Raw genomic sequence first — 230686 nt, forward strand, 5'->3', positions numbered from 1 at the left:
ACTACAGCTGGACAGCTGCTGCAACTGCCAACACCACACCGAAAACCGCCCCGGCTCGTACATTGACAGCGACCTTGGCACCCGCTGACGGCAACAGCACCCGCCACGCGGCATCAGCCCCAAAACCATGACCGTTCAGCTGGGCATCCCAGTACTCCACCGGGCCGGGAACAACAATCAAGGGCCCGCACCTACGTCACGCCCGGCAGGATTGCCTTCGAAGTTGCTGGACCGTTTTGGCCGCCAAGCAACCGACCTGCGGCTGTCAGTCACAGACAAATGCAACCTTCGCTGCCCATACTGCATGCCGGCAGACGGCATGCAGTGGCTACCGAAGGAAGCCGTCATGACGGCGGATGAGATCCGGAGAATCGTGGGGGTCGGTCTCGAGAGACTGGGTGTGAGGGAACTCCGAATCACCGGTGGCGAACCTTTGATCCGACCGGACGGTTAATGCTTCAATTCACCGCACGCCGAAGCTGGTTGCCAGAGCTATTGCCTCCGTACGCGAGGTGACGCCCATCTTCCGGAAGATGTTTCCCACGTGGAACTTGACCGTGTTTTCACTGATGTTGAGGGCGCCTGCGATGGACCTGTTCCGCTGACCGGATGCCAGGTGCTGCAGCACTTCCAACTCCCGGCTGCCCAATTTCCAAGCGCTGACGTCGGCAGGGGCAGCCTGCGGGGCATCCAATGGAAGCGTCACGGAGACATCTGCACCCCAGCCGGGCATAACATCTACCTGCATCTTTCCGTCCAGGGCCTGAACCCGCCGGTCCAGCCTGCCCAAACTGGATGCGTCGGCGGCAAGAGTGCCGCCGCCGTCGTCGCGGACATTGATCAGCAGATTCTCGCCGTCGCAATCCCACTGCGCCCTGACCCTTCGAACTTCCGGCTGGTCCAGCATGGCCAGCAGTAAGCCGCGCACAATGGCTCGGGCGGCATGGGCGACTTCCCCCGGGAGCGCCCGCCCGGTCAGGGGAGGCTCGACGAACTGCACTTCCACCCCGCTGAAACGCGTCAGCGGAAGAAGGTCTTCCCTGAGGCGCTCGAATGCCCTGGCTACCGGTTCTTCGATCAGGTCCGTGGTCCTGTCGCTCAACGTGCGCAGCCGCACAAGGGCTTTGGCCACCAAATCCGTGGCTGCTGCACGCGCCGCGCCGTCGTCCAGTGCCGATGACCTCAGCGCCCCAGCGACGATCTCAAGCGTCGTTGCGTGCTGGTCCACCAGCTCGGAAGTCACCCGGAGGCGTTCAGCTGAGGCCGCCCTGGACTCCAACAAATATGCAGGCGGAGCATCCGCGACCTTTTCGTGAATCCTGCGTGCGGCTAGGTGCCAAAGGTACTTGGCGATGTCTGCGTCCGCTTCCGCGCTGCCGGCCTCAGGACCGGGCACAACAGGGTCTGTGACCACCAGCAAGGCCCTGCTGGAAAGGTATTTCATCGCCAGAACTGGACGTTCCTTTGCGGCTATCACGGCCTCCCCCACCCAAGGTTCCTCCCCGCTGAGGGCAGCACGGAGGCTGTCCAGCTCATCGATGGACACGCCTGAGATGATGCTCTCCAAACCCGCCTTTTTCCGGGGCCTGCCGGTGCAGTCCTCCGTGAAGATCACCAGGGCACTGCTACCGAGATAAGGAGCCAGCGCCTTCCGTAGTTCTTCCGCTATGGAGGTCAGCGGCGCGTTGGCCACCGCCGCGATGGACTGCAGCAAAGGCCACGGCAAACCCGGGACTCCGGGGCTGCCATGCGGCGTGAGGGGTGGGAGCCTGTGCACTGGCGAGCTGGTCATGGGTCCTTTCGGCAGGCGCAGATCACGAACTACCAGAAAGTATAGCTATAACCATCTTTTGTGGGCGTTACACCCATACCAAAGCAGCGGCAGGATTAATGGCGGAATACATCCCAGATGGATGGACGCCTCCAACAGAGCGAAGGAAACAATTGTGGGTCCAACAGCACTCGGTTCATCGGACCGACTCCGCCCCGGGGCAATTCTCCAGAACTTGTCCCTCATTGCCGGCGAGATCAGTGGCACCGCGGCCCAGGTCGATGGAGACCGTCTGGAAGCAATGACGGCATCCATCCGTTCCGCCGACAGGGTTTTCGTCGCCGGTGCCGGCCGAAGCGGCCTCGTCCTCCGCATGGCTGCCATGCGGTTGATGCATCTCGGCCTCAACGTCCACGTAGCGGGCGACACCACGACTCCGGCCATCCGCGCCGGCGATGTGCTTCTGGTCGCTTCCGGCTCCGGCTCCACATCCGGCGTGGTCAAGGCAGCCGAAACAGCTGCGGCGGCCGGTGCCCGCGTGGCCGCGGTGACCACCAACCCCGACTCCCGCCTCGCGGATCTGGCTGATTGCCTGGTGATCGTACCTGCCGCGCAAAAGACGGATCACGGCTCCAGTGTCACCCGCCAGTATTCGGGAAGCCTCTTCGAACAGGTCCTCTTCGTACTCACCGAATCCATTTTCCAAACCATCTGGAACGACACCGACGCACCGGCTGAGGAACTCTGGCTCCGGCACGCAAACCTCGAATAAGCCCCTGCCTTTACCCCATACCAACACCAACAGAAAGAGAAACATCATGAAGCTTCAGGTAGCCATGGACCTCCTGACCACCGAAGACGCGCTTGAGCTGGCCGGGAAGGTGGCCGAGTACGTTGACATCATCGAACTCGGTACGCCCCTGATCAAGGCAGCCGGACTTACGGCTGTGACCGCAGTCAAGCAGGCCCACCCTGACAAGATCGTTTTCGCCGACATGAAGACCATGGATGCCGGAGAACTTGAGGCCGACATCGCATTCAAGGCCGGCGCAGACCTCGTCTCCGTGCTGGGAAGCGCCGACGATTCGACCATCGCCGGCGCCGTGAAGGCGGCCCGTGCACACAACAAAGGCATCGTCGTGGACCTCATTGGCGTGCCGGACAAGGTGACCAGGGCCAAGGAAGCACGCGCCCTCGGCGCCAAATTCGTGGAGTTCCACGCAGGCCTGGACGAGCAGGCACAGCCTGGCTTCGACCTGGATGGACTACTCAGTGCCGGTGCCGAAGCACGCGTCCCCTTCTCAGTGGCGGGCGGCGTTAACCTCTCCACCATCGAAGCCGTCCAGCGGGCCGGCGCCGAGGTTGCCGTAGCCGGCGGTGCCATTTATGGTGCAACTGATCCCGCATTGGCAGCCAAGGAGCTCCGGGCCGCCATCGCCTGATCCTTACGCACGATGCGGCGGAGGACGGCGAGACGGCGCTCGGACTCGGTGTCAGAGAAAGCGAGCTGACTTTCTCGCCGTTCTTCAGGACCTTGCTGTAGCGGGGTCTCACCACCCTCAACCCATTGCGTACAGCGCGCTTCTAGTTACGCGTAACAGATCCAGCGCGGGGCAGCCGCACGAGCTTCGTCGCCAGGTGCAGCGCGGCGAGCCTGCCCGTACCCCGGGGGTCGCCGCCGCACAGCGAGAAAATCCGCTGCAGCCTCTGGTGCATGGACTGCCGCTCCACATGGAGCTCACGCGCCGCCTGCGCCGTGTTGCAGCCGGAGTCCAGCCAGACCCGCAGCGTCTCAACCAACAGGGAACGACGTTGCGCGTCGTGGTCCAGGATCGCACCCAGCTGTTGGGTAATGAACTCCTCCCGCGGCGCCTCACCCATGGTCTGCACGGCAAGCCGCTCCACAGCGAAGTTCTGTGCGTCCAGCACCGCGCCGCCTTCTCGCGACCCGGGCCTGGATGCTGCCAACTCGGCGCCGGCTGCAAGTTCCAGCGTCAGCCGGGCCTCCGCGAGGGACCACGGCGCGGCGGCTATTCCGGCGGCGACCGGTCCGACGGCGCTGAGGGTTCCCTCCGGCAACGCCAGCGACTGCAGTCCGGCCAGAATTGAGTCCCGGTCTTCCTGCGTCTTCCCGGGGCGGAGCACGGCCAGCGCCAAGAGTTCCGCGTTGTCGGCGTAGCTTGCACTGTGATGCCCCACCCGCTCCAGCACGTGCTCCACAGCCATCCGGGGTTGCCGTGAGCCGGGGGAACGAACCACAACAGCCACCAGCTGCGCGGCCAACGGGATCCCGGCTGCCGGAGCGAGCTGCTGGAGCCGCCAGTTTTGAGTTCCGGAATCGACGGCGCGGATCAGCGCCGCACCCGCCATCTCCTTGAGGCCGGGGGGCATGCGCTGCAGCAGTGCCAACGCCAGAATGTCCACCGAGCGGTTCCCTGCGATCCTCGCCAGGTTCACGTCGGCTCCCGCCAGGGCATGAAGGCTGAGGCGGGCTGAAGGAATGCCACGCACGGACACGTCAACCTGGATGGTCCGGGCACGGTCCGGCGCGTCGCTGGATTCGGCGGGCTCCGGCTCAACCGTATGATCAGCCGGCAGTGCGCTGGCCAGCGGGGCACCCGCGGTGGATGTCAGGACAACTTCCGCGCCGGTAGCGTCCGCCAGGACACCCAGGATCCGGTCAAGACTGCCGCCGTGGGCCAACTCCACCGCCATCGCGTGACTGGCCCGGTCAGCCTGCTGCAGCTGGGCAGCAGTTTCGCTCACCAGGAGTGAGTTGATGGCTTCCATCACGCCTACAAAGGGCACCACCTTGCGAAGCTCTATCAGCGGAAGGCCGGCCGCCTCAGCTGCTGCCACCATCGACGACGGTATCGAGGCCAGCTCCGTGCCAGTCTCTATGGCCAGCGCGGCCACGCCGCGTTCTGCCAGCTCCCAGATGTAGTCCGCGCGCCGTTTGTCCGTTGCCAAAGCAAGAGCCTGGCCGCCGGTCAGCAACAGTTCACCGCCGCCAAGTAGCGGGGCAATGTCCAAAACCTCGCTGGAGTGAATCCAGCGCAGCTGCGTCTGGGCCGCAATGGCCGCCGCAGCGCGGATCACCGGATCCGCGGGCGTGAGGGTGGAATGTTTCAAAACATCCTGCAGGCGTATTGGCATGACACTCCGTCGTTTTTTCTCATAAACTTCAAGACACATTGTATGTGGTGCATGTGGCCTGGGACACATAATCTTGAGGAATCCCCATCCCCTCAACGAAGAGGCCCCAATGCAACAAAAACCCTCAACCGCAGGAGCAGGACAGCAACCTGCACTTGAAGATTGCGAAGCCTGGCTCCAGCCGATCCCCGAATCCCAGCGGACACACAAGGTCTCCGGTCAGTTCTGGATCTGGGCCGGCGCCAACCTGGCGCCCATCAACTGGGTCCTGGGTGCCCTCGGAATCCACTTGGGGCTGGGTTTCGCGGATACCGTCATCGTCCTGGTCCTGGGCAACCTAATCGGCATGCTGCTCTTCGGCTGCTTTGTGCTCCTCGGCCAAAAGACCGGCGCCACCGGCATGGTCCTGGCCCGCGCAGCCTTCGGCCGCCGCGGCAACTACCTGCCGGCAGCCATCCAGGCGGTCCTGGTGATCGGCTGGTGCGCGGTTAACACGTGGATCATCCTGGACCTGGTCATGGCACTCTTCGGCACGCTCGGATGGGTGGATCCCGCAGCACACAACTATGGCTGGAAGATCGGCGTCGCCACCGCCATCATGGCCGCGCAGGTAGCCATCGCCTGGTTCGGCTACAAAGCCATCGCCGCCTTCGAAAAGTGGACCGTGCCGCCCACCATCCTCATCCTGGCCGTGATGTCCGCGGTTGCCTGGTTCGGCATGAAGATCAACTGGACGTACGCCGGTCCCGCCGGCAACATCCTGGAAGGCTCCGAACGGATCGCGGCCATGAGCGCCGTGATGACCGCCATCGGCATCGGCTGGGGCATCACCTGGTTCACCTACGCCGCAGACTACTCCCGGTTCGTGAGCACCCAAGTTCCCAAGAAAAAGGTCTACCTGGCGTCGGTCCTTGGCCAGTTCATCCCCGTTGTCTGGCTGGGAATCCTCGGCGCAAGCCTGGCCACCAACAGCGGCGAAATCGACCCAGGGAAGCTCATCGTCCAGAACTTCGGCGTCCTCGCGCTGCCGGTGTTGCTCATGGTGCTGCACGGCCCCATCGCCACCAACATCCTCAACATCTACACCTTCTCCGTGGCCACGCAGTCGCTGGACATCACCATCAGCCGCCGCAAACTCAACCTGTTCGTCGGCGTCTTCTCCCTCGCCGCCGTCGTGTTCTTCATCTTCCAGGAAGACTTCGCAACAGTCCTCGACGCCTGGCTCATCGGGCTCGTGGCGTGGGTTGCCGCGTGGGGCGGAGTCATGCTGGTCCACTACTTCTGGATCGAGAAGCGCTGGCCGGGCAACCCGGAGAGGCTCTTCGACGCCGTCGGCACCAAACGCCTCCCCGGCGTCAACTGGGCAGGCGTCGTTTCCCTCCTGGTCGGCATCTTCGCCACCTGGCTGTTTATGTACGGACTCGTTCCGGCGATGCAGGGGCCCATTGCCGTGGCCCTGGGCGGCTGGGACCTGTCCTGGCTTGCCGGCGGCCTTGCCAGTGCAGGCACCTACACCATCCTCGGGCCGAAGGTCCACCGCAAATACCTCGAGGCCGACCAAACGAATGCGGACGCCCACCCGGCGTCCGCAGACCTGGGAGTCGCCGCCCGGACCAACGCTCCCGCCGGTCTCTGAAACGCCCCGGACCTGAACTACTGACGGACACTGAAACTCTAGGAACCACACCATGACCTTTGAAGCATTCGCGGATTCAGCCCACCCCATCACCTGGCCTGAAGGCAAGCGGGCAGCAGCGTCCTTCACGTTCGACGTCGACGCCGAATCCTGCACCATCGCCCACGATCCGAAGAGCACGCGCCGGATGTCCCTGATGACCCACCAGTCGTACGGGCCCAAGGTGGCGGTCCCGCGGCTGCTTCAGATCCTCCAGCGACAGGACATCCGGGCCACCTTCTTCGTTCCCGGCTTCACGGCAGACTGCTACCCGGACACGGTCCGGCGCATCGTGGACGCCGGGCACGAGGTGGCCCACCACGGGTACCTGCACGAACCCATGCAGGGGATCGACGCCGAGACCGAGGCCCGCTACATCGACCGCGGGCTCGAGTCCCTCGCGAAGGTCGGCGTGGAACCGGTGGGGTACCGTGCGCCGTGGTGGGAACTGAACTGGCACTCCCCGGCGCTCCTGGCGGACCGCGGTTTCCTCTACGATTCGAGCCTGCTAGACGGCGACGCACCGTACCGTTTCAGCGTCGCCCCCGGCGACAGCCGGGACATCGTGGAAATCCCGGTCGACTGGACCCTGGACGACTGGGAACAGTACGCGTTCTACCCCGGAGTCACCGGCAGCGGCGTCATCGAAAGCCCGGCCAAGGTCCTGGAAATGTGGACCCTGGAGGCGGAGGCACACCATGCCCAGGGCAGCTGCTTTGTCCTGACCAACCACCCGTTCATCTCGGGACGGCCGTCCAAGGCCGTCGCCCTGGAAAAGCTGATTGACCGGGTGAAATCAATGGACGGCATGTGGGTCACCACCATGGAAGAGATCGCCGAGCACACCCGCAGGACCGTCGAGGAGGTCCACACCCACGCCCGGATCGAGGTCCCTTCGTTCCCGGACACGGGAGCCCGGTTCACGCCGGCCGCCGTTCACCAGCGGAAACCATCCGGCAGCCACAGCCGGTAGCCCGGGCTCCGCAACCCCAAAGAAAAGAAGCGCCCGACGGCGGCAGGAGACTGCCGCCGTCGGCGTTTCCCGCGTTTCCGTACGTCAGTCCGCTAAAGTGCGCCGGCAACCGAAGCGAGCAGGCGCTCCACGTCCGTCACCTGCGGATAGGCTGCCTGCGTTCCCTTGCGGGTGGTGGCCAGCGCGGCGGCAATCGAGGCGAAGGCGGCGGCGTCAGCCAGCGGCGCACCGGCTGCCAGGCGGGCGGCTACCGCCCCCGTGAAGGCGTCGCCCGCGCCGGTGGTATCCACGGCCTTGACCTTGATGGGTGCCACCCGGACCAGCTGCTGCCCGGAAGGGGCCAGCGAATCCAGCACCATGGAGCCGTAGGCCCCCAGCGTGACCAGGACGCGCTGGAGCCCCCGCTCGGCGAAACGCAGCCTGACCGCTTCCCAGTCGTTGGCATCCGCGTCGCTGCCGGGAATTGCGGCCGAGCCGAGGAAAAGCGACGCCTCGTGGGCGTTGACCAGCAGGACGTCGGTCAGGTCCGCCAGCTGCTGTGGGATCTCCGTGTAAGGCGAGAGGTTCAGCAGAACTGTGGCGCCGGCGTCGTGCCCTGCCCGGGCGGCGGCCTCAACCGTGTCGAGGCTGACCTCCAGGCAGAGGCAGACCACTGCGGCGCCGTCGAACGTTTCCGCCGCGGCGGCGACGTCCGCCGGCGAGAGGGTGCCGTTGGCGCCGGCCGAGATGATGATGTTGTTCTCGCCGTTGGAATCCACGGCGATGACGGCGACGCCGGTGGCCTCGGTTGCTGAGGTCCGCACGCCGGAGATGTCCACCCCGGCGCCGGCAGCGGAGGACAGGAGCATGTCGCCGTTGGCGTCCACACCGACGGCACCCACCAGGCTGACGTTCCCGCCCAGCAGGCTGGCGGCGACGGCCTGGTTGGCGCTCTTGCCGCCCGGGTTCACGGCGAATCCGTTGCCGTGCACCGTCTCGCCAGGCAGCGGCAGCCGCTCGCAATAGATGGTCAGGTCCGCGTTCAGGGAACCGACGACGACGATCCGGCCTTGGGTGCCGGCTGTTGCGGAACTCATTCGGTCACCTCAGCCTCGACGGGCTTGGGGATGAGGAGCGACGCGGCGAACGCGGCCACCGTGATGACCAGGCCCGTCACCACCACGGAGACGTAGGACGCCTGGGCGTCGCCGAGGGCCGAAGTGGCCACCAGCGCTGCCGGCAGCACCAGGAAGCTCAGGCCGGCGCCCAGGTTGAAGGCGCCCGCGTTCATGCCGGGCAGGAACCCCGGGTTTCCGGCGGGTGAGAGGACAACTCCGAGTCCGTTCAGCATGATGTTGACCGTACCGGCGTACATGATGCCCAGCAAGACGGTTCCGGCGATCATCATGGGCAGGCTGCTGAGGCCGAAGAACGCGATGATGGCCAGGGCGGCGATGCTGCCCAGCATGCCGATGCGCAGGACCTTGGTGTAGCCGAGAATGGGCGCGAGCCTGCCGCTGAGGGGACCCACAAGCCAGCCGAGCAGGGCATACGGGGTAAGGATGATGAGCGACATTTCGGTGGGGCCGATGCCGAAACCGGGGTCAGCCGCCTGCACATACGCCGGCACGATCCCGTTGATGACGGCGAAGATGCCGGTCATGGTCAGCGTGGTGGTCAGCAGCGGCGCCCAGGTGGAGCGCTGGCGCAAGTGGACGGTTTCCACCATGGGCTGTTTGGCGCGCTTTTCCACGGTCCAGAAGCAGTAGAACGCGACGGCGGCAACCACCACCAGCCCGATGGCCAGCAGGAGCGTGCCAGGCGCGAAGGCGCCCACCAGCTTGGAGCCCTCGTTCAGGGCGGTGAGCAGCGCACCCACGGCGACGACGATGAAGAACACGCCGAGCCAGTCCATGGAGGTGCCCGCGGCCGGCTTGCTCTCGCCGGCGAGGAAGGCAATCAGGGCGGTGGCGACGAGGGCCAGGACCACCATGAGCCAGAAGATGCTGCGGAACCCGAAGTGCTCGGCGAAGTAGCCGCCCACAAAGGAGTCCACGCCGGCCACGCCGCCGTTGACCGCGGTGATAAGGCCCATGAGCGTCCCGTATTTGCGCGGGTTGCTGACGGCGGAGCGCAGCATGATGAGGCACAAAGGCACGGTGGGGCCGCTGACGCCCTGGATGATGCGGCCCACAAAGAGCCAGGTCACGTCCGGGGCCATGGCCGCGATGACCGAACCGACGGCCATCAGGAGCATCATGCCGATCAGGATCTTCTTGCGCCCGATGATGTCGCTCAGGCGGGGCAGGAAGAGGGAGAACAGGGCGGCCGCGGTGAAGAACCAGGTCTGTGAGAGGCCGATGACGGCCTGATCGGTGTTCAGTTCCTTGCCCATGGTGACCAGTGCCGGGCTGAGCATGGAGGCGTTGAGCTGGAAGGCGACGCACGCGGCCAGCAGGGCGACCATCAGGGCGGTGACGTTGCCGCGGCTGGTCTTTGCATCGGTGAGGGTGGCACTCATTTACTTGCCTCCCGTGGCTGCGGCGAGGCCGGCAGGTTCAAGAACGGCAGGTTCGCCGATGCGCACCAGGGCATCCGTGACGAGGTCCCAGAACCGGGCGTGGTCCAGGTCAACGGCCACGGAGGTGGTGCAGTCGTCCGGTGCGGGGGCGCGGAAGTCGGCCACGGTCATGCCGAGCGTCAGTGTGCCCTGCAGTTCGATGTCCACCGGAACCTTGCGGGTGGTGACGATGCTGGGATCGATCACATAGGCCACGGCGCACGGATCATGGACGGGCGGGAAGTCAAAGCCCTGGGCGTCCTTGTAGGTCTGGGTGAAGAACTCCATCAGTTCCATCACGAACCTGGCGGGTGCGGTACCCACAACTGCGATCTTCGCCACCACGTCCGGAGTGGCCAGGGCCTGGTGGGTGAGGTCCAGGCCCACCATCACCACGGGCCATTTTTCGTTGAACACGATGTGGGCGGCTTCGGGGTCGATGATGATGTTGAATTCGGCCACGGCGCTCCAGTTGCCCACGTGGTAGCCGCCGCCCATCAGGACAACTTCCTTGACGCGTTCCACAATGCGCGGCTCCTTGCGGGCTGCCAGCGCGATGTTTGTGAGGCCGCCGGTGGGGACCAGGGTGACGGTGCCCGGTTCGTGGGCCATCACGGTGTCAATGATGAGGTCGACGGCGTGGCGCCGGTCCAGTTCGATGGTGGACTCGGGCTGGGCGGGGCCGTCCATGCCGGTCTCGCCGTGGATGGACGGTGCGGTTTCGATGGTGCGGACCAGGGGCCGGCCGCAGCCGGCGGCAAAAGGCACCCCGGTGATGCCGGCGATGGTCCCGACCGCGAGCGCGTTCTTGGTGACCTTTTCGAGCGTCTGGTTGCCCACAACGGTGGTGACGGCCAGCAGTTCAATGTCAGGGTTGCCGTGGGCGAGCAGGATGGCCACGGCATCGTCATGCCCGGGGTCGCAGTCAAGAATGATTTTCTTGGGGCCGGGTTTCATCGGTTTGGATTCCACGTTAAATCTCCACGTCATTGGGGCCTGCCGAAGCAGTGGCCGAAAGTATTCACGGAGATCATGACACCTGCCCAAGCCGCACGTCAAGCGCTTAACGTTGCTGCACGTCAAACGCTTGACGTCTTGCTGCGCCCCCGAGTTCAGGCCGCGCAGTTCAGGCCAGGGGCGCGAGCGCCAGCGGCGGAGCCGTGGATTCGCGGATGACGAGATTCGTGGCCAACTCGACCCTTCGGGAGTCCAGCGTCTCTCCGCGCATTTGGCGCAGGATGAAGCGCAGCGCTGCCCGGCCCATCTCCTGCAGCGGTTGGGCCACGGAGGTCAGCGCAGGAACGGATTCCTCTGCCTGGTACGTGCCGTCGAACCCCACCAGGCTCAGGTCCTCCGGCACCCGCACGTTCTGCCGGCGCGCCTCGGCAAGCGCACCCAGGGCAACGGTGTCATTTGCGGCAAAAACTGCAGTGGGAGGCTCCTCCAGCTGCAGCAGCTGCTTCATGCCCCGGACGCCGGCCTCGGACCTGAAGCTGCCCTGGACGATGTAGCGATCGTCCACCGGGACATTCCTCGCCCGCAAGGCAGCCAGGTAGCCGTGGAGCCGCGCCTGGTTGCATTCGGCACCATCCGGACCTCCCAGGTAGGCGATCCTGCGATGGCCAAGATCCAGCAGGTGGGACGTTGCGTCCTTACCGCCAGCCCAGTTGGTGGCGCCGATGCTGACCACGTTTCCGGCTGGCGGATTGAGCGGATCAATGACCACAGTGGGAACCCCCCTCCGGTTGAAGGCATCAAGCTGGAGCTCACTGAACGCGGACGTCACCACGATCATTCCGCAGCGCCCCTCGTCCACAATGCGGCGGGCCCGCTGCTCCGGGGTCAACCGCGAAGGCCCCTGCTTACTGGTGACGTTCAGCAGCACTTCAATGTCCGCGGCACCGGCCGCATCCAGGATCCCGTTGAGGACTTCGATGGAGTAGGCGGAGTCCAGCGAATCAAAGACCACCTCCACCGCCTGCCGGCCCGCAAGGTTCCGCCGCTGCTGGACCGGGGACTTGTAGCCGGTGCGCGCCAGCACGGCCATCACCTTGGACCGGGTCTCCGCCGCCACATCATCCCGGCCGTTAATGACCTTCGAGACTGTGGGCGCGGAAACGCCGGCCTCCTGGGCAATCGCTGCCAGGGTGAGCTTTCCGCGTTGCTCGACGGCCGTCATTTACTGCTCCTCGATTTTCGAAAGTTTTCGCTCCGCCAGTTTTGCAGCAAACCGCCCGCTGCGTCAATGCACTAGTGGAATTTGTGGCACAAAAAGCCTTGACGCCCCCTCGTGATGTCCATTACCTTTATTTCACTCAACCGAAAGCATTATCGAAATATTTCGAAGGCTTTGGATGAAACCAACTCCAGTCACAGCGCTGACTCTCTCCTGAGGCTGGATTCTGAACTCACACCGGGCGCTCAGTGACGACCCCCCGAAGGATGGACGGAAACCATATGTTCAATCGAAAGCTGCGTTCCACGGCCCTGGCCGCCGCGCTCACGCTCACCCTGGCCGCCTGCGGTTCCAGCGGCCCCGCAAATGTCAGCGCCGATTCACCCTCGATGTGGGCCCTGACCGGCGGGAACCAGGCAAACTTCCAGGCCTCCGTTGATGCCTGGAACAAGTCACACACTGACCAGTCCATCAAGCTCGACTTCTTCGCCAACGACGCCTACAAAACCAAAGTGCGCACCGCCATCGGCGCCGGTGAAGGGCCCACCTTCATTTACGGATGGGGCGGCGGTGTCCTCAAGTCCTACGTTGACGCCGGTCAGATCGAGGACCTCACGGACTTCATTGCGGAAAACCCGGAAGTCAAGGACCGCTACCTGCCGTCGATCATCAAAAACGGACAGGTTGACGGCAAGATTTACGCCCTGCCCAACAACAACGTCCAGCCGGTTGTGCTCTATTACAACAAGGATCTGTTCGACAAGATCGGCGCCCAGCCACCCAAAACCTGGGACGAGCTGATGGCCCTCGTACCTAAGTTCAAAGAGGCCGGGGTGGCTCCCTTCTCCCTGGGCGGCCAGTCCAAATGGCCGGACCTGATGTGGCTTGAATACCTGGTGGACCGCATCGGCGGACCGGACGTGTTCAACAACATTGCGGCCAACAAGCCCGATGCCTGGTCAGACCCTGCGGTGGTCGAATCCCTGACCAAGATCCAGGACCTGGTCAATGCCGGCGGCTTCATCAATGGCTTCTCCTCGATCGCAGCCGATTCCAACGCGGACCAAGCCTTGCTCTACACAGGCAAAGCTGCGATGGTGCTCCACGGCGGCTGGATCTACCAAGGCATGAAGAAGGACGCGCCGGACTTCACCAAGGGCGGCAAGCTGGGCTTCACCACATTCCCCACCGTTGAAGGCGGCAAAGGCGATCCCGCCAACATCGTGGGCAACCCGTCCAACTTCTGGTCCGTCTCCTCAAAGGCAACGGACAGCCAGAAGGCAGCCGCCCTTGAGTACATCAAGAAGGGAATGTTCACCGACGCGGACACCCAGACCCTGATCGACTCCGGCGCAGTGCCGGTGGTCACCGGCATCGAAAGCAAGCTGGAAGCGTCGCCGGACAAGGAATTCCTGAACTTCGCGTACGGCCTGGCCAAGGACGCTCCCAACTTCCAGCTCTCCTGGGACCAGGCACTGAGCCCGGCACAGGGCGACGCCATGCTCGCCAACCTGGATCAGATCTTCCTGAACAAGATCACCCCGGAGCAGTTTGTCGCAACGATGAACGCAACGATCGGAAAATAGCTGTGTCAGTTACCACCCGAGCTTCCCGGCCGACCCTGGAGAAGGGTCCGTCGGGGTGGCTGGCCGCCCCAGCCCTCGTTTTCTTCCTCCTCTTCGCGATCATCCCGTTGTTCGGTGTGCTGTTCCTCAGTTTCACGAGGTGGGACGGGCTGGGCGAAATCACGCTTGATGGGCTCTCCAGCTGGACCACGGTCCTGACCGATCCGATCACGGGTAACGCACTACTGGTGACAGCGAAGATCATGTTCTTCTCTTTCATCGTCCAGGCGCCGATCAGCCTGCTGCTGGGCGTCTTCACGGCTGCAGGCCAGAAGTACCGGGCGGCGCTTGCCGTCCTGTACTTCGTGCCCCTGTTGCTCTCCTCGGCCGCCGTGGCCATCGCGTTCAAGGCACTGCTGGATCCCAACTTCGGGCTGGGTCCGGGCCTAGGACTGCCGCTCCTTACGCAGGACTGGCTGGGCAATTCAGACCTGGTGCTGTTCGTCGTCGTCTTTGTGATCGCGTGGCAGTTCGTGCCGTTCCACACGCTGATCTACCAAGGCGGCGTACGGCAGATCCCCACGTCGTTGTATGAGGCCGCGCAGATCGACGGCGCGGGGCGCATCCAGCAGTTCTTCAGCATCACCTTGCCGCAGCTGAAGTACACCATCATCACCTCCTCCACGCTGATGGTGGTGGGCTCACTGGCGTACTTTGACCTCATTTTCGTCCTGACCGCCGGCGGACCCGGCTATGCCACCCGCCTGCTGCCCCTTCACATGTACCTGACCGGATTCAAGGCCAATGACATGGGTGCCGCGAGCGCCCTGGGCGTCATCCTGGTGGTGATCGGCCTGGTCCTGGCCCTGCTGCTGCAGCGCCTTGGCGGGAAAAACCGCAACGACAGCCAACTGGAAGGTGCCTGATGGCCACCGAGATTCAGCTACCCACGTCTCCTGCCGCCGTCGAACGCCGTCCTGGCAACGTAGGGCGGCGCCCCAACCGGCGCACCGCCCGCACCGCCCGGCAGCGGCCCAACTTCCTGGGTGGCCTGGGCGGCTGGGCCTGGCTGGCGTTCATCATCGTCCCCGTCTACTACGTGGTGGTGACCAGCCTGAAGAACCAGGCCGGATTTTTCACGTCGAACCCGATGATGCCGCCCACCGAGCCGACGCTGGACAACTACAAACTGGTGCTTGAGAACGACTTTGCCAAGTACTTCATGAACAGCCTCATTGTGACCGTGGGCAGTGTGGTGCCGGGATTGTTCGTGGCGTTTATGGCCGCCTACGCGATTGTCCGTGGCAAGGGCAGGTTCCTGAATTGGACCAACAACCTCTTCCTCCTCGGCCTGGCCATTCCGCTGCATGCCACGATCATCCCGATTTACTGGATGATCACCAGGGCCCACCTCTACGACACGTTGCTCGCACTGGTACTCCCGTCCATCGCCTTCGCGATCCCCATCTCCGTCCTCATCCTGTCCAACTTCATGCGGGATGTGCCCAACGAGCTGTTCGAATCCATGCGCCTGGACGGCTGCTCAGACTGGGCGATGATGTGGCGGCTTGCCTTGCCCATGACCAAGCCCGCCGTCATCACCGTGGGCATCTACAACGCCCTGCACGTGTGGAACGGCTTCCTTTTCCCGCTCATCCTGACGCAGAGCCCTTCCACCCGGGTGCTCCCCTTGTCGCTATGGACATTCCAAGGGGAGTTCAGTGTCAACATCCCCGCTGTGCTGGCATCCGTGGTGCTCGCCACGTTGCCGCTGCTGGTCATCTACGTCATCGCCCGGCGCCAGCTGCTCAGCGGCCTGACCGCCGGATTCAGCAAGTAACCCGAAATTCTTACGAAAGGAAATCAATGACTTCCGCAAAGCCATTGCGCGTCGGCATGGTGGGCTATGCCTTTATGGGCGCCGCCCACTCCCACGCATGGCGGACAGCACCCCGGTTCTTTGACCTGCCGCTTGAACCCCAACTGACGGCTGTAGCCGGCCGGAACGAAGACGGCGTCCGCGCCGCGGCCGACAAGCTGGGCTGGAACTCCGCGGAGACAGACTGGCGGCGGCTGATAGAGCGCGATGACATTGACCTGATCGACATCTGTACGCCTGGCGACACGCACGCCGAGATCGCGATCGCCGCCCTCGAGGCGGGCAAACACGTGCTGTGCGAAAAGCCTCTCGCCAACTCCGTGGAGGAAGCAGAGCGGATGACCGTTGCGGCGGAGGCGGCCGCCAAACGCGGAGTGTTCTCGTTGTGCGGCTTCAGCTACCGGCGGACGCCCGCGCTGGCCCTGGCCAGGCGGTTCGTGGAGCAAGGCAGGCTCGGAACCATCCGGCACGTGCGGGCGCAGTATCTGCAGGACTGGCTCTCAGACGAGAACGCGCCCATGACGTGGCGCTTGGACAAGAGCAAGTCCGGTTCCGGTTCCCTCGGTGATATCGGTGCGCACAGCATCGACGCGGCGCAGTGGATCACCGGGCAGAAGATAACCGGCGTTTCGGCCCTGCTGGAAACATTCGTTGCTGAGCGTCCGTTGGCCGGCGCTCTCGTCGGCCTGGGCGGACACGGCGATTCAGGCAACGACGCGCCGCGCGGTTACGTCATGGTCGACGACGCCGCGATCTTCAGCGCCCGGTTCGACGGTGGTCCCATCGGTGTCTTCGAAGCAACCCGCTACGCGTTGGGCCGCAAGAACGCGATGCGGCTCGAACTGAACGGCACCAAGGGGTCGCTGGCCTTCGATTTCGAGGAAATGAACGTGTTGTCCGTCTACGATGCGGCCGAATCCCCCGACGCCGGGTTCCGGCGGATATTTGTCACCGAGCCCGAGCATCCATACGTCGGCAACTGGTGGCCCACCGGCCATGGTTTGGGCTACGAACACGGTTTCACCCACCAGGTGGTGGACCTCGTAACCGCCATCGCGGAGAACCGCCAGCCAGAACCGTCATTCGCCGATGCGTTACAGGTCCAGCAGGTGCTGGCCGCAGTCGAGGACAGCGCGGCGAACTCCAGCCAATGGCAGAAGGTCTAGGACGTTGAGTACAGAACACGGAAGCCCAGCAAAGGAAAACCCATGACAGAAAGAAAGACCGCACTCGTGGTCCGTGGCGGCTGGGATGGACACCAGCCCATAGAGGCAACAGAACTTTTCATTCCGTACCTGAAGGACAACGGCTTTGACGTCCGGGTCGAAGAATCCCCCAAGATCTACGCCGATGCCGACTACCTGGCCGGCGTTGACCTCATCATGCAGTGCATGACGATGTCCACCATCGAGAAGGATGAATTCGAGGGCCTGCGGACCGCCGTCGAGAACGGGACCGGCCTGGCTGGCTGGCACGGCGGGATCGCCGACTCCTACCGGAATACCTCGGACTACCTCCACCTGATCGGCGGACAGTTTGCCTGCCATCCCGGCAACCATCCCGACGAGCGCACCGGCGAACAGTCCGACAACTACGTCCCGTACACCATCAACATGCTTCCCGCCGCGGAAATCCATCCCATTACGCGCGGCATCAGCGACTTCGAACTGGTCACCGAACAGTACTGGGTGCTGGCCGACGACTACGTCGATGTCCTCGCCACCACCACCCAGAAGGTCCGCGCCTGGGATCCCTGGAACCGCGAAGTGACCTCGCCGGCCATCTGGACCCGGCAATGGGGCCAGGGGCGGATCTTCGTCGCCACCCCCGGACACCGGGTGGAAATCCTCCAGGACAGCAACGTCCGCACCATCATCGAAAGGGGCCTGCTGTGGGCAAGCCGTTGAAAGTAGGAATCATTGGATGCGGGGCCATCATCGCCCAGTACCTCGCAAACTTCCGGCGGCTCGATGCCATCGAACTCGTTGCGGTGGCGGATCTGGATCCGTCCCGCGCGCAGGCGGTCGCCGATGGCTACGACGGCGTCCGGGCGCTCACGGTCGACGAACTGATCGCCGCCGATGACGTGGACCTGGTCCTGAACCTGACCATTCCCGCCGCCCACGCCCAAGTGGCCCTCAAGGCAATCGCCGCAGGCAAGAGCGTCTACGGGGAGAAGCCGCTGGCGGCCACGACCGGCGAGGCCCGCCAGGTAATGGAAGCGGCGGCGGCGGCCGGTGTCGCCGTCGGCTGCGCCCCGGACACCGTCCTCGGAACCGGCATCCAGACCGCCCGCAAAGCGATCGACGACGGCCTGATCGGTTCCCCCATCTCGGCCACCGCCACGATGGTCACGCCCGGCCATGAACGCTGGCACCCCAACCCCGATTTTTACTATCAGCCCGGCGGGGGCCCGCTGCTGGACATGGGCCCGTATTACGTCAGTGCGCTGGTCACCCTGCTTGGGCCGGTGGTCTCCGTGACCGGGGCGGCCAGCCACACGCGGACCCAGCGGACCATCGGATCGGGCCCCCGGGCGGGCGAGGTAATTCCGGTCAATATGGACTCGCACGTGACGGGAATCCTGGTCCACGCGAACGGGGCTCTGTCCACCCTGGTCATGAGCTTCGACGCCGTCAAGACCAGGTCCTCCAACATCGAGGTCCACGGTGAGCGCGGCTCCCTGGTGGTTCCGGATCCGAACCACTTCGACGGTGACGTGGAACTGTTCACCCTCGGCGCCGACTCATGGAAAACCCTTCCGGTCTCGGCCGGGTACAGGGACTCCGGCCGAGGGTTCGGCATCGCCGATCTGGCGGCGACACCGGAGGGAGCAGAACCGCGCGCCGGCGGCCGACTGGCCTACCACGCGCTTGAAGTCATGGAATCTGTGCTCGAATCGGCCCGCAGCGGATCCATGGTCCCGATCAAAAGCACGGCGTCACGGCCGGAACCTGTGCCCCTCACCGCATCGCCGGATGACGCCCGCGTTCAGGAGGTCAGCGCGTAGGATCGCGGGTGCAATGCGGAACGTCCCGGCCTATTACGATCGACGTATGGAATCCGCGGAGCAGGTGCAGCAATCCGTCCGCTCTGGGCGGATCACCGCCGCCATGGTCGCGGCCCGAGCCGGCGTCTCGACGGCGACCGTTTCCCTGGTGGCCAACGGCAAGACCGCCGGCCGCGTTTCTGAGGACAACATCGCCAGGGTGCGGGACGCCATTTCCGAGCTTGGGTACGTGGTGGACGGCATCGGCAGCTCGCTGGCCAAGGGCGTCAGCTCCATCGTGATCCTCGTGTCCCCGGACATCTCCAACCCGTTTTTCGCCAAGGTGATCGCCGGGGTCCGCGAGTCACTCGGGGCTGATTACCAGCTGCTGCTGTCGGTCACCGAGGCGGGTGAATTTCCGCAGGCGGGCGACGTCCGGAAGCTGATGGCGCTCCGGCCGGCCGGGCTGCTGGTGGGTGCCCCCAACGCCGAATTCCTGGAAGAACTTTCCGCCGCCGGACCCGTGGTCCTGCTCGATGCCCCGGGCCTGGAGGCGTACGCCCCGTCCGTGAATCTGGACGTTGCGCACGGCGCGCGCCAGCTGGCCGCGCATCTGGCCGGGGCGGGCCACGGCCGGGTGGCCTACGTGGACAGCGTCACCGGCACGGCCACGTTCGCCATCCGCCGCGAAGCCTTCCTGGAGGAGGCAGCGGCCCACGGAATAACGGTGGAGCCCGGCCACATCATCAGCACCACCATCGACGTCGGCGCGTCCGCCGCCGCGTTCGCCGCCGCCTGGCCGGCATGGCAGCAGGCCGGGGTCACCGCCGTCGTCTGCTGCACTGACACGCACGCCTACGGCGTGCTGCAGGAGGCACGGGTGGCAGGCGTGCAGATCCCGGACCAGCTAGCCATTGCCGGTTTCGATGATCTGCCGTACTCCGCGACGAGTAATCCCAGCCTGACCAGCGTGCACCTGCCGGCAACCTCGCTGGGGCTGAAGGCAGGCGGGCAGCTGCGCCGGCTCATGGAAGGCCACCGGCTGGAGCAGCCGCAGCTGACGCTGGAGAGCTCCCTGGTGGTCCGCAACTCCACCTCGGCATAACACTGTGCCGCATGACAACCCGCTGTCACACCCCCGCCGTAAGCTGGGGACATGCCGAGTAACTGGGACAGCCTGGACATCAGCCTGCGTGAATCCGTGCAGGAAAACGTGGAGATCTACGAGCGCGTCCGCCCTGCCCTGAAGCTGGTCACCAAAGACGTTCTCCACATCCTCCGCGACATGCTGAAGGACACCGAGGTCACGCCGCTGTTTGTCACCGGGCGCACCAAGTCGGTGGAATCGTTCCGGGAGAAGATTTCTCGGATTGAGGAACCTCTGGAACCCGGCGGTCCGCCGGTACTGAAGTTCCCGGACCCGTTCCGCACCCTCAACGACATGGTGGGCGTGCGCGTCATCACCAAACTGCCCGCGGAGAATGCGCTGGTAGCCAACATCATCAAGCGCCAGCGCCAGGTCTTCGACTGCCGCGGCGACCGCGAGAAGGACATCGGTTCCATCGAGTCCGGCACGTACGGCTACTCCAGCCGCCACCTCATCCTGCGCACCATCCAGAACGAGGCCGTCAAGGATTACCAGCAGGCCTTCAACCCGGACATTCCGGCCAACGGCAGCTACTTCTTTGAATGCCAGATCCGCACCGTCTTCGCCCACGCGTGGAGCGAGATCGAGCACGACATCCGTTTCAAGGCTGAGGATCCCCGCGCCTGGACGCCGCATTTCGACCGGCAGTTCACCGCCACCGCCGCCATGCTGGAAACCGTGGAAAGCGCCTTCGCGGACCTCCACGAACGCTACGAGGAAGTCCGCAGCTACTGGGACCTGGACGGTGAAGGCGCCGCGCAGCTCACACCCAACCGGATCCGCGACGTCTGGCGGACGCTGCTGCCGCACGTGGACCGCAAAGTGGATGACGACTGGGGCTGGGCCGCAGAGCTCATGGCCGCCCACGGCCTCAACCAGACCGTCCAGTTGGCCGGCCTGCTCAGCGCCCAGCGGATCACCGAGGTCCGCAAGGCCCTGGACCACCGCTACTCCCCAGGCCCGGACCGCCTGCTGGATGACCTCCTGCTCTGGCAGTACGGCACCAAACACATCGACCTCACCGCAGAGGCGCCCGACGCCGTCCCGCACCCGCGGCGCGACAGCCTCCTGCGGCGGCTCAAACAGATCGAGCGCTACCGCCAGACCCAGTCCGAGTAGACCGCTCACGGAACCGCAGGATTATTGGGCACCACCGAGATTCAACTACCCTTGACTCATGGTGGAGGCTGTTGTAGACGGACCTCCGTTGCTCCCGGCTCCAGCCCCGCGGCAAGATCCGGCACCTGTTTTTGCCCCTCTCTGACAAGGATTCCGCCATTTCCACGGACGCATTCTTCGCCACGCTCACCCGGATCCGCAATGTCATCCTGCCTGCGGGCGCACGGTCCTGGCTGAACACGCCGCGGGGGCTCCTCACCGGCTTCATCCTGGTGCACCTGGGATTCCTGATTTTCGCGGCGCTGCTGTCCCTGCGCGGCGAGGCCTTCAGCGACACCTTCATTTACCGCGAGTGGGCCCGGGCGGGTTTTGACGAAACCAACCTCAGCGGCGGCCCCAGCCCATGGGTGTACCCCATCCTCGCGCTGATCCCCATGGCGCTGGCAGGGCTGGCCGGCCCCGGACCGTTCTTTTTCCTCTGGGTGCTGATGACCACCATCCTCAACGGCTGGGCCCTGGCCAAGCTCACGGACCGTGGCCGCAACCAGGACGCGATCCCCGCGGGCTGGTGGTGGCTGATCTTCACGCTGCTGATGGGCTGGCTGGGCTTCGCGCGCGTGGACGGCCTCACCGCACCGATCGTCCTGGTGGCCCTGGCCTATGGTGTGGGCCGGCCGTTTATCGCGTCGGTCCTGCTCGCCGCGGCCACCTGGGTGAAGGTGTGGCCGGCCGCCGTCATGCTGGCCCTGTTCGCCGTGGTCAAGAACCGCCTGCTGGTGGTGCTGGCCGGAGTGGCCACTTCAGCAGCGGTGGTGGCACTCGCCGCCGCGGCTGGCAGTGTGTCCAAGCTGCTGAACTTCCTGACCCAGCAGGGCGACAGGGGCATGCAGCTCGAGGCAACATTCACCACCCCGTGGCTGTGGCTGTCCGTGCTGAACATCGGCGACTCCCGGATGTACATGAACACCGATATCAACTCCATGCAGGTGGACGGCCCCGGCACCGCGGTGATGTCCGTGCTCATGCAGCCGCTCCTCATCCTTGCCGCGCTGCTCGTAGCCGGACTGACGTTCTGGGCGCTGCACAACGGCAAGCTCAACGGCAACGGCAAGGCCGACGGCGGCGTGGACCGCACCGAGCTGCTGCTGGCCGGGGCGCTCACCCTGGCCACCGCCTTTGTGGTGTTCAACAAGGTGGGCTCGCCCCAGTTCATGGTGTGGCTGGCCCCGGCCGTGGCAGTGGGCCTGGCGCACAGCTGGCGTGAGTGGCGGGTCCCCGCCGCCATGCTCATCGCCATCGCCGTGGCCACCTTCTTCATCTACCCGCTGTTCTACGATGCCCTCAGCCACAACAACCCCCTCATGGCCGGCGTGCTGACCATCCGCAACGTCCTTCTGGTGGTCCTGTTCCTGTGGTCGGTCCGGCGCCTCTACTCGCTGGGCAAAAAGACTCCCGCGACCGTCCCCGCGCTCAAGGAGTCCTGAGATTTCCACGAAGTTCTTCGACCGGCTGGTCAGCGTCCGCAGCACCGTCCTGCCCGCCCGAGTGGTGGACTGGTTCGCCCGTCCGTCCAGCGTCTGGTGGGGCTTCGCGGTCATCCACCTGTATTTCCTGGGCTGGATGGCGTCCTTCTTCCTCAACGGCGATACGTTCAGCGACACCGAGCAGTACCGCCAATGGGCCGTGGACGGCTACAACCCCGGCAGCCTGGACGGCAAGATCAGCCCCTGGGTGTACCCGGTGCTGGCGCAGATCCCCATCTTCCTCGCGAACATTGCCGGACCCAGCCTCTACCTCCTGTGCTGGTTCCTGATCATCACAGCCCTGAACGCCGTCGGGCTCGCTTTCCTGACCCGCGGTGCGCGGATGGTGAAGAGCATCGCCCCGGCCTGGTGGTGGCTGTTTTTCACCGTCTTTATGGGCTACCTCAGCTTCGCCCGTGTGGAGGGAATCACCGCCCCCATCGTGCTGATTGCCCTCCTTTACGCGGCCGAACGCCCCGTGGTGGCGGGGATCCTGCTGAGCGTGGCCACCTGGCTTAAGGTGTGGCCGGCAGCGGTCCTGGTGCCGATCGTTATTGCCAGCCGCAAGCGGATCCAGGTGCTGGCGGCCGGCGTGGCAGTCACCGCCGTCGTGGGCGTGGGCACGTACCTTTCCGGCGGCCTGCCGCACATCATGGACTTCCTGACCAACCAGGGCGAGCGCGGCATGCAGCTGGAAGCCACATTCTCCACGCCGTGGGTGTGGCTCAGCGTGTTCAACATCGCCGGCTCCAAGATGGCGGACAACACGGCCATCAACTCCACCGAGGTCTACGGCCCGGGTGCGGACGTAGCCGCGTTCCTGATGCAGCCCCTGCTGATCCTCGCCGCCGTGGTGGCCGCCGTCCTGCTGGTCCGGGCGCTGAACCGCGGCGCTGAGCGGGAGGAACTCTTCCTCGAGGGCGCGCTGATGATGACCACGGCGTTCATCGTGTTCAACAAGGTGGGTTCGCCGCAGTTCATCATCTGGCTGGCGCCGGTGATCATCGCGGGCCTGACTCACGACTGGGAGCGGTGGAAGGTCCCCGCTGCCCTGCTGATGGGAATCGCGGTGACCACGTTTGTGATCTACCCGCTGTTCTACACGCCCCTGATCCACGCCCACCCGGTCATGGCCGCCATCCTGACCACGCGCAACGTGCTCCTGGTGGTGCTCCTGTGGTGGTCGGTGAAGCGGACCGCGGAGCTTGGCCGCAAATCGCAGGCGGTCCCCGAGGCGCGGACGGCCTAAGCTGGCGGGCCGTTGGCCAGGCCTTGGTCACCTAGCCTTTGATGTCAGGCCGTCAGCGCCCACTAACAATTCTTCGACGCCCGCGATTTAGACTGCACGCATGTCCGAAACTGAACGAACCATCACTGACCCGGTCTTCGAAGCTGCCTACGAGGCCGCACAAAAGAGCCTCCGGGAGGGCGGCATCCCGATCGGTGCTGCCTTGGCCCGCGGCGGAGAAGTGATTGCCAGCGGCCACAACGAGCGTGTCCAGCATGGCGATCCAATCGCCCACGGCGAAATGTCTGCGTTGCGGGCTGCCGGACGCCAGAAGAGCTACCGGGACACAACCCTCTACACCACCCTGGCGCCGTGTGCGATGTGTACCGGGAGCATTATCCAATTCAAGATTCCGCGCGTGGTGGTGGGCGAGGCCGAGACGTTCCCCGGCGAATTCGAACTTCTCCGCTCACGCGGCATCGAAGTGGTGGTGTTGAATGATGCCCGATGCGTTGACATGATGCGCACCTTCCAGGACGAACACCCTGAGCTATGGGCGGAGGACATCGCCGAGTAGTCCACGCACAAGGGAGCGCGGGTGAAATGGATCAGACGTTATGTATGGTCTGTACTCCGCCGTGCTTCGGGCTTCGGTCGTCTGCCACGAGAAGTCCTAGAACCGGGTCCGCGTAGAGCAGTGGTCGGGGCAGAAGTCGATGGAGCTGGGAGAGGCCGCCTCACCGGGCGGAGCGGCGCTGGTCCAGGACCCAGCTCCACAAAGGACCAGACCGAGAGCTGGTCCTGTGCGCCGAACACCACAAAGAACGTCACGCCCACATAGAGGCTCCGGATCTGCCAGTCGTTCCGGATGCCCGTCACCGCCAGGAACGGCAGGAACCAGAGGATGTACCAGGGCTGGATGATGGGCGACAGCATCACGACGGCGGTGAACGCCAGGGCCAGCCGGCGCACCGCCCGCGAGTAGTCGCCGCGGAACATCAGCAGCAGGACCAGCCCGATGGCCGCCCGCTTCATGCCCGTCCGCAGCAGGTCCGCGATGGTGCCGCCGTGAGTGGGTTCAAAGATCCCTGAGCTCACCAACGCGCTCACCGGCCGATACGGCTTCCTGGGCTGGCGCATCCCCGGGATCCAACGAATCCGCCGGACGGATCAAAGCCACCGGGAAAACGGTCACCGCAATTTTCTCGTCAGCCCTCCTGGCCAGATCGCATCTGGCCAAGCAGATGGCCGTTTTGACTAACATTAAAATTGTTATTTCTAACGTTTAAGTTGACAGAAGAACGCACCTGACGTTAGATAGATCACATACTCTTTAGTTTCCCGTCGGCATCAGAAGCCTTCCGCAACGAAGCGGTTCGTGCCGCACCACCCAGGAGATTGCAATGGCCGCACGTTCCGTTTCCTCCACGCTTCCGCCAACTTCGCAACTGACGCCCTCCCGCACCTGGGCAGACCGGCTCGGCATGCCCCACGCGCTGCGCTGGGGGTTTGTCGGTTTGCTTGTCTTCATGATCGGCGACGGAGTTGAGTCCGGGTATCTCTCGACTTTCCTGCTGGACCGGGGGCTGGAACAGGGCCAGGTGGGGCTTCTGTTCACGGTGTACGGAGTCGCAGCCGGCGTTGCCGCCTGGGCTTCGGGCGCCCTGTCGGACCTCTGGGGTCCCCGCCGCGTCATGATCCTGGGACTCGTCCTCTGGGTGACATTCCAGCTTGTCCTTCTTACGATCGCGCTCCCGTCCTTGGACTTCACCCTGCTGCTGGTCAGCTACGGACTGCGGGGACTGGGGTATCCGCTCTTTGCTTATGGCTTCCTGGTGTGGATCGCGGCCTGCACTCCATCAAACCGACTGGGCTCAGCAGTGGGATGGTTCTGGTTCGCGTTCACCGGCGGCCTGCCAACCCTCGGCTCCTTGCTGGCAAGCGCGACCATCCCGGCGCTCGGGGCTTTCAACACACTCTGGATCGCTCTTGGACTTGTCATTGTCGGTGGACTTGTCGTTCTCACGACGGTCCGGGAACGCACAGGCTTTTCACGACTGGCTCCTGAGGGCGAGAAGCCCGTTGCGACGCTGGCCTCAAGCCTGACCATCCTCTGGCGCAATCCGAGAATCGGCATGGGCGCTGCTGTCCGGGCCATCAACACCGCCTCCCAGTTCGGTTTCCTGGTGTTCCTCCCGGTCTTCTTCACCAAGGAAATCGGGTTCGAACTCAGCGAGTGGCTTCAGATCCTCAGCGTGGTGTTCCTCACCAACATCTTCTTCAACCTGATCTTCGGAATAGTCGGCGACAAGTTTGGCTGGCGGCAGACGATCGCTCTTTTCGGCGGCGTCGGGTGCGCCGTGACAACTCTGGCGTTCTACTACGTACCGCTCGCTGTCGGTCCGAACCTGATCGTGGCAATGGCTGTTGGTGCCGCCTACGGCGCCACCCTGGCCGGGTTCGTCCCGCTGTCAGCCTTGATGCCGTCACTGGCACCGGAACACAAAGGAGCAGCCATGTCCGCCCTGAACTTTGGCGCCGGCATGTCGGTTTTCCTTGGCCCGCTGATCGCAACGCTGTTCCTGTCCTTGATCGGAGTCGGCGGCGTTATGTGGATTTTTGCAGGGCTCTACCTGCTCAGCGCCGTCCTGACCTGGCAACTGAAGCTGCCCGCCGCCTCCCGCCACGCTGTGCCTAGCAACACCCGGTAGTTTCCGCTACACCTGAAAGTGGCTGGAGAGAACTCTGCCGGCACATCCATTACGGCACCCGCCGTCACGAGCACCGCAAACTCCAAAGCACACCCGCACGAGGAAGATACTTCCACCAATAGAAAGGCCCAAGCCATGGCGGTCATCGCTGTTGATGCCGGCACCACAATGATCAAGGCAGTCGGCTACGACGAAGAAGGCACAGAAATGGTGGTCGTCCGCCAGACGACCTCCGTAAGCCGCCCGCACCCGGGGTGGGCCGAGCAGGACATGCTCGCCGTCTGGGATGCCGTCGTCTTCAGCGTCCGCAGCGTCCAGCGCCAGCTGAAGTCGGACATCGATTTCCTGGCCATTACCGCCCAAGGCGACGGATGCTGGCTCGTTGACGAGGCAGCGGAACCCACTGGGCCCGCGATCCTGTGGAACGACGGACGCGCCGCCGCCATTGTGGAGGAATGGTCACGCCAGGGACTGCTCACACGTGCATTCCAAATCAACGGATCCCAAACCTTCCCAGGTCTGCCCAACGCCATACTCACCTGGCTGCAGCAGAACGACCTCGAAAGGCTCGAACGCTCAAGCGTCTCGCTCACCTGCGGTGGCTGGCTTTTTGCCCGAATGACCGGGCAGTTCGCCATCGATGAATCTGACGGCGCTGCCCCCTTCATGGATATCCGCACGCGCCAGTACTCACCGGAACTGCTGAAGCTCTATGACATGGAGTGGGCACTGCCCTTCCTGCCGGAGCTGCGGGGAGACGACCGCCGGGTTGCCTCGCTGACACAGCACGCGGCACTGGAGATGGGCCTACCCGCCGGCCTGCCGGTCGTCATGTCCTCGTACGACATCGCTTCCACGGCAATAGGAGTCGGGGCGGTAGAACCCGGCCAGGCCTGCTGCATCCTCGGCACGACGTTGTGCACGGAAATTGTTGCCGACACCGTGAGCACGGAAGGAAAATCCGCCGGGCTGACTGTGGCCCTGGGCCTTCCCGGCAAATACCTCAATGCCTTTCCGACGCTGGCGGGCGGTGAAGTCATCCAATGGGCCTGTCAGCTATTGGATCTGGATAACCCGACAGAGCTGGCCGACCTCGCCGGTACATGCCCCCCAGGGGCAGGCGGCCTGGCGTTCATACCGTATCTGTCGCCGGCCGGGGAACGCGCACCCTTCTTGAACGCGCAGGCGCGCGGGTCCTTCCTGGGCCTGTCCTTCGATCACAAACGTGAACATATCGCACGCGCGGTGATGGAAGGCCTGACCTTGGTCATCCGCGACTGCCTCAGCACCTCAGGAGTCACCCCAACCGAACTCCGGGTCTGCGGCGGCGGGGCCGCCAACCCCATCTGGCTTCAGCTCATCGCCGACATTACGGGCGTTCCGGTGCAGAGGTCCACGGACACGGAAGTAGGCGCCAAGGGAGCTTTCCTCGTCGGACTGGTCGCCACGGGCGGAGCCGCCCGCGTCGAGGACGTTTCCTCCTGGTACGTCAGGATCCGGGACACCTTCACCCCGGACCCGCAGAAGGCCACTCAATACTCGGAGCTGTACGAGGACTTCCTGTCGCTCAGAACCACCGTGAGCCAGACATGGCCGCGACTTGCGGCCATGCGGGGCCGAAGCCCGCAGACAAAGGCCACAGACCCGCTGCCGGTCATCGTCCCGGAACACCCGTCCGAAGGATCCGACGACCTGACTGTTCCCGGGAAGAAGTACCCGGCCACCCTAGAAGGAACATCATGACAGCAACGAACGGCGGCAGCATCTGGGTCGGCCTGGACCTGGGCACACAGAGCGTGCGCGCCCTGGCAGTCAACGCCGGCGGCGACGTCCTCGGCTCCGGCACCCAAAAGCTCACCAGCCGCCGCGACGGACACCGGCATGAACAGGACCCGGACCAATGGTGGAAAGCCGTCTCAGCGGCGGCGTCGGAAGCACTTCGGGGCCTCGAACACCGCAATGTCCTCGGCGTCGCAGTGGACGCCACCTCGGGAACGATCCTTCTCGCCGACGCCCGGGGCAACCCCGTCACCCCCGGACTCATGTATGACGACGGCCGTGCCAGCGGCGAAACCGACCGGGTGAACCAGGCAGGATCGCATGTCTGGAGCGAACTCGGCTACCAGCGGATGCAGACTCCCTGGGCACTCCCCAAGCTGCTCTGGCTCCTCAACGATCCAGGAACGCCGACTGCCGGGACACGGTTGCTGCACCAGTCAGACTTCATCAATGAGCGCCTCACAGGCCATCCGGTCCCAACGGACCTGAGCAGCGCCCTCAAAACGGGTGCACATCTGATTGAGGAGAAGTGGCCGGAAGACGTGTTGGACGCGTTGGACGTCCCGCGTCAAATGCTTCCTGGTCTCGTCCGCTCAGGCACCCGAATCGGGACCGTATCCGCCGACGCTGCCCGCGCCACCGGCATCCCGGCAGGCACCCCTGTCATCTCAGGGGCAACCGATGGATGTGCAGCACAGCTGGGCTCCGGGGCACTGAAAGTCGGCAGCTGGAATTCCGTTCTGGGCACCACTCTGATCCTCAAGGGGGTCACACGAAACCTGATCCAGGACCCCCTAGGGGTGGTCTACTCCCACAAAAGCCCTGACGGTGACTGGCTGCCGGGAGGCGCCTCCAGCACCGGGGCCGGTGTGATTTCCCGTGACTTCGCCGGAAAGGACCTGGGCATCCTGGAGGCCTTGGCAAAAATACGGGAACCCGCACCCGTCCTGACCTATCCCCTGGTGTCATCCGGGGAAAGGTTCCCGTTCGCGGCACCACAGGCCCGGGGCTTCACTCTTGGAACATCGGAAGATGAGGGCGACCGCTACGCCGCCGCCCTGCAGGGAGTGGCGTTCATCGAGCGGCTCTGCTTTGACTATCTGGACCTCCTGGGTGCCCCCACCGACGGCAGCCTCGTGCTCACCGGCGGCGCCACTAAAAGCCCCTACTGGAACCAGTTACGTGCCGATGTTCTCGGCCGCCCGGTGACACTCCCCCAGAATGCAGAACCAGCCCTTGGCATGGCTGTCCTCGCCGCGTCCCCGGACCGGGAAACCGCTGACGTCGCAGCAGAAATGGTCAAGGTACGCCAGGTCCTAGAGCCCCGCCCGGAGTCGGCCGGACGGTTCGACGACTCTTACGTCCGCCTCATCACCGAACTGGAACAACGCGGCTGGCTGGATTCCACAGCTGCTGAACACGCCATCAAGAGGACTAACGCATGACCAACATCATCTTGTGCCGCCACGGCGAGACCGTCTGGCACGCCGATAACCGCTACGCCGGAGTCAGCGACATCGACCTGACTCCCAGAGGCCATGAACAGGCGGCGCAGCTCGCAAACTGGGCCCAAACAGCCGGGCTCTCCGCGATCTACACTTCCACTCTGAGCCGCGCCCAGGCCACAGCAGAGGCCAGTGCGAAGGTCACAGGCCTCAGCGTGCAGGTGGACCCGCGCCTGCGTGAACTGGACTTCGGCGAAGGCGACGGCCTGACAACCGCCGAGATGGAACAGCGTTTCCCTAAGGCCCTGGCGCATTTCCGGGCTGATCCGGCGAAGCACCATCTCCCCGGCGGAGAGGACCCCTTTGAAGCCGCTGACCGATTCGTGGACTGCCTTCAGGACATCACTAAGGAACATCCGGACGAACGGGTGCTGGTAGTAGCCCACACCACGGCAATCCGGCTCGCCCTGTGCCAGCTGATCGGCATCCCGCTAAGGGAATACCGGCGGGTCTTCCCCGCCATCCGGAACTGCTCACTCACTGAAATCAGCGTCAGGGACGGCTACGTTTCCGTGCTCGAGTTCAACACCCCCGTCGCGGACAGCACCGTGCCGGCCTCCCAGCCCCAGCCCTGATCCAGCAAGGAGATCCCATCATGACCACCCGCATTCTCGCCGCAGGCGACCACTTCGTACTCAATGACCTGCTCACTGGCGCCGTGGCCAAGGAAGTCACCGACCGCAGCGTGTCCTTCACCGAACTCACCCTGCCCTGGCCCGTCGTCCCCTTCGGCCGGGTCGCAGAAGTTGATGAAGCCTCCGGGACCGAAGATGAACTCATCGAAGCCCTGCAGGGAGTGGAAATCTGCATCACGCAGATGGCCCCCCTGACGGAAAAAGTCCTGAAAGCATGCCCCGAGCTCAAACTGTTCTGCATCAGCCGCGGAGGCCCCGTCAACGCAAACCTGGAAGCAGCAACCCGGCACGGTGTAGCCGTAACGTCAGCACCGGGACGGAACGCTGCAGCAACAGCCGAGCACACCCTGGGCATGATGCTGGCCGCGATGCGCCGCATCCCCCAGACCAACGCCGATCTGTCCGCCGGAACGTGGCGGGGTGACTACTACATGTACGAAAACGTCGGCCCCGAACTCGAAGGCAGCACTGTCGGTCTGGTCGGCTACGGAGCCATCGGCAGCCGCGTTGCCCGCATGCTGCAAGGCTTCGGGGCAACAGTCCTGGTGCACGACCCGTACGTCACCGAAGACGTACTGGCCGGACAGGCGGAAAAGGTCGAGTTCGACGAATTGTTGGCCCGCTCAAATGTCATCACCCTCCATGCCCGCGTCACGCCCGAGACAACCGGCATGATCGGAGCTGAACAGATCGCCGCCCTGCAGCCCGGTTCCATCATCGTCAACTGCGCACGGGGCGCCCTGCTGGACTACGACGCACTCTGCGACGCCCTCGACTCCGGCCACCTCTTCGGCGCCGCCTTTGACGTTTTCCCCGAGGAGCCCATTCCCGCAGCCTCCAGGCTGCTGACCACCCCAAACATCGTCATGACCCCGCACCTGGCCGGGGCCAGCAAAGCGACCGCAAACAAGGCGGCACAGATCGTGGCCGCGGATGTGCGGAGGTACCTGAACGGGGAACCCCTCGCCCACTGCGCCAACCCCGAAGCCCTCATGCCAGCACGCACGGCCTAGAACCACGCTGGCACCCCGGGCGCGCCGGCTCCCGCGGCTCCGGGGGCCGGCATGGTCGTTTGGCCCCGCCCGCAACCCTCGGCGCCATTTCGGTGCCGGATCGGAATCGTCGAGAATGCCCTCCTGCAGACCGGATTAGCCAGTCTGGTTGTGCGTGGAATGCAGCGGGGCGATGTGTAAGGTGGTGTGCTCAGATACCGCTTCCCTGAACTCGGAAGAGACATCGTCAGTAAGAATGAGGTCGGTGAAATCACTCACGGGAACGTAGTGGTGGAGCGATGTCCGCCCAGCTTTGGACCCGTCCATCATCAGCACGCGTCGAGTGCCGGCCTTCAGCATGGCCCGCTTCATGTGAACGACATCCTGCTCCTGGTGATACGTCATCTCAGGTCCCATCGTTGAGGTGGACTGGAACACGACATCCACCGCGTAGGAGCTGAACGAGCCGTCGTTCGGCAGGCCAATGAAAGAGTCATGGGTGCGTGAGTACTGGCCTCCGGTCACGATCAGCCGGATGTCATCGTTCTCCCGGAACAGCTCTATCGCCTGCCTGTAGTTGGTGATGACTGTCAGGGGTCCAACATCGTTGAGCAACCGGGCAAGGGCGAACACGGTGGTGGAGTCATCCAGCATCACGGACATGCCTGGCTCGACCATCTCCAGGGCCTTGCGCGCAAGCGCCATCTTGGCCTGCGGCTGGATCTGCATCCGGATCTCCGAGCTCGCCTCAAAGACAGTGGAGGGCAGTGCCGACACTCCGCCGTGGACTTTGCGCAGGATGCCCCGGGTTGCCAGATCATCGATGTCGCGGTGGATGGTCATCAGACTGACGTTGGTGAGGGTCGCAAGATCGGCGGCACTGGAAAACCCTGCGCCCACAACATGTTCGATGATCCGCCGCTGCCGGGTGATGCGCGGCTTTTTGAGTCCGGGGTTGTCGTTCATCATGCTCACTTTCGTCGCTGCGCGCGGGTTTCCACGACTGCGTGGACCCATACGGCAGGCCTGTGCTTAGGATATGCCCGCACAAGCCATGAAACAATTTATCAATCTTGGTGACTTATTTCACATTTTTTCTGTTATTCTCGACATACAAGTTGAGGTCATGGAGGACCCAACTCGCTTGGCTCACCTCACGAAAGAGAATTCAATGAAGAACTTCTACGCGCGCATCATGACGGCAGCCGCCACGGCCGCCATTATCGGCATCGCCGCCACTGGCTGCGGTTCCCAGGGCTCTGCAGGAGCCGGCACGGGCGACGCCTCGGCCGCCAAAATAGCGTTTCTGATGCCGGATATCGCCTCAACGCGGTATGAACTGTTTGATAAGCCCATGTTTGAAGCAAAGATCAAGGAGCTTTGTGGGGGATGCACCGTGGTGTATTCAAACGCCAACGCCAGCGCGGCAAAGCAGCAGGAACAGGCCAACTCCGCACTCGCCCAGGGCGTAAAGGCAATTGTGATTGACCCGGTAGACTCCGCAGCTGCCGCGACGATCGTCAACTCAGCCAAGGCGCAGAACGTCCCGATCATCGCCTACGACCGCCCGATCCCTGACGCCCCCGCCGATTACTACGTTTCCTTCGACAACGAAAAGATCGGTTCGATGATCGCCCAGTCCCTGGTCGACCATCTCAAGGCAACCAACGTCCAGGGAGGACTGCTGCAGGTCAACGGATCCCCTACTGACGCAGCCGCCGGACTGATTAAGAAGGGCATCCACTCCGCCGTTGACCCGAGTGGGTTCAAGCTCCTCGCCGAGTTTGACACCCCGGGCTGGGAACCGACCAAAGCCCAGGACTGGGTCAGCGGCCAGATTACCCAGTTCTCCGGGAAAATCGCAGGAGTTGTCGCGGCAAACGACGGCACGGCAGGCGGCGCCATCGCGGCGTTCAAAGCTGCCGGAACCGAAGTGCCCCCCGTAACAGGCAATGACGCTGAGCTCGCCGCCGCCCAGCGCATTGTGGCCGGGGATCAGTACAACACCATCTCCAAGCCAATCAAGACTGTGGCTGAGGCCGCCGCTCAGATTGCCTACTCGTTTGCCAAGGGCGAGAAGCCTGCGGGCAAAACCACCTTGTTCAACACCCCGTCGGAACTCTTCGTCCCGACAGTGGTCACCACGGAAAACCTCAAAGCGTCGCTGGTGGACACCGGAATCGTGAAGGCGTCCGAGCTCTGCACCTCCGCCTACGCGGCAGCCTGCGCCAAGGCCGGCATCAAGTAGAGCCGGCATCAAGGCAAGGAGGTTCCGGTGCTCCGGTCCGGACACCGGAACCTCCAACCCCAACATCACTTACCCCAGAGAACAACAGGGAAAAACATGCCATCAGAACCCATCGCCGCAGCAGGAAGCCCCCAACTGCTGTCACTGCGCGGCATAAACAAGTCCTTCGGTGCCGTCGCCGCGCTAATGGACATTGAGCTGGACGTAGCCGAAGGCGAAGTTGTCGCTGTCGTCGGTGACAACGGCGCCGGCAAATCGACGCTGGTAAAGGTACTCTCGGGAGTACATTCAGCCGACTCCGGCACCATCGCGTTTGAAGGCCGGGAAGTAACGATTTCCAGTCCAGCGGCCGCCCAGCACCTCGGCATCGCCACCGTCTTCCAGGACCTGGCGCTCTGCGACAACCTCACAGTGGTCGACAACCTCTTCCTTGGCCGGGAAATATCACCGCTCCGGCTGAACGAAGTGGACATGGAAGTCCGTTCATGGGAGCTGCTGAGGCAGCTCTCGGCAAAGATCCCCTCTGTCCGGACACCCATTGCAGCGCTGTCCGGCGGCCAGCGGCAGACCGTCGCCATCGCCCGGTCCCTGCTCGGAGACCCCAAAATCGTCATCCTCGATGAGCCGACCGCAGCGCTCGGCGTCGCCCAGACCGCCGAAGTGCTCAACCTCGTTGAAAGACTGCGCGAACGCGGCCACGGCGTCATCATGATCAGCCACAATATGGCCGACGTGAAGGCAGTCGCGGACCGGGTTGTTGTATTGCGCCTTGGCCGCAACAACGGGGACTTCCGGGTCCGCGACGTCTCAACCGAAGACATCATCGCCGCCATAACCGGAGCAACGGACAACGTCGTCTCGCGACGCTCCGCAGCACGCGGCACCGACCAGGGACCGACCCAGGAGACCGACGCAGCATGAAAAGCAAGACACAAACCGCTCCCGCCTCCCTCGCCATGGACTTGCAGGACGAACGGCTGCAAGACCGGACAGGACTCAAAGGCCAGTTCCAAGCATTCCTGGACCGAACCCGCTCCGGCGACCTCGGTGTCCTGCCCGTCATCGGCGGACTTGTCGTGATCTGGGCCGTCCTCCAGGCCCTGAACCCGATCTTTCTTTCCCCCGCAAACCTGGTCAACCTCACCATGGAAAGCTCAGCCGTAGGGATCATCGCCCTCGGCATCGTCTCCGTCCTCCTGGTAGCCCAAATCGACCTTTCCGTCGGTTCCGTCAGCGGACTGGCCGCCGCTGTCGTCGCAGTCACTTCGGTCAACATGGGCTGGCCTGTCTGGCTGGTTATCCTGGCCACAGGTGCCCTCGGAGCCGGCACCGGCTGGATATATGGACAAATCTTCAACCGGTTCGGCGTTCCCAGCTTCGTCATCACCCTCGCCGGGCTACTCGGATTCCTGGGGCTGCAGCTCTACATCCTGGGCGCCAAGGGATCCATCAACCTGCCGTTCGACTCACCCCTGGTGTACTTCGCGCAACTGGCATTCGTGCCCATCTGGCTGTCCTACGTACTGGTAGCAGCCGCAGCGGCAGGTATGTTCGCCACCGACTATTTCCACTCACGAGCCCGCAGAATCGCCGGCCTGTCCGCCATGTCCGTGCAGAATGTCGCCCTCCGGGCCGTTCTGCTGTTGGTAGTCCTCGTTGTAGCTGTCTCCTACCTGAACCAAAGCCGCGGAGTCGGCTGGATGTTCATTTTGTTCATCGCACTGACCTTGATCCTTAATTACCTGCTCAAACGAACCAAGTGGGGCCGCTCCGTCTACGCCGTCGGCGGCAACCCAGAAGCAGCCCGCCGCGCCGGCATAAATGTCAAAGCCATTTACACATCCGTTTTCATCACCTGCTCAACGCTCGCAGCGATAGGAGGACTCCTTGGAGCCGCCCGCCTCGCAGCCGCCAACCAGGGAAGCGGCACCGGCGACGTAAACCTGAACGCAATCGCTGCGGCTGTCATCGGCGGAGCGAGCTTGTTCGGGGGCCGTGGCAGCGCCTTCGCCGCCATCTTGGGGATCATCGTCATCCAGTCAATCTCCAGCGGCCTCACCCTGCTGAATCTCGACTCGTCATTCCGTTTCATGGTCACGGGTGTGGTGCTGCTCCTGGCAGTAACCCTCGACTCAGTCTCCCGCCGGTCTCGATCCGCACACGGCAGGGCCTGAGCAATAACCGCCAAGTTCCTACCCAAGGGCTCCTGCCGCAAAAATGGCAGGGGCCCTTGGTGATGGCCGGGCCGGAAGCCCTCGCGTAAGCAGTACCTATAGCAGTCCCAATTCCCGTGTGGCGGGTCTTGCCTCAGCGGGCCGTGCGGCGCTGGTCCAGCAGCCAGCGCCAACCACGCCGGGCCCAGTCCGAGGGTTTGCCCTCGATCAGCAGCTTCCGCGTGTGGATGTCCAGGACCAGCAGATAGAACGTGAACAGCAGCGCTGTCACGAACGCCAGCGACGACGCGTCAATGGCCAGCTCCACAAAGGACCAGACCGAGAGCTGGTCCTGTGCGCCGAACACCACAAAGAACGTCACGCCCACGTAGAGGCACCGGATCTGCCAGTCATTCCGGATGCCCGTCACAGCCAGGAACGGCAGGAACCAGAGGATGTACCAGGGCTGGATGATGGGCGAAAGCATCACGACGGCGGTGAACGCCAGGGCCAGCCGGCGCACCGCCCGCGAGTAGTCGCCGCGGAACATCAGCAGCAGGACCAGCCCGATGGCCGCCCACTTCATGCCCGTCCGCAGCAGGTCCGCGATGGTGCCGCCCGGCAGTCCCAGCACGTTGCCGAGGAACTCCACCTGCTGCCCCAGGAACCCTGACGGCGAATAGCCGGTGTACCCCGGCGTCGGGTCCATGATGGCCCAGACCCAGCCCAACCCGAGGTTGTACGGGATCCCGCTGACGGCCAGAACGGCGAAACTGATTCCCGCCGTCGCTCCCCAAATAAGGAACTTCCGCGTCCACGAGGCGGCGTGCCCCGCCCACATGACTCCGATGAACGGCAGGAGCAGCACGGTGATCGGCTTGATCCCGATGGAGGCCGTGACCAGGAGGATTCCGGCCAGGTAACGCTTCGTCGCGGCGAAGTAGACACCGGCGACGGCGAGGCCCACCATGAGTGCGTCGTTGTGGGCGCTGGCCACGAAACTGATGAGGAACAGCGGGTTGGCCACCGCGATCCAGAGTGCCCGCGCTCCGTTGATGCCGTGCAGTTCGGCCAGCTTGGGCACGTAAATGACGCAGAGCAGAACCCCGACGCCGGCGATCAGGCGGAACAGCAGGACGGACACATCGGGCTGCGCCCCTGTCAGCTCCACCACGCCGCGGGCGAGCCACAGGAAGTAGGGCCCGTAGGGGGTCCTGTTCTCGGCCCAGGCCGGATCCGCGCCGAGGGCAAACCAGTTGTTGAGGGTGGAAATGCCCACGGCGTAGGGGTTCTGGCCTTCCATGACCAGGCGGCCCTGGCCGGTATAGGCATAGACATCGCGGGAGAAGATGGGGACGGCCAGCAGGAGCGGCAGGGACCAGGCGGAAATGGCTATGACCACCGACCGCAGCGAGTGTTCGCCCCAGTCGTCCAGCCGCTGGCCCAGCCGGAGCCAGGACCGCATCAGGAGCATCGCCCCCACCGTCAGGAGCACGGTGGACAGCGTCACGCCCCAGCCCTCGGTCCGCAGCGCGATGACCACCGGCTGGCGGATCATGGGTGAGCCGTTGGCGATCCAGCCCGTTCCGATCGAGCCCACAAACATCATGAGGGCGCCGAGGAACCCCTGCCAGGTGGCGATGTACACCCGGCGCTTCGTGGGGGGAGCTAGGGCGGGCGCGGCAGCCTCCGGGAGCTCCGCGCCGGCCGCCGTCTTTTTCGACGGACCGGGGACGCTCTCCGAAGTGCCGATGTGTGAACCGCCTGCCGTCATGTCTTGTGTGGTCCCCTACTTACGTTACGGCGCTGGCTGGACTAGCTATAGGCCGGTCTACAACCCAGTCATTTTAGCAGTTGGCCCGCGGCGTACCCCAGACTTGTAGGGGCGGACGTGCCCCCTATTTCGCAATGAGGCGTCGCGCCGCCCCATCCCCGCCTATGAATGAAGCCGCCACTGCCAGCTTCACCCGCACGATTGGAGCCAGCTATGGCCGTACGAAGCGTCCCGGATGCCCGGGCCAGCACGCCTCAGCAGCTCCAATCAGTCCGTGCCACGCTTCGCTCGCCGCGGCGGCTGAAGACCGAGGCGCTGGCAGGCCTGGTGGTGGCGCTGGCGCTGATCCCGGAGGCGATCGCTTTCTCGGTGATCGCCGGGGTGGATCCGCGGATCGGCCTGTTCGCCTCGTTCACCATGGCTGTCACCATCTCTTTTGTGGGCGGCCGGCCCGCCATGATTTCCGCCGCCACCGGCGCCGTGGCCCTGGTCATCGCCCCGCTGATGCGCAGCCACGGCCTGGACCACCTGCTTGCGGCCGTGATTCTGGCCGGCGTTTTCCAGATCCTGCTGGCGGTCCTCGGCGTCACCCGGTTGATGCGGTTCATCCCGCGCTCGGTGATAGTGGGCTTCGTGAACGCCTTGGCCATCCTGGTGTTTATGGCCCAGATTCCCGAACTGATCGGCGTGCCGTGGATGGTTTATCCGCTGGTGGCCGTGGGCCTGGTCATCGTGGTGGGACTGCCAAGAATTACGACGGCGGTGCCCTCACCTTTGGTGGCCATCGTGGTGCTCACCCTGTTTGCCGTGCTGGCCGGCGTGGATGTGCCCACCGTCCAGGACAAGGGCCAGCTGCCCGAGAGCTTTCCTTCGGTGTTTGTCCCCAATGTCCCGCTGACGTGGGAGACGCTCCAGGTCCTCGCGCCGTTCTCGCTGTCCATGGCCTTGGTGGGGCTACTCGAATCGCTGATGACCGCCAAGCTGGTGGACGACATCACGGACACCCGCTCCACCAAGACCCGCGAGTCCTGGGGCCAGGGCGTGGCGAACATCGTCACCGGCTTTTTCGGCGGCATGGGCGGCTGCGCCGTGATCGGAGACCATGATCAACGTCAAGGGATCCGGGGCACGGAGCCGCGTGTCCACGTTCCTGGCCGGCGTTTTTCTGCTGGTCCTGGTGGTGGGGCTCGGCGATGTTGTGGGCCTGATTCCGATGGCCGCGCTGGTGGCCGTAATGATCTTCGTGTCCGCCATCACCTTCGACTGGCACTCCATCGCTCCGCGGACCCTTCGCCGCATGCCCAAGTCCGAGACCGCCGTCATGGTGATCACCGTGGCTGTCGTATCGGCCACCCACAACCTGGCCATCGGCGTCGGGGCGGGCGTGCTGGCGGCCACGGCGCTGTTCGCCCGGCGGGTGGCGCACTTCGTCACGGTGGAACGGACCGTCGTCGAACTTAACGGTGAGAACGTGGCCACCCACACGGTGGACGGCGAGCTGTTCTTTGCCTCGTCCAACGACCTGTACACGCAGTTCGAGTACGCCCTGGACGCCGAGCCGGACATCAGCCGGGTGATTCTGGACCTGCACGCCTCGCACCTGTGGGACGCCTCAACCGTCGCCGTGCTGGACGCCGTGACCGAGAAGTACCGCCGGCACGGCAGGGACGTGGAGCTGATCGGGCTCAATGCCGCCAGCGTTGTTATGCGGGAACGGCTGGCGGGAAAGCTGAACTAGACAATCCGGTCGCTGTGGACGGTGCGGTTCCGGCCCGATGACTTGGCCACATACAGGGCACTGTCGGCGGCGGCGATGAGGTCTTCCACTTCGGAGGTCCCGGCGTCGTACATTGCCACGCCGTAGCTGACGGTGGGCAATTCCAGCCCGTCGGCGGTGGGCATTTGGGCGAGGCGCCGGCTGACTTCCTCGGCGATTTTCTCCGCCCGCCCGGCGGTGGCGCCCGGGATAAGGAGGACAAATTCTTCGCCGCCGTACCTGCCCACCAGGTCCGTGGACCTAACGGTGTCCTGGCATGCGGCGGCGAAGGCCTGCAGCGCGACATCACCGGCGGCGTGGCCGTGGGTGTCGTTGACTGCCTTGAAATGGTCCAGGTCAGCGAGGATCAGGGCGCCCGTTCCGCGCGTGACGGCACTGTCGTTCAGCAGCCCCACGGCCAGGTCAAGGAATGCCTTGCGGTTGAGCAGGCCCGTGAGGTCGTCACGCGTGGCCACCATGCGCAGGGCGCGGGTCTGCTGTTCGCTGATGAGACCGGCCATGCTGAAAGACACCACCCCCAGCAGCACCATGGTGAGCATGGTGGTGGTTGCCGAGCCGAAGAACAACTCGAAAATGGGTCCGCCGGGCCCGTCGGTGAGGAACGCAACCAGACGGCCCAGGTAGAAGACGGACACCAGCCCCACTGATGCCGTCATAGGGATCCGCACGCGCGTGTAAGCATGTTCCGACGGCCACATCTCGCGGGTCGCCAGGCCAAACATCAGGCTCATCGAGCCCAGGAAGACTGGCCCACCTGCCCAGGTGTTTGTGGCCGGACTGTCAAGAACACAAGCCACCAGGGTGGCGGCGGGCGCGGCGGCGAACATCAACGGCCGAAGGGATGCCCCCCGCAGTGAACGGGCACTGGCCCAGACGCTCACCGCCCCCGACACCAGCAGGACATGCCCCAGCGGATTAGTCCACCGCTGAAGGGGTGTGCCATCCAGCAGGAACGCCAGGGCTCCGGTAAGAAACAGAACCAAGGCCACGCACCACCAGCCGCTGTACGGCGCGCGCGTGGTGCGGTAGGTGAAGAAATAGAACAGCAGGCCAAGAAAGAGCGCCATCAGGCTGAACGCCACCCTCAGGGTGACGGTATCCAGGACCATTTCCGAAGCCCCCTGACGACGACGTGTGAACGCCCAGTATGGCACCGTTACTGGCCGGGCGCGCGGATGATCCGGCGTTGCGTGGCCAAGGCGATGGCCGAGGTCCGGTTGTCCACGCCGAGCTTGCCGTAAATGTGCACGAGGTGGGTTTTGACCGTGGCCTCGGAAATGAAGAGCCGCCGGGCGATGGCGCGGTTGGTCAGGCCGGTGGCCAGCAGTTCAAGCAGCTGCACTTCGCGGGTTGTGAGGGCAGTTTCGGGGCTGCTGATCCGCGACATCAGCAGGGCCGCGACCTTCGGAGCCAGGGCCGTCTGGCCGGCCGCCGCCGACAGTACCGCCTGGCGGATCTGTTCCGGCGGGGCGTCCTTGAGCATGTAGCCGCTGGCGCCTGCCTCGACGGCGGCCAGGATGTCCGCCTCGGTGTCGTAGGTGGTCAGGATCAGGACCGGCGGCGGGGCGTCCAGCCGCCGGATCGCGGCGGTGGCGGTGACGCCATCCATCCCGGCACCCATCTGCAGGTCCATCAGGACCACGTCGACACGGTCCCCCAGCATCCGCAGCCGGGTGAGTTCGCGCAGCGCCGCGTCGCCGTCGGCGGCCTCGGCAGCCACGCTGAAGTCCTCGAATTCGGTGAGCATGGCGCGCAGTCCCGCGCGGACCACGGGGTGGTCATCCACCAGCAGAATGCGGAGACTACCCATCAGTCCCGCTCCCCCTCGGCGCCGCTGCCCCGCCGGTGAGCGGCAGCCGGAGGGCGACGACGGTCCCCTCGCCGGGTGCCGTCTCGACGTCCAGGGAGCCGTTCAGTTCAGCCACCCGGGCAGCCAGCGAACGCAGCCCGAACCCGCTGCCATCCGCCCGGCCGGCCACGCCGGAATCTGGCGCTTCCGGCACAAAGCCCGTGCCGTCGTCGTACACGTCAAGGGTGACCTCGTCCCCGAGGAACGCGAGCGTGACGACGGCGGTGCCCGCCTTGGCGTGGAGCCTGACGTTGGCAAGGCTGGCCTGGGCGGCCCGGAGCAGGGTGACGCTGTACTGCGGCGGCAGCTCCGCGGGGTCGCCCACCAGCTCGAAGCGGCAGCGGAGCCCGTCGCCGCGGGCGGCGGCCAAGGTTTCGGTTTCGCCGCAGAGCCGCTGCAGGCTTTCCGGGAGCGACGACTCCTGGAGCTGGGGCGACGTGAGCCCGCTGACAAAGCTGCGCGCCTCCGCGAGGTTTTCCGACGCCGTCTGCTGCACCAGCGCGAAGCGCTCGGCGGCGGTGGCAAGGTCGCCGCTGGCCAGGGACTTCTCTGCCGCCCGCGCCACCAGGACGATGCTGGACAGGCCCTGCGCGAGGGTGTCATGGATTTCGCGGGCCAGGCGCTCACGTTCGGCAGCGACGCCGGCGTCGTGCTGCGTTTTGGCCAACTCGGCCCGGGTGCGCCGGAGTTCGTCCGCGGCCAGCCGCTGCGCCTCACTCTCCTGGTAGAGCGCGCGGTAAGCCAGCCCGGTGACCACGGCGAAGACCGCACCCAGCCCCGGTCCCAGCACCATGGGCAGGGTGGGCGCCGGCAGCCCGCTGGCAACCCACTGCGAGGCCACGACGGCGGCCGTCATCGCGGCGATGGTGAGCAGCGCAATCCGGCGAGGTAGAACATGCAGGTGGAGGAAGAAGAGCGGAAAGGCCACCCAGGAAAATTCGGCGCTGCCGGCGAGGAGGACGCCCCACAGTGCTGTGACAAGGCCCAGCCAGGGGGCGGCGTAGGGGTGCGGGTTGAAGCTGGAGCGGCCGGCGGCGAAGCGCTTCTCCAGGATGGTGCCGGCGAGATAGGCCGCGGCGAGTGCAAGGGCGAGTGCGGACCAGGCGAGGCGCTGCGCTCCCAGGGGAGTGCCGGCGCCGTGCGTGCCGACGGCTCCGTCAGCGAAGTGGAGCCGCAGGATGGCGACCAGCAGCAGCACGGCAAAACCGACGTGAAGCGTCACCCGAAGGAACCGCAGGATGGCAGCCCCCGACGGGGTGGTCTGTGGGTCCGCAGCAGGCATTTCACCAGCTTAGGCGCCTGCGGGAATGTGCGGATCAACCAAAAGGTTGACCGCCTCTTCAACCTCTTGTCCCGCCGGGCTCAACTAAATCCTCGATGTGGGCCGGGCCGATGCGCCGGAGAGTGGATTCAGAAGGAATTCCACCCCCCACTGAAGGAAGTACAACGTGTTTCTCGCTATTCGCGACATCCGGTTCGCCAAGGGCAGGTTCGCCCTGATGGGCGGCGTGGTGGCCCTGGTGACGCTGCTGCTGGTGCTGCTCTCCGGGCTCACCGCAGGGCTAGGCGACCAGTCCACGTCCGCCATCGGGAAGCTGGGCGGTGGCCCGGCGGGAAGCGGCGCTGGCTCCGGGCCGGTGGACAGCATCGTTTTTGGCGCCCCGGGCACTAACCAGCCCACGGCGTCCTTCACCGAAAGCGAAGTGACGGCCGCGCAGGTGGACAGTTGGAAGCACGTCCCGGGCGTGGCAAGCGCCGAGGCCCTGGGCATCAGCCAGTCACGCCTCCAGGGCGGCGACGGCGGCACCACCAATGTGGCGGTGTTCGGCGTTGCCGACGACGGCCAGCTGGCGCCGTCGCAGGTCCGGGCGGGGTTGGTGGTGATCGGCGCGACCGTCGCCGCGGATCTCTCGCTCGACGTCGGGGATACGGCCACGGTGGGTGGCACTGACGTGACCGTCGCCGCCGTCGTGGATGACCAGTGGTATTCGCACACCGGGGTGGTGTGGACGGCGCTGCCCACCTGGGCCGAGGTGGCGCATGTAGCGCCGGCTGCCGGCAGCGCGCCGGGCAGCATCCCGGTGGCCACCGTCGTCGCCGTCACGTACCAAGACGGGGCCGTAGTGGACGGGGCGTCGGCGAATGCGATGGCGCGTACGGTCAGCACCAGCCTCACGGGTTCGTTCCAGGCGCTGGGTTCCTTCAAGAGCGAAAACGGGTCGCTGATGCTGATGCAGGCGTTCCTCTACGGGATTTCGGCGCTGGTGATCGTGGCGTTCCTGACGGTCTGGACAGTGCAACGCACCCGCGATATCGCCGTCCTCAAGGCCATGGGCGCATCCGGCGGCTACGTGCTGCGCGATGCCATGACCCAGGCCGCCATTGTGCTGCTGGCCGGCGCGGGCCTGGGCGGGGCGGTCGGAATTCTGGGCGGATTCGCCGCGGCACAGGCCGCGCCGTTCCTGGTCACGCCCGCCACCACGCTGCTGCCCGTGCTGGGAATTGTGGCCCTGGGCCTGGCAGGCGCCGCGCTGGCAGTACGCCGGGTGACCACCGTCGATCCGCTGATCGCCCTCGGTGGCAACTAATTCCTCTCCCTGAAACTCTTGAAAGGTACTCCCCCATGTCTGTAACTGCTGCTGCGCCCCTCACCCCTACCGCCGGCTCCGCCCTCACCCACTCGCTGACCCTCAGCAACGTCACCCTCGAATACCCGGACGGCGGCGGAACCATCAAGGCCTTGGACAGCGTCAGCCTCCGGGTCGCAGCGGGCCGGATCGTCTCGCTGGTGGGCCCGTCCGGCTCGGGCAAGTCCAGCCTCCTGGCCGTCGCCGCCACCCTGGTCCGCCCCACCAGCGGGGACGTGATTATTGGCGGGGTCAACACCGGAGGGCTGAAGGACAAGGAACTGACCGCGCTGCGGCGGGAGACGGTGGGCATCATCTTCCAGCAGCCCAACCTCCTGGCGTCCCTGACCGCCGTCGAGCAGTTGATGATTGGCCACCACCTGCGCGGCAAGTCCCTGAAGGCCGCGCGTTTGCGCGCCGCGGAACTTCTGGATCTAGTGGGCTTGGCTGAGTCCGCCGGCAAGCGGCCGCACCAGCTCTCGGGCGGGCAGCGGCAGCGGGTGAACATTGCCCGGGCGCTGATGGGTAGCCCGAAGGTGCTGCTGGTGGATGAGCCGACGGCGGCGCTGGACCACGCGCGCAGCGCGTCGATCGTCGGGCTGCTGCGCCGGGTCACCGACGAGTTCCAGGTGGCCACGGTGATGGTCACACACGACACCGAATTCGTCCCGCTGACCGACGCCGTCGCTGTAATGCGCGACGGCGGCCTGACCGCCCCGGTCGTGCCCGGCGCCTTACTTAGCGCCGGGGTCGCGGAGTAGGGTTCCGTCATGGACATCATCTTGGTACCCGGTTTCTGGTTGGACGCGTCGTCGTGGGAGAAGGTGACGCCTGCCCTGGAGGCGGCGGGGCACACAACCCATCCGCTGACTCTTCCCGGCCTTGAATCTGTGGACGCACGGCGTGGCGGCATCACTCTGAAGGACCATATTGCCGCCGTCGTAGACGTTCTGGACGGTCTCGACGGAAAGGTGGTCCTCGTGGGGCACTCCGGTGGTGGCGCGGTCATCCACGGCGTGGCGGACGCACGGCCGGACCGCGTTGCCCGGAATATTTACGTGGACAGCGGACCCCTGGGCGAGGGCGGCGTCATCAATGACGGGCTGCCCACCGAGGGCGACGACGTGCCCCTGCCGCCGTGGGATGGCTTCGATGACGCCGATCTGGTGGACCTCACCGATGAGTTGCGCGCGTCGTTCCGGGCGCGCGCCGTCCCCGAGCCCAGGGGCGTTGCGCATGGCCGGCAGCGCCTGCATGACGTCCGCAGGTACGATGTTCCGGCGACTGTGATCGCGTGCCAGTTCCCGTCGTCGCTCCTCACCGAATGGATCGACGCCGGCCATCCCTTCACCGCCGAGCTGGCCCGCATCCGCGACGTCGAGTACGTGGACCTCCCCACCGGCCATTGGCCCCAGTTTACCAAACCTGTGGAATTGGGCCAGGCGATCCTGGCGGCGGTGGAACGGGCGGGGTAACGCGGCGGATCTAAGCAGTGACATTGGCTGGTCTGCCGCGAGCTCAATTATCGGCTAAAAGTCAGGCCACTAAATAGCCTGACTTCAGGCTATAATCACGGTATGAAAACCGTGCCCCTTAGCGAAGCCAAGGACAAGCTTTCCGCACTCGTGGAGGAGGCGGACAAGACGCATGAGATCATCCAGATCACCCGCCACGGGCACCCGTCAGCGGTGTTGATGTCCGCTGACGACCTCGAGTCACTCCAGGAAACCATCCACTGGCTATCGCAGCCGGACATCAGGACAGATTTGGAACAGGCCCGGCGCGACATCGAGGCAGGGAACACCGTCAGCGGCGATGACCTGCGCCGCGAGTTTGGGCTACCGCCGAGGTGACTGAGGAACCTTCGAACGAGCAGGGCCCCTGGAGAATCGAAGTCACCAGCCCCGCGCTGAAGGGGTTTCGTCGGCTGCCGGAGAAGGCTGCTGCCGCAATTGTCGAATTCGTTACTGGAGTTCTGGCCGACAATCCCCGCCGGCTCAGCAAGCCCCTCACAAGTGAACTCCTGGGCCTGCGCACCGCACGCCGCGGTGACTACCGCGTGTTGTTCACCCTCGATGTTGAAGAGCACACCTTATATGTCCACCGCATCGAGCACCGCGCGGACGTCTACAAGCCTCGCTGACAAAGACCCATAGACGGTGCGCGAGTGTGGTCCGGGTCAGCGAATTCGATCCGGACCACGCCGCCTCTTGACCAGCCCCAGGCAAAGCACGGCCGCTGCAGCGGAAGCGGCCGCGACGATGCCGAAGGGGACGGCGTCGTTGGCGCCGCCGATGCCCACCAAGGGTGCGGCGATCCCTCCGAAGGCGTACCGGGCCAGCCCCAGCAATGAGGAGGCCGTCCCGGCGATATCGGGATAATCCTTGAGGGCAAGCGACGTGGCCGGCGGGCTGGTCACGGCAACCCCGCTGACCATGGTGAACAGGGACAGGACAATGGCAATCAGCGGCAGGTGCAGGACCGCCGTCGCCAGCAGTCCCGTGGCGCCGGCCGCCGTCATGAGCAGGCCCACGGTGAGCGTCCCCCGTTCGGACCACCGTTCAGCGAGCCGGCCACCGACGAACCCGAAGACCACAAAGCCCAGTGAATTCAGGCCGAACGCGAACGAGTAGCCCTGCGGGGAGAGCCCATACATGCCTTGGAGGATGTAGGTTGCGCCGCTCAAATAGGCGAAGACCGCCGAGTACGTGAAGCCGGTGATCAGCACAGCTCCGACGAACACCGGGTCAGCGAGGAGCCGGCGGAAATCCAGGAGCGTGTGGGAGAGGCCTCCGGTCACCCGCCGGTTCGCCGGCAAGGTTTCCCGGAAGATCCCCAATGACGCCACCAGGACCGCGACCCCGACGGCCGCGAGGAACAGGAACACTCCGCGCCAGTCCGTGACGGTCGCAAGTTGCCCGCCGATGACCGGGCCGATGATGGCGGCCAGTCCGCCGAGAACCGTGAGGCGGCCGTAGTAGCGGATCAGCTTGGCGCCCGAGTAGACGTCCCTCCCGGCGGCCTGCGCAATAACGATGCCCACGGCTCCGGCAAGGCCCTGGACAAACCTGGCGACGATGAGCGTCTCGACGGTCGGGCTCAGCGCACACAGGACCGACGTGACCGTGTAGGCAACGACGCCGACAAGCAGCGGAGTCCGCCTCCCGAGGCGGTCCGAGAGCGGCCCTGCCACCAATTGGCCGATGGCGAGGCCCAGCAGACAGGCTGTAATGGTCAACTGGGCCACCGACGTCGTGCTTTGCAGTTCAGCGGTGAGGGCCGGGAGGACTGGGAGGTAGAGGTCCATGGAGATGGGACCGAAGATGGTCAGCAGGCCGAGCACAACCGCCAGGGGCCGTCCCACCGCCTGCTCGCGTGCGGGAATGGTGGTTTCGACGGCGGTCACGCTGGCTCCGTTCTACGGGTTGGGGGCAAAGACTGGGCTTCACGTTCAATACAACGCGGTCATCCCCGTCCTAGCGAGGGCCCTGCCTATCAGGGGTCTGCCAGTACCCCTGCCCGAGCCCGACGGGCGTAGCTCCGCTTTTATGGCGCTTATGTACGTTTCGGCGGATTAGGACTAAAATAGGGTCATGAGTGAGATGACTGTGACCGACGCGCGGAGCCGGCTCTCGGAAGCGGTCGATACAGCGCGGGTGAATCATGAACCGGTGTACCTGCTGCGCCGGGGACGCCGCGTGGCCGCGCTGATCGACGCCGAGGATCTCGCCCGCTTGATCGAGGCTGCCGAGGACCTGGAGGATCTCCGCGCGGCGAGCTCTGCGCGGAGCGAAATGGCCGATACGGGCGAAGACCCCGTGCCTTGGGAGGAAGTCAAGGCGGAACTGGGCCTGGCGTGAGCTATGCCGTGCAGCTTGCTCCGGCCGCTGTCCGGCAGTTGCGCAAACTTCCGCCCGACGCGCGCCGACGCATCCAAGCCGCCATCGAACTGCTCGCCGAGACGCCGCGTCCCCCAGGAGCCAAGAAACTCTCCGGAAGCAGCGGCGACTGGCGTGTCCGGACCGGCGACTACCGGATCATCTACGAGATCCGGGACGCACAGCTGATCGTCCTGGTTGTCGCCATGGGCCACCGGCGCGACATCTACCAACATTAGGGTTTAAGAGCATGCGCGCTATTTGGTAGGCCCGAGCCTGAGGGCGTGGATCGCGCCCGGAGTGTGCAACGCTGGTTGCATGGATCTGGAGGTGTCGCCCGCGCTCACAATTCCGGCGTCGGAACTCCGCTGGCGGTTTTCGCGTTCATCCGGGCCCGGCGGTCAGCACGTCAACACGACGGACAGCCGCGCGGAACTCTCATGGAACATCGCCGGCTCCGCCGTGCTCACGGATGACCAGCGGCAGATGCTCCTCAGGCGGCTCGGACCACGCCTCATAGCCGGGGTGATCACCGTGACCGCCTCCGAGCAGCGCTCCCAGCTGCGCAACCGCGAGACCGCACTGGCCAAACTCGCCGACCTCGTGACTGATGGTCTGGCACCCGAAGGCCCCCGCCGTCGGGCGACCAAACCCACCCGGGGTTCGAACCGCCGTCGCCTCGCCGCCAAAGAACAACGTTCGGCGACGAAGCGGCAACGGCAGCGGCCGTCCGCCGAGTAGCGCGGCCCCCGGCCTGGCGCCGGCGGCCGTCCGCCGAGTAGCGCCGTCGAGCCCTATCCCTGCGGGTTTCCGCCCGTTGTGGCTGAGGCGGCGTCGCTGGCGCGGCGCACCCAGGTATGCGCAGCCCAGATGAACAGCAGCAGCGCCACGAGGACCAGCCCGGCGTGGCCGAGGTCGACTTCGGCAAGGAAGGTGGTCACCGGGTCGGTGAGTCCGAGCATCCCGTGCAGTACGCCTGCGATGGTGATGACCGAGATGAACAGTGCCGAGGCTGCAGACACACCCGTGATGACCATGTTGAAGCCGATCCGTCGCCGGGGATCCACCACGGCGCTCCGGTACATCTTCATCATCGCGACGCCGTTCACCGTGTCGCACAGTGTCATCGCCGCCATAAAGCCGAAGGGCAGGGCCATCAGCGCCACCGGGGAGATGCCGGCGAGGGCGGCCGTCGCCGTGAGGAGCAGGAACGCGATCGTCGAGGCCGTGTCGAAGCCGAGGCCGAAGAGGAATCCCAGCACGAAGATGTCGCGCGGGCGATTGACGCGGGAGAGCGGTTTGTCGAGCAGGCGTGCCACGAGTCCGGTCGGTGCCAGCGCCTCGCGGGTGACCGTTGCACCGTCCTTGACCCGGCGGTACAGCAATGCGGTACGTCGGAACGCGGCGGCGTTGTAAACACCGATGGTCAGCAGGAACAGACCCGAGACGGATGCCCCGGTAATGCTCAAAACCATGTTCGCGGACGAGCCGTCATTAAGTGCGTCCTGAATGATGCCGGCACCACTGACCACAAGCACCCCGGCAAGCACAACCACCATGCTGTGGCCCGTGCTGAAGGCGAAGCCCACGCTGACGGGGCTGCGGCCCTGGGCGGCGAATCGGCGGGTGGAGTTGTCGATCGCCGCAATGTGGTCCCAGTCGTAACTGTGCTTCACACCGGTCAGGTAAGCCGTGATGAGCAGGCCGAGCACCACAGGGTTGTGGTTTGTGCGCAGCGAATCGGCCAGCAGCGCGAGCATAACGATGTGGAGGGCGGCGACTGCTGCGAAGGTGACCGCCAAACGGCGGGCCGTCGGGAGGGCTTCCCGCTCGTGGTGGTTCAAGAGGGCTTTCATTTAGTACTTTCGAAGGTTGAGGCGGGGCTGGCCGTGCCAGCGGAATCGCAGAAAATCGACGCCGGCGCGGATGAGGGCGTCCAGCGGCTCGGTGGCGTGGGACAAGGCCCGGATGACCAGGCCGCCGTCGAGCAGTGACATTCCCAGGTTGCAGCCGCCGGCGAGCGGCAGCAACAGCTCGTTCAGCTCGTTCAGCAGTGCGGCGTCCACGCGGACATCCATGACCAGGAGGGAACCGACGTGCGTGTAGTCCTCAAGGAAGGCCATGCCGTTGATCGGCGCCGCTCCGGTCACTGGACGGGTCAACAGGTTGTCGAGCACCGCCAGGCGACCGTCGACCGAGATCTCGTTCCGCAGGCGGATTTCGTCATAGCCGAACAGCGTGCCGTCCGGGGACCAGCCCGGGGTGAGGATCTCGGCCATCACCAGCGAGGCGCTGCCGTGCATCTCCACCACTGTGGCCTGCCGGTACGTCGCCCCGCGGTAAGCGATCAGGGGGTCCGGCACAGATTCCAGGCTCGCGTTGGGGCCGAGCCGGATGTGCGTCCGCTGCTCGGCATGGGTCCCGGGAGTGCGGTAGACCTTCGTCGCGGACTGCGTGGTCAGCAGGAGCCGGGCCCCTGTTTCCACAGTGATGTCGATTTCATACTCGTCGCCACCGACGTACCCGCCCCCGGGATTGACCACCACGTAGCAGACCTGGCCGGTGTCATCGAGGTAGTGCGGGCGCAGGATGCGCAGCGCGCCCTGGTGGTACTGGCTCGTGGCGATGCAGCGGTCGCCCCGCACACCCACGGTGAGGGCGAGCGTACCGGCGACTTCGACGGCGGCGCGGCGCACCGGGAGTTCGGGCGCAGGCGCACCCGTCACTGGCGGAGGTCAAGCATGAGCACGTCGCGCCTGATCCAGTTGATGACGTGCTCCAGGCCTTCGTCGGTCTTGAGGTTCGTGAAGCAGTAGGGCTTGTTGCCGCGGAACTCGAGCGTGTCCGCCTCCATCACGGAGAGGTCGGCACCCACATACGGGGCCAGGTCCTTTTTGTTGATGATGAAGAAGTCGGACTTGATCATGCCCTGGCCGGCCTTGCGCGGGATTTTTTCGCCCTGCGCCACGTCGATGATGTAGATCGAGAAGTCCACCAGTTCCGGGCTGAACGTGGCCGAAAGGTTGTCTCCCCCGCTTTCGATGAAGACGACTTCGAGCCCGGGGTGGCGCAGCCGCAGCTCCTCCACAGCGGCCGAGTTCATCGACGTGTCCTCCCGGATCGCGGTGTGCGGGCAGCCGCCGGTTTCGATGCCGATGATGCGGTCCAGTGGCAGGATCCCGTTTGCCGCGAGGATCTTGGCGTCCTCGATGGTGTAGATGTCGTTGGTGATCGCGGCCATCGAAATCTCGGCGCTGAGGTGGCGGGTCAGGCGTTCCACGAGCTGGGTCTTGCCTGCGCCGACAGGACCGCCGACGCCGATTTTGATGAGTTTCATGGTGCTCCTTGCTACGTATTGGGTGCGGCGAACCGCGGACTGCTAAGACATAAACATGCGGACGCGCTGGCGTTCGTGGCGCATCTGGGCGATTTCGAGGCCCGGGGCCGTGATCCCGAAGTCGTCGGCATCGAGTGCCTGGATCCGGCGGACGGCATCCATGACCCTGGGATGCGTTCTCAGAAGCACACGCTGACCGGCGTCCTGACCGATGGGGATGGCCCGGATGGCGTTTTGGGTCAGCGACGTGACCGCCGTGAAGAGGTAGCTCGCGAGCAGTTCCTCCAGCGGGACGCCCAGCTGCCGGCCGGCGACGCCGAACGCGACGGCCGGATGCCCGGCGCAACGCCCGGATCCGACGTCGGCCGCGTAGCCCGCGAGCCGCGCACCTGGCGCCACGGTACCGGCGATGGCCAGCATCCGTGCGCCCATCTTGGTCCCCGCCTCGCGGACCTCACGGGGCAGCGCCGCCGCGGCGATCATCCGGTCGACACGGGCGATGTCGTCCGCCGAGGACGCCTCGAACGCCAGGCGCAGGGCGAAGCCGTCACTGTAGGTCAGCTGGATGCTCACAAACTGGCTCAGCCAGCTGGCGAAGCTCGCTTCGCCGTCGATGAGGCCACGTTCCAGGAACGTTTCCATACCGAAGGAATGGCTGAACCCGCCGGTGGGGAGCGCGGAATCAGAGAGCTGCAACAGCGGCAGCAGGTACGACGGCGGCTCGTTCACGTGCTCAGTGGGTGTGTTCGGCATGGCGGAACGGCACGGGCACCACACGTTCCTGGCGCGAGTACGGCACACCAACGTGGATCAGGTAGTCCTCGATCGTGTGGTCGTACTGCACCACCATCACCTCGGCGGCATATTCACTGTCGGCGTCGAAAAACTGCGCCTGCATGTGCCGGTTGCCGAGGTTGTGCGCCACAACCCCCATTTCACGGATGCTGCGCGCGGCGATAACAAGGACGTCGGTTGCCAGCGCAGTCACCACGATGACTGTTTTGTCGTCGCGGAACAGGATGTCGCCGTCGCGGAGATCGCGCACCGGGCCCGCAGCATCGCTGAGCCGGATGCCCAGTTCACGGCCATGGTCGGTGGTCACCCGCTGGATTTTCTTGACGAGTTCCGCGCTCGGCAGCAGGACCTGCTCCTCGTGGAGGCCGGCCAGTTCGTCGTCGGGGAGATCGTGCCGGTTGGCGATGACGTGGTCGATGATCATATATGCCCCCTTAGGGATATGTGTCTAAAAGAGGAAGTAGCGCTGCGCCATGGGCAGCACCGTTGAGGGCTCCGCCGTGATTGGCTCGCCGTCGACAGTCACCTCGTAAGTTTCCGGGTCAACGCCGATATCCGGCGTCTCGCCGTTGTGCTTCATATCTGCCTTGGTGAGGGTACGGACACCGCTCACCGGCCGGATCACGCGGCGCAGGCCCAGCTGCTCGGGGACTCCGGCGGCTATGGCGGCCTTGGAAAGAAACGTGATCGAGGAGGCATGTACCGCGGTGCCGAGCGCCCCGAAATTGCCGCGGAGGGTGCGTGGCTGCGGCGTTGGGATCGAGGCGTTGGGATCCCCCATAACGCTCATGACCGCTTGCCCGCCCTTGAGCACGAGCTCGGGCTTGACCCCAAAGAACATCGGGTCCCAGAGCACGAGGTCGGCGAATTTTCCCTCCTCGATGCTTCCGACCGCGTCCGCGATGCCGTGGGCGATCGCCGGGTTGATGGTGTATTTGGCCACGTAGCGCTTGAGCCGGAAGTTGTCTCCCACCGCGGGGTCGCCGTCGAGCTTTCCGCGTTGGCGCTTCATGGCGTCCGCTACCTGCCAGGTGCGCAGGACCACCTCGCCGACCCGGCCCATGGCCTGGGAGTCAGAGCTGGTGATGGAGAAGATGCCCATGTCGTGCAGCACGTCCTCCGCTGCGATGGTTTCCTTGCGGATACGCGAATCGGCGAAGGCCACATCCTCGGGGATGTCCGGGCTCAGGTGGTGGCAGACCATCAGCATGTCGAGGTGTTCGTCGATGGTGTTGACCGTGTACGGCAGTGTGGGATTGGTCGACGCCGGCAGGACGTTGGGCAGCGCCGCGATCTTGATGATGTCCGGGGCATGCCCGCCGCCGGCGCCTTCGGTGTGGAACGTGTGGATGACCCGGCCGCCGATGGCCCGGATGGTGTCTTCGACGAAGCCGCACTCGTTGAGGGTGTCGGAGTGGATGGCCACCTGCACGTCATACTCGTCAGCCACGCGCAGCGACATGTCGATCGAGGACGTGGTGGCGCCCCAGTCTTCGTGCACCTTCAGCCCGATGGCACCCGCCCGGATCTGCTCCGCGAGGGGCTCCATTGCGCTGGCGTGGCCTTTGCCGAGCAGGCCGACATTGATGGGGAGGTTCTCCACGGCTTGAAGCATGCGTGAAATGTGCCAGGCGCCCGGCGTCACGGTGGTGGCCTTGCTCGCGTCGCTCGGTCCGGTGCCGCCGCCGATCAGGGTGGTGACTCCCGAGGCCAGCGCCACGGGCACCTGGTCGGGGCTCACGAAGTGCACGTGCGTGTCTATGCCGCCTGCGGTGAGGATCTTGCCCTCGCCCGCGATGATGTCGGTGGCGACGCCGATGGTGATGTTCACGCCCCGGGAAATCTGGGGGTTGCCGGCCTTGCCGATTTTGAAGATGTGCCCGTCGCGCAGGGCCACATCGGCTTTGTAGATGCCGGTGTAGTCAAACACGATCACGTTCGTGATGACGGTGTCGGGAATGTCGTCGTCCCGGACCAGCTGCCCGTTCTGGCCCATGCCGTCGCGGATGACCTTGCCGCCGCCAAACACCACCTCTTCACCGTAGTTGGTGTGATCGTGCTCAATCTCGAGGAACAGATCAGTGTCGGCCAGGCGAACGGCGTCGCCCGTGGTGGGGCCGTAGAGGTCCGAGTACTGTTTGCGGCTCAGCTCGAAACTCATTTGGTGTCGTCCTGCAGGGAGGTCAGGCCGCGGCTCGGCTCGAGCGGGCCGTTGACGCGGTCCCGGAATCCGAACACCGCACGCTCGCCCGAGAGAGCGAGCAGGTTGACCGTCTTGGCATCACCGGGCTCGAAGCGCACAGCTGTGCCCGCCGGGATGTCCAGCCGGAAGCCGTGGGCCGCATCCCGGTCGAACTCGAGGGCATCGTTCACCTCGAAGAAATGGTAATGGGACCCCACCTGGATGGGGCGGTCACCGCGATTGATCACGGCCAGGGCGAGGGGAATGAGGCCAGCATTGCACGTGACGGGCTCGGGCCGGAGGATGTATTCGCCGGGTTTCATGGGTTCTCCTTCGCCTAGCGAATGGGGTTGTGTACGGTGACGAGCTTGGTACCGTCCGGGAACGTCGCCTCGACCTGGACGTCATGGATCATGTCGGCGACACCTTCCATGACATCTTCCCTGGTCAGGATGGTGGTGCCATAGCTCATGAGGTCGGCGACCCGGCGTCCGTCGCGGGCGCCCTCGACCAGCTCATAGGTAAGGATCGCGATGGATTCCGGATGGTTGAGCTTAAGTCCGCGCTTCTGCCGCCGTCGTGCAAGATCGGCAGCAACCACAATCATCAGTTTTTCGCTTTCGCGTGGCGTTAGATGCATAAAAAGCCTCCTAATCATTCGCGATAAATCGCGAGTTCCCACTCGTTATCTACAACCGGCCAAAGAGGCGACCGGGAGGCCCGTGGATGACTGAAGACTATCAGAATCATGCCAGGGCACCGCCAGCCAAAGCTGTCGAATCGCGCAGGTTAGGCCCGCACCCATGCCTTCACCAGCGCAACAAATTCGTCCTGCCGGGCTGCCGCCGCTTCCGCGCTTGGAAAAATCACCTGGCCGCGGTCCTGCCCGATCATTTCCAACAGCCCACTCCATTTAGAGGCATCAAAAGGAAAGTCATCCACGATGGTCTTCGCGCCGCGGTGAAAAATCAGCTGAACGTGATGAAGCGGCCGCAAGTTGAACGTGACTCGGTCGACAGAGTTGAAGCAGAAGCTCGGCGCCCTCCACTTAATGCGCTCCGTGATTGCGTCATCCGCGTCCAGGATGGCGACCCGAAGGCGCTCGATCACCGGCTTCAGCGGGTGGTCCAGTGACTCAAGAAAAGAGTCAACCGCCGGGTTTCGATTTAGTGTCATGAAGCATAGTCAAACACTTTCCTCTGATCGTGGCCGTTTCAATTGAGCTGGGCAAGAAACTCGACAAGGACTACGAGAACAAAAGCCTGGAGGAAGTCCTGGACGCCCCGCCGTCCGCCCTGGCCGGCCTCACGGACGAGCACGCTGAAGTCCTCGCCGGCCTCGGGATCAAAACGGTGCGGGAGCTCGGCAGCAACAAGTACTTCGCCCTGGCAGGCGTCCTGGTGGCCCTGTCCAACCACGTCGACTGAAGCACCTCCACACGCCAGGAAGGTCCGGCCGCGTGAGAACGCCGGCCGGACCTTCCTTGTTAACGGAAGACTAGAGTTTCCGCCTAGTCCCGCTCAGCCGATCAGCGCCAGCACGGCCCCTGCGTTCACGATCCCGCCGGCCTGGGCCCTGACATCGGTGACCGTCCCGGCGCGGTGGGCGGTCACCTGGGTCTCCATCTTCATCGCCTCAAGAACGACGACGGCGTCCCCCGCCGAAACGTCGGCGCCCGGCTCCACGAGCCACTTGACCACGGTCCCGGCCATGTCGGCCCGCAGCTCGCCGGGATCAGCGGCACCTGCCGCAGCTCCGCCGTCGGCAGCGCCATCCAAACCAGCCCCGTCAAGGGAGAGACCCGCCGGAACGGCCGCGCCGGAGCGCGCCCAGCCATCCAGCAGGTCAGCGGGCAGGCCGACGGCGAGGCGCCGGCCGTCGACGTCAACGGTAATAGTGCGGCGCTCACCGTCCGGAACGGACGTGCCGAACTCCGGATCCGCCGCAATGGAATCCGCGAAGTCCGTCTCGATCCAGCGGGTGTGGATGCCGAGCGCGGTCTCGGACGTGAAGTCCGGCGCCTGGACCACGGCCCGGTGGAACGGCAGGACGGTGGCCACGCCGGTGATCTCCATTTCGGCGAGGGCGCGGCGGGCCCGGCGGAGCGCCTGCTGGCGGTCGGCGCCGGTGACGATCAGCTTGGCCAGCAGCGAATCGAACTGCGGTGCCACGATGGAGCCGGAGCGGACCCCGGAGTCCAGCCGGATGCCCGGTCCCGTCGGGCCGCTGAAGGTCGCGATGGTTCCGGGCGACGGCAGGAAGCCCCGGCCCACGTCCTCCGCGTTGAGCCGGAACTCGAACGAGTGGCCGCGCGGTATGGGATCGGCGGTGAAGCGCAGCGGCTCGCCAGCGGCAATCCGGAACTGCTCCTGGACCAGGTCCACGCCGGTGGTTTCCTCGGTGATGGGGTGTTCCACCTGCAGGCGCGTGTTCACCTCAAGGAACGCGACGGTGCCGTCGGCGGCCACGAGGAATTCCACGGTCCCGGCCCCCGAATAGGAGGCTTCGCGGCACACTGCCTTGGCGGCGTCGTAAATCTGCTGGGTCTGTTCTTCGGTCAGGAAAGGTGCGGGAGCCTCTTCCACCAGTTTCTGGTGCCGGCGCTGCAGCGAGCAGTCGCGGGTGCCCACCACCACCACATTGCCGTGCTGGTCCGCCAGGACCTGGGCCTCCACATGCCGGGGCCGGTCAAGATAACGCTCCACAAAGCACTCGCCACGGCCGAAGGCGACTACCGCTTCGCGCACCGCGGAATCGAAGGACTCCTCGATCTGGTCCATCTCGCGGACCACTTTCAGCCCTCGCCCGCCGCCGCCGAAGGCCGCCTTGATGGCGATCGGCAGGCCGTGCTCCTCGGCGAACTCGCGGACCTCCGCGGCCGAATCCACCGGACCGTCGGTGCCGGCCACCAAGGGGGCGCCGGCGCGGACGGCGATCTCGCGCGCCGTGATCTTGTTGCCCAGCTGCCGGATTGCCTCCGGGCTGGGCCCGATCCAGGTCAGGCCGGCATCCAGGACCGCCTGGGCAAAGCCGGCGTTTTCGGACAGGAAGCCGTAGCCGGGGTGCACCGCGTCCGCCCCGGACTCCGCGGCCACGCGCAGCAGGTTGGGGATATCGAGGTAGGTTTCCGACGGCGCGTTGCCGCCCAGGCTATACGCCTCGGTGGCGGCGCCCACGTGCATGGCGTCGGCATCAACGTCCGCGTAGACAGCCACGGACTCCAGTCCGGCGTCCTCGCAGGCGCGGGCGATGCGGACGGCGATTTCTCCGCGGTTGGCGATCAGGACCTTGCGCATCAGTTGCTCACTTTGTCTGGGGAAATGTCTGGGGAAGAATGGGAAAAGCCGGTGGGCAGCCCGTAGCCGGGAGCCCAGCGGAACCGGATGGACCCGCCGATGGGAACCTGGGCGGCCAGGTCCAGCTGGTGGTCCACCACCACGCCGATCACGGGGTAGCCACCGGTGATGGGGTGGTCGGCCAGGAAGAGTACGGGCTGTCCCTCCGGCGGGATCTGGAGCGCGCCGGCCATGGTTCCCTCGCTGGGCAGCTCCCCGTCCCGGCTTCGGCTGAGCGGCTGGCCGTCCAAACGCATGCCCACGCGGTTCGAGCGGGGCGTCACTGCCCAATCCTGGGCGCAGAGCGATTCCAGTGCTGCGGCGTCGAACCAGTCATCGCGAGGTCCGGGAACGATCTCCAGGACCGTGACGCCGGTGTCCGGGAAGTCAGGCTGCAGCTCAGGGTTGCCCACCACGTTGGAGGACGTGGCGGCGCCGGCTCCCAGCAGTTGCCCGGCGGCCAGCGGTGCAGGTCCGATCCCGGACATGGTGTCCGTGGACCGGCTCCCCAGCACCGCATCGGCTGCTGCGCCGCCGCGGATGGCCAGGTAGCTGCGGAAGCCGCGCTCGGGTGCGCCGATGGTCAGGATCTCGCCGTCCAGCAGGGCAAACGCCGTGGCCATGGGCACCTCGCGTACCTGCTCGGACCGGTCAAACGCCGAACGGTCAGCTTCGTCCTCCGCAGCATCTGAGTCGGGAACGTCCGACGGCGTCACTACAGTCAGTGCCGAGGGCGCGCCAGCCACTGCCAGTACCTGGTCCCCCACGGCCTGCACGCGGAGCCCGCCGGCAACGAATTCGACGACGGCGGCCGACGGGTCGTTGCCCACGAGCCGGTTGGCGCGGCGCAGGGAGGAGCGGTCCAGTGCCCCGGCTGAGGAGACCCCGAGCCCGGCGTGACCGGGGCGGCCGAGGTCCTGGATCAGGCTCTGGAGTCCGGGCGACAGGATCAGCAGGCCGGACTGGACCTCCGATTCCTCGGAACCCGGGGCTTCGGAATCCGCGGCAGCAGCATGCGGCGCCGTAACTTCAATGAGCTCGCGAACCGCACTGAACTGCACGCGGTCGCCGGGCGCGGCCAGGGCCGGCTGCTCCCGGCTGAGGTCCCACATGGGCGCCGCGGTGCGGCCGATCAGCTGCCAGCCGCCCGGGGACTTCCGCGGGTACACGGCCGAATAGTTGCCCGCCAGGGCCACGGAGCCTGCGGGGACGGCCGTCCGGGGCGAACTCCGGCGCGGGACTTCGAGCACCTGGTTCTCCCCCACCATGTAGCTGAAGCCCGGCGCGAAGCCACCGAACGCCACCGTCCAGACCTGCCCGGTGTGGGCCGCGATGACGCCGTCGGTGCCCAGCCCGGTGAGCCGACCCACTTCGGCGAGGTCGTCGCCGTCGTACACGGCCTCAATCTGCACCAGCTTGCCTTCGGCGTGGGACCGGACCGTCAGGTCCATCTCCAGCAGCCGGGCCGCCATCCGGCGGGCGGCAGCGGGTGAATCCGCCTTGACCATCACGGTTTCGGCGGCCGCCAGGACGTCCACCTGGCCGGGCAGCGGCTCCTCCAGCAGGAGAGCCTGCAGGGCCAGGACGTCGTGGAGCCCGGAGAGTTCGGCGAGCACCGCCGTCGTACCTACCTGCCTGACGGCGAGCACCCGGGCTGCGGCAGCTGGCTTACTGACTGTTTCCATGGGGATCAGGCCGCGCCGCTCAGGCGTGGCTCTCCTGCGCGTCGTCGCGGTGCAGCAGGCGGAGGTCCTCTTCCGGCTGCGGGTCGCGGCCGAGGCGCATGCCAACGATCGTGATGATGGCCGTCAGGAGGATGTACCCGGCGATGAGGTACCAGCCGCCGGACGCTGCGCCGTAAAGGGCGGTGAAGATCAACGGAGCCACAGCGCCGCCGATGACGCCGGCAAGGGTGTAAGCCAGGGAGCTGCCGGCGTAGCGGAGGCGGGCCGGGAACTGCTCGGTGATGAAGGCTGCCTGCGGGCCGTACATAAAGGCGTGCAGGGCCAGTCCGATCACCACGCCGATGATCAGCATCACCACGGACTTGCCCGCGATCATCAGGAAGAACAGGGGAATGTAGACGGCGGTGGCGGCAGCGGCAATGCCGTAAACCCAGCGGCGGTTGAACCGGTCGGTCAGGGCGCCGGCGAGCGGGATGAGGAAGAGCTGGAACGCGGAGCCGATGAGGATGGCGGCCAGCACGTTGCCGGTGGTCATGCCCAGTTCCTTGGTGGCGTAGACGGCCACAAAAACGGTGAAGAGGGCGTACAGGACGTCCGGGCAGACGCGGGACAGGGCGGCGGAGATCAGCGCACGGGGCTGGGTGGTGAAGACTTCCTTGATGGGCGCCTTCGGCTGGTCGCCGTGGGCCGCGATGGCCTTGAAGACCGGGGTTTCCTCGAGCTTGAGGCGGATGATCAGGCCGAAGACCACCAGGAGGGCGGAGGCCAGGAAGGCTACGCGCCAGCCCCACGAGAGGAACGCTTCGGTGCTCAGCGAGGCTGCCAGGATGGCAAGCACGCCGTTGGCCATCAGGTTGCCGGCGGGCGGGCCGATCTGGGCTGCCGAGGACCAGAAACCACGCTTGTTGGGGTCGCCGAATTCGCTGGACAGCAGCACAGCGCCGCCCCATTCGCCGCCGACGCCGATGCCCTGGGCCAGGCGCAGCAGCACCAGGATGATGGGGGCCCAGATGCCGATTGCGGAGTAGTCAGGCAGCGCACCGATGAGGACGGTGGCGACGCCGATCAGCACCAGGGTGAAGACCAGGACGTACTTGCGGCCCACCTTGTCGCCGAGCCGGCCGAACACGATGCCGCCGATGGGGCGGGCGAGGTAGCCCACCGCGAAGGCGGAGAAGGACAGGAGGAGGCCCACGAACTCATCGTCCGAAGGGAAGAAGATCTTGGGGAAAACGAGGGCTGAGGCCACCGAGTAGATGGCGAAGTCGTAGTACTCAAGCGACGTGCCGGTGAGGCTGGCGACGTACGCCTTGAGCGCGCCGGGCGGCGGCTTCCTTGCCGCGGCCTTTGCGGCCTTGTTCGTGCTGGTCATGGTTTCCTCCGGGGGATGAGGGGTGGTGCGGGGGGGCCTGTGTGCGGCCATGGGATGGGGCTAGAGGAACGAGCCGATGCTCACGCCGGCGTCGCCGAGAGCGGACTTCACTGCAGTGGCCATTGCTACGGCCCTCGGTGAGTCACCATGCACGCAGATGCTTTCCGCGCGGATTTTGAGGGTGGACCCGTCAATGGCGCGGACGGAGGATTCCGTGGCCATCCGTAGGACATGTTCCCCCACTTGTTCCGGATCCTCAAGGACTGCTCCGGGGAGGGAGCGCGACACCAGGGTGCCGTCCGGGTTGTAGGCCCGGTCCGCGAACGCTTCGGTCACGGCGCGCAGTCCGGCTGCTTCGGCAAGCCGCAGGACTTCCGAACCGGGGAGGCCGAGGATCGGAAGGTTGGGGTCAACCGATTTCACGGCGTCGACGACGGACTGGGCCTGCGCTGTGTGTGTGACGATGGCGTTGTACAGTCCGCCGTGCGGCTTCACATACTGGACCCGGGCTCCCTCAACGGCCGCCAGAGCCTGCAGGGCACCGATCTGGTACACGACGTCGTCGGCCAGTTCCGTGGGGCTGATGTCCATAAAACGGCGGCCGAACCCGGCGAGGTCCCGGTAGCCGACGTGGGCGCCGATGACAACGCCGGCAGCAGCAGCCTCGCGGCAGGTCCTGCGGATGACGCTGGGATCGCCGGCGTGGAATCCGCAGGCCACGTTCGCGCTTGAAACCGAGCCGAACATCGCCAGGTCATCGCCAAGGCTCCAGCGTCCGAACGACTCGCCGACGTCGCTGTTCAGGTCAATCGTTGCCATTTGTGATCCCCGTCTCATGGAGTGGTCCTACTAGAATGCACTAAATTTACGGATTGTTCAACAATCCTTCGATTCAACAATGTGACGATCGTGTAAATTCTCGAGTATGGCCTCTTCAGAACCGATCGTCCCCTCTTCCCGCGCTCCCTTGAATGGAACCGCGACGCGGACCGCCTCAGGCCGCCTCCGGGTGGCCGTCCCGTCCGTGGCTGAGCGGGTGGCGGATGAACTCCGCCTTCAGTTGGCGGAGGGGGCGCTGCTCCCGGGAACGCGGCTCACCGAATCCACCATCGCCGAGGACCTGGGCGTCTCCCGCAACACGGTGCGCGAGGCCTTCGTTGAACTTGCCAGCGAACGCCTGGTGGTCCGCCATCCCAACCGCGGCGTCTTCGTGGCAAGCCTGGAGGCAGGGGACGTCCACGACGTCTATACCGTCCGTCGCGCCATCGAGGTCAGCGCGCTGCGTGCCGGAGGCAGCCCGGAGGACGTGGCCGCTGTCCGGGCCGCCGTCGAGGAAGGCAAACGAGCTGCGGCAGCCGGTGACGACGAAGCCCTGGGCACCGCCAACCAGCACTTCCACGGCGCCATTGTGGCCATGGCCGGAAGCCCGCGGCTGAACAGCATAATGGGCCAGGTCCTGGCCGAGATGCGCCTGTTTTTCCACAAGGCCACCGTGGACGCGCAGTTCTACCAGCACTACTTGCCGGACAACGAAGCGATCTGCCTGGCCCTGGAAGCCGGGGAACTGGACCGTGCGGCTGACCTGCTTCTGGCGTATCTGGACCGCTCCGAATACAACCTGAGCGAAGTGCACGGCGAAGCAGGAACAGACTGAGCCGTTAGGCTGGACGAATGATACGCCGCCTTGCCGCCTTGTCCGCCGTCCCCCTGATGCTCCTCCTGTCCGCCTGCGGATCGGTCCAGGAGGTCGCTGAAACCACCGCGAACGATGCCGCCTCCAAGGTGGCAACCGCAGCCACGGACGAGGTCCGGAAGCAGGTCTGCACCGTCGTGGAGGACGGGCTGGTCAGCGTCCAGGACAAGGCATTGCTGGGCGGGCTGGTGTCCGCCGCGGACACTGCCGGGGTGCCCGCGGAAATTACGACGCCGCTGGGCCAGATCGCCGAAGCCGGAGACCAGGTGCCGGCTGAGTCAGTCGCAGCACTGACGGAAGCCTGCTCGGCCTAGTTCCCGGCCGCCTCTGTTAAGGCAACGCGGGGTCACTTCCGGCCCAATAACCAGGGATTATTGGGCAGGGAGTGACCCCGCGTTCCTCACAAGCTAGCGCTTGCCCTTTTTGCGTGAGCCTTTGCCGCGGCCCTTGTCCGGATTCGGCGCGTAACGCTGGGCCACCTTCGGTTTTTTGACCGCGGGACCACGCCTGTCCGGCTTCGGCTCCTTCTTGGGCTTCTCCTGCTGGGCCGAGGGCTGCCGGGAGCTCGCCGCGGTGCGGCCGCGGACAATCCCGATGAACTCCTCAATGATGTCGTCCGAGGAGTCGCTGGGCCAGGCCAGCGCGATCTCCGTGACCGGGGCACCCGTCAGCTTGCGGGCCACGGTGTCCTTGACGTTGAAATGCCGGGCCACGGACATGGGCAGGATCACCAGGCCCGCACCGGATGCCACCACCTGCATGGCCGCTTCCGGACCACCCATGTCGGCGACGTCCAGGAAAGTCTCTGCCGACAGGTCGGCCAGGGCCACTTCCTCAAACACTGAAATCTCGTGCCCCTTGGGCGCCACCACCACGGGCTGCTCCTCATACAGGGGGATCACGTTGAGGCCTTCGCGCTCCACCGGAAGCCGGACAAAGCTGAGGTCCGCGGAACCGTCGCTTAATACCGAAAGCTGGGCGCCGTCGTCGGACATAAACGACTCCAGCGGGATGTCCAGCACGCGCTCTTCCCAGCGGCGGATCCACTTGCCCGGGGTCACGCCGGCCACATAGGCGAAGCGGAGCACACGGGGCGCCTCCTGCTCCGGCGATTCGTCGGGGCTGGCGTTCTGCGGGGATTCATTGTCTGCGGGCACGTCTTCACAGTACCGCCCGCGCGGCCCCGCAATGCCGGAACCCGTGCGGGGTTGGTACAGAGGTGGTGCTGAGATGGCGCAGCGCTGGTGCTGAGTTGGTGCCTTTCAGGCAGGCAGCCGGATACCCTTGAACCATGACCTCTGCAAACTCCCAGTCCATGAAGCCGGCCACCGTTGCCAAGAAGCTTGGCATCTACCTGCCGGCAACACCGCAGGAGTTCCAGGATTCAACCATCAGCCGCGCCGATTTCGCCGAACTCCAGTCCAACCCACCGGAGTGGCTCGTGGAGCTCCGCCGCAACGGCCCCCACCCCCGCCCGGTGGTGGCCCAGAAGCTGAACGTCTCCATCAGCGGCCTGGCCCGCGGCGGTGTTGAGGAAGCGCTGACGACGGCGGAAATCACCGCGCTGCTGCAGGCTCCCCCGGCATGGCTCGTCACCGAGCGCTCCACGCACGCCGCCGTCCGCACCGAAGCCCAGCGCGTCAAGGACGAAGCAGCCAAAAAGGACGCCAAGAAAGCCCGCGCCCAGGCCGAGTAGCCTCCGCTTTCTGAGTTGCCTGCGCTTTTCCTAGGCTTGTCCGCGGATCCGAACCTTGAAGGTTCGGATCCGCGGACAGGCCTCTGTTGTTTCTGGAGGAAAGTCAGCCCTGCGACGTCAGTCCTGGTGCAGCTGCACGAAGTTGCCGCAGCCGTCGTCGAAGACTGCACTGATCCCGGACGGGCCCTCGGACGGTTCGCCCTGGAATGTCACCCCGGCAGCCACCAGCCGGTTGTACTCGGCCTGCACATCCGGAACCCCGAAGGTGATGGCCGCGATCCCGGCGTCGTGCAGTGCGTTCATGTAATTGGCGCCGATCGGGTTGTCGCTGGGCTCCAGCAGCAACCCCACCGAACCGGCGTCGGAGCCCGGATCCTTGATGATGAAGAGGTTGTACTCGGGCATCCCCATCAGCGTCTCGAACCCGAGGGTCCCGGTGTAGAACGTGTGGGCGGCGGCTGGATCCTGGACATGGATGCTGCACATTTTCAGTCTCATGGTCCCAAGCTACCCGGCCCGCAGCAGGCGCAGGAACCTCCAGTCCGGCAACCGTGCCCGTATGCCGGTCCCGCCATTGACCCCGGTGGCCGGAAGGGATGCAATGGAAGGAGCAACCCGGAATCCTGGGCCGGGCCTGACGCGGGGAGGTGCCGCAGTGCCGGCATTTGCAGAATCCGTCCTGTTTGGAGCATTGCAGCTGAGTTTCTGGGGTGCGGTGCTGGTGTGCGCGGTGGCTGCCACCGTCCTGGCTGTCCGCCGGCATTCGACGGCGGACCCTGCCGTCCGGGCCCCGGACCCCGTGTTCTGGGACGTGTTTATGGGCTCGGCCGTGGCACTTCCGGCGATCCTTATTCCCACACTCGCGTCACCGTGGTCCGGCGTAGTCCTCGCCGCGCTCGGCGCAGGGGCGGGCGTGGCCGCCTACCGGGGCAGTCCCCAGATCCTGGCGTGGCAGGAACGCCGCCGCCAGCTGCGGCAGGACCGGCCCGTCCTCACCGCGGCGCAGGCTGAACATGACGCACTCCTGGCCCGGTGGAGCCGCTACGAACTGGACCCTGCCAGCAGCATCGACTACCCCGCCATGACGGACGTCCGGCTGCCCGAAACTTCCGCGCTGATCCGCGCCATGAGGGAGGCCGAGCAGCTGCGGGCCGTGCCGCACCAAGGGTACGCTCCCGCCGTCGTCCGCTTTGGCCTTGCCCTCGCCGCGGCGGAACGGGCGGCCGGGATCCCTGCGGAACTCCCCGCCGTCGGACATTAACTGCTGTGTCGCCGCCACTGGAGTCCGGCGGCAGGGCGCCGTAGCATCCGAGGATGGAACCCACAGAAGCGGAAATCCGTGACCAGTTCGGCAGGCGCCTGGAGGATAAGGGGGCCTGGCGGCAGGCCATCACCCTGGAAGCTGCCGGGGAACTGACTGCGCGGTGGCTGGAGGGCCATAGCGAATACCAGGCCGCCACCTTTACGGTCCGCTACGACGCCGAAACAGAACCGATCGCCACCGAGCTTGCCGCCCTCAACAGGAACGGGCTGTTCACCAAGGAATCCCAGCCCGGGATGCGGACCGGCAACTCCGCCCAGCGGCAGTACGTGACCGGCTTCTGCAGTGCAGAGGCGGCCGTGGAGCTTCTGGCCCTTTCCACCCGGACTGAGCTGGTGACCGTGGCCCATGCCCCGGGCGAGGCCAGCAGCGCCGCCATCCCGGTAACGCTCGACGGCGACGAGGTAGTTACCGTCCTCGGCTCCAGCGAGACTCCGGTGCAGGAAGAGCAGATCCAGGACTGGGCGGAGGAAACCAACGAAACACTGGCGCTCCTGCTCGCCGACTCCTGGTATGTGGAGATCCTGGATCCGGTCTGGGGCCGCAATGACGTGCTGCTGCCCGCCGTCCTCGCCGCGCTGACAGTGGTGCCGTAGCCCGCAGCATTTAGGTGTCCGAAGTACCGGCCTTGACCGCCAGGACCGGGCGGTCCGCCTGCATCAGGATCCGTTGCGCGTGGCTGCCGAGGATGAACTTGCCCACCTGCGTGCGGTGGCGCAGGCCGATGACGATCAGGGACGCATCGGCCTCCCGGGCGAATTCCAGGAACTCGTCGGCAAGATCGTTCAGGTACGGCGGCTGGATGACGGTGGCCTTCACGCCGGCTTCGGTGGCGCGGCTGGCTGCCTGGGCGAGGACGTCGTCGGGCGCCACTGACTTGTCCACCAACGCGCCTTCCCTCGCCGAGTTGACGATCACCAGGTCCTCGTTGCGGAGCTTGGCTTCGGCGATTCCTGCCGTCAGTGCGGCTTCTCCTGCGGGTGTTGGAACGAATCCGACGACGATGCTCATACCTTCTCCTTGATTTCAGGCATAACGGCTGGGGTGGCCAGGGACTTGCGCTTGGCGATGGCACCGCGGATGGCCGGGAGAACCGCTACCAGGACAAAGACCAGCAGCAGCGTGGCCGAAATCGGGCGGCCAAAGAAGCCCATGGGATCGCCGCCGAAGACCAGCAGCGAGCGGCGCATCGAGCTTTCCAGCAGTTCACCGAGCACAAAGGCCAGTACCAGTGGACCAGGTTCGAAACCGAACTTTTTCATGAGGTAGCCCACGATGCCGAAGACAACCACCAGGGTGACATCGAACATGCTGTTGTTGATGGTGTAGGCACCCAAGAGTGTGATCAGGGCAGTGACGGGCGCCAGGATGGCGGCCCGGACGCGGAGGATCTTCACGAAGATTCCCACCAGCGGCAGGCTCATGATCAGCAGCAGGATGTTGCCGATGTACATGGAGTTCACCACGCCCCAGAACAGCTCCGGGTTCTGTTCCACCAGCTGCGGGCCGGGGGTTACGCCCTGGATCAGCAGCGCGCCGAACATCAGCGCCATGGTGGCGTTGGCGGGGATCCCGAGGGTCAGCAGCGGAATGAAGGACGAGGTGGCGGCAGCGTTGTTGGCTGTTTCCGGCCCGGCCACACCTTCGGGTGCGCCCTTGCCGAATCGCTCGGGCTGCTTGGCGCGCTTTTTCTCCATGGCGTAGGAGGCCATGGACGCAATCGTGGCGCCGCCGCCGGGCAAGATCCCGAGGAAGAAACCCAGGACGGATCCCCGGCCGATGGCGCCGGAAGCCTGCTTGAGGTCCTGGCGGGAGGGCCAGACGTTGGTGACTTTCGACGGCGCTTTGGCGGCCCGATGCCGTTCCTCCACGTTGTAGAGGATCTCGCCGAGGCCAAAGATGCCCATGGCGATCGGCACAAAGTCGATGCCGTCGGCCAGTTGCAGGCTGCCGAACGTGAAGCGGCTTTCGCCGGTGAAGATGTCCCGGCCAACGGTGGCCAGCAGGAGTCCAAGGGCCGCGGCGTTGAGCGCTTTGGCTTTCGATCCGCTGCTGATGGTGGCCACCAGGAGGATGCCGAGCATCGCCAGGGCGGTGTATTCGGGCGGACCGAAGTCCAGCGCGAAGCTCGCCACGAGGGGCGCGAGGAAGGTCAGGCCGATGATAGCGGCGGTTCCGCCGATGAAGGAGCCGATGGACGCCAGGCCCAGCGCCGTGCCGGCCTTGCCCTGTTTGCCATCTGGTAGCCGTCGAAGACGGTGACCACGGAGGACGCTTCGCCGGGCAGCCGCAGGAGGACCGAGGTGATGGTGCCGCCGTACTGGGCACCGTAGAAGATGCCGGCCAGCATGATGATCGCGGTGACGGGCTCCACGTTGTACGTGAGCGGAAGAAGGATGGCGATGGTTGCCGCGGGCCCCAGGCCGGGCAGCACACCGATCAGCATGCCGATCACCACGCCAAGCAGGCAGTACAGGAGGTTGGTGGGCTCCAGGACAACGGCAAATCCGTTGATGACGGGATTCAGAAAATCCACGGGGGTCTCCTAGAAGAGATGGGGGATGGAGGTTTGGAGCGCGAGGACGAAGATGGCGTAGAAGGAAATCACGACGCTACGGTCATCCACAACCGGATGTACTGGAAGGACGTTAAATTCAACACCTGCCTTTTCAACTCCACCTCGCACTGGGAGGACATGGGCTCCACCGCCAAGGCCGACCCCACCACCACGGTCAGGAACATGACGTTCGAAAACTTCAAGGTAGAGGGCATGACCAACTGCGCCATCCGCGTCTACGCCCTATCCAATACCGAGAACATCAACATTAAGAACCTGAACATCGATGCCTGGAATGGTCTCGACTGGACCTCGCAGGTCAGCCACCTCAAGCGCTACACCAACCCCGCAGGTGAAAAGGTCACCATCGGCAACGAGGTAACTGACAGCAAGGGCCTGGCACTGGAAAACTACTCCGTGGGCGGCGAAGTCATCGAGAAAGCCGGAGGCAACTGGGCCGACTACCAGCTGGGACGCCTCGGTTTTGATGGCGAGAATTGGGACAGCTGGAACGCCTGGAAGTCCACCCCCTAGACCAGGGCGAATAGAAGAAACCCCGGGCCGAGTACCGCAGGTTCGTCTACCCGGCCCCGAATGCCTGCTGGCAGCTGGATGCCACCGAGTACGTGCTCACCGGTGGGCGCAAGTGCGTGATCTTCCAACTGCAAGATGATCATTCACGCCTCGCGGTCGCCTCCCACATAGCATCCGGTGAAACGAGCGAGGCGGCCCTGGCGGTCGTGGCCAAGGGCATCGCAGCCCATGGGGTGCCGCAACGGTTGCTGACCGATAACGGGATCGCGCTCAACCCCTCACGTCGCGGGTGGGAAGGTCGGCTGGTCACCTATGTGTCCTCGCTCGGGGTCGAGGCGATCACCGGAAAACCGTATAAACCGACCACGCAGGGAAAGAACGAGCGGTTTCATCAGACCCTGTTCCGGTGGCTGGACAAGCAGCCCCTGGCCCATACCCACGAAGAGCTCCAAGCCCAGGTCGACCGGTTTGACCTGATCTATAACACCGAGCGCCCGCACCAGGGATTGCCGGGGCGTATCACCCCGCGGCAGTCGTGGGACGCCACGGCCGTCGCCGAAGCGCCCCGGCCGAAACCATTGCCGGTTCTCCCCGGACCGCAGGTGCCGGGGCAGGTGGCCGATCCTCCGGGCGCTACCGGACCGGTGGCCGACGTTGGTGCGGAAGCAGCGGAGCTCACCACGACGGAGCGGGCTCAAACACCTCCCGAGACCGACCCGTCGCAGAAAATCAGCGGCAGCATCGCCCACCCGGCAGCCACTGGTAGCCGGAAGCTGCGGGTCTATCCCAACGGCGTGGTCGGCATCGGCAGGACCCTGTACTCGGTGACCAAGCGGATGGGCGGACGAGTCGTCATTGCCGCCTGGGACCTTGACGGTGTCGTGCTCGCCAATACCGAAGGAGAGGTCCTTGCAGAGTACTTCTGGCCGCCCGAAGGAACCGCTTACGTCGGGATGAGCAAGGCACGCACCCACTTCCGCAGGTAGGCGGGCAAGGAAAACTGTTACCGCTGTCCAGAGACAGCAAGTGTCACCGAAGTCCTGAGGCGGAACTGTCACCAAACTCCGGAGACATCACACTGTTATCTTGCAGAACTGTCACCGATGTCCTGCGAGATAACAGGGCGAATTAAAACCAGTTTGTGAAACGAAGCGGGCAGCAGCCCTTGCCGAGCTGCTGCCCGCCTCATCATCAAAGTACGACCAGCATGGTCATCAACAACAAGACAAGGACGTACCATCGGCGGAGTCGTACAAAGGCCCGGGCACCACGCAGGCACAACCTGTCCCGGTACGGCGGCTCTGTCAACTTCGACATCTACCTTCTTCACCAAAGCGCGCCCGCCGGCAATGGCTGTCACCCTCACACTGGGTCTCTCAACGGCGACAACGGCCTTGGACCGGAAACAAAGCCAGATTCGATGTGATCGCCATCTCCCCAGCCATCTATTCACCATCCTAGGAGGGCTCATGTCCCGCGACGCCCATAGGCCGCCCGCCCACGAGGACGGCCTCATCACACCCAACGACCTGCTCCCTGGTCATCCACCGCTCTCGCTTTCCGTTGAGGTCACGACAGAGGACGACCCCGAAAGCCGGGACCCGAAAATCAGTGAAGCCGTCGACCGGCTAATAGCTGCCGCGTTCGAACTCAGGCACGGCATCCTCGTCGCTCAACACGACATCGGCACTTACACCGTCCAAGTCGATCCGAGCGTGCCCTGCGGCAGCATCCACGAAAAGCGCCACTGAAACAACCAGAGCGGGAACCACCGCTGCCTACAGGGCCGCTGCCGGTCCTCCCCTGCCTGCACGCTCCTGCATTGAACGGAAGTCATTTGGACGAGAAGTTACACAAACACACGCCGCTGATCGGCATCGACATGGGAGGCACCGGTATTAAGGGCGGCATCGTCGATTTGAAAGAGGGCGGGCTGCTGGGTGAACCGTTCCGCGTACCCACCCCGCAGCCCGCCACACCGGAGGCCGTCGCCGAAGCCGTTGCGCTGGTGGTCTCCGAACTCATGGCCCGCCCCGAAGCGCCTGCTCCCGGCTCCCCCCTCGGCGTGACCTTCCCAGGCATCATCCAGCACGGCGTGGTTCGTTCCGCGGCCAACCTGGACAAGAGCTGGCTCAACACCGACATTGATGCCCTCTTAACGGCGCGTCTGGGCCAGCCCGTTGAGGTCATCAACGACGCCGTCGCTGCCGGGCTTGCAGAAGCGCGCTACGGCGCTGGGGCAGGGGTTACCGGCACCGTCCTAGTGATCACCTTGGGCACCGGAATTGGCTCAGCATTTATCTTCGACGGAAAACTGGTTCCGAACACCGAACTGGGCCACCTGGAGATCGATGGATACGACGCCGAAAGCAAAGCCTCAGCCGTTGCCCGGGAAAGAAGCGGCTTGTCCTGGAACGAATACAGCGTTCTGCTGCAGCGCTACTTCTCCCACGTCGAGTTCATGTTCTCCCCCGAACTGCTCATCGTGGGCGGCGGCATCTCCCAACGGGCACACGACTACCTGCCCAACCTCAAACTCCGAACGCCCATCGTGCCGGCAGTTCTTCGCAACGAAGCGGGCATCGTCGGCCCCGCCGGCGAAGCTGCATCTGTTCATCAAACAATCCCGGTGCCCGGATAAGTAAAAACATGCATTAATCCTTGACCGAACTAAACGCAGCTTTACAAAGGTTCACTAACGCATATTTTGGCTGCTTGGAACCGTTCGCATCGCCAAACTCGGATGTCCTCAAAATGCCGGCCGGATCTTACCGAGCATCCGCGAATGCAGTCAGACCACCGCGTGAGCGGCGGCGGATTCACTTGATTTGGCCGGAGGCTGCGGGCCCGCGAATTGGGCGGCGCCGCAAGCTAAGCCGGCCAAGCCATCGCAATAGCCGGAGGGGGGCAAGTGGAGCGTCGAACTACCAGGCTAGCCGGGCAGACGATTTGCTGGTCGGGAGACTCCCCGTTGATCAGGCTCAACGAGAGACGGCCGGCGAGTACACCTTGCTCAAACGGTGTTTGATGGACGGTTGTGAGGTCCATCGTTTCTGCCATCGGGTGGTCGTCGATCCCGATGATTGACATATCTTGGGGGACGCGGAGTCCCGATCGCCGCAGGCTTTGGAGAGCGCCGAAGGCAACTTCGTCGGAAAAGGCGAATAGTGCGGTGGGCAGCGGGGAAAGGGTCAGAATTTTGTCCATGCCCTGGGAACCGCCGTCGATGCCCCATGGCACCGGAACCACGAGTTCCTCATCGACGTCAATGCCGGCCGCCGCCAGTGCACTCCGGTATCCCCGCTCGCGGCTAACGTCGGCGGAGTAGTGGGTACCTTCCGGGTCAACGCTGCTGATCATCGCGATCCGCCGATGTCCCAGGCCCAGCAGATGATTGACGGCATGTCGCGCGGCCAACTCGTCGTCGATCCCGACAGAAGGGCGCCCGGGTCTAATGATTCCCGCCACAACTGCGTGAACCCCCATCACGTCCAGACGCTCCCACTCCTCCTCGGTGATGGGGAAAGCAATATTGATGACGGCATCAACTTTTCGCCGAGCCGGGAGGTCCTCGAAAAACCGGCGCCTCTCCTCGGAGCCGTTGAGCGGGTAAAGGAGTACATCGATACCGGCGGCCGTGAGTTCTGCCGCCACGCCGGCGATGACAGCGGAATAGAACCACTCGTTGATGGTCGGAGTGATAAGCCCAACGCGTCCAGTACGTCCGCCGGCGAGTTTCGAGGCTTCGGGCGAGACCACGTAGCCGAGCTGTTCGGACAGTTGCTGAATCTTTAGGCGGGTGCGTTCGGACACGCCTTTGCCCCCGGCCAGAGCGCGCGAGACCGCGCTCACCGAAACGCCCGCCTCTCTTGCGACGTCCACCATATTCACTGACTGTCGATCCCCGTTGGCCATTTTTCAATGGTACCGGATCCAGCGCAGACGTTTGCGTATTCCTGAGAAAACGAGCTACCACGCAGAGCCCCGAGTTGGAAGGCAGGCGTCCTTAGGTTATCGCTTGACCCCGTCGACGGGAGGATCTATCTTTAACTCAAACGTTTGCGTGAGAGACTCAAATCACATCTGAGCCAATCCGCCGTTAGGGTGTACTGCCAGTCGGGAGGATCCGACCCGCAGCGCCCCACCAAGTGGTTGTTCCAACGACGGGCAGCCAAACTGAGAGGAAAGACAAAGTGAAAGTTCCTTTTTTCCGGCGCACTACCGCTGCGGCCGCACTGGCGATCTCGGCGGCACTTGCGCTGTCCGGCTGCAGCGGTTCCGGAGCGACCGACGAGAGTAAGACACTGACCGTCTGGTGGTTCGAAGCTCCCGACAGCGCGATGGGGGTATCGTTCGCCCAGGCGCGCAAGGACTTTGAAGCCGCGCACCCGGGGGTCACGGTCAAGTTCGAGCAGAAGAGCTTCGACCAGATCCAGCAGTCAGGGACCATGATCCTGAATTCCAACAGCGCGCCGGATGTCCTTGAATATGCGAAAGGCTCCGCCACGGCAGGGCTGGCGGCGAAATCCGGTCTCCTCACGGATCTGACTGACGTTGCCGCCAAGAACGGCTGGGACAAGAAAATTCCAGCCAGCGTGGCTGCCGTCGGCCACTATGACGAACGCGGCGTGCTCGGCAACGGCCCGCTGTACGGGGTCCCCGCCTACGGCGAATTCGTCGGCGTCTACTACAACAAGGACATGTTCGCGAAGTACGGGGTAAAGGTACCCACCACGCTGGCTGAGTTTGAATCGGCCATGGACACCTTCGTTGCCAACGGCGTCACGCCGCTGACGATGTCCGGCGCGGAATACGGCGCCAACCACCTCTGGTATGAACTGGCGCTCTCCCAGGCGGACCGATCCTGGGTCGATAACTTCCAGCTCTACAAAGGGCCCGTCGACTTCCACGACAAACCGTGGACATCTGCCGCCCAGACCATGGTCGACTGGGGCAAGAAGGGCTACTTCAGCAAGGATTCCACCGGTATCAAGGCCACAGACATGCTCAATGCCTTCACCTCCGGCACCAGCCCCATGATGGTCTCCGGATCCTGGTTCGACGGACAGCTGAAGACAGGCGTCAAATCCTTCCAGTGGGGGCAGTTCCAGTTCCCCGGCAACAAACTCACCGCCGGATCGGGCGGAAACATCTGGGTCGTCCCGGAGAAGTCAAAGAACAAAGACCTCGCATACGACTTCATCAATCGCACCCTAGACACGTCGAACCAAAACCTGATGGGAAATTCCGGCGGGCTGCCCGTAGCTGCCGATCCCGCTGCCATAACCGACCCGCAGAGCAGTGCCGCAGTGGCCACGTTCAAGAGCATCACGGAAAGCGACGGGCTCGCCTACTACCCGGACTGGCCAGCACCCGGTTACTACGACCAGCAAGTCAAAGCACTTCAAAACCTGTTGACCGGGGCCATCTCGGTCAAGGATTTCAATGACGCAATCGCAAAGCCGTACCAGGACTACTTGTCACAACTGAAGTAGCCCCGACCCGGGGTCCGGCCAAGCCGGACCCCGGGAGCCTCGGCTCAGGACGGAACCAAACCATGAACACAAGATTTCAACCGCCAGCCGCAGGCTTGCGGACCAGCCGCACCAGACGCGGATATTTGCTTTACCTGCTTCCCGGGATAACAGGCCTGGCACTGGTCGTCGTGCTCCCATTCGCCACCAACATCGTTCTTAGCTTCACGAAATGGGCAGGGATCGGAACGCCGACATTCATCGGTCTCGAGAACTTCGCACGGCTGCTTCAGGACGGCAACTTCTGGGTCTCCTTCGTCAACAGCATCGCGATGATCGTGGCCATGGCGATCATCCCCACGGCCTTGTCACTCTTGCTCGCAGCCCTGCTGTATGACTTCATCGGAACCAAATTTGGCCCACGAATCGCCAGCTTCTTCCGCGCCGGTTTCTACCTGCCCCAGATTCTTCCCGTGACAGTCGTAGGCATCCTCTGGGGCTGGATTCTGCTGCCGAGCGGCGGAGTCCTCAACACCGTCCTGGACGGCGCGGGCCTGGGCGCACTCAAATCAAACTGGCTGGGACAACCGTCCACCGCGCTGGCGGCCGTCATGGCTGTCCTGGTGTGGTTTCAGGTCGGATACTGCCTCGTGATCTTCATGGCCGGCCTCTCCCGCACCGATCCCTCACTGACAGAGGCAGCATCGCTGGACGGCGCAACCTGGCCACAGCGGTTCCGCCATGTGATCGTGCCGCAACTCAAACCCGAAATCTACGTCGTGCTGCTGACCACAACCATCACCGCCCTCAAGGTGTTCGGACCGATCTTCGTGCTGACGAAGGGCGGTCCCGGCAACGCCACCACCGTCCCGTCCTACTTCGCCTGGCAGAACTTCTTCTCCAAGAACCAAATCGGCTACGGCGCCGCGATCTCTACCGTGATGACCGTTCTGATCATCGTCTTGGCACTGGTTTTCCTCAAAGTTCAATCCAAAGGTCAGGAGGACTGAGGAACATGGCACTTACCGACATATCTTCAATGAAAACAAAAACGCCCAAAGCGGCCTTTCATGCCGCCCGGGGCCGATCCAAGCGCGGTGTCGCCGCGTGGATCGTTCTTGCCGTACTGGCAGTAGTCCTTCTCCTGACGCTTGTTCCGTTTTACCTGGCCATACTCAACGCCTTCAAGTCAGCCGCGGACTACGCCACCAACGGGCCGGTGGGACTGCCCCAAGGGCTCTCCTTCACCGGAATCACCACCTTTTGGGAGAACGTGGACTTCGGGAACAAACTGATCAACAGCCTGGTCATCAGCGTCGCTGTCTCCGTGGGGGCCGTCGTCCTGAGCCTGCTCAACGCCTACGCGATCGGCATCGGCAGGATCCGGGGACATCGTGTCCTGCTGGCCCTGTTCATGATCGGGCTCACCCTCCCTCAGGAAGCCTTGGTCTACCCGTTGTACTACCTTTCCAAGGAAGTCGGGCTGTACGACACCAAGACATCGATCATCATCGTCCTTACCGTTCTCCAAAGCGCGTTCGGAACCTACTTCGTCGCCTCAGTCCTCAGCGCGTTCCCACGCGATGTCCTCGAAGCAGCCAAGATTGACGGTGCAGGCAGGCTGAACATCCTCATCCACGTGGTTCTGCCCATTCTTCGGCCCACCCTCATGGTCCTGGGCACGTTCTTCTTCATCTGGACATGGAATGAGTTCTTTCTGCCGCTCGTCATGCTGGTCTCGGACTCCAACCAGACCGTCACACAGGCTATGGGAACCCTGCAGGGCGCAATGACCAGCGACCCCACAACCACCGCCGGCGCAGCACTGCTGGGCATGCTCCCGACCCTGATCTTCTTCCTGATATTCCAACGAACACTCACCCAAGGCATCACAGCCGGTGCCATTAAATGAATCCGCGGCCGCAACCAGCTCGGCACAAGTCGCCAGCCCCCTACCCAAGAACAGGAAACCAAGCATTGAACAGCTCCAATGACGTCAGCCCTGATGCATTCAATGACGCCGACTGGTGGCGCCAGGCAGCCGTCTACCAGATCTACCCGCGCAGCTTCGCAGACTCCAACCGCGACGGACTGGGCGACATCAAAGGCATCACCTCCCGGGTCCCGTACCTGAAGGCGCTTCGGATCGACGCCGTCTGGCTGAGCCCCTTCTACCCCTCGGCCCTGGCCGACGGCGGGTACGACGTGGACGACTACCGCAATGTGGACCCGAAGCTGGGCACGCTGGCCGACTTCGATGAGATGGCGGCCGCACTGCACGCAGCAGGCATCAAGCTTGTGGTAGACATCGTCCCGAACCACTCTTCCGACCGGCACCAATGGTTCAAGGAAGCCCTGGCTGCACCAAAAGGGTCGGCAGCCCGTGAACGATACATCTTCCACGACGGCTTGGGGAAAAACGGGGAACTGCCTCCCTCGGACTGGGATTCCAAATTCGGCGGCCCTGCCTGGGAACGCATCACCGAGCCGGACGGCACCCACGGGCAGTGGTACCTGCACATCTTCGCCAAGGAACAGCCCGACTTCAACTGGGACAACCCCGAAGTCCGCGAGGACTTCCTGAAGACCCTGCGCTTCTGGTCCGACCGCGGCGTGGACGGCTTCCGCATCGACGTCGCACACGCACTGATGAAGGACCTGAGTGAGCCTATTCCATCCAAGGCCGAGCTGCCCTTAGAAGGAACCGGGATTGATGGTCTGGTCGACGGTTCCCACCCGTTCTGGGACCGCGACGACGTGCACGAGATCTATGCCGAGTGGCGCAAGGTCTTCAATGAGTACACCCCGCCCCGGACAGCCGTCGCCGAAGCATGGGTCCATGCAGACCGCCGCGCCCGCTATGCCAGCCCCGAAGGACTGGGCCAGGCCTTCAACTTCGACCTGCTGCAGGCCGACTTCGACGCCGGACAGTTCCACAGCATCATCACCAAGAACCTTGCCGAAGCCGCAGCAACCGGAGCGTCCTCAACATGGGTCTTCTCCAACCATGATGTCATCCGGCACGCCACCCGCTACGGCCTCCCCGCCGGGGGCGGACGCCACGGCCAGGAATGGCTGCTGGACGGCGGTTCCCCAGCGGCTGTGGACGTTGAGCTCGGCCTGCGCCGTGCTCGCGCCGCGTCGCTGCTGATGTTCGCCCTGCCCGGCTCCGCCTACCTCTACCAGGGCGAGGAACTGGGCCTCCAGGAAGTCGGCGACATCTCCGATTCCGAACGCCAGGACCCCTCGTTCTTCCGCAACCCGGGAGTGGACGTCGGCCGGGACGGGTGCCGGGTGCCGCTGCCCTGGACCACCGAAGGGTCATCCTTCGGTTTCGGCGCCGACGGCGCCCACATCCCACAGCCGGCGTGGTTCGCCGGCTACGCCGTGGACGCCCAAGACAACGTGCCCGGTTCCACATTGGAGCTGTACCGAGCAGCCTCGCTCTACCGGCGCCGCCTGCGGACAGAAGAGCGACTGAAATGGGTGCGTGCAGATGCCGCAGTCCTGCACTTCATCCGTCCCAACGACTGGCAGTCGGTGACGAACTTCGGCAGCGAGCCCGTGGAACTGCCCGCAGGCATCGTGCTCCTCAGCAGCGAACCGCTTGACAACGGGAAGCTCCCCCCGAACACCACGGCATGGATTGTTTGACCTCGAGCGACCCCCGGCACCCGGCACAGGCCGGGGGCGCGCCGCCAGCTCCATAGATACCCACCCAAACGTCTGCCTTCGTGACGGGCTTGGTGCGATCAAGTCCCTGCAACACTTGAACGCACCCCTACGCTGGGCTTTTCTCGTCACACTTTTGGCCGAAGGGAAACAGAATTCATGTCAAAGAGCGCTGCGACGGATACTCCCGCTCACTCCGTACCAGCTGTCCGCTGGGGAATCATGGGCACAGGATCCATCGCGGGTCTGCAAACTGCGGATCTGATCGCCAACGGCTCCACCGTCCAGGCCGTAGGCTCACGGACCACGGCTTCGGCCGCAGAATTCGCCGCCAGGTTTCAAATTGCCACCGCCCATGGGAGCTACGAGGACCTGGTGGCTGACCCTCATGTGGATGTTGTGTACGTTTCGACGCCACACGTGTTCCATTTCGAGAACGCGCTCCTCGCGCTCAACGCGGGCAAGCATGTACTGATTGAGAAACCCCTTGCCATGAACGCCGCGCAAGCAAAGGAAATCGTAGGCCTGGCCGAATCAAAGGGACTTGTCGCTCTTGAAGCCATGTGGACACGCTATCTTCCGCACATGGTTCGTATTCGTGAGCTGATCCGATCGGGGGCATTGGGCGAGGTCCGGACGGTGATCGCTGACCACAATCAAAACCTGCCTAAGGATCCGCTCCACCGTCTCAACAACCCGTTGCTCGGTGGTGGTGCTCTCCTCGACCTGGGCATCTACCCCGTTTCCCTCGCTTTTGACGTGTTTGGAGCGCCCGTCACAATCCAAGCCAGCGGCAGCATGACAGCCACGGGTGTGGACAGGCAGACAGCGATGATCTTCGAATACGGGGATGGTCAGCAGTCGCTGCTGCACTGCGCCCTGGACACATCAGGGCCGAATCGTGCCTCGATCATCGGCACGGGCGGCAGGATCGAGATCGAGCCGATCTGGTACGCGCCGTCAGCGTTCACCAGATACGACGCGGACGGACATCTGGTCGAGACGTTCGACGAAGCGGTCACTGGCCGTGGAATGCAATACCAAGCGCGCGAAGCTGAGCGGCTAATAGCCTCCGGCGCCCTTGTCAACGACATCCTGCCGCTCCGGGACAGTGCAGTGATCATGGAGGCAATGGACGAAGTTAGACGCCAGATCGGACTCACTTACGAAGGCGAAGGCACCAAAAGGTGCCACGAACGGCTGTAGTAATAATCGCAGGCTGAGTACCTGAACACTCCTGCTAGGAACAACACCACCCGCGAATACCTAGGGTGCAAGGAGACCCAAACGGCTTTGGCGTCATCGGTAACCTGCCAGATTCTTACAAACTGCAGATACTGGTTCATATCCTTGGATGTGGAAAAATGGAGCCACCTGGTGTGGTCAGCCCTACACTGTTGGCCCACACTGGATGATCATCTCCTAGAAGCGTCGAACCGGGAACCCAGCACGCTCATGGCGGGGTGCGTCACGCTCTTCCGTCGACTTCGCCGGAAAAGTCCGTGCTGAAGGCCGCGTCGAAGGAGGTGCTGGAGGCGGGGAAGTCGAACTTCTTCAGGGCGGCAAGTGCTTCGGGGGCGCCGTGGAGGCGATCCATGCCCGCGTCTTCCCATTCGACGGAGATGGGTCCGTCGTAGCCGATCGCGGCCAGGGCGCGGAAGGATGATTCCCAGGGGACGTCGCCGCGGCCAGCGGAGACAAAGTCCCAGCCCCTGCGGGGGTCGCCCCAGGGCAGGTGGGAGCCCATGACGGTGTTCCGGCCGGTGGGGCGGAGCTTGGTGTCCTTGCAGTCGACGTGGTAGATCCGGTCCTTGAAGTCCCAGATGAAGGAGACGGGGTCGATGCCCTGCCACATGAAGTGGGACGGGTCCCAGTTCAGGCCGAAGGCCTCGCGGTGTCCGATGGCTTCGAGGGTGCGGACGGTGGTCCAGTAGTCGTAGGCGATTTCGGAGGGGTGGACCTCGTGGGCGAAGCGGACGCCGCATTCGTCGAAGACGTCCAGGATGGGGTTCCAGCGGTCCGCGAAGTCCTGGTAGCCGGCCTCGATTACTTTTTCCGGTACGGGAGGGAACATGGCCACGTACTGCCAGATGGAGGAGCCGGTGAAGCCGACGACGGTGTCCACGCCCAGGGCTTTGGCCAGGCAAGCGGTGTGTTTCATTTCCTCGGCGGCGCGCTGGCGGACGCCCTCGGGGTCCCCGTCGCCCCAGACTTTGGCCCCGACGATGGCTTCGTGGCGGAAGTCGATGGGGTCATCGCAGACGGCCTGGCCTTTGAGGTGGTTGGAGATGGCCCAGACCTTGAGGTTGTATTTGTCCAGGACAGCGAGCTTGGACTCGACGTAGCCGGGTTCGTCCCAGCGCCACGCGTCCAGGTGGTCCCCGGAGACGGCGATTTCCAGGCCGTCGTAGCCCCAGCCGGATGCCAGCTTGGCGACTTCCTCGAACGGGAGGTCGGCCCACTGGCCGGTGAACAGGGTATACGGGCGGGGCATGTCAGGTTCCTTCGGTGGCAAACGCAGCGTCGTTGACGGCGGTGAGCGTGCTTTTGTTGTTCGCGGATTCTTCGACGGCGGCCAGGACCCGCTGCACCTGCAGCCCGTCTTCGAACGACGGCGACGGCGCCTCCCCGGCGCTGATCGCCGTCAGGAAGTCGCGGATCTGGTGCGTGAAGGTGTGCTCCCAACCGATGATGTGACCTTGCGGCCACCACGCTTCAAGGTAGGGGTGTTCGGGTTCGTTGACCAGGATCCGGCGGAAGCCCTGCTCGCGAACAGGCACGGTGGCGTCCAGGAAAGTCAGTTCGTTCAGGTTTTCCAAATCGAAGGTCAGGGCGCCTTTAGTGCCATATACCTCAATTTGGAGGCAGTTCTTCTGTCCAGTCGCAACACGGGATGCCTCGACTGAAGCTCCTACGTCTCCGGTGAGCCAGAAGGTCGCCCAGGCGGCGTCGTCCACGGTGACATCCTCCAAACCCTGCGGCCCGGGGCGCTGTGTGACGAAGGTTTTCAACATCCCGGAGGCCTCAAGGATGGTTTGCCCGGTCAGGAACTGGATCTGGTCGATGGCGTGGGAGGCAATGTCGCCCAAGGCACCGGAACCGGCGGTCTCCTTGCGCAAACGCCAGGTCATGGGGGATTCAGCGTCGGCGAGCCAGTCCTGAAGGTAGGCGGCGCGGACGTGCCGGACGGTACCGAGCCGCCCTTCCGCGATCAATTCTTTGGCGAGGGCCAAAGCGGGGACGCGGCGGTAGTTGAACCCGATCATGGACTGGACGCCCTTGGCCCGGGCGGCTGCCGCGGCCGCGGTCATGGCTTCGGCCTCGGCCAGAGTGTTGGCCAGCGGCTTTTCCACCAGGACGTGCTTGCCGGCCTCGAGGGCGGCCATGGCGATCTCGGCGTGCATCCAGCCCGGGGCCCAGATGTCCACGATGTCGATATCATCCCGCTCCAGAACGGAGCGCCAGTCGGTGGCGGACTCCGCCCAGCCGTACTTCGCGGCGGCTTCGGCCACCTGGGCGGCGTCCCGGCCAACGAGCACTTTCTGCTCGAAGGCCGGGACGTCGAAGAAGCTGGCCACGTTCCGCCACGCATTCGAGTGGGCCTTCCCCATGAAGGCGTAGCCGATGGTGGCGACGCCTAACGGGCGGGGGGTTGTCTGTGCAGTGGAGGTGGTCATGGCGCTCCTGGGAGTTGGCGGTTCGGCGAGGTTCGGGGTTCACAGAAGGGAGGGGACCCTACTCCTCGAACCAGCCCCGGGGGGTGTTGCTCACGGCCGGGACCGAGCGGTGGAGCTCGGGCTGGGCGGCCCAGCGGACGCCGTTGGCGAGGACCCGCTGGATCTGCGGGTGGTGGTACACGGGGTATTCCTGGTCGCCGGGGCTGAAGTAGAAGATCCGGCCCTTGCCGCGGGTGAACGTGACACCGGAGCGGAACACCTCGCCGCCGGCGAAGGAGCTGATGAAGATCAGATCGTCGGGCTCCGGGATGTCGAACAGCTCGCCGTACATCTCCTGCTCGGGGATGACGATGGGGCTGTCCACGCCCTCGGCGATGGGATGCGACGGCTTGACGGTCCACACGAGCTCGCGTTCGCCATCGTTCCGCCATGCCAAGGAGCAGCTGGTGCCCAGCAGGCGGGTGAATACCTTGGCGAAGTGCCCCGAATGGAGCACGATGAGCCCCATCCCGCCGAGGACGTGCCGGTGGACGCGTTCGACGACGGCGTCGCTTACCTCGGCGTGGGCCTTGTGGCCCCACCACAGCAGGACGTCGGTGTCCGCGAGGATCTCCTCATCGAGGCCGTGTTCGTCGTCGGTGGCCAGGACCGCCGTCGTGATCTCGGCCTCGGGGTAGTAGGGGCGAAGCCCTGCGGCGATGGCGCCGTGGATGCCGTCAGGGTAGATCTCCCCGATGTGGGAGGGCTCGTTGAGTGCCTCGTGGACGCCCTCGTTCCAGACCCGGATTCTCAGCTTGTCGTTCATTAGAGACGAACCTCCCTCTGCTGCTGTGCCGACTGGTAGCACGCGTCGATGATCTGTGCCCGGTAGAGCGCCTGGGATCCGTCGTGGTCACCCCAGACGTCCTCTCCGCCGCGCACCGCCGCCACGAAGTCGTCCACCACGGCCTGGTGGGCCTTGCCGGGCAGGGCTTGTGGCACGTAGTCGGCGTTTCCGCCGTCCTTTTCCGTGAAGACCCTCAGCTGACCCACGGGTGCCAGCGGGGTGCCCTGCACCTTGAGCTCCGCTCCGCCGTCGGTCCCGTAGACCGTGAAGTCCAGCAGGTCGTCCGTTTCCCGGTAGCTGGCCCAACCGGCCTCTATCAGGAGCGTTCCGCCGCCTTCAAGGCGGAGGAACGCGGACGCGAAGTCTTCCACCTCAAACGGGTGGCTGGAGCCCATGGCGCTGTAGCGGGCGTTGCCGCCGCGGCCGCGGGGGCCCAGCTCTGAATGGGTGGTGGCGGATACGGCGACCACTTTCGGTTCGCCGAGCAGGTGCAGGGCGTAGTCGAGCGCGTGTACGCCAATGTCGGCAAGCGGGCCGCCGCCTGCGAGCTCGGGGTTGGTGAACCAGCTCCCCAGCATCGGGATGCCGGAGCGGCGCAGCCAGGACGCCTTGGCGTAGTACGGGCGGCCGAGGCCGCCGTCGTCGATCACTTCCTTGAGCGCCTGGATGTCACCGCGGCGGCGGTGATTGAACGCGACGTCCAGGACGCGCCCGGCCTTGCGGGCGGCGTCGACCATGGCCTGGCCTTCGACGGCGTTGCGCGCGATCGGCTTCTCGCTCAGCACATGCAGGCCCCGTTCAAGGGCGGCGATGGCGATGGGTGCATGCAGGAAGGTAGGCACTGCCACGCTGATCGCGTCCAGGCCTCCGTGCTCCAGCATCTCTTGCCAGTCCGCAAAGGCGTTCGGAATCGAGTATTCGGACTGCAGGGAGTCGCGGAGGTCCTGTTCCATCCCTGCCAGCGACACGATGCGGACGCCTTCCAGGGAATCATAGGCCTTGAGGTGCTGCTGTCCCGCCCAGCCGATGCCGACGACGCCGACCCTCAGTTCTTCGACTCGTGGTTCTTCCAGGGCAGCGGCCTGCTGTTTGGGGGACTGCTCGTTGTTCACGGATATTTCCTTTTTTGTGTGGTTGTATCTGGACTTGATGAGTAGGTTCTTAGCCCTTGACGGCGCCGGCGGTCATGCCGGAAACGATGCGCTTCTGGCACACGAGCACGAGGATGACGAGGGGGACCGTGATGATCACCGACGCGGCACTGATGGTGCCCAGGGGCTGGTCAAACTCGCTGGTTCCGCTGAAGAACGCAATCGCAACCGGGACCGGCCGCGCCTCCGGCGAGGTGGTCAGGGTGACGGCGAGCAGGAATTCGTTCCAGACGGAGATGAACACCAGGATCGCCGTCGTGGCAAGGCCCGGAACAGCGAGGGGCAGAATGACCTTGCGGAAGGCGGTGAACGGCGTGGCCCCGTCCATGTACGCCGATTCCTCGAGCTCGCGCGGGATTTCCTTGAAGAAGGAGGTCAGCGTGTAGATCGCCAGCGGCAACGCGAAAGTCAGCTTCGGGATGATCAGGCCCAGCAGCGTGTCGTAAAGGCCGATTTCGCGCCAGATCGAGAACATCGGGGCAGCGATGGCGATGGCGGGGAAGGTGGTGACCGAGAGGATGAGGGTCAGGATCATGGCCTTACGACGCATCTTAAGCCTGGCCAGGGCGTAGGCGGCGAAGGAAGCCAACACGAGCGCCACCGTGGTGGTGACGACGGCGATGATCACCGAGTTGCGCAGGGCCAGGAGGAACTCGGCGTTCTGGAACACCACCAGGTAGTTCTCGAAGGTTGGCTGGCTCGGGAAGAGCTCGCCCTTGGACAGACTCGCGCCCTTCTTGAGGGAGGTGTTGACCAGCCAGTAGAACGGTATGAGCGAGAAGCCCATAACGGCAATGACGAAGACCCACACGAGCGGGCGCAGCTTCGCCTCGCCACGGAGCCTGCGCTTCGGTGTCCGACGGCGGGTGGTGGGTTCCGTCGTCGTGCGCTGTGCAGTCAGCGTGCTCATTGTTCCTCCTTGGCGACTTCACGGATGTTGCCCCCGGCGAAGCGGATATAGACGACCGAAACGACCATGACGGTGAGGAATGTCAGGATGGCTAGCGCCGATCCTTCGCCCACCAGGCGGTTTTCTCGGAGCTGGGTGTAGGCCAGCATCGACATGGACTCGGTACCGTTGGCGCCGCGGGTGAGCACGAAGGGAAGGTCGAAGACGCGCAGCGCATCCATGGTGCGGAAGATCACCGCAAGCACAATCGCAGGACGCAGCAGCGGCAGGGTGATGTGTACGAAGGCCTGCCGCTTGCTGGCGCCGTCAAGCTCGGCCGCCTCGTAGGTCTCGGCCGAAATGACCTGCAGGCCGGCCAGGATGATGAGTGCCGCGAACGGCGTCGTCTTCCAGACGTCGGCAAGCACGATCACGGCCATCGCGTAGCCGTGCTCGCCGAGCCAGACAACGTCGCCGCCGGGCAGGCCCAGCGTCGAGAGGACGTTGGTGACCAGGCCCAGGTTGGGCGCGAACATCGTCTCCCAAGTAATGGCGCTGACCACGGTCACCACCGCGTAGGGCAGCAGGACCACGGTGCGCAAGAGCGCGCGGCCCTTGAAGGCGAGGTTGAGCAGCAGTGCCATGGCAGTGCCGAGCACCAGCTCGAGGGAGACCGAAAGTCCTGCGAAGAGGAAGGTCTGGCCGAACGCCGCCCACCAGTGCGGCCCGCTGAGCGCCGTGATGTAGTTTTCCAGGCCGACGAAACGGGACAAACCGGCGGTGCGGACGCTGTACTGGTTCAGGGACAGCCAGAGCGCGTAGCCGATGGGGACCGCCGCCACCAGGGCCATAAGGACCAGGGACGGAGCGGTCATCCGGAACGCGACCCGCCGCTCCGCCCGGTCGCGACCGTTCACGCCGCGACCGGGGGCAAGAGACTTGGTTACCATGATCAGAAGCTAGCCTTTGCGGTCTTGATCTCTTCGGCCATCGTCTTCACGGCGTCCTCCGTGGAGGCCGTGCCGGAGAGGACGGCGTAGACGTTCTTGTAGATCGCCTGGGAGATCTGCGGGTAGACCGGGGAGATCGGGCGCGGCTTGGCGCCCTTCACGGAGGCGAGCAGTTCCGTAGCGAACGGCATCTTCGCCAGGACAGCCGCGTCGGAGTAGGCAGCCTCATTGACCGGAGCCTGCGAGAAGTCCATGGCCACGTGTTTCTGCCAGTCCGGGGTGGTGGCGAAGTCGATGAACGCCACAGCCCCGGCCTGGTTCGTGGAGTGGGCCGAGATGGCCAGGTTCCAGCCGCCCAGCACGCCGGAGGGCTTGCCGCCCTCCCATGCCGGAAGCGGGGCTACGCCGAAGGTGCCGGCCATCGGGGTGGCGTTGAGCAGGCGGTACACGTGCGGCCAGTTGCGCTGGTAGCCATGTTTGCCCGACTCGTAGGCCAAGCGCGTAGGGTCCTCGTTGTAGGTCAGGACGGCACGGTCCGCCGAGCCGTCCTTGAGGCCCTTGCTCATGAAGTCGAGCACCTCACGGGTCTCCGGCGAGTCGATCTTGACCTCGCCCTTCTCATCCAGCACCTCTCCCCCGGCGCTGTAGAGCATCTCCAGGAAGTTTACGGTGAGGCCCTCGTACTGCTTGCCCTGATAGACGAAGCTGTTGCCCGGGGCCTTGGCTGCCTCAGCGTAGAGCTGCTGCCAGGTCTCCGGCTTGGCCACCTTGTCCTTCTGGTAGTAGATGAGGCCTGCGTTGGTGAAGAACGGGGAAGCCCAGTACTTGTCCTCGTACTTTGCGGTCTCCACGGTGGAGGGGATGAGGCGGTCCCTGTTGGCCTCGACGAGCCTGGTCTGGTCGAGCAGCCAGCCCTGGGAGGCGAACTCGGAGGTCCAGATGACGTCCGTGAGGAAGATGTCGCATTCGGTGGACTTGCCTTCGAGTCGCTGCACAGCCTGCGTGCGGGCCTCGTCGGTGGTCGCTCCGATCTCGGTGTACTTGGCGGTGACCTTGCCGTTCGCCTTGGTGAAGGCCTCTGCCGTGCCCTTGTAGATGCCGGAGGCGTCCTTGCCGCCGCAGATGTTGACGCTGCCGGTGGCGTTGGCCGCCGATGCCGGATCGGCGGCCGCCGCCGTTTCCGCATTCTGGGTGGCCGCGCCGCCACCGCACCCGCTCATCAGCAGGCCCGCAGCCATGGCCGCGGCGGCGATAGCGGTGAGGCGCGGGCGCCGCCCGGAATCGCCGTGCAGTGCGGTCCTTCTCGCAGCGGGCTTGGATGTTGCGGTGTTCTCCTGCAGCGGAGAAGAAGGTCGAATCAAGTCCACAAGTGGCTCCTTTGGGGTCTGTGGGAAGCTCAAGGAGGCGGCAGCGTTGGAGTCTGCGCACACACCCTGAACATGACTTCTTTGCCTGGCTGGCTTGTTTGGATTTCTGTTTGGAATCGATTCCAAATCCGAGCCAGGTGTGGCTCTAGTTAGTTTGGAATCGATTCCAAAGTAGTGTGACAGGCGCCACGTGGGGCTGTCAACCCCTCGTCTTAGTTCTTTGTCGAGTCCCGAATCACGAGTTCATGGGGGAGGAAGGTCTTGCCGCGGCGATGTACGCCCGGCACGGTCATGCGCGCGAGGAGCTCTTCAAAGGCCACACGGCCCATGTCATAAGCCGGCTGCCTGATCGTGGTCAGTTCCGGGACGCACATTTCCGCCTGTACCGAGTCGTCAAAACCTGCCACGGCGATGTCGTCAGGCACCCGCAGCCCAGCGTCGGTGATCTCTCGGACGCATCCGGCGGCGACGGTATCACTGCCGCAGAACACGGCGTCGGGAAGGGGGTCTATCTTCAGCAGTTTCCTGGTGAGGCGGCGCCCACTGTGGAAGTTGAAATCACCTTCTACGAACAGCCTCGGGTCCGGCGACAAACCCGCTTCGGCGGCCGCCAGGCGAAAGCCTTCTTCGCGCAGCCGGCCAGAGCGGGCCGCCCTGTTGCCGATCATCGCCAATCGTCGGCCGCCCGTCTCAATGAGGTGCCGCGTGATGTCGAAAGCGGCCTGCCGGTCGTCGATGGAAACGCCGAATGCCGCCTCGGAGTCGACGATTTCGCAGACTTGGACAACGCTTAATTGCTCGGCCATTGCCTCGACATCTTCATCCGACATCGTTGGCGAAAACAGGATCAACCCGTCCACCGAGCCGTTGCGCAGCATGTCTGCCAGCTGCTGTTCCCTTTCGAGGTTCCCGGACGTCGATGCAATGAGGCTGACATAGCCCGACAATGCCCCGGCGTCGCCAACACCTCGGAAGACTTCATTGATGACGGGTGAGTTCAGGTTCTTGGCGAGGGCCAGAATGCGCATGGTCCGGTCCCTGCGCAGGTCGCGGGCAGAGGCGAGAGGCCGGTAATTGAGCTGAAGGATGGCAGCTGTGACCTTTTCCTTGCTCGACTCGCTGACGGCCGGACTTCCGTTCAAGACGCGGGACACCGTCCCCACTGACACGCCTGCTGTTTTAGCGACTTTCTGTACTGTCGCTCGCGCCATTCGGTTGTCCTTCCGCGACCAGTGACAATGGTCCTTGCCGCCATGCCCCTGTCGTGCCTTGCCGGCGCTCCTCAGCATAGCCGTACCGCGCCAGGCCACGCCGAAATCAGGTGAATTGCTGGAACGTCTCGTCCCCGTTCGGCGTGATCCGGGCCCTTTCCCCCCGCTCAAATCAGCGTCCCATTTCCTTAGTTGCTGGACGGTCCTGTCCAAGGCGTTCCAACGTCGACGGCGAGCCTGGGCGCCTACCGGGAAATGACTTCTCGCCGACCGGGCGCAATTCCCCGGTGGGTGAAACGCGCCGGTATAGGGGTCTGACGTGTGATTCCGAGTTCGGTGCAGAGGTCACTGACTTTGGTTCCGGGCTTGCCCTTGGAAGCCAGGGCGAGCCCGGAACTTTGCCGGGTGTCATTTAGAAGGGCCGCCCACCTTTCCGGCCGCACGCGCGGGCGGAAGCCAGGCCGGCGAGGGTGCGTTCGGAAATAACTTCCCGTTTGAATTCGGCCAAGGCGGCGAAGATCCCAAAGACCAGCTTCCCGGAGGCCGTGGTGGTGTCGATTGCGGCGCCCCGCCGGTGAGAACCTTGAGGCAGATGCCGCGTTCTGTCAGTTCGTGGACGATGTTGACCAGGTGCCACAGGTCCCGGCCCAGCTTCCACACGACCAGGGTGTGCCCATGCCGTAGGGCCTTGAGGCAGCCGGGCAGCTGAGGCCGGTCCTCCTTCTTACCGGAGGCCCAGTCCTCGCAGAGGGAGTCCGTGCCAATGCCGGCGGCGGCCAGTGCATCGCGCTGCAGGTCCGTGGTCTGGGACCGTCGGCCTTCGAGACGCGCATGTAACCGAGCAGCCCGGGAGCTGGCCTCCGTTCGCATCGAGGCCAGCTTGGGTGAGTACCGCCGGATGCTGGCCTGGGCCCGGCTGTGGCCGCAGCGACGGTGGGCTATTGGAAAACGCCGAAGGACTCGGACGACACCTGACATCCTGGCTGCTCGTCCGCGGCGAGGACGTCGTCGTCGTCCCATCCACTGCCACGGCCCGGGTTCGCCAGCTCTCCCGCGGCGGAGGGCGGGAGAATGACCGCCATCGACGCAGCTGCGGCAGCCTGCGTGGCTGCGGTGCAGGGCGACGCGCGGCCATTGAAGGCCGAAGGCTATGCCGACGCCCTGGCCGTGCTGGATGAACGGCGTGTCAACTTGGCCCAATCCAGGGTCCGCGCAGAAAACCAACTCCACGCCTGCTGAGGGAGAACATCGTGCCTGCGCGAGAACGCTGCAAGACCAGCCAGCTCTCAAAGTTGGGCGAACAAGGCCCCGTGTATAGCTGGGCTTGTTTCCTCACGGGCGAGGAGTTCGTCTAGTTGGGGCACACCCCAAACCGACGTCAGGCAACCAGCGGAGGGCTGTCATCGATTCGCCGTTTTCTAGACAGCCCTCTGAGGCAGTCATAGATTTCATCCTGACATCCGGAATGGATATTGCCCGGCCACACTTGCCGAGCTCATGTGCTTTACCCGGGATGCAGACGCTGTGGTAGTCCACAGCATGGACCGCTCGACCGCAATCTGGACAACCTGCCCTCACTGGTCCACCCCCTGACCAACGAGACCCTACGGGTGGCGTTCGTCAAGAACGCCTGGTCTTCACCGGCGCGGACTCCCGGTAGCCGGTCTCATGCTCTCGATGACGGGCGCCCTAGCCGAATTCGAACGGCCTTTATCAAGGAGCGGAAGCAGGACCATCGAGCAGCAGTGGGACCAGCGGAAAGAGTGGCACCAACAACGCTTGTAATACAAGTAGCAGACTTGTATCATAAGTAAGAGGGCAATGCAGCCCGGACAGCCTGCTTTTGAGGAGCAACCATGAGTACCGTCGATGTCATCCGGCACGTCAAGCTTTCCACCGCGCGGCTGCCGCTGGCCGTCCCCATCAGTGACGCCAAGGTTTTCACCGGCCGCCAGAAGCCCATGACCGAAGTTGTATTCCTGTTCGCGGAGATCACCACGGAACTGGGCTACAGCGGTATCGGCTTCAGCTACTCCAAGCGCGCCGGCGGCCCTGCACAGTACGCCCACGCCAAGGAGGTCGCTGAGGGGCTCATCGGCGAGGACCCCAACGACATCGGCAAGATCTACACCAAGCTCCTCTGGGCCGGCGCTTCGGTGGGCCGTTCGGGTGTGGCCACCCAGGCCCTGGCCGCGATCGACATCGCGCTCTACGACCTCAAGGCCAAGCGCGCCGGCCTCTCCGTGGCCAAGTTTCTGGGCGCCTACCGGGACTCCGTCCAGACGTACAACACCTCCGGCGGCTTCCTCAACGCCTCCCTGGAAGAGGTCAAGGACCGCGCCACGGTCCTCCTGGAGGAAGGCATCGGCGGCATCAAGATCAAGGTGGGCCTGCCGGACAGCAAGGAAGACCTGCGCCGCGTGGCCGGAATCCGCGAACACATCGGCTGGGATGTTCCCCTGATGGTGGACGCCAACCAGCAGTGGGACCGGGCCACCGCACTGCGCATGGGCCGCCAGCTGGAGCAGTACAACCTCATCTGGATCGAAGAGCCGCTCGATGCCTACGACTTTGAGGGCCACGCGCACCTCGCCAACGTCCTGGACACCCCCATCGCCACGGGCGAGATGCTGGCGTCCGTGGCCGAGCACAAGGGCCTCATCACCGCCAACGGCTGCGACATCATCCAGCCGGACGCACCCCGCGTCGGCGGCATCACCCAGTTCCTGCGTCTCGCTGCCCTCGCGGACGAACGCGGGCTTGGCCTGGCGCCCCACTTCGCCATGGAGATCCACCTGCACCTCGCCGCGGCGTACCCGCGGGAACCGTGGGTGGAGCACTTCGATTGGCTGGATCCGCTGTTCAACGAGCGCCTCGAAACCAAGAACGGCCGCATGCTGGTCCCGGACCGTCCCGGCCTGGGCGTGACCCTCAGTGACCAGGCCCGCGCCTGGACCACCGATTCCGTGGAGTTCGGCGCGTATCCTTGAACGCATGAGCCGGAACCTGACCGCGGACCTCGCCGCCGACCTTCGCGCCCGCATCGTGGACGGCGTCATTCAGCCCGGCGACAAGCTTCCCAGCGAAAACGCGCTGATGGTCGACTTCGGCGTCAGCCGCACCGTGGTGCGCTCGGCACTGACGCGCCTCCAGGCCGAAGGGCTGGTGGAAACCGAACGCGGGCGGGGCAGCTTCGCGCTGACCCCGCCCGACGACGGCCCCCAGCCAGTCCCGGGCAGCCGCCCCGTCGCCAGCATCGAAGACCGCCTCCACCTGCTGGAATTCCGGCTGGGCGTCGAGACCGAAGCTGCGGCCCTGGCCGCCCGCAACCACTCCGACCGCCAGCTCCGGGCGGTTTATGCTGCCCTGGAACAGTTCGCCGCCAGCGCTGACCACCCCGGCCACGCCATGAAGGCGGACTTCGAGTTCCACCGCGCCATCGCGGCCGCCTCCGGCAACCCTTTCTACTCCGATTGCCTCGCCGCCCTGGGCCAGACGATGATCGCGATGCCGCGCACCCGGCTGCTCACCGGCGTCGAACATTACGCACGGGACCACTTTGACCAGGTGGTGCACGAGCACCGGTCCATCGCTGCCGCCATCGCCGACGGCGATGAGACCGCCGCCTCAGCCGCCATGCGCAGCCACCTCGCAAATTCCCGACGGCGGTTCACGGCTTCGGTACGCCCGCCCGCTTAGGCACCGCCCGCGCTCAGCGCTCCTCGCGGCCGCGGGCCAGCACCTGCCCCTTGAAGAACTCGGGCCGCAGCCGGGACATCAACAGCATGATCACCACGCCCAGCAGGATCACGCCCATGCCCAGGATGAACACCATCCCCAGCCCGCCCACCGATGATCCGGAGCCGTACTCGGGGTCCATGGAATCGGCGGCGGTCTTGAAGAACATCACCAGCAGGATGACTCCACCCAGCAGCGGCGCCAGGAACTTGAAGAAGAAGGCGCGGCCATTGCTGAACGCCTGGGCCCGGAAGAACCAGACGCATGCCAGGGCTGTGATGCCGTAGTAGAAGCAGATCATCATGCCCAGCGCCGTGATGGTGTCCCAGAGCGCGTTTTCGGAGGTGGTCCGCGTGATGACGTAGAAGGCTGCGGCGGCAACGCCCGCGGCGATCGTGGCGTAGCTCGGGGACTTGAAGCGCGGGCTGACCTTGCCGAAGCGGCCCGGGAGTGCCTTGTAGTGACCCATCGACAGCATGGTCCGCGCCGGCGACACAAACGTGGACTGCAGCGAGGCGGCCGAACTGCTCAGGATGGCGAGGGACATCAGGATGGCGAACGGACCCATCACCGGCCCGGAGAGGACGGCAAAGATGCTCGACTGGTTCTCCGGATTCCCGGCGCCGAGGCCGGTTTCGCCCACCCCCGCAAAGGACAGGGTGGCCAGCGCAACGGTCATGTAGATCGCGACAATCACCACCACGGTGACGGTTGCCGCCCGCCCCGGAGTCTTCTCCGGATTCCTGGTTTCCTCGTTCATGGTCAGCGTGACGTCCCAGCCCCAGTAAATGAAGATGGAGAGGGAAACCCCGGCAGCAAAGGCTGAGAAGGATCCAACCGCGAACGGGTTAAACCAGTCCGGTGAAATGGCAGTCGCATCAAACGCCGTGCCGTTGGCCACATGGCTGAAGGCAGCAACGGCAAACCAGCCCAGCACCAGCAGCTGGAACGCCACCAGTACATACTGCACACCCTTGGTGGCCTCCATGCCCCGATAGGAAATCCAGCAAGCCAGGGCGATGAACACCAGGGTGGTGGCGATGTTCAGCGGCAGGTTCTTGCTCAGCTCGCCCAGGTCCGGGTTCCCGAACAGCTGGGCCAGCATGAGGTAGAAGAAGTCGACGGCGACCGCCGCCAGGTTGGACAGCACAATGATGGTGGCCGCAATCAGCCCCCAGCCACCCATCCAGCCGATCCACGGACCAAAGGCGCGCGATGCCCACGTAAACGAGGTGCCGGCGTCGGGCATGGCATTGTTCAGTTCGCGGTAGCCGAACGCCACCAGGATCATGGGGATAAAGCCCACCAGGAAGATCGCCGGCAGCTGAACCCCCACTTCCGAAACCGTTGGCCCCAGCGCCGCAGTCAGCGTGTACGCAGGCGCGATGCAGGAGACACCGATCACGACGGCGCCCAGCAATCCCACCGCGCCCGCCTTCAGGCCCTTCCCGCTCAGGCCCTTTTCAGCCAGGCCATTGCCCGGGGCGCTGGGTGGCTGTGCTGTCACTTCTTTGGGACTCATGGCCTTGCCTCTCTTTCATTCGACGCTGAATGGGGTGGAGCTGGTGCGCTCAGCCGACCGCGGCCGCGGCCTCGTTTGCCGCATTGAAAGCGCCCGCCGCGTCTACGATGCGCGCCGCAGTGCGCTGGCCCATGCGGACGGCTCCGTCAACATGCTGGTAGCCTTCGGCGGCGAGGTCTGAGGAGCACCAGTAGATCGGGCCCACGGGAGTGTGCTGGTCCTTGCCGTAGCGGTGCAGGCCGCCCAGATCGTAGCTTGCCGCGTACGCGCCCCGGGTCCATTCCTCGGAGCCCCAGTCGGATTCGTAGTAGACCTCGGGTGCCAGGGCCTTGTCCCCCAGGAACCCGGCGATCGATTCCAGGATGGCGCGGCGGCGGTCCTCGGCACCCAGCTCGAACACGGCGTCGGCCTTTTCATCCGAAACGAAGCCCACCAGGGTTCCACGTGAATCACCATGGTTAGTGTTGTCGTAGACCTCCTGGACCAGCGAACCGGCACCGAAACCCGTGCCGGAGAGTCCGTCTTTACGCCAGAACGGCGTGCTGTAGACGGCGTGGACCTTGATCACCAGGCCGAGGGACTGGTGCTGGTGCATCTGGTGCTGCCGCCGCGGAAGCGGCGGGTTAAAGGAGACGCGCGAGTAGAGGTTCGGTGGCACAGCCATGATCACAAAACGCGCATTCACGGTGGCGCGCTCCGAGACAACGCTGACGCGGTGTCCGCCTTCCCCGGCATCCTCCCAGTGGACCGTGCGCACCGGACTGTTAAGTACGACGTCGGCACCCAGTTCCGCTGCCTGCAGCAGGGACACCTGCTGCATCCCGCCGATGACCCGCTTGTCCAGGATGAAGTCCTCGTCGGTGAGGTGGCTGAAGGACCCGGCGGAGGCTGCCATCAGGACCGCCTGCAGCGCCGAAAACGCGTGCGCGGGCTTGGTGAGCATGCCGCCGGCGATGAACAGGCCAATGTTGTTGCAGGCCTCCTCGTCGGCGGAGTTCCGGCGCAGCCAGTGGTGGAAGGAGATGGTGTCCAGTTCACGGGCCTTGGGATGGGCCCACGGCTCGGTGGCGCCGATTTCCGCGGCGAGGCCGTCCAGAATGCCGATCAGCTTGTCCATTTCCGCCCCGGTGGCTGCGCTCACCGGGAAGGAATCACCGGTGTAGCGGGTTTTCTTCCCGTCGGCGCCGACGTAGACGGACTCGCCCTCCCGGTAGCGGGAGTATGTCTTCAGGCCGAGCTCGTCCAGGAGCTCCAGCAGTACGGTCTGATCCGGGGAGACCCACTGGCCGCCGATTTCCAGCATGGCCCCGTCAATGGTGTCGGTCCAGGTCCGTCCCCCCACTCGGTCCCTAGCTTCCAGCACGGCCACGCTGAGGCCGGCCTTCTTCAGCTCGCGGGCAGCGGTGAGCCCGGAGGGTCCGGCGCCAACGATCACAACGTCACGGTCAAGATTCAGCATGATGTCCTCTCTATGGCCGGTCGAGTGACACGAACCACTAAATGAATGCCATTCATTTATTAGAACTATAGCTGTTTTGCGGTCCGCAAGGAAGAGCCGGGTGGAATAATGCTGGAGACATCTGCCCGCAGAAAGGCCAGCAATGCCGGCATCACCAGCCGCTTCACGAACTGCCACGGAGCGCGAGCCTGTGCCGAAAACCGGTGCGGCACGGCGCCGCGCGGGGCGGCCCGCCGCAGCGGTCCTGGACCTGGCGGGCATCACGGCAGCAGCCCTGCGGCTCATCGGCAAGAACGGCTACGACGGTCTCACCATGGCCGCACTGGCCCGCTCACTGCACGTGGCGCCGTCGGCCCTTTATAACCATGTGGAATCCAAGCGGGACGTGCTCCTCCTCGTGGAAGACCATTTGACTGCCCTGGTGGATGTGACCGCATTCGCGGCGGAACCTTGGGAGTCCGCCGTGCGGAAGTGGGCCTGGAGTTACCGGGACGTCTTCGCAGAGCACACGCCCCTGATTCCCGTCATCGCAGTACTTCCCGTGACTGACGCACCGCAGACCCTCGCCATGTATGAGACCGTCAGCGCCGGATTCCGGGCGGCCGGATTCCCGGAGGAGCGGATCGTGTCCGCCATCGTGGCCCTGGAATCCTTCATCTTCGGATCCGCCTACGACGTCACGGCCCCAGCCGACATTTTCGATTCCGGCAGCATGGCGGAATCGACGCCGAGCTTCACGGGTGCCGTCCGGAGCCTGGCCGCGCTGCGGCACGAGAAACCTGCGGACGTGGCGTTCAGCCTCGGGCTTGAGGCCCTTATTGCGGGCTTCGGGGCGTTACGCGAGTAGGCGCAGGGCTTTCTCAGCCTCATCCTGTTGAAGAGGCCCAGCGTTAAAGAAAGGAACCCCGGTCCGAAGACCGGGGTTCCTTTGATTGCGTGCGCGAGGGGGGATTTGAACCCCCACGCCCTTTCGGACACTGGCACCTGAAGCCAGCGCGTCTGCCGTTCCGCCACTCGCGCGCAACTTCTTTTCCATGAATTACGGTCGGTTTCCCGTATCCGCAACCTTGTAAAAGCAGCGAGATCAAGCATAACGGACATCGGCGGCAAAACACCAATTGAGCCCCGGGAGCGGTCAAATTCCCCGCCGGGAGGGGGCCGGCAGGGAACCCCTAGCGAACTTTTCCGGGGGCCCGGCCGTTGTGGATTAAGGTCATTCACAGGCCTGCCCAGTAGTATCTGATGTAGTAGTGCCTGCCACTGCCAGGCAGGCCGCTGGGTTCTGAACTGCATTGTTGGCTGAGTTCCGGAACGAAAACTGCCCCGCAGTCGGGGGGAAAGGAGAAGGACCATGGGATTGCTGGACAAGGTCGAGCGCGGCATCGAAAAAGCCGTCCGCGGTGTCTTCTCCACCGGTTCGCGCGCCCAGGTGGAACCTGTGGAAATCGCCAGCCGGCTCCGCCGCGAGGTGGACAACAAAGCCCTCACCATCGCCGCCGGCCGCAGCCTGGCCCCCAATGTCTTCGACGTCCAACTCAGTGACGACGACTTCAGGAGGGCACAGGACTGGGGCACGCCGCTGGCCGAAGAACTCTGCGACGTCGTCATCAACCACGTCCGCAGCCAGGGCTACACCCTGCAGGGCTCGGTGCGGATCTCGTTCCGCCGTTCCGAGGAGCTGCGCGCTGGGGACTTCGAAATCGTCTCCTCCACTGAGAAGTCCAAAGCCGGCCCCGGAGTCTCCTCGGCCAGGCCCAACATGCCGGCAGCCCCCAGCCGCCCGCCCGTACGGCTGCAGCCCGTCCTGGACATCGACGGCCAGCGCTACTCCCTCAATGCCCCCTCCATCGTCCTGGGCCGGTCCTCCGAGGCCGACATCCTGATTGACGACACCGGCGTCTCGCGCCGCCACCTCGAGATCCGCACCGCCAGCGGCGTCACCAGCGCTGTGGACCTCGGCTCCACTAACGGCAGCTACGTCAACGGCCATAAACTGGCAGGCAGCACCGAACTGACCGACGGCTCCACCATCACAATGGGACGGACAAAGATCATCTTCCGCCTGCTTCCCGCCAACCCTGGGGGCCGCCCATGAGCGACCTGACCATCACTGCCCTGCGGTTTGGGTTCCTGATCCTGCTCTGGGTCCTCATCTTCAGCATCGTTTCGGCCATGCGCCGGGACCTGATGGTGGGCCGCAAAGCCGCCGCCGGCACCCCCACCGCCCGTCAGGTCCGCAAAAACCCGGAACTGGCCGAGGCTCCGCCGCAGCCGCTCAAGCAGCAGGCCCACCAACTGGTGGTCACCGAAGGCCCGCTCAAGGGAACCACCATCCCCCTGGCGGCCAGCCCCATCCTGTTGGGCCGCGCACAGGAAGCCACACTGGTACTTGAGGACGACTACGCCTCCGGCCGCCACGCGCGGTTGTTCCCGCAAGGCAGTCGATGGTTCATCGAGGACCTTGGCTCCACTAACGGCACCTACCTGGCCGACCAGCAACTTACCCGGGCTCTGCCCGTTGAGCTTGGTGTACCCGTGAGGATCGGCAAGACGGTCATCGAATTGAGGCCGTAGCCATGGCCGCTGACATTCCCGCCGGCGGGGCCACACCCGTCCAGCGGCCCCTCATCATGCGCTATGCCGCGCGCTCGGATGTGGGACGCATCCGGGCCAAGAATGATGACTCGGCGTACGTCGGCCGCCATTTGGCAGTGGTCGCGGACGGCATGGGTGGCCACGCGGGCGGCGATGTAGCCTCCGCCGCCACCGTGCTGGACATGCTGCACCTGGACCACGGCGACTACGACGGCGACGCCGGCACGGTCCTCGCCGACGAGATCCAGACGGCCAACTCCCTGCTATCCGAGCTGGTGCACATCAACCCCAAGCTCGCCGGCATGGGCACCACCGTCACATCCCTGCTGCTCGCCGAGGGCAAGCTGCACTTCGCGCATATCGGCGACTCCCGGGCGTACCGCCTGCGTGATGGCGAGTTTGAACAGGTCAGCGTAGACCACACGTTCGTCCAGCGGCTGATCGATGAGGGCCGGCTCCGGCCCGAAGAGGCCGAAACCCACCCGCACAAAAACGTCCTCATGCGCGTCCTGGGCGACGTCGACGCCAGCCCCGAGTTGGATCTGGACACCCTGGACGTCAAACCCGGGGAGCGATGGTTGCTGTGCTCGGACGGGCTCAACTATGTGGCCGGACACGTGGTGGAGCGGACCGTCCGCGAGACAAAAGATCTGCGTGAGTGCGTCGAAACCCTGGTTAACCTGACGCTGGAAGCCGGCTCACCGGATAACGTCACCGTGGTCATGGTGGAAATCACCGAGGAAACGTCCGACGACGTCAGTACCGCCGCCGTCGACATCATCCCTTCACAGCTGCTCACCGAAGCCCTCGCCGCGGCCAGCGACGCCGCCAGCGCTTCACCGGACCCCGAGGCGGCCGACGACGAAAAGCCCGCCGCCGACAAAGCCCCCGAAAAGCCAGCTGCCGCGGAACCGCCGCCCTCCACCGACCCCCATCTCGGCGAGCACCTTTCGGCCGAAGTGCTGCGGCAGGAACTCGCATCGCGCCCGCACGAACTCGTCGGTGCTGCGGCCACTGCGGCCGAGTCCGGCTCCATTCCCACCATCGCCGGCCGCACCGTGGCCCGGCGGGCCGCCACCGTCCTGACGCACAAGGCCGACGCCCCCGTTGCTGAGGCGGATGACCTCCTGGGACAGCCCAAACCCCGCCGCTGGGTCACTATGTCCATCGCCGCGTCCGTGCTGGTGGTGCTGACCGTGGGCCTCTGGCTCGGCTACGCCTGGACCCAGACCCGCTACTACATCGGGGAATACGATTCCCGTGTGGCCATCTACAACGGTGTGTCGCAGCGGCTTGGTCCCCTCCAGCTTTCAACCCTCGAAGCCGTAACAGAGATCCGGATGGATTCCTTGCCCCAGTTCTCCCAGCAGCGCGTCCGGCAGACAGTTCCCGCGCGTGACCTCTACGACGCCCAGCGGATCGTGAAGAACCTTGAAGGCACCGGCACCATTGCTCCGGCCGATGAGTGCCTTACGCCGTCGCCCACACCAGCCTCAACAACTGCCCCTGTCGCGACACCCACCGCGCCAGCCCCATCGCCGGACCCGTCCGCTCCCGCGGCAGCCCCGGCCCCGGCCGCCTCACCCAGCCCCACTGCCACCTGCGAGGGGGGCCAATGAGCCAGCTCAGCACCGTACCCAAGCCCCGGCGCAACGTGGAGCTGTTGCTGCTGATCCTCGCCCTGTGTGTGGGCATCGGCGCCAACATGCTGGTGGGCGTTGACCAGGAGAAGGCGTTCGACTCCGATTTCTGGTTCCAGTCCAGCCTCCTCGCGGTGGCCGCCCTGGTCTTCCACGTGGTCCTGCGCATCCGGGCTAAATATGCCGATCCGGTGATACTTCCCTTGGTGGTGGCACTCAACGGCCTGGGTCTCGCGATGATCCACCGCCTCGACGCCCCCGGGGAGGACACCGGCAATAATCAGCTGCGCTGGACCCTGATCGCCATGGCCGTGGCCATCGGCGTGATCTGGTTCCTCAAGGACCACCGGGTCCTCCGCCGCTTCACCTACATCTCGCTGGCTGTGAGCGCGCTCCTGCTGATTCTTCCGCTGGTGCCCGGCATCTCGGCCGGCGAAATCCTGGGCGCCCGGGTCTGGATCCGGGTGGGTCCCATGACGTTCCAGCCGGGTGAGATCGCCAAGATCACCCTGGCTATATTCTTCGCCGGTTATCTTTCCTCCAACCGCGACCTCATTCTGCTGGCCGGCCGCAAGATCGGCCCGCTGCAGTTCCCCCGGTTCAAGGACATGGGGCCCATGATCACCGCCTGGCTGGTGAGCATCGGCGTGTTGATCTTCCAGCGCGACCTCGGGTCTTCCGTGCTGTTCTTCGGCCTGTTCATCGTGATGATCTACGTGGCCACCAGCCGTATCAGCTGGGTGGTGATCGGCTTGGGCCTCATCCTGGGTGGCGGCTTCGTGGCAGCCCAGGTGTTTTCCCATGTCGAAGTCCGCATCTACGGCTGGCTGAACGCCTTCAGCCCCGACGTATACGAGACCGGCAGCCGGCAAGTCATCGAGGGACTCTTCGGCATGGCCAACGGCGGCCTGGTGGGTACCGGCCTGGGCCAGGGCCGGCCGGACCTGGTCCCCTTCGCCAACAGCGACATGATCATCGCGTCCATCGGCGAGGAGCTGGGCCTGATCGGACTGTTCGCCGTGGTGCTGATGTACGTGATGCTGTTCACACGAGGGTTCCGGGCGGCGCTGGGCACCCGAGATGCCTTTGGGAAACTGCTGGCCTGCGGACTTTCCTTCGCCATCGCCCTTCAGTGCTTCGTCGTGATCGGCGGAGTCACACGCCTGATCCCCCTGACCGGTTTGACCACGCCTTTCCTCGCCGCCGGCGGTTCGTCGCTGCTGGCCAACTGGATCATCGTGGGCCTGCTCCTGCTGATCTCCCATACGGCGCGGGGACCGGTGGACACCACACCACTTCCTCCCGGCGGCGCTGCGGAACCTGCAGGAATTGATACTCCCACCGAGGCGGTGAAACGAGCGTGAACCAAGCAATCCGTAATTCCTGGGTGGCAGCGATCGCCATGTTTGCCCTGATCTTCGGCGCCATCAGCTTCGTCCAGGTGGTCGGTGCCGATGACCTCAAGGGCAACCCCCTGAACCAGCGGGCCATTCTGCAGAATTACTGCAACGACCGCGGCGCCATCATCGTGGGCGGCGAGCCGGTGGCCGAATCGGTGGAAGGCACCTCCGAGGTCTGCCAGTTCCAGCGGACCTACGCGCAGCCGGCACTGTATGCAGGCCTCACCGGCTACTTCTCCCGGAACTACGGTGCCACTGGCCTGGAAGTAGCGATGAACGATCAGCTGGCCGGCAGCTCAGACCAGCAGTTCTTCGACCGGATCGGCCAGCTCTTCCTGGGCAACCAGCCGAAGGGCGCCTCGGCGGAACTCACCATCGATCCCGCCATCCAGAAGCTCGCCTACGACCTCATCCCGGACGGCCAACGGGGATCCATTGTGGTCACCAACCCCAAGACCGGCGCCATCCTGGCCATGGTGTCCAAGCCGTCCTATGACCCCAACCTGATCGCCACCCAGGACCCCAACGCCGAAACCACCAACATCAATGAGCTGGTCAAGGTACCCGGCATCAACCTGAACCAGAATGTCAGCGGACCAACGGGCGAGCTGCTCGCTCCGGGATCAGTCTTCAAGCTGGTGGATACGGCTGCGGCCCTCGCCTCCGGGAAGTACAACAAGGACAGCGTGCTCCCCAACCCGGCCGAGATGCCGTTCCCGGGGATCCAGTACAAACTCCCGAACTACGCCGGAGGCAACTGCTACACCCAGGACAAGGCCAGCTTTGCCTTCGCCCTGCAGCAATCCTGCAATACGCCGTTCGCCAGCATTGCCCTCGACCTGGGCCGCGACGCCATCGCCGAGCAGGCTGCGAAATTCGGCTTCGGCGAGGATCTGGGCGACCAGCTCAAGCTCGCCTACGCCAGGGGCAGCGGATTCCCCGATGACCTGGACGGGCCAGGCCTGGCCCAGTCCGCCATCGGCCAGAAGGACGTGCGCGCCACTCCGCTACAAATCGCCTTGATGACCTCGGCAATCGCCAACAACGGCGTCCAGATGAGCCCCAGCCTGGTCAAGACCGTGCGGTCCCCGGACCTCAGGGTCATTGACGAGCCCCAGCCTGAAGCGCTCCGGACGTCCACCACCCCGGAAATTGCCCGGCAGATCACCGAGTGGATGACCAGTGCGGTGAGCCAGGGCATAGCCCGCGGGGCTGCCGTCCCCGGTGTCCAAGTGGCCGGCAAGACCGGAACCGCTGAACTGGGCAACGGCCTGAACAACTCATGGTTCACCGGGTTTGCCCCGGCGAACAACCCGGAGGTGAGTGTCACCATCGTCATGGAAGGCGTAGACATCACCACCGGCGCACAGCTAACCAGTCCGAACGCGAAGAAGATTTTTGAGGCGGTGTTGAATAAGTGAGGCCTACAACGGGAATCACCCTCGGCGGCAGATTCCAGCTGACCACGCGGATTGCGATCGGCGGGATGGGAGAGGTCTGGAAGGCCAAGGACCAGGTCCTGGGCCGCATTGTCGCCATCAAGGTGCTCAAGGAGGAATACACCGGGGACCCCGGTTTCCTCCAGAGGTTCCGCGCCGAGGCACGCCACACCGCACTGCTGAACCACGTGGGCATCGCCAATGTCTTTGACTACGGCGAGGAGGAGGGATCCGCCTACCTGGTCATGGAGCTCGTTCCGGGCCAGCCGCTGAGCAGCATCATCGAGCACGAGCAGGTGCTGTCCCCGGACCGGACGCTGTCCATGATGGCGCAGACCGCGCGCGCGCTTTCCGTCGCCCACGCCCAGGGGCTGGTCCACCGCGACATCAAGCCGGGCAACCTGCTGATCACCCCCGACGGCCGGGTCAAGGTCACCGACTTCGGCATCGCCCGCCTGGCCGACCAGGTCCCGTTGACGCAGACGGGCCAGGTGATGGGCACCGCCCAATACCTCGCCCCCGAACAGGCCACCGGCCAGACCGCTACCGGCGCCTCGGACATCTACTCACTCGGCGTGATCGGCTACGAGTGCCTCACCGGGCACCGGCCGTTCTCCGGCGAATCCCAGATCGCCATTGCCCTCGCCCAGGTCAACGACGCCCCGCCGCCGCTTCCGGAGACTCTCCCCAAACCGGTCCGCGCGCTCCTGATGTCAATGCTGGCCAAGGACCCCAAGAACCGCCCGGCCAACGCCATCAAGCTGTCCGAAGCCGCCGAGGCCATCCGCAACGGCGATATTGACGCCGCGCACGCAGCGGTTCCCGGCATGCTGCTCTTCGAGGCAACCACGGGCCCCATTACCGCGCCGGTGGACATTGCCACGGCCCCCACTGGCGTCATCGCCCAGAAGGACAGAAACACGACGTCGACGTCCGCACTGCCCGTGCTGGGTGCCGCTGCCGGCGGAGCTGCAGTCGGCGCCGCGGCCGCGGGCGCAGCCACTGGAGCCGGGAGCACGCTTTCGCGTGCGGACGCGCTGGCTGCGGAGCGCAGCTGGGTGCAGGAGGAAGAGAAGTACGACGACGAGCCAGCCGACGAGCCCGACCGTCGCGGCCGCAGCCCCTGGACGTGGCCACTGGTCGCCCTGATCGTGCTGGTCCTGTTCGCGCTGGTGGGGTTCTTCCTGACGCAGCAGGGGATTTTTAACCCGGCAAATACCGTCACCAACTCGGCATCAAGCACCCCGCCGTCCACCAGCGCCAGCCCGACAAAGACCTCGGCATCCGCTACACCTACGCCCAGCCGGACCACCGATGCGCCCACTCCAACGCCCACGCCCAGCACGGTGGACATCATTTCTGCGGCCTACCTCGGAAAGGACTACCGTCAGGTCCAGGGGGCGCTGGAAACCATGGGCCTGTCCGTCCGGGTCATCCCGCAGCAGAGTACTTCCGCCGCCGGAACGGTGTTGCAGGTCAACCCCACGGGCACCGTGCCCAAGGGGGCTGAAGTGACTGTGACCTACGCCGTCCCGGTCCCGGCCAGCACGCCGACCGCTCCGCCGTCCACGCCGGCCTCCGCTGCACCAACGTCCGCCCTGCCCGGCTGCAACCCCGGCCAGGTGCAGGGCTTGCCCCCAACCTGCGCGCCGTAGCGGTCAGGATTGACAGTGAGTGATTCGGCCCGCACCCCGCTCCACCGGGAGGACAGCCTCCCGGTGGATAACCAGCGTGTCCTGAGCGGCCGCTACGAACTCGGCGGAATCATCGGCCGCGGAGGGATGGCGGATGTCCACCGCGGAGTGGATACCCGGCTTGGCCGGACCGTTGCTATCAAGCTTCTCCGCCCGGATATGGCCCGTGATCCGCAGTTCCAGGCACGCTTCAAACGGGAAGCGCAGTCCGTGGCGGCGCTGAACCACCCGTCCATCGTCGCCATTTACGACACGGGCGAACATACGGTTCCGGATGGCTCGGAGGACAGTGTCCGGGTGCCCTACATCGTGATGGAGTTTGTTGAGGGCCGGACCATCCGCGACCTGATCCGGGCCAAGGAAGTCAGCATTGACCAGGCCATCGACTTCTGCCTGGGCGTGCTTTCTGCCCTTGAATACAGCCACAAGGCGGGCATCGTCCACCGGGACATCAAACCCGCCAACGTGATGTACTGCGAAGGCTCCAATTCCGTGAAGGTCATGGACTTCGGGATCGCCCGGGCCATCGCCGATTCATCCGCCACCATGACGCAGACCCAGGCCGTGGTGGGCACTGCCCAGTACCTCTCGCCCGAGCAAGCCCGGGGCGAAACGGTGGATGCGCGCAGCGACCTCTACTCCGCAGCGTGCCTGCTGTACGAAATGCTCACCGCCCGCCCGCCCTTTATTGGTGACAGCCCCGTGTCCGTGGCGTACCAGCACGTCAGGGAAATCCCGGAGCCCGCGAGCAGCGTGAACCCGGAGGTCTCGGCCGCCCTGGACAGTGTCCTGGCCAAGGCTCTGCAGAAGAACCGGGCGGACCGTTTCCAGGACGCGGCCGCCTTCCGGCGTGCGCTGCGCGCCGCCCGGGCGGGCGTGTCGGTGCCCGCGCTGGCCGCGACCGAAGCCCCCACCGATCCTAATGACCACGTCCCGACGCCGGAACGCCCGCCCGTGACAGAGGCGTTCGGGCTCACCGGAGCCGGCTTCCTGGACGATGCCCCCACCGGCCTGCAGCGCAACGCGGACGACACCCGGACTGACGGCGTACCGGTCATGGCGGCCGCCACCCTGGGACAGTCGGATGTCGATGAACTGCCCTTGGGTTTCGCTCCGGAACGTGAGCGGACCGCCCGGCAGAAGTCCCGTCGTCGTACGTGGATTGCCACACTGGTGATCTTCACCCTGCTGGTTCTTGGCGGCGGCGGTCTCTGGCTGTACAGCATCATGAACCAGCCAGCTCCAGCGCCGCCCAAGGTGGCGGTCCCGGCGGTCGCGTCCCTGACGGAGTCGGCGGCCCTGCAGGAACTTTACGGTGCCAACCTGCGGCCGCAGATCAAACGGAACAAGCACGAGACCATACCCAGCGGGACGGCCATCGGCACTGACCCGGTGGCCGGAACCTCGCTTGACCCCAATGCGGAGGTGATCCTGAATATCTCTGAAGGCCCAAGCGCCGTCAAGATTCCGGAGAACCTTCCGGGCCAGACAGAAGCCGCGGCGCGGGACATCCTGCGCCAGGCAGGACTCGTGGGAGCCCCTTCCACCACCACAGCCAACAGCGCCACCGTTCCCGGCGGCCGGGTGATTACCACCAGCCCGGCACCGGGCCAGATGGTGGGGGTGGGCACCACGGTGGAGATCGTGATTTCCACCGGCAAGGTGTCCATGCCTGAACTGCGGGGCCGCACGCGTGCCGAGGCGGAAACGGCGCTAAAAGAACTTGGCCTGGTCCCCAACGTCCAGGAAGTGGAGAACTCCCAGGTGGAGGCGGGCCTGGTCACGGATCAAAGTGACCCCGTGAATGCCGCCGTCGATCAGGGCAAGACGATCAATATTGTGGTGGCCAAGGAACCGGCCCCGCCGCCCACACCAACGCCGACAGCCACACCCACAGCCACCAAAAAGGGCTAAGCCTCCGCCCGCTCCTTAAAGCAACGCGGGGTCCCTTCGCGCCCATCCCGAAGGGGAACATGGGCGCGAAGTGACCCCGCGTTGTTCGTGCGTGTGCCGGTCAGTGCTGGATGAGCGGGCTCAACGTGGCGGCACGGGCGGCGGCTCCCGCCATTCCCAGGGACTCGAGCCAGTTGCCCAGCATCTGGTAGCCGCCTTCGGTCAGGACCGACTCCGGGTGGAACTGCACGCCGCACAGCGGTGCAGTGCGGTGCTGCAGGCCCATCACGACGCCGGTCGCGGTCTCGGCGGTGATCTCCAGGACGTCGGGGATGGTGTCCCTTACCGCTGCCAGCGAGTGGTAGCGCGTCGCTGTCACGGGGGAGGGGAGCCCGGCGAAGACGCTTGTGCCGTTGTGCTCCACCAGCGAGGTCTTGCCGTGCATCAGCTCCGGCGCGTGGGTCACTGTGCCGCCATAGGCTTCGGCCAAGGCCTGATGGCCCAGGCACACACCGAACATCGGCTTATTGTTCGCCCCGCACCACTTGATCAGCTCAATGCACACGCCCGCTTCGGCGGGGTTGCCCGGACCGGGTGAGATGAGGACGCCGTCGCGCGTTTGTGCCATCTCGATGGCTTCAGCGAGGGTCACGTCGTCGTTGCGGACAACGGTGGTCTCGGCGCCGAGTTCCTGGAGGTAGCCCACCAGGGTGTAAACGAAGCTGTCGTAGTTGTCTACGACCAGGATTTTGGTTGTGGTCATGGCTGGCTTGCAGAACCAATCGTTGAGTCGGTGAATGCGGTGAACCCGGACATCCATGGGAACAGGAACTGAACCATCAGGATCAGTGCGCCGGCGATGAGCGCCAGCGACGTGAGGATCCGCAGCCAGAGGGGGCCCGGCAGGTGGTGGAAAATCCAGCCGTACATACTCAGTTTCCTCCCACGGCTGCGGCCACCTGGGCGGCGATCTCAGCCGGCGGGCCCGCCGAGGCAGGCTGCCAGCTATCCAGCAGCGCGTACGCGATGATGCGTTCCTCGGCGCCGAAGCGCGGATTGCAACTGGTCATGGTGAGGAAGCTTTCGGTGGGAGTGACGCCGGGGCGGGTGGGGACCGGTTCCAGGACATCGGTCCGGGACGGCATCACAATCTGGTTGTTGCGGAAGACATAGATGTAGTAGCCGTCCTTGGTCTGGACGTAGATTTTGTCCCCCGGGACAAGGGTGTGGATATTGTCCAGGACGGCACCGTGCGTCTGTCGGTGTCCGGCCACCGCGAAGTTCCCGACGGCGCCGGGCATGGCGGTGTTGGCGTAATGGCCAAGCCCCAGCGTATCCAAGACATCCCCGGTGGTTCCCTGCACGATGGGTCGCGTGTAGTTGGGGCCAAAGCGGGGGATATACATGATGCCGATGGTGCCGGCATGGCCTGGTGCCGCGGCAACGGCCGGGGTGCCGTAATCCACGGGCGCTGCCGATGGATCCGGTTCCGGGCTTGCAGGCATCGCGCCGCCCAGCCCCTGGGCGAACTCCTTGATGACGGCACTCTGCTTGGCGTCGGATTCGATGTTGGTCCACCACAGCTGCCAGCCCACAAAGAGCAGGAGGATAATGCCGGCTGTGATGAGCAGCTCGCCGAGCACCTGCACTGTGCCACGCAGAATGGAAGCGCGGGCGGGCGCCGCACGCGCGGGCCGCGTGGCGGCGCGCCTCGCCTTCTCCTGCACTACCACGCGTTCTCCTCCGGGGTGGCCGCGATGGGCGTTTGAATGCCCTGAACTACGGCTAGAATTGACTGCTAGTAAGAATCCAGATTTGACCAAGATCGCGCAGACCGCTGGCAACTTCCTTCTTGCAGGATATCAAGCCCGCGGCGCCGAGCTTGCTCCAGTCCGCCAAGGAGAGCACGTGCCCGAGTCAAAGCCTCGCAAGAAGACTTCCAGCGCCGCGCAGCCCGCTTCCGCGGCGCAGGCGTATAAGCCCAACGCTGTTTGGTTCAAGCCGGTGATGTTCGGCCTGATGATCATCGGGCTCTTCTGGATCATCACGTTCTACATCAGCGAGGGCCGGTTTCCTGTCCAGGCGTGGGAGTCATGGAACATCGTGGCCGGCTTCGGCATTGCCATCATCGGCTTCCTGATGACCACGCGGTGGCGTTCCTAGGCTCCCGATCACCTGAACCTGTATCGCTGCCAGGGAACTGGCTGCACGCAAGGCGGCCCGGCACTGTGTGCTGGCCCGCCGCACCCGCCCTCACTGGCAATTCAATACCCGCCCTTGGGCAATTTTCCATGGCGCTAACAGCCTTAGCTGGAACCTCCACATCTTCAAGTTTGGCTCTACCGCGTAACCCACGAACCTAATTGAACCGGGGGTTCCAGCCCGGGACCGGGCCTGGCGCTTCATATTGTCTAGCGTGGCACGGGGGGCATGTGCTTTTGGCCCGTCGTTCACCGTCCCTTCAAGTCCTTCCGAAGTATCTTGCCGGCGGCGGATTTTGGCACGACGTCGATGAAGGCCACGGCGCGGACCTTCTTCTGTGGCGCGACGTGGGATGCGACGAACGACATCACCGCGGATCCGTCGATGGAGGAACCGCCGCGTCGAACGACGAAGGCCTTGGGAACCTCTTGCCCTTCCTCGTCCAGTGACCCGACGACGGCCGCATCGAGGATGTCAGGATGAGTCAGCAGCAACGCTTCGAGCTCGGCCGGTGCGACCTGGTGCCCTTTGTACTTGATCAACTCCTTGAGGCGGTCGACGATGTAGAACTCACCATGCTCCCCGACGGTCGCAATATCGCCGGTATGCAGGAAGCCAGCCGCGTCAATCGTCTCGCGCGTTGCATCCTCGCGCTCAAGATAGCCGAGCATGACATTCGGCCCGCGCACCCATAGCTCGCCCGGAGGGCTGTGCCCGCTGGCAGGGTGCACGATCTCCTCGCCGGTTTCCACCGACATCAGCTTCGCTTCGAGGTTCGCGACCGGCACCCCCACCGATCCGAGGGAGAGGTGGTCACCGTCAGCGGGCAGCACATGGGTCACAGGACTGGCCTCACTCATGCCATAGCCCTGACGCATCCGTGTGTTCAACCGGTTCTCGACGGCCGCCATCAGCGCCGCGTCGATCGGGGCGGCGCCGGAGAGGATGGCGCGAACGCTCGTCAGATCGTATTGGTCGATGAGCGGGTGCTTCGCCAGGGCGACCGCGAGGGGCGGCGCGATGAACAGGTAGGTGCACGAGTGATCCTGAATGATGCGCAGGAACTCGGGCAGATCGAATCGAGGCATCGTGACCAGCGTTGCGCGCCGTTCCAAGGCAATGTTGAGCAGCACGGTCATCCCGTAGATGTGCGAGAACGGAAGAAGCGCAAGCACCCGGTCGGTCGCTTCAACGTCGACGGCCGCACGGACCTGGCAAACGTTCGCGACGAGGTTCGTGTGGCTGAGCTGCACGCCCTTCGGTATTCCCGTCGTTCCAGAGGAATACGGCAGCACTGCGACGTGCGTAGCCGGGTCGAACACGAGATCGGGCGCAGGCGCTCCCTGGCCGAGCAGGTCGGCAAGACTCGGGTGCCCATCCATTCCGTCCAGCACGATGACGGCGTCGGCGTTCAACCCGACCGCGTCCGCTGCGACCTTGGCCTGCTCGTAAATGGAGCTCGTGGTCACGAGAGTCCGCGCGCCGGAGTCCCGCAACTGCACGGTGATCTCCTCCGCCGTGTACAGCGCGTTCACTGTGGTCGCGCTCGCTCCGGAACGCAAGATGCCGTGAAAGGCGGTAGCGAATTCCGGCACATTCGGGCAATGCAGCGCCACCACGGAACCGACCCCAATTCCGCGGGCGGCAAGTGCCCCCGCCAGCAGGATGCTGCGTTCCGCGAGTTCGCCAAACGTTGTCTCCGCACCAGTTGTGCCGTCGACGATGGCAGTGCGGGCAGCGTCCTCTTCGCTCAGGGCACCGAAAAGGAATTCGAAAACGGATGTGTTCGAAATGACCTGGTCAGGATAGGGGCTGCGGTACATGGTGATCTCCTTCGATCAGTCAGCATAGTTCGTGGAATCGTTAGCGGGCAGCATGGGTAGGTGCGCTGCACATACGCTGATTATCTGAAGTCAACTTAGCTTCCGCCGCGGAGTACCCAGGGTTCAGATAGCCGCTCGTACGTGTCGGGGAGCACACGCACGTAGTACTTGCGTTGCGTTGCGTGTGGTCCGACTCACGCCGTTACAGGGATATTGAGGTCGTACCACTTCGCAGCGTCGATGATGGCCTTGTCCAGATTCCCCGGGGCATAGCCGAGTTCGTTCTTGGCTTTGGTCCAGTCAGATGCCTGGGGCGACGAAAGATAGCGCGCGAGGCCGGGGTCCATGTCCGGTGCCCGATGCGTGAACCGTGCACCAAGGTTGGCAGCATGTCCGTATGCGACGAGGGCCCGCCTGGACAGTGCGATTGGTCGATGCTTCGCGCCAACGATCTCCGCCATGCGCCCGAAGACGGCTGCGTACGTGAGATTGTGCCCGCTGAGGTTGTAGCCCGCGCCGGCTGTTCCCTTGGTGGCCGCTGCAACCATGCCGGAAGCGACTGACCGCACGTCGCAGAACGACGACGCACCGGGGAAGGAGAAGGTGTGTTTGCCTTGTTGCATGTCCCGGATGATGCGTCCCAATTGCAACGTGTGATCGAACGGGCCGATCATGAATCCGGGATAGACGACCACGACATCGAGGCCCTCAGCAAGGTAGGCCCGCACGGCGTGCTCGCCCTCGACCTTGGTGTCGGCGTAGTCGTATCCGATGCCGGTGAGCGAGGAGGGTCCCGGTCCTTCGGGAAGAGCAGCCCCGCTGGGATCGAAGCCGTGGACGTCCAGCGTGCTGGTGTGAACGAAGCGCCGCACGCCGGCAGCCAGACTCGCCTTCGCGAGATTCCCCGCCATGGTGATGTTGACCTTTCGGCGCCGGGCGGCAAACTGGCTCCAGGTCGAGGTGTCCCCGGCGACGTGGAAGACCCATTCCTGTCCGGCGACTAAGCGTTCTGCCTCTCCGGCTGCGGTGAGGTCACTCAGATCGATGGTGAGGGGCAGATCCTCGATCCATCGGGTCGCCGACCCTGGCGATCCGGTCGCGGTCACGTCGTGACCAGCCTCGAGCAGTTCGCGGACAAGATTGGCGCCAACAAAACCTGTCGCACCCGTGACGAGGCATTTCATGCGCTTGCTCCGATCCGTTTGGTTGCCAGGTACTTACTTCGTCCACGCCGTCCCATCGACTCCAAAGGCCCGAGAATGCGCGGAAGGATCCAGGGAAAGCACTGCAGGAAGCGCGACAGGATGCTGTCGCTGTAGGGGAGGTAAATCTCGAGACGCTTGCTTCTGAGTACCAGGTCGAACATATTCACAACCTCGTCGATATGGCTTACCCTGCCGACGAAGTTCAGCAGGCTTCCGTCGTGGGTGGCTTCGTGGTACAGCATCGGTGTGTCGACGGCGCTGGGATAAATCCCGCTCACTGCGACCGCGGTGCCGCGCAGTTCCGCTTTGAGGGAAGCCAGGTACGCCCGCAGCCCCGCCTTCGCTGCCGCGTAGGCGGCTGATCCCGGCATGGCCAGGATGCCTCCCATCGACACGGTGGCGAGGATGTGCCCCTGATTCTTGGCCCGGAAGACTCGCGCCGTGACATTTGCCAGCGCGAGGACGCTGAGGAGCATGATCTCCAGCTGGAACTCGAGATCGGGGGTCGACGTGTCTGCGGCGTCTCCTGGGATGATTACCCCGGCGTTGAAGACGACGACGTCGAGGCGGCCGCCCCATTCGTGCTCAATTCGGTCCGAGAGTTCCGCTACCGAGCTTCGGTCGCTGAGGTCGCAGGCCACCGCGATGCTGCTCGCGCCGATTGCTGCGGTAGCTCGCTCGGCCAGCTCAAGGTTCCGTTCGACGGCGATCACTGTGAGCCCGCGCTGAGCCAGACGTGCCCCGACCCCCAGCCCGATTCCTCCGGCGGCTCCGGTGACGAGGGCGAACCTCGTGTCAGACATGCGTCACATCCTTCTCAGTCGAGCGGTGTAGCCCAGCGGCGGTGTCGGAGCCTGCACTTGCCAGGTCGTCGAAGGTGTCCTCGTCGACGTCGTTCCAGGAGAAGCGGTCCCGCAGATCCGCGAGGTAGCCCTGGTAGGCGTGGCTCTCGACGTAGTTCGCGTGCCGGGGGCTGTCGATGTAGTCGATGCCACCGCTGAGATCGGGACGGTCCTGCGCTTTGAGCCGAAGCAGTTCGTCGCGATGGATTCCTGTCTCACGGGCCCGGATGTCCATGGCGACCAGCTGCGCCATCTCGTCGAAACGCTTGTAGGCGGCATCGGCGAACTCGATGAAGCCGAGAACATACAGGCTGTCGACTTCGCGGGAGTAGACGTTCAGGTAGAGCTGGGGGTGCCCCGATTTCCAGGTGAGCAGGTCACGGTCGATGAACGGGATCTGGTACTCATAGCCCGTGGCCAACAGGATGAAGTCGATCTCCTCGGTCGACCCGTCGCTGAAAACGACGCCGTTTTTGGTGAGGTGGTCGATGTCAGGCTTGGCGATCAGGTCCCCGTGAGCGAGGTGGTGCAGCACCTGCGTGTTCATGATCGGGTGGCTGGCGAGGGCGTCGTGATCGGGCGCCGGCAGACCGAGCCGGGTGAGGTCACCGACCACCGCGTCGATCAGTTCATTGACGTTGCCCGACAGGCTCATCACGCGCGGGGGCTCGAACAGCCCGCTGAGCACAGCATCGGTGGGCAAGCCGCCGATGTGTTTGGGGACAAAGCGGTAGCCACGCCGCACCGAGAGGAATGCTTGCGAAGCCTGGGCGGCGGCGTCGCAGGCGATATCGACGCCCGAATTTCCGGCACCGATGATGAGCACCTTCTTGTCGCGAAACTCCATGCTGTCCCGGAACGTGACCGAGTGCCGGATCTCGCCGGCGAAGATGTCCTGCCCGGCGAGCTTGGGCTGGCTCGGATGCCAGGTGACACCCGGCGCGCAGATAAGACCGTCATATTCACGCGTCACTCCGGCCGATGTGGTCACTTCCCACCGGTCACCGTCGAGCCGGCGTGCATCAGTGACTTCGGTGTTGAAGGTGACGTGCTCGTAGAGTCCGTAGGTGCGGGCGAAAGTGCGGATGTAGTCGCGGATCTGACGCCAGGTCGGGTAGTCGGGATAATCCTGCGGCATCGGCAGTCCATAGAAGCCGCTGGTGTACTTCGAGCTGATGAAGTGGGCGCTTTCATACATCGGGCTCGTGGGGTTGTCCATGTCCCAGATACCACCGAAGTCGCCGTGCTTCTCGTACCAGTCGAAGGGCACACCCTCCTTGATGAGCGCCCGCGCCATGACCATCGAAGACGGCCCGCCGCCGACCAGGCAGTAACGGCGCGTGTAGACCACCGGTGCGCTTGCCGACACTACCTGGCTGTTTCGTTCTTTCATCTGCTCTGCTTCAGTTGCCATGGTCTGGACACTCTCTTATAGGTGAGTTCGCCACGCGATGACCGCTGGACGTGTTTAAAAAGATACCTGAGTCATATGACCAGTTCAAGTGTCCAGTTCATCTGATGCATGATCGTGGCATCATGGAAACATGACTGTAAGCGCGAAATCTCGCGAGCGTTCCTCTGAGGGAAGACGCACCGACCTGATCGATGCAGCGCTGCGCGTCCTGGCCCGGGACGGTGTCGCAGCGGCCACTACCCGCAAGATCGCCGACGAAGCGGGTCTTCCGCTGGGGGCGGTCCACTATTGGTTCGCCGGCAAGGACGACCTGATGGAGGCCGTAGTCATCGCTGTGCTCGACAAGCTAAGCGACGCGATGGAACAGGCCGCTGAGATGAGTAGCAGCGCCACACTCCTGGATTCCCTTCGCGCCGCGTGGCGCGTGGTGGAGAGCGACGATCCAGGAGCGCAGCTGGCGCTCTACGAGCTCACGAGCCTATCGATCAGGACTCCGGCCATGCGTGACCTGGCGCGCCGGCAGTACGCGCTGTATCGCGAGACAGCGAAGCGAAGCACCGACGCGTGGATCAAAGCCTCTGGAGTCGATCTACCCGGAGGACCAGAGATCGTCGCACAACTGTGCTCAGTCGTCTTCGACGGCATGTCAATCGCATGGCTGGCAGATCCGGACGGGTGGAAGCCCGATGACGTCTTTGTCCTCCTATCACACCTGCTTTCTACAGCCACTGCCGATCCGCCGCCCCATGCCGGGACGTAACGGTCGTTAATTGAGCGACCCGAGGCGACGGATTTCAGCCTAGGAAATGACCCGTCGCAGCACAGCTCGGGATCCGACTTACACCCTGCATAGGTGGTTCCAGCTCGTCGAGATCGACGAGGGGTCCGGCCGGGGACGACGATCGAGGACGCGTCGCGGCTGCTCGACCTTGAGCGGAGCTGGAGACCAACCAGCGGGGCTCGCCTGAGCAGGTCGACCGCATGGCCTCGGTGTCCTGACCCACCGGTCATCTCCCATGACAGCGGCTAATCAAAGTTGGGTGCACGAACGGCATTCTCTTGTGGGGGCCGCTAATACTTACGCTCTCCCGCGCCGACATGTGCACAGCAAAAGCTCCCGATAATCCGCTGCTTTTCCTGCACACATGGCGGCGGCCGGATATTCATGACGGGTTCCGGCCACCCGTGTTGCCGATGCTGGTGGAATTACTTCACGAGATCCAGCTGGAAGTAGTCGATGTTGAAGTTCTGGTACTGGTCCGCGGGCATCCGCAGGGTCAGCTCATGGACACCCTTCTCGAGGTGCCTGCTTTCGAGGTCCTGACGTTCGAGGGCGTCGTGGCTGGTGGTGTTCCCGATGCTGAACGGTCCGCTGGCTTCGCCGTCCCACTCGGTGACAATTGTGCCGGCCGGGACATACGGGGAGGATACGCGGGCCGAGACATCGTAGGTGCCGCTGCGTTTAACGTCGACCGAATACTTGACCCATTCGCCGCCCCGGATCCAGCCGAGAACGCGGGCGCCACGCTGATCGCAGACATCCAGGAAGGGCTCGTCGGGGCGGATACCACAGCGGTTGGCGTCATTGTCCTGGTAGCCGACGCCCTGTCCACCGGGTATCGGGTCTTCGGCCTGTACCCGGATGCTGCCCGGTTCACGGTCCCAAAGATCCAGCCGTCCACCGTCCCGCCAGTAGTCCATGGCCTCGACGTTGTCCGTCTGCAGTGCGGTTGCGCCGAGCTCCTCGACCAGGGTGTCCCAATTTTCATCCGCGCCGCGCAGTGAATTCTCGTCCGTGTGGCCGGCGGCCAGGCTGTCCCACAAGGTGTTGATCCAGATGCGGCTGTCCTCACGGATGGCCGCCAGCGCGCCGGGCTGCACCTGCGGGTCCTGGAGGCTGTCGAAAATGACTTCGTAGGCCACCGGCTGCCGCTCCGGGAATGCGCCGATGTGGGATGCGGTGGCGTCATCGATGATGTGCATGTACAGGATCTCTTCGTCCGTGGCCATGAAATCAGCAGCCTGCTGGACGTCCGGGCTGCCCTTGAAGATGGCGTGGTCCACGGTGTCGGTGTCCTGGAGGACCTGGTACATCTCAGTGCGGATCTCCCAGCCCTTGTCGAGGTTAACCAGGGCCTTGCCCTTGAGGGCAAGCATGGCCTCTTCAAGGGTGGGGACGGTGTGCTCGGTGACGGCAGCGGCATTTCCGCCAAGACCTTCGACGAGACGCAGGGCCTTAATCTCGGCCAGGGTCAGGTCAGTGACGCGGCCGGTGCCGTTGGTCGTGCGGTCGACGGTGGCATCATGCATGAGCACCGGGATGCCGTCGGCCGTAAGCATCACATCGATTTCGACGATGTCTGCGCCATCGGTGATGGCCTCCACGATGCCTGCAACGGAGTTCTCCGGGTAATCACGCCACTGTCCGCGGTGGGCGCCGATCATTAGCTTGGCGCTCGTGCCGTGATTGAGCAACTCGGCGTGGAGCTGTTCGAAGGATGCGTTAGAGACCGGCTGGGCCATGGCGGGCGCGGCTACACCGGGTAGCAGGGCGAGGCCTACGCAGGCGGCAAGACCGCGGTAAATGAGTTTCATGGGTTCCTTCTCGAGGGGTGGGCTCGCCGCGCAATGACCGCTGGCGTGTGTAAAAACATACCTCGGTCATATGACCAGTTCATGTGGCCAATTCATCTGATGCATGAACGAGGCATTACGGAGACATGACTGTAAACGCGAAATCTCGCGAGCGCTCCTCTGATAGAAGTCGCACTGAACTGACCGACGCAGCGCGCTGCGCCTCCTGGCCCGAGATGGTGTCGCAGCGGCCACTGCCCACAAGATCGCCGACGAAGCCAGTCTGCCGTTCGGGACTGCAGTATCGCGGCCGCATCGGGCCCTAGCTGCCGATTCGGTGGGATAGCTAACACGGAATTTCTGGTGGGACGCCATGTCTCCGACGCTGCCTGGCCGGCCGATCTGGGCGCCCACGGGCTGGTGAAGGCATCTTTCGTGCGGCTGCCCCCGACCCGTGAACTGCGGGACCTGATCCGGGACCATCCGTCTCGCCATGTTTCAGAGTGCGGCCGTGACTATCTTGCCCTCTGTTCTCACGCAGCTGGAAAAGGAGGCCCAGAAACTCCGGATCGAGGTTTTCCATCTGGAACCTGAGGCTTCATTGGAAGCCATTTAGTACCGTGGCCTAGATATCGCCGTCACTCAGGAGTACCCGGCTGATCCCTTTCCCGCGGCTCTCAGATTGAACATGAAGCACTGTTCAGAGACCCGATCCAGATCGGGGTTAATGGAAGGGAAAACGTTCAACACTTTGAGGATCTAGCGCATGATCGCTGGGTCCTGGAGCCTGCCCGGGACGCCAGCGCATAGGTGGGCGATAGCATGTGTCGCGACGCTGGCTTCGAAGAAGACGTTCGTTTTCATTCCCACGATCTGATCGCGCATCGCCGGCTTATCGAAACTGGGCAGGGCCTCAAACTCGCCCTTACGTGCTGCGTTTTTCTTGGTGCATTCTTCAGTACTTCTGAATATGGCATCCTTCCCGTGACCGATAATGCTATAGGCAGCGCACCGCAGGCTGAGCAAGGCAGGTAGAAGCGAAGGATTACAGATGACACCGGACAAATACGGAACCGTCCTGGGCGACGACGGCCTCGCCCGTCCGCCGTGGGCCGCCGCGGATCCGCTATTGCGCGAGTACTACGACTTCGAATGGGGCCTGCCCGTCCGGGACGAACAAGGCCTGTACGAGCGCATCTGCCTTGAGGGCTTCCAGGCAGGTCTCTCGTGGGCAACGATCCTCCGGAAGCGCCCCGCCTTCCGTCAGGCTTTCCTCGACTTCCAGCCGGACGCTGTTGCCGCTTTTACCGAAGCGGATGTTGAGCGCCTGCTCCAGGATCCCGGCATCGTCCGCAACCGGCTCAAGATCCGTGCCGCCATCACCAATGCCCGGGCCACCATCGCGCTGCGCGAACGGGAAGGCCTGGTTGACTTCGTCTGGCAGTTCCGTCCCCCAACCACTCCCCAGCCGGCCACCCACGCGGACATCCCCACGCAGTCACCGGAATCGGTGGCGCTGTCCAAGGCACTGCGGAAGCAGGGATTCTCGTTCGTTGGCCCCACCACCATGTTCGCGCTGATGGAAGCCATCGGCATGGTGGACACCCATTTTCTGGACAGCCACCGGCGCGGATCCTCGGGCGTCTGGACCGGCTGACCGGACGCTCCGCGGGGAACTGACCGGACGCTCCGCCGGGGCCTGTTGTCCACAGCTGTTGGGAAAGTTATCCACAATGTGTATAACTTTCCCGGCGCGGGAAGCGACTGCCGCCCGTGCAGGCCATGGCGCACGGGGCCGGATCCAAAGCGCTCGGACTGACAGTTATTAACAGTGTGGATTGGCTGTGGATAATTCACAACGACCCGACCACGACGTCCTTGGTGTCAGCGGTCCCGGCGGACCGGATGGTGGCTGGTGATGGACACCCGGTTAAAGGCGTTCAGGGTGATCGCCAGCCAGCTGACCGCAGAAAATTCATCCGCACTGAGGTGCTGACGGGCATATCCTTCCTCAAACTCGCGGGCCCGGTGGTCCGGCAGTTCGGTGATGCATTCGGCCAGGGCCAGGGCCGCCCGCTCCTTGTCCATAAACAGGGCCGTCTCGCGCCAGGCCGGCAGGACAGCTAGCCGCTGGTGGCTCTCCCCGGCCTCCACAGCGTCCCGCACATGCATGTCGAGACAAAAGGCGCAGCCGTTGATCTGGGAGATCCGCACGTTGAGCAACTCTATGGTCTTGCGGTCAATCCCGGCCGCGTCGGCGGCTTCGCGCACTTTCAGCCCCAGACCGTTGAGGGCGCGCCATACCGCGGGGTGCTGTTTGTCGAGGTAGATGTGCTGGGTTGTTGCCGTGGCGCTCAAGGCGGTCCTCCTGGCTGGAAGCTTGTTGGGTCCGATGCTGCGTAGGAACACCCTCGCACACACGCGTGTTATCCACTTACTAACACTGGACTACCCACAAGTTATCCACAGCTGTGGATAAAAATCCACAGGACGGCCCGAGCGGACCCCTCAGGTGCCCCAGTCGGGGAAACACCGAAGGTTAACTACATGTCTGTAAGTTGTTAACACTGTGAATAACCCTGTTGATACGGGCAGCCCGGATCCCCTCCTATGGGCCCCCGGCGCGGGAAATGGCCAGGATATCCACAGGTCGGGCTCAAACGGCGTGTTTTTCCACTTAACCACAGGCGCATCCCCAGGTGTTATCCACAATTGTGGACAACCGGATGATGAAATCCGGCAAAAGGGCGGACACTCGGGAGCAGGGGCACATCGAAATCCTGAACTACACCCGTGTAAGTTACCAACAGTGTGGATAACCCCTGTGGATAACTTAGGCGCCGTCGTCATGGGCCTGACGCGGACCACGGGCTGCTCGCACGCCGGGACGCACGCAGCAAGTGAACGGCAGCGCGGTGCGGAGGCCTCACGAGGCACAAAAAAGACCCCGGTGTCCGTTGGGACACCGGGGTCTAAGTGCTCTGTTGGAGCTGGGCCCAAGGACCCGGACGGTCAACCGGCCGTGACGCGGAGCCAGCTCGCCAGGGCCAGCAGGAGAACGACGGCGACCAGCCCGGCCGCGTGCAGCAGGCCCTGCCGTGGGCCCCGGGGGGTGTATGCAATCACGGCAGCGCAAAGGGCGCCTGCGACGAGCCCGCCCAGGTGCGCCTGCCAGGCGATCTGGGGGACCACAAATCCGATCACGCCGTTGATGGCGATCAGGACCCACAGTTGCCGCGTATCCCCGCCGCGGTGTCGCTGTACCAGCAGCATCGCCCCGAAGAGTCCAAAGATCGCGCCCGAGGCGCCCACCACTCCGGCAAGAGGCACGCCAGGCACGTAGCCGGGGGTCAGCAAGAGATAGCCGACAGACCCTCCGATAGCAGAGATGAGGTACAACGCCAGGAAGCGGACCCGGCCCAGGAGTGGTTCGAGTGCCTGGCCGAAGATCCACAGCATGTACATGTTCAGCACAATGTGGAGGATGAATCCCTGGGAGTGCAGGAAAGCCGCCGTCAGCATCCGCCACGGTTCGAACTCACCAAATTCCGGAGTGGCAAACACATTGGCGAACGCCAGGTTCTGGTAGATCCACTCGCCGGGGACCACCCACTGCAGAACGTACATCACCGCGCACAGGGCGATAATTCCAAACGTCACTACGGGTTTGCCGGTTGCCACGGCGCCGCCGTAGACAGTCTTGACTGCCGGCGTCGTCCGCTTGGTTTCGTTGACGCAGTCAACACACTGGAATCCGACGGCCGCCGCCCGCTGGCAGTCCGGGCACGCTGGGCGGCCGCAGCGCTGGCAGCGCACATAGGAGGGCCGGTCCGGGTGCCTGGGGCACACCGGAACCTGCGCGGACGGCTCGGCCGCCGGAATTCCGTAGCTCATGTGATGGGTTAGAGCTGCTCGATGTCGATGCTGTTGATGGTGACGTCCTCAACCGGGCGGTCGCCCATGCCGGTGCGGACGCCCTCGATGGCGTCGACGACCTTCTTGGAGTCATCGTCAGCAACCTCGCCGAAGATGCTGTGCTTGCCCTGCAGCCAGTCGGTGGGGATGGTGGTGATAAAGAACTGTGAGCCGTTGGTGCCCTTGCCCGCCTGGATGCCGGCGTTGGCCATGGCCAGCTTGTACGGGGCGTTGAAGCTGAGTTCGGGGTGGATCTCGTCGTCGAACTTGTAGCCCGGTCCGCCCACGCCGCGGCCCAGCGGATCGCCGGCCTGGATCATGAAGTCCTTGATGATGCGGTGGAAGATGGTGCCGTCGTACAGCGGCGTACCCGTCTTGTCCTCACCGGTCTCGGGGTGGGTCCAGGCCTGCTCACCGGTGGCAAGGCCAACGAAGTTCTTGACCGTCTTGGGAGCGTGGTTCCCGAAGAGGTCAACGACGATGTCGCCGAGGCTGGTGTGGATGGTTGCTTTTGCAGTTGCGATTGCAGTCATACGGCCCATTCTTTCACGGCAGGTCAACGTAGAAGGGGCTGGACCGGCAGTTCCGCGCTGGGTGAAATCAGCCGGAAATCCGCGGGAAGAATAGCCGGTGCAGGTCAAGGCACGTAGGCTAACAACAGAACCGTCACATTAATCGGGAGGTAGTTGTGAAGAAATCGGATCGTATTGCCCGTGACCTTGAACAGTCAGTCAACAGCGCGGTTGAGAACGCCAAGGACTGGGCATCCCCCCGCGTGGAAGCAGCCGTGGATTGGGCAGTTCCCCGCCTGCAGCATGGCCTGGACACCGCTTCTCCCAGGATTCAGGAAGGGCTCAAGACCGCGGCCCACAACCTTGCCGACGGCGTCGCAACAGTGACACCGCGCATCCAGGAGGGGCTCGCCCAGCTTGCCCCGAAAATCCACGACGCCGTTGAGGTCGCCACCCCGCGCCTGTACGAAGCCCTGGACAAGGCCACTCCCGTCATCCAGAACGCCAGGGACCGCGTGGTGGTGGAGTACCTGCCGCGCCTTTCGGACCAGATCGGGCACGCATCCGACGCCGTGCACCGCACCTTGGAAAGCGCGCCGTCCCACGTGGACGCCGTCGCCCAGCGGCTTGCCGATTCCGGCGTCGTGCATTCCCTCCAGGAGCAGGCACAGACGGCCGGCACTCAGCTCAAGGCCGCCGCGCACGAAGCCGGTAAGGCCGTAGGGGTCCAGATCGCCCAGCCGCAGAAGCCCAAGAAGCGCGGCTGGCTGGTGTTCGGCATCATCGCCGCAGCCGTCGCCGCCGGCGTCGCCGCCTGGAAGGCCTCCAAGCCCGTGGAAGACCCGTGGAAGACCCCCTCTCCTGTCACGCCTACTCCGGCGCCGGTGCCTGCCACCACCGTGAACGACGCCACGGACACGGCCGGGGACGCAGCCAGCAAGGCTGCAGCCGCCACCGCTTCGGCCGCTGACGCCGTGGCCGGCCAGGCAGAGGATGTTTCCGCGGACGCGGAGGACGCGGCCGAGAAGGCCAAGCACGTCGCCGACGAATCGGCAGACGCAGCAGCCAAGGCGTCCACCGATGCCAAGACCGCCATCAAGAACATTGCGGCCAACATGAACGGTTCCGCGGACAAGAACAGCAACTAGCACTTCCGGCGCTCTCGCGCCGCCCTGAAGGGGCTCCGCCTGATGCGGGGCCCCTTCAGTGTTTTCCCAGTGTTTGTCCGGGCTGGACCCAGTCGCTGGCGGGACGAACCCTGATCGGTGCTAAATTTGAACTGATGTCAGCCGATAAATCCTCTGGGGATGCCTTGAACGACGCAGCACAGCTGCCGCGCGTGTCCATTGTCATCCCGGCTTACAACGAGGAAAGTGTCATCCGGCAGTGTCTCATCGCTGCGGTGTACCAGTCGGTGCCAGCCCACGAAATCATCGTGGTGGACAACCTCTCCACTGACCGCACCGCCGCCATAGTGGCGCAGATGCAGCTGGAGTATCCGGAAAGTCCCATCATCCTGCTCAGCCAGGACCGGGACCAGGGCCTGATTCCCACCCGAAATTTTGGCCTCAACCATGCCACCGGCGACGTCCTGGGTCGCATTGACGCCGATTCCGTTGTCGAGCCGGACTGGGTGGAGCAGGTCCAGAAGGCCTTTTTTGATCCGTCAGTCCAGGCAGCCACCGGACCGGTGGTCTACTACGACATGCCGATGCGGCGGTTCGGGCTCAAGGCAGACGACAAGATGCGTCAGCTGATGCTCAAGCTCGCCAAGCACCAGTACCACTTCCTGTTCGGCTCCAACATGGCCCTGCGAACTACGGCATGGGAAACCATCCGGGACGAAACCTGCCGTGACGAGAAGGACGAGATGCACGAGGACATCGACCTCTCCCTGCACCTCGCCGACCACGAACTCAAAGTCCAGTACTGGCCCCAGATGGTGTCCGGGATGTCCGCCCGCCGGCTCGAGGATTCACCGCGGGACTACCGGTACTACGTGACCCGCTTCGACCGCACGTACAAGGCGCACAACGTCAAGAAAATGGCCCTCAAGGCACCCATGGTGGTGTTCTTCTCGGTCTATTTCCCGGCGAAGCTCCTGCGGGCCATCCACACGGTCAACACCGCCCAGCCTGTCCGCCGCGGCGGACAATAGGCCCGCTTCAGGGCCCTTGCCCGGCCTTAGTCCGTGCCGAGTTCAGCCAGACGGTCCGACGGCGGTTCATCCCCACGCGCGGCGGAACCTTCACGCCGTTTCCTGAAGCCTGACCGCTGTCCCAGAACCACGACGGCGAGGCCCACGAGGATGAGCCCCAGCCCGCCGTAGGTGCCGGCGGGCAGGGTCTCGTGCAGGAAGACCGCGGCCAGCACGGCTGCGCCGGGGATCTCCAGCAGGATGATCATCGAGACCAGCAGCGGGCTCATCGTGGCCAGCAGGTGATTGAAGGCTGTGTGGCCCACGAGTTGGGCACACACGGTGATGGCCAGGATCCCTACCCAGCCAGCGGCGTCGAACCCCACCAGCGGCTGGCCGCTGAAGAGCGCCAGCACCGCCACAAAGGCCGCGCACATCCCGTAGCAGAGCGTGGTGTACGTTCCCGTGGTCATGGTCTGGCGGGCCTTGCCACCGGCGAGAGTGTAGAGGCCGGCCAGAGCCCCGCCGGCGACGGCCAGCAGGTCGCCCACGAGCGCCTCCGGCGAGGATCCCATGTCGAACCCGGTGATGGTGACAACACCACCAAAGGCGATCCCCAGCCCTGCCAGCACCTGCCAGCGGTGCCTGGTGCCCCGGAAGAGCTGGAAGACGGCGATCCAGGCCGACTGCAGGCAGACGAGGGCGGTGGCGGCAGCCACGGACGTCAGCTGGAGGGACGTGATGAAGCAGGCAAAGTGCAGGGCCAGGGCGACGGCGGCGAGCAGTGACCAGCGGAACTCGGCGCCGGTGATCCGGCCGAACTGCCGGGGTTCGCGGACCACGGTGGGAGTGGCCATGACGGCGGCCCCTATGGCGTTGCGCCAGAAGGCGATGGCGAGGGCACTTACGGTGGTGGCACCGAGGGTCGCGGCGATCAACGGCCCCGACGACGCCACGCCCAGGACGCCCACGGCCGCAAGAAGAAAGTTCACCGTTCAACCCAACTGTTCTGCTTTTAACGAAAAAGTCCCGGACAGCGTTGCGGCTGTCCGGGACTTCCCTATGGTGGAGGCACGGGGACTCGAACCCCGAACCCCCTGCTTGCAAAGCAGGTGCGCTACCAATTGCGCCATGCCCCCATAAGAAGCAACCCGTCAATCATACCCTAGAACCGTGGAGCCTTTTGCAAGCTCCCGGTCCGGGAATCCGGCCTATTCGACCTTGTCGGTCGACTGGCTCCAGACTGTTTTCCGGGCCTCGGATTCCTGTGCTTTCCTGTAGAGCAGGACGCCTGCGATCGCAGCTGCAAGTACCAGCAACTTCTTCACATGCTCCCCGTTCCGATCCTGCCTGCCGTGAAGCAAACCGAACCTTCCTTCGAACCTGCACAGGTTCCGTGGGCGTACCAGGACTTGAACCTGGGACCTCTTCGTTATCAGCGAAGCGCTCTAACCGCCTGAGCTATACGCCCCGATGCCTCATCGGGCCGAGACATGACTTTACAGCACATCCCGGCCCGATCTCAAATCGAGGCATTTCGCCGGAGAATTTCCGGTGAAATTAAGGGTTTTCAGTCGTCCGTGAGGGTGACGCCGATGCCGCCAACAAGCGTTGCGGAGATGTTGTAAAGCACCGCTGACAGCATGGACAGCGCCGTCAGCAGGACAACGTTCACCACGGCGATAATCGTGGCAAAGGAAGCCACCTGGCCCAGGGATGCGACCTTCTTCAGTTCGAACCCGCCGCCTTCGGAGCCTGCCAGGGTGCCAAGGAGGCTGTCCACCTGGTCGAAGATTCCGGTGAGGTCCAGGACAGTCCAGAGGACGATGGCGGCCACGACGGTGACGATTCCCAGCGCCACCGACAGGAGGAATGCCATCTTCAGGACCGACCAGGGGTCCACCTTGCTGACCAGCAGCCGTGCACGCCTGACCTTGGCCTTGGGCGCGGGCTTGACCAGGCCGGGCTGGGCCTGCGGAGACCGGCCCTGCACTGGGCGCTGGTTGGACTGGGCTGCCGGAAGCCTGCCCTCCCCGGCACGCTGGCCGGCCTGGCCTGCCGGAACCCGATCCTGCGCAGGGCGCTGGCCGGGAACGGCCGGCCGCTGCCCCGGCGCGCCCGTAGGGGCCGGTGGGCGCTGCTGCGGACGGACGGGAGCGTTCACCCGGGGTGCGGCCGCGGGCGGCGGCGTTCCGCCGGGGACATTGCTGCTCGGCTTGGGATATGAGTCGGGATTACTCACTCGTTACCTCCGGTGTAGTCTTCGTTCGGCTCAGCGTCGCCGGAGGCGTCCTCTGACTCAACAGCCGGTGATGTTTCTGCCGTTGTTGCTGACCCTGCGGATCCCTCGGGGGACCCGGCCTCTTCAGCCAACGTTACGTCATCGTCCACGGATTCTTCGCCCTCGAGGCCGCGTTCGCTGTTCCTGGCCACTTCAATGATGCGGTCGTTCTTGTCCGGCTTCGCGAAGATAACACCCATGGTGTCGCGGCCCTTGGCCGGTACGCCGGCCACGGATGAACGGACAACCTTGCCGCCTTCCATGACCACCAGGACCTCGTCCTCTTCCTGGACAATCAGGGCGCCCACGAGGTGACCCCGTTCTTCCTGGTACTTGCCCACCTTGATGCCCAGGCCGCCGCGGCCCTGCAGGCGGTATTCCTCCACCGCGGTGCGCTTGGCGTATCCGCCCTCGGTGACCACAAAGACGAACGAACCGTCCGTTACGACGTCGGCCGCCAGCAGTTCATCGTCCTCGCGGAACTTCATGCCCGTAACACCTGACGTGGCCCGGCCCATGGGACGCAGGGCATCGTCGGTGGCGGTGAAGCGGATGGACTGGCCCATGCGGGACACCAGCATGAGGTCATCCGTTTCGGAGACCAGCTGGGCGGAAACCAGCTCGTCCTCGTCACGCAGGTTGATCGCGATGACGCCGGCGGAACGGTTGGTGTCGTAGTCCTCCAGCCGGGTCTTCTTGACCAGGCCCCGCTTGGTGGCCAGCACCAGGTAAGGGGCCTGCTGGTAGTCCCTGATGTCCAGGACCTGGGCGATGTGCTCGTCCGGCTGGAAGGCCATCAGGTTGGCAACGTGCTGGCCCTTGGCATCACGGCCGGCCTCCACCAGTTCGTACGCCTTCGCCCGGTATACCCGGCCGAGGTTGGTGAAGAAAAGCAGCCAGTGGTGGGTGGTGGTCACGAAGAAGTGCTCCACCACGTCGTCGCCGCGGAGCTGGGCGCCCTTGATGCCCTTGCCGCCGCGCTGCTGCGACCGGTAGTTGTCGCTGCGCGTGCGCTTGACGTAGCCGCCGCGGGTAATGGTGACAACCATTTCCTCTTCGGGGATCAGGTCCTCCATGGACATGTCGCCGTCGAAGCCCATCAGGATCTTGGTGCGGCGGTCATCCCCATGCTTGGCCACAATCTCGCCCAGCTCGGTGCTGATGATTTCGCGCTGGCGTTCCTCAGAGGCAAGGATCGAGTTGTACTCGGCGATCAGGGCCTCGAGTTCGGAATGGCGGTCCTGGATCTTCTGGCGTTCCAGGGCTGCCAGGCGGCGCAGCTGCATGTCCAGGATGGCCCGGGCCTGCAGCTCGTCGATCTCCAGCAGCTGCATCAGTCCGTCGCGTGCGGCTTCGGTGGTGTTGGACGCACGGATGAGCGCGATGACTTCGTCCAGCGCGTCCAGTGCTTTCAGGAGGGCACGCAGGATGTGCGCCTCTTCCTCGGCCTTGCGCAGACGGTAGCGGGTACGGCGCGCAATGACGTCCAGCTGGTGCGTTACCCAGTGGCGGATGAAGGCGTCCAGGCTCAGCGTGCGCGGAACCCCGTCCACGATGGCCAGCATGTTGGCGGAGAAGTTGCTCTGCAGGTCGGTGTGCTTGTAGAGGTTGTTCAGCACCACCTTGGCCACGGCGTCGCGCTTGAGCACAATGACCAGCCGCTGGCCGGTGCGGCCGGAGGTCTCGTCGCGGAGGTCCGCAATGCCGGAGATCTTCCCGTCCTTGACCAGTTCGGCGATCTTGATGGCCAGGTTGTCCGGGTTGGCCTGGTAGGGCAGTTCGGTGACAACCAGGCACGTGCGGCCCTGGAGTTCCTCGACGTTGACCACGGCGCGCATGGTGACGGAGCCGCGGCCCGTCCGGTACGCGTCCTCAATGCCCCTGTGGCCAAGAATCGTTGCCCCGGTGGGGAAATCGGGTCCCTTGATACGGAGCAGCAGCTCTTCGAGCAGTTCCTCGCGGCTGGCCGTCGGATTGGCCAGGTACCACTGGACGCCGTCAGCTACTTCGCGGAGGTTGTGCGGCGGAATGTTGGTGGCCATGCCCACGGCAATGCCCGAGGAACCGTTGACCAGCAGGTTGGGGAAACGCGCCGGCAGGATGGTGGGTTCCTGGTTCTTGCCGTCGTAGTTGTCCTGGAAGTCGACGGTTTCCTCGTCGATGTCCCGGACCATCTCCATGGCCAGCTGGGACATTTTCGTTTCGGTGTACCGCGGGGCGGCGGCACCGTCATTGCCCGGCGAACCGAAGTTGCCCTGGCCCAGGGCCAGCGGGTAGCGCATGGTCCAATCCTGGATCAGGCGGACCAGCGCATCGTAGATCGCGGTGTCGCCGTGGGGGTGGTACTGGCCCATGACCTCGCCCACCACACGGGCGCACTTGTTGAAGGACCGTTCCGGCCGGTAACCGCCGTCGAACATCGCGTACAGCACGCGGCGGTGTACGGGCTTGAGGCCATCGCGCACGTCGGGAAGGGCACGGCCCACAATAACGGCCATGGCGTAGTCCAGGTACGAGCGCTGCATTTCCGTCTGCAGGTCCACCTGCTCCACACGGTCAACCAGCACGTCGCCTTCAAGAACGGCTTCCGGAAGATCGGCGGATTCCGCCGGGTTCTCGGGTGTCTCGTCACTCATCGTTTTATATTTTCCGTTTCAGGTATATGTCGGACTTGGAATATCTACTCGGTGAACCGGTCAGATATCCAGGAACCTGACGTCCTTGGCGTTCTGCTGGATGAAGTTTCGGCGGGACTCCACGTCTTCGCCCATCAGTGTGGAGAAGGTCTGGTCCGCTGCCAGGGCATCGTCCATGGTGACCTGCAGGAGGGTCCGGTGGTCCGGGTCCATGGTGGTGTCCCACAGCTCGGTGTAGTCCATCTCGCCCAGGCCCTTGTAGCGCTGGATGCCGTTGTCCTTCGGGATACGGCGGCCGGCGGCCTGCCCGGACAGGAGCTTGGCATCGCGCTGCTTGTCGCTGAAGACGTAGTCGTGCGGCGCGTTGGACCACTTGATCCGGTACAGCGGGGGTTGCGCCAGGTACACGTAGCCGTTTTCGATCAGCGGGCGCATGTAGCGGAACAGCAGCGTCATGAGCAGCGTGGTGATGTGCTGGCCGTCAACGTCAGCGTCGGCCATCAGCACGATCTTGTGGTACCGGAGCTTGCTGAGGTCGAAGTCCTCGCCGATGCCGGTGCCGAACGCGGTGATCATGGACTGGACCTCGGTGTTGCCCAGGGCCTTGTCCAGCCGGGCCCGTTCCACGTTCAGGATCTTGCCGCGCAGCGGCAGGATGGCCTGCGTTTCAGGGTTGCGGCCGCGCTTGGCGGAACCGCCGGCGGAGTCGCCCTCCACGATGTACACCTCGCAGCGGGCGGGATCCTTCGAAGAACAGTCGGACAGCTTGCCGGGCATCCCGAAGGATTCCAGCGGGCTCTTGCGGCGCGCATTGTCACGGGCCTTCCGGGCGGCCATCCGGGCCTGGGCCGCGGAAATAGCCTTGCGGATGACATCGCGGGCGGGGCCGGGGTTGCGTTCCAGCCAGTCGCCCAGCCCGTCGGTGACAACGCGCTGGACGAAGCCCTTGACCTCGGAGTTGCCGAGCTTGGTCTTGGTCTGGCCCTCGAACTGCGGCTCGGCCAGCTTCACCGAGATGACCGCCGTGAGGCCTTCACGGATATCGTCACCGGTGAGGTTGTCGTCCTTTTCCTTGATGATGCTCTTCTCCCGCGCGTAGCGGTTGATGAGGGAGGTCATCGCGGCGCGGAAACCCTCTTCGTGGGTGCCGCCCTCGTGGGTGTTGATGGTGTTGGCGTAGGTGTGGACGCTCTCGGAATACGCGTTGGTCCACTGCATCGCCATCTCCAGCGCGATGTGCCGTTCCGTGTCCTCGGTTTCGAAGGAAATGACGTCCTCGTGGACAACATCAACTTTCTTGCCCGAGTTCAGGTGCTTCACATAGTCCAGCAGGCCGTCGTCGTACTGGTACACCACGGTGCGGTGCTCAGCGGTGACTTCACCTTCGGTGACCACCACGTCAAGGTTAAGGTCCTCATTGGCGTCCGCGTTCGACGCTGCCGTGCGCTCGTCCGTGAGCGTGATCCGCAGGCCCTTGTTCAGGAAGGCCATCTGCTGGAAGCGGGCGCGGAGCGTCTCGAAATCAAACTCCGTGGATTCGAAGATTCCCGCGTCCGGGTAGAAGGTCTGGGTGGTGCCGGTGGTGGCGCTCTCTTCGCCCTTGACCAGCCCACCCTGGGGCTTGCCGCCGTCGGCGAAGGACATCCGCCAGACGTTGCCCTGCCGCCGGACTTCAGTGTCCACCCTGCTGGAGAGCGCGTTCACCACGGAGATACCCACACCGTGGAGGCCGCCAGAGACGGCATAACCGCCGCCGCCGAACTTGCCGCCGGCGTGCAGGATGGTCATAACCACTTCCACGGTGGGCTTGTGCTCGGTGGGATGCATGTCCACGGGGATGCCGCGGCCATCATCTACAACTTTGACGCCGCCGTCGGCCTGCAGGACTATTTCGATGTGCGTGCAGTACCCGGCCAGCGCCTCATCAACAGAGTTGTCCACCACTTCATAGACCAGGTGGTGCAGGCCGCGCGGCCCGGTGGAGCCGATATACATGCCCGGGCGCTTCCGGACGGCTTCGAGGCCCTCAAGTACGGTGATGTCGCTTGCGCCGTATTCCCGGGGTGTCACGGCCTCCGCCGGCGTATCGGGGGTAGGGACGTCCTCCGTTGCGCGTTCCACTGCCTGGGTATCTGTATTGTCGTTAGCCACAGGTGCTGTCGACTCCTCTTTTTCGATGATGGCCGGCGGCGGCCTTCCAGGGGAAAGCATCCGCCAACAGGCACAAGCTGATGGCGCTGACGGATACGTCGACGTGCAGGACCGAAGTCCGCCTGCGGAGAGCGTGCGGAAAACGGACTCAGTCAACGTTTCACCGGCGCCCAGTTATCTGCTGTGATTCTATCGTGAAATGGGCTGCAAACCCGCATTCCGGCGGGCGTCGCGGGACCTTGATGTGCCGATGCGAGGCCATTGACCCCGCCTAGGGCGCCCTCGAGGTCCCGTCTCCGGGTTCCTATACGCCCCAAGGGCGTTAGCCCGCCCTACACGCCGCCGGACGAATATTCAAGAGTCGACGGCGGCGCCTAGCCGTAGGTATCGCGCGGCCCGCGGCCGTTGACGGTGCGTCCGCCCTTGCGCCAGCTGGGTGCTGACGGGCCGAGCACCTGGATGCTGGTGACCACGCCATCGCCCAGTTCCGTGCGGAACTTCTCCAGCAGGCTGTTGCTCAGCAGGCGCAACTGCGTGGACCAGGCCGTCGAGTCGCAGCGCACATGAAGGGTGGTATCGGTGAAGCTCTCCGGGATGCAGTGCGCTGAAATCTCCGGGCCCACCAGCGTGGCCCACTCTGCCATGACCGAGCCCACCGCTACCGGAGAGCTCCAGCCACGTTCGGCCACAAGGCGTCCCACCACTTTGCCGAGCCCCAGCGGATCACGGCCGGTGGAATGGAACTGGCTGAAACCCCGGGTATCCCGGATCCCACCCTTTGTCTTGGCGGCGCCGGCCTTGGGGGGTGCCTTCCGGCGGATTTCGCCGCGTGCGGCCGCGGCCTCACGCATGCGGTTCAGCGCAGCCTGCGGCGCGTCGATGTTGTCAGGATCCCGGCCAGGCTGCAGCCCGCCCTTTTCATCCTTATTCATCGATTCCTCCCGGGATGACCTTCACCCGCCGGCCGGAGAGCTCCTCCGGGATATCGGCGTCGACGGCGGCGGTCACTAGGACCTGTTCCGCGCCGGAGACTATTGCCGCCAGTTTACGCCGGCGCCCCACATCCAGCTCGGCGAAAACGTCGTCGAGGATGAGGATCGGGGCAGACCCGCCGGTCCTCGCATCATCGAGCATGACGTAATAGGAGGCAAGCCGGAGGGAGAGGCACATCGACCAGGTTTCGCCGTGCGAGGCGTACCCCTTGGCGGGCGCTTCGCCGAGGATCAGTTCGAGCTCATCCCGGTGCGGCCCCACCAGGGAAATTCCGCGATCAAGTTCCTTGCGGCGGGAGGCCGCAAAGGCCTGGACATAGCGGCCGGTGAGGTCCTCAACGGTGAGGTCCCCCAGATCTTCGGCAGCGGCGGACCCATCCGTCAACGAACCGCCACCGGCACCCGGTGTCGCGCCGCCGTCGTCGTCCATCAGGTTTTGGAGGGTGGACCGGTAGACGGCGTTGGCGTCCTTGGACCCATCCGTGAGCTGGGCATACGCCTTGGCCAGGTGCGGGCTTATCAGTTCCACCAGTTCCAGCCGCGCGTGCAGCAGCTCGGCGCCCGCCCGGGCCATGTGCTGGTCCCAGACATCGAGGGTGGCCTCGTGCCCGGCAGTGAATTTTCCGGCCCGGGCGGATTTGAGCAGGGCGTTGCGCTGCTTCAGGACACGGTCATAGTCCGTGCGCGTCGCCGAATGCCGGGGCATCAGGCTGACAAGCAGCTCGTCGAGGAACCGGCGGCGATTGGACGGATCTCCCTTGACGAGCGCCAGGTCCTCGGGGGCGAAAAGCACCGTCTGGCAGATTCCCAGGAGATCCCTGGCGCGGACGGGATTGCTGCGATTGATCCGCCCCCGGTTGGCGCGACTGGCGTTGATCTCAAGTTCCAGGACCGTGGTCTGCCCGCCGCGGACCAGGCGGGCCCGGACCAGCGCGCGGTCCGTGCCGAACCGCAGCAGCGGGGCGTCGGAGCTGACCCGGTGCGAGCTGAGGGTGGCCAGGTACCCGATGGCCTCCATGAGGTTGGTTTTGCCGATGCCGTTTGCCCCGACGAGCACGGTGACACCCGGTTCGAGGGGAAGGTCAACCTGGGCGTAGCTGCGGAAATCAGTGAGCGAAAGGTGTTCTAGGTACACGCGGTGTTCGACAATTCTCGGAACCTGCGGGTCCCGGGGTGGATGTTACTTGGCGGGACGGGTGGCATGCCCGCCGAACTGGTGGCGCAGCGCTGAAACCATCTTCATGGCGGGCGAGTTTTCCTCGCGGGAGGAGAAGCGGGCGAAGAGTGCAGCCGTGATGGCCGGTGCCGGGACAGCGTTGGCAATGGCTTCCTCAACGGTCCAGCGGCCTTCGCCCGAGTCTTCGACGTAGTCATCGATGGATTCGAGTCCCGGGTCCTCGTCCAGCGCCTTGACCATGAGGTCCAGGAGCCAGGACCGGACCACGGTGCCCTTTTGCCAGGCGCGGAACGTACCGGGCAGGTCGTCAACAATGTCCTTGGCAGCCAGTAGTTCGTAGCCTTCGGCGTAAGCCTGCATCAGGCCGTATTCAATGCCGTTGTGGACCATCTTGGCGTAGTGGCCCGCACCGATTCCGCCGACGTGGACAAAGCTGTCTGCCCGCTCGCCTTCGGGACGGAGCACATCAAAAACCGGCAGTGCCCGCTCAATATCGGCGGCGTCGCCGCCAGCCATGAGCCCGTACCCGTTCTGGAGGCCCCACACTCCGCCGGAAACACCGCAGTCGGCGAAACGGATCCCCTTCTCAGCCAGAGCGGCACCATGTTTTTGGTCCTCGGTGAAGCGGGAGTTGCCGCCGTCGATCACCAGGTCGCCGGCGTCGAGCTTGTCCCCGAGTTCGGTGACGACGGCATCGGTGATGTCGCCTGACGGGACCATGACCCAGATCAGCCGCGGGGCCGGAACCGCCGCAATGAGCTCATCCACGGAGGCAACATCGGTGACCTCGGGGTTACGGTCAAAGCCGGTGACCTCAATGCCGCCCTTGCGCAGGCGTTCGCGCATGTTGAAACCCATCTTGCCAAGGCCGATCAGTCCAATATGCACGTGGGTCTCTTTTCTGCGCGGGGTTGGCTGTTGCTGAACGGGTCAGCCGAACTAGGTCGCACTAAGTGTCGTTATGAGCGCCCATAACGACGTTTCTGCTACCTAGTTGGGAAGGCGGACGGGCATGACCAGGTAACGGTAGTCGTCCTGGTCCTCACCGTCGGCGTCTGCCTGGGCCGTAATCATCGCGGGTTTCGGCGCCGTGGTGAAGGAGAACCTGACGTACTTCGTTTCGATGACGCTCAGGCCCTCCACCAGGTAGTGCGGGTTGAAGGCGACGGTGATGTCGTCTCCGGAGAGCTGGGCTTCGAGTTCTTCGGAGGCCTGGGCATCTTCGCCGGTGCCGGCGTCCAGGTGCAGCAGTCCTTCGGTGAAGGCGAGGCGAACCGGTGTGTTGCGTTCGGCCACCAGTGACACACGGCGGACGGCTTCCACAAGTTCCTGCGTCTGGACAGTTGCGTGGATGGGCGTGGAATCCGGGAACAGCGAGCGGATCTTGGGGTAATCGCCATCCACCAGCAGCGACGTGGTGGTGCGACCGCCGCTTTCGAAACCGATCAGGCGGCTGTCATCGTCAGCTAGGGCGAGGTTGATGTCGCCGCTGTTGCCAAGGGTCTTTGCCACTTCGTTGAGGGTTTTTGCCTTGACCAGCGCACTGGTGGAAATTCCCGGCGTGGTGGGCTTCCACGGCACTTCGCGCATTGCCAAACGATAGCGGTCGGTGGCCAGAAGCGTGATGAGGTCGTCCTCGATCTCCATCCGGACGCCGGTCAGGATGGGGAGCGTGTCATCCTTACTGGCCGCAATGATCACCTGGGACACAGCCTGGGCAAATGCATCACCCGGGACGGTGCCGCTGATGGCGGGCAACGCAGGCAGCGGCGGGTATTCGGCCTCGGGCATGGTGGCCAGGTGGAAGCTGCTGCGGCGGCAGGTCAGCGTCACTTTGTTGCCATCGGTCTCCACGACCACCGGAGCGGAAGGGAGGCTTCGACAAATGTCTGCGAGGAGGCGTCCGGAAACGAGGATGGTTCCCTCGGCGGTGATGTCCGCGGGGATGTCCAGCCGTGCGGAGGTCTCGTAGTCAAAGCTCGAGAGGCTGACCGTGCCGGCTTCAGCCTTCAGGAGCAGGCCCGACAGCACTGGAACCGGCGGCCGCGGAGACAACGACCGGGCTGTCCAGGTGACGGCTTCTGCCAAGACGTCCCGTTCGACTCTGAACTTCACGGAAGGGTGCCGCCTTTCATTGCTGCTGCCTTGTCTGAACCGGAAACTCCCACAGGGAGCCCAAAAGTAGTGGCGCCCCAACAACGGAACCTGCATGGTTCATCGAGTGTTGAACCACAAAGAAACCCGAGGATGGGAGCGCTGCTGACAGCTTAGCCGCAAGACTGCTGATTAACCCATCCCCGGTCAGGACGCCTGGGGTCCGGAGGCCTTGGGCCTGAGCCGGTTCGGGGTGCGGATCGAGATTGTTATTTGAGGGAAATCAATTTCTTGGGATTAGTAGTGTTAATAACTGCTGTGGATACTGTGGATAACTCGATCCGGCCGCAGGATCCAGCGGTTAAGCCCTGTTCATGGATTGTGGGTGACGCAGGTTTTAAACAGGCTGTGGATGGGGATAACAATTTTTGGGTTTTCGCTGATCCACAGGCGGCTTAAGGGTTTTAAGCCCATTAAGCTCGGTTGTCCCCTTAAGTATCCACAGGGTTATCCACATGCACCTGTTAATAAGGTATAGAGGCGACGGCTCAGGAGTTGCGCTGCTGCTGCTTGATCCTGTTGGTGAGTTCGGTGACCTGGTTGTAGATCACACGACGCTCAGCCATCAGCTCACGGATTTTGCGGTCCGCGTGGATCACCGTGGTGTGGTCGCGGCCGCCGAGTTCCTGGCCGATCTTCGGCAGGGACATGTCCGTGAGCTCGCGGCAGAGGTACATGGCGATCTGCCGGGCGGTCACCAGCGTGCGGGTCCGGGACTTGCTGCAGAGTTCCTCCATGGTGAGCTTGAAGTACTCCGCCGTCTGGATCAGGATCTGGCTCGACGTAATTTCCTGGGCGCCGTCGTCCGTGATGAGGTCCTTCAGGACCATCTCAGCCAACGCAACATCGACCGGCTGGCGGTTCAGGCTGGCGAATGCCGTCACCCGGATCAGTGCGCCTTCGAGTTCGCGGATATTGCTGGAGATCTTGGAAGCGATGTATTCCAGGGCATCGTCCGGGGCGGAGAGGCCTTCGCTGAGGGCCTTCTTCCGCAGGATGGCGATGCGAGTCTCGAGCTCGGGCGGCTGGATATCGGTGAGGAGGCCCCACTCGAAGCGGGACTTCATCCGGTCCTCAAAACCTGCCAGCTGCTTGGGCGGCAGATCCGAGGTGATGACCACCTGTTTGTTGTTGTTGTGCAGGGAGTTGAACGTGTGGAAGAACTCCTCCAGCGTCCGGTCCTTGCCGGCCAGGAACTGGATGTCATCGATCAGCAGCACGTCCACGTTGCGGTACGTGGTCTTGAAGCTGGCGCCTTCGTCATCGCGGATGGAGTTGATGAAGTCGTTGGTGAACTCTTCGGAGTTCACGTACCGGACCCGGATTCCGCTGTACAGGCGGCGGGCATAGTGGCCGATCGCGTGCAGGAGGTGGGTCTTGCCCAGCCCGGAATCACCGTAGATGAACAGCGGGTTGTAGGCCTTGGCGGGCGCTTCGGCCACGGCCACGGCAGCTGCATGGGCAAAGCGGTTGGACGAACCGATCACAAACGTATCGAAGACGTACTTGGGGTTCAGCCGGCCGAACTCGTGGGAAGTGCTCGGCAGCATCGGTTGCGGCTTCTGTTCGATCAGCTGGTCCGGCGAGTAGGAAGGTTCGACGACGGGTTCCGGCTCCGTGTGGAGCGGCACCAGATCGGTGTCCACGTCGATCGCGCAGCGGATGTCCTCGGAGAAAACGTTATGCAGGGCGTCATCCAGGGCGTCCTTGACCTGGGTCTGAAGGACTTCACGGGTCAGTTCGTTGGGAACGGCCACCAGGAGGGTGGATCCGATCAGGCCCTGGGCCTGCGCCAGGATGACAAAGCCCCGCTGCCGTGGAGATACGCGGTCGTCCTGCTCGAGCAGGCTCACAACCCGACGCCAGGAACTTCCGACAGTATTGGCGTGGTTGGCTTCGTCTACTGTCATCAATCAGTTCCTCAAAACTTGCGTACCTGCATTACGTGCAGCCCCAAGTCCCGAACCAGGATGCTGGTTCAGCTTCATCCACAGGGTTATGCACAGTCCGTGGATAATCGGCTACTGAGCCACTCTAGGGGAACAAAAGGCCAGAAGATAGCTGGGAAGTAGCTTGTGGATAATTACACCGTTGTGGTTCGAAAACAGGCCTTGTGAGCCACTTCATCCACAGGCTGTGGGGCCAGGTTAACCACAGCCGGGGACAGGGACGCAGGGGTACCCCGGTTTGACTCTGGCAGGCATTTTGCCCTAACGTTGTGAAGTCCTTTGTGTACGCTTTTTAGCCCCTTCTGAATCTCTCTGACGCACCGCGTTGGAGCAGCCGGGGGAAGCGTGCATATACAAAACTTAGCGTCGGCCAGTTCTTCCCCTTTTACTGATCGGGTGGGCGCACCTTTGATCCACTGGAGTAACTAACGTGAGCAAGCGGACTTTTCAGCCGAATAACCGCCGTCGAGCCAAGAAGCACGGCTTCCGCCTTCGTATGCGTACCCGTGCCGGCCGTGCCATCCTGGCAGCCCGTCGTGGCAAGGGCCGCACCGAACTGTCGGCCTAGATAACTGACTCGTCGGTTTAACTTTTCTTTGCGAGTTTAAGGTGCTGGCCACCCGTAACCGTTTGAGGACTGCAACCGATTTTTCAACAACCGTACGTTCCGGTGTCCGCAATGGACGCCGGAACGTAGTGTTATATGCGGCAGCTATTGCTGCCGACGAACCCAGCCGGATCGGGTTCATCGTTTCCAAAGGTGTCGGGAACGCTGTGGTCAGGAACCTCGTTAAGAGGAGACTGAGAGAAGCCGGTGCTGCCTCGCTGCGCGAGTACGGTACCGGGTTTGCCATAGTGGTCCGGGCGCTGCCTGCGTCCGCTGCCGCCAGCTGGGATCAACTGCTGGCGGACTACAACGCCGCACTGGAATCAACCATGAGCCGGTTGGGCAGCCGCCTTCCGCGGGCTGCTGTAAACGGTTCAACCGGTACAACACAGGAAGGGACACAGCGTGCGTAAGGTAACTGCCGCCGTCGTCCACTACCTTCATCCTGTTGCTGCCGCCGTGGGTACCTTCCTCTGGAACCTGCCCAGAAACATTCTTATTCTGCTGCTGATGGCCTACCGCAAGGTGATTTCTCCCTTGTATGGCCAGGTCTGCCGTTTCTTTCCTTCCTGCTCGGCGTACGCCCTTGAGGCGATCACTGTCCACGGGGCAGTGAAGGGCAGCTGGCTTGCGGCCCGTCGCCTTGTGCGCTGCCATCCGTGGAATGCCGGCGGTGTGGACCATGTCCCCGCCGGCCACCGCCACTGGCCCGATCACCGGACCCCCACAATTGTTGTGCTGAACAACCCGGACAAGTACCTGGCTGCTCAGACTGATGGAGAAGGCCGCCTTGCGGCCTGACGAATAGGGATATCGTATGGACTTCTTTGAAACAATCATGTTTCCGTTCAAGTGGCTGGTTTCCATCATCATGGTGGGCTTCCACGAGGGCCTGAGCAGCATCGGGCTGCCTGAGGCCTCAGGCTGGACGTGGACGCTGTCCATCATCGGGCTGGTGCTGGTGATCCGTGCCGCCCTGATCCCCGTATTCGTCAAGCAGATCAAGGCGCAGCGTGGCATGCAGCTGCTGCAGCCGGACCTGAAGAAACTCCAGGACAAGTACAAGGGCAAGACCGACCAGCTCTCCCGCCAGGCAATGGCGCAGGAACAGATGGCCATGTACAAGAAGCACGGAACCAACCCGTTCTCCGCCTGCTTGCCGATGCTGATCCAGATGCCGTTCTTCTTCGCGCTCTTCCAGGTTCTCTCCGGCATCAGCACCGCCCGGGACCAGGGCAAGAGCATTGGCGCGATGAGCCACGAACAGGTGTTGCAGTTTGACGACTCCACCATCTTCGGGGCGCCGCTGTCGGCCACCCTGCTGCATAACCCTGAAGGCAATGTCGTTGCCGTTTACGTCCTGTCGATCGTGATGATCCTGGCCATGACGGCCTCGCAGTTCATCACGCAGAAGCAGATCATGGCCAAGAATATGTCCGAAGAGGCCATGGCCAGCCCGTTTATGCGCCAGCAGAAAATGATGCTCTACATCCTGCCGATCGTGTTCGGCGTGGGTGGCATCAACTTCCCCATCGGTGTCCTGATTTACTGGACCACCACCAACCTCTGGACTATGGCGCAGCAGTTCTTCGTCATCCGCCGCATGCCGACGCCGGGATCCCCCGCCGCCAAGGCACTCGCCGAACGCCGTGCGGCCAAGGGCCTGCCGGCCCTGCCCATTCTGGGCGGGAAGAAGGTCGACGCCGAAGCGGAGGCAGCTGCCGCAGCTGCGGTCATCGAACAAAAGGGACAGCGCGTCCAGCCCCAGCGTAAGAACAGGAAGAAAAAGTAATGTCAGCCGAAAGCACCGAACACGCCCTTTCCGACGAGGTCATTGACGATCAGGACGAAGCCTCGACGGACGCCGATGCTTCGCCCAAGGGATCCGCTGCCAGCCGCCTCGAAGAGGAAGGCGACGTTGCTGCCGATTATCTGGAGGAACTCCTTGATATCGCTGACATCGACGGCGATATTGACATTGAAGTCCGGAACGGCCGCACTTACATTTCCATCGTTGCCGAGGATGAAACCGATGGTCTCGACAGCCTCGTAGGGGAAGACGGCGAAGTCCTCGAAGCCCTTCAGGAACTGACCCGGCTCTCTGTTCTCTCCGCAACGGAGAACCGCTCACGCCTGGTCCTGGACATCAACGGCTACCGTCAGCAGCGCGCCGGCCACCTCCAGAAGATCGCCGAGGACGCGGCAGCTTCGGTCAAGGAGTCCGGCAAAGCCGTGGCACTGGAGCCGATGAGTGCCTACGAACGCAAAATCGTTCATGACGCCGTCGCTGACCTGGGACTCGTCAGCGAGTCCGAGGGCGAAGGCGCCGGGCGTCATATCGTAGTGTCCGCAGACTAGAGAATGCTGAACCGCTAATCATGGTTGACATCACGGCAGCAGAATTGCTGGCGGCCGAGAAGATTTTCGGTGACCGCCTGGACCTGGCCAAACGCTACGTGGAGCACCTGGCCACGTCCGGAACCGAACGCGGGCTGATCGGGCCGCGCGAGATCCCACGGCTGTGGAGCCGGCACGTCCTTAACTGTGCCGTTATCGAAAGCGAGATCGCGCACGGCAGCCATGTTGCCGACGTCGGAAGCGGAGCCGGACTTCCCGGACTTTGCCTCGCCATCGCGCGTCCGGACCTCCAGCTGACACTGATCGAGCCGCTGGAACGCCGGGTGATCTGGCTCCAGGAAGTGGTGGACGATCTCGGCCTGACAAACGTCACGGTGATGCGGACCCGCGCGGAGCTTGCGGTTGGCATGGTGGACGCTGATGTTGTGACTGCCCGGGCTGTTTCCGCGCTGAGCAACCTCGCCGGCCTGACCATCCCCTTGCTCGCCGGCAAGGGCGAAGTTGTGGCCATTAAGGGACGCAGCGCAGGCGAGGAAATCGAAAAAGCAGCGAAGGTCATCCGGAAACTCGGTGGCGTCCAGACCTCTGTAGTGACTGTCGGTGAAAACCTCCTGGAGGAACCCACCACAGTGGTACGGATCGTCGTTAACAAGTCCCGAAAGATCTCCTAGTCCTGGCCCGGTAGCCTTGGTCTGCAGGGCGAAGCGGTTAGGCTAGACAACGGCAGCAAAAGCCGAACGAGAGTGAGTGTGTCCCAGTGACCAGTAGCGAAGCCTCCACACAACGGATACCCCCGTTTGTGTCTTTGGGGTCAGCACGAGCAGTTGCTGGCATGGGCATGGGTTCCGCGCCCGGACGAGGGGAAAGTCACCCTAATCCGGTTGCGGAAATGGCAATTCTTGCCTCTGTTTCACGTGAAACAACAACGGGTGGCAGGATCAACGTCATGGACACCATGGACGATTCCAGTCCTATCGCCCGGGAACTCGCGCACGAGACCAGGCGCCGCGAACGGCTGGTTGGGCGGAAACTTCCCAAGCCGGAGAAGACCCGTATCTTCACGGTGTCCAACCAAAAAGGCGGCGTGGGCAAGACCACCACCACCGTGAACATCGCTGCTGCCCTGGCCGCGGCCGGCCTGAACGTCCTGGTCATTGACATCGATCCCCAGGGCAACGCCTCCACCGCCCTCGGCGTCGAGCACCATGCCGATGTGGACAGCATCTACGACGTCCTCATCAACGATTTCCCTCTTGCTGACGTCGTGGCCCCCTGCCCGGACATCAGCAACCTGATCTGTGCTCCTGCCACCATTCACCTGGCCGGCGCGGAGATTGAGCTTGTTTCGCTTGTGGCCCGTGAACAGCGGCTCCGCCGGGCGATCGATGTCTATGCCAAGACCCGGGCAAAGAACGGCGAAGAACGCCTCGATTACATCTTCATTGACTGCCCGCCCAGCCTCGGGTTGCTCACGGTTAATGCCTTCTGTGCTGCCGGTGAGGTCCTTATCCCCATCCAGTGTGAGTACTACGCCCTGGAAGGCCTCAGCCAGCTCCTTAAGAACATTGAGATGATCCAGAAGCACCTGAATGCGGATCTGGTGGTCTCCACTATTCTCCTCACGATGTATGACGGACGGACCAACCTTGCAGCCCAGGTGGCAGCCGAAGTTCGCCTGCACTTCCCCGAGCAGGTCCTTGGTGCTGTAGTCCCCCGCTCCGTGCGGATTTCAGAAGCTCCGAGCTACCAGCAAACCGTCATGACGTACGATCCTTCCTCCAGTGGAGCCCTGTCTTACCTGGAAGCCGCAACCGAAATCGCTGAACGCTAGAATCTTCAAGAACTGCAACAACCGGAGTCCGGCAAGGTCTGGCTCTTCCATCGGAGGGATTTATCCATGAGCGAAAAGCGACGTGGCCTAGGCCGCGGTCTTGGCGCACTCATTCCAAGTTCCGCCGGTAGTGCGTCGGGCAACGGCGGCGCTGTGTCGCGGCCTGTGGATCTCTTCTTCCCTGAAGGCCGTAAGAAAGTCGCGTCCCCTGACGACGCTTCAGGGAATGGTGGGGCAGCTTCAGATGCTTCATCTTCCGAGTCGGTTGCTTCCGAGTCGGTTGCGCCGGCTCAGGACAACGACGCATCGGTAACGAAGGAAGCAGCCGCGCCGAGAACGGCCTCCCCCGCGAATCCGCCAGCCAAGGGAGCAGACAAGCTGCCGGCCGCAAAAGCTCCCGCCAAGGCTCCTGCGAAAGCTCCTGTAAACGGCGGTGCAGCTACATCGACGGTGGACGGTTCGCCCACGCCAGTTGAAGACGCGGCTGGCGAGTCTGTGTCCGAGGTGCTTGAGTCCCAGAGCAGTGCGCCGGATAACGGTGTTGACCTCGTGGAAGTTCCCGGCGTGCGTTTTGCCGAGATTCCGGTCACCGACATCCATCCGAACCGTAAACAGCCCCGCTCAGTCTTCGATGACGATGACATGGCGGAGCTCATCCACTCCGTGCGGGAAATCGGCGTCCTCCAGCCAATTGTGGTTCGTACTTCAACCGAGGAAGGTGGAGAACCGTACGAGCTGGTGATGGGTGAGCGTCGCTGGAGGGCAGTACAGGCGGCCGGGATGGCGACCATCCCTGCCATTGTCCGGGACACCACTGATGATGACCTCCTCAGGGATGCATTGCTGGAGAACCTGCATCGCAGCCAGTTGAACCCGCTCGAAGAGGCGGCGGCCTACCAGCAGCTGCTTGAAGACTTCGGAACCACTCACGAGCAGCTTGCGGACCGCATTGGCCGTTCACGTCCCCAGGTTTCGAACACGCTTCGTCTCCTCAAACTTCCGCCCCTGGTTCAGCGTCGTGTGGCGGCCAGCGTTATTTCCGCTGGCCACGCGCGCGCGCTGCTCGCCCTGCCGGATGCAGCTGCCATGGAACGCCTCGCCCAGAAGATCGTGGCTGAAGGCATGTCTGTTCGGGCAACCGAAGAGGCCGTCACTCTCTATCAGGATCCTGCGAAGCCTGCCAAGAACAACATCCCTCGTCCGGGAGCCCGCCATGAGCGCCTGGACTATCTGGCATCCTCGTTGTCAGACCGTTTAGACACCAACGTCAAGATTTCCCTGGGTGTCCGCAAGGGGCGTGTCAGCATTGAATTCGCCAGTGTTGAAGACCTGAACCGCATCATGGAAGTTCTTGCGCCAGGATCTGAAAACTAGCGTTCTCTGTTCAAAGAAAGGGCCTGTTTCACGTGAAACAGGCCCTTCTTTCGTCTGTATCGACGCCATCTTTGCACCCCGGGGCTGATACTGGCGTGGACATCGTTGTTGTGACGCGCCCCGGATCGAGCCCGCGGTTCGCATGGCGTAGCATTCTGGGTCCGATGGAATAGTTCCGTTGTGGACGCGAGTTTGGCACTGTCTGCTGCCTTGGACTCCTCTAAAGACTGGACTCCTCCAATGACTGGCGACTCTGCTTGTGTCCCCGCGGCAGCGGTGGACTTCTGTGGCCTCGGGTTTGCCGACGCACTTGACGTGGGCACTGAGGGCGATGGAGATGGCGGAGCCGCGAACTCTCGAGACGGCGATCAGGCAGGAGTGGAGGATTCGACGGATCGCTGGACACCTCGATGCGACTCGTGATGTTGGGCACCCAATGGGTTCCATTGCTCCGAAGCAGTGAAGATTGCGTCGATTCGCATAATTTCCAATCAGTCGGTGCGGTGCTCATCCTGCCAAGCGGCGGGAACACCGTGTTCGATGCTCTTGCCCCGTTCTCTTCCAGAGAGCTGGTGTGCAGCGTACGCACCCGTGCAGCTGCTGGCCTCAGCCTCCGGCTGGCTCATTGACTACGGGGATGCGCCAGGGTGGACGTCTCCCCTGGGCCTGTCGCCAAATAGTATTCTGACCTTCAATATGGTTTCAGCAACATCCGGGTTCGGCAACGTCTGGTTCAGATGGGAAGTCGCCTCGCGGTTGCTGTTTCACGTGAAACATCAACAGGGTAGGTGCCGGATCTAGGCTGCGGTGCCATCGAGAACAGACATGAAGTTGGTATGGTCTAAAGCTCTCGGCGCGTGATGTCGCCAGCGCGTCACGTGATCTACGGCTGCGGCTGCGGTGAAGTGGATTCGGCTTTGCAGCATCCGGGGGCTTCGCCCGCCGCCAAAGCCGAGAAACACTACAACAGAAGCAGTTCATCAAGCTTCGTGAGGGTAGCCGGGATTGCTGAGCAGGCGCGGCCTACGCCCAGTCGTCTTCCAAATGGTTTCACGTGAAACATCGTGACGAGTCCAGCGCACTCTGCCCGGCATCTCCCCATGGCCCCGACACCCGACGCCCTCACGGCGCCGGCAAACGGGCTGCGACTCGGATTGTAAACATACAGCCCAGGCGCCCTCCCATCTCGATCGCCGTGGGAACAGAGACAATTCACAGACCTTGGAGTTGACGGCTTAGAGCCTACGATGGCCTCTTCACGCCTCGAGGATGATGCCGCCCCCAATCCCCCGCCAGCAGTGACGGCCCGCGACGGGCGACATCCCGCTGACCCAGCGCATGCCCGCCCAGGGCTCGGGGACCTTGACAAGCCGTCCGGAGGGTTTGTATCCAGTGGAGACCATGGCATGAGTCCAGCTTGTCCCGTCCGCCGTGGCCCAACCCTGACGCCTGAGTTGCGCCGGGCAGTTAGCCTGAACGGATAGCTCCCTGGCACATCCGACGGCCCTTGAGCTGGCAGCCAGTGTCGATGCCCGAGGCTGAGGCACCTCAGAATGTTCGGCTAGGGTCGGGCTGCTGGCCGCACGCCGGCGCATAGGTAGCATCGGCTGAGGCAGGCAGGCAGGCAGGCAGGCAGGCATGTGCGACGTCGCCCCCGGGGCCTTTCGTCAAATAGTCGTCTGTGGAGATGGGAAGTCGACGGAATCGAATCTGCAGGGGGCCTCGATACATACGAATCTCAGGAGGGCGCCTTGATACATACGAATCTCAGGAGGGCGCCTTGATACATACGAATCTCAGGAGGGCGCCTCGATCCTTGGCATGGCCAATAGGGTCGCCGGCTGTCTCATCCGGAACCACCCCTGGGCAGGACTGCGACACTCCAAGACGTCACAGCATGACGCTTAGTAGCTCGCCATAGTGCGTCTCTGGACCAGCTCCGCGACTTGGCTTCGCCCCTCTAGGACGTGACCGCGGGGTGCACCGAATAGGCCCGGTCTTGGAGTGTCCGGGAGGAGAAGGAATTGGTGGAAGCCGAGTCGTCTTGCTGTGCAGCAGATTGAGACAGACCGGACTGTTCGGAAAGGTTCGGACCCGACCGGGAAGCGACCACAATTGCAACCACGTCTGATCATGGCCCGGCGGAAGGTGAATCAGCTAGCCAGGCGGACAGCAGCCTGGTTTAGGGGAAAGAGAATGCCCGAAAGACTATGATTCCTCGGCCCACTCTTCATCATCGTGTGCGGCAAACTTGCCACAACAACAGATGGAGCCAAGACAGTCTTGGGCCCATAGGTGTGAACTGCCCGGTGGATATCGCGGTGGATATCGCGGTGGATATCGCTGTGGATAACTTTGTGGATAGATTGCTTGGTGGCAGGCATCACGAAGAGATTTGGCCCACACCAGCGGATCCTGGAACGAGCGGTCCGCACGAGCATTGGATAGCGTCTGCAGTCCCGTTTCACGTGAAACATTACCAAGGACGATCCAGACTCTCTTTCGGGACGGAAAACGACTTCAATAGTTGGATTTCCGTCGATATTTCCAGTCCTACGTGAGCATGCGCTTCGTCCGTGGTAGTTGCCCTGGGAGCAACGCCGGCTTGAGGGTATCGGCTGATCTAAAGAACGGCACTGGGGGTACTGCATCCACGATTTGCAGGCCGGTGGATAAGCCTGTGGATATCGGTGTGGATAACATTTGGGGATAACTTCGAAGTCGGTGGACATCAACGCGATGGAACCCTCCAGTCGAACCGAACAGTCACACTTCGGATGGATACGATTCCGTCATCCGCTGACATTCATTACCTGCTCTAGGTCTTTGGGGTGGAGTTGGTCGGGCACCTAGGGCGGCGCCGTTCGAACAGGAAAGTCGGCATTGGCCAGCTGATTCATGACCTGCCCTAGCAGGCGTTCGCGGCCGGTGCCTGGTGCCTTGCTCAGACGAGCATCCTATCGGCACATGCGGAGGCGTGTCGCTCCGGTCGGGAACTGCAGTGCGGACTGACATGTTGACGACCGAGCAGGCGGCTCCGATACCGTCCTTCGCTGTTGACCGAGCAAGGGTGCTCTGGTAGCGTCCTTGGCTGATGACCGAGCAAGCCGACTCTGGTTCCGCCCTTCGCCGACTGGACGGCAGCCGTGGCGATCTTGCCAACAGAGATGTGCGTGGCGGCGAAGCCACGGGGCCGAGTTGGGCCACAGGCAGATACACGGAGATCACCTTCCTCCAGTCCAGGGTCAGGCTGTCGATCCCCCACTGGCGCAGTAGACAGCAGGGCTTGGGCGAGGGCTCAACCGTCACGCAAGCGTGCATAGGGCCCAGTGGCAAGATTGGGGCCCTGGCAGTGTAGAGAATACCTGCGGTGAGGAGAACATGCCTCCTGTGCCTGGGCTGTGTACGGGTGGTCCGGGTGTGTACGTATTGTCGGTCGTGGTGCAACGAGCTTGACGTGGGGTTGCGGCCATCTGGCAGTTGGCCTCAGAGGATAGCATCCAACACATGCGAAGCCGGCGTCCTTAGCATCCCATTCCGGGAAGGCTTGGACGGAGTTTTCGGTCAGTTCGTTTCACGTGAAACAGTTCGCTCGAGGTCTTGCCATCCACGAAGCCGTCGCCGGCCGGACTGCTTGACGTGAAACAGTCCGGCCTGGAAGAAGATCCGTGTCCTCGTGCCGTCTTTGCCGGCCCGGCCCATGGCGCCCACGAGGCCTCCTGGTATGGCCCGTCTCCTGGTATGGCCCCGCTGAGACGAGCACGGCGTTGTCAAGGGATGAGGCCGCAACAGGTGTGTGTCGATACTGTCGTTGGGGCGGTCGGGGCCAATATCGGGCTTGGACAATCTCCGCATGTGCTTCGTCTTCGGGCCATCGGAATCATTGAAACCTCGCACAATACGAACGATGATCCCGATGGACCCACCAGCGCAGCGAGTACAGGCCGAATGCGCGACGCGGGGCCACTCCGTGCGGTTCCCGAATTACCATCCGGGGCTGGACGTATCGGCGGATGGGCTTTGTGAGTCTCCAGGCCCACGGTCCCGAATTCGTCCGCAGGCAACTTGTCGGTGCTGGCGGGTTCCCAGCGCTGTGTGAGTGTGCTCCCGGGGGCCGCTGAAATCTTGAGTTGCCCGCTGCCGTGTCGTCGACATGCGGTGGACAAGACTGAACTGTGGCAACTGGTCAGGCTGCCACTGAACTGGATACCGTCGCGGCAGATTAACGACATGCTGCGGTTTGGCGATGAGGCTTGGGTGCATTTCTGACCTGGCAGTCATTTACGAGGGGCCAGAGCGATTTGCTGTCGGGGATCTATTCCAATTGCTCGGATCCGAGCGTTATAGCAGTCACCTGGCGCCCCCGGCGTTCCTTGGTTTCCTCCGACCTGCGCCGTCGCCCCCGCCGCGCGCCGTCTCCCCCGACCACCGGCGTTGACTCTAACCACCGGCGTTGACTCTGACCAACCCTTGGAACCCCGATCTTCTAAGGCGTCACCCGATCTTCTAGGCGTCAACTGCGAGAATCGGAGTTTGATTCAGACCATGGGCGCCCAGCGAGACTGGAACGCCGGCCTGGTCAGGGTGCTTACGGTAGTCCGATGCTCCGGTTCCATAGTGTCCCCGCGAGGTGAAAAGGGGCGTGAAGGCCACTAGGCCACCTAATCCAATTGGTATTCGCTGCTCAAAGTTCGATCCAATGTCTGAGTGCGCTGCGGATATTCTCCTCAGCGAATGGACGGGACGCATTACGTGCTACATCGCGTGAACCCGATCCATGCGGCCTGGCTCGAGTTGCCGTTGGGCAGGCCAGTACGAGCTGGAGGGAGCAGACTCATGCAGGCTTGGGCAGTGTTTCACGTGAAACAAGGCGCGGGGGACGCATCAGTGCGCAGAGTATGATCGTCGCGGAAGTGGGAGCCTGGGTTGATTGCTTTACCGTCGTGAGCCGAACTGAACTCAACTGAATTCAAGTATGTCGAACTGAATCGCTGCGGCATTGTCGTGCGGCAAGGGCACTCGGATGTAAGGATCAGCATGCACTGACGCCGAAGAAATTTCGCCCGTCCGGCAAGCGTGGCCACACTGTACGCGGCTTGGCCTGGCGAATCGTCGATGTTTCACATGTGTCCATGTTTCGCGATCGCCAATGTTTCACGTGAAACAGAGTACTCGGGCTCGCGTCGGCGGGCATTAGAAGTCCCTTAGCGAGCTGGAATCCGAAAACACTCTGTCTACTGTCGGCGAACCTATGCCTTCTTGCCGCGGCCCGGCGGCCGAAGCCAACGAAGACCGCACATCCTGCGAAGTGTCCCGCATTGTCGTACGCTTTCCCTCACGGGCGCGAGGCCAGACGTACGAGGCTCTGCATCTCGATCGCCAATGTTTCACGTGAAACAAGAATCCGAATCAGGAAACCCGGACTTTGGGATGACGACCAGACGACTAGTCGGAGATTTCAGCCCACTAGCCCTCATAGGTAAGACGCTCATCCCTGCACTGGGTCTCCAGGAGCGACTCTGAGCAATCACTGAAGTTAGGAAACGAATGAAGGTTGATGCAATGTGCTTGTGCTTCGACGGGCTCGGTCTTAAAGACGCGTGGCCACCGCTTCATGGAAGCAGTGGCCACAGGCCGGTGTCACTGGTCATATGGGACAGAAGTCCCCTACCTGATTAGGACAGGACGTCCGCAAATTCCTTTTCGAAGAACTGCTTCGGCCTTGCGCCGATAACAGTGCTCTTCACCTGGCCGTCCTGGAAGAGGTAAACGGCGGGGATGGACGTGATTCCGTACTCGGCGGCGATGGCGGGGTTGTCGTCGACGTTGAGCTTGACGACATTAACCTTCTCGCTGTATTCCACCGAGATCTCGTCGAGGATGGGTCCCAGCTTGCGGCAGGGGCCGCACCATTCAGCCCAGAAGTCCACAATTACCGGCTTGTCGGCGGACAGTACGTCCGCAGCAAAACTTGCATCTGTTACGTCTTTAGCGTTGCTCATAACCTTGTCTCTCTCTTCGAACGGCGGGTACGCGAGATTACGCGTGAAGGTCTGCGAGGTAGTGTTCCACGTCGATCGCGGCTACACATCCGGAACCGGAGGCCGTGATGGCCTGACGGTAGGTGGGATCAACAACATCGCCGGCGGCGAAGACGCCAGGGATGCTGGTCTTGGAACTCCGGCCCTCGACGGCGATGGTACCGGCCGCCGTGATCTCCAGGGAGTCCTTGACCAGGTCGGTGCGGGGGTCGTTTCCGATGGCGACGAAGACGCCGGTGACGGCGAGGTCGGACACGGTGCCGTCCTGCAGGTTCTTGATCTTGAGCCCGGTGACTTTGTCCGCTCCGATGACGTCGTCAACGGAACTGTTCCAGATGAACGAAATCTTGTCGTGGGCCAGGGCACGGTCCGCCATGATCTTGGAAGCTTTGAGTGTGTCGCGGCGGTGCACAACGGTGACGGATTTGGCGAACTTGGTCAGGAAGAGGGCTTCCTCCATGGCCGAGTCTCCTCCGCCGATGACCGCAATGTCCTGGTCCTTGAAAAAGAAACCATCGCAGGTTGCACACCAGCTGACGCCGTGGCCGGAGAGGCGCTTTTCGTTCGGGAGGCCCAGCTCACGGTAAGCGGATCCGGTGGACAGGATGATCGCCCGCGCACGGAAGGTCTCGCCGGTACCGATGGTGACAGTCTTGATGTCGCCGTCGAGGTCCAGTGCTGTGACGTCCTCGAACTGGATTTCCGTTCCGAACCGGGCTGCCTGCTTCTCGAAGTTCTCCATGAGGTCCGGCCCCATGATCCCTTCGGGGAAGCCAGGGTAGTTTTCGACGTCGGTGGTGTTCATCAGTTCGCCGCCGGCGGTAACTGATCCGGCCAGAAGCAAGGGCTTCAGGTTGGCGCGCGCCGTGTAGACAGCGGCCGTGTACCCGGCCGGGCCCGAGCCGACGATGATGACATCACGTACTTCGGACGCGGTGTTTTCTGCGTTGCTCACTGAACGGTGAACCTCTTCCTTAGTCGATGCGCCGGCTTTTGCGGCCGGCCACATGGCACAACTGAATCTAGGTGGTGAATATTCCGGGCGCCGCGCGAACGGAGGAACCATCAGCGGCCATAACCCCGTCAGCTGGACGGGACGCCCTACCAGATTACCGTCTGAAAACGGCTGAGCCGCGTCTGTTACTGCGGAGCAATGCTCCGGGCAGAACAGCCGCGGCTCAACGGGAACGACGCAGGTGTGGTCCTACTGGATCTTGATCTCCGCCAGGCGGATGCCAAAGCCATAGCGGGTCTTCGGGGCAGCCAGCTTGGGAAGCGTCTTGATGGACACGATCACGTACTGTGCCTCCACCGGCTCGGCCAGTGGCATGGTCAGATCTGTTGACGTGAAGCTGTTGGTCCCCACCAGTTTCGCTCCGTCCAGTGATGGCCGGTCATTGGTGAAGACACTGAGATTGCCGCCCGAGGCTCCGAGCTGAGTCAGGGTGATGGATGAAACCTTCGCCGGATTCTTCAGCTTGACGAACAAGGGCACGCCATCGGTTGCGAGGCCGCCCCAGCCCTCGGTGGCAAATTCCATGTCTGACCAGTAGCTGGCTGCGTTGCCGTCAAACGCCTTCACAAGGTCCACGTCGTAGGTGCCTGCGAAGTCAAAATTTCCCTGGCGGGTGATGCTGTCAATGGCAGGCGGTGCCGCCGGCGCTGCGGAGCTCGGGTTGGGTGAAGGCGACCCGGTGTTTGGCTGGGTGGAGCCCGTCGACGTGGAGGATGGGGCCGCCTGAGGGCCCGTTTTGAATAGACTGCCCAGGTTGGTGACCGCAAAGACCAGCCCGGAAATCAGCACCACGGCAAGCAGCCCGCCCACCAGCCAGCGCATCGAGCGGGGCTCACGCTCGGGCTCGTCGTCATCGTAATAGTCATCCGTCCCGCCGGAAGGGGGTACTGCGGCCGCCGGAGACACTTTCCGGGCAAGCGACGGGAAGGCGCCCGCGGCGCGATCGGAGCGTTCCGGCGCTCGGGAGATCACGGGTTCGTCGTAGGCTGCTTCCTGGGAGCCGTTGGAATAGTCGTCCTCAGACCACAGGGAGACCTTGGGCGAATCGGATCCCGCACCTGCCTTGGGCTCGGCCGGTCCGGAAACTGGCCGGTTCTCCGCAGCCTGCACCGGTTGCGGCGCAGTGACGTGCTGATGTGCGGCAGTGGCGCCCGCAGCGGCGGCCCCTGCTCCAACGGCTCCGGCCTTGGCAGGCCCCGACGCCGGACGGACCGCCGGGCGGAGCGGCGGACGGGCCGGAACAACCGGGGGTACAAGCGGTGGAGCAACCGGTGCGGCCGACCGGCGTGGGTCAACCTGGCGTGGGTGGTTGTCCGAATAGTTGATATATCCGGCGTCGACGTTCTCTTCGTCGTCGTACGGTTCCGGTTCGTGTGAACGCACTTGGCCGAAAATTTCGCTGCCCAGGGTATCCGTGAAGAACGGCTCGACGTAAGGCGCGTCGGAGGCAACCACGAGGTCCAAAAGGTCTGCCGCGGACGTGTGGTTGGTGATGAGGTACGTGGTGGCCTCAGTGACCCCAAGGTCCAGGACCTGGACGTTGCCCGGGCGCTCACCGGTAGCCACCTCGCGGGCGCTCTGGGCCACCTGTTCGGTGTTGTCCGGGCCGGCGACCAGAATGCTGACCGGTCGGTTGAGAACCTGGTCCACCCCGTCCAGCACCAGATCCTGGTCGTGTGAGGTCAATACCGTGGCTGTGACCTTGTAGCGGCCGCCGAGTACTGATCCAACGTCGATCGGGTGGGACACGTGTTCCTCCTAGACTGTCCGGGAATGCCGGCGTAGATGATGCCACCGCCGGTCAGAAACCGGCCAAAAGCCAGCCGGCGAGCCGGTCTGCGCTTGCCTGCAACTACCCCTGTTCACTGTCGATCCTAGCCGATCGGCTATGGCCGCCGTGGTCGACAGGCAACCAAAAACCGCGAGAAGATCACTTTTTTCGAGGCCGGCGGGGCCTGAAATGGGGGTTCTGTCCGGCCTGGCCCTGGAACGTGCGCCGGCCGGGAAGGGGAATCTCGTCGCGCAGCAGCCCGCCCCGCGCTGTGCCGGGCACGTCCTCTGCGGGAAGGTATCCCGCGGCGGGTTCAGTGCCCCCGTTAGCCACTCCTTCAGTTTCCCCTTGTGCGCCGTCAGCTGGCGCCGTAGGCGCTGCCTGGGGTTCCGGCACGGGTCCTGCGCGGAAGGAGGCGGCGTCGAATTCGCCGGAAATCCGGGGAATCAGGCCGGTGTCCACCGCGACCGTGGCGCGTTCCGGCGTCGGACGTTTCGTTCCGGAGACGTCGGCACCCGCAGCCGACGACGGCGTTCCCCCGCCGCCGGACGGTCCCGTGCCGCGTCCCAGCCGTCCCAGCAGGGGGCGCATGAGGTCCCGGAGTTCGGCGACGTGGAAGACCTTCAGCAAGAAGACATAGGCAACCAGCATGATGGGTCCGACGACGATAACGGTCACCAGGGCGGCGAGCCGGTCCTTCCAGGCGAAACCGTCGGGGCTGTAGCTCCCCATCAGCCACAGGGCCCCGGCGCCCGCGATCGCAGAACCGAGCGCCGCATAACCCATCCGGATGTAGGAGTTGGCGATCCTCGGGCCGTCGAGGTGGCCCAGGAGCCGGCGCAGGAAATAGGCGCTGATGACCACCGAGAGAATATTGCCCACCATGTACAGCAGGGCGATCGCGTAGATGACCTGGCCCACGGGCAGGAACTGGATGGCGAAGGCGCCGGCCACATAAACAACTGCCAGGAGGAGCTGGATGTAGAAGGGCGTCCGCGCGTCCTCGTTGGCATAAAACACCCGGGACATCATGAAGTTGGCACTCATGAACGGGGTGCTCAGGGCAAGGATGGTCAGCGTCTGCGCCAGCATCACGCCGTCCTGCCTTTCCCCGCCGGAGAAGAACATGCCAAGGGGCCCTGCCAGCGCGAACAGGGCAAGGGCGCCAAAAACAGTGGCCACGGCCATGGTGCGGAGGCCATGGGACAGCGCGTCACGCAGCTCGGCCTTGTTGCCGTCCTGCGAGGCACGGGTCATCCGGTTGAAAAGGACCGTCGCCAGGGACAACGCAATGATCGAGTGCGGCAGCAGATAAAGCTGGCTGGCCACTTCCAGCACGGCGTTTCCGGGCAGGAAGTCGGCGGCGGGGTCCCCCGCCTGTTCGAGGCGGAGGCGTTCGGCGCCGGGGATGGTGGCGATCCGCATGACGTAGAGGAAGGCAAGCTGCCCGACGGCGGCGGTCAGCAGCGTCCATACGCTCAGTTTTGCTGCCTGCCCCAGTCCCACGCCGCGCCAGCCGAACCGGGGACGGAGGCCCAGTTTCAGCCGGAAGACCGGAATGAGCAGGATGGCCGTCTGGGCCACCACGCCGATTGTGGAGAAGCCCGCCACAAAGAGCGTCTGCGAGGGACCCCAGTTGTCCAGGGTGTGCGGGTTGATCTCGTTGGCACCGTAGATCACGATGAACATGCCGAGGCCCCCGATGGCCACCAGGTTGTTCAGGATGGGCGCCCACATGGCTGGGCCAAACGCGCCGTTGGCGTTCAGCACCTGTGTCAGGAGGGCGTAGAGGCCGTAGAAGAAGATCTGCGGCAGGCACCAGAAAGCGAACGCAATGGCCAACGCCTTCTGCTGCGGGGAGTAACCCTGCGTGGTCAGGTCAATGATCAGGGGCGCCGCGAGGGTGACGAGGGCGGTGAGGCCCAGCAGCAGGAGTACAGCGAGCGTCAGCAGCCGGCTGATGTAGTCCGCTCCCCTGTCCGGCGCCTTGCTGGCCTTGATGATCTGCGGGACCAGCACGGCGTTGAACACGCCGCCGGCCACCAGCAGGAAGATCAGGTTGGGCAGGTTGTTGGCGTTGATGAATGTGTCGTTGACCGTGGAGCTCAGCCCCAGGGCAGCTCCCAGCATCCACGTTTTGCCGAAGCCCAGGAACCGGGATACCAGGGTGCCTGCAGCCATGATGGCGCTGGACCGGGTTTCACTCGAGGTTTCGCTCGGGGCGGCGCGGCCTGGTTTATCGGAGGGGGGATTGGTAGCTGACATCGAGTTCATCGTCTCACCCGGATGCTGTTTGTACCGCAACGGACAGGCTGTATGCCGGAGCAGGCATACATGCGGCTCCGGCGGACGCAGCCTTAGAGGTGTTCGGGCAGGACGTCCCGGGCCAGATCCGCGATGCGGCGCTCATTGGGGAACGAAAGCTTCCGTGCGAGTTCCTTGATGGGGACCCAGGCGACGTCCACGGCTTCGTGGTCCGGATCGTTTTCGATAGTGAGTTCGCCGCCGGTGGCGCGCAGCAGATAGTGGTGCACGGTCTTGTGCACGCGGTGCCCGCTGACAGTGAACCAGTAGTCGATGCTGCCCAGCGGCGCCAGGATGTCGCCCTCGATGCCGGTTTCCTCGGCAATCTCGCGGACTGCTGCCTGCTCGTTGTCTTCTTTGCCTTCAGGATGGCCCTTGGGCAGGCACCACTCCAGCCGTCCGCCCCTGTTAAGGCGGGCGATGATCGCAACCCTTAGTTCGCCGTCGGACGTGTCCACCACAACGCCGCCGGCGGAAATTTCCTCCACCGTAGGCAGCGAGGCCGGGGCCGAGTGCAAGACAGGCGCGACGTGGGCACCAATTGCCGACGGCAACGGTGCGTTTGTCCTCCTGCCGGGAGCGCTCGGTACGGGATGGGCCATGGAGTCCACTCTAACGACTCTTGTCCGATCATGATGACCTGAACATGACATCAAAGTGGACTGCGTATGACGCACTTTGAGGGGCTGTAGGCGAATAGGCGCGATCTTGAGGAGATTTTGGCCTGCCAAGCCGCTGGTTTCTGACAAGCTTAAGTAACTATGGCGCACGCACATCACAAGATTGATTCCAACACCGTCGATTTCCAGGTGGACCCGGTGGTCCTGGAGCTCGGGCAGCGCTTTGTCGACGCCGGCCACGAGCTGTCCCTGGTGGGCGGTCCGGTACGGGATTTTTTCCTGGGACGCACCTCGCCGGACCTGGACTTCACCACCGACGCCAGCCCGGACCAGACAGTTGCCCTGATCAAGAAATGGGCGGACAACTTCTGGGAGATCGGCCGCGCGTTCGGGACGATCGGCATGCGGAAAGCCGGCTTCCAGATCGAGATCACCACTTACCGCGCCGAGGCTTACGATCCGGAGTCGCGCAAGCCCGTGGTGGCATTCGGCACGTCACTCACCGACGATCTCCTGCGCCGCGACTTCACCATCAACGCCATGGCGCTGCGGCTGCCCTCCCTTGAACTTATTGATCCGTTCGGCGGCGTCCGAGACCTCAATGCCTCCGTCCTGGCGACGCCCGGTTCACCGGAGGCCTCCTTCTCCGATGATCCCCTCCGCATGATGCGCGCTGCCCGGTTCGCATCGCAGCTGGGTATTTCCGTGCACGACGACGTGCGGCTGGCCATGAACCAGATGGCCGAGCGGATCAAGATCATCTCGGCTGAACGGGTCCGTGATGAGTTGGTCAAGCTCATCTGCGGTGCGAACCCCCGGGTCGGTGTGGACCTGCTGGTGGACACCGGCCTCGCCGAGTTTGTGCTGCCAGAAGTGTCCGCGCTCCGGCTGGAATCCGACGAGCACCACCGCCACAAGGACGTCTACCAGCACTCCCTTCAGGTCCTGGAACAGGCCGCCGCCCTGGAAACGGATGCCGACGGCGCCGTGCCGGCTCCCGATTTTGTGCTGCGGTTCGCAGCGCTGATGCACGACGTCGGCAAGCCGGCTACGCGGCGTTTCGAACCGGGCGGCGCGGTCAGCTTCCGCCACCACGACATGGTGGGGTCCAAGCTCACCGCCAAGCGGATGAAAACCCTGCGGTTCGACAACGACACCATCAAGGCCGTGGCCCGGCTGGTGGAGCTGCACATGCGGTTCTACGGCTACGGCGATGCCGGCTGGAGCGACTCGGCCGTCCGCCGCTACGTCACGGACGCCGGCCCGCTCCTGGAACGGCTGCACCGGCTGACCCGCTCGGACGTCACCACCCGCAACCAGCGGAAGGCTGAACGGCTCGCCTTCGCCTACGACGACCTGGAAGACCGGATCGCCGTACTGCGCGAGCAGGAGTCCCTGGACGCGGTCCGTCCCGACCTGGACGGCGCCAAAATCATGGCCCTCCTGAACCTCAAACCCGGACCCGTGGTGGGCCGTGCCTACAAGTACCTGCTTGAGGAACGGATGGAACACGGACCGCTGCAACCGGACGACGCCGAGACGAGGCTGCTCGCCTGGTGGGCGGAGCAGCCCGAGGCGGCACCGCCGGTTCCGGAAAAAGAAGAACCTCCCGCCGCCGTCGAACTTTCCCCGAATGAGGAGTCCAAATGACGTACCCGATGACCGCGCCCCGTCCCCAGCTCTGGATCCTGCGCCACGGTGAGACCGAGTGGTCCAAGAGCGGCCAATACACCGGGCTCACCGACCTGCCCCTGACCGTGGAAGGCGAGCAGCAGGCCGTGGAGGCCCGAAAGGTGCTGGACCAGGTGGACTTCGACCTGGTCCTGACGTCCCCGCTGCGCCGCGCCCGGCGCACAGCCGAACTGGCAGGTTACCCTGATGCGCAGCACGAACCGCTGGCCGTGGAATGGAACTACGGCGACTATGAGGGCATCAGCTCGGACCTGATCCGCAAGGACAACCCGGACTACCTGATCTGGACCCATGGTGTGCCCAACGGCGAATCCCTGGACGAAGTGGCTGCCCGCGCCGACAAGATTGTGGCCCGCGTGCTGGAATCCGGGCTGGACAACGTGCTGATCGTGGCGCACGGGCACTTCTCTCGGATCCTCACCGCGCGCTGGCTGGAACTGCCGCCCGCCGAAGGACGCCATTTCATCCTGGGAACCGCGAAAGTCTGCACGCTCGGCTGGGATAAGCGGACCCCGGCCATTGTCCGCTGGGGACTCTAACGGCGCATTCATAAACTTTCTTGAAAAACTTTGCGAATTAAGTGGCGCATTGCTCTATTCGTAGGGTAATTTTATTCCTGACCCCAGAGCGTCTTTGCCGGGGTCGCGGCGCGCGTTGTCCGGCTAGTCAGCCGAGGCAGCGGCATAACGGAAAAGGAGGTTGGGAAAAATGATTACTTTGACTAGCGGATGGAAGATGACCATCACCGCGAACCCGGCCTCTGATGCTTTTGCGCGCCGTCTTAACGGAGTGTCTGCCTCCTAACCTTCTCGCAACTGGTCCCGCCCCCGCGGCGGCGTCACTTGCAATGAGGTATATCCAGGCCACCTCCTTCTCGGATGGCTCGCGCTAGTGGCTCGCCTCAGGCGACGCCTGCTGGAAGTCTCCTGTCGGCATAGCTTCAGGGCTGGTCCGCGCGGCGCCGCAGCATCCCCATAGTTCGGAACTCAAGCTTCTTTGTTGGGGTCTGCACTGCCGCTGCAACAGGGTCCTTCTTCGCATTCGCGAACAATTCATAACCACCGGGCATTTCCCTGCCTCATTATGCCGTTATTGCTCCGACATTAAATGGCTTTATTTGTCATGCCCAATTACACGCCGAAAGGAGGTGACCACCATGATCAAACGAATCAAGAACGCACTATTCTTCCTGCGGAAGCCTGTCCGGGATGACCGGCCCGTCCGGGATGACCGCCGGGAATTCAACGGGCAGCTGCTGGAACGGCAACGCGAAGACGTTTTCGTCCTGTTGCACCAGCAGATGGGCGGCATGAACTGAGGCGGGGCCCGAGTATGGAGTCCACGGTCCGGCAGCGCACGTCCCGGGTAAGCTCTCAGACATGCAGGAGACGAAGCCACCGGCGCACCCACGGCGCGCCCGCTTGGTTGTTCCGAGCCGCAGCGACCTGCTGCTGAAGAACTTCACGGAACTGATCGGCGGGCCGATGGGTGCCCGGTCGGCGCCCGGCCTCGTCTCCCCCGGCGTTTTTACCGTGGAACGTGTCCTGATCATCTTGACCGTCGTGGCGGCGCTGGCCGGCCTCGCCATCAAGGGCTACTGCCGGGCCAACGGCTGGTCGAGCCCCGGCCAGTTCTATTCCACGTGCTATTCCGATTTCCCGGAATTCTTCCGCAACCGCGGCCTGGGGGACGGCACGTTCCCGGTCCTGAGCCCGGGATCTCTCTTTGAAGACCCCGTCCTGATGGGACTCATTGCCGGGGTGACTGCCTGGATGGTCCCGGGCCAGGGCATCAGCGACGCGCGGATTCTTGGCTACTTCGACGTTAATGCCACTCTGGTTGCAGCCGTATGGATTGTCACCGTGCTGGCTACGGCCCGGATGTCACAGCGGCGCCCCTGGGATGCGGCCATGGTGGCGCTGGCACCTGGCATCGTGCTGGCCGGAACCATCAACTGGGACATGTGGGCCGTGGCGTTGTTGGCGCTGGGGATGCTGTGTTTTTCGCGGGAAAGGCTGGTCCTCGCCGGCACCCTGATTGGCCTCGCCACAGCGACGAAGCCCTATGCCGCCCTGGTTCTCGGAGCCGTCCTCCTGCTGGCCCTGCGGACCGGGCGGATCCGCGGTTTCCTGGTCACTGCAGGCGCCAGCGCAGCGGCCTGGCTGGCCATTAACGTGCCTGTTGCGGTGGCCAATCCGTCGGGCTGGGGGTACTTCTTCAGGTTCACCGAGACGAGGGAAGCCGGCTACGGGTCCCTATGGTTCGGCTACAACCTGGTGGCCCGGCGGCTGCGCTGGCCGGTGCTGGATCCCGCAACCATCAACTGGCTGGCGCTGGCCGTGTTCCTGCTGGCCTGCACCATGATTGCCGCGGTGGCGCTGACAGCAGCACGCCGGCCGCGGCTGGCCCAGTTGGCGTTCCTCATCGTGGGTGCTTTTGTACTGACCAGCAAGGTCTATTCGCCGCAGCATGTCCTGTGGCTCATCCCGCTGTTGGCGCTGGCCCGGCCGCGGTGGCGGGATTTTCTTGTTTGGCAGGGCGTTGAAGGCCTGCACTGGGCAGCCGTCTGGATGTACCTGGGCCAGGTGGCCAGCCAGGGCCCGACCCAGCACAATATTGACATGCCCTACTACGTCCTGGCCGTGGCAGCACATATGCTTGCAACGGCATATTTGATGTTCCGGGTTGTATGGGACATCCACGATCCGGACTACGATCCTGTCCGCCGCCATCACCTCGATGATCCACAGGGAGGGCCGTTCGACGGAGTCCCGGACTGGTTGCGGTTCAGCCCCCGCCATCCCTCGCATGCGGTGCTCCCTTGGCGGGCGAAACACCATGCCTGACGTCGCCGTCGTCGGGTCCGGACCCAACGGGCTGGCTGCAGCCGCCGTAATGGCGCGCGCCGGCCTCTCCGTCGAAGTCCACGAGGCGGCGGATACCATCGGAGGCGGTACCCGCACCGCCGAACTGATGCAGCCGGGGCACCTCCATGACATCTGCTCGGCCGTGCACCCCATGGCGCTGGCATCACCCTTCTTCCGCGACTTCGAGCTGGCACGCCGGATAGACCTGGTGGTCCCGGAGCTTTCGTTCGGATCACCGCTCGACGGCGGACGGGCGGCCCTCGGCTACCACAGCCTCGAACGGACGGTCCAAGGCCTGGGCCGGGACGGCGACGCCTACCGCAGGCTTCTTGGCCCGCTGGTTGACCGCATTGACGGTGTGATGGATCTGACGCAGCACCAGCTGCTGAGGATCCCCCGGGATCCCCTGGCGGCGGCGCTTTTCGGGCTGCGGACACTGGAGCAGGGATCGCGGCTGTGGAACGCGGGGTTCCACGAGGACCTTGCGCCTGCGCTGCTCAGCGGCGTGGCCGCCCATGCGGTTTCGCAGCTGCCCTCGCTGGCCTCTGCAGGCGCCGGGCTCATGCTCACCGCACTGGCCCACGCCCAAGGCTGGCCGCTTCCGTTGGGCGGATCGGCCTCCATTGCGGCCGCGCTGGAGGCCGACATCCGTGCCCACGGCGGGGTGATCCGGACGGGGGCGACGATCGAGAGCCTCCACCAACTCCGCGGCGCGCGGGCCACTCTGCTGGACGTGGCCCCACGGGACCTGCTGAACATTGCAGGCGACAGCCTCCCGGCCAAGTACCGGCAAGCCCTGGAGGCGTTCCGCTATGGGAATGGTTCCTGCAAAGTGGACTTCATCCTGTCCGGACCCGTTCCGTGGGCAGCAAAGGAACTGGGGGACGCCGGAACGGTGCACGTCGGCGGCACGCGTGCTGAACTGGCCCGTGCCGAGAACGAAGTATCCGCCGGGAAACACCCGGAACGCCCTTACGTCCTGGTGGCCCAGCCATCACGGTTCGACCCGGGCCGGGCGCCAGCCGGCCGGCAGATCCTGTGGGCATACTGCCATGTGCCTGCCGGATCAACCCGCGACATGGGCGAGGCCGTTACCGCGCAGCTGGAGCGCTTCGCGCCCGGGTTCCGGGATGTGGTGATGCAGACCAGGGTGACCACTGCGGCGGAACTGGCCAGCTACAACCGGAACTACGCGGGCGGGGACTTCAGTGCCGGCATCATGGATGTGCGCGGACTTATCCAGCGCCCCGTCGTCTCCCGCGTTCCATGGCGGACGCCCGTGCCCGGCGTGTATCTCTGTTCCTCCTCTACGCCGCCCGGCCCCGGCGTAACGGGCATGCCAGGGTTCTTCGCCGCGAAACATGCCCTAAGGGACATATTTGGTCTTGGGGTCCCTTCGCTCGGCCTCTGAACCCTGCCTCTATGCCGGCGCGAACGGACACTTAAGCCCCTGGCGGCGGGGCTTAAGTGTCCTTTCGCGCACAGCGGTAGGGCCTCAACTGTCCGTTGGCGCGGAACGGATGACAGCAAGCGCGTTCCAAATCGGGGCATAATAGCGCCGTGGGGAACTCAAAGAAACTATCGCTTGCCATAGCTGGACTCATCCTCGGCGCCTCCTTGGTTGCCTGCGACGACGGCAGAGGGGGTGCCGAAAGCGCGGCCAAGCAGTTTGCGTCCGCTCTTTCCACGCTCGACGTCGGCTCGGTCGCCTTTGATGGCAAGGACTCCGGGGTGGCTAAGCAACAGGTCCAGGACGTCTTCAAGGCCCTGGAGCCGGACAAGCCCACGGTGGCGGCCGGCGAGCTCACCCTGGACGGCGACACTGCAACCGTTCCGCTGGACTACACCTGGAAAATCGGCACCGGCGAGTGGAAATACACGGTCTCCGCAGAGTTCACGAAGTCAGGGGATAACTGGCTGGCGGTCTGGAACCCGGCAGCCCTGGTCCCCGGACTCGCCGACAACGAAATCCTGAGCAAGGGCACCCAGTCGCCGCAACGCGCCGACATCCTGGGCGCGGATGACGCGAAGCTGGTCACGTACCGTCCCGTGGTCAACGTGGGGATCGACAGACTGCTACTGGGATCCGCGGACGCCGCCGCGTCAGCCACCAAACTGGCCGAACTGGTGGGTGTGGATCCCGCCGCCTACGCCCAACAGGTTGCGGCCTCCGGTGCCGAGGCGTTCGTCCGGGCCATCACTCTCCGTGATGAGGGCCGCACCGTCACGGACGCGCAGATCACGGCCATTCCCGGTGCCCGCGCCATCCCGGAAGCCCAGCCGCTGGCACCCAGCCGCACGTTCGCAAGGCCAGTCCTCGGCACCGTCGGCGAGGCCACGGCCGAGCAGATCGAGGCGTCCGACGGCGTCCTGACCGCCGGCGACGTGACTGGCATCGGCGGGCTCCAGCAGCAGTACGACGCGCAGCTCCGCGGCACCGACGCCGTGGTGATCCGTGCGCAGCGGGCGGACCTGACCCGTGAACAGATCCAGGCCGCCGGAACGGATCCCCGCAGGGTGGTCTTCGAGATGGCCCCGACCCCCGGCACGCCACTGAAAACCACCCTTGATCCGAACCTCCAGTCACTCGCCGAGAGCACCCTTGCCGGTGTAGGCCCGGCGTCGGCCATCGTGGCGCTCCGCCCCTCCACGGGGGCCGTTCTCGCCGCGGCCTCAGGCCCGGGAAGCAACGGCTACAACACCGCCATGCTGGGCCAGTACGCGCCCGGGTCAACCTTCAAGATCGTTGATTCGCTTGCCATGCTCCGCAACGGCCTGACGCCCGATTCGAAGGTGGAATGCACACCCACCCTTACCGTGGACGGCCGGACGTTCAAGAACGCGGAAGGTTACCCGGAAACGTCGCTGGGGTCCGTGGCACTCCGCGATGCCTTTGCCCACTCGTGCAACACGGCGTTCATCGCTGCGCGCGACACAGTCACGCAGGCCCAGCTCGAGGCTGCCGCCGTCGCCATGGGCGTGGCGGTGGAGGCCCCCGCGCTGGGCGCCGCGGCGTTCCTCGGGTCCGTTCCGGGCGAGGCTGCGGGCACCGAACATGCCGCCTCGATGATCGGCCAGGGCAAGGTGCTCCTGTCCCCGCTGGCAGCGGCCATCATGGCCGGTTCCGTGGGCAAGGGATCCCCCGTCTCACCGCAGCTGGTCCTGAACCCCGACGCCGGGGCTGCCGCGGCAGACACCTCCGGCGGGACGACGGCGGAGGACGCGTCGCCGTCGTCGACCGTTACGCCGGAAGCACCGTCCAAGGCGTCCGGCCAGCCCATCACTGCCGCCGAGGCCGCGGCACTGTCCGACATGATGCGGGCGGTCGTCACGTCCGGCCACGCGGGCTTCCTGACGACAGTTCCCGGCGCGCCGGTGGGCGCCAAGACCGGCACGGCGGAGTTTGGCAAGGAGAACCCGCCCAAGACGCACGCCTGGATTGTGGCCGTCCACGGTGACCTGGCCGTGGCCGTGTTTGTCGAGGACGGCGGACTCGGAGCCACCACGTCGGGTCCGCTGCTCAAGCAGTTCCTGACCGCCGCCGCCGGCTAGCGCCCCCGAGTTTTTGTCCAGATAATGCGCGCAGAACTGCCTCGAAGGCATATTATCTGGACAAAAACCCGGGTCGGGCGGGCGTGGGAAGATTGTTGGCGTGGCCCACATAGACATTTCCGGTATTGACTACTTCCTCTCCGATGGCACCCAGCTGCTCAACGGCGTCACTTTCAAGGTCCCGGACGGTACCAAAACCGCCCTGATCGGACCCAACGGCACGGGCAAGACCACGCTCTTCCGGATCATTTCCGGCGACCTCGTACCGGACGAAGGCGTGATCGGGCGATCCGGAAACATGGGCATCATGCGCCAGTTCGTGGGCCAGGTCCGGGACGATTCCACGGTCCGAGATCTGCTGGTGTCCGCCGCTCCGCCGGCCCTGGCCGCCGCGGCCAGGGAGGTGGACGAGGCCGAGCTCGCGATGGTGGAGCACGACGACGAGCCCAGCCAGATGCGGTACGCGCAGGCCATCGTGGACTGGGGAGATGCCGGCGGTTATGACGTGGAGACTGTCTGGGACGAGGTCTGCATGGCCGCCCTGGGACTGCCCTTTGACCGCGCACAGCACCGCCCGGCGTCGAGCCTTTCCGGCGGCGAGCAGAAGCGGCTGGTGCTGGAGGCCCTGTTCGCGGGACCTGACCAACTCCTGCTCCTGGACGAACCGGACAACTACCTTGATGTGCCCGGCAAGCGCTGGCTTGAGGACAAGCTCAACGAGTCCAAAAAGACTGTCTTCTTCATCAGCCACGACCGCGAGCTGCTCAACAATGCCGCCGGCCGCATCGTGACCCTTGAGCCGGGCATCAACGGCGCAGGCGCCTGGGTGCACGGCGGCGGCTTCGGCTCCTACGTCGACGCCCGCGCCGACCGGAACGCCCGCTTCGAAGAGCTCCGCAAGCGCTGGGACGAGGAGCACGTGAAGCTCAAGGAACTCGTCAACATGTACAAGAACAAGGCGGCATTCCGCTCCGATATGGCCAACCGCTACCAGGCCGCCCAGACGCGCCTGGCCAAGTTCCTCGAGGCCGGCCCGCCGGAAGCATTGCCGATCGAGCAGAACGTGCGCATGCGCCTGAAGGGCGGCCGGACCGCCAAACGGGCCGTTGTGGCTGAGAAACTGGAACTGACCGGGCTGATGAAGCCGTTCTCCACCGAGGTGTGGTTCGGTGACCGCGTGGGTGTGCTCGGCTCCAACGGCTCCGGCAAGAGCCACTTCCTTCGCCTTCTGGCCACGGGCGGGACGGACCCGGAACGGGAGCACCTCCCCGTGTCCGACGTCGATATTGCCGAAGTGCCGCACGAGGGGACCGTGAAACTCGGCGCCCGTATCCGGCCCGGCTTCTTCGCCCAGACCCACGTCCGGCCCGACCTCCTGGGTAAGACCCTGCTGGAGATCCTGCACCGCGGCGACGAGCACCGGTCCGGCCTGGGCCGCGAGGCAGCCGCCGGCGCATTGGACGGTTACGGCCTGGCGTCGCAGTCGGAGCAGAAGTACGACTCCCTCTCCGGCGGCCAGCAGGCACGGTTCCAGATCCTGCTGCTGCAGCTCTCCGGCGCCACGCTCCTGCTGCTGGATGAGCCCACGGACAACCTGGACCTGCATTCGGCCGAGGCACTGGAAAAAGCCATTGACCATTTCGAGGGAACCGTCTTGGCAGTCACCCACGACCGCTGGTTCGCCCGCACCTTCGACCGGTTCCTGGTGTTCGGTTCCGACGGCCGCGTCTACGAATCCGCCGAGCCCGTGTGGGACGAAAAGCGGGTTGAGCGCGCCCGCTGAGCATCGGGCGGCGCTCATATGATCAAAGATTGCTATCATATGAGCATGAAGACTGAAGAGCGGCACCGCCTGATCGGGGAGCTGCTTCGCCACCAGGCCGAGATCTCGGTGGAAGAGCTGACCCAGGCGTGCGACACATCGGGCGCCACCATCCGCCGCGACCTCGAGCTGCTCGCATCGCATGGTGTGCTGCGCAGGGTCCATGGCGGTGCCAGGAGCCTGATTGCCGGCGGCGAAAACCCGGGCTACGGCCAGCGCGAACTCGAAGACCAGGCCGTGAAGGCCAGGATCGCCGTCGCCGTTGCAGGCCTGCTGGGAGATCGCGAACTCGTGTGGCTGGACAGCGGCACCACAGCCACGGAAATTGCCCGCGTCCTCCGCGGGCGCGAACTGACGCTGATGCCCATGTCCATGCGCGCCCTGACGACGGTCACCGACGACGACCCGCATGCCGGCCAGCGTCCCGCCCTGCTGCTCCCCGGCGGAAGTCTGGTTCCCGGCGAGCTCTCCTTCCGCGGCCCGCTCGCGGAAGCCAACATCCGGTCCCTGCGCTTCGACACGGCGGTGGTCACGCCCTGCGCCCTGAACCTCAGGGACGGTCTCCTGGCCCATGATCTGGAAGACGCCGCAGTGAAGCGGGCCGGACTTGAATCCGCGGCGCGGGTGATTGTTGCCTGCGCCGGCGCCAAATGGAATGCCACCGCGATGGCCCTGGTTGCCCCCTTGGACACCGTGAACGTGATAGTTACGGACAAAGACCTGAGTGCGGACGAACTCGCACACCTCAACAAGCTCTCGGTGGAAGTAGTCAAAGCATGAGCATCAACACCAGCACGACGGCCGGACCGTCCCTCAGGGCAGCCGCCGCAGCCACTTTTGTGGTCTTCGGGATCAACGGCTTTGTCTTTGCCAGCTGGGCCGCCAGGATCCCCGCCGTCACCGAGACGCTGCACCTGACCTCCGGCCAGATGGGCACGCTGCTGCTGTGCATCGCCGTCGGCTCCCTGCTCGCCCTTCCGACGGCGGGACTTGTGGTGGGGAAGATCGGCACCGCCAATGCCGTGCGCGCAGGCGGTCTGCTGTCAGCCCTGGCCGGGGTGGGCATTGCCCTTTCCCTGTCGGCGGAATCGATCCCGGGCACTGCCGTTTCGCTGTTCTTCTTCGGCATTGGCGTCGGGCTGTGGGACGTTTCCCAGAATATTGAAGGTGCCGACGTCGAGCACAAGCTTCGGCGCACCATCATGCCGCAGTTCCATGCGGCCTTCAGCGGCGGGGCCTTTGTGGGGGCACTGATCGGTGCGGGCCTCTCAACACTCGGTATTGGCCTGCCGTTGCACCTGCTGGTCATCGCCGCTGTAGTAGTGGTGGTAGCCCTCGTGGCGCCCCGCTATTTCCTCCCCCACGCGGCCCATGCCGCTCCGGTCGAGGGTGAACCGACGGCTGTGAAGGGGCCATCGGCCTGGCGTGACGGCCGCACCCTGCTGATCGGCGTTGTGGTCCTGGGTGCAACCCTCACCGAAGGCGCCGGAAACGACTGGATCGCCAAGGCCACTGTTGACGGCCTGGGCAGTTCGGAATCCACCGGTGCCCTGATGTTCGCCTTGTTTGTCCTGGCGATGACGGCGATGCGGCTCTTTGGCGGCCGCGTGATCGACATCTACGGCCGCGTCGTAGTCCTCCGGGCCAGCATGGTCGCGGCCACGGCGGGTCTGTGCCTGTTTGTGCTCGCGGGGAACATCTGGCTGGCCGGGGTTGGTGCTGCGCTGTGGGGCGTGGGCTCCGCGCTGGCATTCCCCATGGGAATGTCAGCCGCCGCCGACGATCCGAAGCATGCAGCGGCGCGGGTCTCGGTTGTATCCACTTTGGGGTATGTTTCGTTCCTCGCCGGCCCGCCGTTGCTGGGCTACCTGGGCGACCTCACGGGAATCCACCTGGCGCTCCTCGCGATCCTCGCCCCGATCCTGGTGGCACTGCTCCTCGCCGGCGCCGCGAGGCCATTGGCCTCCAAGCCCCAGTCCTCCGCGCCCCAGTCCTCCGCGCCCCAGTCCTCCAAGTAGGGGAACCCCACCGGTATTAGGGTGGGGAGATGTACAGAGTGTGGCGCAATGGACCGGGCTGGATCAGCCGCTTTGACCGGCACCTTGTCCGCGGCGTGTCGTCGTTCCCGGGTGGAAACCACGATGAGTTCTTCCGCCGCATTTCGGCCTCCGCCACCCACGGCAAACTGTGGATCGGGGCAGCGGCGATCATGGCCGCCTTCCCCGGCAAACCCCGCCGGGCCGCCCTGCACGGGCTGATCGCCCAAGCGGTGGCATCGGCGGTGACCAACGTGGTGTTCAAAACCCTGTTGCCGCGGGCACGCCCGCTCCCTGAGCATCTGCCGGTTTTCCGGTTCGTCCATCCGCAGCCCACCAGTTCGTCCATGCCATCGGGGCATTCGGCCTCAGCTATCGCCTTCGCGCTCGGCGCCGGCCTGGTCAAGCCGGTTGTCGGTGCGGCACTTGCGCCGGCGGCGCTGGGGGTGGCCTATTCCCGCGTCCACACGGGGGCCCACTGGCCATCGGATGTGTTCTTCGGTTCGGCGATCGGCGCAGGGGCGGCGCTGGTGACCCGTAAGTGGTGGCCCGTCCGCCCACCGTTTCCCGGAGTATCGCGCACCGCAACCCAAGCCCCGGAGCTGCCGGGCGGTGAAGGTCTCAGCATCGTGGTGAATACCCTCGGCGGCTCCTTCACGGAACAAACGGCAGGCGCACTCCAAGAAGTATTCCCCAAGGCGTATATAAAAACGGTCGAGCTGGGAGAGAGCGTGGAGGAGGCCATCCAGGCCACCGCTTCCCACCCGCACACCCGTGCCCTGGGCGTGTGGGGCGGCGACGGTACCGTTGGCACCGCCGCCGCAGCCGCCGTCGAACATTCCCTTCCCCTGCTGGTGCTCCCGGGCGGAACACTCAACCACTTCGCGCGGGACACGGGGACTGCCAACCTCAAGGACGCTGTGGCAGCCGCGGCCGCTGGTGAAGCCGCGCGGGCCGACGTCGGCCTTGTGACCGTGGAGCGCGGGCTGGCGGGCAACCCGGAAACGGCTGACCTGGTCATGCTGAACACGGCCAGCATCGGCCTGTACCCCAACCTGGTCCGGCGCAGGGAGCAGCTGCAGCCGGCCCTCGGCAAACCGCTGGCCGGCGTGGTGGCAATGTTCCGGACCTTCGCCGCGGGAACACCCACCACCCTGACCGTGGACGGTGTCCGGCACAAACTCTGGATCGCGTACATCGGACGCGGGCGCTACTACCCCCGGGACCACGCGCCCCTGTCGCGGCCCGTGCTGGACGATGGCGTCCTGGATGTCCGCATGATCACTGCCGACGAATCCTTTGCCCGGCTCCGGCTCCTGTGGTCGGTGCTGACCGGCACGGTGGCGACCTCCCGGATCACCCATCTGCGGGAGGCTACCGAGGTCCGGATTGAGTCGGAGGGCTCCCCCCTGGCACTGGCGGTCGACGGCGAGGCGCTGGCGGGCGTGCGCAGCGTCCGGATCCGGGTGGAGCCGCGTGCCTTGACCTACTACTCGCCCCGCACCTAAGGCTGCTGCGCCCCTGAGGGGACCCCTGATCATCCGTGCGGACTACCCTGATTCGACCCTGAATCATCCCTGAGACAGGCGAAATCCGGCCGAGCCGTCGGTAGCGTGGAGCGTACACACGAAAACTTCCCCGCATCCCGCAGCCACCAGGCTGCTGTTCTAAGGAACATTTCCATGATTGAGGCAACAGGCCTGTCAAAGGTCTACGGCAGCAAAACGGCGGTTGACGGCGTCAGCTTCACCGTCAAAGCAGGGCAGGTAACGGGCTTCCTGGGCCCGAACGGTGCCGGCAAATCCACCACCATGCGCATGATCATGGGACTGGACCGGCCGACGTCGGGCACGGTCACCGTCAACGGCCTGCACTACGCCGATCACAAGGCCCCCCTGCACCAGGTGGGTGCGCTGCTGGACGCCAAAGCCGTCCACACCAGCCGCAGCGCCTACAACCACCTGCGGGCCATGGCGGCGACGCACAACATTCCCACGTCCCGGGTGCATGAAGTCATCGAAATGACCGGCCTGGAGGCAGTGGCCCGGAAGAAGGCAGGCGGCTTCTCGCTGGGCATGGGGCAGCGCCTGGGCATTGCCAACGCGCTCCTTGGCGACCCGCAGACCCTGATCCTGGACGAGCCGGTCAACGGCCTCGATCCGGAAGGTGTGTTGTGGGTCCGCAACCTGGTCCGCTACCTCGCCGGGCAGGGCAAGACCGTCTTCCTGTCCTCACACCTCATGAGCGAAATGGCGCAGACGGCAGACCACCTGATTGTGATCGGCCGCGGCAAAATCATCGCGGACGCCCCCGTGCAGGACATCATTGCGGGCACCCGTCAGGTCAAGACCCTGGTCCGCACCTCCGCAGCCACCCAGCTGTCCGCCCTGCTGTCCGGCGATGGCGTGACCGTGGACCAGGGCCAGCCCGAAACCCTGGAAGTGACAGGCCTGGACGCACGCCAGATCGCCCAGGTGGCACTGGACAACCGGGTGCTCGTCTACGAACTCACCCCGCAGCAGTCGTCTCTGGAAGACGCCTACTTCGATCTCACCAAGGACGAAGTGGAATACCACTCACACCTGACCGGTGGACCCGCCGGCGAGTTCGCCCGGGAAACCGCCCCGGCAACGGCAGGAAAGTAAGGACGATGACCACCATGACTGAAACCCAAACTTCCCGGGTCCGCTCCACCGCTGGTACCAAGGGCGTGACCTTCGCCGGTGTGCTGCGGTCCGAATGGATCAAGCTGTTCTCCCTGATGTCCACCCGCATCCTGCTGCTCCTGACCCTGGTGGCGATTATCGGCGTCGGGGCCCTCGCGGTCCTGATCCGGTTCTCCTTCCTGGACGAAATGGCACGGCAGGCCCGGGACCAGGGCCAGACCCTGACGCCGGAAATGATGTCGCAGACTTTCCCGCCAGGATCAGGCTTTGACCTGTACAACCTGCCCAATGCAGGCCTGCAGATCGGCATCCTGGTGCTGGGCTCGCTGGCTGTCCTGTTCATCTCCTCCGAGTACGCCACGGGAATGATCCGTTCCACCATGAACGCCGTCCCGCGCCGCACACCGGCCTTTGTGGCCAAGGCGATCCTGCTCGCCGTGATCTCCTACGTCATCACCACCGTCGCCGCCGTGGCCACGTTCCTGATCGCCATGCCGGTCTTCCAGGGACTGGGCTTGGACCTGGACTGGTCCACGGACGGGGTGCTGTACAGCGTTTTCACGGGCGGCCTCTACGTTGCCGGGGTGGCCCTGATCGGACTGTCGCTCGGCGCACTGCTGCGCAACTCCGCGGGCGGAATCACCGTGCTGGTGGGCCTGTTCTTCGTCCTGTCCATTGCGGCGAGCTTTATGACCTTCATCCCCGGTGACTTCTGGAAGTACGTGCCCCAGTACCTCCCCAGCGACGCCGGCGGACGGTTCCTGTCCATTGGCCACACCGACGGCGTCATCGATCCCTGGCAGGGCGGCCTGATATTCCTGGGCTACGTTCTGCTGTTCCTGGTACCGGCCATGATCGTGCTCAAGAAACGCGACGTCTAGGCGGACACTAGGCTCAGAGCATGAATGAAGCGGCACTCGTGAGGGACGCGCCGGCCAGCCAGGCCGACGCGTCCCTTGCCGAAATCACGGCCAAGCGCCGCGGCCTGCTCCGGCGCTACCTTTACCAGCACCCCCGGGTGATGGACGGTGTGGTGGTGTTCAGCTACGCGCTGCTGGTGGCGCCGACCGTGGTGGACTCGATCATGTCCGGCGCCTGGCTGGCGGCGGCGCTCCTCTTCGTGGTCGCCGGGGCCCTGTTCTTCCGGCGCTCCCACTCCGTGGCGTTGGCTGCCTTCGTCGCGGTGATGGAAGTGGCGGTCACGCTGCTGCACCCGTGGGGCTCAAATGTCTCGGCGGGCCTGTGGTTCTCGCTGTATGCCGTGGCCGTGGTGCACACGCGCCGGTTCGCGCTGGTGGCCATGGCCGCCGCCACGGCGCCGCTGGCCCTGCTGTACCTGCTGGCCGCCGTTGGTCCCATGGAGAATTCCTTCGGCCACGATGCCGGCGGCAATCCCGGCGACTTCCACCTCCTGACCAGCATCGCCACCGGCGCCACCATCGCCCTGTCCAACGTCATCGCCACCGGGATCGGAATCTCGGTGCGGCAGCGGCGGGAGCATGAGCAGGAGATCGCCGCGTGGGTGGCGCGGACGGCCAGCCTGGCGTCCGTCAACGAACGGAACCGGATCGCCCGCGAAATGCACGACGTTGTGGCGCACTCACTGACGGTAATGGTCAGCCTCTCAGATGGCGCCGCCGTCGTGGTCCGGAAAAGCCCCGACCGCGCCGGCGAAGTGCTGGGCGAACTGTCGCGGACCGGCCGGACCGCCCTGGCGGACATGCGGCGAGTCCTGGGCGTACTCCGGGACGACGCCGGCGGCACGGCGCCACGGCTGCCGCTCGCTTCGGGCGACAGCCTGGCGAAGCTCCTGGAGGGCTTCCGCACCGCGGGCCTGCCGCTGCACTACTCGCACACCGGCCCGGCGCTGCCCGACGACGCGGCCTTCCAGCTGACGGTCTACAGGATTGTGCAGGAGTCACTGACCAATGTGCTCCGCTACGGCCGGTCGCTGGGACGCGTGGACGTGGGCATCGTCCGGGCCGGCTCCACGGTCACCATTGAAGTGCTCGACGACGGCGCGGGAGTCCCGGGCCCGGGCACCTCCGACGGCGGCGGGCCGGGTTCAGGACTCCCAGGCTCCGGCGTCGGGCCCGGTTCCGGCCAGGGGCTGGCGGGGATGGCCGAGCGGGCGCGCATCTACGCAGGCACTGTGGTGGCCGGGCGGCGCGGCCGCGGCTGGCGTGTGTGTGCCGTCCTGACCTGGCCGGCCGACGAGCCCGCGGAAGCCCCACAACCGTCCACCCCGACTGCAAGGCACACGTGACTGAGACCCATCCGATAACCGTCCTGCTGGTTGATGACCAGCCGCTGCTGAGGATGGGGTTCCGCCTTATCCTCGAGGGCGAGGAAGACCTGCATATTGTGGGCGAAGCCTCCGACGGTGCCGAGGCGGTCCGGCTGGTCCGCGATCTCAAACCCGACGTGGTGCTGATGGACGTCCGGATGCCCGTGCTGGACGGTATCGAGGCAACCCGCGCCATCACCGCCTCCGGATCCTGCGCCCGGATCATCATCCTCACCACCTTCGATGTGGACGAATACGCCTTCGCCGGGCTCCAGGCAGGCGCGTCCGCGTTCCTCCTCAAGGACGTGGCGCCGTCGGATCTGGTCAATGCCGTCCGGGTGGTGGCCAGCGGGGATGCGGTGGTAGCCCCGCGGGTCACGCAGCGGCTGTTGGAGACCTATGTCCGGGGTGCGGCCGTGCCGGCCCCCTCGGCCGCACCGCGGGATTCGCTGCTCGAAGACCTCACGCCACGCGAAACAGAAATGCTCGAAGCCATGGCGGAGGGCCTCTCCAATGCCGAGATCGCGCACCGGTATTTTCTCTCCGAAGCAACGGTGAAGACCCATGTCCGCCGCATCCTGACCAAGCTTCACCTGCGCGACCGGGTCCAGGCAGTGGTTTACGCCTACGAGACGGGCCTGGTGGTCCCCAGCAATCCGGATTACTGACGCTGGCGCGGCCTGCTGACGCTGGCGCGGCCTGCTGACGCTGGCGCGGACGACTGACGCACAGGTTCCGCACAGGAAGGGCCTATGCAGGGGATAGGCGGGGCGCGTTGGATGGAGCCATGAGCAACCACCTTCCCCACCCCAACCACGACCGCGGCCTTGAGTTTGATCTGTCCACCATGATCAGCCGCCGTTCCCTCGGAATGTTCCTCGGCGCCGGCGGTGCGGCAGCGGCTTTGGCAGCGTGCACCCCCGGCGGGTCAGGCACCACAGCCAGCACGTCGACGTCGGCCGCCACGGAGAGTGCCACAGCCACCGCAAGCGCCGCCAGTACGACGGCGACACCCACCGCCAGCCCCACGCTCACCCGGGCGATCGCGGAGTGCGGGGTGGAGATTCCGCAGGAAACTGCAGGTCCTTACCCCGGTGACGGCTCGAACGGCCCCAACGTCCTGGCTGCCTCCGGGGTGGTGCGGCAGGACATCACCTCAAGCTTCGGAACCGGGTCTGCTTCGGCTGAAGGCGTGCCGCTGACGTTCACCCTGACGCTGCTGGACAACGCCAACGGCTGCGTCCCGCTGGCCGGCGCTGCCGTTTACGCCTGGCACTGCGACCGGGACGGCAGGTACTCCATGTACGATTCCGGACTGGCAAACGAAAACTACCTCCGCGGCGTCCAGGAGGCGGACGTCAATGGCCAGGTCACCTTCACGTCCATCTTCCCCGGAGCCTATTCCGGGCGCTGGCCGCACATCCACTTCGAGGTGTTCGAGTCCATGAGCAACGCCACGGCCGCCGGACAGGTACTGGCGGTATCGCAGATCGCGCTGACCAAGGCCGCCTGCGACGACGTCTACGCCACTCCCGGCTACGAAGCCAGCATCGCGAACATGAAGCGGACCACCCTGCAGTCGGACAACGTCTTCAGGAATGACGGCGGTATCTACCAGCTGGCCACCATGACCGGATCGGCTTCGGCCGGCTACACCGCGGGGCTCAACGTGACCATCTAGACTCGGAACCATGCCTTCACGCTCCAGTGCCGCCGCCTCCAGTGCCAGTGACCACATCCAGGACCTGGGCGCGTACGTCAGCGCATCGCCGTCGAGCTTCCACGCCGTCCACGAGGCCGCCCGCCGGCTGGATGAAGCCGGGTTCACCGGCCTGGACGAGCGTGAGCCCTGGGCCGGCGGGGCCCGTTCGTTCTACCTGGTCCGCGACGGCGCGCTGATCGCCTGGGTGGTCCCGGAAGACGCCGGACCCACCACGGGGTTCAACATCCTCGGCGCGCACACGGACTCCCCGTCCTTCAAGCTCAAGCCCAAGCCCACCACGGGGGCGTTCGGCTGGCTGCAGGCCGGAGTGGAGGTCTACGGCGGGCCGCTGCTGAACTCCTGGCTGGACCGCGAACTCCAGCTGGCGGGCCGGCTGGTCCTGCTGGACGGCACCGAACACCTCACCGCCACCGGCCCCATGCTCCGCTTCCCGCAGCTGGCCATCCACCTTGACCGTGCGGTAAATGACGGCCTGACCCTGGACAAGCAGCGGCACATGAACCCCGTGTGGGGCCTGGGGAATCCCGCCGATTCTGACTTGCTCAGTGTTCTGGCGTCCCACGTGCCCGGCGCCACGGTTGATGCGGCGCAGATTGGCGGGTACGACGTCGTTATTGCAGACACGCAGGCACCCGGGGTTTTCGGGGCCAACAGTGAGTTCTTCGCCTCCGGGCGACTGGACAACCTTTCCGCGACGCACGCAGGGCTGGCGGCGCTGATCGCGCATTCTTCAGCTGCGTCAGGCGGTGCGGCAGGTGGGCCGATCGCCGTCCTCGCGGCGTTCGACCACGAGGAAATCGGTTCCAACTCCCGTTCCGGCGCGTGCGGGCCCATCCTCGAAGACGTCCTCGTGCGGGTCTCCGACGGCCTCGGCGCCACGGTGAGCCAGCGGCGGCAGGCGCTGGCGGCGTCGTTCTGTGTTTCCGCGGACGCCGGCCACGCCGTCCACCCCAACTACCCGGAGCGGCACGATCCGGCCAACCACCCGGTCCTGAACGGCGGCCCGCTGCTCAAGATCAACGCCAACCAGCGGTACGCGACCGATGCCACCGGCGCGGCTTTCTGGGCCAGGCTGTGCGGGGAGGCGAAGGTGCCGTACCAGGAATTTGTGTCCAACAACGTGATGCCCTGCGGCTCCACCATCGGCCCCCTGACCGCCACGCGCCTGGGGATCCGGACTGTCGACGTCGGCGTGCCCCTGCTCTCGATGCACTCCGCACGTGAGCTCTGCGGTGTGGCGGACCCGCACCGGTTGGCAACGGTTACGGAGCTTTTCTTCCGGACGGCGATGTAGGCGTGGCCTGAACGCGGTCGGCCAATTCGGCTATCTGGCCGGAAGGGGCCTCCCAGCGTTCGGTCCGCCCGCTGACGGATGTCGGCGGTGCTTCATGGAAGGCGGGACACCTGACGCTACGGACCATTTTCATCGGGGCTCCTGGGCACTTGGAAATCGTCAACCTGAAGTCCCTTATGCCCGCTAGCCCAGATACAGCGGTCAAATCCCTACAATATGGGCGGAATGAGAACCCCTATACCTAATATTCGGACCGGCGGCCAAACCCCTGTACTTGGGTAGGAGACGTATGTCCGGCGCTCAAAAGTGAGTACCTGCCACTGGTGACAGGCGCTTCAGGCCAGCCATAGGCTCATCTCTACGGCCAGAGTCGAAGGCTAAATGAGAGCTGGGGCCAGAGACCAGACCCATGACCGGATAAAGCGATAAATCTGCGCCCGACTTCTGAGTCGAGTGCGGAGTTGACTAAATCCGCAAGCGTCATGAAGTGGTGAGGTATTTGTCTATTTCAACCCAGCTCCCAATAACATTCCCGATGCTGGCCTTCGAAGCTCCGAGGGCGTCGGTCAGTGTCGTCATTCCTACGCTGAACGAGGCGAGGAATATCCCGTGGGTTCTTCGCCGGATTCCCTCGTATGTGGACGAGGTTGTCATCGTGGACGGCCGTTCCACGGACAACACGGTGGGGGTAGCCCGCGCTATCCGTGACAATCTTGTCATCGTCGATGAGCAGCGCAAGGGTAAGGGCGTGGCGCTCCGTTCGGGTTTTGCCGCAGCCTCGGGGGACATCATTGTCATGCTGGATGCGGATGGCAGCATGGATCCGCAGGAGATCGGCTGGTTCGTTGCCCCGCTTCAGCACGATTTCGACTTCGTTAAGGGTTCGCGCCATGTCACGGGCGGAGGATCCGAAGACCTGACCCGGCTGAGGAAGGCCGGCAACCGCGCCCTGACCGGATTGGCCAATGCGGTCCTGCATAGCAACTACTCTGACCTTTGCTATGGATATATTGCGTTTCGGAGGGAATGCCTGGAGATCCTTCAGCTGGAATCGGACGGCTTTGAAATTGAGACCGAGCTGATTGTCCGGGCGGCAAAGGCCGGTCTGCGCATTGCCGAAGTCCCCAGCCTGGAGCTGGACCGGATCTCCGGGGCGTCGAACCTGCAGACGTTCCGTGACGGCTGGCGGGTACTGGGAACGCTGGCGCGCGAATGCACCATGTGGGAGGCGCCCACCGCAGGCGCCAGACCGGAAGCCCTCCGCCGGGTGAAATATACCTACGCAAATGTCAGCGTCCCGCGGACGCCTATGGATCCCCAAACGGTCCTCTCCCTCGTTAGGGGAGCGTAGCATGCTGGATCGTGGTGCACGTCCGAGCGTAACGATCGTCATTTGTGCTTATACCGAAAGGCGTTGGGACCGGTTGCTGGACGTCATAGAGTCCGTCCGGGCCCAATCAGTTGCACCCCAGGAGGTCCTGGTGGTGATTGATCATAACGCCGACCTCTACGAGCGGCTCACCGAAATTGTAGATGACGTGACGGTGGTGGAGAGCAGCGGTCCACGCGGGTTGTCCGGAGCGCGGAACACCGGCGTCGAACTTGCCGATTCGGACATTGTGGCCTTCCTCGACGACGACGCCGAGGCAGCCCCGGACTGGCTTCAACGGCTGCTTGCCCTCTATGACGATCCTGATGTCCTGGCCGTCGGCGGCCGTGTGGAACCGGTGTGGGAAACGGGCCGTCCGGGCTACTTCGGTGAAGAGCTCGACTGGATCGTAGGATGCAGCCACCGCGGAATGCCCAAGGTGGCCTCCGAGGTCCGGAACGTCATCGGCGCAAACATGTCCTTCAGGCTCGAAGTCCTCCGCCAGGTTGGCGGCTTCAACCTTTCGCTGGGGCGCCAGGGCACTTTGCCCCTTGGCTGCGAGGAGACCGAGATCTGCATCCGTTCGAAGATAGGCTCACCCGGATCGCGCATCGTCTACGAACCCGCGGCTTTGGTCCGTCACCATGTGCCGGCGGACAGGGGGACATTGCGCTACATGCTGTCGCGTTCCTGGTCCGAAGGTATCTCCAAAGCCCAGGTCAGCCGGGTGGTAGGCCAAAAAAGGGCTCTCGGCCCGGAACGGCGCTACGTGCGCAGCGTACTGCCACGGGCCGTTTTTTCCGGGATTCGTGATTGGGGCAGGGGCGACAACCCGCAGGGGCTGGGCCGGGCGGGAGCCGTCATCGCAGTCCTGGCTTGGACGGCCGCCGGGTACGTACGCGGACGCCGGATAGCGCACGTGGAGGGCCGCCCGCTGTCCGGGACCGTCATTGCGCGCGCACCGTGGAGCGAGGTCCAGTGAGCGAACGTGTCGATGAAACGGCTTGCCCGCAACACGTGAGCAGCAGCCGTGCTTTGGGCCAGCCCCCGCGGTTATGCCGATAATTCCAGGCTCTCCACCCCATCTGACCTGTGACGACGCATAAAGGTCGGCATAACGCGAACATCGGCATAAACAGGCGAGAAGTGCGGCCTATCAAATTCCTGAACCTTGTGTCGCAGGTTCGAATCCTGCGGGGAGCGCGTCGCTAACATGGCCGGGACCTCATCCCTAGGGATGGGGTCCCGGCCATGTTTAGTGCTCTTCCTGCCTGACCTAGCTCAGGGTGAGGATGAGCTTGGGTGCGAGCGTGCTGCCGGCTTCCTTGGAGTTGAGGTCCAGGCCGTCACCGCTGGTGGTGTCCATTCCCAGGGAGAGGTGTTGGCCGAGTTCACCGGTCAGTCCGCTGACCGTCAGCGGAATGTTGTAGGTGGTGTTGGTGGTGGTCGGGCCGAGGGTGCCGATGCTGGTGCCGAGCGCCGGGCGCAGGCTGTACGTTATCCCAGTCTCGGTCCAGCTGTCATCGGTGACCAGCTTGATGTTCTGCGTGCCCGTTGACCCGCTCCCGGCGCTGCGCAGCTGCAACGTTGCACTCTGGATGGTCCTGCCCGCATACGCTGACAGGTCGAACTTCAGGTACGTGACCTCCACCGGGCTGTTGTCCACACCCAGCAAGGTACTTGTGCCATTGTTCGTCCCCGGCGCCGTGCTCGTCACATAGCTGTCAGCGGTGGCCGTGAGCGTGACGGTCTCGGGTGTGCCGCCGCCCGCGGAAGCCGTGGTGAAGGTCCAGGTCCTGTCCGTCGCCAGCGGGTTGCCGGCAACATCCTTCACCCCAGCGGAGCCGCTCTTGATCGTCGCGGTGTACGTCGTGTTTGCGGCCAGGTCAGCATTCGGGTTCAACGTCGCAACGTTGCCCGTGTACGTCACAGCGGCCGGCACCGGTGTTGTCCCCGGCCCCGTCAACGTGAAGGTGCTCGAGGTGACCGTCGAGGCATCCATCGCCTCCGAGAACGACCCCGTCACATTCGCCGTCACCACCACACCAGTCGCACCAGCAACCGGAGAGGTACCCGTCACGGTCGGAGGCGTAGTATCGCCGCCACCCGCGGGAGCCGTGGTGAAGGTCCAGGTCCTGTCCGTCGCCAGCGGGTTGCCGGCAACATCCTTCACCCCAGCGGAGCCGCTCTCGATCGTGGCCGTGTACGTCGTGTTTGCGGCCAGGTCAGCATTCGGGTTCAACGTCGCAACGTTGCCCGTGTACGTCACAGCGGCCGGCACCGGTGTTGTCCCCGGCCCCGTCAACGTGAACGTGCTCGAGGTGACCGTCGAGGCATCCATCGCCTCCGAGAACGACCCCGTCACATTCGCCGTCACCGCCACACCAGTCGCACCAGCAACCGGAGACGTACCCGTCACGGTCGGAGGCGTAGTATCACCGCCACCACCGCCGCCGCTCAGGGTGAGGACGAGCTTGGGTGCGAGCGTGCTGCCGGCCTCCTTGGAGTTGAGGTCCAGGCCGTCACCGCTGGTGGTGTCCATTCCCAGGGAGAGGTGTTGGCCGAGCTCACCGGCCAGTCCGCTGACCGTCAGCGGAATGTTGTAGGTGGTGTTGGTGGTGGTCGGGCCGAGGGTGCCGATGCTGGTGCCGAGCGCCGGGCGCAGGCTGTACGTTATCCCAGTCTCGGTCCAGCTGTCATCGGTGACCAGCTTGATGTTCTGCGTGCCCGTTGACCCGCTCCCGGCGCTGCGCAGCTGCAACGTTGCACTCTGGATGGTCCTGCCCGCATACGCTGACAGGTCGAACTTCAGGTACGTGACCTCCACCGGGCTGTTGTCCACACCCAGCAAGGTACTTGTGCCATTGTTCGTCCCCGGCGCCGCGCTTGAGACAAAGCTGTCAGCGGTGGCCGTGAGCGTGACGGTCTCGGGTGTGCCGCCGCCCGCGGAAGCCGTGGTGAAGGTCCAGGTCCTGTCCGTCGCCAGCGGGTTGCCGGCAACATCCTTCACCCCAGCGGAGCCGCTCTTGATCGTCGCGGTGTACGTCGTGTTTGCGGCCAGGTCAGCATTCGGGTTCAACGTCGCAACGTTGCCCGTGTACGTCACAGCGGCCGGCACCGGTGTTGTCCCCGGCCCCGTCAACGTGAACGTGCTCGAGGTGACCGTCGAGGCATCCATCGCCTCCGAGAACGACCCCGTCACATTCGCCGTCACCGCCACACCAGTCGCACCAGCAACCGGAGACGTACCCGTCACGGTCGGAGGCGTAGTATCGCCGCCACCCGCGGGAGCCGTGGTGAAGGTCCAGGTCCTGTCCGTCGCCAGCGGGTTGCCGGCAACATCCTTCACCCCATTGGGGCCGCTCTCGATCGTGGCCGTGTACGTCGTGTTTGCGGCCAGGTCAGCATTCGGGTTCAACGTCGCAACGTTGCCCGTGTACGTCACAGCGGCCGGCACCGGTGTTGTCCCCGGCCCCGTCAACGTGAACGTGCTCGAGGTGACCGTCGAGGCATCCATCGCCTCCGAGAACGTCCCCGTCACATTCGCCGTCACTGCCACACCAGTCGCACCAGCAACCGGAGACGTACCCGTCACGGTCGGAGGCGTAGTATCACCACCACCACCGCTGGGGTCGTAAGAGTGCCAGTACCGGCTGGTGGCGTTCACATCGGCGAGCAACAGCAGACCGCTGTTGGCCGTGCCCCACGCCGCGCTGTTGAGGTTCTGCTTCGTCGACGTCACGTTGTGGACATACTGGTCGGCGTCCACGATACGAGCCGTCTTCGCGGTGGTGAAGTTGATGTTATTCAGCGGCGAGGACTTCTCGTAGATCGCACCCCCCGAGCTAGTGCAGACACCAGCGTTCGTCGTGCCACTCGGCTTCGGATAGGTAGCGAAGGTACGCAGCCTCTGCGTGCTCTCATCAATCAAGACGATCACCCGGTTCGGGCACTCCGACACAGGCGCGATCGGGTGCGCCGACCAGGTCGTGCCATTCAATGCCAACAGCTGGATCAGCGGCTGCGGCGCCGCCGTGAACGACGTCTTGATGGCGGCGAAAACCCGGTCACCCGAGGAGTCCAGCCACTTCAAGTTCATATGGTCATCGCCGCTGCCCTGCCCCGACACCGCCGCCACAGGAGTGGTCCAGGCGGTGTTCGACGCTCCGTCGACGTGGTAGCTCCAGTACATGCCGTCGGTGGAGCCACCGACCTGCCGGCTCCACATCACACCCATTTTGTTCCCGTCGAACGCGATCAGAGCCGACGTGTCGTCCAAAGACACGTTGCTCAATGACGCAGGATGCTGGAACGGCGTCCCCCAGGTCTTGCCATCCGTGCCAGTGACATTCAGATAAATCCGGTTCGCCTGCTGCCACGTGGCCCACACCCGACCAGTCGAGTCCTTATCGATGGACAGGGCCTCAACGCGGTAGTTGTTGATGTTTGTAGGACTCTGCGCCAGCAGCGAGTACGTGTTGGTACTCGAGTTGTAGCTGTAACGTCGCATCGTCGTCGGGAAGCCCGGCTCAGCCGGCACACCGTCGTTGACGAACCGATAGCTCGCCACATACAACGTCGTCCCGTCCCACAACACGTCATGATGAGTGTTCGCCCGAGGGTCCGTCGCCACACCCGTATCGACCCACGAACTCGTCGCGGCATTGAACCGGAAGATATGAAAATCCGAGCTGGCAGTGTCCCACAGGTTCCCCCACCAGAGCCCGTCGTTGAACCACAACCCGCTCGTCGCCCGCTTCGAGCCCGTCGGCGTCCCCGTCCCCGAATGCGACGGACCCTCAACCCCAACATCACCCGGAGCAGCCGACGCCGCAACCGGCACCACCAGAACACTACCCAGCGCAAGCAGCAGCGCTGTCAGCAGTGCAGGGAGCCGCAGATTCCGCGACCCGCGTAGACGAAGACCAGCCGAGCGACCACCTCCCCGCCTTACGCATAGGGTGCAAAGGGCGAGTGCCTGGCTTAGCCACTTGACGGGCCTGTTTATCTTCATGGCTGATCTCCTGGGTTCTTGGATGTCACGCCTGAGCTCCGGGTATGCGTCGACAGAAACGACGGCAGAAGCCCTAGGCACCCAGCGTAGGAGCGCCCAATGAGGCCGCACAATGACAGCCCTGTACCTAATAATTACTGTGTTCTTAATACCCCATACCTAAAGAATTCACCCGTTGGTAAATCCCTGTACTTACGAACAGCCAGCGGGAGTGCTCCTAAAAGCGAGTACTGACTACTCGTGATAGCTCATGGAGCGCCACGTAGGCTCTTTGCACGGCCAGAGTCAATGGCAATGAATGAGAGCTGGGCCAGAGACCAGACCCATGACCGGATGAAGCGCTAGTGCCGCGCCCGACTTCCGAGCCGAGTGCGGAGTTGACTAAATCCGCAAGCGTCATGAAGTGGTGAGGCATTTGTCTATTTCAACCCAGCTCCCAGTAACTTTCCCGATGCTGGCCTTCGAAGCTCCGAGGGCTTCAGTCAGTGTCGTCATTCCCACTTTGAACGAGGCGAGGAATATCCCGTGGGTTCTTCGCCGGATTCCCTCGTATGTGGACGAGGTTGTCATCGTGGACGGCCGTTCCACGGACAACACGGTGGGAGTTGCCCGCGCTATCCGTGACAACCTTGTCATCGTCGATGAGCAGCGCAAGGGTAAGGGCGTGGCCCTCCGTTCTGGTTTTGCCGCAGCCTCAGGGGACATCATTGTCATGCTGGATGCGGATGGCAGCATGGATCCGCAGGAGATCGGCTGGTTCGTTGCCCCGCTTCAGCACGATTTCGACTTCGTTAAGGGCTCGCGCCATGTCACGGGCGGAGGATCCGAAGACCTGACCCGGCTGAGGAAGGCCGGCAACCGCGCCCTGACCGGATTGGCCAATGCGGTCCTGCATAGCAACTACTCTGACCTTTGCTATGGATATATTGCGTTTCGGAGGGAATGCCTGGAGATCCTTCAGCTGGAATCGGACGGCTTTGAAATTGAGACCGAGCTGATTGTCCGGGCGGCAAAGGCCGGTCTGCGCATTGCCGAAGTCCCCAGCCTGGAGCTGGACCGGATCTCCGGGGCATCGAACCTGCAGACGTTCCGTGACGGCTGGCGGGTACTGGGAACGCTGGCGCGCGAATGCATCATGTGGGAGGCTCCCACCGCAGGGGCCAGGCCTGAAGCCCTCCGCCGGGTGAAATACACCTACGCAAATGTCAGCGTCCCGCGGACGCCGATGGATCCCCAAACAGTCCTCTCCGCGGCTCGGGGAGGCCAGCATGTTTAGCCTTAACCCGCCGCCGACGGCCTCTATTGTCATTTGTACCTACACCGCGAAGCGTTGGGACCTGCTACTGGATGTCATCGAGTCCGTCCGGGCCCAAACGGTTGCACCCCAGGAGGTCCTCGTGGTGATTGACCACAACGAGGCTCTGTATGAGCGGCTCATCGAAATCGTGGACAACGTGACAGTAGTTGAGAGCTCCGGCCCCCCGGGGCTCTCAGGCGCACGAAATACCGGGGTGGGCCTGGCAGATTCCGATGTCGTGGCTTTCCTGGACGACGACGCCGAAGCCGCCCCGGACTGGCTGGAGCGCCTGCTTGCCCTTTATGACGATCCTGATGTCCTGGCCGTCGGCGGCCGCGTGGAACCGGTGTGGGAAACAGGCCGGCCGGGCTACTTCGGTGAAGAGCTCGACTGGATCGTAGGATGCAGCCACCGCGGAATGCCCAAGGTGGCCTCCGAGGTCCGGAACGTCATCGGCGCAAACATGTCCTTCAGGCTCGAAGTCCTCCGCCAGGTTGGCGGCTTCAATGTCTCCCTCGGCCGGCAGGGCACGAAACCGCTCGGGTGCGAGGAGACCGAAATTTGTATCCGCTCCAAGATGGGCACGCCTGGGTCACGGATCGTCTACGAACCCGCGGCTTTGGTCCGTCACCACGTCCCTGCCGACAGGGGAACCATCCCCTACATGCTGTCGCGTTCCTGGTCCGAAGGTATCTCCAAAGCCCAGGTAAGCCAGATCGTTGGCCACAAGCGGGCACTCGGCCCGGAACGGCGCTACGTTCGCAGCGTACTGCCACGGGCCGTTTTTGCGGGAGTGCGTGATTGGGGCCGGGGATCAGACCCCCAGGGCTTGGGCCGCGCGGGTGCGGTGATGGCTGTTCTGGCGTGCACTGCCGCCGGCTATCTGCGAGGGCGCCGGATCGCGCATATTGAGGGCCGCGCATCGGCCGGGACAGCGCTCGTAGGCACGCCATGGAGGGAGGTCCAGTGAGCGAACGCGTCGACGAACTCCCTGCCTCATTCCTGATCGATAGGGTGGGCTGGGACGCCGACCCAAGTTTCGCCGTCGGGTACGTTGCTCAACACTGCCGCCCCATTTCCAACGGTCGCGTAGGACCCCACTGAAGTCCGTGCACGTACGCTGGAATTCAGTCCCAGGTAGGCCGCCCGGCCGATCCGGACTCCGCCGCCCAGCGACACACCGGCCGCGAACGTCGCGAAGTCCGCCACGTCGTCGTCGTGCGTGAAAGTCACAGACGGCATGGCCACAACATGCGCCCCAAGCGTGACCGAAGCCGTCAGCGTCACATTCCGCAGCATGATGCTGCCCCGGCCGATCCGGCAACCCTCGGGGCACTCCACGGAGGGGTCGATCGCAGTGGCGTACCGGGCATCGCGCACGCCCTGGGCCGCCAGCCGTTCCACCACGGCTTCCCGGGATTTTCCCGAGGCCAGGCATACCAGCACCAGTGCGTGCGTGAACTTGGAGGCGTCGTCAATGGTCCCCAGCACCGGCGCGCCGTCCACGGTGACGCCGGCCATTTCCTTGTCGTCGTCGAGCAGCCCGACGACGTCGTACTGCCCGCTGGCGCGGACCATGGTCAGGACCTCCCGGGCCAGCCCGCTTGCTGCGATCAGCACGAGTTCGCTCACCGGCGTACACCGGCGGCCGCCCGTACGCTGTTCATGACCCGGTTCAGGCCCACGTTGTCTAGACCGTGGAAAATCGGGAGAACCAGGGTCCGGTCCGTCAGCCGTTCGGTGTTCTGGAGCCCTACGTTGCCAGTTTGGCGCCACCGGTAGGCAGGCTGCCGGTGAGCCGCCATGGCGCCGCGGCGCGCCGAAATTCCGGCATCGGCCAGGCGAGCCAGGAGCCCTTCGCGGTCAATGGCGAAATTCGGGAGGACTTCGACCCAAAAGGACTGGAAGTTGGCCGTCCCGTAGGGTGGGTCGGCCACAAACCGCAGACCAGCCAGGCCGGAAAGTCCTGCCTCATACTTCGCGGCGATCTCCCGGCGGCGAGCCACTATCTCGCCCAGACGGCCCAGCTGCACTATGCCGACGGTGGCCTGCAGATCCGTCATCTGGTAGTCGAAGCCGACCTCGACGTACACCTCCGGCGCGGCAATGCGGGGTCCGCGACGGTCCGCCGCCGGCACGTTCAGGGAGTGGCCGCGGAGGCTCCGGGCCCGTGCCGCCCAGTCCGCCCGGTGGGTTGTCAGCATCCCGCCCTCTCCAGTGGTCAGTACATTGTCCTGGTGGAACGACCACACGGAAATGTCGGCCCCCGTGCCCACGGGCCTGCCCTTGTATTCCGAGCCAACGGCGCAGCCGGCGTCTTCGATCACAGTGATTTCGTGACGGTCGCACAGTTCGCGGACGGGGTCCAGGTCAACGGGCACGCCAGCCTGGTCCACCACGATCACGGCCCGCGTATCCAGGGTCAATGCCGCCCGGACCGTGGCCGCCGTCACAGTCCCGGTGGCGGGGTCCACGTCGCAGAAAACCGGCCGTGCCCCGATATACGTCACCGCATTCGCCGTGGCGATGAAGGCCAGCGACGGCACCACCACGTCATCGCCGGGACCGATGCCGGCCACTATCAGCGCCAAGTGCAGTGCGGTGGTACTGCTGGAGGTTGCGACGGCGTGGCGCACTTCCTGAGAGGCGCTAAACCTGGCCTCGAACTCCCTGACCTTGGGCCCTTGCGAGAGCAGGCCGGAGGCCAGGACGTCCGCCACGGCTCGGGCTTCTTTGTCGCCGAGCCAGGGTTCCATGACGTTGATGCGGGCAAGGACGGTTTCCGCAGTCACCGTGCACCGGCTTTCCTGGTGGCCGTTCTCATGTCCGAGTCCTTCCCACGTGCAGCTCCGGGATGTGCATTGCCTATTGCAAAATTAGTCGGTTCCGTCCCGTTCCGGTGCGGAACGGAGGCGGTACTGCGGGCGCTGACCGGGAAAAATGCGGGAACTGCGGGTACCTGCAACGCCGGCGCCTCAGCCGGGGGCGCGGCGGCGAGTGCACCCCATCAGGGGGGCACGCCGCCCGGCCACTGTCCTAGACGGCAGGAAGGACGAACGGCTCCTTAGCCAGGGCGGCTTCCCTGCCGGCCGCAAGGGCCGTCAGCTGGGCTCGTGATTCGACTCCGAGCTTCCTGTAAATCGCAGTCAGGCGCACCTCCACGGTACGGACGGACACATAGAGGGTGGCCGCGATTTCCTTGTTCCGCATCCCGCGGGCCACCATTCGAGCCAGCACGCGTTCGTGGTCTGCAAGCATCAGCATCGCCGGATTGTCGGGCGTGCCAGCTGGTTCCACCCGCTCGTCGAGCAGCAGCGAGTCCACGTGCTGGGCCCAGGCATGGGCACCCGCTTCGTCGAACATCACTTTGGCACGAAGCAGACCGTCCCGGGCGCTCCTAAGGCGGCCGAAGGCGTTGAGGCGTTCGGAGTAGCAGAGCAGTGTCCTGGCGCGTTCCAGCAGGGACTCCTGGGCGGTCCTGCCTGCAAGTGCATCATTGAACATCTGGAGGGACTGCTCGCCGTCAGCCAGCATCGCCCGGCTCCGGGCAACCGCCATCATGAGCCAGGGCGAACGCAGGCCCACCGCCCGGCTTTCCAAGTGCCACAGTGCCTGGGCGGCTTCCCTGTGCCTGCCAAGCCTGACCAGGACTTCCACCAGATCGGCCTCACAGCGCAGCAGAGTCGGGTTGCTGAAGGCCTGACCGATCTCCGCTGCCCGGGACAGCTGCGCGAAGGACTCGGCGAGATTTCCGCGCATGAGGGCAAAATGCCCCTGGCACGCAGCCAGTTGCGCCGTGATGGCCGGGTGGCTTTCCGCCCCGGAGAAGTGCTGTGCGTCGGTTGCGTAGGCGTGGGCGAGTTCCTCGTTTCCGAGCGAATTGGCCCGCCAGACCCGGAAGACGTGCCGCATTCCACGGTGGTATTTGGTTTCTGGTTCGGCCAGTTCAAGGTCCTCGATCAGTTTCACGGCTTTCCGGACGTTGCCGGCACGGATTTCGTTGTCCACGGCAAAGAAATCGGCGGTTTCCCGCCAATTGACGGTATTGGCCTCGAGGACGTTCCGCACCCGGGCAAAGGCCTCCTGGGCGGCAGCGTGGTGTTCGGCATAGGCCAGCGCGCGGCCCTGTACCAGAAGGGCCGCCACCGTTTCGTTCCCGCCGTCGGGCTTGCGGCCGAACTGTCCGGACTTTCCGCTGATCACCTCGATGAGTCGCCGGGCGCTCTCCGCCAGCGCCAGGCAGTCGGGGGAGGCATGGTCGAGGTACTTCTCGGCGTACTGCACCAAGCCCGTGGCATCCTCAAGCTCCCAACGGTCCGCGTAGTACAGCGCACCGGCCACGAGCAGGCGGGCTGCAAATGCGGGATCATGCTGTCCGAATTCCTTCACCAGCCGGAGCACCATGCTGGAGCGCACGGCGCCACCCTGGATGAACTGGATCTCGAAGGCGAGGCCTGTCAGTCGAAGGACCAAGGCAGGGTTCCGCGTCACCCGCTGGGCCCAGTCCAGGTAGCGCTTGGCGTAGACGAACTCACCCCTGTTCAACAGCAGTTCGGCCACCGTGGTGAGCCTGGCGGTGGTCTCCGCTTCCCAGGGGTTGATGGTCAGGGCCCGTTCAATGTATTCGACGGCGAAGGGCACCTCGCCGCTTCGGATCAAGTCAACGGCAAACCGGAGCAGGCCAAACGGAGTCTGCCTCTCCAAAGCGGTAAAACTCAGATGCCAGCGGTGGGCATAGGGATCCGCGGGCTCCGCCGCGGCCGCCATGGCACGGTGGCTGGCGGTCCGCGTTGCCGGTGTCATGGCAGCGTAAACATAGCCCCGGAGCAGCTGGTCCTGGATCCTCAGGTGTGGTCCGGACCTGTTGACCATGCCATTTGCCAGCAGTTCGTCGATCCCGCCCCACAGTTGGTCGTATGCCCGTTCCAAGGTGGCGATATCGCTGCGGCAGGACAGCGAGAGGAGGTCCAGGACCTGCCTCGCACCTGGCGAGAGCCCGCCCACGGTGGCGGCGAACTCGGCCTCGAAGCTGCCTTTGCCGGGGAGCGGGACGGGGAGTGCGTATTTTCCCTCGGCCTGGCGTTCCAGCAGCAGCCCAAAAAGCTCGACGGCGGCGAGCGGGTTCCCCTGGGTGGCCGCGGCAACTGCGTGGACCGCCGCTGTCGCGGTCTGCCGAGCCGGAATGGACTCCAACATGCGGACCGTGTCGTTGTAGCTCAGCGGCGCCAGCTGGAGGGCCGGCAGGGAGGCGAAGGGACTTTCGGCAGTCTCTTCCCGCACGCTCATAAACAGTGCCATGTCCGTCCCGGTCAGCCGGCGTGCCAGGTAGCCGATCACGGCCTGGCTGCTCGGGTCCAGTTGGTCGGCATCATCGATGACGATGACCGTTCGGGATGACGAGCGCTGGTGCAGCCCGTTGAGCAGCATGGTGGAGACAGTGGGGACGTTCATGGCGCCGCTGGAATCGCGCAGCAGTTCATCGGCGAAACGATTAAGGACGGGGTCGTCGATGCCGGTGAGGAGCGCGGTAAGGCCGGAGAGCGGCCAGTCGGACTCGGACACGCTCGCTGTCAGAAAAACGGTCCGAAAGTCGGAAAGGCGGGGAATCTCGGACAGGAGGGCGGATTTGCCCAGCCCACGCCGGCCCACCACCTTGAGGGCTGAATCTTTAGGACCCCGGATTACGGAGAGTATCCGGTCCAATTCCCTGCTTCTGCCTATTAACGACATGTGGTCCCCATCCATCGAAGAAGGAGACCGAACTGCTTGCTCTATGCAAAATCCTGGGTCCATCCAGCCGCTTGCGCGACACGCGGACCGGCTTTCCTGGCCGCGTCATTGCGTCCAGCACGGTACCCAGCCGTTCTTGCAAATATAGCCCTGTTCCGCGGCGGGCACCAGAGACTTTTTCCTCATGCGCGGAGCCTGTCTCCCGGGTTATCCACATAGCCCGCCGGACGCTTCCGGCGACGCGCGCGCTGCGCGTAGCCTTGAGTCAAGCGCGAATCGCCTATCCGGTCCAAATGCACTAAGATATTGAAGTCTGTGCTGCGCCCTGCCTCCGTTCTGTTGGCCGGGCATCGCACGGCATCGCAAATGAACCTCCTGTTACGGAAATGCCGTAACCGCTTAGCCCAAAGGAGGTGGGTTCACATATGCGTCCTTACGAATTGATGGTAATCATCGACCCCGAGGTCGAAGAGCGTACCGTTGAGCCGTCGCTTCAGAAGTTCCTGAACGTCATCACCAACGATGGTGGAACCATCGAAAAGGTTGACATCTGGGGCCGTCGTCGACTGGCTTACGAAATCAAGAAGAAGTCCGAAGGTATCTACGCCGTGGTGAACTTCACCGCCAAGCCGGACACCGCCAAGGAACTTGACCGCCAGCTGTCTCTTAACGAGACCATCATGCGCACCAAGATCACCCGCCCCGAAGAGCAGAAGGTTGTTGCTGAGTAATTTCAGCTCCGATTTTCATTCTTTACCCCGCAGGATCGAATTCTTCACCCAGGATCGAACAAGGAGGCAGTAGATGGCAGGCGAAACCACTATTACGGTCATCGGTAATCTCACCAGTGACCCGGAATTGCGGTTCACACCGTCAGGTTCGGCAGTCGCGAACTTCACCATCGCTTCCACCCCGCGCACCTTTGACCGCCAGTCCAATGAGTGGAAGGACGGGGAAACCCTGTTCCTCCGCGCAGCGGTTTGGCGTGAAGCAGCCGAGAACGTCGCCGAGTCCCTCACCAAGGGCATGCGCGTGATCGTTTCCGGCCGTTTGAAGAGCCGTTCCTACGAAACAAAAGAAGGCGAAAAGCGCACCGTTATCGAGCTCGAAGTCGATGAAATCGGCCCGAGCCTGCGTTACGCCAATGCCAAGGTCAACCGCACCCAGCGCTCCGGCGGTCAGGGTGGTCAGGGCGGCTTCGGCGGCGGCAATAGCGGCGGTGGCTTCGGAGGCGGCAACACTGGTGGAAACCAGGGCGGCAACTCCGGTGGAAGCTTCGGTGGCGGCAACCAGCCGGCTGCACAGGAGGATCCCTGGGCGACGCCCGGTGTCTCCAATGCAGGTGGTGGCTGGGGCAACGGCCCCGATTCCGAACCTCCCTTCTAAACCAATCATTTAGGCCCGACGCCGGGACCGCCGAAAGTGCCGCAAGGCACCTGACGTGGCTGCCGCCGTCGGACCACCACCATCCCGTGGATCAACATCCACGGGCTCCATAGAATAGGAGCTCCACGATGGCTAAGGCTGAACTCCGTAAGCCCAAACCAAAGTCCAACCCCTTGAAGGCCGCTGACATCACTGTCATCGACTACAAGGACGTAGCATTGCTGCGCAAGTTCATCTCCGACCGCGGAAAGATCCGCGCCCGTCGCGTCACTGGCGTCACGGTGCAGGAACAGCGCAAGATCGCCCAGGCAATCAAGAACGCCCGCGAAGTTGCACTGCTGCCCTACTCCGGCGCTGGCCGCGGCTAAGGAAGGGACTGACTAACATGGCAAAGCTCATTCTGACCCACGAAGTAACCGGTCTCGGTGCCGCTGGCGACGTTGTCGAGGTCAAGGACGGTTACGCACGTAACTACCTGCTGCCCCGCAACTTCGCCCTGACCTGGTCGAAGGGTGGCGAGAAGCAGGTTGAGTCCATCAAGACTGCCCGCGCCGCCCGCGAGCACGCTTCCCTGGAAGATGCTCAGAAGCAGGCCGCTGCACTCTCCGCCAAGCCGGTCAAGCTCGTCGTCAAGGCTGGCGAGACCGGACGCCTGTTCGGCACCGTCAAGCAGGCCGACGTAGCCGACGCTGTTGAGGCCGCTGGCCTTGGCAAAATCGACAAGCGCAAGGTTGAACTGCCGGCACACATCAAGTCGGTTGGTTCCTACCAGGCCAACGTCCGCCTTCACGCTGACGTTGCCGCTGTGATCGAACTCAACGTAGTCGCAGGCAAGTAGCCTTTCCGGTTACGCAGCCTCAAACTGCACAAAAACCCTCGTTGCCGTCACCGGCGGCGGGGGTTTTTTGTGCCCTCTTCCATAGGCAACGCGAAGTCACTAAAAGCCTCTTGAGGGGCATTAAGTGACCCCGCGTTGCTTTGGCCAGGAGGCGGGAAGTCAGGGGCTGTGCAGGGCCGTGGTCACGTGCCTGTAGCCTGCCTTGATCAGCTCGGCCAGCACCGCCTGGTCCACGTCCTCGAGCCTGTTCACGTACAGGCACCCCGCACCGGTCTTGTGCTTCCCGAGCCGGAGCAGCAGTACCGCAGCCTCGGGCCCGTACATCAGCCCGTAGAGCGAGAGGCTTGCCTTCCGGGGTGAAAAGCCCACCGCCGCCGCATCCCCTTCCCTGCCGCTCTCGTATTTGTAGTGGTACCGCCCAAAGCCCACGATAGTCGGCCCCCACATCTCGGGCTCTTTGCCGGTGGTCTCCCTCATGAGCGCCAGCAGCCGCAGGCCATCGCGGTGCCTGACAGGGTCCTCGACTGCGGCCAGGAATTCGTCCACTGAGGCGCCGGTTGCCTGGGTCTTGTTTTCAGCCATGACGGAAGTCTCGCAGAGCCCAGGTCACCTGTCAGCCGCGCCGGTCCGGGTGGTAGCCAGCGGCGGTGAGCCAGAATACTCCCTCGTGTGCTGACACCGGTACGGCTCAGCCACCGTCCGGACGCCAGTACCGCAGCCCGCCGCTGGTGGTGCCGTCGCGGGCGACGTCGACCACGGCGTACGGGAACGTCCGACGGTCCGACTGGTCAGGTCCGCGACCGCGGACGTCCGAACACCACGTGCCGGTGTTGACGTATCGGGTGGGGCACGCCTCGAGCGCCGACTCGAGGGCCCGGTGGGTGTGGCCCGAGACGTACCAGGGCACTCCGGAACCGTGCGCCTCGAGGGTACGTGCGAACCGGCCCGCTGCAGCAGGAGCCTTCTCGCCGGTGACTCTGCGCCCGGTGGCCGAGAGCACCATGCGAGTCGCGGCGACGGGGAGCGCCGACACCGTCCGGAACCGGGACAGGCGCGCCAGGTCCCGAACGGCCACCCCGTCGAGCGCGAGCCGCAGTGACTCGGTCTGCAACAGCTCGTCGTAAGCGAGCTCCCGGACGCGGCGTTCCGCCCGCTCGGACGCCAGGCAGGCCCGGGCAACGGCCCCGGCACGGCTCAGGTGCGACCTCGACGGATGGGCGTTCCAGGCGGCGAGCGGGGGTAGGTTCAGCTCGTCGGTGCCGTTGACCGCCGCGCGGAGCAACTCGGGCATCCGGTGCAGCGCGTGGTGCTGATGCCCGTGCTCGGCCACGAGCACGTGGGGCACGTGCAGGAACCACGGGTGCACCCGGACCCGCGTGGGCTCGGCGGGTGACAGCAGCGCCGACAGGCGGGCGGCCACCGAGGGCCGGGCCAACTCCACGTCGTGGTTGCCGCACACGAAGTGCAGCTGCACGCCGCGCGCCGCACACGCCTTCAGCGCCCGGAACGTGTCGAGGTGGCGGGCGAGGATGGACTCGAGCCGGGCCAGGCTCTCGTCCTCGGCGAACCCGACCAGCTCGAACGTGTCACCGACGAAGGCGACGTGCTGCTGCGGACCTGAGGCTGCGAGCACTTCGCGGTGCAGGAACTCGGGCAGCACTCTGCCGGGGCACCGGGGGTCGTCGTCCGACACGCCCAGGTGGAGGTCGCTAAGGAGCCACCACCGCGCCGCGTGGCTCACACGAGTAGTCCCAGCACTCGTGGAAGGAAGAGGAGCAGGTACATCGTCCACATGACGGCGACGACCCAGCGGCTCACAGTTCGGCCGAGGAGCCCGGGGCGTGTGGGCTGCCCGGTGTCTGGTCCGGCGCGTCGGACCTCGAGCGCGATGAGCGTGATGAGCAGGGCGGCAGCCGCGAGCAGTCCCGCCAGGTCAATCATGACGTCGATCATGACGCCGCCTCCTGCCGTGCGCGTGCCATGCACGCGAGGATGGTGATAACGCCCATCGTGACGACGCACGCCTGCCAGGACCACACAGCGAGGTAGAACATCGCCGTGGACACCGCCGTGAGCGTGGCGAGGCCGAGCGCCAGGACGAGCAGCACGCCGAGCGCGAGGTCGGTCACCTGCATGAGTCGGGCCAGTGCCTGCCCCGGGAGCAGGATCAGGACCGCTATCGCGGCGACCGTCTGCAGCGGTGTCGGCAGCCCGACGAGTGTCACCACCGACAGCGCGACGGCCACGAGACCGAGCGCCACGGTGAGCCGGCTGACGCCCCCGCCGCTCATGGCGTCACCCGGTACACGCGTGCGTCGACGTTGCTGAACGCGAGCTCCACGCCGTCCTGCACGCTCAGCCACTTCTCCAGCTCGGCGAAGCCGCCTGCGCTGCTGGCGCCCTGCACCACGAGACTCGCCTCCGACGAGCGCGTGAGCAACACGACGGCACCGCCAGGGCTGTGTCGGGCGTAGTCGTAAACAAGTGGGCCGCACGTCGCCGTCGACAAGTCGGACCGGCACATGTCGTCGATCGTCCGGGCCCGGTGTTCGAGGTAGGCCTCGCTGCGCCACGGCGTCGGGTGGGCAGCCGAGATGATCGTTGAGCCGGGGGGCGCGAGACGCTGCACGGCGGCGACGGCGGCGATCTCATCATCGGTGAAGACGTCAAACTGGGCGTTCCCGAACCGGCCCGTCACGGTCAGCACGGCCAGCAGGAAGCAGGTGAGCGCAAGGCCCCCAGCGGCGCGGGAGGAGGGGCGTGTGCTGCCCTCCGTGGGAAGCAGGACCGAGCACGCCTGCACGGCGATGAAGGGCAGCGCGAACAGCGAGACGCGGATGAGCATCTCCCCGCCGTACAACTGCGCGGGGAAGAGCAGCAGTGGGGTGGCGGCCAGGAGGACCACCCGGATGTCGAGACGTCCTCTGCGCCAGTCGCGCACCGCCCCCACCGCGGCAAGCGCCCACAGCACGAGGGTGAGAACTATCCGGACCTGCACCACCAGCACGTGCCCAGCGGTCCCGTCGAGGCGGTCGATGACGTTCGCCTCGGTCGCGGCCTGCAGTCCTGCTTCCGCCAGGGGTGGGTTCCCGATGAGGTATGTACTCGCGGGGTAGGCGAGCCACAGCGTCAGCACGACTACGGCGATCAGGGGCAGCCGGCTGGGCCAGACACGTCCGCTCAGGGTGAGAGCGGTGATGGCGATAAGCACCATGAACGGCGTCAGCTGATGGCTCGCGCAGATGACCGTGACGAGCAATAGGGTCACCACGAGCGCGCTCACCCGGTGCCCCGACCGGGGCTCGGCGGGCGACCGCCCTCGCCACCACGCCACCAGGTCGGCGCGTCGGTAGCCGCGGATCTCGGGAGCCCGCGCGGCCAACGGGCCGACGAGCAGCGCGACCACGACGAGGTACAGGAAGAAGCCGAACGCCTGGGGAGACAGGTAGTCCTGGTCCTGCCAGCTGCCGAGGCAGAAGACCCAGAGCACGAGCCAGCGCCGTCGCGGATCGCGCGTCAGGTAGCCGGTCAGCACGCCCAGGGCAGCGAGCCACAGACCCATGTTGAGTACCGGTGCCCACAGGGCAACGGCCACCGGGTCAAGACCGGTCGCCCGGAGCAGCGTCGCCAGGAGCGCGAAGAAACCCGGCCAGTTGAAGTACCCGTCGATGTCGGGGTCGATCCCCTGGGTGCGCGAGAGGGCGTCGGCGACGCCGAGGTGACGGAACGCGACCTCACCCCGCGGTACGTCCGTCACGAAGGCTGCGGTCCCGAAGAGCACAAGCACGAGCACCACGACGAGCCATATCATGACCGGGCGTCGCGCCGGGCCCGCGGTATCCCCCCGCAGCGCCACGACGAAGGCGACGTTCAGAAGCAGGACCCCCGCCCAGAACGGGTAGGGCAGCACGGCGACGAGCCCCAGATCGCTGTTCACGGGCACGGTCACCGTGGAGGCGGCCCCAACGGCAAGCGCCAGCGACACGACTCCCGCCAGCGCGCACCACACGTCACGGGGCTTCCAGCGTCCCTCCGTGCGGCTGGTCGCATCGAGCGTGTCGGTCATCGTGTGTCTCATCGTGCGTCCTTCCTTACGCGCCGGAGGACGGCGACCAGCCGGAGGCCGACCGCCGCGGCCCCGATGGAGAGCACCACCAGCCACGCAAGGGCCATGGCGCTGGGGCCCCTGTCGGCGGTCCACAGCGCTGCGGCGCAGAGGGCGACTCCGAGCATCACGCCGACCACGATCGCCTCCGTGTAGCGACCGAGGGCCCGGCACACGGCGTTGTAGGCCTGCAGCACCGCGTACGGCACCAGTCCGGCCGCCAACCACCGCAGAGCTCCGGCGGACGCGTCGGCGTACCGCTCCCCCAGCAGGCCGAGCAGCGGGTGAGCGAGGAGGACGAGGACGGCGGCAGCCAGACCTCCTACGACGAGTGACCAACGGAGACTCGCCCAGGTGGTCGACACCAGGCGGGCCGGGTCGCGGACACCCTCGGAGAACTGGACGATGCCCATCAGCATCGGAGCGGAGTAGGCGGCCCAGGCCATCATCCATGCGGGATACCAGTAGGCAGCTGCCTCCGGCGCCACCATGTGCGCGAGCAGGAGCGGCAGCACCAGCCCCGGAGCGCGCTCGGTGAGGGTGAGGAGCTGGTAGGGAAGGCCAACCGCCAGCAGTGGACGGCCGCGCGCCGGGCGCAAGGACAATCGCGGCCGGTAGCCGACCAGTCTTCGCAGCTGGACTGCACCGACGACGCACGCCACGGTCGTCCCGAGGGTCCAGCAGGCCATCAGCACGTCGGCGGAGGCGCCATGCGCCCCCCAGTACACGAGCGCTGCAGCCCCGAATGAGACCCCGCCGCCCAACGCGTACCTCAAGGTCGCGCTGGAACCGCGTCCCAACGCCACGAGCGCCTGGTCCAGCACGATGACCAGGGTGCCGGTGACGGCAGCCACGAGGAACGTGAGCCAGAAGAGAACCGATAGTGAGGCCGTGTCCGGCGTCACGGCCGACTGCAGCACGAGGTAGCCGAGGGCCAGCACGGTGCCGGCGACCCCCACGATGGCGAACGCCGCGTCCAGCACCCGCGCGGGCGGCTCCCCTCGCCCCACCGCGACGATCACGGCCGACCCTGCGCCCAGCACCGCGAGCTGCGTGCAGATCATCACCGCCGCGACGGCGGCCATGGTGAGCCCGACCTCACGGTCGGACGTCGCGCGCGCGGCCACGACCCAGAAGGCGAAACCCGCGCCCGTCTGGGCGGCCTTGCCCACGATGAGGCCGAGCGAGCTGCGCAAGGCGGAGTGCCGGACGGTCGAGCCGTCCCTGACAGTGGTCCCCCGCTCAGCGCTCACGACGCAACCCCTTCGCCAGGCCGGCGTAGTTATACCAGCAGAAGGCGAAGTAGTAGCGCAGCCACCGAGGCTGGCCCGCGGCGAGGCTCAACGCGCTGCCCCGGACTGCCGCGGCGAAGGGCAGCAGCGCCAACCTCGCACCGCGCCAGCCGTGCTTGCGGACCATCCGTCCCAGTCCCGTTCCGTCCATGAGGAACTGGTCGAGCGCGAAGTCGAAGTCGTCTGCGGCAAAACGATGTTCGACGACGACCCGGCGTGACACCGCCGTTCGCAGCCCTGACTCCCGCATCCGCCAACGCAGCTCGATGTCCTCTCCCGACTTGAACGAGTCGTCGAAACCCACGCCCAGCATCAGGTCCCGGTCCACGACCGTCGCCACGAGCCCGAACCAGTTGCGGCTGCGGCCGGTGCGATGGTGATGTGCCAGCGCCTGCCCCCAGTAGCCCGGTCCAGCGACACTCTCCAGACCGGCCTGGAGGGCGTCGTAGCCGCCCTCGACCAGCTCCGTGAGCAGGTCGGCAACCCCCGTGGGCCCGAACACGACGTCGGCGTCGACGAGCAGGACCCAACGGGTGCTGCTGCTCTGCACACCGAGCGTTCGAGCCCATGGCAGGCCGCGCCCCTCGTCACTCAGGACCCGGGCACCGGCTGCGAGGGCGAGGTCGACGGTGCGGTCGGTGGAGCATCCGTCCACCACGATGATCTCGGCTACACCTGACTGACGCAGGGCCCCCAGACAGCGCGGGAGCAGGTGCTCCGCGTTGCGGGCCGGAACGACCGCGGTGACCTCGGCAGGGCTGTGACTCTCTGTGTCCCGCACCTCAGGCCTCCTGGTCGAGGACCGACGGCAGCAGCTCCTCGAGATACCGGACGATGTCGTCTGACGCTTCGTCCGCCGTGTACGCGGAGGGCACCTGCAGCAGGTGGCAGGGACGTCCGTCGAGTGCCTTGCTCAGCACGACCCCCTTCGCCGCGAAGTGCTCGCGCCACGGGAGGACGGACGTGGCCGCCAGGCCAGTCACGACCCGCTGCGAGAAGCCCGCCATCTCGATGTGGAAATTGCCGATCATGCGGTCGACCATCCACTCGGTCGTCCGCTCGACGATCCGAGACCGGGCGCCCTCGAAGCGCTCGATGTAGATGGCGGCCGCGAGCGGAGCCGAGGTCGTCACTTCTCGCCCCGGGAACGCGGTCCCCGCCTCGACCATGCGGTGCTCCGGCGACCATCGCCGGGAGAAGTCCGCGAGGCGCGGATAACGGATGACGTACGGATGCACCACCGTAGTGAGACGGCCGACGCTCCCCGAGAGCCGTGACGGGACGAGGGGCTTCCGGACACCTTCGAACAGGTGCGGGTAGATGTTCCGGTGGTGCGGCTTGATGAACATCGGCTTCGCGTAACCGAGCAGCGTGGCGTCCTCGGCGAGGAAGGCCCAGTCGTCACCCATGAACGACCACCCCTCGCGCCGCATCAGCTTGGCGGCGGTGCTCGTCTTACCGGTCCCTCCGGCGGCGGGAAGCGCAATCGCGTGACCCCGGTACGCCATCGTTGCCGCGTGGATCATGCCGGCTCCTCGACCGACCATGGCGACATCGAGAACAGGGACCACGGAGGTCAACAGCTCGCCCGGCCCGTGGATGCGCCACTGCTCTCCGTCCCTCACGATCTGGACCCGATCGGCTTGGAAGCGCACGCTGTTCCCCGTGTACGCGAGCTCGTGCTCGAGCAGACCCGCATCCGGCATAGGCTCCGGCCCGGCATCGACGACGATGTCGGCCGGCCGTTCGGTGTCGGTGGCGAAACACGCCAACATGCTCTGGAGCTGGGTCGCTGACGGCGCCTTTGCGTCGACGCGGATCGTGATGCGGCCGTGGATGTCGAAGTGCAATGCCTTGGTCTGCCAGGTGCGCATGGTCATCTCCTGTCTGGGTGGTCTCGGTCGGATGGTGTCTCGGCCCCGGCGACTAATCCAGCCAGTGCCTCTAGAGGAATTCGAAACCCCCGGCCGAGTGACTCTGCCCGTAAATTGAGCATATGACCAGCCCGGCCAGGTAAACACCAGTACTGAGTACTCGCTTTTTGTATCGCGTCCTACATAGGGAATTTCGTGCTCCCGCCAGAGCTAGGTGTGGAGGGGCAACGCCGAGTGATCTGTTAGGTGCATTGGGGACTTATCCCTTAAGCGCTTTAGGTAGCAGGGGTGCCCGGCCCGCGCATCCCGGAAAACGCAGATGCTCGTTTCATGCCGCCCGGAGTGCAACCGCCGGTGACCTGGCACGGCCGGAATAAACGCGGGCAGGCATCGGTTATCTCGATACATGCAAATGCATGTAGCATAGGCTGTATCGAACCTCAGGAGTCCAAGTGGAAACCCGCCGCATCACCGTACTGTCCGCCGGCCTGGGCGTGCCGTCCTCGAGCAGGCTGCTCGCCGACCAGCTCGCCGCTGCAGCAGAGCACCGCCTCGCCGATGCTGGTTTCGAGGTGAAGGTTGAGGTCGTTGAGCTCCGGGACCTCGCGGTGGACATCGCCAACAACTTTGTCACCGGCTATGCGGCCCCTCGCCTGGCGGATGTCATCGCCGGCGTGGAGGCTTCCGATGGCATCATTGCCGTTAGCCCGGTGTTCAGCGCCTCCTACAGCGGCCTGTTTAAGTCCTTCATCGACGTCCTGGATCCCAAGTCCCTGGACGGGAAGGCTGTCCTCCTGGGTGCCACTGGCGGCACGGACCGCCACCAGATGGTTCTCGAGTACGCGATGCGCCCGCTGTTCAGCTACCTGCGCACCAGGATGGCCGCTACGGCCGTTTTCGCCGGCCCCCAGGACTGGGGAAACACGGACGACGGCGGCTCACCCCTCTCGTCGCGGATCGACCGTGCGGCGGCTGAGTTTGCCGCCCTCCTCGCGGAGGATCAGCCCGGCCGCAAGCCGTCGGCACTGGAGTCCCTGCCGTTCGCGCAGCTCCTGGCAGGCATTTCCGGCGGACGCTAAGGCGCGCCGGTCCGCAAAGTCCGCGCCCGTCGGCAAAGCTCCCCGTCAGTCCCGGGATCCCGGGTGCTGAACTATTCGGTCTCCCCGGTCGTTGACCGGAACATGAAATGTCCTGTGGATTCAATTGACCTGATCATGAGCGAACGCAGCGGCGTCGAGATCGACTACTGCCCGCAGTGCCGCGGCGTCTGGCTGGACCGCGGTGAGCTGGACAAGATCATCGACCGCGCCAACGACGCTATGAACGGCCGCGCTCCTACGCCGGCGCGCCCGGCGGCCGCGGCGCCTGTCGCTGCCCCGGTTCCTCCCCCGCTGTATCCGAACTTTGAACCCCGCCGCGAGCAGCCACGGTACGAGCAGCCGCGCTACGACGACCGGAAGTACGACAAACCGGGGTATGAACGCGACCACGACCGTCGGCGGCCCAAAAAGAAGGAAGGCTGGCTGGGAGACATCTTCGACTTCTGACAGCCGGACGGCGCACTGTGCCGCGGCTGAGAGCCCTGGGGTCCAGGAGCGTAGTCGCCCAGAAGCCGTGTCGCCCAGGAGCCCTAGTCGTCCAGGAGGGCGATGAACTCGCGTGCCTGCTTCATGGAGATGTCCGAGTGCTTGGTCAGGGCAGTGGCGGCGCCTTCGGTATCGCCACTGCGCGCCAGCGTGCGGATGCGGCCGTAGATCTCGTCGTTGAGCATATTGCTGCTGACCTCACGCGTCACATCGCCCTTGCTGGCAATGGCGCGGTAGCGGTAGGGGAACCGCTGGGGCGTGTCGTCATCGTCGGGCTCTGGCTCCGCCGCTTCAGCGGCAGGGCTGCGGTAGGCCTGCGGGTGGGCGGCCAACGCCCCCACCGCGTCCCGGGATGCCCGCAGTCCTTCTCCTGTGGCCTCGTAGTACAGCTTGATGGCCGCCATCGCCTGTCCCTGGGCAATCAGCGCGTACAACCTGCGGTGCTGGTCCTCAGAGAGCTTGGCGGCGGCCCGGCGGGCCGCCTCAATCGGATTCGGCACAGGGGCCGTGCCGGCCTGCTTGACGGCCGCCTGCCGCCTGCTGACCGCCCGGGCAGCCAATGCGACACCGGCGGCCACGACCGCGAGGATGATAACGGGGATCACGAGCGATTCCATTTCTAAAGCCGATCTACATACTTTTTGGCTGTCGCCAGGTCCGTTTGGGTTGCCTGGCGGAGGAGTTTGATGGCCTGGATCTTGTGCCCGTCGTGCGCCATTGTCTGCAACTGCATGGCCAGCTGAGGGTCCAGAATCCCGCCGGGGAGCGCCGCATAGCCATACTGGCCGGCACCCGCTCCGGACTGCCCGCGCCGTGCTGCCCGGGCATGGTCTTCCTGCTGCGATTGCTGCTGTTCGTTCTGGCTGGGCCGGGTGTTGGCTTCCAGGCGGGCACGCACGGCTGTTGCCACGCGTACCTGCTCGGCATAGTGCTCCGCGGAGCGCCGGGCCAGGTCCTGCTGGTACTTCTCGGCGTCGGAGGTCCCGGAATTACGGGGTCTGAGGGCCGTCGTAAATGCCCAGATTATTGCCGCCAACACGCCGGCCGGCAGAAAAACCATCAGTACATCGCCCATAGTCAGAGCTTATGCCAGATGCCCGTTATCCACAGCACATTCCTGCCGTCGCATACAGCCGATTCGCTGCGGCGTCAAAAGATGCCGGCAGGTGTGCGATGCATCACTAAACGGGTATGAATCGCCGGTGGAGGCGCCCGGAAAGCCGGATCTTTCAACAGCGCCGCGCCGCAAGCTGTGGATGAAGGTTAGGAAAAAAAGAATTTAGTCCACATCCTCGACGAACGTTTTCGCAGGTCAGGGGCCTATATACGGCAAAAGTTTTTTTGTTTCCACAGGTTCACCCACAGGCTGTGCACAAGCTATGCCCGTTAGTGCACAGGTTATCCACAGCCCTCCGGGTTGGTGGGCTTGGACGCTGGGGCGGTGGCGGCTACCGTTGCGGGATACCTGCTTTTGGGGCGCTATGACGCCGTCGCGGACATGTGCTGTCGCAGCAGTGGAGGACTTCGGTCCGGCTGCTGCGGCGCTTTCTGTGGATAACTTGCGGAACATGGGGATAACTCCCACACGCGTTGCGCAGACTCAACGTTGCGGAGGCTTCAATCGGGCCCGCCGGGCTTCATTGTCGGAGGCCGCTGATAGACCTGAACGTATGCCGTCCCGTGGAGGTCCCGCAGGACGGCACCCCGGCAGGTGAATGACCTACTCGCCGCATCAAGTCGCGGCACACTATGGAGGACGGCAGCTTTGTCAGTAACGCACCTGGACTCGATCGAGGGTACCCGCGGATCAGAAGGCAGCCGTAAGCCACCACAGGACATTCCCGCTGAGCAGTCCGTCCTCGGCGGCATGATGCTGTCCAAGGACGCCATCGCGGACGTTGTGGAAATCCTCCGCGGCCAGGACTTCTACCGGCCTGCGCACGAGACCATCTACGAGGCGATCATCGACCTCTACGGCCGCGGCGAGCCGGCGGATGCGGTTACCGTCTCGGACGAACTGACCAAGCGCGCAGAGATCAACCGGATCGGCGGACCCGCCTACCTGCACGAGCTAATCCAGACTGTCCCCACGGCCGCCAATGCCGGCTACTACGCCGAAATCGTGGCAGAGCGCGCCATTCTGCGCCGGCTCGTCAACGCCGGCACCAAAATCGTCCAGCTGGGATACGGTTCCGACGGTGAGGTGGAGGACCTGGTCAACCAGGCACAGGCCGAGGTTTACGCCGTGGCGGAGCGGCGCACAGCAGAGGACTATGTGGTCCTCAAGGACGTCATGGAAGCCACGGTGGATGAGATCGAAGCGTCCGGACACCGCGGGGAAGGCATGACCGGTGTGCCAACGGGGTTCTACGAACTCGATGAACTCACCCATGGACTGCACCCGGGGCAGATGATCGTTATTGCCGCCCGTCCGGCAGTGGGTAAGTCAACGTTTGCCCTGGACTTCGCCCGCTCTGCGGCCATCAAGAACAACCTGGCCACGGTCATGTTCTCGCTCGAAATGGGCCGGAACGAAATCGCTATGCGCCTGTTGTCCGCCGAGGCAACCATCGGCCTGCAGGACCTTCGCAAGGGCACCATCAAGGACGAGCAATGGTCCAAGATCGCCACCACCATGGGCCGGATGAATGATGCCCCGCTTTTCATCGATGACAGCCCGAACATGTCGCTGATGGAAATCAGGGCCAAGTGCCGCCGCCTCAAGCAGCAGCATGACCTGAAGCTCGTGATCCTGGATTACCTGCAGCTCATGAGCTCCGGCAAGAAAGTGGAGTCACGCCAGCAGGAAGTCTCCGAGTTCTCCCGTGCGCTGAAGCTGCTGGCCAAGGAACTCCAGGTTCCGGTCATCGCCCTTTCGCAGCTGAACCGTGGCTCCGAGCAGCGCCAGGACAAGCGGCCCATGGTTTCTGACCTCCGCGAATCCGGCTCCATCGAGCAGGATGCGGACATGGTGATCCTGCTGCACCGTGAGGACGTCTATGACAAGGAATCCCCGCGCGCGGGCGAAGCGGACATCCTGATCGCCAAGCACCGTAACGGCCCCACCAAGGACATTGTGGTGGCATTCCAGGGTCACTACTCGCGGTTCGCCAACATGGCGGCCGACGCCGGAGGCAGCGGCTTCTAGGGTCGTTCCCGCCCGGCTGGCTGAGCCCTGCCTCAGCAGGTGGATCCCTTCGTCTTAGCCCTGCCCCAGCAGGTGGTTGGGCAGCCGGTTCCCCGGGGCGGTCCCACGGATTTCGAGCAGTTCGCGGGCGTGGGCATGCAGCCGCGTATCCTCCGCCGAGACCGGCACCCAGCCAGGAACTGGCACCGAGTTGCCGTCGGCATCGCGTGCCACCATCACTGTGAGGCAATACGTGGTGAGGTTCAGTTCCTTGCCCTTCGGATCTCCGGAGCGCACGTGTACGGCGATGTGCATGCCTTTGGTCCCGGTGTAGACCAACCTGGCCTCGACCTCCACCACATGGCCGATCAGCAGGGGCCGGTAGAAGCGCACGCCACCGGAGAATACCGCCACGGTGTCCATGCCGCAGTAGCGGGACGCGCAGACGTAGGCGGCTTCGTCGATCCACTTCATCACAATTCCGCCGTGCACTTTCCCGCCCCAGTTCACGTCCGTGGGGGCGGCCATGAACCGCAGCGTCACGCGTTCGGCGGTCCCGGCGTCGGTATATTCCTGGGCGTTCATGGCTTCGACGATCCGTTCACGGACCTTGATCCGCGCCAGGGCGTGGTCCCGCTGTTCGATCTCCGCGGCCGTGACCGGTTCGAACTGTTTGACGGGTATGGGCTTGCCGTCGTCGCCTACCGCCACAAAGATCACCATGCACTGGCTGCGCATCGTGGCAGGCCCGCCCTTGGGGTCGCTTGACGAGACGACGGTCCGGATGTGCATGGAGGAGCGTCCCGTGTAGACGATGGTGGCCTCCACCTCCACCATGTCGCCGCTGTTCACGGGGTCCGCGAAGTGGATGTTGCCCACGTAGGCGGTGACGCAGTAGGACTTGGCCCAGCCCACGGCGGCAGCGTACGCAGCCTTGTCCACCCATTCGAGGACGGTCCCCGCATCCACCGAGCCGCTGTGGCCCACATCCGTGGGGGCAGCCAGGAAGCGGAGGGTTACGGAATTGGCCGCGGTCTCAGTCATGCTGCGATCTTACTGAGGCGCGGTGTTACCGGAGGGTCGGCCGACACATACCCGCAACGGGAACTGCCCCGCCCGCCCTTTGGGGGCGGACAGGTCCATGACGCAGCCGAGGTCATCCAATTTGCATCACTATTGATAATGACTATCGTTAGCGATATGATAAAAACCCACTCACATCCCGGCCATATTCGCACTTATCCGCAGGCTCTCCCGGCAGTTCTTGCGGTTTTGGCACTGCTCCTCACTGCGTGCGGGGCTGCTCCGGGCGCGGGCTCCGGACCGTCGCAGGGCGCAGGCCCTGACTCGGCCGGCACTTCCGCTTCTGCCACAGCAGGGCAGGCGAAGGAAGGCCAGGCCCCCACCCCTCGGCTGGTCCTGACCCACGACGCGGGCATCACGGTTCTTGACGCGAAGACGCTGAAGCCCGTGGAGGAAGTGCCGCTGGAAGGCTTCAACCGCCTCAGCCCGGCGGGCGACGGCCGCCACGTTCTGGTGGCCACCGGAGATTCCTTCCGCGTCTTCGATGCCGGTGTGTGGACCGAGGCGCACGGCGACCATGGGCACTCCTATGCCGCCGCACCTCGGCTGACGGACCGGGCCTTCAGCGCCAGCAAGGCCGGCCACGTGGTCAACCACGCCGGGAAGACAGTGCTGTTCAATGACGGTTCAGGGAAGGTGGAGGTCTTTGACCCGGCCGCGCTGACTGACGCACTCAAGGCCGGCCTGCCCGAGACCAGCACCTACACCGCACCCGAAGCCCACCACGGCGTCGCCATCGCGTTGGAGGATGGGAAGCTGCTGGTCACCCTCGGGAACGAGGAGGGCCGCACTGGCCTGGCGCTGCTGAGCGCGCCGGGAAATGGCGGCGGGCAGGGACGCGGTGAACTGCTCCGCAACGAGGAGTGCCCCGGCGTGCATGGTGAGGCAGTCGCGGGCCATGAAACCGTGGTGGTTGGTTGTGAGGACGGCATGCTGGTCTACCGCAACGGCGGCTTCACCAAGGTTGCAAGCCCTGACCCGTACGGCCGCATGGGCAACCAGGCCGGAAGCCACGAATCTCCCGTGATCCTCGGCGATTACAAGGTGGACAGGGACGCCGACCTGGAGCGGCCCACCCGGATCTCGCTGGTCAACACCGACACCGGAACCCTGCAGCTGGTGGACCTGGGCGCCAGCTATTCCTTCCGTTCCCTGGGCCGCGGTCCGGGAGGGGAGGCTCTGGTGCTGGGCACGGACGGGGCGCTTCACGTGATTGATCCGACCACGGGCGAGGTCACCGCTGCCATTCCCGTGGTTGGCGCCTGGACGGAGCCGGATGCCTGGCAGGATCCCCGGCCCACCCTGTTTGTCCAGGGTTCAACCGCCTTCATCACGGAGCCGGCGGCTTCCAGGATCCACGCCGTGGATCTCAAATCCGGGAAAATCATCAAAGGCGCGGACCTGGACCACGTGCCCAACGAACTGACCGGGGTGACCGGCTGACGTTTTCTGCCACGGCAAAGACGTTTAAGGCCCGACGGCGGACCGGCACCTGGGTGCCTGTCCGCCGTCGGGCGTTGCTCGTTGAAGAGGAGTCCGCTTAGGCGAGGACTGCCAGCTTGTTGTTCATGCGGCCGAACACGGCGCGGTCCACGGACACGCGGCCGGCTCCGGTGAGCGCGAGTGCGAGGGCGGCAGCGCCCAGGAGCAGCACCAGTTCGTACCCGCCCTTGTCGGCGAAAACTCCTGCCGAGGCATGCACCAGGAAGAAGGCGCCGATCATGTTGACGGCCAGCAGGGCGGCCACCACGCGGGTGAGAACGCCCAGGATGAGGCCAATGCCGCCAGCCAGTTCGAGGCCTGCGACGAAGGGCGCTGACACGTTGGCTGCCGGAACGCCCATCTGGGTGAACGCGGCCTGGGTGCCGGCGATGGTCCATTCGTTGAACTTCTGCCAGCCGTGGGCGGCGAAGAGGAAGCCGAGGGCGACGCGCAGGACGGTGATGGCAGTGGTGGTGAGGCGTGACTGATTCATAAATCGAGTCTCCCTGACCATTAGTTGAAGTGTCAACTAATGGTCCGCCATTGTGTCCCTTGTCATGACTTCCGGCGTCACGGAAGCGCAGCAGCCAGGTGGGCGGTGCCGGCCGTTAGGCTGAAACCGTGCCCAACCAATCCGCCCCCGCTGCCGTCCAGCGTCCCGCCAGCCATGCGCGGGAAATCCTGCGGCTCGCCGTGCCGGCGTTCGGCGCACTGATCGCCGAACCGCTGTTCCTGCTCGCGGATTCGGCCATTGTGGGCCATCTCGGCGTGGCCCAGCTGGCCGGCGTGGGGCTCGCCTCCGCTGTGCTGCACACCGCCGTCGGCCTGATGGTTTTCCTCGCCTACTCCACCACCCCGGCGGTGGCCCGCGCGATGGGACACGGCCAGCTGGGCAAGGCACTCGCCGCAGGGCGCGACGGCGTCTGGCTGGCACTTCTGCTCGGCGTGGTCCTGGCCGTGGCCGGCTTCTGGGCCGCTGAACCGCTGGTGACCCTGATGGGGGCGGAGGGTGAGGTCCGTTCGTTCGCTGTTGACTATCTCCGCTGGTCCATGCCCGGCCTGGTGGCCATGCTGCTCATCTTCGCGGGCACCGGCGTCCTGCGCGGATTGCAGGACACCAGGACGCCGCTGCTCGTGGCCACCGCAGGCTTTGCCTTGAATATTGTCCTCAACCTGTGGCTGGTCTACGGGCTGGACTGGTCCGTTGCGGGCTCGGCGGCAGGCACCAGCGTGGCGCAATGGGCCATGGCGGCCGTCTATCTGGTGATGGTCCAGCGCAATGCCGCCCGGCATGGCATCAGCCTGTGGCCCGACTGGAGCGGCATCCGCGCAATGACCCGGGTCGGTTCGTGGCTTATGCTCCGCACGCTGAGCCTGCGCATCGCCATCCTGGCCACGGTATTTGTGGTCACGGGGCAAGGTGCCGTCAACCTGGCGGCACACCAGCTGGCCATGACCATCTTCTCGTTCCTCGCCTTTGCCCTCGATGCCCTTGCCATCGCCGCCCAGGCCCTGATCGGCAAGGAACTGGGCGCCTCCAAGGCCGTCAGGGCGCGGCACCTGACCCGGACCATGATCCGCTGGGGCATCGGATTCGGCGTGGTCACGGGAGCCCTGTTGGCTGTCGCCGCGCCCTGGGTAGGGGCGCTGTTCACTTCCGACGCCGGCGTCCAGTCCGTGCTGACCTACGCCCTGTGGATCCTGGCCGCCGGTCAGCCTCTTGCCGGTTATGTTTTTGTCCTGGACGGCGTGTTGATCGGCGCCGGAGACGCCAAGTACCTGGCGCTGGCGGGCGTGGTCAACCTCGCTGTCTACGTCCCCATGCTCGTGGCCGTTGCCGTCTCCGGCATGTCCGCCGCTGCAGGCCTCGTGTGGCTGTGGGCCGCGTTTTCGCTGGGGTATATGGCCGCCCGGGCGCTGACGCTGGGCCTGCGCGCCCGGTCGGACCGCTGGATGGTGCTGGGTTCGCCATAGGGCCGGCGGCCACTAAACTGGACCGGTGAACCAACCACTGACGCCCACAGATGCTCCCGCCGGCACCGCCCAGCAGGCAGACCTGTGGAAGCCGGTGCTGCTCCGGGCCGTGGCCGCACTGGTGTTCGGCGCCGTGACCATTTTCTGGGCCGGACCATCGGTCCAGGTCATGGGCTGGGCGGGCGGGCTGTATCTGCTGGTCACGGGCCTGCTGCTGCTCTGGGCCATCCCGAAGACCGGCTACGCGCGGGACGGCATGCCCGGCAAAATCCTCTCCGCTGCAGGGGCCGCCCTGGCCGGCGCCGGTGTTGCCTTGGCGCTGCTTCACGGGGACCGCGTCTTCGGCGTCGTTGCGGCAGTGGGACTTGGCCTGGCCGGAGCCGTGGAGTTGTACTGCGGCCTCAAGTATCGCGGCCGGCACGTGCTGGCCCGCGACTGGCTGGCCTCGGGCATCATCGGGCTTGGTACCGCGGCGATCCTGCCCTTCTTCATCAGCCTCGGAGCCCATGCCCTGCTGGGCGTCGCCGGCGGCGGAGCCATCATCTCCGGTGTGCTCTGGGTCCTGTCGGGGCTGACTCTAAGGCACGATTCCCGGCCCGCCTCCGCGAAGCCGTAAACTAGAAGCGAAAGGTTCTACCCGGCGTAGAAAACGCGCCCGGAACAACCCCACACACATTCGAACCAGCACGCCCTTCGGCATGGCTGTAGGAGAGGAACTACCTTGGCAGACCAGAAACCAGGAAAACCGCGCAAGCTGCGGACCTCGGTGAAGGGGCCGCTGATGTTCTCTGCGTTCTGGGCCGTCCTCGCCTTCGTTACTGTGCTGATCTTCGCCTCCGGCGGCAGCTCGAAGACCCCGCGGTTCGACCTCGCCTTCACGGGCGCCGGCATCGCGTTCATCGTCACGCTGGTGATCGCGGCCATGCTGGCCATGAGCCACAAGGAGAACTCCGAACACCTGGGCAAGGGATCCGGCGTCAACCTGAGTTCAGCCCGGAAGCCGTCGCACGGATTCGGGGGACACGGCCCCAGCCAGGCCGGCGGCGCCCCTGAGACTCCGGACGCTGACGGTACCGGCTCCAGCCACTCCTAGCGAACGGTAGCCTGCCGCGCGCGGTACGCTGCCACGTGCGCGCGGTTGGCGCAGTTCCCGGTATCGCAATACCGTTTCGACCGGTTGCGGCTGAGGTCCAGGACCACGGCGTCGCAGTCCTCGGCCTCGCACACGAGCATGCGGTCCATCTCCTTGCTCCGGATGACGTCCGCCAGGGCCATGGCGGCTTCGGTGCCCATGCGCTCTGCCAGCGGCGCGTCCCTGGCAGTGGCGTGCAGATGCCAGTCCCACTCATCGTGCTTCATCAGCTGGGGCAGTGCGTTGGCCTCGCGCAACAGGCGGTTGACGCCCGCCACAGCAGAGTCTTCGTCTGCAGTCCAGAGGGCGGCAAGCCGCCCGCGCAGTTCGTGGACACTCGACAGCTCCGCCGCATCGCCGGCGCGGGCTCCACTGAACCCCTCGGACTGAAGAAAGTCGTCGAGGTCCGCCACCGTGGCGAGCGATTCGCGTCCGTTGGCGGCGGTGTTGATCAGGTTGACGACGGCGCGCAGGGCTATTTCGGTGTCAGGGGCAAAGACCATCTTGACTCCTTACTGAGGTCGGGCGTAATGTCAGGACCATTACCCCACTTTACTCCTGACAGGAGGCGTCGGTGACTGCCGCCCCTAACCCCGCAGCCGCGGGCGGATTCCTTGGCTCCGGCCTTGGAATCGCATTGTTCTCTTCTGCCGTCTTCGGGCTCTCCGGCTCCTTCGCCAAGGCGCTTCTGGAAACCGGCTGGTCCCCGGGCGCTGCCGTAACGGCCCGCCTGACCGGTGCCGCGCTGATTCTCGCCGTTCCTGCCGTTCTGGCTTTGCGCGGACGGTGGTACCAGCTGCGCGACAACTGGGTCACCATCGGTCTTTTCGGCCTGATCGGCGTGGCCGCGTGCCAGCTGTTCTACTTCAACGCGGTAGCCCGCCTGTCCGTGGGTGTAGCGCTGTTGCTTGAATACCTGGCTCCCGTCCTCATCGTCCTTTGGCTATGGGGAGCCAGCAGGAAGCGGCCACGGGCGCTGACCTTCGGCGGAACAGTGCTGTCGCTCGGCGGCCTGGTCCTCGTCCTGGACCTCACCGGAACGGTCAAGATCGACATCATCGGGGTCCTGTGGGGGGTGGCCGCTGCCGTATGTCTTGCCATCTACTTCTTCATCACGGCCAAGGAGAATGATTCCCTGCCGCCCATCGTCCTGGCGTCCGCCGGGCTGCTGGTGGGGGCAGCCGTTATGTGGCTGGCGGCCGCCACGGGACTGCTTCCCATGGCCTTCAGCACCGCGGATACCAGGCTCGGCCCCTGGATCACACCCTGGTGGGTCTCCCTCGGTGGCCTGGTCATCCTGGCAACAGTCCTGGCGTACGTTTCCGGCATTGTCGCTGCCCGCGCCCTTGGCTCCAAGGTTGCATCCTTCGTCTCGCTGACCGAAGTGCTGTTCGCCGTGACCTGGGCCTGGCTGCTTCTGAGTGAGCTGCCCGGCGCCATCCAACTCCTGGGCGGCGTCCTCATTGTCGGCGGGGTGGTTCTGGTCCGGCTGGACGAGCTGCGCTCCGGCACGGCCGCTGCAACTGTCGGTGCGCCAGCCCCACTGGACCACGCGAACGACGTCGAACCTGTGCCCTGAGTGCCGGCTGCCTTGCCCTGAAGGACCTGCCCCGAAGGACAGGTGCCACAGGCCGGGGCACCGCCGTCGCCCCGCCGTTGTGCCTCCCATTCGTTGAGCACCCGCCGTTAAATGCCGCGAGGGCCCGGACACTGTGCAGTGTCCGGGCCCCCGCGTCAGAGCTTCTGCGGTTAGCGTGAAGCCTGGTCCTGCTCGTTGGCGTTCTTGGTGGCCTTCTGGCCGGCATCCTTAAGCGCCTGGATGACCTGGTTCAGCGCCGCGGTGTGCGTGCCTGACCATTCGCCGCGGAAGTGGGTGGCGTCCGGGCCTTCCCAATTGGTGCTGTCCAGTACGCGGGACAGGTTGGATCGCTGCTGCTCAATCTCGCTGGCACCGGCCTGCAGCTTGCTGCCAAGAGTCCTGAGCTGCTCTACATCTGCGCCCCAAATAGCCATCAGTTTTCTCCTCGTTAGTCTTGGATCCGATCCAGATCGGCATCCCCAGCGGCCCCCGGCTAGTCCGGAAGATCCATTGCCTAGACCCTATCCCGGCCGCAAAACACTGTCGATGGGCACCGCTGCCCATGCACCACTCACCATGGGCCACAGCTCCCGGTGGTTGAATCTCGACAAGCTCGATCACCGGTGGGCTGGGGGCCCGGGGGGTCGATCTGAGGCGTTCCAGAGCCTAGCATGGGCATATGTGCCGGAATATCCGAACCCTCCACAATTTCGAACCCCATGCCACCTCTGAGGAAGTGCATGCCGCCGCGCTGCAGTATGTGCGCAAGGTCAGCGGCAGCACCAAGCCGTCCAAGGCCAACGAGGACGCCTTCGAAGCGGCGGTGCACGAGATCGCCCACATCACCCAACACCTGCTGGATGCGCTGGTCACCCACGCTCCCGCCAAACACCGGGACGAAGAGGCCGCCAAGGCGAGGGCCCGCGCGGCGGTGCGCTTCGGCACCGCCTGAGCCGCGCGTCCCCTCAAACTGAGTAGCGCCAACAGTCGTTTTGAGCGTCCATAACGACAGTTAGCGCGACCTAGTTGGGTGGGCGCTGCCTACTTGCCGAAGCTGCGCAGCCGGAGCGAGTTTGCCACCACCAGGACGGAACTCGCCGCCATCGCGGCACCGGCAATCATCGGGTTCAAGAGGCCCAGGGCGGCCACGGGAATGCCGACGGCGTTATAGAAGAACGCCCAGAACAGGTTGGTCTTAATAGTGGCCAGCGTCCGCCGGGACAATTCGATGGCCTGTGCCACCTGTCCCAGGTCGTTTCCCATGACGGTGAGGTCCGCCGCCTCGATGGCCACATCCGTACCGGATCCCATGGCGATGCCCAGGTCAGCCTGCGCCAGCGCGGCGGCGTCATTCACGCCGTCGCCGGCCATCGCCACAATGGACCCTCCCGCCTGGAGCCGACGGACGGCGTCCACCTTCCCGGCAGGCAGGACACCTGCATAAACATCGTCAGGGGAAATGCCGACGGCGGCAGCGACCTGCGCGGCTACCGCGGCGTTGTCCCCGGTCAGCAGGATGGGGCGCAGCCCGAGCCTCTTCAGCTTTGCCACAGCTTCCGCAGATCCCGGCTTTACGGTGTCACGGAGGCTGATGATGCCGGCAGGGGTGCCGTCCACCGTCACCCAGATGGCCGTGGCCCCGGTGGCTTCCGCGGCGGCCAGCGCCTCCAGCTGCGTGCCGGAAGGGCGGACGCCGTTCTCCGTGAGCCAGCCGGTCCGGCCCGCCAGAATCACGCGTCCTTCAACGGTTCCCACCACTCCGCCGCCGGGTGCCGAACGGAAGTGTTCGACGGCGGGAAGCCGCCCGCCGTCGTCGTCCCCGGTTTGCGCTTCAACCGCCGCGGCCGCGATGGCGTGGGCGATCGGGTGCTCCGATGCCGCCTCCACGGCGCCGGCGAACCGCAGCAAGTCGGTGCCTGGGAAACCCTCAAACGCGAGAGTATTGCCCACGGCAAGCTTTCCGGTGGTGACGGTGCCGGTCTTGTCGAGCAGGATGGTGTCCACCGTGCGGGTGTCTTCGAGGACCTGCGGGCCCTTGATCAGGATGCCCAGCTGGGCGCCCCGGCCGGTTCCGGTGAGCAGTCCCACCGGAGTGGCGAGGCCCAGGGCGCACGGGCACGCGATGACCAGGACGGTGACCGCGGCGGTAAAGGCGGCCCTGAGCTCGGCAGGTTCAATCACCGGGCCGCTGAACGCGAGCCACAGCCCAAACGTGACTACAGCGATGGCCAGCACAATCGGGACAAACACCGCGCTGATCCGGTCGGCGAGGCGGGCGATGGGGGCTTTGCCGGTCTGCGCCTGCGAGACCAGCCGGGCCATCTGGGCCAGCGTGGTCTCGGCGCCCACGCGGGTTGCCCGGACCAGCAGCCGGCCGGAAGTGTTGATGGTGGCGCCGGTGACTTTGCTCCCGGGCTCCACCTCCACCGGGACGGATTCGCCGGTCAGCAGGGAGGCGTCCACAGCTGACATGCCGTCGATCACCTCTCCGTCCGTGGCGATTTTTTCGCCCGGGCGGACCACCACGACGTCTCCCACGCGGAGCTGATCGGCGGGGACTTTATGTTCGGATCCGTGATGCAGGATGGTGGCGTCCTTGGCGCCGAGGTTCAGCAACGCCTTGAGGGCATCGCCGGCCTTCTGCTTGGCGTTGGCCTCAAGGAACCGGCCCAGGAGCAGGAACGTGGTGACTACGGCGGCCACTTCGAAGTACAGGCCACCCGATTCCATCCCCTCCATGGCCGGGTGTTCCGTCATGCGGGGATCCAGGACCAGTTGCCAGAGACTGAAGACGTAGGCAGCGGCGACGCCGAGGGAGACGAGCGTGTCCATGGTGGACGCCAGGTGGCGCGCATTGATGGCCGCCGCGCGGTGGAAAGGCCAGGCCGCCCAGCTGACCACCGGAAGCGCCAAGGCCCCGGCTACCCAGCCCCAGTTGGGAAACTGCACGGCCGGAACCATCGAAATCGCGAGGACTTGGACAGTGAGCACCGCGGCCACGATCAGGCGAGGGCGCAGCTTGGCGGCGGCCGGGCCGTGGGACATGTGGTCACCTTGCGCGCCGCCTTCGGCGCCATGCTCCGCGTGCTCGGTCGTTCCTCCCTTAGACGCACGCTTCCGCATGCCGCCGGAGTCGGCGCTGTACCCGTCTTCCGTGCCGCCGTGTTGGCTCTGGTCGTGATCGGTGGCGTGGTGACTGTGGGTGGGCGTGGTGCTTACGCGGAGGTGGGCCTTGTAGCCGGTGGCGTTGACTGTGTCCACTATCTGCTGGTCCGTGATGCCGGCCGGGACCGTGACGTGGGCGGATTCCAGCGGCAGGTTGACGGAGGCTTCGACGCCGTCGAGCTTGCCCAGCTTCTTTTCCACGCGGTTCACGCAGGAGGCGCAGGTCATGCCCTCAATATCCAGTTCAACCACCCGGCTTTGGGGCTGGTGCTGGAGATGGTCTGTACTCATGTGGGATCCCCCGATCGGACAGCGTTACGCGTCGTTGGCAACAACCAGGTAGCCGGCTTCGGCTACTGCCTCGCCGATCTCGGACGGCGACAGTTCCTGGCTTGAGGTGATGGTGACGGTGGAAATGCCGCCGGCGTTGAGTTCGACGTCGACCGTTTCAACCCCGGCGAGCGATTCAAGCTCCTCGCTGACGGACGAAACGCAGTGGCCGCAGGTCATGCCGGACACGTTGACGGTGGTGGAGGTGGTGCTCATGGCTGGCTCCTTCAAAGGGGCCGGCGGTGGCCGGCCGTGAATGGGTGGCAGGTGGTTAGCGGTGGTTGGTCAGCGCAGGAGGCGGCCGATGGCCGCTGTGGCTTCCCGGACTTTGGCGTCTATGGCCTCAGTGCGAAGGGCCGGATCGGGTTCCCCGGCGGCGCCCACCACGCAGTGGCCGATGTGCTCTTCCACAAGTCCCAGGCTCACGGCGTGCAGGGCCTTGGTGGCCGCGGCGACCTGGGTCAGGATGTCGATGCAGTATTTGTCCTCATCTACCATCCGGGCGATCCCGCGGACCTGGCCCTCGATGCGCTTGAGCCTGCGCAGGTATGCCTCCTTGTTGGCGGTGTAGCCATGCGGAGGCGCCGGGTCAGCGCCGGCGTGTGTGGTCAAAGTTTCCTGCGAAGGTTCCATACAGCCAACATATACCCCACAGGGGTATACGGCAAGTACCCCCTGGGGGTATCCAATTCGGAGATGAGCGCCACGAGGTTGGGTGGGTGCGGCTCTGGGCGGGCGCAAAAAAGCTCCGGAGTGCGTTATTGGGGGATACGCACTCCGGAGCAGCATTTGGGCAGATTCACCCGGCCACTGCGGCCGGATCCTTCTGCTTGAATTAGCTTACTTGCCAGTACAGCCGTCCGCTACCACCTCGAATAACTACTTTCGCTTTATTATTTCGGTCACCCGAAAACCGCCCGAGTGGGGCGAGGCAGCCGGCTCAGGTAACGGCTCAGCTAACGGCTCCGGCATTGTCCTGATGCGCCGGCCTCCGGTAGGGAACCACCAGCACCGGCCGGCTTTGATGGTGCGTCAGCCAGAGTCCCACTGATCCGTTGAGCATCTCGGAGATCCGGTGGGTCAGGCCCCGTTCCGACGTTCCCACGATGATCATGGGGGAGTTGCTTTCCGCGGCGAGCCGGGCGAGGGCGCGGCCCGGATCCCCCGCCAGGGTCCGCAGCGTCCAGTCCACAGGCGTGGCCGGCGCCGCGGCGTCGGCCACGGCTTCCGCGATCACCCCCCTGAGTTCCGTGGTGACCGAGCGGATGTCGTCGTCGTCCTTGTCCGGGTGCAGCGACAGCCGGTGTGCGGATCTGGTGGGATCCCATTCCACCAGGTAGCTGGCCTCGTCAACATAGGCACACAGCAACGGCACGGCCAGTTTGGCCGCCAGGGAGGTGGCGGTCTTCAGCACTTCCGGGTGCTGATGGGGCAACACGCCCACGAGCAACGGAGGCGGACCACTGAATCGTTCGGGACTCATAGGACCATTCTGTGCCTGCGCGGAGCCACTTGAACAGGGCCGACGACGCGTGGACGTGTCAGGCGGCAGCGGGGGACGCCGAGACAACCACGTTCTTGCCCCACGGGTCTTCCGTGTAGCAGCTGATCAGAACCACACGGCTGGGCACCATGTCCCAGATGGGGCTGTCCTTGAGGCTGTCCTTGAGGTACGTGGTGACGCTGTCCACCCGGTAAGGGATGGTGCCGGTCGCGGTGACGACGGCGAAGGTGTCGCCGACGACGGCAGCGGAGCTGAGGTGGTTGAACGGGGCGTCCCGGCCCTCCCAGCTGTGTCCGATGATGTACGTGGTGTTGCCCGACCCGTTGCCGGGAGTCCCGAACGGTGTCAGCCAATACCCGTCCATGGTGGTGGGCGGCTCCACTGTACGGGTGGCGACGGCCGAGGTGTCCGGTTCAAGGGGATGGACTGCCGTGTCGATTGCCGCAGCGGGATAGAGGATACGCACGGGTGCGGAGGCTTCCGGCAAGGCCGGGCCGGGGGTGGTGGCGTCTGCGGCCGGGGCTGTCCCCGGAGCTTCGCCCGTCCCGGACAGCGGCCAAGGAGCGGACGACGGCGTGGCCCGGAATGGTGCCGACAGTTCCGCTGTGGGGACGGCGGCTTCCCCGTGCTTGAGCAGGGGTGCACCGAAGGTGAGGGACAGGAAACCCAGGACTCCGCACAGCAGGATTGCCAGATCTCCACGGTTCCATCCACGGACGCGCAGGACTTCCAGGACACGCAGAACGCCACGGCGGACGACGCGAGTGCTGGAGTGCTTGGACATGATGTTCCTTTGCGTTCAGACGCCTTGCGTTCAGCAGGTGGAGGGTGCGCCCGCTTTGAAATTGCGCCGAGGGCGTCCCGCCGGGTTTTGGCGGGACGCCCTCGGTAACAGACCCCGGAGGCTCTGGCGGGCGTCAGCCCGCCGTCGGCGATTCCGTCCGGGACTTGCGGCGCACTGCAACCACAGCGCCCGCACCTAGCAGGACGCCCAGACCGGCCAGCCAGGTAGTACTTTCATCTGATCCGCCGATGGCGGTTTGCGCGTTGAAGCCCTGGTTGGTGCCCTGGCTGACAGCGGCTGCTGCTGCGGCGGGCGCCTTGGCAGCAGCTGCCTTCGGTGCGGGTGTCTGCGCAGCCGGTGTGACCGCGCCGGCGGCCCCAGCCACCACTGCCGGTGGGTCCACGACGACGGGCGGAACAACAACCGGCGGAACAACAACCGGTGGGTCCACGACGACGGACGGAACAACAACCGGCGGCACAACAACCGGTGGGACCACCACAACCGGCGGAACAACAACCGGCGGCAACGTCGCGGCCTTGCAGTCATTGTCAAAGTCCGCCATCCCTTGTTCGTCCCAGTTCAATCCGCTAGGCAGCAGCTCATTGGGCGGGATGATGTCCCTTGAGTGACCGCTATGGGCACCCAGGCCGTTCACCCCGCTAAGGTCTATGCTGATGGTGTGTCCGTTGTGGCAAAGAGTGAAGTTGTCTGCCGCGCTGGCCGGGGCCGTGACGCTGAGCATTGCCAGCCCCACCACTCCCAAAGTTGCGAATGTTCGTTTCATGGTTTTCGTCTCCCCAGATTTTTCCGAAAGGACCATGGCGGCGGGGGAGAAGCGGCGGTTCTGAATGCCCCCAGCAGCATGATCAGTTTTGCTTGTGGCTTCAGGCTAGGGGCGCCGCACGGGCGCCGTCGCCAGTAGCGGGTACTCGTCTTTTTGCCCCATTGACCTGCGGCGATACCTGCCTCTACGCGGAAACGGGAGCCCACTACTGAAGTGTTGCCACCCTTGAACGTGGACAGGGCGGCGCCTAACGTTGGAGCATACGAAAGGTGCGTGACCGGCATGGAAATCTACATGTGGTGGCTGGATCTGAACCTGCAAACCAAGGAATGGCTGAGGGAAAACCTCCGTGCGACGGAACTGCCGCTGCCGGTGCTGCAGGGCATCGCCGAAGCCGGCGGGCCGCATCCGGGTACCCCGGTGGCTGTCCTCACCGAAGCCGACTGGGATTTCATCGAGACGCAGTCCGAATTCGTCGACTGACCGGACGCCTCTGGCGCCGCCGGCACGGCCACGCCGGACCAGTACACCCGGAGCAGTCCCCTCGGACCAGTCCACATAGCGGAGAAAAGCGTTGCGGCCCTCCGGCCGGGGTGGTTGCATGGGTGCATGGCAACCGCAGAGAACTTTGTCTTAGCGATCGGGACCAAAAAAGGCCTCTGGCTGGCCACCAGCCAGGACCGGAAGCAATGGTCCTTCTCCGGCCCGCATTTCCTGATGAGCGAAATCCCGAGCATCGGGATCGACACACGGGACGGCCGTACCCGGATCATGGTGGGCGTCAGGTCCGAGCACTGGGGCCCCACTGTGGCCCATTCCGATGACCTCGGCGCCACCTGGACCGAACCTGAACAGGGCGCCATCACGTTTCCCGAAGCCACCGGCGCGGCTGTGGAGCGCATCTGGCAGATCTACCCGGACGCAGAGTCGCGGCCAGGGGTGGTATGGGCAGGTGCCGAACCGATTTCGGTCTGGAAATCCACCGATGGCGGCGAGCATTTCGAACTCAACCGCGGGCTATGGGACCACCCTCACCGCAGCGACTGGGGTGCGGGCTACGGCGGCGCCGCCGCCCACTCCATCGTGGTGAATCCGGCCGGGGACAACGTCCACGTCGCCATGAGCACCGGCGGTGTGTACCGCTCGCTCGACGGCGGTGAGTCCTGGGAGCCCCGCAACAAGGGTATTTCGGCCTACTTCATGCCGGACCCCAATCCTGAGTTCGGCCAGTGCGTCCACAAGATCGCGGCGGATGCTGCCGTGGAAGGACGGCTATACGCGCAGAACCATCACGGCGTCTACCGCACGGATGACAACGGCGAAAACTGGAACTCCATCGCCGAGGGGCTTCCGGCCGACTTCGGTTTTGTGATGCTGACGCACCCGCGCCGGGAAGGAACCGCCTGGGTTGTGCCGCTCAAGGCCGACGGCGAGCGGATCCCGCCCGAAGGGAAGCTTGCCGTGCACCGAACGGACGATGCCGGGGCCACCTGGAAGCGCCTGGATACGGGCCTGCCCAAGGGGGAGTACAACAGCGTCCTCCGCGACGCCGCGGGCGTGGATTCATCCGAGCCGGCCGGCGTCTACTTCGGAACGCGCGGCGGCACCGTGTACGCCAGCGCGGATGAAGGGGAGACGTTTGCTGAGGTTGTCAGCCATCTCCCCGACGTCCTGTGTGTCCGCGCCGCCGTAGTCTCTACGGCTGGACTGCCGGTTCCGGAAACGGCAGCGGCCCGCGGTGCCTGACATCAGCGTGGTACTACCCAGCATCCTTCAGCCGCTGGCCGGCGGCCAGTCCATCCTGACTGCGCCCGCCGACGGGACGGTGACGGTGGGAAGCCTGCTGGATTCGGTGACCGGGGATTACCCGGTGCTGGCCAGGCGGCTGCGGGACGAAACCGGGGCGCTTCGCCGGTACGTGAATATTTACGTTGCCGGTGACGAGGTGCGCCGGCTCCAGGGCCTGGAAACCGAGGTGTCGCCCGGCCAGGAGGTACTGGTTATCCAGTCGGTGGCCGGAGGTTAGGGCCGAAGTATCTCTCGGGCGGTCCGGCGGGCAGTCCTGACTGACTGCGCCCGTCGTCGTCGTGCAAGACTCCGGAGTACAAGATTCAAGGGTGCAAGATTCCGCAAGTGGTGCTGCGCCAGCGGCCCAACACGCGGTCAGGCAATCCGCCAGACGCTGCATTCGTCCGTATTGATCGCTTTCCGCGAGCCGGTGTGATGGTCCATGATCCAGACAACGCCGATTCCCGGTGCTGTCTCCTGGACCCGGCCACGGCGGATGACCACGTCGTCGTAGCTGGGGCCTACGGAGAGGCGGGCCTCGATTTCATCGCCGCGGTGGAGCTGGTCCAGGGCGCGGACTCTTGTTACATGGGCTTTGGCTTCCTTCAACATGGGGGCCTCCTGGCTGGAGCTGGTGCCTGCGCTTGCCGGCACTTCCAGTGTGGCTGGGCAATGTTGCGCCCTGGTTTCCTCAACGTTAGGAGCCGGTTAGTTCTCCGCGATCGATACGTTTCCGCCGGGACCACGGGCTGCGGCGAACGCCACGCGTCAAAGCACGCCCGGACCTTCAGTTGGGCATCGTGCCAGTTCAGGCCTATCGCCGGCGGGCCTCCCGGGCAAGAATGGGCACTATGCAACTTCCCGTGATGCCTCCCGTCCCCCCCATGCTCGCCAAGGCCGTCAGCGGAATGCCCGACGGGGCCCTCAGCTATGAGCCCAAGTGGGACGGGTTCCGGTCCATCATTTTCCGCGACGGCGATGAGCTGGAGATCGGCAGCCGCAACGAAAAGCCCATGACCAGGTATTTTCCTGAGCTCGTGGAAGCCCTGAAGGAAAACCTGCCGCCCCGCTGTGTGCTGGACGGCGAGATTGTTCTGGTGGGGGAATCCGGTGACCGGCTGGATTTCGATGCCCTGCAGCAGCGCATCCATCCTGCCGCCAGCCGCGTCAAGCTCCTCGCCGAACAGACCCCCGCCAAGTTTGTGGCCTTTGACCTGCTGGCCCTGGGCGACGACGACTACACCGGCCGGCCCTTCGCCGAGCGGCGGGCAGCGCTGGAAAAGGCGCTCGCGGGCAGCAAGGCTCCCGTCCATCTCACGGCGGCGACCCAGGACAAGGCCACCGCCGAGCAATGGTTCCAGCAGTTCGAAGGTGCAGGCCTGGACGGAATTGTGGCCAAGCCGCTGGAGGGGAGCTACCAGCCGGACAAACGCGTGATGTTCAAGGTCAAGCACGAACGTACGGCCGATTGTGTGGTGGCCGGCTACCGCGTGCACAAGAGCGGACCGGACGTGATCGGCTCGCTGCTGCTGGGCCTGTACAAGGACGACGGCGGCCTGGCCAGCGTGGGCGTGATCGGCGCCTTCCCCATGAAGCGCCGGCAGGAGCTGTTCGAGGAACTCCAGACGCTGGTCACGGACTTCGACGGACACCCCTGGGCCTGGGCCAAGCAGGCGGACGGTGAACGGACCCCGCGCAACGCGGAAGGCAGCCGGTGGAGCGCGGGCAAAGATCTGACTTTTGTGCCGCTCCGGCCTGAACTGGTGGTGGAGGTCAGGTACGACCACATGGAAGGTGAGCGCTTCCGGCATACCGCCCAGTTCTCGCGCTGGCGGCCGGACCGGGATCCCGAATCCTGCACTTACGCCCAGCTGGAGGAACCGGTGAACTTTGACCTGGCGTCGGTGCTGGAGACCGGCCGGGCGTAGCAGCCCCGGCCACCCGCCGTCGTACTTTTTGCTGGCGGAGTAGCCCACTTTTCAACGGGGAAAGCCCGCCATTTGGGGGGATGGCGGGCTTTCCGGTCTCAAAATTGGGCTAGTGCGTTACTTCAGGCCGAGCTGCTTGGTGGGGACGTTGAAGGTCTCCTTGGCCGTCAGGGCGGAGATGGCCGAGATGCCGCAGATGACGGCGGTGAAGATGCTGATCTGGACCCAGCCGCCGGGCTTGATGCCGCCCATCGCTGCCACAATGGCCGGGGCGAACCCTGCCATCAGGAAGCCCAGCTGGGTGCCGATCGCCAGGCCGGAGAAGCGGACCTTGGTACTGAACATCTCGGCGTAGAAGGACGGCCAGACCGCGTTGGAGGCCGCGTAGCCGCAGGAGAAGAAGCCGATGGCCGCGAGGAACATCAGCGGGATGCTGCCGGATTCCAGGCTGAGCAGGAACACCGGAGTCAGGATGGCGCTGGCCACGGCACCGTAGATGAAGACCGGTTTGCGGCCGATCTTGTCGGCGAGCTTGCCGAACAGCGGCTGGGTGCCCAAAGCGACCAGGTTGGCGCCGACCACGAGCCACAGCGTGGTGGTGCCGTCAACACCGGCCACGGTCTTGGCGTAGCTGATGGCGAGCGTGCCGAACACGGTGGAGACGGCGGCGATGAAGGCACAGCAGACCACGCGGAGTACGTCGCGCCAGTGGTCCTTGAGGAGGTCGGCGACCGGAAGCTTGGAGATCTGGGCGGTCTTCTGGGCTTCCTCGAACGCCGGGGGCTCGTGCAGGGTGCGGCGGATAAAGAACGCAACGAGGACGACGACGGCGCTGAGCCAGAACGGGACGCGCCAGCCGATGCCGTACTTGATCTCGTCCGGAAGGGCCAGGACGGGGATGAAGACCAGTGCGGCGAGGATCTGGCCGCCCTGGGTGCCGGTGAGGGTCCAGGAGGTGAAGAAGGAGCGGCGGTTGTCCGGTGCGTGTTCCAGCGTCATGGAGGAGGCGCCGGCCTGCTCGCCCGCTGCGGAGAGGCCCTGGCAAAGCCGCGCCAGCACCAGCAGGGCCGGAGCCCACCAGCCCACGGTGTTGAAGTCGGGCAGGCAGCCGATCAGGAACGTTGAGGCGCCCATCAGCAGCAGTGTGAACATCAGGACCTTTCGCCGGCCCACCCGGTCACCGAAGTGGCCCAGGATAACGGCGCCCACCGGCCGTGCCACGTAGGCGAAGCCGAAGGTGGCGAAGGACATCACGGCCGCGTTGGCGCCGGCGTCCGGGAAGAACACCGTGGGGAAGATCAGGGCGGCGGCGGAACCGAAGATGAAGAAGTCGTAGTATTCGACGGCGCTGCCCAGGAAGCTGGCGAGGGCTGCCTTCTTTGGCGTCCCGGCCGGGGCAACGGTGCCCGGCCCCGCGGACGGAAGTGTCTGGCTCATGGAGTTCCTTAGGTGTGACGACGTTGTCGCGGATGGATCTGGGGGGTCGCAGCCGCAGCTGCCTGTGTGGAGGCCTGGTGCGGTGCGGCTGGAGTCCGTTGAAAGACCCGGACTAGTAGCCACATGGTGGGAGCTACTTGTGCGATACAGCAATGATGGCTGTGAGCGTAGTCACTTGTCAAGAAAATAATCACCATCTAGAAATAGTTCCCACGATGTGGCAACATCGACGTATGAGTGTGAATCAAACCACAGTGTCCGACGACCTCGCCGCTGAGCCTAGGGCGCCCAAAGCTGACCGTACGGACATGGTGGGCAAGGCCCTGGGCCTGCTGGTCCTCCTGGGCGACGAGCCGCGCGGCGCCAGCGCCGCGGAGATCTCGCGGCGCGCCGACCTCCCCTTCAGCACCACCTACCGCCTGCTGGGATCCCTGACGCGGGACGGGTTTGTGGACTATGAGCCTGACGGCCGCCGCTACCACCTGGGCCTTCGAATCTTCCAGCTCGGCCAGCGCGTCTCCAACCATCACGGATTTGCCGGCACGGCGCTGCCGGTCCTGCGCCGCGTGACCGAGCGGACGGGGGAGGCTACCATCCTCAGTGTTCGCGACGGCCACCACCACCTCACGGTCAACAAGGTGGACGGCCCGCAGACCTTCCGCGTCACCAGCGATCCCGGGCATCTGGGCGCCCTGCACGCGACGGCCGTGGGCAAGGCGCTGGTGGCTTTTGCCGAGGATTCGGAGCGTGCGGCGCTGCTTGAAGAGCTCGAGCTGGAACCCCTCACTGAACACACCATCACAGACCGTGCCGCGTTCCGTGTGGAGATCGAGAAGGTGCACCGGCAGGGATATGCCGTGATGGACGAGGAGAACGAGAACGGCATGCGCGCCGTGGCTGTGCCGCTGATTAATTCACAGGGCCACGCGTTCGCCTCCCTGGCCACCGCCGTTCCCGTGTTCCGCCTCAGCATGGAAGCCCTGCTGGCCCATGTGCCCCTGCTGCAGGAAGCCGCGGCAGAGCTGGCTGCGCGCTTGCCGCAACGCTAAAAAAGCCCTGAAAGTTCGTATGTAGAACAAGCGTGCGATAAGTGAACAAGTGTTGTACTGTAATCCCAATCACCCGGCCCGCCGCGGACGCCCCAAGCGCCGCCGCCCGCCGGGTGCCGTATCAAAGGAGCTGCCCGGATGAGCAATCGAACTGAGTCCTACCTCGTGGGACTGGTCGGCGACGGCGTCATGCCGTCCCTCACTCCCCCCATGCACGAACGCGAAGGCGATGTGCAGGGCCTGCGCTACCTCTACCGCCCCATTGACCTGCTGGAGCTCGGACTCTCCGGCGAAGCCGTGGGGGACCTGCTCAAGAGTGCCCGCAGCCTGGGCTTCAACGGCCTGAACATCACCCATCCGTGCAAGCAGCTTGTCCTGGCGCACCTGGACGAGGTCTCGCCGGATGCCCTCAGGCTCGGCGCCGTCAACACCGTGGTCATCGAGAACGGCCGGTTCATCGGCCACAACACCGACTTTTCTGGCTTCGCCGCCGCCCTCGCCTCCGGACTCCCGGGCGCGCGGCTAAACCGCGTAGTCCAGCTGGGCGCAGGAGGGGCCGGCTCCGCCGTCGCCTACGCCCTGCTCACCGCCGGCGTGAAGGCGCTGGACCTGGTGGACGTGGACCCCGCCCGTTGCGCGGCACGCGCCGCAGAGCTGGCCGGCTTCTTCCCGGGCAGCACCGTTACAGCGCGTACGACGGCGGAGCTGCCGCAGCTGATGCCCCTGGCCGACGGTCTGGTGCACTGCACGCCCGTCGGCATGGCCGCCCACCCGGGCGTCCCGCTGGACCTGGACCTGCTGGAATCCCGGCACTGGGTGGCGGACATCGTCTACCGGCCCATCGAAACGGAACTGGTCCTGGGTGCCCGCGCCAAGGGCTGCGAGGTCCTGGATGGCGGCCGCATGGCCGTGGGCCAGGCGGCTGACTCGTTCCGGATTTTCACGGGACTGGAAGCCAACGCGGACCGCATGCGCAGCCATTTCCTGGCGCTCGTGGCCAAGGAAGGGGTGGCGGCCTGATGCGCACCGGAATCGCCACGGTATGCCTCTCCGGCACCCTGAAGGAAAAGATGCAGGCCTGCGCCATCGCGGGCTTTGACGGCATTGAAATCTTCGAGCCGGATCTGGTCACGTCGCCGCTTACGCCCGAGGACGTCCGCAAGATGGCGGCCGACCTTGGCCTCACGCTGGATCTTTACCAGCCGTTCCGCGACTTCGACAGCGTGTCCGGCGACCTCCTGGCCGCCAACCTGCGGCGCGCCGAAGCCAAGTTCAAACTTATGGCGCGGCTGGGCATGGACACCATCCTGGTCTGCTCCAACGTGGCCACCGCCAGCATCGACAGCGACGACCTCCGGGTGGAACAGCTCGGCCAACTGGCCGCGCTGGCGGGGGACCACGGCGTCAGGGTTGCCTACGAGGCCCTGGCCTGGGGCAAGTACGTCAGCGACTACGAGCACGCCCACAAGCTGGTGGAAGCCGTGGACCACCCCAACCTGGGCACCTGCCTGGATTCCTTCCACATCCTGTCCCGCAACTGGGACACCGCCCCCCTCGAGGCCTTCAACCCGGACAAGATCTTCTTCGTCCAGGTGGCGGACGCCCCCAAGCTCTCCATGGATGTCCTCTCCTGGAGCCGGCACTACCGGGTCTTCCCGGGCGAGGGCCAGTTTGAGCTCGCCAAGTTCATGGGCCACGTGGTCCGGGCCGGGTACAGCGGCCCGGTGTCGCTGGAGATCTTCAACGACGTCTTCCGCCAGTCGGACGTGGAACGCACCGCCGTCGACGCCATGCGCTCGCTCATCTGGCTGGAGGAACAGAGCGCCAAATGGCTGGACGCTGCTTCCGACGCCGGGACGGGCACTGGTGCTGCTGGCACCCAGGCCCCCGGCCGCCGTCGTTATCCCATGGAACTGGCCACGCTCCCGCAGGTGGCCGAACCGGCGGGCTACAACTTCGCCGAGGTCAGGGCCGCGGACACCCAGGGGCTGGAAACGGTCCTGGGCCAGCTGGGCTTCGAGTTCAACGGCCGGCACCGCACCAAGGACGTGCAGCTCTGGAGCATGGGTCACGCCCGGGTGATCATCAACGAGGCCGCACCGGCAGACGGGGACGGCGCAGCGGGGGATGCGTCGCCCGCCATCGCCGCACTGGGGTTCGACGTCGCCTCCCCGGTGATTGCCGCCGCCCGCGCCCAGCAGCTGAAGGCCCCCGCGGTCCCGCGCAAGAGCCAGGCCAACGAGGAGGTGTTCCAGGGCTTCGCTGCCCCGGACTCCACCGAGATCTTCCTGTGCCAGGGCACTTCCGACGGCACCGCAGCGTGGACCAGTGAATTCGGAGAGGGGCTGGAAAATCCCACCGCTGGCCCCACCGCTGTGATCGACCACGTCAACCTGGCGCAGCCGTGGCAGCATTTCGACGAGGCCGTCCTCTTCTACACGAGCGCCCTGGCGTTGGAGCCCCAGCCGTTCGCTGAGGTGCCCAGCCCCACCGGCCTGGTCCGTTCGCAGGTCATGGCCACCGGGGACCGCGCCGTGCGGCTGGTGCTGAACCTGGCGCCGCTGAACCAGCAGCGCAAGACCTACCAGGAGCACATCGCCTTCGCGGTGGATGACCTGGTGGCCACCGCCAGGGACTGCAGGGCCCGCGGCCTGGAGTTCCTGCAGATCCCGGCGAACTACTACGAGGACCTGGACGCACGCTTCGGGCTGGCACCGGACTTCCTGGCCACACTGCAGGAGCTGAACCTGCTGTACGACCGGGACGCCGACGGCGAATTCCTCCACTTCTACACGGCCACCGTGGGCAGCGTGTTCTTCGAAATGGTGGAACGCCGCGGCGCCTACGACGGCTACGGCGCTCCCAATGCCCCCGTGCGGCACGCAGTCCAGTACGACCACCTGCAGCACAGGTAGACCAGCAACAACCACCTAGCAGCAACAACCAGAGAAAAGGAGGCCGCAGTGGAGACACAGCAGGATCTCAGTGCAGAGATCGACGCCCTGGGCGATGCCTACGCGCGGGCGCTCAAGGACGGCGCCCCGGCCGAAACGCAGCCCCGGCTGGACTACGCGCCCTACCGCAGCAGCATCCTGCGGCACCCCACCAAAAGCCTGCACCACGCGGACCCGGAAACCATCGAGCTCTACTCGCCGGCGTTCGGCCACCAGGACGTGCACGCGCTGGAAGCGGACCTGACCATCCAGCACAACGGCGAACCCCAGGGCGAGCGGATCATCGTGGCCGGTAAGGTCCTGGACGGCGACGGCCGCCCGGTGGCCGGGCAGCTCGTGGAGATCTGGCAGGCCAACGCGTCCGGCCGCTACATCCACAAGCGTGACCAGCACCCGGCGCCGCTGGACCCCAACTTCACCGGCGTGGGCCGCTGCATCACCGGCCCCGACGGCTCGTACCGGTTCACCACCATCAAGCCCGGCGCCTACCCGTGGAAGAACCACGTCAACGCCTGGCGGCCGGCCCACATCCACTTCTCCATGTTCGGCACGGAGTTCACCCAGCGGATCGTCACGCAGATGTACTTCCCCGGCGACCAGCTCTTCCCGCTGGACCCCATCTACCAGTCCATCGTGGACCAGGACGCCCGCGACCGGCTCGTGGCCAACTACGACCACAACCTGACCGAGCCCGAATGGGCCCTTGGCTACAACTGGGACATCGTGCTGACCGGCTCCAAGCGGACCTGGACCGAAAACGAGGCGCTCGGCGCAGCAGGAGACGAGGAATAACGTGAGCACAACCACCAAGCTTGTTCCCACCCCCGGCCAGACCGTCGGCCCGTTCTACGGCTACGCCCTGCCGTTCGGGAAGGACAACGAACTCCTGGCACCCGGCTCGCCCGGCTCCATCCGTCTCCAGGGCACAGTGTATGACGGCGCGGGGGAGACCATCCCGGACGCCATCCTGGAGATCTGGCAGCCCGACGCCGACGGCAGGATCGTGCAGCAGACCGGTTCCCTGGTCCGCGACGGCTACACCTTCACCGGCTGGGGCCGCGCTTCCGTGGGCCACTCCGGCGTGTACACCTTCACCACCGTGAACCCCGGCCCCACCGAATCCGGTGCCGCACCCTTCATCTCCGTGGCCGTGTTTGCCCGCGGCCTGATGAACCGCCTGTTCACCCGCGTATACCTGCCGGAGAACGGGGAAGCCCTCGCCAAGGACCCGCTGCTGAGCTCCCTGGACCCGGAGCGCCGCAAGACGCTCATTGCCCGCCGCGATCCCGACGGCGGACTCACCTGGGACATCCGCCTGCAGGGCGAGGGCGAAACAGTCTTCCTGGACTTCCAGTGACGGACGCCGCCGGCATGGACGGTACCGGCCACTCCGGAAGCGCGGCCGACGGTGACGTCGGCCTGCTGAGTCCTGTCTCGGCGTCGCCCCTGGTGACGGCGCTGACCGGTGACCGCGCCGTGCTGGCGGCGATCCTCGCTGTCGAGGCGGGCTGGGCCGCCGTGCTGGAGAAGGCGGGCCTGGCGCCTGCCGGTTCCGCCGCCGTCGTGGCCTCCGCCGCCGAGGCGGGACGCTTCGACGCAGCAGACATCGCGCTCCGGGCCCAGGGCGGCGGCAACCCCGTCATCCCGCTGCTGGCAGACCTGCGCAAGCATGTCACCGCGCTCGATGCCGGCCGTGTGGGTGCCTTGAAGGCGGTCCACACCACGCTGACCAGCCAGGACGTGCTGGACACGGCCCTGATGCTGCTCGCGCGCAACACAGTTGAGGCGGTGCTGGCGGACCTGAAATGCACGACGGCGGCGCTCGCCATCTTGTCGGACCAGCATGCGGACACGCTGGGCGTGGGCAGGAGCCTGACCCAGCATTCTCTACCCTTTACGTTTGGGCTGCGGGCAGCGCAGTGGTTCCAGGGGCTCGCCGCCGCCGGCCGTCAGCTGGGCACCGTGCAGTTCCCGGTGCAGTTCGGCGGGGCGGCCGGTACGTTGGCCGCCGGAACCGTGCTGACCGCAGGCTCCTCCATCAACCCCTTTGGCCTGGCCGACTCGCTGGCCCGGCAACTGGGCCTGGCCGGAGCCCCGGCACCATGGCACACGAACCGGTTGGCCGTCACGGCGCTCGGCAATTCGCTGGCCTCGGTGCTGGACGCAGCCGGCAAAATCGCCACGGACGTCCTGTTCCTGAGCCGGCCCGAGGTGGCCGAACTCGCCGAACCGCGCGCCGCCGGCCGCGGCGTCTCCTCGGCCATGCCGCAGAAGCAGAACCCGGTGTTGTCGGTCCTCATCCGCGGCGCCGCCCTCCAGGCGCCCCAGCTGGTGGCCCAGCTGCACCTGGCCGCAGCCAATTTCAACGACGAACGCCCCGACGCCGCCTGGCACACGGAATGGCCGGCCCTGCGCCAGCTTCTCCGCCTGGCACTCGGCGCTGCCGGACACCTCCGGGAACTTGTCGAGGGCCTGCACGTTTACCCCGGCGCCATGCGCCGCAATCTGGACCTTGCCGGTCCGCTGCTCCTGGCCGAAGGCGTGGGCGCCGCAGTGGCCCCGCTGCTGACCGAACAGGATGGCCGCAGCGGCAAAGAGCAGCTGCGGTCCGTGGTGGACCGGACGCTCCAGACGCCCACCGCCGAACAAGGCGCCACCTACCGGCGGCTGCTCCGCGAGGCCGTTCCGGCGGGCGTGCTCACCGATCTGCGGCTCGCCGAACTCCTGGAACCGGCCAGCTACCTGGGCCAGGCAGCCGAAATCTCGCGCCGCATCCTGGCCGCCTACTCCGACTTTTCAACACCTACCCAGAACGGAGCCAACCGTGGCTAAACCGACCCTGAAGGCAGTGCTGCTTTCACCCGAACGGGCTTTCGGCGATCGTCCCCTGCTGGTGGTTGGACCCTCCCTGGGTACGTCCTCCGTCCTGTGGTCCGACACGGCCACCCTGCTCGGCAACGATTACGATGTGGTGGCCTGGGACCTGCCCGGCCACGGCGTCTCACCCGCCGCCACGGAGACGTTCGACGTCGCCGCCCTGGCGGATTCAGTGGTGGAGCTGGTGGACTCGATCGCGCCGGGCGAAGCCTTCCACTACGCCGGGGTTTCGCTCGGCGGCGCCACCGGCCTCCAGCTGGGCATCAAGCACGGCGATCGCCTCAAGAGCCTGTCCATCCAGTGCACCGGCGCCAAGATCGGCACCCCCGAAGCCTGGTTGGAACGCGCCGAAACCGTGCGCACCCAGGGCACTCCCGTGATGATCCAGGGTTCCGCACAGCGCTGGTTCGCGCCGGGCTTTATGGACCGTGAGCCCGAGCGGAGCAGCCGGCTCCTGCACGCCCTTCGCGACACCGACCGCTTCAGCTACGCCTTCTGCTGCGAAGCCCTGGCAGGCTTCGACGTCCGTGCCGAACTCGGCAGCATCAGCGTCCCCACCCAGGCGGTGGCCGGCGCGGCGGACACTGTTGCGCCGCCGTCGATGGCCCAGGAAACCGTTGACGGGATTACCGCCGGCGGCGGCACGGCGAATGCTGTGACGCTCGAGGGAGTGGCGCACCTGGCCCCCGCCGAGGCCCCCGCCCACGTCGCCGAACTGCTGCGGACCCTCATCACCTGGAGCGAATCGCGCAGGGCAGCCAAGTGAGCGGCGCTGCCCTGAACGGGGCTGAACGGAACGGCGTCGTCCAGCCCGATGCCACCAGCCAGGAGATTTACGACGGCGGCATGGCGGTCCGGCGCGAGGTGCTGGGCGCCGCGCATGTGGACCGGGCCAACGCCACCAAGGACGGGTTCACCGAGGATTTCCAGGACATGATCACGCGGATCGCGTGGGGTGGCATCTGGACCCGGCCGGGTATCTCACGGCAGATGCGCTCGGCGGTGACCATCACCGCGATGGTGGCGCACGGGCACTGGGAGGAGCTGGCCATGCACATCCGCGCGGCCCTCACCAACGGCCTGAGCAGGGATGAGATCAAGGAAATCCTGCTCCAGACCGCCATCTACTGCGGGGTTCCGTCCGCCAACACGGCTTTCAAGACCGCCCAGCAGGTTTTTAAGGAAATGGACAACAACTCATGAATCAGGCTTTTGTGTACGACGCCGTTCGCACGCCTTTTGGCAAGTTCGGCTCAGGCCTTGCCGGTGTCCGCCCGGATGACCTTGCCGCGCACGTGATCAAGGAATCCGTGAAGCGTGCCCCTGGTCTGGACCCCGAGCGGATCGATGAGGTGGTGTTCGGCAACGCCAACGGCGCCGGCGAGGAGAACCGGAACATCGCCCGGATGGGCACCCTACTCGCCGGCCTGCCGGTCTCGATCCCCGGCACCACTGTGAACCGGCTCTGCGGCTCTTCGCTCGATGCTGCCATCATCGCCTCGCGCCAGATCAACGCCGGCGACGCCGACCTCATGCTGGTGGGCGGGGCCGAGTCGATGTCCCGCGCCCCCTGGGTCCTGCCCAAGACGGAGAAGCCCTACCCGGCCGGGGACATGACCCTGGCCTCCACCACGCTGGGCTGGCGCCTGGTGAACACGGCCATGCCGAAGGAGTGGACCATTTCCCTGGGTGAGGCCACCGAGCGGCTCCGCGAGAAGTACGGCGTGACCCGCGAGCAGCAGGACGAGTTCGCCGCGAACTCGCACAATCTCTCCGCCGCTGCCTGGGACGAGGGCTTCTACGACAACCTGGTGGCCCCGGTGCCGGGCACCGACCTGGTCCGCGACGAAGGCATCCGCGCCGGTTCCTCGGCCGAGAAACTCGCCGGGCTGAAGACCGTGTTCCGGGCCGAGAACGGCACCGTCACCGCCGGGAACGCGTCCCCGCTGTCCGACGGCGCCTCCGCGGCCTGGATCGGCTCCGAAGCTGCCGCCGGGCTGCTCGGGCTGGACCCGCTGGCCCGCATCGCCGGCCGCGGCGCGCACGGCAACGACCCGCAGTTCTTCGGCTACGCCCCGGTGGAAGCGGCGAACAAGGCCATCGCGAAGGCGGGCATCGGCTGGGACCAGGTGGGCGCCGTCGAACTTAACGAAGCGTTTGCCGCGCAGTCCCTGGCGTGCATCAACGCCTGGGGCATCGATCCTTCGATCGTGAACCGCCACGGCGGCGCGCTCGCCATGGGACACCCCCTGGGCGCGTCCGGCACCCGGATCCTGGGCACCCTTGCCCGGTCCCTGCAGGCCTCCGGTGAGCGCTGGGGCGTCGCCGCGATCTGCATCGGCGTCGGCCAGGGCCTCGCCGTTGTGCTCGAAAACGTAACTGCAGGAAAGGCATAAGCGATGCTGACATTTGTTGATTCCGTAAACGAGGCCGTGTCCGGCATCAGGGACGGCTCCACCGTGATGATCGGCGGGTTCGGCAACGCCGGCCAGCCGTTCGAACTCATCGACGCGCTGATGGACTGCGGCGCCAGGGACCTGACCGTGGTGAACAACAACGCCGGACAGGGCGACCAGGGCCTCGCGCTGCTGATCAAGGAAGGCCGGGTGAAGAAGATGATCTGCTCCTTCCCGCGGCAGTCCGATTCCTGGCACTTCGACGCCAAATACCACGCCGGCGAGATCGAGCTGGAGCTCGTGCCGCAGGGCAACCTGGCCGAGCGGATCCGCGCCGCCGGTGCCGGCATCGGCGGGTTCTTCACGCCCACCGGCTACGGCACCATGCTGGCCGAGGGCAAGGAAACCCGCATCATCGACGGCCGCGGCCAGGTGTTTGAAACCCCCATCCACGCCGACGTGGCGCTGATCAAGGCCCTGAAGGCCGACGGCGTGGGGAACCTTGTGTACCGCAAGACCGCGCGGAACTTCGGCCCCATCATGGCTGCTGCCGCGAAGCACACGGTGGTCCAGGTGTCCGAGATCGTGCCCACCGGCGGGCTTGACCCCGAAAACGTCGTGACCCCCGGCATCTACGTCAACAGCATCGTGAAGGTGGCCTGAACATGAGCGCACAGACCAACAGCCAGGCCAGTATTCAGACGTCCGACATGCCCCTGGGCCGCGACCAGCTCGCCGAACTCGTGGCCCGCGACATCGCGCCCGGCTCGTTCGTGAACCTCGGCATCGGCCAGCCCACATTGGTCTCCAACTACCTCAAGCCGGAGCAGAACATCACGCTCCACACGGAGAACGGCATGCTGGGCATGGGTCCGGCGGCTGAAGGGGACGACATCGACGGCGACCTCATCAACGCCGGCAAGATCCCGGTCACGGAGCTGCCGGGGGCGTCCTACTTCCACCACGCGGACTCGTTCGCGATCATGCGCGGCGGCCACCTCGACATCTGCGTGCTCGGCGCGTTCCAGGTCTCGGCAACCGGTGACCTCGCCAACTGGCACACCGGCGCCCCTGACGCCATCCCCGCTGTGGGCGGCGCGATGGACCTCGCCACCGGCGCCAAGGACGTGTTTGTGATGATGACGCTCCTGACCCGCGAGGGCGCGTCGAAGATCGTGGAGGCGTGCACGTATCCGCTCACCGGCGTCGGCTGCGTGACGCGCGTGTACACGGACAAGGCCGTCTTCCTCACCGGGCCCGACGGCGTCACTGTCCGTGAGACGTTCGGCTGCACCTTCGAGGAACTCCAGGACCTGGTGCCCGTCCCGCTCAAGTCAGCCGCCGCCGTCGTGGGTTGAGCCTGTCAGTAACCTAACCCCCGGCGCGAACGGACACTTAAGTCCCCGAGGACCGGCGTTTCCAGGGCCGCAACTGTCCTTTCGCGCCGAATAGGATTGGTAACCATGACCAACGCACCTGCAGACTCACGGGCCGCCCCGCAGGCGAGTGACCACTACGTGCAGTCGCTGGCGCGCGGGCTGGCCGTGATCCGCGCCTTCGATACCGACCACCCGGTCATGACCCTCACCGAGGTGGCGGCCCGGACGGACCTGACAAGAGCCACAGCCCGGCGCTTCCTGCACACCCTCGTGGAGCTGGACTATGTACGGACCGACGGCAAGACGTTTGCGCTGACGGCCAAGGTCCTGCAGCTCGGCTACGCCTACCTCAGCGGTCTGTCCCTGCCGCAGCTGGCCCAGCCCCACCTGGAGGAACTGTCCCTCAAGCTGGGCGAGTCCACGTCGGCGGCGGTGCTGGACGGTACGGACATCGCCTACATCGCAAGGGTGACCACGCGCCGCATCATGAACGTCGGCATCACTGTGGGCACGCGCTTCCCGGCCTACGCCACGTCCATGGGCAGGGTGCTGCTCGCGGCCCTGCCGCCCGCCGGGCTCAAGGATTACCTGGCGGCGGCGGACATCAAACCGCTGACGCCGCGCGGGCTGGGCACTGTTCCCGAGCTGCTGGCGGTGCTGGACACCGTCCGCGCCCAGGGCTGGTGCCTGCTGGACCAGGAGCTTGAGATCGGGCTGATGTCCGTTGCCGCTCCCGTGTACGACGGGCCAACCAAAGTGGTGGCCGCGGTGAACGTGTCCCTCCAGGCCCAATCGGTGGCGGCCCAGCCGGACCCGGAAGCGTATCTGGCCGCCGTGGCCCGCG

Annotated in this window: 212 protein-coding genes, 3 tRNA genes and 6 pseudogenes (1 of these 221 cut by a window edge); 121 read left to right on the forward strand and 100 right to left on the reverse strand. The window is 64.8% G+C overall.

The features are described from left to right. Position 1: 1 nt before the first annotated feature. Positions 2–181 (reverse strand): hypothetical protein, encoded by a 180-nt coding sequence (locus ACX80V_RS03950; protein WP_485842329.1) that lies wholly within the window; start codon positions 179–181, stop codon positions 2–4. Here ACX80V_RS03950 and ACX80V_RS03955 point away from each other — a divergent pair. Next, positions 128–448 (forward strand): annotated as a pseudogene (locus ACX80V_RS03955) (radical SAM protein); the annotation flags it as partial. The gene ACX80V_RS03950 and the pseudogene ACX80V_RS03955 overlap by 54 nt on opposite strands. Positions 449–463: 15 nt before the next feature. On the opposite strand, the gene ACX80V_RS03960 reads toward ACX80V_RS03955, so the two are convergent. Continuing rightward, the gene (locus ACX80V_RS03960) at positions 464–1792 is read right to left on the reverse strand and encodes a LuxR C-terminal-related transcriptional regulator (protein WP_485842062.1); all 1329 of its coding nucleotides are present in this window, start codon (positions 1790–1792) and stop codon (positions 464–466) included. Between the two features lie 154 nt (positions 1793–1946). Here ACX80V_RS03960 and hxlB point away from each other — a divergent pair, with 154 nt between their 5' ends. Further along, the gene (gene hxlB, locus ACX80V_RS03965) at positions 1947–2543 is read left to right on the forward strand and encodes a 6-phospho-3-hexuloisomerase (RefSeq protein ID WP_485842063.1); all 597 of its coding nucleotides are present in this window, start codon (positions 1947–1949) and stop codon (positions 2541–2543) included. 46 nt (positions 2544–2589) lie between these two features. Beyond that, positions 2590–3213 (forward strand): 3-hexulose-6-phosphate synthase, encoded by a 624-nt coding sequence (hxlA, locus tag ACX80V_RS03970; RefSeq protein WP_485842064.1) that lies wholly within the window; start codon positions 2590–2592, stop codon positions 3211–3213. A 142-nt stretch (positions 3214–3355) separates the two neighbouring features. Here the strand turns inward: hxlA and ACX80V_RS03975 are convergent, their stop codons facing one another. Further along, on the reverse strand, positions 3356–4927 hold the full coding sequence (locus tag ACX80V_RS03975) for a helix-turn-helix domain-containing protein (protein WP_485842065.1): 1572 nt from the start codon (positions 4925–4927) through the stop codon (positions 3356–3358). A 109-nt stretch (positions 4928–5036) separates the two neighbouring features. On the opposite strand from ACX80V_RS03975, the gene ACX80V_RS03980 reads away from it, so the two are divergent. Continuing rightward, positions 5037–6563 (forward strand): purine-cytosine permease family protein, encoded by a 1527-nt coding sequence (locus ACX80V_RS03980; protein ID WP_485842066.1) that lies wholly within the window; start codon positions 5037–5039, stop codon positions 6561–6563. Between the two features lie 52 nt (positions 6564–6615). Beyond that, positions 6616–7575 carry a polysaccharide deacetylase family protein gene (locus ACX80V_RS03985; RefSeq protein ID WP_485842067.1) on the forward strand — a complete coding sequence of 320 codons (960 nt, stop codon included), beginning with the start codon at positions 6616–6618 and terminating at the stop codon, positions 7573–7575. Between the two features lie 92 nt (positions 7576–7667). Here ACX80V_RS03985 and ACX80V_RS03990 read toward each other — a convergent pair whose 3' ends face one another. From ACX80V_RS03990 to ACX80V_RS04005, 4 genes are all read right to left on the reverse strand, one after another. Continuing rightward, positions 7668–8651 carry a ribokinase gene (locus tag ACX80V_RS03990; RefSeq protein WP_485842068.1) on the reverse strand — a complete coding sequence of 328 codons (984 nt, stop codon included), beginning with the start codon at positions 8649–8651 and terminating at the stop codon, positions 7668–7670. Further along, on the reverse strand, positions 8648–10075 hold the full coding sequence (gene uriT, locus ACX80V_RS03995; RefSeq protein WP_485842069.1) for a uridine transporter UriT: 1428 nt from the start codon (positions 10073–10075) through the stop codon (positions 8648–8650). The genes ACX80V_RS03990 and uriT overlap by 4 nt, the downstream gene beginning before the upstream one ends. Then, a complete protein-coding gene (uriH, locus tag ACX80V_RS04000) occupies positions 10076–11104 on the reverse strand; it encodes a uridine-preferring nucleoside hydrolase UriH (RefSeq protein WP_485842070.1) in 1029 nt (342 codons plus the stop codon). It lies immediately after the preceding gene. Between the two features lie 136 nt (positions 11105–11240). Beyond that, on the reverse strand, positions 11241–12293 hold the full coding sequence (locus tag ACX80V_RS04005; protein WP_485842071.1) for a LacI family DNA-binding transcriptional regulator: 1053 nt from the start codon (positions 12291–12293) through the stop codon (positions 11241–11243). 278 nt (positions 12294–12571) lie between these two features. On the opposite strand from ACX80V_RS04005, the gene ACX80V_RS04010 reads away from it, so the two are divergent. From ACX80V_RS04010 to ACX80V_RS04060, 11 genes are all read left to right on the forward strand, one after another. Further along, positions 12572–13876 carry an extracellular solute-binding protein gene (locus tag ACX80V_RS04010; RefSeq protein ID WP_485842072.1) on the forward strand — a complete coding sequence of 435 codons (1305 nt, stop codon included), beginning with the start codon at positions 12572–12574 and terminating at the stop codon, positions 13874–13876. Then, positions 13873–14781: a carbohydrate ABC transporter permease gene (locus ACX80V_RS04015; protein WP_485842320.1), complete on the forward strand. Its 909-nt coding sequence runs from the start codon at positions 13873–13875 to the stop codon at positions 14779–14781. The genes ACX80V_RS04010 and ACX80V_RS04015 overlap by 4 nt, the downstream gene beginning before the upstream one ends. After that, positions 14781–15695, forward strand: coding sequence for a carbohydrate ABC transporter permease (locus tag ACX80V_RS04020; RefSeq protein WP_485842073.1), 915 nt, complete (start codon positions 14781–14783; stop codon positions 15693–15695). Before ACX80V_RS04015 ends, ACX80V_RS04020 begins: the two co-directional genes overlap by 1 nt. A gap of 26 nt (positions 15696–15721) precedes the next feature. Continuing rightward, positions 15722–16900 (forward strand): Gfo/Idh/MocA family protein, encoded by a 1179-nt coding sequence (locus ACX80V_RS04025; protein ID WP_485842074.1) that lies wholly within the window; start codon positions 15722–15724, stop codon positions 16898–16900. A gap of 42 nt (positions 16901–16942) precedes the next feature. Beyond that, positions 16943–17641, forward strand: coding sequence for a ThuA domain-containing protein (locus tag ACX80V_RS04030; RefSeq protein ID WP_485842075.1), 699 nt, complete (start codon positions 16943–16945; stop codon positions 17639–17641). Further along, positions 17626–18744, forward strand: coding sequence for a Gfo/Idh/MocA family protein (locus tag ACX80V_RS04035; protein WP_485842076.1), 1119 nt, complete (start codon positions 17626–17628; stop codon positions 18742–18744). Before ACX80V_RS04030 ends, ACX80V_RS04035 begins: the two co-directional genes overlap by 16 nt. Before the next feature lie 46 nt (positions 18745–18790). Then, positions 18791–19828: a LacI family DNA-binding transcriptional regulator gene (locus ACX80V_RS04040; RefSeq protein WP_485842077.1), complete on the forward strand. Its 1038-nt coding sequence runs from the start codon at positions 18791–18793 to the stop codon at positions 19826–19828. Between the two features lie 51 nt (positions 19829–19879). Next, the gene (locus ACX80V_RS04045) at positions 19880–20989 is read left to right on the forward strand and encodes a GTP pyrophosphokinase (RefSeq protein ID WP_485842078.1); all 1110 of its coding nucleotides are present in this window, start codon (positions 19880–19882) and stop codon (positions 20987–20989) included. 158 nt (positions 20990–21147) lie between these two features. Next, the gene (locus ACX80V_RS04050; protein WP_485842321.1) at positions 21148–22473 is read left to right on the forward strand and encodes a glycosyltransferase family 87 protein; all 1326 of its coding nucleotides are present in this window, start codon (positions 21148–21150) and stop codon (positions 22471–22473) included. A 61-nt stretch (positions 22474–22534) separates the two neighbouring features. Beyond that, on the forward strand, positions 22535–23761 hold the full coding sequence (locus ACX80V_RS04055; protein ID WP_485842079.1) for a glycosyltransferase 87 family protein: 1227 nt from the start codon (positions 22535–22537) through the stop codon (positions 23759–23761). A 100-nt stretch (positions 23762–23861) separates the two neighbouring features. Beyond that, positions 23862–24317, forward strand: coding sequence for a nucleoside deaminase (locus ACX80V_RS04060; RefSeq protein ID WP_485842080.1), 456 nt, complete (start codon positions 23862–23864; stop codon positions 24315–24317). Positions 24318–24508: 191 nt separating this feature from the next. Here ACX80V_RS04060 and ACX80V_RS04065 read toward each other — a convergent pair. After that, positions 24509–24808, reverse strand: a pseudogene (locus tag ACX80V_RS04065) (polyprenol phosphomannose-dependent alpha 1,6 mannosyltransferase MptB); the annotation flags it as partial. Positions 24809–25143: 335 nt separating this feature from the next. Between ACX80V_RS04065 and ACX80V_RS04070 the strand changes: the two are divergent. From ACX80V_RS04070 to ACX80V_RS04090, 5 genes are all read left to right on the forward strand, one after another. Continuing rightward, a complete protein-coding gene (locus tag ACX80V_RS04070; RefSeq protein WP_485842081.1) occupies positions 25144–26451 on the forward strand; it encodes an MFS transporter in 1308 nt (435 codons plus the stop codon). 135 nt (positions 26452–26586) lie between these two features. Next, a complete protein-coding gene (locus ACX80V_RS04075) occupies positions 26587–28194 on the forward strand; it encodes an FGGY family carbohydrate kinase (protein WP_485842082.1) in 1608 nt (535 codons plus the stop codon). Then, entirely contained in the window at positions 28191–29675 is a 1485-nt protein-coding gene (locus ACX80V_RS04080) for an FGGY-family carbohydrate kinase (protein WP_485842083.1), read from the forward strand. The genes ACX80V_RS04075 and ACX80V_RS04080 overlap by 4 nt, the downstream gene beginning before the upstream one ends. Continuing rightward, the gene (locus ACX80V_RS04085) at positions 29672–30310 is read left to right on the forward strand and encodes a histidine phosphatase family protein (RefSeq protein WP_485842084.1); all 639 of its coding nucleotides are present in this window, start codon (positions 29672–29674) and stop codon (positions 30308–30310) included. The genes ACX80V_RS04080 and ACX80V_RS04085 overlap by 4 nt, the downstream gene beginning before the upstream one ends. 20 nt (positions 30311–30330) lie before the next feature. Then, positions 30331–31383, forward strand: coding sequence for a 2-hydroxyacid dehydrogenase (locus ACX80V_RS04090; protein ID WP_485842085.1), 1053 nt, complete (start codon positions 30331–30333; stop codon positions 31381–31383). Between the two features lie 135 nt (positions 31384–31518). Here ACX80V_RS04090 and ACX80V_RS04095 read toward each other — a convergent pair whose 3' ends face one another. Beyond that, a complete protein-coding gene (locus ACX80V_RS04095) occupies positions 31519–32328 on the reverse strand; it encodes a DeoR/GlpR family DNA-binding transcription regulator (protein ID WP_485842086.1) in 810 nt (269 codons plus the stop codon). Between the two features lie 205 nt (positions 32329–32533). Between ACX80V_RS04095 and ACX80V_RS04100 the strand changes: the two genes are divergently transcribed. From ACX80V_RS04100 to ACX80V_RS04110, 3 genes are all read left to right on the forward strand, one after another. Further along, entirely contained in the window at positions 32534–33610 is a 1077-nt protein-coding gene (locus tag ACX80V_RS04100) for an ABC transporter substrate-binding protein (protein WP_485842087.1), read from the forward strand. A gap of 96 nt (positions 33611–33706) precedes the next feature. Continuing rightward, positions 33707–34531 carry an ATP-binding cassette domain-containing protein gene (locus ACX80V_RS04105; protein ID WP_485842088.1) on the forward strand — a complete coding sequence of 275 codons (825 nt, stop codon included), beginning with the start codon at positions 33707–33709 and terminating at the stop codon, positions 34529–34531. Then, a complete protein-coding gene (locus tag ACX80V_RS04110; RefSeq protein WP_485842089.1) occupies positions 34528–35784 on the forward strand; it encodes a sugar ABC transporter permease in 1257 nt (418 codons plus the stop codon). Before ACX80V_RS04105 ends, ACX80V_RS04110 begins: the two co-directional genes overlap by 4 nt. A gap of 133 nt (positions 35785–35917) precedes the next feature. Here ACX80V_RS04110 and mptB read toward each other — a convergent pair whose 3' ends face one another. Then, positions 35918–37537: a polyprenol phosphomannose-dependent alpha 1,6 mannosyltransferase MptB gene (mptB, locus tag ACX80V_RS04115; protein WP_485842090.1), complete on the reverse strand. Its 1620-nt coding sequence runs from the start codon at positions 37535–37537 to the stop codon at positions 35918–35920. A 213-nt stretch (positions 37538–37750) separates the two neighbouring features. Between mptB and ACX80V_RS04120 the strand changes: the two are divergent. After that, positions 37751–39275, forward strand: a pseudogene (locus tag ACX80V_RS04120) (SulP family inorganic anion transporter). On the opposite strand, the gene ACX80V_RS04125 reads toward ACX80V_RS04120, so the two are convergent. The 3 genes from ACX80V_RS04125 to ACX80V_RS04135 are packed head-to-tail and all read right to left on the reverse strand — an operon-like array spanning position 39272 to position 42445. Further along, on the reverse strand, positions 39272–40423 hold the full coding sequence (locus ACX80V_RS04125; protein ID WP_485842091.1) for a GGDEF domain-containing protein: 1152 nt from the start codon (positions 40421–40423) through the stop codon (positions 39272–39274). The pseudogene ACX80V_RS04120 and the gene ACX80V_RS04125 overlap by 4 nt on opposite strands. Before the next feature lie 47 nt (positions 40424–40470). After that, on the reverse strand, positions 40471–41124 hold the full coding sequence (locus tag ACX80V_RS04130) for a response regulator (RefSeq protein ID WP_485842092.1): 654 nt from the start codon (positions 41122–41124) through the stop codon (positions 40471–40473). Beyond that, the gene (locus tag ACX80V_RS04135) at positions 41117–42445 is read right to left on the reverse strand and encodes a sensor histidine kinase (protein WP_485842093.1); all 1329 of its coding nucleotides are present in this window, start codon (positions 42443–42445) and stop codon (positions 41117–41119) included. Before ACX80V_RS04135 ends, ACX80V_RS04130 begins: the two co-directional genes overlap by 8 nt. Before the next feature lie 166 nt (positions 42446–42611). Between ACX80V_RS04135 and ACX80V_RS04140 the strand changes: the two genes are divergently transcribed. The 5 genes from ACX80V_RS04140 (at position 42612) to ACX80V_RS04160 (ending at position 45933) form a co-directional block, all read left to right on the forward strand. After that, on the forward strand, positions 42612–43751 hold the full coding sequence (locus ACX80V_RS04140; RefSeq protein WP_485842094.1) for an ABC transporter permease: 1140 nt from the start codon (positions 42612–42614) through the stop codon (positions 43749–43751). A 35-nt stretch (positions 43752–43786) separates the two neighbouring features. Next, the gene (locus ACX80V_RS04145) at positions 43787–44551 is read left to right on the forward strand and encodes an ABC transporter ATP-binding protein (RefSeq protein ID WP_485842095.1); all 765 of its coding nucleotides are present in this window, start codon (positions 43787–43789) and stop codon (positions 44549–44551) included. Between the two features lie 9 nt (positions 44552–44560). Then, positions 44561–45265, forward strand: coding sequence for an alpha/beta fold hydrolase (locus ACX80V_RS04150; RefSeq protein ID WP_485842096.1), 705 nt, complete (start codon positions 44561–44563; stop codon positions 45263–45265). 102 nt (positions 45266–45367) lie between these two features. Beyond that, the gene (locus ACX80V_RS04155) at positions 45368–45643 is read left to right on the forward strand and encodes a type II toxin-antitoxin system Phd/YefM family antitoxin (protein WP_056347465.1); all 276 of its coding nucleotides are present in this window, start codon (positions 45368–45370) and stop codon (positions 45641–45643) included. Next, on the forward strand, positions 45640–45933 hold the full coding sequence (locus tag ACX80V_RS04160; RefSeq protein ID WP_056347463.1) for a type II toxin-antitoxin system RelE family toxin: 294 nt from the start codon (positions 45640–45642) through the stop codon (positions 45931–45933). Before ACX80V_RS04155 ends, ACX80V_RS04160 begins: the two co-directional genes overlap by 4 nt. 36 nt (positions 45934–45969) lie before the next feature. On the opposite strand, the gene ACX80V_RS04165 is transcribed toward ACX80V_RS04160, so the two are convergent. Continuing rightward, positions 45970–47196 carry a multidrug effflux MFS transporter gene (locus ACX80V_RS04165; protein WP_485842097.1) on the reverse strand — a complete coding sequence of 409 codons (1227 nt, stop codon included), beginning with the start codon at positions 47194–47196 and terminating at the stop codon, positions 45970–45972. A gap of 187 nt (positions 47197–47383) precedes the next feature. On the opposite strand from ACX80V_RS04165, the gene ACX80V_RS04170 reads away from it, so the two are divergent. From ACX80V_RS04170 to arfB, 3 genes are all read left to right on the forward strand, one after another. Then, a complete protein-coding gene (locus tag ACX80V_RS04170; RefSeq protein WP_485842098.1) occupies positions 47384–47650 on the forward strand; it encodes a type II toxin-antitoxin system Phd/YefM family antitoxin in 267 nt (88 codons plus the stop codon). Further along, a complete protein-coding gene (locus tag ACX80V_RS04175) occupies positions 47647–47907 on the forward strand; it encodes a type II toxin-antitoxin system RelE family toxin (protein ID WP_485842099.1) in 261 nt (86 codons plus the stop codon). Before ACX80V_RS04170 ends, ACX80V_RS04175 begins: the two co-directional genes overlap by 4 nt. A gap of 79 nt (positions 47908–47986) precedes the next feature. Continuing rightward, the gene (gene arfB / locus ACX80V_RS04180; RefSeq protein WP_485842100.1) at positions 47987–48409 is read left to right on the forward strand and encodes an alternative ribosome rescue aminoacyl-tRNA hydrolase ArfB; all 423 of its coding nucleotides are present in this window, start codon (positions 47987–47989) and stop codon (positions 48407–48409) included. A gap of 53 nt (positions 48410–48462) precedes the next feature. Here the strand turns inward: arfB and ACX80V_RS04185 are convergent, their stop codons facing one another. From ACX80V_RS04185 to ACX80V_RS04225, 9 genes are all read right to left on the reverse strand, one after another. Next, positions 48463–49524, reverse strand: coding sequence for a HoxN/HupN/NixA family nickel/cobalt transporter (locus tag ACX80V_RS04185; protein WP_485842101.1), 1062 nt, complete (start codon positions 49522–49524; stop codon positions 48463–48465). Continuing rightward, positions 49525–50394 (reverse strand): urease accessory protein UreD, encoded by an 870-nt coding sequence (locus tag ACX80V_RS04190; protein WP_485842102.1) that lies wholly within the window; start codon positions 50392–50394, stop codon positions 49525–49527. It lies immediately after the preceding gene. Then, complete coding sequence (ureG, locus tag ACX80V_RS04195; protein ID WP_141138964.1) at positions 50391–51005, reverse strand: urease accessory protein UreG; 615 nt, start codon at positions 51003–51005, stop codon at positions 50391–50393. Before ureG ends, ACX80V_RS04190 begins: the two co-directional genes overlap by 4 nt. Before the next feature lie 42 nt (positions 51006–51047). Continuing rightward, complete coding sequence (locus tag ACX80V_RS04200; RefSeq protein ID WP_485842103.1) at positions 51048–51758, reverse strand: urease accessory protein UreF; 711 nt, start codon at positions 51756–51758, stop codon at positions 51048–51050. Further along, the gene (ureE, locus tag ACX80V_RS04205) at positions 51739–52224 is read right to left on the reverse strand and encodes an urease accessory protein UreE (RefSeq protein ID WP_248763364.1); all 486 of its coding nucleotides are present in this window, start codon (positions 52222–52224) and stop codon (positions 51739–51741) included. Before ureE ends, ACX80V_RS04200 begins: the two co-directional genes overlap by 20 nt. 24 nt (positions 52225–52248) lie before the next feature. After that, entirely contained in the window at positions 52249–53961 is a 1713-nt protein-coding gene (ureC, locus tag ACX80V_RS04210) for an urease subunit alpha (protein WP_485842104.1), read from the reverse strand. Beyond that, the gene (locus ACX80V_RS04215) at positions 53958–54305 is read right to left on the reverse strand and encodes an urease subunit beta (protein WP_485842105.1); all 348 of its coding nucleotides are present in this window, start codon (positions 54303–54305) and stop codon (positions 53958–53960) included. The genes ureC and ACX80V_RS04215 overlap by 4 nt, the downstream gene beginning before the upstream one ends. Positions 54306–54319: 14 nt before the next feature. Further along, positions 54320–54622, reverse strand: a complete 303-nt coding sequence (locus tag ACX80V_RS04220; protein ID WP_252567738.1) for an urease subunit gamma — start codon at positions 54620–54622, stop codon at positions 54320–54322. 149 nt (positions 54623–54771) lie between these two features. Beyond that, positions 54772–55158, reverse strand: coding sequence for a DUF1801 domain-containing protein (locus ACX80V_RS04225; RefSeq protein WP_485842106.1), 387 nt, complete (start codon positions 55156–55158; stop codon positions 54772–54774). 29 nt (positions 55159–55187) lie between these two features. On the opposite strand from ACX80V_RS04225, the gene ACX80V_RS04230 reads away from it, so the two are divergent. Further along, positions 55188–55409, forward strand: coding sequence for a hypothetical protein (locus tag ACX80V_RS04230; protein ID WP_485842107.1), 222 nt, complete (start codon positions 55188–55190; stop codon positions 55407–55409). 93 nt (positions 55410–55502) lie between these two features. Here ACX80V_RS04230 and ACX80V_RS04235 read toward each other — a convergent pair whose 3' ends face one another. From ACX80V_RS04235 to ACX80V_RS04250, 4 genes are read right to left on the reverse strand one after another with little or no spacing between them, the layout of a single operon-like run. Further along, entirely contained in the window at positions 55503–57278 is a 1776-nt protein-coding gene (locus tag ACX80V_RS04235) for an acetyl/propionyl/methylcrotonyl-CoA carboxylase subunit alpha (RefSeq protein WP_485842108.1), read from the reverse strand. Beyond that, positions 57278–59002, reverse strand: a complete 1725-nt coding sequence (locus ACX80V_RS04240; protein WP_485842109.1) for a 5-oxoprolinase subunit B/C family protein — start codon at positions 59000–59002, stop codon at positions 57278–57280. Before ACX80V_RS04240 ends, ACX80V_RS04235 begins: the two co-directional genes overlap by 1 nt. Positions 59003–59021: 19 nt before the next feature. Then, positions 59022–60374, reverse strand: coding sequence for an MFS transporter (locus ACX80V_RS04245; protein ID WP_485842110.1), 1353 nt, complete (start codon positions 60372–60374; stop codon positions 59022–59024). A 60-nt stretch (positions 60375–60434) separates the two neighbouring features. Beyond that, positions 60435–61193, reverse strand: coding sequence for a LamB/YcsF family protein (locus ACX80V_RS04250; protein ID WP_485842111.1), 759 nt, complete (start codon positions 61191–61193; stop codon positions 60435–60437). 106 nt (positions 61194–61299) lie between these two features. Between ACX80V_RS04250 and ACX80V_RS04255 the strand changes: the two genes are divergently transcribed. Together ACX80V_RS04255 and ACX80V_RS04260 are read left to right on the forward strand one after the other, a co-directional pair. Next, positions 61300–62028, forward strand: coding sequence for a GntR family transcriptional regulator (locus ACX80V_RS04255; protein ID WP_485842112.1), 729 nt, complete (start codon positions 61300–61302; stop codon positions 62026–62028). Positions 62029–62045: 17 nt separating this feature from the next. Then, positions 62046–62381, forward strand: a complete 336-nt coding sequence (locus ACX80V_RS04260; protein ID WP_485842113.1) for a hypothetical protein — start codon at positions 62046–62048, stop codon at positions 62379–62381. 93 nt (positions 62382–62474) lie between these two features. Here the strand turns inward: ACX80V_RS04260 and ACX80V_RS04265 are convergent, their stop codons facing one another. Continuing rightward, positions 62475–63224 (reverse strand): LysR substrate-binding domain-containing protein, encoded by a 750-nt coding sequence (locus ACX80V_RS04265; RefSeq protein WP_485842114.1) that lies wholly within the window; start codon positions 63222–63224, stop codon positions 62475–62477. A 134-nt stretch (positions 63225–63358) separates the two neighbouring features. Here ACX80V_RS04265 and ACX80V_RS04270 point away from each other — a divergent pair, with 134 nt between their 5' ends. Then, positions 63359–63763, forward strand: coding sequence for a DUF5997 family protein (locus ACX80V_RS04270; protein ID WP_252603374.1), 405 nt, complete (start codon positions 63359–63361; stop codon positions 63761–63763). A gap of 117 nt (positions 63764–63880) precedes the next feature. On the opposite strand, the gene ACX80V_RS04275 is transcribed toward ACX80V_RS04270, so the two are convergent. After that, on the reverse strand, positions 63881–64261 hold the full coding sequence (locus ACX80V_RS04275) for a VOC family protein (protein ID WP_485842115.1): 381 nt from the start codon (positions 64259–64261) through the stop codon (positions 63881–63883). A gap of 157 nt (positions 64262–64418) precedes the next feature. On the opposite strand from ACX80V_RS04275, the gene ACX80V_RS04280 reads away from it, so the two are divergent. After that, positions 64419–65024: a hypothetical protein gene (locus ACX80V_RS04280; protein WP_485842116.1), complete on the forward strand. Its 606-nt coding sequence runs from the start codon at positions 64419–64421 to the stop codon at positions 65022–65024. Between the two features lie 53 nt (positions 65025–65077). Continuing rightward, positions 65078–65680, forward strand: a complete 603-nt coding sequence (locus tag ACX80V_RS04285; protein ID WP_485842117.1) for a DUF6919 domain-containing protein — start codon at positions 65078–65080, stop codon at positions 65678–65680. 10 nt (positions 65681–65690) lie between these two features. Here the strand turns inward: ACX80V_RS04285 and ACX80V_RS04290 are convergent, their stop codons facing one another. Together ACX80V_RS04290 and ACX80V_RS04295 are read right to left on the reverse strand one after the other, a co-directional pair. Beyond that, positions 65691–66095, reverse strand: coding sequence for a universal stress protein (locus ACX80V_RS04290; RefSeq protein ID WP_485842118.1), 405 nt, complete (start codon positions 66093–66095; stop codon positions 65691–65693). Then, positions 66092–67530, reverse strand: a pseudogene (locus ACX80V_RS04295) (tripartite tricarboxylate transporter permease). The gene ACX80V_RS04290 and the pseudogene ACX80V_RS04295 overlap by 4 nt, the downstream one beginning before the upstream one ends. 123 nt (positions 67531–67653) lie before the next feature. On the opposite strand from ACX80V_RS04295, the gene ACX80V_RS04300 reads away from it, so the two are divergent. The 4 genes and pseudogenes from ACX80V_RS04300 (at position 67654) to ppgK (ending at position 70816) form a co-directional block, all read left to right on the forward strand. Then, a complete protein-coding gene (locus tag ACX80V_RS04300) occupies positions 67654–68175 on the forward strand; it encodes a family 49 glycosyl hydrolase (protein WP_485842119.1) in 522 nt (173 codons plus the stop codon). A 14-nt stretch (positions 68176–68189) separates the two neighbouring features. Next, positions 68190–69161 (forward strand): annotated as a pseudogene (locus ACX80V_RS04305) (integrase core domain-containing protein); the annotation flags it as partial. A 483-nt stretch (positions 69162–69644) separates the two neighbouring features. Continuing rightward, positions 69645–69926, forward strand: a complete 282-nt coding sequence (locus ACX80V_RS04310; protein ID WP_485842120.1) for a hypothetical protein — start codon at positions 69645–69647, stop codon at positions 69924–69926. 131 nt (positions 69927–70057) lie between these two features. Further along, positions 70058–70816, forward strand: a complete 759-nt coding sequence (ppgK, locus tag ACX80V_RS04315) for a polyphosphate--glucose phosphotransferase (protein ID WP_485842322.1) — start codon at positions 70058–70060, stop codon at positions 70814–70816. A 230-nt stretch (positions 70817–71046) separates the two neighbouring features. Here ppgK and ACX80V_RS04320 read toward each other — a convergent pair whose 3' ends face one another. After that, positions 71047–72090, reverse strand: coding sequence for a LacI family DNA-binding transcriptional regulator (locus ACX80V_RS04320; RefSeq protein WP_485842121.1), 1044 nt, complete (start codon positions 72088–72090; stop codon positions 71047–71049). A gap of 278 nt (positions 72091–72368) precedes the next feature. On the opposite strand from ACX80V_RS04320, the gene ACX80V_RS04325 reads away from it, so the two are divergent. The 5 genes from ACX80V_RS04325 to ACX80V_RS04345 all read left to right on the forward strand — a co-directional run bounded on the left by ACX80V_RS04325 (position 72369) and on the right by ACX80V_RS04345 (position 78527). Continuing rightward, positions 72369–73670, forward strand: coding sequence for an ABC transporter substrate-binding protein (locus tag ACX80V_RS04325; protein ID WP_485842122.1), 1302 nt, complete (start codon positions 72369–72371; stop codon positions 73668–73670). Positions 73671–73732: 62 nt separating this feature from the next. Then, the gene (locus ACX80V_RS04330) at positions 73733–74659 is read left to right on the forward strand and encodes a carbohydrate ABC transporter permease (RefSeq protein ID WP_485842123.1); all 927 of its coding nucleotides are present in this window, start codon (positions 73733–73735) and stop codon (positions 74657–74659) included. Between the two features lie 29 nt (positions 74660–74688). Continuing rightward, the gene (locus tag ACX80V_RS04335) at positions 74689–75561 is read left to right on the forward strand and encodes a carbohydrate ABC transporter permease (RefSeq protein WP_485842124.1); all 873 of its coding nucleotides are present in this window, start codon (positions 74689–74691) and stop codon (positions 75559–75561) included. After that, positions 75558–77303 (forward strand): glycoside hydrolase family 13 protein, encoded by a 1746-nt coding sequence (locus ACX80V_RS04340; RefSeq protein ID WP_485842125.1) that lies wholly within the window; start codon positions 75558–75560, stop codon positions 77301–77303. Before ACX80V_RS04335 ends, ACX80V_RS04340 begins: the two co-directional genes overlap by 4 nt. Before the next feature lie 177 nt (positions 77304–77480). Continuing rightward, positions 77481–78527: a Gfo/Idh/MocA family protein gene (locus tag ACX80V_RS04345; protein ID WP_485842126.1), complete on the forward strand. Its 1047-nt coding sequence runs from the start codon at positions 77481–77483 to the stop codon at positions 78525–78527. A 262-nt stretch (positions 78528–78789) separates the two neighbouring features. Here ACX80V_RS04345 and ACX80V_RS04350 read toward each other — a convergent pair whose 3' ends face one another. From ACX80V_RS04350 to ACX80V_RS04395, 10 genes and pseudogenes are all read right to left on the reverse strand, one after another. After that, entirely contained in the window at positions 78790–79815 is a 1026-nt protein-coding gene (locus ACX80V_RS04350) for a sugar phosphate isomerase/epimerase family protein (protein WP_485842127.1), read from the reverse strand. A 1-nt stretch (position 79816) separates the two neighbouring features. Further along, positions 79817–80998 (reverse strand): Gfo/Idh/MocA family protein, encoded by a 1182-nt coding sequence (locus ACX80V_RS04355; RefSeq protein WP_485842128.1) that lies wholly within the window; start codon positions 80996–80998, stop codon positions 79817–79819. Between the two features lie 58 nt (positions 80999–81056). Further along, positions 81057–81803, reverse strand: coding sequence for a ThuA domain-containing protein (locus tag ACX80V_RS04360; RefSeq protein WP_485842129.1), 747 nt, complete (start codon positions 81801–81803; stop codon positions 81057–81059). After that, a complete protein-coding gene (locus tag ACX80V_RS04365) occupies positions 81803–82897 on the reverse strand; it encodes a Gfo/Idh/MocA family protein (RefSeq protein WP_485842323.1) in 1095 nt (364 codons plus the stop codon). The genes ACX80V_RS04360 and ACX80V_RS04365 overlap by 1 nt, the downstream gene beginning before the upstream one ends. Positions 82898–82985: 88 nt before the next feature. Further along, the gene (locus tag ACX80V_RS04370; protein ID WP_485842130.1) at positions 82986–83885 is read right to left on the reverse strand and encodes a carbohydrate ABC transporter permease; all 900 of its coding nucleotides are present in this window, start codon (positions 83883–83885) and stop codon (positions 82986–82988) included. Further along, the gene (locus ACX80V_RS04375; RefSeq protein ID WP_485842131.1) at positions 83882–84814 is read right to left on the reverse strand and encodes a carbohydrate ABC transporter permease; all 933 of its coding nucleotides are present in this window, start codon (positions 84812–84814) and stop codon (positions 83882–83884) included. The genes ACX80V_RS04370 and ACX80V_RS04375 overlap by 4 nt, the downstream gene beginning before the upstream one ends. A 2-nt stretch (positions 84815–84816) precedes the next feature. Then, positions 84817–86181: an ABC transporter substrate-binding protein gene (locus tag ACX80V_RS04380; protein WP_485842132.1), complete on the reverse strand. Its 1365-nt coding sequence runs from the start codon at positions 86179–86181 to the stop codon at positions 84817–84819. Between the two features lie 212 nt (positions 86182–86393). Next, entirely contained in the window at positions 86394–87392 is a 999-nt protein-coding gene (locus tag ACX80V_RS04385; protein WP_485842133.1) for a LacI family DNA-binding transcriptional regulator, read from the reverse strand. 412 nt (positions 87393–87804) lie between these two features. Then, positions 87805–88050, reverse strand: a complete 246-nt coding sequence (locus tag ACX80V_RS04390) for a recombinase family protein (protein WP_485842134.1) — start codon at positions 88048–88050, stop codon at positions 87805–87807. Further along, positions 88002–88412, reverse strand: a pseudogene (locus tag ACX80V_RS04395) (recombinase family protein); the annotation flags it as partial. The pseudogene ACX80V_RS04395 and the gene ACX80V_RS04390, both read right to left, overlap by 49 nt. 51 nt (positions 88413–88463) lie before the next feature. Here ACX80V_RS04395 and ACX80V_RS04400 point away from each other — a divergent pair. From ACX80V_RS04400 to ACX80V_RS04410, 3 genes are all read left to right on the forward strand, one after another. Continuing rightward, positions 88464–88631 (forward strand): hypothetical protein, encoded by a 168-nt coding sequence (locus tag ACX80V_RS04400; RefSeq protein WP_485842135.1) that lies wholly within the window; start codon positions 88464–88466, stop codon positions 88629–88631. A gap of 617 nt (positions 88632–89248) precedes the next feature. Continuing rightward, the gene (locus ACX80V_RS04405; RefSeq protein ID WP_485842136.1) at positions 89249–90382 is read left to right on the forward strand and encodes an L-talarate/galactarate dehydratase; all 1134 of its coding nucleotides are present in this window, start codon (positions 89249–89251) and stop codon (positions 90380–90382) included. 4 nt (positions 90383–90386) lie between these two features. Continuing rightward, positions 90387–91091 carry a FadR/GntR family transcriptional regulator gene (locus ACX80V_RS04410; RefSeq protein ID WP_485842137.1) on the forward strand — a complete coding sequence of 235 codons (705 nt, stop codon included), beginning with the start codon at positions 90387–90389 and terminating at the stop codon, positions 91089–91091. A gap of 13 nt (positions 91092–91104) precedes the next feature. Here the strand turns inward: ACX80V_RS04410 and ACX80V_RS04415 are convergent, their stop codons facing one another. Next, the gene (locus tag ACX80V_RS04415) at positions 91105–92652 is read right to left on the reverse strand and encodes an APC family permease (protein WP_485842138.1); all 1548 of its coding nucleotides are present in this window, start codon (positions 92650–92652) and stop codon (positions 91105–91107) included. Positions 92653–92701: 49 nt separating this feature from the next. Further along, a complete protein-coding gene (locus tag ACX80V_RS04420; RefSeq protein WP_485842139.1) occupies positions 92702–94111 on the reverse strand; it encodes a flavin monoamine oxidase family protein in 1410 nt (469 codons plus the stop codon). A gap of 142 nt (positions 94112–94253) precedes the next feature. Between ACX80V_RS04420 and ACX80V_RS04425 the strand changes: the two genes are divergently transcribed. Continuing rightward, complete coding sequence (locus ACX80V_RS04425; protein ID WP_058930615.1) at positions 94254–94958, forward strand: TetR/AcrR family transcriptional regulator; 705 nt, start codon at positions 94254–94256, stop codon at positions 94956–94958. A 90-nt stretch (positions 94959–95048) separates the two neighbouring features. On the opposite strand, the gene ACX80V_RS04430 is transcribed toward ACX80V_RS04425, so the two are convergent. After that, a tRNA-Leu gene (locus ACX80V_RS04430) sits at positions 95049–95131 on the reverse strand. A 331-nt stretch (positions 95132–95462) separates the two neighbouring features. Here ACX80V_RS04430 and ACX80V_RS04435 point away from each other — a divergent pair. From ACX80V_RS04435 to pknB, 7 genes are read left to right on the forward strand one after another with little or no spacing between them, the layout of a single operon-like run. Continuing rightward, positions 95463–96206, forward strand: a complete 744-nt coding sequence (locus ACX80V_RS04435; protein ID WP_485842140.1) for an FHA domain-containing protein — start codon at positions 95463–95465, stop codon at positions 96204–96206. After that, positions 96203–96685 (forward strand): FHA domain-containing protein FhaB/FipA, encoded by a 483-nt coding sequence (locus ACX80V_RS04440; RefSeq protein WP_056342800.1) that lies wholly within the window; start codon positions 96203–96205, stop codon positions 96683–96685. The genes ACX80V_RS04435 and ACX80V_RS04440 overlap by 4 nt, the downstream gene beginning before the upstream one ends. 2 nt (positions 96686–96687) lie before the next feature. Next, positions 96688–98325, forward strand: a complete 1638-nt coding sequence (locus tag ACX80V_RS04445; protein ID WP_485842141.1) for a PP2C family protein-serine/threonine phosphatase — start codon at positions 96688–96690, stop codon at positions 98323–98325. After that, positions 98322–99710 carry an FtsW/RodA/SpoVE family cell cycle protein gene (locus tag ACX80V_RS04450; protein ID WP_485842142.1) on the forward strand — a complete coding sequence of 463 codons (1389 nt, stop codon included), beginning with the start codon at positions 98322–98324 and terminating at the stop codon, positions 99708–99710. The genes ACX80V_RS04445 and ACX80V_RS04450 overlap by 4 nt, the downstream gene beginning before the upstream one ends. After that, complete coding sequence (locus ACX80V_RS04455; RefSeq protein WP_058930619.1) at positions 99707–101167, forward strand: peptidoglycan D,D-transpeptidase FtsI family protein; 1461 nt, start codon at positions 99707–99709, stop codon at positions 101165–101167. The genes ACX80V_RS04450 and ACX80V_RS04455 overlap by 4 nt, the downstream gene beginning before the upstream one ends. Further along, positions 101164–102840 carry a protein kinase domain-containing protein gene (locus tag ACX80V_RS04460; RefSeq protein ID WP_485842143.1) on the forward strand — a complete coding sequence of 559 codons (1677 nt, stop codon included), beginning with the start codon at positions 101164–101166 and terminating at the stop codon, positions 102838–102840. The genes ACX80V_RS04455 and ACX80V_RS04460 overlap by 4 nt, the downstream gene beginning before the upstream one ends. Positions 102841–102855: 15 nt before the next feature. Further along, positions 102856–104793, forward strand: coding sequence for a Stk1 family PASTA domain-containing Ser/Thr kinase (pknB, locus tag ACX80V_RS04465; RefSeq protein WP_485842144.1), 1938 nt, complete (start codon positions 102856–102858; stop codon positions 104791–104793). 100 nt (positions 104794–104893) lie between these two features. Here pknB and ACX80V_RS04470 read toward each other — a convergent pair whose 3' ends face one another. The 3 genes from ACX80V_RS04470 to ACX80V_RS04480 are packed head-to-tail and all read right to left on the reverse strand — an operon-like array spanning position 104894 to position 106505. After that, entirely contained in the window at positions 104894–105535 is a 642-nt protein-coding gene (locus ACX80V_RS04470) for an aminodeoxychorismate/anthranilate synthase component II (protein WP_056342783.1), read from the reverse strand. Then, positions 105532–105702, reverse strand: a complete 171-nt coding sequence (locus tag ACX80V_RS04475; protein WP_485842145.1) for a hypothetical protein — start codon at positions 105700–105702, stop codon at positions 105532–105534. The genes ACX80V_RS04470 and ACX80V_RS04475 overlap by 4 nt, the downstream gene beginning before the upstream one ends. Positions 105703–105704: 2 nt before the next feature. After that, positions 105705–106505, reverse strand: coding sequence for a class E sortase (locus ACX80V_RS04480; protein ID WP_058930622.1), 801 nt, complete (start codon positions 106503–106505; stop codon positions 105705–105707). A 175-nt stretch (positions 106506–106680) separates the two neighbouring features. On the opposite strand from ACX80V_RS04480, the gene ACX80V_RS04485 reads away from it, so the two are divergent. Then, the gene (locus tag ACX80V_RS04485; RefSeq protein ID WP_058932876.1) at positions 106681–106935 is read left to right on the forward strand and encodes a cell division protein CrgA; all 255 of its coding nucleotides are present in this window, start codon (positions 106681–106683) and stop codon (positions 106933–106935) included. Between the two features lie 287 nt (positions 106936–107222). Here ACX80V_RS04485 and ACX80V_RS04490 read toward each other — a convergent pair whose 3' ends face one another. The 4 genes from ACX80V_RS04490 to ACX80V_RS04505 all read right to left on the reverse strand — a co-directional run bounded on the left by ACX80V_RS04490 (position 107223) and on the right by ACX80V_RS04505 (position 112258). Further along, a complete protein-coding gene (locus ACX80V_RS04490) occupies positions 107223–108797 on the reverse strand; it encodes an AMP-binding protein (protein WP_485842146.1) in 1575 nt (524 codons plus the stop codon). 194 nt (positions 108798–108991) lie between these two features. Further along, positions 108992–109981: an NAD-dependent epimerase/dehydratase family protein gene (locus ACX80V_RS04495; protein ID WP_485842147.1), complete on the reverse strand. Its 990-nt coding sequence runs from the start codon at positions 109979–109981 to the stop codon at positions 108992–108994. Then, positions 109978–110805: an SDR family NAD(P)-dependent oxidoreductase gene (locus ACX80V_RS04500; RefSeq protein ID WP_485842148.1), complete on the reverse strand. Its 828-nt coding sequence runs from the start codon at positions 110803–110805 to the stop codon at positions 109978–109980. The genes ACX80V_RS04495 and ACX80V_RS04500 overlap by 4 nt, the downstream gene beginning before the upstream one ends. Continuing rightward, positions 110798–112258 (reverse strand): flavin-containing monooxygenase, encoded by a 1461-nt coding sequence (locus tag ACX80V_RS04505; RefSeq protein WP_485842149.1) that lies wholly within the window; start codon positions 112256–112258, stop codon positions 110798–110800. The genes ACX80V_RS04500 and ACX80V_RS04505 overlap by 8 nt, the downstream gene beginning before the upstream one ends. A gap of 130 nt (positions 112259–112388) precedes the next feature. On the opposite strand from ACX80V_RS04505, the gene ACX80V_RS04510 reads away from it, so the two are divergent. Then, positions 112389–113018, forward strand: coding sequence for a TetR/AcrR family transcriptional regulator (locus ACX80V_RS04510; RefSeq protein ID WP_485842150.1), 630 nt, complete (start codon positions 112389–112391; stop codon positions 113016–113018). 446 nt (positions 113019–113464) lie between these two features. Here ACX80V_RS04510 and ACX80V_RS04515 read toward each other — a convergent pair whose 3' ends face one another. Next, positions 113465–114853 (reverse strand): glycerophosphodiester phosphodiesterase family protein, encoded by a 1389-nt coding sequence (locus tag ACX80V_RS04515; RefSeq protein WP_485842151.1) that lies wholly within the window; start codon positions 114851–114853, stop codon positions 113465–113467. Positions 114854–115883: 1030 nt separating this feature from the next. Here ACX80V_RS04515 and ACX80V_RS04520 point away from each other — a divergent pair. Next, positions 115884–116489: a DNA-3-methyladenine glycosylase I gene (locus tag ACX80V_RS04520; RefSeq protein WP_485842152.1), complete on the forward strand. Its 606-nt coding sequence runs from the start codon at positions 115884–115886 to the stop codon at positions 116487–116489. A gap of 227 nt (positions 116490–116716) precedes the next feature. Here the strand turns inward: ACX80V_RS04520 and ACX80V_RS04525 are convergent, their stop codons facing one another. The 3 genes from ACX80V_RS04525 to ACX80V_RS04535 form a co-directional block, all read right to left on the reverse strand. Continuing rightward, positions 116717–117190: a carboxymuconolactone decarboxylase family protein gene (locus tag ACX80V_RS04525; RefSeq protein WP_485842153.1), complete on the reverse strand. Its 474-nt coding sequence runs from the start codon at positions 117188–117190 to the stop codon at positions 116717–116719. 654 nt (positions 117191–117844) lie between these two features. Further along, on the reverse strand, positions 117845–118726 hold the full coding sequence (locus tag ACX80V_RS04530; protein WP_485842154.1) for a rhomboid family intramembrane serine protease: 882 nt from the start codon (positions 118724–118726) through the stop codon (positions 117845–117847). Between the two features lie 8 nt (positions 118727–118734). Beyond that, on the reverse strand, positions 118735–119280 hold the full coding sequence (locus ACX80V_RS04535; protein WP_485842155.1) for a peptidylprolyl isomerase: 546 nt from the start codon (positions 119278–119280) through the stop codon (positions 118735–118737). Between the two features lie 155 nt (positions 119281–119435). Here ACX80V_RS04535 and ACX80V_RS04540 point away from each other — a divergent pair, with 155 nt between their 5' ends. Together ACX80V_RS04540 and ACX80V_RS04545 are read left to right on the forward strand one after the other, a co-directional pair. After that, on the forward strand, positions 119436–120407 hold the full coding sequence (locus tag ACX80V_RS04540) for a hypothetical protein (RefSeq protein ID WP_485842156.1): 972 nt from the start codon (positions 119436–119438) through the stop codon (positions 120405–120407). A gap of 134 nt (positions 120408–120541) precedes the next feature. Then, a complete protein-coding gene (locus ACX80V_RS04545; protein ID WP_485842157.1) occupies positions 120542–121417 on the forward strand; it encodes a glycosyltransferase family 2 protein in 876 nt (291 codons plus the stop codon). 26 nt (positions 121418–121443) lie between these two features. Here the strand turns inward: ACX80V_RS04545 and ACX80V_RS04550 are convergent, their stop codons facing one another. From ACX80V_RS04550 to dnaA, 12 genes are all read right to left on the reverse strand, one after another. Beyond that, positions 121444–122388: a DMT family transporter gene (locus ACX80V_RS04550; RefSeq protein WP_485842158.1), complete on the reverse strand. Its 945-nt coding sequence runs from the start codon at positions 122386–122388 to the stop codon at positions 121444–121446. A gap of 71 nt (positions 122389–122459) precedes the next feature. Next, a tRNA-Ala gene (locus tag ACX80V_RS04555) sits at positions 122460–122535 on the reverse strand. Between the two features lie 72 nt (positions 122536–122607). Further along, a complete protein-coding gene (locus tag ACX80V_RS04560; protein ID WP_210412373.1) occupies positions 122608–122724 on the reverse strand; it encodes a DLW-39 family protein in 117 nt (38 codons plus the stop codon). Positions 122725–122793: 69 nt separating this feature from the next. Further along, positions 122794–122867, reverse strand: a tRNA-Ile gene (locus ACX80V_RS04565). Between the two features lie 99 nt (positions 122868–122966). Beyond that, on the reverse strand, positions 122967–123638 hold the full coding sequence (locus ACX80V_RS04570; RefSeq protein WP_485842159.1) for a DUF3566 domain-containing protein: 672 nt from the start codon (positions 123636–123638) through the stop codon (positions 122967–122969). Continuing rightward, positions 123635–126313, reverse strand: a complete 2679-nt coding sequence (gene gyrA, locus ACX80V_RS04575; RefSeq protein ID WP_485842160.1) for a DNA gyrase subunit A — start codon at positions 126311–126313, stop codon at positions 123635–123637. The genes ACX80V_RS04570 and gyrA overlap by 4 nt, the downstream gene beginning before the upstream one ends. A gap of 60 nt (positions 126314–126373) precedes the next feature. Next, positions 126374–128464: a DNA topoisomerase (ATP-hydrolyzing) subunit B gene (gene gyrB / locus ACX80V_RS04580; protein WP_252600903.1), complete on the reverse strand. Its 2091-nt coding sequence runs from the start codon at positions 128462–128464 to the stop codon at positions 126374–126376. Positions 128465–128838: 374 nt separating this feature from the next. Then, complete coding sequence (locus tag ACX80V_RS04585) at positions 128839–129396, reverse strand: DciA family protein (RefSeq protein WP_058930632.1); 558 nt, start codon at positions 129394–129396, stop codon at positions 128839–128841. Further along, positions 129389–130591 (reverse strand): DNA replication/repair protein RecF, encoded by a 1203-nt coding sequence (gene recF / locus ACX80V_RS04590; RefSeq protein ID WP_485842161.1) that lies wholly within the window; start codon positions 130589–130591, stop codon positions 129389–129391. The genes ACX80V_RS04585 and recF overlap by 8 nt, the downstream gene beginning before the upstream one ends. A 45-nt stretch (positions 130592–130636) precedes the next feature. Then, positions 130637–131521, reverse strand: coding sequence for a phosphogluconate dehydrogenase (NAD(+)-dependent, decarboxylating) (gnd, locus tag ACX80V_RS04595; protein WP_141138875.1), 885 nt, complete (start codon positions 131519–131521; stop codon positions 130637–130639). A gap of 102 nt (positions 131522–131623) precedes the next feature. Then, positions 131624–132748 (reverse strand): DNA polymerase III subunit beta, encoded by a 1125-nt coding sequence (dnaN, locus tag ACX80V_RS04600; RefSeq protein WP_058930635.1) that lies wholly within the window; start codon positions 132746–132748, stop codon positions 131624–131626. 527 nt (positions 132749–133275) lie between these two features. Beyond that, a complete protein-coding gene (gene dnaA, locus ACX80V_RS04605; protein ID WP_056342735.1) occupies positions 133276–134697 on the reverse strand; it encodes a chromosomal replication initiator protein DnaA in 1422 nt (473 codons plus the stop codon). A 469-nt stretch (positions 134698–135166) separates the two neighbouring features. On the opposite strand from dnaA, the gene rpmH reads away from it, so the two are divergent. The 8 genes from rpmH to ACX80V_RS04645 all read left to right on the forward strand — a co-directional run bounded on the left by rpmH (position 135167) and on the right by ACX80V_RS04645 (position 140906). Beyond that, on the forward strand, positions 135167–135304 hold the full coding sequence (gene rpmH, locus ACX80V_RS04610) for a 50S ribosomal protein L34 (RefSeq protein WP_003800212.1): 138 nt from the start codon (positions 135167–135169) through the stop codon (positions 135302–135304). Positions 135305–135345: 41 nt separating this feature from the next. Next, positions 135346–135756: a ribonuclease P protein component gene (rnpA, locus tag ACX80V_RS04615; RefSeq protein ID WP_056342732.1), complete on the forward strand. Its 411-nt coding sequence runs from the start codon at positions 135346–135348 to the stop codon at positions 135754–135756. After that, positions 135749–136144, forward strand: a complete 396-nt coding sequence (gene yidD / locus ACX80V_RS04620) for a membrane protein insertion efficiency factor YidD (protein WP_104060345.1) — start codon at positions 135749–135751, stop codon at positions 136142–136144. The genes rnpA and yidD overlap by 8 nt, the downstream gene beginning before the upstream one ends. A gap of 16 nt (positions 136145–136160) precedes the next feature. After that, entirely contained in the window at positions 136161–137135 is a 975-nt protein-coding gene (gene yidC, locus ACX80V_RS04625) for a membrane protein insertase YidC (protein ID WP_485842162.1), read from the forward strand. Then, positions 137135–137701, forward strand: coding sequence for a Jag family protein (locus ACX80V_RS04630; RefSeq protein WP_058930638.1), 567 nt, complete (start codon positions 137135–137137; stop codon positions 137699–137701). The genes yidC and ACX80V_RS04630 overlap by 1 nt, the downstream gene beginning before the upstream one ends. A 20-nt stretch (positions 137702–137721) precedes the next feature. Further along, positions 137722–138372, forward strand: a complete 651-nt coding sequence (gene rsmG / locus ACX80V_RS04635; RefSeq protein WP_104060348.1) for a 16S rRNA (guanine(527)-N(7))-methyltransferase RsmG — start codon at positions 137722–137724, stop codon at positions 138370–138372. Positions 138373–138458: 86 nt separating this feature from the next. Continuing rightward, positions 138459–139532: a ParA family protein gene (locus ACX80V_RS04640; protein WP_485842163.1), complete on the forward strand. Its 1074-nt coding sequence runs from the start codon at positions 138459–138461 to the stop codon at positions 139530–139532. A 66-nt stretch (positions 139533–139598) separates the two neighbouring features. Continuing rightward, positions 139599–140906: a ParB/RepB/Spo0J family partition protein gene (locus tag ACX80V_RS04645; RefSeq protein ID WP_485842164.1), complete on the forward strand. Its 1308-nt coding sequence runs from the start codon at positions 139599–139601 to the stop codon at positions 140904–140906. A 1256-nt stretch (positions 140907–142162) separates the two neighbouring features. Here ACX80V_RS04645 and ACX80V_RS04650 read toward each other — a convergent pair. The 6 genes from ACX80V_RS04650 to ACX80V_RS04675 form a co-directional block, all read right to left on the reverse strand. Continuing rightward, complete coding sequence (locus tag ACX80V_RS04650; protein ID WP_485842165.1) at positions 142163–142309, reverse strand: hypothetical protein; 147 nt, start codon at positions 142307–142309, stop codon at positions 142163–142165. 4272 nt (positions 142310–146581) lie between these two features. Then, positions 146582–146908 carry a thioredoxin gene (trxA, locus tag ACX80V_RS04655; RefSeq protein ID WP_058930642.1) on the reverse strand — a complete coding sequence of 109 codons (327 nt, stop codon included), beginning with the start codon at positions 146906–146908 and terminating at the stop codon, positions 146582–146584. A 37-nt stretch (positions 146909–146945) separates the two neighbouring features. Further along, the gene (trxB, locus tag ACX80V_RS04660; protein ID WP_485842166.1) at positions 146946–147902 is read right to left on the reverse strand and encodes a thioredoxin-disulfide reductase; all 957 of its coding nucleotides are present in this window, start codon (positions 147900–147902) and stop codon (positions 146946–146948) included. A gap of 249 nt (positions 147903–148151) precedes the next feature. Next, complete coding sequence (locus tag ACX80V_RS04665; protein WP_485842167.1) at positions 148152–149711, reverse strand: protein kinase family protein; 1560 nt, start codon at positions 149709–149711, stop codon at positions 148152–148154. Positions 149712–149892: 181 nt separating this feature from the next. Beyond that, positions 149893–151998: a murein biosynthesis integral membrane protein MurJ gene (gene murJ / locus ACX80V_RS04670; RefSeq protein ID WP_485842168.1), complete on the reverse strand. Its 2106-nt coding sequence runs from the start codon at positions 151996–151998 to the stop codon at positions 149893–149895. A gap of 92 nt (positions 151999–152090) precedes the next feature. Beyond that, positions 152091–152591: an NUDIX hydrolase gene (locus ACX80V_RS04675; protein ID WP_058930646.1), complete on the reverse strand. Its 501-nt coding sequence runs from the start codon at positions 152589–152591 to the stop codon at positions 152091–152093. A 207-nt stretch (positions 152592–152798) separates the two neighbouring features. On the opposite strand from ACX80V_RS04675, the gene ACX80V_RS04680 reads away from it, so the two are divergent. The 18 genes from ACX80V_RS04680 (at position 152799) to ACX80V_RS04765 (ending at position 174947) form a co-directional block, all read left to right on the forward strand. After that, on the forward strand, positions 152799–154307 hold the full coding sequence (locus ACX80V_RS04680) for a CCA tRNA nucleotidyltransferase (protein ID WP_485842169.1): 1509 nt from the start codon (positions 152799–152801) through the stop codon (positions 154305–154307). Then, positions 154304–154888: a histidine phosphatase family protein gene (locus tag ACX80V_RS04685; RefSeq protein ID WP_485842170.1), complete on the forward strand. Its 585-nt coding sequence runs from the start codon at positions 154304–154306 to the stop codon at positions 154886–154888. The genes ACX80V_RS04680 and ACX80V_RS04685 overlap by 4 nt, the downstream gene beginning before the upstream one ends. Before the next feature lie 617 nt (positions 154889–155505). Beyond that, entirely contained in the window at positions 155506–155667 is a 162-nt protein-coding gene (locus ACX80V_RS04690) for a hypothetical protein (RefSeq protein WP_485842171.1), read from the forward strand. 61 nt (positions 155668–155728) lie between these two features. Further along, positions 155729–157195 (forward strand): glycosyltransferase family 87 protein, encoded by a 1467-nt coding sequence (locus ACX80V_RS04695; RefSeq protein ID WP_485842172.1) that lies wholly within the window; start codon positions 155729–155731, stop codon positions 157193–157195. Further along, on the forward strand, positions 157188–158627 hold the full coding sequence (locus tag ACX80V_RS04700; protein ID WP_485842173.1) for a phytoene desaturase family protein: 1440 nt from the start codon (positions 157188–157190) through the stop codon (positions 158625–158627). The genes ACX80V_RS04695 and ACX80V_RS04700 overlap by 8 nt, the downstream gene beginning before the upstream one ends. 149 nt (positions 158628–158776) lie before the next feature. After that, positions 158777–160768, forward strand: coding sequence for a penicillin-binding transpeptidase domain-containing protein (locus ACX80V_RS04705; protein WP_485842174.1), 1992 nt, complete (start codon positions 158777–158779; stop codon positions 160766–160768). A 100-nt stretch (positions 160769–160868) separates the two neighbouring features. Next, positions 160869–162551 (forward strand): ABC-F family ATP-binding cassette domain-containing protein, encoded by a 1683-nt coding sequence (locus ACX80V_RS04710; protein ID WP_485842175.1) that lies wholly within the window; start codon positions 160869–160871, stop codon positions 162549–162551. 45 nt (positions 162552–162596) lie between these two features. After that, a complete protein-coding gene (locus ACX80V_RS04715; protein WP_485842176.1) occupies positions 162597–163370 on the forward strand; it encodes a DeoR/GlpR family DNA-binding transcription regulator in 774 nt (257 codons plus the stop codon). Then, the gene (locus ACX80V_RS04720; protein ID WP_485842177.1) at positions 163367–164608 is read left to right on the forward strand and encodes an MFS transporter; all 1242 of its coding nucleotides are present in this window, start codon (positions 163367–163369) and stop codon (positions 164606–164608) included. The genes ACX80V_RS04715 and ACX80V_RS04720 overlap by 4 nt, the downstream gene beginning before the upstream one ends. Before the next feature lie 29 nt (positions 164609–164637). Next, positions 164638–166134: a bifunctional phosphatase PAP2/diacylglycerol kinase family protein gene (locus ACX80V_RS04725; RefSeq protein WP_485842178.1), complete on the forward strand. Its 1497-nt coding sequence runs from the start codon at positions 164638–164640 to the stop codon at positions 166132–166134. A gap of 174 nt (positions 166135–166308) precedes the next feature. Then, positions 166309–167271: an ABC transporter ATP-binding protein gene (locus tag ACX80V_RS04730; protein ID WP_485842179.1), complete on the forward strand. Its 963-nt coding sequence runs from the start codon at positions 166309–166311 to the stop codon at positions 167269–167271. A gap of 14 nt (positions 167272–167285) precedes the next feature. Continuing rightward, the gene (locus tag ACX80V_RS04735) at positions 167286–168173 is read left to right on the forward strand and encodes an ABC-2 transporter permease family protein (RefSeq protein WP_485842180.1); all 888 of its coding nucleotides are present in this window, start codon (positions 167286–167288) and stop codon (positions 168171–168173) included. A gap of 20 nt (positions 168174–168193) precedes the next feature. Beyond that, positions 168194–169558, forward strand: a complete 1365-nt coding sequence (locus tag ACX80V_RS04740) for a sensor histidine kinase (RefSeq protein WP_485842181.1) — start codon at positions 168194–168196, stop codon at positions 169556–169558. Next, positions 169555–170247, forward strand: coding sequence for a response regulator (locus ACX80V_RS04745; RefSeq protein WP_485842182.1), 693 nt, complete (start codon positions 169555–169557; stop codon positions 170245–170247). Before ACX80V_RS04740 ends, ACX80V_RS04745 begins: the two co-directional genes overlap by 4 nt. Positions 170248–170366: 119 nt before the next feature. Further along, positions 170367–171260: an intradiol ring-cleavage dioxygenase gene (locus ACX80V_RS04750; RefSeq protein ID WP_485842183.1), complete on the forward strand. Its 894-nt coding sequence runs from the start codon at positions 170367–170369 to the stop codon at positions 171258–171260. Between the two features lie 10 nt (positions 171261–171270). Further along, the gene (locus tag ACX80V_RS04755) at positions 171271–172596 is read left to right on the forward strand and encodes a M18 family aminopeptidase (RefSeq protein WP_485842184.1); all 1326 of its coding nucleotides are present in this window, start codon (positions 171271–171273) and stop codon (positions 172594–172596) included. A 535-nt stretch (positions 172597–173131) separates the two neighbouring features. Next, positions 173132–173947, forward strand: a complete 816-nt coding sequence (locus ACX80V_RS04760; RefSeq protein WP_058930659.1) for a glycosyltransferase family 2 protein — start codon at positions 173132–173134, stop codon at positions 173945–173947. 1 nt (position 173948) lies between these two features. Further along, the gene (locus ACX80V_RS04765) at positions 173949–174947 is read left to right on the forward strand and encodes a glycosyltransferase family 2 protein (RefSeq protein WP_485842185.1); all 999 of its coding nucleotides are present in this window, start codon (positions 173949–173951) and stop codon (positions 174945–174947) included. 294 nt (positions 174948–175241) lie between these two features. Here ACX80V_RS04765 and ACX80V_RS04770 read toward each other — a convergent pair whose 3' ends face one another. Continuing rightward, positions 175242–178562: an Ig-like domain-containing protein gene (locus tag ACX80V_RS04770; protein WP_485842186.1), complete on the reverse strand. Its 3321-nt coding sequence runs from the start codon at positions 178560–178562 to the stop codon at positions 175242–175244. An 832-nt stretch (positions 178563–179394) separates the two neighbouring features. On the opposite strand from ACX80V_RS04770, the gene ACX80V_RS04775 reads away from it, so the two are divergent. Next, complete coding sequence (locus tag ACX80V_RS04775; RefSeq protein ID WP_485842187.1) at positions 179395–180255, forward strand: glycosyltransferase family 2 protein; 861 nt, start codon at positions 179395–179397, stop codon at positions 180253–180255. After that, the gene (locus ACX80V_RS04780) at positions 180248–181246 is read left to right on the forward strand and encodes a glycosyltransferase (protein WP_485842188.1); all 999 of its coding nucleotides are present in this window, start codon (positions 180248–180250) and stop codon (positions 181244–181246) included. The genes ACX80V_RS04775 and ACX80V_RS04780 overlap by 8 nt, the downstream gene beginning before the upstream one ends. Before the next feature lie 26 nt (positions 181247–181272). Here the strand turns inward: ACX80V_RS04780 and ACX80V_RS04785 are convergent, their stop codons facing one another. From ACX80V_RS04785 to ACX80V_RS04795, 3 genes are all read right to left on the reverse strand, one after another. Continuing rightward, the gene (locus tag ACX80V_RS04785) at positions 181273–181908 is read right to left on the reverse strand and encodes a NeuD/PglB/VioB family sugar acetyltransferase (protein ID WP_485842189.1); all 636 of its coding nucleotides are present in this window, start codon (positions 181906–181908) and stop codon (positions 181273–181275) included. Further along, complete coding sequence (locus ACX80V_RS04790) at positions 181905–183068, reverse strand: DegT/DnrJ/EryC1/StrS family aminotransferase (RefSeq protein ID WP_485842190.1); 1164 nt, start codon at positions 183066–183068, stop codon at positions 181905–181907. Before ACX80V_RS04790 ends, ACX80V_RS04785 begins: the two co-directional genes overlap by 4 nt. Positions 183069–183312: 244 nt before the next feature. Beyond that, positions 183313–186069, reverse strand: a complete 2757-nt coding sequence (locus tag ACX80V_RS04795) for a helix-turn-helix transcriptional regulator (protein ID WP_485842191.1) — start codon at positions 186067–186069, stop codon at positions 183313–183315. Positions 186070–186431: 362 nt separating this feature from the next. Between ACX80V_RS04795 and rpsF the strand changes: the two genes are divergently transcribed. The 4 genes from rpsF (at position 186432) to rplI (ending at position 188230) form a co-directional block, all read left to right on the forward strand. Further along, positions 186432–186737 (forward strand): 30S ribosomal protein S6, encoded by a 306-nt coding sequence (gene rpsF / locus ACX80V_RS04800; RefSeq protein ID WP_011693941.1) that lies wholly within the window; start codon positions 186432–186434, stop codon positions 186735–186737. A 73-nt stretch (positions 186738–186810) separates the two neighbouring features. After that, entirely contained in the window at positions 186811–187392 is a 582-nt protein-coding gene (locus ACX80V_RS04805; protein ID WP_056341689.1) for a single-stranded DNA-binding protein, read from the forward strand. A gap of 128 nt (positions 187393–187520) precedes the next feature. Next, on the forward strand, positions 187521–187760 hold the full coding sequence (rpsR, locus tag ACX80V_RS04810; protein WP_003800144.1) for a 30S ribosomal protein S18: 240 nt from the start codon (positions 187521–187523) through the stop codon (positions 187758–187760). A gap of 17 nt (positions 187761–187777) precedes the next feature. Further along, entirely contained in the window at positions 187778–188230 is a 453-nt protein-coding gene (gene rplI, locus ACX80V_RS04815; protein WP_056341694.1) for a 50S ribosomal protein L9, read from the forward strand. A gap of 159 nt (positions 188231–188389) precedes the next feature. Here rplI and ACX80V_RS04820 read toward each other — a convergent pair whose 3' ends face one another. From ACX80V_RS04820 to ACX80V_RS04855, 8 genes are all read right to left on the reverse strand, one after another. Further along, entirely contained in the window at positions 188390–188812 is a 423-nt protein-coding gene (locus tag ACX80V_RS04820; RefSeq protein ID WP_485842192.1) for a DUF1801 domain-containing protein, read from the reverse strand. Between the two features lie 106 nt (positions 188813–188918). Beyond that, positions 188919–189971 (reverse strand): hypothetical protein, encoded by a 1053-nt coding sequence (locus ACX80V_RS04825; protein ID WP_485842193.1) that lies wholly within the window; start codon positions 189969–189971, stop codon positions 188919–188921. Continuing rightward, positions 189968–190183, reverse strand: a complete 216-nt coding sequence (locus ACX80V_RS04830) for a hypothetical protein (protein ID WP_485842194.1) — start codon at positions 190181–190183, stop codon at positions 189968–189970. The genes ACX80V_RS04825 and ACX80V_RS04830 overlap by 4 nt, the downstream gene beginning before the upstream one ends. After that, on the reverse strand, positions 190180–190521 hold the full coding sequence (locus ACX80V_RS04835) for a hypothetical protein (protein WP_485842195.1): 342 nt from the start codon (positions 190519–190521) through the stop codon (positions 190180–190182). Before ACX80V_RS04835 ends, ACX80V_RS04830 begins: the two co-directional genes overlap by 4 nt. Then, positions 190518–192296: a glycosyltransferase gene (locus ACX80V_RS04840; RefSeq protein ID WP_485842196.1), complete on the reverse strand. Its 1779-nt coding sequence runs from the start codon at positions 192294–192296 to the stop codon at positions 190518–190520. Before ACX80V_RS04840 ends, ACX80V_RS04835 begins: the two co-directional genes overlap by 4 nt. A gap of 8 nt (positions 192297–192304) precedes the next feature. Continuing rightward, entirely contained in the window at positions 192305–193588 is a 1284-nt protein-coding gene (locus ACX80V_RS04845) for a lipopolysaccharide biosynthesis protein (protein WP_485842197.1), read from the reverse strand. Then, entirely contained in the window at positions 193578–194408 is an 831-nt protein-coding gene (locus ACX80V_RS04850) for a glycosyltransferase (RefSeq protein ID WP_485842198.1), read from the reverse strand. Before ACX80V_RS04850 ends, ACX80V_RS04845 begins: the two co-directional genes overlap by 11 nt. 1 nt (position 194409) lies before the next feature. Further along, the gene (locus ACX80V_RS04855) at positions 194410–195501 is read right to left on the reverse strand and encodes a hypothetical protein (RefSeq protein ID WP_485842199.1); all 1092 of its coding nucleotides are present in this window, start codon (positions 195499–195501) and stop codon (positions 194410–194412) included. 452 nt (positions 195502–195953) lie between these two features. Here ACX80V_RS04855 and ACX80V_RS04860 point away from each other — a divergent pair, with 452 nt between their 5' ends. Further along, positions 195954–196580, forward strand: a complete 627-nt coding sequence (locus tag ACX80V_RS04860) for a CE1759 family FMN reductase (protein WP_485842200.1) — start codon at positions 195954–195956, stop codon at positions 196578–196580. Positions 196581–196682: 102 nt separating this feature from the next. After that, the gene (locus tag ACX80V_RS04865; RefSeq protein ID WP_485842201.1) at positions 196683–197048 is read left to right on the forward strand and encodes a TFIIB-type zinc ribbon-containing protein; all 366 of its coding nucleotides are present in this window, start codon (positions 196683–196685) and stop codon (positions 197046–197048) included. Between the two features lie 83 nt (positions 197049–197131). Here ACX80V_RS04865 and ACX80V_RS04870 read toward each other — a convergent pair whose 3' ends face one another. Both ACX80V_RS04870 and ACX80V_RS04875 read right to left on the reverse strand, forming a co-directional pair. Further along, on the reverse strand, positions 197132–197704 hold the full coding sequence (locus tag ACX80V_RS04870) for a hypothetical protein (RefSeq protein WP_485842202.1): 573 nt from the start codon (positions 197702–197704) through the stop codon (positions 197132–197134). A 2-nt stretch (positions 197705–197706) separates the two neighbouring features. After that, positions 197707–198162 carry a hypothetical protein gene (locus ACX80V_RS04875; protein WP_056341733.1) on the reverse strand — a complete coding sequence of 152 codons (456 nt, stop codon included), beginning with the start codon at positions 198160–198162 and terminating at the stop codon, positions 197707–197709. 690 nt (positions 198163–198852) lie between these two features. On the opposite strand from ACX80V_RS04875, the gene dnaB reads away from it, so the two are divergent. Next, complete coding sequence (gene dnaB, locus ACX80V_RS04880; RefSeq protein WP_058930676.1) at positions 198853–200235, forward strand: replicative DNA helicase; 1383 nt, start codon at positions 198853–198855, stop codon at positions 200233–200235. A gap of 54 nt (positions 200236–200289) precedes the next feature. Here the strand turns inward: dnaB and ACX80V_RS04885 are convergent, their stop codons facing one another. Continuing rightward, positions 200290–201258 carry an acyl-CoA thioesterase gene (locus tag ACX80V_RS04885; protein WP_485842203.1) on the reverse strand — a complete coding sequence of 323 codons (969 nt, stop codon included), beginning with the start codon at positions 201256–201258 and terminating at the stop codon, positions 200290–200292. Positions 201259–201414: 156 nt separating this feature from the next. Between ACX80V_RS04885 and aztD the strand changes: the two genes are divergently transcribed. Beyond that, on the forward strand, positions 201415–202740 hold the full coding sequence (aztD, locus tag ACX80V_RS04890; RefSeq protein ID WP_485842204.1) for a zinc metallochaperone AztD: 1326 nt from the start codon (positions 201415–201417) through the stop codon (positions 202738–202740). Positions 202741–202837: 97 nt separating this feature from the next. On the opposite strand, the gene ACX80V_RS04895 is transcribed toward aztD, so the two are convergent. Next, on the reverse strand, positions 202838–203272 hold the full coding sequence (locus ACX80V_RS04895) for a DoxX family protein (RefSeq protein WP_485842205.1): 435 nt from the start codon (positions 203270–203272) through the stop codon (positions 202838–202840). 128 nt (positions 203273–203400) lie between these two features. Between ACX80V_RS04895 and ACX80V_RS04900 the strand changes: the two genes are divergently transcribed. The 3 genes from ACX80V_RS04900 to ACX80V_RS04910 all read left to right on the forward strand — a co-directional run bounded on the left by ACX80V_RS04900 (position 203401) and on the right by ACX80V_RS04910 (position 205846). Then, positions 203401–204753 (forward strand): MATE family efflux transporter, encoded by a 1353-nt coding sequence (locus tag ACX80V_RS04900; protein WP_485842206.1) that lies wholly within the window; start codon positions 203401–203403, stop codon positions 204751–204753. A 25-nt stretch (positions 204754–204778) separates the two neighbouring features. After that, complete coding sequence (locus tag ACX80V_RS04905) at positions 204779–205369, forward strand: hypothetical protein (RefSeq protein WP_248763473.1); 591 nt, start codon at positions 204779–204781, stop codon at positions 205367–205369. Positions 205370–205474: 105 nt separating this feature from the next. Next, the gene (locus ACX80V_RS04910; RefSeq protein WP_058930682.1) at positions 205475–205846 is read left to right on the forward strand and encodes a hypothetical protein; all 372 of its coding nucleotides are present in this window, start codon (positions 205475–205477) and stop codon (positions 205844–205846) included. Here the strand turns inward: ACX80V_RS04910 and ACX80V_RS04915 are convergent. Beyond that, entirely contained in the window at positions 205843–206388 is a 546-nt protein-coding gene (locus ACX80V_RS04915) for a CGNR zinc finger domain-containing protein (protein ID WP_485842207.1), read from the reverse strand. The two genes, ACX80V_RS04910 and ACX80V_RS04915, sit on opposite strands and share 4 nt — an antisense overlap. A gap of 71 nt (positions 206389–206459) precedes the next feature. Between ACX80V_RS04915 and ACX80V_RS04920 the strand changes: the two genes are divergently transcribed. Further along, complete coding sequence (locus ACX80V_RS04920; protein ID WP_485842208.1) at positions 206460–207464, forward strand: EamA family transporter; 1005 nt, start codon at positions 206460–206462, stop codon at positions 207462–207464. A 170-nt stretch (positions 207465–207634) separates the two neighbouring features. Here ACX80V_RS04920 and ACX80V_RS04925 read toward each other — a convergent pair whose 3' ends face one another. After that, positions 207635–207898 carry a WXG100 family type VII secretion target gene (locus tag ACX80V_RS04925; protein ID WP_485842209.1) on the reverse strand — a complete coding sequence of 88 codons (264 nt, stop codon included), beginning with the start codon at positions 207896–207898 and terminating at the stop codon, positions 207635–207637. Positions 207899–208143: 245 nt separating this feature from the next. Between ACX80V_RS04925 and ACX80V_RS04930 the strand changes: the two genes are divergently transcribed. Continuing rightward, complete coding sequence (locus ACX80V_RS04930; protein WP_058930686.1) at positions 208144–208416, forward strand: DUF2277 domain-containing protein; 273 nt, start codon at positions 208144–208146, stop codon at positions 208414–208416. Between the two features lie 89 nt (positions 208417–208505). On the opposite strand, the gene ACX80V_RS04935 is transcribed toward ACX80V_RS04930, so the two are convergent. The 6 genes from ACX80V_RS04935 to ACX80V_RS04960 all read right to left on the reverse strand — a co-directional run bounded on the left by ACX80V_RS04935 (position 208506) and on the right by ACX80V_RS04960 (position 214034). After that, positions 208506–210920: a heavy metal translocating P-type ATPase gene (locus ACX80V_RS04935; RefSeq protein ID WP_485842210.1), complete on the reverse strand. Its 2415-nt coding sequence runs from the start codon at positions 210918–210920 to the stop codon at positions 208506–208508. A gap of 24 nt (positions 210921–210944) precedes the next feature. Continuing rightward, positions 210945–211175 carry a heavy-metal-associated domain-containing protein gene (locus tag ACX80V_RS04940; protein ID WP_058930688.1) on the reverse strand — a complete coding sequence of 77 codons (231 nt, stop codon included), beginning with the start codon at positions 211173–211175 and terminating at the stop codon, positions 210945–210947. A 69-nt stretch (positions 211176–211244) separates the two neighbouring features. Beyond that, on the reverse strand, positions 211245–211592 hold the full coding sequence (locus ACX80V_RS04945) for a metal-sensitive transcriptional regulator (RefSeq protein ID WP_248763477.1): 348 nt from the start codon (positions 211590–211592) through the stop codon (positions 211245–211247). Between the two features lie 319 nt (positions 211593–211911). After that, positions 211912–212442: a universal stress protein gene (locus ACX80V_RS04950; RefSeq protein ID WP_485842211.1), complete on the reverse strand. Its 531-nt coding sequence runs from the start codon at positions 212440–212442 to the stop codon at positions 211912–211914. Positions 212443–212500: 58 nt separating this feature from the next. Further along, positions 212501–213247: a class F sortase gene (locus tag ACX80V_RS04955; protein ID WP_485842212.1), complete on the reverse strand. Its 747-nt coding sequence runs from the start codon at positions 213245–213247 to the stop codon at positions 212501–212503. A 133-nt stretch (positions 213248–213380) separates the two neighbouring features. Continuing rightward, positions 213381–214034 (reverse strand): LPXTG cell wall anchor domain-containing protein, encoded by a 654-nt coding sequence (locus ACX80V_RS04960; RefSeq protein ID WP_485842213.1) that lies wholly within the window; start codon positions 214032–214034, stop codon positions 213381–213383. 282 nt (positions 214035–214316) lie between these two features. On the opposite strand from ACX80V_RS04960, the gene ACX80V_RS04965 reads away from it, so the two are divergent. The 3 genes from ACX80V_RS04965 (at position 214317) to ACX80V_RS04975 (ending at position 216060) form a co-directional block, all read left to right on the forward strand. Beyond that, positions 214317–214517 (forward strand): hypothetical protein, encoded by a 201-nt coding sequence (locus ACX80V_RS04965; RefSeq protein WP_485842324.1) that lies wholly within the window; start codon positions 214317–214319, stop codon positions 214515–214517. Between the two features lie 126 nt (positions 214518–214643). Next, positions 214644–215780 (forward strand): WD40/YVTN/BNR-like repeat-containing protein, encoded by a 1137-nt coding sequence (locus ACX80V_RS04970; RefSeq protein ID WP_485842214.1) that lies wholly within the window; start codon positions 214644–214646, stop codon positions 215778–215780. Continuing rightward, complete coding sequence (locus ACX80V_RS04975; RefSeq protein ID WP_058930693.1) at positions 215773–216060, forward strand: MoaD/ThiS family protein; 288 nt, start codon at positions 215773–215775, stop codon at positions 216058–216060. The genes ACX80V_RS04970 and ACX80V_RS04975 overlap by 8 nt, the downstream gene beginning before the upstream one ends. A 137-nt stretch (positions 216061–216197) precedes the next feature. On the opposite strand, the gene ACX80V_RS04980 is transcribed toward ACX80V_RS04975, so the two are convergent. Beyond that, positions 216198–216434 carry a hypothetical protein gene (locus ACX80V_RS04980; protein WP_056341782.1) on the reverse strand — a complete coding sequence of 79 codons (237 nt, stop codon included), beginning with the start codon at positions 216432–216434 and terminating at the stop codon, positions 216198–216200. Between the two features lie 239 nt (positions 216435–216673). On the opposite strand from ACX80V_RS04980, the gene ACX80V_RS04985 reads away from it, so the two are divergent. Then, positions 216674–217750 carry an ATP-dependent DNA ligase gene (locus tag ACX80V_RS04985; RefSeq protein WP_485842215.1) on the forward strand — a complete coding sequence of 359 codons (1077 nt, stop codon included), beginning with the start codon at positions 216674–216676 and terminating at the stop codon, positions 217748–217750. A gap of 117 nt (positions 217751–217867) precedes the next feature. Here ACX80V_RS04985 and ACX80V_RS04990 read toward each other — a convergent pair whose 3' ends face one another. Further along, positions 217868–219187 (reverse strand): MFS transporter, encoded by a 1320-nt coding sequence (locus tag ACX80V_RS04990; protein WP_485842216.1) that lies wholly within the window; start codon positions 219185–219187, stop codon positions 217868–217870. Positions 219188–219420: 233 nt separating this feature from the next. On the opposite strand from ACX80V_RS04990, the gene ACX80V_RS04995 reads away from it, so the two are divergent. From ACX80V_RS04995 to ACX80V_RS05050, 12 genes are all read left to right on the forward strand, one after another. Then, a complete protein-coding gene (locus tag ACX80V_RS04995; RefSeq protein ID WP_485842217.1) occupies positions 219421–220236 on the forward strand; it encodes an IclR family transcriptional regulator in 816 nt (271 codons plus the stop codon). 138 nt (positions 220237–220374) lie between these two features. Next, complete coding sequence (locus ACX80V_RS05000) at positions 220375–221256, forward strand: shikimate dehydrogenase (protein ID WP_485842218.1); 882 nt, start codon at positions 220375–220377, stop codon at positions 221254–221256. After that, the gene (locus tag ACX80V_RS05005; RefSeq protein ID WP_485842219.1) at positions 221256–223151 is read left to right on the forward strand and encodes a bifunctional sugar phosphate isomerase/epimerase/4-hydroxyphenylpyruvate dioxygenase family protein; all 1896 of its coding nucleotides are present in this window, start codon (positions 221256–221258) and stop codon (positions 223149–223151) included. The genes ACX80V_RS05000 and ACX80V_RS05005 overlap by 1 nt, the downstream gene beginning before the upstream one ends. A 48-nt stretch (positions 223152–223199) precedes the next feature. Further along, positions 223200–223982, forward strand: a complete 783-nt coding sequence (gene pcaH, locus ACX80V_RS05010) for a protocatechuate 3,4-dioxygenase subunit beta (protein ID WP_058930701.1) — start codon at positions 223200–223202, stop codon at positions 223980–223982. A gap of 1 nt (position 223983) precedes the next feature. After that, a complete protein-coding gene (gene pcaG, locus ACX80V_RS05015) occupies positions 223984–224547 on the forward strand; it encodes a protocatechuate 3,4-dioxygenase subunit alpha (protein WP_485842220.1) in 564 nt (187 codons plus the stop codon). A gap of 14 nt (positions 224548–224561) precedes the next feature. Continuing rightward, the gene (locus ACX80V_RS05020; protein ID WP_485842325.1) at positions 224562–226022 is read left to right on the forward strand and encodes a lyase family protein; all 1461 of its coding nucleotides are present in this window, start codon (positions 224562–224564) and stop codon (positions 226020–226022) included. Next, complete coding sequence (locus ACX80V_RS05025; RefSeq protein ID WP_485842221.1) at positions 226015–226833, forward strand: alpha/beta fold hydrolase; 819 nt, start codon at positions 226015–226017, stop codon at positions 226831–226833. Before ACX80V_RS05020 ends, ACX80V_RS05025 begins: the two co-directional genes overlap by 8 nt. An 11-nt stretch (positions 226834–226844) precedes the next feature. Next, positions 226845–227270 carry a 4-carboxymuconolactone decarboxylase gene (gene pcaC, locus ACX80V_RS05030; protein WP_485842326.1) on the forward strand — a complete coding sequence of 142 codons (426 nt, stop codon included), beginning with the start codon at positions 226845–226847 and terminating at the stop codon, positions 227268–227270. Beyond that, positions 227267–228463 (forward strand): thiolase family protein, encoded by a 1197-nt coding sequence (locus ACX80V_RS05035; protein WP_485842222.1) that lies wholly within the window; start codon positions 227267–227269, stop codon positions 228461–228463. The genes pcaC and ACX80V_RS05035 overlap by 4 nt, the downstream gene beginning before the upstream one ends. Before the next feature lie 3 nt (positions 228464–228466). Beyond that, complete coding sequence (locus ACX80V_RS05040) at positions 228467–229126, forward strand: 3-oxoacid CoA-transferase subunit A (protein ID WP_485842223.1); 660 nt, start codon at positions 228467–228469, stop codon at positions 229124–229126. Positions 229127–229128: 2 nt separating this feature from the next. Continuing rightward, positions 229129–229821 carry a 3-oxoacid CoA-transferase subunit B gene (locus ACX80V_RS05045; protein WP_485842224.1) on the forward strand — a complete coding sequence of 231 codons (693 nt, stop codon included), beginning with the start codon at positions 229129–229131 and terminating at the stop codon, positions 229819–229821. A 105-nt stretch (positions 229822–229926) separates the two neighbouring features. Then, on the forward strand, positions 229927–230686 hold the 5' portion of the coding sequence (locus ACX80V_RS05050; RefSeq protein ID WP_485842225.1) for an IclR family transcriptional regulator domain-containing protein. 53 nt of this gene lie beyond the right edge of the window; only the first 760 of its 813 coding nucleotides appear in the window; the start codon lies at positions 229927–229929; the stop codon falls past the right edge of the window.

The sequence above is a fragment of the Pseudarthrobacter arbutini genome (assembly GCF_054510915.1).

Bases quoted from the DNA above. Each gene is read 5' to 3' on its own strand.
- ACX80V_RS03960 (WP_485842062.1), bottom strand. From the start codon at position 1,792: ATGACCAGCTCGCCAGTGCACAGGCTCCCACCCCTCACGCCGCATGGC.
- hxlA (WP_485842064.1), top strand. From the start codon at position 2,590: ATGAAGCTTCAGGTAGCCATGGACCTCCTGACCACCGAAGACGCGCTT.
- ACX80V_RS03975 (WP_485842065.1), bottom strand. From the start codon at position 4,927: ATGCCAATACGCCTGCAGGATGTTTTGAAACATTCCACCCTCACGCCC.
- ACX80V_RS03980 (WP_485842066.1), top strand. From the start codon at position 5,037: ATGCAACAAAAACCCTCAACCGCAGGAGCAGGACAGCAACCTGCACTT.
- ACX80V_RS03985 (WP_485842067.1), top strand. From the start codon at position 6,616: ATGACCTTTGAAGCATTCGCGGATTCAGCCCACCCCATCACCTGGCCT.
- ACX80V_RS03990 (WP_485842068.1), bottom strand. From the start codon at position 8,651: ATGAGTTCCGCAACAGCCGGCACCCAAGGCCGGATCGTCGTCGTCGGT.
- uriT (WP_485842069.1), bottom strand. From the start codon at position 10,075: ATGAGTGCCACCCTCACCGATGCAAAGACCAGCCGCGGCAACGTCACC.
- uriH (WP_485842070.1), bottom strand. From the start codon at position 11,104: ATGACGTGGAGATTTAACGTGGAATCCAAACCGATGAAACCCGGCCCC.
- ACX80V_RS04005 (WP_485842071.1), bottom strand. From the start codon at position 12,293: ATGACGGCCGTCGAGCAACGCGGAAAGCTCACCCTGGCAGCGATTGCC.
- ACX80V_RS04010 (WP_485842072.1), top strand. From the start codon at position 12,572: ATGTTCAATCGAAAGCTGCGTTCCACGGCCCTGGCCGCCGCGCTCACG.
- ACX80V_RS04020 (WP_485842073.1), top strand. From the start codon at position 14,781: ATGGCCACCGAGATTCAGCTACCCACGTCTCCTGCCGCCGTCGAACGC.
- ACX80V_RS04025 (WP_485842074.1), top strand. From the start codon at position 15,722: ATGACTTCCGCAAAGCCATTGCGCGTCGGCATGGTGGGCTATGCCTTT.
- ACX80V_RS04030 (WP_485842075.1), top strand. From the start codon at position 16,943: ATGACAGAAAGAAAGACCGCACTCGTGGTCCGTGGCGGCTGGGATGGA.
- ACX80V_RS04040 (WP_485842077.1), top strand. From the start codon at position 18,791: ATGGAATCCGCGGAGCAGGTGCAGCAATCCGTCCGCTCTGGGCGGATC.
- ACX80V_RS04045 (WP_485842078.1), top strand. From the start codon at position 19,880: ATGCCGAGTAACTGGGACAGCCTGGACATCAGCCTGCGTGAATCCGTG.
- ACX80V_RS04060 (WP_485842080.1), top strand. From the start codon at position 23,862: ATGTCCGAAACTGAACGAACCATCACTGACCCGGTCTTCGAAGCTGCC.
- ACX80V_RS04070 (WP_485842081.1), top strand. From the start codon at position 25,144: ATGGCCGCACGTTCCGTTTCCTCCACGCTTCCGCCAACTTCGCAACTG.
- ACX80V_RS04075 (WP_485842082.1), top strand. From the start codon at position 26,587: ATGGCGGTCATCGCTGTTGATGCCGGCACCACAATGATCAAGGCAGTC.
- ACX80V_RS04080 (WP_485842083.1), top strand. From the start codon at position 28,191: ATGACAGCAACGAACGGCGGCAGCATCTGGGTCGGCCTGGACCTGGGC.
- ACX80V_RS04085 (WP_485842084.1), top strand. From the start codon at position 29,672: ATGACCAACATCATCTTGTGCCGCCACGGCGAGACCGTCTGGCACGCC.
- ACX80V_RS04090 (WP_485842085.1), top strand. From the start codon at position 30,331: ATGACCACCCGCATTCTCGCCGCAGGCGACCACTTCGTACTCAATGAC.
- ACX80V_RS04095 (WP_485842086.1), bottom strand. From the start codon at position 32,328: ATGAACGACAACCCCGGACTCAAAAAGCCGCGCATCACCCGGCAGCGG.
- ACX80V_RS04100 (WP_485842087.1), top strand. From the start codon at position 32,534: ATGAAGAACTTCTACGCGCGCATCATGACGGCAGCCGCCACGGCCGCC.
- ACX80V_RS04105 (WP_485842088.1), top strand. From the start codon at position 33,707: ATGCCATCAGAACCCATCGCCGCAGCAGGAAGCCCCCAACTGCTGTCA.
- ACX80V_RS04110 (WP_485842089.1), top strand. From the start codon at position 34,528: ATGAAAAGCAAGACACAAACCGCTCCCGCCTCCCTCGCCATGGACTTG.
- mptB (WP_485842090.1), bottom strand. From the start codon at position 37,537: ATGACGGCAGGCGGTTCACACATCGGCACTTCGGAGAGCGTCCCCGGT.
- ACX80V_RS04125 (WP_485842091.1), bottom strand. From the start codon at position 40,423: ATGGTCCTGGATACCGTCACCCTGAGGGTGGCGTTCAGCCTGATGGCG.
- ACX80V_RS04130 (WP_485842092.1), bottom strand. From the start codon at position 41,124: ATGGGTAGTCTCCGCATTCTGCTGGTGGATGACCACCCCGTGGTCCGC.
- ACX80V_RS04135 (WP_485842093.1), bottom strand. From the start codon at position 42,445: ATGCCTGCTGCGGACCCACAGACCACCCCGTCGGGGGCTGCCATCCTG.
- ACX80V_RS04145 (WP_485842095.1), top strand. From the start codon at position 43,787: ATGTCTGTAACTGCTGCTGCGCCCCTCACCCCTACCGCCGGCTCCGCC.
- ACX80V_RS04150 (WP_485842096.1), top strand. From the start codon at position 44,561: ATGGACATCATCTTGGTACCCGGTTTCTGGTTGGACGCGTCGTCGTGG.
- ACX80V_RS04155 (WP_056347465.1), top strand. From the start codon at position 45,368: ATGAAAACCGTGCCCCTTAGCGAAGCCAAGGACAAGCTTTCCGCACTC.
- ACX80V_RS04170 (WP_485842098.1), top strand. From the start codon at position 47,384: ATGAGTGAGATGACTGTGACCGACGCGCGGAGCCGGCTCTCGGAAGCG.
- arfB (WP_485842100.1), top strand. From the start codon at position 47,987: ATGGATCTGGAGGTGTCGCCCGCGCTCACAATTCCGGCGTCGGAACTC.
- ACX80V_RS04185 (WP_485842101.1), bottom strand. From the start codon at position 49,524: ATGAAAGCCCTCTTGAACCACCACGAGCGGGAAGCCCTCCCGACGGCC.
- ureG (WP_141138964.1), bottom strand. From the start codon at position 51,005: ATGAAACTCATCAAAATCGGCGTCGGCGGTCCTGTCGGCGCAGGCAAG.
- ACX80V_RS04200 (WP_485842103.1), bottom strand. From the start codon at position 51,758: ATGCCGAACACACCCACTGAGCACGTGAACGAGCCGCCGTCGTACCTG.
- ureE (WP_248763364.1), bottom strand. From the start codon at position 52,224: ATGATCATCGACCACGTCATCGCCAACCGGCACGATCTCCCCGACGAC.
- ureC (WP_485842104.1), bottom strand. From the start codon at position 53,961: ATGAGTTTCGAGCTGAGCCGCAAACAGTACTCGGACCTCTACGGCCCC.
- ACX80V_RS04215 (WP_485842105.1), bottom strand. From the start codon at position 54,305: ATGAAACCCGGCGAATACATCCTCCGGCCCGAGCCCGTCACGTGCAAT.
- ACX80V_RS04220 (WP_252567738.1), bottom strand. From the start codon at position 54,622: ATGCATCTAACGCCACGCGAAAGCGAAAAACTGATGATTGTGGTTGCT.
- ACX80V_RS04225 (WP_485842106.1), bottom strand. From the start codon at position 55,158: ATGACACTAAATCGAAACCCGGCGGTTGACTCTTTTCTTGAGTCACTG.
- ACX80V_RS04235 (WP_485842108.1), bottom strand. From the start codon at position 57,278: ATGCGCAAGGTCCTGATCGCCAACCGCGGAGAAATCGCCGTCCGCATC.
- ACX80V_RS04240 (WP_485842109.1), bottom strand. From the start codon at position 59,002: ATGGAAACAGTCAGTAAGCCAGCTGCCGCAGCCCGGGTGCTCGCCGTC.
- ACX80V_RS04245 (WP_485842110.1), bottom strand. From the start codon at position 60,374: ATGACCAGCACGAACAAGGCCGCAAAGGCCGCGGCAAGGAAGCCGCCG.
- ACX80V_RS04250 (WP_485842111.1), bottom strand. From the start codon at position 61,193: ATGGCAACGATTGACCTGAACAGCGACGTCGGCGAGTCGTTCGGACGC.
- ACX80V_RS04255 (WP_485842112.1), top strand. From the start codon at position 61,300: ATGGCCTCTTCAGAACCGATCGTCCCCTCTTCCCGCGCTCCCTTGAAT.
- ACX80V_RS04260 (WP_485842113.1), top strand. From the start codon at position 62,046: ATGATACGCCGCCTTGCCGCCTTGTCCGCCGTCCCCCTGATGCTCCTC.
- ACX80V_RS04270 (WP_252603374.1), top strand. From the start codon at position 63,359: ATGACCTCTGCAAACTCCCAGTCCATGAAGCCGGCCACCGTTGCCAAG.
- ACX80V_RS04275 (WP_485842115.1), bottom strand. From the start codon at position 64,261: ATGAGACTGAAAATGTGCAGCATCCATGTCCAGGATCCAGCCGCCGCC.
- ACX80V_RS04285 (WP_485842117.1), top strand. From the start codon at position 65,078: ATGGAACCCACAGAAGCGGAAATCCGTGACCAGTTCGGCAGGCGCCTG.
- ACX80V_RS04290 (WP_485842118.1), bottom strand. From the start codon at position 66,095: ATGAGCATCGTCGTCGGATTCGTTCCAACACCCGCAGGAGAAGCCGCA.
- ACX80V_RS04310 (WP_485842120.1), top strand. From the start codon at position 69,645: ATGTCCCGCGACGCCCATAGGCCGCCCGCCCACGAGGACGGCCTCATC.
- ppgK (WP_485842322.1), top strand. From the start codon at position 70,058: ATGGGAGGCACCGGTATTAAGGGCGGCATCGTCGATTTGAAAGAGGGC.
- ACX80V_RS04320 (WP_485842121.1), bottom strand. From the start codon at position 72,090: ATGGCCAACGGGGATCGACAGTCAGTGAATATGGTGGACGTCGCAAGA.
- ACX80V_RS04330 (WP_485842123.1), top strand. From the start codon at position 73,733: ATGAACACAAGATTTCAACCGCCAGCCGCAGGCTTGCGGACCAGCCGC.
- ACX80V_RS04335 (WP_485842124.1), top strand. From the start codon at position 74,689: ATGAAAACAAAAACGCCCAAAGCGGCCTTTCATGCCGCCCGGGGCCGA.
- ACX80V_RS04340 (WP_485842125.1), top strand. From the start codon at position 75,558: ATGAATCCGCGGCCGCAACCAGCTCGGCACAAGTCGCCAGCCCCCTAC.
- ACX80V_RS04345 (WP_485842126.1), top strand. From the start codon at position 77,481: ATGTCAAAGAGCGCTGCGACGGATACTCCCGCTCACTCCGTACCAGCT.
- ACX80V_RS04350 (WP_485842127.1), bottom strand. From the start codon at position 79,815: ATGCCCCGCCCGTATACCCTGTTCACCGGCCAGTGGGCCGACCTCCCG.
- ACX80V_RS04355 (WP_485842128.1), bottom strand. From the start codon at position 80,998: ATGACCACCTCCACTGCACAGACAACCCCCCGCCCGTTAGGCGTCGCC.
- ACX80V_RS04360 (WP_485842129.1), bottom strand. From the start codon at position 81,803: ATGAACGACAAGCTGAGAATCCGGGTCTGGAACGAGGGCGTCCACGAG.
- ACX80V_RS04370 (WP_485842130.1), bottom strand. From the start codon at position 83,885: ATGAGCACGCTGACTGCACAGCGCACGACGACGGAACCCACCACCCGC.
- ACX80V_RS04375 (WP_485842131.1), bottom strand. From the start codon at position 84,814: ATGGTAACCAAGTCTCTTGCCCCCGGTCGCGGCGTGAACGGTCGCGAC.
- ACX80V_RS04385 (WP_485842133.1), bottom strand. From the start codon at position 87,392: ATGGCGCGAGCGACAGTACAGAAAGTCGCTAAAACAGCAGGCGTGTCA.
- ACX80V_RS04400 (WP_485842135.1), top strand. From the start codon at position 88,464: ATGACCGCCATCGACGCAGCTGCGGCAGCCTGCGTGGCTGCGGTGCAG.
- ACX80V_RS04405 (WP_485842136.1), top strand. From the start codon at position 89,249: ATGAGTACCGTCGATGTCATCCGGCACGTCAAGCTTTCCACCGCGCGG.
- ACX80V_RS04410 (WP_485842137.1), top strand. From the start codon at position 90,387: ATGAGCCGGAACCTGACCGCGGACCTCGCCGCCGACCTTCGCGCCCGC.
- ACX80V_RS04415 (WP_485842138.1), bottom strand. From the start codon at position 92,652: ATGAGTCCCAAAGAAGTGACAGCACAGCCACCCAGCGCCCCGGGCAAT.
- ACX80V_RS04420 (WP_485842139.1), bottom strand. From the start codon at position 94,111: ATGCTGAATCTTGACCGTGACGTTGTGATCGTTGGCGCCGGACCCTCC.
- ACX80V_RS04425 (WP_058930615.1), top strand. From the start codon at position 94,254: ATGCCGGCATCACCAGCCGCTTCACGAACTGCCACGGAGCGCGAGCCT.
- ACX80V_RS04435 (WP_485842140.1), top strand. From the start codon at position 95,463: ATGGGATTGCTGGACAAGGTCGAGCGCGGCATCGAAAAAGCCGTCCGC.
- ACX80V_RS04440 (WP_056342800.1), top strand. From the start codon at position 96,203: ATGAGCGACCTGACCATCACTGCCCTGCGGTTTGGGTTCCTGATCCTG.
- ACX80V_RS04445 (WP_485842141.1), top strand. From the start codon at position 96,688: ATGGCCGCTGACATTCCCGCCGGCGGGGCCACACCCGTCCAGCGGCCC.
- ACX80V_RS04450 (WP_485842142.1), top strand. From the start codon at position 98,322: ATGAGCCAGCTCAGCACCGTACCCAAGCCCCGGCGCAACGTGGAGCTG.
- ACX80V_RS04470 (WP_056342783.1), bottom strand. From the start codon at position 105,535: ATGACCACAACCAAAATCCTGGTCGTAGACAACTACGACAGCTTCGTT.
- ACX80V_RS04475 (WP_485842145.1), bottom strand. From the start codon at position 105,702: ATGTACGGCTGGATTTTCCACCACCTGCCGGGCCCCCTCTGGCTGCGG.
- ACX80V_RS04490 (WP_485842146.1), bottom strand. From the start codon at position 108,797: ATGTACCGCAGCCCCTATCCTGACCAGGTCATTTCGAACACATCCGTT.
- ACX80V_RS04495 (WP_485842147.1), bottom strand. From the start codon at position 109,981: ATGAAATGCCTCGTCACGGGTGCGACAGGTTTTGTTGGCGCCAATCTT.
- ACX80V_RS04500 (WP_485842148.1), bottom strand. From the start codon at position 110,805: ATGTCTGACACGAGGTTCGCCCTCGTCACCGGAGCCGCCGGAGGAATC.
- ACX80V_RS04505 (WP_485842149.1), bottom strand. From the start codon at position 112,258: ATGGCAACTGAAGCAGAGCAGATGAAAGAACGAAACAGCCAGGTAGTG.
- ACX80V_RS04510 (WP_485842150.1), top strand. From the start codon at position 112,389: ATGACTGTAAGCGCGAAATCTCGCGAGCGTTCCTCTGAGGGAAGACGC.
- ACX80V_RS04515 (WP_485842151.1), bottom strand. From the start codon at position 114,853: ATGAAACTCATTTACCGCGGTCTTGCCGCCTGCGTAGGCCTCGCCCTG.
- ACX80V_RS04520 (WP_485842152.1), top strand. From the start codon at position 115,884: ATGACACCGGACAAATACGGAACCGTCCTGGGCGACGACGGCCTCGCC.
- ACX80V_RS04530 (WP_485842154.1), bottom strand. From the start codon at position 118,726: ATGAGCTACGGAATTCCGGCGGCCGAGCCGTCCGCGCAGGTTCCGGTG.
- ACX80V_RS04535 (WP_485842155.1), bottom strand. From the start codon at position 119,280: ATGACTGCAATCGCAACTGCAAAAGCAACCATCCACACCAGCCTCGGC.
- ACX80V_RS04545 (WP_485842157.1), top strand. From the start codon at position 120,542: ATGTCAGCCGATAAATCCTCTGGGGATGCCTTGAACGACGCAGCACAG.
- gyrA (WP_485842160.1), bottom strand. From the start codon at position 126,313: ATGAGTGACGAGACACCCGAGAACCCGGCGGAATCCGCCGATCTTCCG.
- ACX80V_RS04585 (WP_058930632.1), bottom strand. From the start codon at position 129,396: ATGAATAAGGATGAAAAGGGCGGGCTGCAGCCTGGCCGGGATCCTGAC.
- dnaA (WP_056342735.1), bottom strand. From the start codon at position 134,697: ATGACAGTAGACGAAGCCAACCACGCCAATACTGTCGGAAGTTCCTGG.
- yidC (WP_485842162.1), top strand. From the start codon at position 136,161: ATGGACTTCTTTGAAACAATCATGTTTCCGTTCAAGTGGCTGGTTTCC.
- ACX80V_RS04630 (WP_058930638.1), top strand. From the start codon at position 137,135: ATGTCAGCCGAAAGCACCGAACACGCCCTTTCCGACGAGGTCATTGAC.
- rsmG (WP_104060348.1), top strand. From the start codon at position 137,722: ATGGTTGACATCACGGCAGCAGAATTGCTGGCGGCCGAGAAGATTTTC.
- ACX80V_RS04645 (WP_485842164.1), top strand. From the start codon at position 139,599: ATGAGCGAAAAGCGACGTGGCCTAGGCCGCGGTCTTGGCGCACTCATT.
- ACX80V_RS04650 (WP_485842165.1), bottom strand. From the start codon at position 142,309: ATGGTCTCCACTGGATACAAACCCTCCGGACGGCTTGTCAAGGTCCCC.
- trxA (WP_058930642.1), bottom strand. From the start codon at position 146,908: ATGAGCAACGCTAAAGACGTAACAGATGCAAGTTTTGCTGCGGACGTA.
- murJ (WP_485842168.1), bottom strand. From the start codon at position 151,998: ATGTCAGCTACCAATCCCCCCTCCGATAAACCAGGCCGCGCCGCCCCG.
- ACX80V_RS04680 (WP_485842169.1), top strand. From the start codon at position 152,799: ATGGCGCACGCACATCACAAGATTGATTCCAACACCGTCGATTTCCAG.
- ACX80V_RS04685 (WP_485842170.1), top strand. From the start codon at position 154,304: ATGACGTACCCGATGACCGCGCCCCGTCCCCAGCTCTGGATCCTGCGC.
- ACX80V_RS04690 (WP_485842171.1), top strand. From the start codon at position 155,506: ATGATCAAACGAATCAAGAACGCACTATTCTTCCTGCGGAAGCCTGTC.
- ACX80V_RS04695 (WP_485842172.1), top strand. From the start codon at position 155,729: ATGCAGGAGACGAAGCCACCGGCGCACCCACGGCGCGCCCGCTTGGTT.
- ACX80V_RS04700 (WP_485842173.1), top strand. From the start codon at position 157,188: ATGCCTGACGTCGCCGTCGTCGGGTCCGGACCCAACGGGCTGGCTGCA.
- ACX80V_RS04715 (WP_485842176.1), top strand. From the start codon at position 162,597: ATGAAGACTGAAGAGCGGCACCGCCTGATCGGGGAGCTGCTTCGCCAC.
- ACX80V_RS04720 (WP_485842177.1), top strand. From the start codon at position 163,367: ATGAGCATCAACACCAGCACGACGGCCGGACCGTCCCTCAGGGCAGCC.
- ACX80V_RS04725 (WP_485842178.1), top strand. From the start codon at position 164,638: ATGTACAGAGTGTGGCGCAATGGACCGGGCTGGATCAGCCGCTTTGAC.
- ACX80V_RS04730 (WP_485842179.1), top strand. From the start codon at position 166,309: ATGATTGAGGCAACAGGCCTGTCAAAGGTCTACGGCAGCAAAACGGCG.
- ACX80V_RS04735 (WP_485842180.1), top strand. From the start codon at position 167,286: ATGACTGAAACCCAAACTTCCCGGGTCCGCTCCACCGCTGGTACCAAG.
- ACX80V_RS04740 (WP_485842181.1), top strand. From the start codon at position 168,194: ATGAATGAAGCGGCACTCGTGAGGGACGCGCCGGCCAGCCAGGCCGAC.
- ACX80V_RS04750 (WP_485842183.1), top strand. From the start codon at position 170,367: ATGAGCAACCACCTTCCCCACCCCAACCACGACCGCGGCCTTGAGTTT.
- ACX80V_RS04755 (WP_485842184.1), top strand. From the start codon at position 171,271: ATGCCTTCACGCTCCAGTGCCGCCGCCTCCAGTGCCAGTGACCACATC.
- ACX80V_RS04760 (WP_058930659.1), top strand. From the start codon at position 173,132: ATGCTGGCCTTCGAAGCTCCGAGGGCGTCGGTCAGTGTCGTCATTCCT.
- ACX80V_RS04765 (WP_485842185.1), top strand. From the start codon at position 173,949: ATGCTGGATCGTGGTGCACGTCCGAGCGTAACGATCGTCATTTGTGCT.
- ACX80V_RS04780 (WP_485842188.1), top strand. From the start codon at position 180,248: ATGTTTAGCCTTAACCCGCCGCCGACGGCCTCTATTGTCATTTGTACC.
- ACX80V_RS04795 (WP_485842191.1), bottom strand. From the start codon at position 186,069: ATGGACCCAGGATTTTGCATAGAGCAAGCAGTTCGGTCTCCTTCTTCG.
- rpsF (WP_011693941.1), top strand. From the start codon at position 186,432: ATGCGTCCTTACGAATTGATGGTAATCATCGACCCCGAGGTCGAAGAG.
- ACX80V_RS04805 (WP_056341689.1), top strand. From the start codon at position 186,811: ATGGCAGGCGAAACCACTATTACGGTCATCGGTAATCTCACCAGTGAC.
- rpsR (WP_003800144.1), top strand. From the start codon at position 187,521: ATGGCTAAGGCTGAACTCCGTAAGCCCAAACCAAAGTCCAACCCCTTG.
- rplI (WP_056341694.1), top strand. From the start codon at position 187,778: ATGGCAAAGCTCATTCTGACCCACGAAGTAACCGGTCTCGGTGCCGCT.
- ACX80V_RS04820 (WP_485842192.1), bottom strand. From the start codon at position 188,812: ATGGCTGAAAACAAGACCCAGGCAACCGGCGCCTCAGTGGACGAATTC.
- ACX80V_RS04830 (WP_485842194.1), bottom strand. From the start codon at position 190,183: ATGATCGACGTCATGATTGACCTGGCGGGACTGCTCGCGGCTGCCGCC.
- ACX80V_RS04835 (WP_485842195.1), bottom strand. From the start codon at position 190,521: ATGAGCGGCGGGGGCGTCAGCCGGCTCACCGTGGCGCTCGGTCTCGTG.
- ACX80V_RS04840 (WP_485842196.1), bottom strand. From the start codon at position 192,296: ATGACCGACACGCTCGATGCGACCAGCCGCACGGAGGGACGCTGGAAG.
- ACX80V_RS04855 (WP_485842199.1), bottom strand. From the start codon at position 195,501: ATGCGCACCTGGCAGACCAAGGCATTGCACTTCGACATCCACGGCCGC.
- ACX80V_RS04865 (WP_485842201.1), top strand. From the start codon at position 196,683: ATGAAATGTCCTGTGGATTCAATTGACCTGATCATGAGCGAACGCAGC.
- ACX80V_RS04870 (WP_485842202.1), bottom strand. From the start codon at position 197,704: ATGGAATCGCTCGTGATCCCCGTTATCATCCTCGCGGTCGTGGCCGCC.
- ACX80V_RS04875 (WP_056341733.1), bottom strand. From the start codon at position 198,162: ATGGGCGATGTACTGATGGTTTTTCTGCCGGCCGGCGTGTTGGCGGCA.
- ACX80V_RS04885 (WP_485842203.1), bottom strand. From the start codon at position 201,258: ATGACTGAGACCGCGGCCAATTCCGTAACCCTCCGCTTCCTGGCTGCC.
- aztD (WP_485842204.1), top strand. From the start codon at position 201,415: ATGATAAAAACCCACTCACATCCCGGCCATATTCGCACTTATCCGCAG.
- ACX80V_RS04895 (WP_485842205.1), bottom strand. From the start codon at position 203,272: ATGAATCAGTCACGCCTCACCACCACTGCCATCACCGTCCTGCGCGTC.
- ACX80V_RS04915 (WP_485842207.1), bottom strand. From the start codon at position 206,388: ATGGTCTTTGCCCCTGACACCGAAATAGCCCTGCGCGCCGTCGTCAAC.
- ACX80V_RS04925 (WP_485842209.1), bottom strand. From the start codon at position 207,898: ATGGCTATTTGGGGCGCAGATGTAGAGCAGCTCAGGACTCTTGGCAGC.
- ACX80V_RS04930 (WP_058930686.1), top strand. From the start codon at position 208,144: ATGTGCCGGAATATCCGAACCCTCCACAATTTCGAACCCCATGCCACC.
- ACX80V_RS04935 (WP_485842210.1), bottom strand. From the start codon at position 210,920: ATGAGTACAGACCATCTCCAGCACCAGCCCCAAAGCCGGGTGGTTGAA.
- ACX80V_RS04940 (WP_058930688.1), bottom strand. From the start codon at position 211,175: ATGAGCACCACCTCCACCACCGTCAACGTGTCCGGCATGACCTGCGGC.
- ACX80V_RS04945 (WP_248763477.1), bottom strand. From the start codon at position 211,592: ATGGAACCTTCGCAGGAAACTTTGACCACACACGCCGGCGCTGACCCG.
- ACX80V_RS04950 (WP_485842211.1), bottom strand. From the start codon at position 212,442: ATGAGTCCCGAACGATTCAGTGGTCCGCCTCCGTTGCTCGTGGGCGTG.
- ACX80V_RS04955 (WP_485842212.1), bottom strand. From the start codon at position 213,247: ATGTCCAAGCACTCCAGCACTCGCGTCGTCCGCCGTGGCGTTCTGCGT.
- ACX80V_RS04960 (WP_485842213.1), bottom strand. From the start codon at position 214,034: ATGAAACGAACATTCGCAACTTTGGGAGTGGTGGGGCTGGCAATGCTC.
- ACX80V_RS04965 (WP_485842324.1), top strand. From the start codon at position 214,317: ATGGAAATCTACATGTGGTGGCTGGATCTGAACCTGCAAACCAAGGAA.
- ACX80V_RS04970 (WP_485842214.1), top strand. From the start codon at position 214,644: ATGGCAACCGCAGAGAACTTTGTCTTAGCGATCGGGACCAAAAAAGGC.
- ACX80V_RS04980 (WP_056341782.1), bottom strand. From the start codon at position 216,434: ATGTTGAAGGAAGCCAAAGCCCATGTAACAAGAGTCCGCGCCCTGGAC.
- ACX80V_RS04985 (WP_485842215.1), top strand. From the start codon at position 216,674: ATGCAACTTCCCGTGATGCCTCCCGTCCCCCCCATGCTCGCCAAGGCC.
- ACX80V_RS04990 (WP_485842216.1), bottom strand. From the start codon at position 219,187: ATGAGCCAGACACTTCCGTCCGCGGGGCCGGGCACCGTTGCCCCGGCC.
- ACX80V_RS04995 (WP_485842217.1), top strand. From the start codon at position 219,421: ATGAGTGTGAATCAAACCACAGTGTCCGACGACCTCGCCGCTGAGCCT.
- ACX80V_RS05000 (WP_485842218.1), top strand. From the start codon at position 220,375: ATGAGCAATCGAACTGAGTCCTACCTCGTGGGACTGGTCGGCGACGGC.
- ACX80V_RS05005 (WP_485842219.1), top strand. From the start codon at position 221,256: ATGCGCACCGGAATCGCCACGGTATGCCTCTCCGGCACCCTGAAGGAA.
- ACX80V_RS05020 (WP_485842325.1), top strand. From the start codon at position 224,562: ATGGACGGTACCGGCCACTCCGGAAGCGCGGCCGACGGTGACGTCGGC.
- ACX80V_RS05035 (WP_485842222.1), top strand. From the start codon at position 227,267: ATGAATCAGGCTTTTGTGTACGACGCCGTTCGCACGCCTTTTGGCAAG.
- ACX80V_RS05040 (WP_485842223.1), top strand. From the start codon at position 228,467: ATGCTGACATTTGTTGATTCCGTAAACGAGGCCGTGTCCGGCATCAGG.
- ACX80V_RS05045 (WP_485842224.1), top strand. From the start codon at position 229,129: ATGAGCGCACAGACCAACAGCCAGGCCAGTATTCAGACGTCCGACATG.